General features: G+C 60.6%; 156 protein-coding genes, 1 tRNA gene, 2 rRNA genes and 9 pseudogenes. 135 read left to right on the top strand and 33 right to left on the bottom strand.

Going from position 1 to position 180,000, the window contains the following annotated elements; all coding sequences use genetic code 11:
* Positions 1-336 precede the first annotated feature (336 nt).
* From F3Y30_RS21900 to F3Y30_RS21890, 3 genes are all read left to right on the top strand, one after another.
* Positions 337-3,135, top strand: a 23S ribosomal RNA gene (locus F3Y30_RS21900).
* 192 nt (positions 3,136-3,327) lie between these two features.
* Positions 3,328-3,442, top strand: a 5S ribosomal RNA gene (gene rrf, locus F3Y30_RS21895).
* Positions 3,443-3,633: 191 nt separating this feature from the next.
* Positions 3,634-3,710 (top strand) — tRNA-Met (locus F3Y30_RS21890).
* A gap of 623 nt (positions 3,711-4,333) precedes the next feature.
* Here the strand turns inward: F3Y30_RS21890 and F3Y30_RS21885 are convergent.
* Positions 4,334-4,641, bottom strand: a pseudogene (locus tag F3Y30_RS21885) (adenylate/guanylate cyclase domain-containing protein); the annotation flags it as partial.
* A gap of 158 nt (positions 4,642-4,799) precedes the next feature.
* Here F3Y30_RS21885 and F3Y30_RS21880 point away from each other — a divergent pair.
* From F3Y30_RS21880 to F3Y30_RS21850, 7 genes are read left to right on the top strand one after another with little or no spacing between them, the layout of a single operon-like run.
* Positions 4,800-6,956, top strand: a complete 2,157-nt coding sequence (locus F3Y30_RS21880) for a NosR/NirI family protein (protein ID WP_203427295.1) — start codon at positions 4,800-4,802, stop codon at positions 6,954-6,956.
* A 17-nt stretch (positions 6,957-6,973) separates the two neighbouring features.
* The gene (gene nosZ, locus F3Y30_RS21875) at positions 6,974-8,902 is read left to right on the top strand and encodes a TAT-dependent nitrous-oxide reductase (protein WP_203427294.1); all 1,929 of its coding nucleotides are present in this window, start codon (positions 6,974-6,976) and stop codon (positions 8,900-8,902) included.
* Between the two features lie 3 nt (positions 8,903-8,905).
* Positions 8,906-10,234: a nitrous oxide reductase family maturation protein NosD gene (locus F3Y30_RS21870; RefSeq protein WP_203427293.1), complete on the top strand. Its 1,329-nt coding sequence runs from the start codon at positions 8,906-8,908 to the stop codon at positions 10,232-10,234.
* The gene (locus F3Y30_RS21865) at positions 10,200-11,099 is read left to right on the top strand and encodes an ABC transporter ATP-binding protein (RefSeq protein ID WP_203427292.1); all 900 of its coding nucleotides are present in this window, start codon (positions 10,200-10,202) and stop codon (positions 11,097-11,099) included. The genes F3Y30_RS21870 and F3Y30_RS21865 overlap by 35 nt, the downstream gene beginning before the upstream one ends.
* Positions 11,096-11,917: an ABC transporter permease subunit gene (locus F3Y30_RS21860; RefSeq protein WP_203427291.1), complete on the top strand. Its 822-nt coding sequence runs from the start codon at positions 11,096-11,098 to the stop codon at positions 11,915-11,917. Before F3Y30_RS21865 ends, F3Y30_RS21860 begins: the two co-directional genes overlap by 4 nt.
* Entirely contained in the window at positions 11,914-12,495 is a 582-nt protein-coding gene (locus tag F3Y30_RS21855; RefSeq protein WP_203427290.1) for a nitrous oxide reductase accessory protein NosL, read from the top strand. Before F3Y30_RS21860 ends, F3Y30_RS21855 begins: the two co-directional genes overlap by 4 nt.
* 3 nt (positions 12,496-12,498) lie before the next feature.
* Positions 12,499-13,413 carry an FAD:protein FMN transferase gene (locus F3Y30_RS21850; RefSeq protein ID WP_203427289.1) on the top strand — a complete coding sequence of 305 codons (915 nt, stop codon included), beginning with the start codon at positions 12,499-12,501 and terminating at the stop codon, positions 13,411-13,413.
* Between the two features lie 118 nt (positions 13,414-13,531).
* Here the strand turns inward: F3Y30_RS21850 and ric are convergent, their stop codons facing one another.
* Positions 13,532-14,206: an iron-sulfur cluster repair di-iron protein gene (gene ric, locus F3Y30_RS21845; protein ID WP_203427288.1), complete on the bottom strand. Its 675-nt coding sequence runs from the start codon at positions 14,204-14,206 to the stop codon at positions 13,532-13,534.
* A 334-nt stretch (positions 14,207-14,540) separates the two neighbouring features.
* Between ric and F3Y30_RS21840 the strand changes: the two genes are divergently transcribed.
* The 6 genes from F3Y30_RS21840 (at position 14,541) to F3Y30_RS21815 (ending at position 18,615) form a co-directional block, all read left to right on the top strand.
* On the top strand, positions 14,541-14,813 hold the full coding sequence (locus F3Y30_RS21840; RefSeq protein ID WP_203427287.1) for a hypothetical protein: 273 nt from the start codon (positions 14,541-14,543) through the stop codon (positions 14,811-14,813).
* Between the two features lie 187 nt (positions 14,814-15,000).
* Positions 15,001-15,531 carry a YcnI family protein gene (locus F3Y30_RS21835; RefSeq protein ID WP_203427286.1) on the top strand — a complete coding sequence of 177 codons (531 nt, stop codon included), beginning with the start codon at positions 15,001-15,003 and terminating at the stop codon, positions 15,529-15,531.
* A 57-nt stretch (positions 15,532-15,588) separates the two neighbouring features.
* Positions 15,589-17,187 carry a CopD family protein gene (locus F3Y30_RS21830; RefSeq protein ID WP_246753054.1) on the top strand — a complete coding sequence of 533 codons (1,599 nt, stop codon included), beginning with the start codon at positions 15,589-15,591 and terminating at the stop codon, positions 17,185-17,187.
* Between the two features lie 279 nt (positions 17,188-17,466).
* Complete coding sequence (locus F3Y30_RS21825) at positions 17,467-17,913, top strand: pseudoazurin (RefSeq protein ID WP_203427285.1); 447 nt, start codon at positions 17,467-17,469, stop codon at positions 17,911-17,913.
* Between the two features lie 197 nt (positions 17,914-18,110).
* Complete coding sequence (locus F3Y30_RS21820) at positions 18,111-18,410, top strand: DUF6522 family protein (RefSeq protein WP_203427284.1); 300 nt, start codon at positions 18,111-18,113, stop codon at positions 18,408-18,410.
* Between the two features lie 67 nt (positions 18,411-18,477).
* Positions 18,478-18,615: a hypothetical protein gene (locus F3Y30_RS21815; protein ID WP_203427283.1), complete on the top strand. Its 138-nt coding sequence runs from the start codon at positions 18,478-18,480 to the stop codon at positions 18,613-18,615.
* Positions 18,616-18,856: 241 nt separating this feature from the next.
* Here the strand turns inward: F3Y30_RS21815 and F3Y30_RS21810 are convergent, their stop codons facing one another.
* Positions 18,857-19,435: a UbiX family flavin prenyltransferase gene (locus F3Y30_RS21810; protein ID WP_203427282.1), complete on the bottom strand. Its 579-nt coding sequence runs from the start codon at positions 19,433-19,435 to the stop codon at positions 18,857-18,859.
* Positions 19,432-20,943 (bottom strand): UbiD family decarboxylase, encoded by a 1,512-nt coding sequence (locus F3Y30_RS21805; RefSeq protein ID WP_203427281.1) that lies wholly within the window; start codon positions 20,941-20,943, stop codon positions 19,432-19,434. Before F3Y30_RS21805 ends, F3Y30_RS21810 begins: the two co-directional genes overlap by 4 nt.
* A 108-nt stretch (positions 20,944-21,051) precedes the next feature.
* Between F3Y30_RS21805 and F3Y30_RS21800 the strand changes: the two genes are divergently transcribed.
* The 3 genes from F3Y30_RS21800 to F3Y30_RS21790 are packed head-to-tail and all read left to right on the top strand — an operon-like array spanning position 21,052 to position 23,474.
* Positions 21,052-21,561 (top strand): SCP2 sterol-binding domain-containing protein, encoded by a 510-nt coding sequence (locus F3Y30_RS21800; RefSeq protein ID WP_203427280.1) that lies wholly within the window; start codon positions 21,052-21,054, stop codon positions 21,559-21,561.
* Positions 21,552-22,529 (top strand): peptidase U32 family protein, encoded by a 978-nt coding sequence (locus tag F3Y30_RS21795; RefSeq protein WP_203427279.1) that lies wholly within the window; start codon positions 21,552-21,554, stop codon positions 22,527-22,529. Before F3Y30_RS21800 ends, F3Y30_RS21795 begins: the two co-directional genes overlap by 10 nt.
* Before the next feature lie 9 nt (positions 22,530-22,538).
* A complete protein-coding gene (locus tag F3Y30_RS21790) occupies positions 22,539-23,474 on the top strand; it encodes a U32 family peptidase (RefSeq protein WP_203427278.1) in 936 nt (311 codons plus the stop codon).
* Positions 23,475-23,482: 8 nt separating this feature from the next.
* On the opposite strand, the gene F3Y30_RS21785 is transcribed toward F3Y30_RS21790, so the two are convergent.
* Both F3Y30_RS21785 and F3Y30_RS21780 read right to left on the bottom strand, forming a co-directional pair.
* Positions 23,483-23,944 carry a hemerythrin domain-containing protein gene (locus F3Y30_RS21785; protein ID WP_203427277.1) on the bottom strand — a complete coding sequence of 154 codons (462 nt, stop codon included), beginning with the start codon at positions 23,942-23,944 and terminating at the stop codon, positions 23,483-23,485.
* An 8-nt stretch (positions 23,945-23,952) separates the two neighbouring features.
* Positions 23,953-24,108 (bottom strand): hypothetical protein, encoded by a 156-nt coding sequence (locus F3Y30_RS21780; protein WP_203427276.1) that lies wholly within the window; start codon positions 24,106-24,108, stop codon positions 23,953-23,955.
* Positions 24,109-24,208: 100 nt separating this feature from the next.
* Here F3Y30_RS21780 and F3Y30_RS21775 point away from each other — a divergent pair, with 100 nt between their 5' ends.
* From F3Y30_RS21775 to F3Y30_RS21750, 6 genes are all read left to right on the top strand, one after another.
* Positions 24,209-24,763 carry a cytochrome c oxidase subunit 3 gene (locus tag F3Y30_RS21775; RefSeq protein ID WP_203427275.1) on the top strand — a complete coding sequence of 185 codons (555 nt, stop codon included), beginning with the start codon at positions 24,209-24,211 and terminating at the stop codon, positions 24,761-24,763.
* Between the two features lie 7 nt (positions 24,764-24,770).
* The gene (locus F3Y30_RS21770; RefSeq protein ID WP_203427274.1) at positions 24,771-25,046 is read left to right on the top strand and encodes a cytochrome C oxidase subunit IV family protein; all 276 of its coding nucleotides are present in this window, start codon (positions 24,771-24,773) and stop codon (positions 25,044-25,046) included.
* A gap of 155 nt (positions 25,047-25,201) precedes the next feature.
* Positions 25,202-25,654: a cytochrome c gene (locus F3Y30_RS21765; protein ID WP_203427273.1), complete on the top strand. Its 453-nt coding sequence runs from the start codon at positions 25,202-25,204 to the stop codon at positions 25,652-25,654.
* Positions 25,655-25,680: 26 nt separating this feature from the next.
* Complete coding sequence (locus tag F3Y30_RS21760; protein WP_203427272.1) at positions 25,681-27,027, top strand: nitric-oxide reductase large subunit; 1,347 nt, start codon at positions 25,681-25,683, stop codon at positions 27,025-27,027.
* 65 nt (positions 27,028-27,092) lie between these two features.
* Positions 27,093-27,905, top strand: coding sequence for a CbbQ/NirQ/NorQ/GpvN family protein (locus F3Y30_RS21755; protein ID WP_203427271.1), 813 nt, complete (start codon positions 27,093-27,095; stop codon positions 27,903-27,905).
* A gap of 7 nt (positions 27,906-27,912) precedes the next feature.
* Complete coding sequence (locus F3Y30_RS21750; protein WP_203427270.1) at positions 27,913-29,811, top strand: nitric oxide reductase activation protein NorD; 1,899 nt, start codon at positions 27,913-27,915, stop codon at positions 29,809-29,811.
* Positions 29,812-29,884: 73 nt separating this feature from the next.
* On the opposite strand, the gene hemN is transcribed toward F3Y30_RS21750, so the two are convergent.
* Positions 29,885-31,237, bottom strand: a complete 1,353-nt coding sequence (hemN, locus tag F3Y30_RS21745) for an oxygen-independent coproporphyrinogen III oxidase (RefSeq protein ID WP_203427269.1) — start codon at positions 31,235-31,237, stop codon at positions 29,885-29,887.
* Positions 31,238-31,462: 225 nt separating this feature from the next.
* Here hemN and F3Y30_RS21740 point away from each other — a divergent pair.
* From F3Y30_RS21740 to F3Y30_RS21725, 4 genes and pseudogenes are all read left to right on the top strand, one after another.
* Positions 31,463-31,740: pseudogene (locus F3Y30_RS21740) on the top strand (DUF2249 domain-containing protein).
* Positions 31,741-31,765: 25 nt separating this feature from the next.
* Complete coding sequence (locus tag F3Y30_RS21735; RefSeq protein ID WP_203427267.1) at positions 31,766-33,124, top strand: hypothetical protein; 1,359 nt, start codon at positions 31,766-31,768, stop codon at positions 33,122-33,124.
* Positions 33,124-33,657 carry a DUF2249 domain-containing protein gene (locus tag F3Y30_RS21730; RefSeq protein ID WP_203427266.1) on the top strand — a complete coding sequence of 178 codons (534 nt, stop codon included), beginning with the start codon at positions 33,124-33,126 and terminating at the stop codon, positions 33,655-33,657. The genes F3Y30_RS21735 and F3Y30_RS21730 overlap by 1 nt, the downstream gene beginning before the upstream one ends.
* A 5-nt stretch (positions 33,658-33,662) precedes the next feature.
* The gene (locus tag F3Y30_RS21725; protein ID WP_203427265.1) at positions 33,663-33,959 is read left to right on the top strand and encodes a metal-sulfur cluster assembly factor; all 297 of its coding nucleotides are present in this window, start codon (positions 33,663-33,665) and stop codon (positions 33,957-33,959) included.
* A 41-nt stretch (positions 33,960-34,000) separates the two neighbouring features.
* Here F3Y30_RS21725 and F3Y30_RS21720 read toward each other — a convergent pair whose 3' ends face one another.
* Positions 34,001-35,206 carry an NnrS family protein gene (locus tag F3Y30_RS21720; RefSeq protein WP_203427264.1) on the bottom strand — a complete coding sequence of 402 codons (1,206 nt, stop codon included), beginning with the start codon at positions 35,204-35,206 and terminating at the stop codon, positions 34,001-34,003.
* Between the two features lie 218 nt (positions 35,207-35,424).
* On the opposite strand from F3Y30_RS21720, the gene nirK reads away from it, so the two are divergent.
* From nirK to F3Y30_RS21675, 9 genes are all read left to right on the top strand, one after another.
* Positions 35,425-36,567 carry a copper-containing nitrite reductase gene (gene nirK, locus F3Y30_RS21715; protein WP_203427263.1) on the top strand — a complete coding sequence of 381 codons (1,143 nt, stop codon included), beginning with the start codon at positions 35,425-35,427 and terminating at the stop codon, positions 36,565-36,567.
* Positions 36,568-36,699: 132 nt separating this feature from the next.
* Positions 36,700-37,611, top strand: coding sequence for a formylglycine-generating enzyme family protein (locus F3Y30_RS21710; protein WP_203427262.1), 912 nt, complete (start codon positions 36,700-36,702; stop codon positions 37,609-37,611).
* Between the two features lie 75 nt (positions 37,612-37,686).
* Entirely contained in the window at positions 37,687-38,382 is a 696-nt protein-coding gene (locus tag F3Y30_RS21705; protein WP_203427261.1) for a Crp/Fnr family transcriptional regulator, read from the top strand.
* 558 nt (positions 38,383-38,940) lie between these two features.
* Positions 38,941-39,126: a periplasmic nitrate reductase, NapE protein gene (gene napE / locus F3Y30_RS21700; RefSeq protein WP_203427260.1), complete on the top strand. Its 186-nt coding sequence runs from the start codon at positions 38,941-38,943 to the stop codon at positions 39,124-39,126.
* A gap of 9 nt (positions 39,127-39,135) precedes the next feature.
* On the top strand, positions 39,136-39,636 hold the full coding sequence (gene napF / locus F3Y30_RS21695; RefSeq protein ID WP_203427259.1) for a ferredoxin-type protein NapF: 501 nt from the start codon (positions 39,136-39,138) through the stop codon (positions 39,634-39,636).
* Entirely contained in the window at positions 39,629-39,898 is a 270-nt protein-coding gene (locus F3Y30_RS21690) for a chaperone NapD (RefSeq protein WP_203427258.1), read from the top strand. Before napF ends, F3Y30_RS21690 begins: the two co-directional genes overlap by 8 nt.
* Complete coding sequence (gene napA, locus F3Y30_RS21685; RefSeq protein WP_203427257.1) at positions 39,888-42,392, top strand: periplasmic nitrate reductase subunit alpha; 2,505 nt, start codon at positions 39,888-39,890, stop codon at positions 42,390-42,392. Before F3Y30_RS21690 ends, napA begins: the two co-directional genes overlap by 11 nt.
* A complete protein-coding gene (locus F3Y30_RS21680; protein ID WP_203427256.1) occupies positions 42,362-42,853 on the top strand; it encodes a nitrate reductase cytochrome c-type subunit in 492 nt (163 codons plus the stop codon). Before napA ends, F3Y30_RS21680 begins: the two co-directional genes overlap by 31 nt.
* Positions 42,854-42,855: 2 nt before the next feature.
* A complete protein-coding gene (locus F3Y30_RS21675; protein ID WP_203427597.1) occupies positions 42,856-43,560 on the top strand; it encodes a cytochrome c3 family protein in 705 nt (234 codons plus the stop codon).
* Between the two features lie 858 nt (positions 43,561-44,418).
* Here the strand turns inward: F3Y30_RS21675 and F3Y30_RS21665 are convergent.
* Positions 44,419-45,120, bottom strand: coding sequence for a GntR family transcriptional regulator (locus F3Y30_RS21665; protein WP_203427254.1), 702 nt, complete (start codon positions 45,118-45,120; stop codon positions 44,419-44,421).
* Positions 45,121-45,244: 124 nt separating this feature from the next.
* Here F3Y30_RS21665 and F3Y30_RS21660 point away from each other — a divergent pair, with 124 nt between their 5' ends.
* The 7 genes from F3Y30_RS21660 to F3Y30_RS21630 all read left to right on the top strand — a co-directional run bounded on the left by F3Y30_RS21660 (position 45,245) and on the right by F3Y30_RS21630 (position 51,665).
* Complete coding sequence (locus F3Y30_RS21660) at positions 45,245-46,765, top strand: aldehyde dehydrogenase family protein (protein WP_203427253.1); 1,521 nt, start codon at positions 45,245-45,247, stop codon at positions 46,763-46,765.
* Positions 46,766-46,916: 151 nt separating this feature from the next.
* Entirely contained in the window at positions 46,917-47,867 is a 951-nt protein-coding gene (locus tag F3Y30_RS21655) for a substrate-binding domain-containing protein (RefSeq protein ID WP_203427252.1), read from the top strand.
* A 69-nt stretch (positions 47,868-47,936) separates the two neighbouring features.
* Positions 47,937-48,956 carry an ABC transporter permease gene (locus F3Y30_RS21650; protein ID WP_203427251.1) on the top strand — a complete coding sequence of 340 codons (1,020 nt, stop codon included), beginning with the start codon at positions 47,937-47,939 and terminating at the stop codon, positions 48,954-48,956.
* On the top strand, positions 48,956-49,687 hold the full coding sequence (locus tag F3Y30_RS21645; protein ID WP_203427250.1) for an ATP-binding cassette domain-containing protein: 732 nt from the start codon (positions 48,956-48,958) through the stop codon (positions 49,685-49,687). Before F3Y30_RS21650 ends, F3Y30_RS21645 begins: the two co-directional genes overlap by 1 nt.
* Positions 49,688-49,718: 31 nt before the next feature.
* A complete protein-coding gene (kduI, locus tag F3Y30_RS21640) occupies positions 49,719-50,561 on the top strand; it encodes a 5-dehydro-4-deoxy-D-glucuronate isomerase (RefSeq protein WP_203427249.1) in 843 nt (280 codons plus the stop codon).
* Positions 50,558-51,313, top strand: coding sequence for a 2-dehydro-3-deoxy-D-gluconate 5-dehydrogenase KduD (gene kduD / locus F3Y30_RS21635; protein ID WP_203427248.1), 756 nt, complete (start codon positions 50,558-50,560; stop codon positions 51,311-51,313). The genes kduI and kduD overlap by 4 nt, the downstream gene beginning before the upstream one ends.
* 10 nt (positions 51,314-51,323) lie before the next feature.
* Positions 51,324-51,665 (top strand): cupin domain-containing protein, encoded by a 342-nt coding sequence (locus F3Y30_RS21630; RefSeq protein ID WP_203427247.1) that lies wholly within the window; start codon positions 51,324-51,326, stop codon positions 51,663-51,665.
* Between the two features lie 307 nt (positions 51,666-51,972).
* Here F3Y30_RS21630 and F3Y30_RS26660 read toward each other — a convergent pair whose 3' ends face one another.
* Positions 51,973-52,101 (bottom strand): hypothetical protein, encoded by a 129-nt coding sequence (locus F3Y30_RS26660; protein WP_281435472.1) that lies wholly within the window; start codon positions 52,099-52,101, stop codon positions 51,973-51,975.
* 729 nt (positions 52,102-52,830) lie between these two features.
* On the opposite strand from F3Y30_RS26660, the gene F3Y30_RS21625 reads away from it, so the two are divergent.
* Entirely contained in the window at positions 52,831-53,505 is a 675-nt protein-coding gene (locus F3Y30_RS21625; protein WP_203427246.1) for a L,D-transpeptidase, read from the top strand.
* Positions 53,502-54,056: an OmpA family protein gene (locus tag F3Y30_RS21620; RefSeq protein ID WP_203427245.1), complete on the top strand. Its 555-nt coding sequence runs from the start codon at positions 53,502-53,504 to the stop codon at positions 54,054-54,056. The genes F3Y30_RS21625 and F3Y30_RS21620 overlap by 4 nt, the downstream gene beginning before the upstream one ends.
* A 256-nt stretch (positions 54,057-54,312) precedes the next feature.
* Here the strand turns inward: F3Y30_RS21620 and F3Y30_RS21615 are convergent, their stop codons facing one another.
* Positions 54,313-55,251: a hypothetical protein gene (locus tag F3Y30_RS21615; RefSeq protein ID WP_203427244.1), complete on the bottom strand. Its 939-nt coding sequence runs from the start codon at positions 55,249-55,251 to the stop codon at positions 54,313-54,315.
* Positions 55,252-56,130: 879 nt separating this feature from the next.
* Positions 56,131-56,796, bottom strand: a pseudogene (locus F3Y30_RS26490) (septal ring lytic transglycosylase RlpA family protein); the annotation flags it as partial.
* A 492-nt stretch (positions 56,797-57,288) separates the two neighbouring features.
* Between F3Y30_RS26490 and F3Y30_RS21605 the strand changes: the two are divergent.
* The 6 genes from F3Y30_RS21605 to ugpC (F3Y30_RS21580) all read left to right on the top strand — a co-directional run bounded on the left by F3Y30_RS21605 (position 57,289) and on the right by ugpC (F3Y30_RS21580) (position 64,500).
* Positions 57,289-58,311 carry a LacI family DNA-binding transcriptional regulator gene (locus F3Y30_RS21605; RefSeq protein ID WP_203427242.1) on the top strand — a complete coding sequence of 341 codons (1,023 nt, stop codon included), beginning with the start codon at positions 57,289-57,291 and terminating at the stop codon, positions 58,309-58,311.
* 50 nt (positions 58,312-58,361) lie between these two features.
* Positions 58,362-59,597: a sugar ABC transporter substrate-binding protein gene (locus F3Y30_RS21600; protein ID WP_203427241.1), complete on the top strand. Its 1,236-nt coding sequence runs from the start codon at positions 58,362-58,364 to the stop codon at positions 59,595-59,597.
* Positions 59,598-59,696: 99 nt separating this feature from the next.
* Positions 59,697-60,611: a sugar ABC transporter permease gene (locus tag F3Y30_RS21595; RefSeq protein WP_203427596.1), complete on the top strand. Its 915-nt coding sequence runs from the start codon at positions 59,697-59,699 to the stop codon at positions 60,609-60,611.
* Complete coding sequence (locus F3Y30_RS21590; protein WP_203427240.1) at positions 60,608-61,471, top strand: carbohydrate ABC transporter permease; 864 nt, start codon at positions 60,608-60,610, stop codon at positions 61,469-61,471. The genes F3Y30_RS21595 and F3Y30_RS21590 overlap by 4 nt, the downstream gene beginning before the upstream one ends.
* Positions 61,472-61,484: 13 nt before the next feature.
* Positions 61,485-63,407 (top strand): glycoside hydrolase family 127 protein, encoded by a 1,923-nt coding sequence (locus tag F3Y30_RS21585; RefSeq protein WP_203427239.1) that lies wholly within the window; start codon positions 61,485-61,487, stop codon positions 63,405-63,407.
* A 10-nt stretch (positions 63,408-63,417) separates the two neighbouring features.
* The gene (gene ugpC / locus F3Y30_RS21580; RefSeq protein ID WP_246753053.1) at positions 63,418-64,500 is read left to right on the top strand and encodes a sn-glycerol-3-phosphate ABC transporter ATP-binding protein UgpC; all 1,083 of its coding nucleotides are present in this window, start codon (positions 63,418-63,420) and stop codon (positions 64,498-64,500) included.
* 358 nt (positions 64,501-64,858) lie between these two features.
* Here ugpC (F3Y30_RS21580) and F3Y30_RS21575 read toward each other — a convergent pair whose 3' ends face one another.
* Positions 64,859-65,899 carry a LacI family DNA-binding transcriptional regulator gene (locus F3Y30_RS21575; RefSeq protein WP_203427238.1) on the bottom strand — a complete coding sequence of 347 codons (1,041 nt, stop codon included), beginning with the start codon at positions 65,897-65,899 and terminating at the stop codon, positions 64,859-64,861.
* 242 nt (positions 65,900-66,141) lie between these two features.
* Between F3Y30_RS21575 and ugpC (F3Y30_RS21570) the strand changes: the two genes are divergently transcribed.
* The 15 genes and pseudogenes from ugpC (F3Y30_RS21570) to aztD all read left to right on the top strand — a co-directional run bounded on the left by ugpC (F3Y30_RS21570) (position 66,142) and on the right by aztD (position 85,072).
* Positions 66,142-67,218: a sn-glycerol-3-phosphate ABC transporter ATP-binding protein UgpC gene (ugpC, locus tag F3Y30_RS21570; protein WP_203427237.1), complete on the top strand. Its 1,077-nt coding sequence runs from the start codon at positions 66,142-66,144 to the stop codon at positions 67,216-67,218.
* A gap of 54 nt (positions 67,219-67,272) precedes the next feature.
* Positions 67,273-68,492, top strand: a pseudogene (locus F3Y30_RS21565) (ABC transporter substrate-binding protein).
* A 119-nt stretch (positions 68,493-68,611) separates the two neighbouring features.
* Complete coding sequence (locus F3Y30_RS21560) at positions 68,612-69,547, top strand: sugar ABC transporter permease (RefSeq protein WP_246753052.1); 936 nt, start codon at positions 68,612-68,614, stop codon at positions 69,545-69,547.
* Between the two features lie 3 nt (positions 69,548-69,550).
* Positions 69,551-70,405, top strand: a complete 855-nt coding sequence (locus F3Y30_RS21555; protein ID WP_203427236.1) for a carbohydrate ABC transporter permease — start codon at positions 69,551-69,553, stop codon at positions 70,403-70,405.
* Positions 70,402-72,138 (top strand): L-arabinonate dehydratase, encoded by a 1,737-nt coding sequence (araD, locus tag F3Y30_RS21550; protein ID WP_203427235.1) that lies wholly within the window; start codon positions 70,402-70,404, stop codon positions 72,136-72,138. The genes F3Y30_RS21555 and araD overlap by 4 nt, the downstream gene beginning before the upstream one ends.
* 11 nt (positions 72,139-72,149) lie before the next feature.
* Positions 72,150-72,953, top strand: coding sequence for an aldolase/citrate lyase family protein (locus F3Y30_RS21545; RefSeq protein ID WP_203427234.1), 804 nt, complete (start codon positions 72,150-72,152; stop codon positions 72,951-72,953).
* A gap of 10 nt (positions 72,954-72,963) precedes the next feature.
* Positions 72,964-73,848 (top strand): SMP-30/gluconolactonase/LRE family protein, encoded by an 885-nt coding sequence (locus tag F3Y30_RS21540; protein WP_203427233.1) that lies wholly within the window; start codon positions 72,964-72,966, stop codon positions 73,846-73,848.
* Between the two features lie 8 nt (positions 73,849-73,856).
* Positions 73,857-74,615 (top strand): SDR family oxidoreductase, encoded by a 759-nt coding sequence (locus F3Y30_RS21535; RefSeq protein ID WP_203427232.1) that lies wholly within the window; start codon positions 73,857-73,859, stop codon positions 74,613-74,615.
* A 10-nt stretch (positions 74,616-74,625) separates the two neighbouring features.
* Complete coding sequence (locus F3Y30_RS21530; protein ID WP_203427231.1) at positions 74,626-76,617, top strand: alpha-glucosidase; 1,992 nt, start codon at positions 74,626-74,628, stop codon at positions 76,615-76,617.
* A 2-nt stretch (positions 76,618-76,619) separates the two neighbouring features.
* Positions 76,620-77,390: a sulfite exporter TauE/SafE family protein gene (locus tag F3Y30_RS21525; protein ID WP_203427230.1), complete on the top strand. Its 771-nt coding sequence runs from the start codon at positions 76,620-76,622 to the stop codon at positions 77,388-77,390.
* Entirely contained in the window at positions 77,387-78,856 is a 1,470-nt protein-coding gene (locus tag F3Y30_RS21520; protein ID WP_203427229.1) for an NAD-dependent succinate-semialdehyde dehydrogenase, read from the top strand. Before F3Y30_RS21525 ends, F3Y30_RS21520 begins: the two co-directional genes overlap by 4 nt.
* A gap of 1 nt (position 78,857) precedes the next feature.
* Complete coding sequence (glpD, locus tag F3Y30_RS21515) at positions 78,858-80,369, top strand: glycerol-3-phosphate dehydrogenase (protein ID WP_203427228.1); 1,512 nt, start codon at positions 78,858-78,860, stop codon at positions 80,367-80,369.
* Between the two features lie 12 nt (positions 80,370-80,381).
* Positions 80,382-81,884 (top strand): glycerol kinase GlpK, encoded by a 1,503-nt coding sequence (glpK, locus tag F3Y30_RS21510; protein WP_203427227.1) that lies wholly within the window; start codon positions 80,382-80,384, stop codon positions 81,882-81,884.
* Positions 81,885-82,549: 665 nt separating this feature from the next.
* Positions 82,550-83,755 (top strand): zinc metallochaperone GTPase ZigA, encoded by a 1,206-nt coding sequence (zigA, locus tag F3Y30_RS21500; RefSeq protein ID WP_203427225.1) that lies wholly within the window; start codon positions 82,550-82,552, stop codon positions 83,753-83,755.
* 84 nt (positions 83,756-83,839) lie between these two features.
* Positions 83,840-85,072 carry a zinc metallochaperone AztD gene (aztD, locus tag F3Y30_RS21495; protein WP_203427224.1) on the top strand — a complete coding sequence of 411 codons (1,233 nt, stop codon included), beginning with the start codon at positions 83,840-83,842 and terminating at the stop codon, positions 85,070-85,072.
* A gap of 239 nt (positions 85,073-85,311) precedes the next feature.
* Here aztD and F3Y30_RS21490 read toward each other — a convergent pair whose 3' ends face one another.
* Positions 85,312-86,169 carry a DUF1194 domain-containing protein gene (locus F3Y30_RS21490; protein ID WP_203427223.1) on the bottom strand — a complete coding sequence of 286 codons (858 nt, stop codon included), beginning with the start codon at positions 86,167-86,169 and terminating at the stop codon, positions 85,312-85,314.
* Between the two features lie 423 nt (positions 86,170-86,592).
* On the opposite strand from F3Y30_RS21490, the gene F3Y30_RS21485 reads away from it, so the two are divergent.
* From F3Y30_RS21485 to F3Y30_RS21480, 3 genes and pseudogenes are all read left to right on the top strand, one after another.
* Positions 86,593-87,711: a PAS domain-containing protein gene (locus F3Y30_RS21485; RefSeq protein WP_203427222.1), complete on the top strand. Its 1,119-nt coding sequence runs from the start codon at positions 86,593-86,595 to the stop codon at positions 87,709-87,711.
* 24 nt (positions 87,712-87,735) lie between these two features.
* Positions 87,736-87,855 (top strand): annotated as a pseudogene (locus F3Y30_RS26485) (IS3 family transposase); the annotation flags it as partial.
* Between the two features lie 248 nt (positions 87,856-88,103).
* Positions 88,104-89,510: an adenylate/guanylate cyclase domain-containing protein gene (locus tag F3Y30_RS21480; protein ID WP_203427221.1), complete on the top strand. Its 1,407-nt coding sequence runs from the start codon at positions 88,104-88,106 to the stop codon at positions 89,508-89,510.
* Positions 89,511-89,752: 242 nt separating this feature from the next.
* On the opposite strand, the gene F3Y30_RS21475 is transcribed toward F3Y30_RS21480, so the two are convergent.
* Complete coding sequence (locus tag F3Y30_RS21475; RefSeq protein ID WP_203427220.1) at positions 89,753-90,787, bottom strand: substrate-binding domain-containing protein; 1,035 nt, start codon at positions 90,785-90,787, stop codon at positions 89,753-89,755.
* Between the two features lie 156 nt (positions 90,788-90,943).
* Here F3Y30_RS21475 and F3Y30_RS21470 point away from each other — a divergent pair, with 156 nt between their 5' ends.
* The 13 genes from F3Y30_RS21470 to F3Y30_RS21410 all read left to right on the top strand — a co-directional run bounded on the left by F3Y30_RS21470 (position 90,944) and on the right by F3Y30_RS21410 (position 105,525).
* Complete coding sequence (locus tag F3Y30_RS21470; protein WP_203427219.1) at positions 90,944-91,918, top strand: sugar ABC transporter substrate-binding protein; 975 nt, start codon at positions 90,944-90,946, stop codon at positions 91,916-91,918.
* 102 nt (positions 91,919-92,020) lie between these two features.
* Positions 92,021-93,070, top strand: coding sequence for an ABC transporter permease (locus F3Y30_RS21465; RefSeq protein WP_203427218.1), 1,050 nt, complete (start codon positions 92,021-92,023; stop codon positions 93,068-93,070).
* Positions 93,071-93,080: 10 nt separating this feature from the next.
* Positions 93,081-94,076 (top strand): ABC transporter permease, encoded by a 996-nt coding sequence (locus F3Y30_RS21460; RefSeq protein WP_203427217.1) that lies wholly within the window; start codon positions 93,081-93,083, stop codon positions 94,074-94,076.
* A gap of 10 nt (positions 94,077-94,086) precedes the next feature.
* Positions 94,087-94,911: an ATP-binding cassette domain-containing protein gene (locus tag F3Y30_RS21455; protein ID WP_203427216.1), complete on the top strand. Its 825-nt coding sequence runs from the start codon at positions 94,087-94,089 to the stop codon at positions 94,909-94,911.
* A 95-nt stretch (positions 94,912-95,006) separates the two neighbouring features.
* On the top strand, positions 95,007-95,912 hold the full coding sequence (locus F3Y30_RS21450; protein WP_203427215.1) for a sugar phosphate isomerase/epimerase: 906 nt from the start codon (positions 95,007-95,009) through the stop codon (positions 95,910-95,912).
* On the top strand, positions 95,909-96,934 hold the full coding sequence (locus F3Y30_RS21445; protein ID WP_203427214.1) for a Gfo/Idh/MocA family oxidoreductase: 1,026 nt from the start codon (positions 95,909-95,911) through the stop codon (positions 96,932-96,934). Before F3Y30_RS21450 ends, F3Y30_RS21445 begins: the two co-directional genes overlap by 4 nt.
* Positions 96,935-96,966: 32 nt before the next feature.
* Positions 96,967-98,139, top strand: coding sequence for a Gfo/Idh/MocA family oxidoreductase (locus F3Y30_RS21440; protein WP_203427213.1), 1,173 nt, complete (start codon positions 96,967-96,969; stop codon positions 98,137-98,139).
* A gap of 57 nt (positions 98,140-98,196) precedes the next feature.
* The gene (locus tag F3Y30_RS21435) at positions 98,197-99,138 is read left to right on the top strand and encodes a sugar phosphate isomerase/epimerase (protein ID WP_203427212.1); all 942 of its coding nucleotides are present in this window, start codon (positions 98,197-98,199) and stop codon (positions 99,136-99,138) included.
* Between the two features lie 49 nt (positions 99,139-99,187).
* A complete protein-coding gene (locus tag F3Y30_RS21430) occupies positions 99,188-100,141 on the top strand; it encodes a TIM barrel protein (RefSeq protein WP_203427211.1) in 954 nt (317 codons plus the stop codon).
* On the top strand, positions 100,138-102,060 hold the full coding sequence (gene iolC / locus F3Y30_RS21425; RefSeq protein ID WP_203427210.1) for a 5-dehydro-2-deoxygluconokinase: 1,923 nt from the start codon (positions 100,138-100,140) through the stop codon (positions 102,058-102,060). The genes F3Y30_RS21430 and iolC overlap by 4 nt, the downstream gene beginning before the upstream one ends.
* Positions 102,057-103,895: a 3D-(3,5/4)-trihydroxycyclohexane-1,2-dione acylhydrolase (decyclizing) gene (gene iolD, locus F3Y30_RS21420; RefSeq protein ID WP_203427209.1), complete on the top strand. Its 1,839-nt coding sequence runs from the start codon at positions 102,057-102,059 to the stop codon at positions 103,893-103,895. Before iolC ends, iolD begins: the two co-directional genes overlap by 4 nt.
* An 11-nt stretch (positions 103,896-103,906) precedes the next feature.
* Positions 103,907-104,716 carry a 5-deoxy-glucuronate isomerase gene (gene iolB, locus F3Y30_RS21415; RefSeq protein WP_203427208.1) on the top strand — a complete coding sequence of 270 codons (810 nt, stop codon included), beginning with the start codon at positions 103,907-103,909 and terminating at the stop codon, positions 104,714-104,716.
* On the top strand, positions 104,713-105,525 hold the full coding sequence (locus tag F3Y30_RS21410) for a TIM barrel protein (RefSeq protein WP_203427207.1): 813 nt from the start codon (positions 104,713-104,715) through the stop codon (positions 105,523-105,525). The genes iolB and F3Y30_RS21410 overlap by 4 nt, the downstream gene beginning before the upstream one ends.
* A gap of 487 nt (positions 105,526-106,012) precedes the next feature.
* Here F3Y30_RS21410 and F3Y30_RS21405 read toward each other — a convergent pair whose 3' ends face one another.
* Positions 106,013-107,446 (bottom strand): APC family permease, encoded by a 1,434-nt coding sequence (locus F3Y30_RS21405; protein ID WP_203427206.1) that lies wholly within the window; start codon positions 107,444-107,446, stop codon positions 106,013-106,015.
* Positions 107,447-108,158: 712 nt separating this feature from the next.
* On the opposite strand from F3Y30_RS21405, the gene F3Y30_RS21400 reads away from it, so the two are divergent.
* The 5 genes from F3Y30_RS21400 to F3Y30_RS21380 all read left to right on the top strand — a co-directional run bounded on the left by F3Y30_RS21400 (position 108,159) and on the right by F3Y30_RS21380 (position 115,081).
* A complete protein-coding gene (locus F3Y30_RS21400; protein ID WP_246753051.1) occupies positions 108,159-108,518 on the top strand; it encodes a cupin domain-containing protein in 360 nt (119 codons plus the stop codon).
* 558 nt (positions 108,519-109,076) lie between these two features.
* Positions 109,077-111,116, top strand: a complete 2,040-nt coding sequence (locus tag F3Y30_RS21395; protein WP_203427205.1) for a hydantoinase/oxoprolinase family protein — start codon at positions 109,077-109,079, stop codon at positions 111,114-111,116.
* Positions 111,113-112,777 carry a hydantoinase B/oxoprolinase family protein gene (locus tag F3Y30_RS21390; protein WP_203427204.1) on the top strand — a complete coding sequence of 555 codons (1,665 nt, stop codon included), beginning with the start codon at positions 111,113-111,115 and terminating at the stop codon, positions 112,775-112,777. The genes F3Y30_RS21395 and F3Y30_RS21390 overlap by 4 nt, the downstream gene beginning before the upstream one ends.
* A gap of 7 nt (positions 112,778-112,784) precedes the next feature.
* A complete protein-coding gene (locus tag F3Y30_RS21385) occupies positions 112,785-114,173 on the top strand; it encodes an FAD-dependent oxidoreductase (protein WP_203427203.1) in 1,389 nt (462 codons plus the stop codon).
* Between the two features lie 224 nt (positions 114,174-114,397).
* Entirely contained in the window at positions 114,398-115,081 is a 684-nt protein-coding gene (locus F3Y30_RS21380; protein ID WP_203427202.1) for a TetR/AcrR family transcriptional regulator, read from the top strand.
* A gap of 310 nt (positions 115,082-115,391) precedes the next feature.
* On the opposite strand, the gene F3Y30_RS21375 is transcribed toward F3Y30_RS21380, so the two are convergent.
* A complete protein-coding gene (locus F3Y30_RS21375; protein WP_203427201.1) occupies positions 115,392-115,883 on the bottom strand; it encodes an ion channel in 492 nt (163 codons plus the stop codon).
* Between the two features lie 212 nt (positions 115,884-116,095).
* Here F3Y30_RS21375 and F3Y30_RS21370 point away from each other — a divergent pair, with 212 nt between their 5' ends.
* From F3Y30_RS21370 to F3Y30_RS21335, 8 genes are all read left to right on the top strand, one after another.
* Positions 116,096-117,025, top strand: a complete 930-nt coding sequence (locus tag F3Y30_RS21370) for an MYG1 family protein (RefSeq protein WP_203427200.1) — start codon at positions 116,096-116,098, stop codon at positions 117,023-117,025.
* Between the two features lie 400 nt (positions 117,026-117,425).
* Positions 117,426-117,851 carry an acetyl-CoA carboxylase biotin carboxyl carrier protein subunit gene (locus F3Y30_RS21365; RefSeq protein WP_203427199.1) on the top strand — a complete coding sequence of 142 codons (426 nt, stop codon included), beginning with the start codon at positions 117,426-117,428 and terminating at the stop codon, positions 117,849-117,851.
* A complete protein-coding gene (locus tag F3Y30_RS21360; RefSeq protein ID WP_203427198.1) occupies positions 117,848-119,242 on the top strand; it encodes an acetyl-CoA carboxylase biotin carboxylase subunit in 1,395 nt (464 codons plus the stop codon). The genes F3Y30_RS21365 and F3Y30_RS21360 overlap by 4 nt, the downstream gene beginning before the upstream one ends.
* Positions 119,239-119,649 carry an acetyl-CoA carboxylase gene (locus F3Y30_RS21355; protein WP_203427197.1) on the top strand — a complete coding sequence of 137 codons (411 nt, stop codon included), beginning with the start codon at positions 119,239-119,241 and terminating at the stop codon, positions 119,647-119,649. Before F3Y30_RS21360 ends, F3Y30_RS21355 begins: the two co-directional genes overlap by 4 nt.
* Positions 119,646-120,353 (top strand): 5-oxoprolinase subunit PxpB, encoded by a 708-nt coding sequence (pxpB, locus tag F3Y30_RS21350; protein WP_203427196.1) that lies wholly within the window; start codon positions 119,646-119,648, stop codon positions 120,351-120,353. Before F3Y30_RS21355 ends, pxpB begins: the two co-directional genes overlap by 4 nt.
* A complete protein-coding gene (locus tag F3Y30_RS21345; RefSeq protein WP_203427195.1) occupies positions 120,350-121,339 on the top strand; it encodes a biotin-dependent carboxyltransferase family protein in 990 nt (329 codons plus the stop codon). The genes pxpB and F3Y30_RS21345 overlap by 4 nt, the downstream gene beginning before the upstream one ends.
* Before the next feature lie 31 nt (positions 121,340-121,370).
* Positions 121,371-122,138, top strand: a complete 768-nt coding sequence (locus F3Y30_RS21340) for a 5-oxoprolinase subunit PxpA (protein WP_203427194.1) — start codon at positions 121,371-121,373, stop codon at positions 122,136-122,138.
* Positions 122,139-122,191: 53 nt separating this feature from the next.
* Positions 122,192-123,397: a pyridoxal phosphate-dependent aminotransferase gene (locus F3Y30_RS21335; protein ID WP_203427193.1), complete on the top strand. Its 1,206-nt coding sequence runs from the start codon at positions 122,192-122,194 to the stop codon at positions 123,395-123,397.
* 34 nt (positions 123,398-123,431) lie between these two features.
* Here the strand turns inward: F3Y30_RS21335 and nac are convergent, their stop codons facing one another.
* Positions 123,432-124,337, bottom strand: coding sequence for a nitrogen assimilation transcriptional regulator NAC (gene nac / locus F3Y30_RS21330; RefSeq protein ID WP_203427192.1), 906 nt, complete (start codon positions 124,335-124,337; stop codon positions 123,432-123,434).
* A 232-nt stretch (positions 124,338-124,569) separates the two neighbouring features.
* Between nac and F3Y30_RS21325 the strand changes: the two genes are divergently transcribed.
* Genes F3Y30_RS21325 through F3Y30_RS21305 form a run of 5 tightly spaced genes read left to right on the top strand, consistent with a single transcriptional unit; the run spans position 124,570 to position 128,438 of the window.
* The gene (locus tag F3Y30_RS21325) at positions 124,570-125,349 is read left to right on the top strand and encodes an SDR family oxidoreductase (RefSeq protein WP_203427191.1); all 780 of its coding nucleotides are present in this window, start codon (positions 124,570-124,572) and stop codon (positions 125,347-125,349) included.
* A complete protein-coding gene (locus tag F3Y30_RS21320; RefSeq protein ID WP_203427190.1) occupies positions 125,346-126,053 on the top strand; it encodes an amino acid ABC transporter permease in 708 nt (235 codons plus the stop codon). Before F3Y30_RS21325 ends, F3Y30_RS21320 begins: the two co-directional genes overlap by 4 nt.
* Complete coding sequence (locus tag F3Y30_RS21315) at positions 126,050-126,808, top strand: amino acid ABC transporter permease (RefSeq protein ID WP_203427189.1); 759 nt, start codon at positions 126,050-126,052, stop codon at positions 126,806-126,808. Before F3Y30_RS21320 ends, F3Y30_RS21315 begins: the two co-directional genes overlap by 4 nt.
* The gene (locus tag F3Y30_RS21310) at positions 126,805-127,572 is read left to right on the top strand and encodes an amino acid ABC transporter ATP-binding protein (protein ID WP_203427188.1); all 768 of its coding nucleotides are present in this window, start codon (positions 126,805-126,807) and stop codon (positions 127,570-127,572) included. Before F3Y30_RS21315 ends, F3Y30_RS21310 begins: the two co-directional genes overlap by 4 nt.
* Positions 127,573-127,604: 32 nt before the next feature.
* Positions 127,605-128,438, top strand: coding sequence for an ABC transporter substrate-binding protein (locus tag F3Y30_RS21305; protein ID WP_203427187.1), 834 nt, complete (start codon positions 127,605-127,607; stop codon positions 128,436-128,438).
* A gap of 115 nt (positions 128,439-128,553) precedes the next feature.
* On the opposite strand, the gene F3Y30_RS21300 is transcribed toward F3Y30_RS21305, so the two are convergent.
* Positions 128,554-129,486, bottom strand: a complete 933-nt coding sequence (locus F3Y30_RS21300) for a LysR family transcriptional regulator (RefSeq protein WP_203427186.1) — start codon at positions 129,484-129,486, stop codon at positions 128,554-128,556.
* Between the two features lie 120 nt (positions 129,487-129,606).
* Between F3Y30_RS21300 and F3Y30_RS21295 the strand changes: the two genes are divergently transcribed.
* From F3Y30_RS21295 to F3Y30_RS21240, 12 genes are all read left to right on the top strand, one after another.
* Positions 129,607-130,443 carry a transporter substrate-binding domain-containing protein gene (locus F3Y30_RS21295; protein ID WP_203427185.1) on the top strand — a complete coding sequence of 279 codons (837 nt, stop codon included), beginning with the start codon at positions 129,607-129,609 and terminating at the stop codon, positions 130,441-130,443.
* 19 nt (positions 130,444-130,462) lie between these two features.
* Positions 130,463-131,161 carry an amino acid ABC transporter permease gene (locus F3Y30_RS21290; protein WP_203427184.1) on the top strand — a complete coding sequence of 233 codons (699 nt, stop codon included), beginning with the start codon at positions 130,463-130,465 and terminating at the stop codon, positions 131,159-131,161.
* The gene (locus F3Y30_RS21285) at positions 131,161-131,871 is read left to right on the top strand and encodes an amino acid ABC transporter permease (RefSeq protein ID WP_203427183.1); all 711 of its coding nucleotides are present in this window, start codon (positions 131,161-131,163) and stop codon (positions 131,869-131,871) included. The genes F3Y30_RS21290 and F3Y30_RS21285 overlap by 1 nt, the downstream gene beginning before the upstream one ends.
* A complete protein-coding gene (locus F3Y30_RS21280) occupies positions 131,868-132,599 on the top strand; it encodes an amino acid ABC transporter ATP-binding protein (RefSeq protein ID WP_203427182.1) in 732 nt (243 codons plus the stop codon). Before F3Y30_RS21285 ends, F3Y30_RS21280 begins: the two co-directional genes overlap by 4 nt.
* 24 nt (positions 132,600-132,623) lie before the next feature.
* Positions 132,624-133,367, top strand: coding sequence for an amino acid ABC transporter ATP-binding protein (locus F3Y30_RS21275; RefSeq protein WP_203427181.1), 744 nt, complete (start codon positions 132,624-132,626; stop codon positions 133,365-133,367).
* 212 nt (positions 133,368-133,579) lie between these two features.
* Positions 133,580-134,254 carry a 4-carboxy-4-hydroxy-2-oxoadipate aldolase/oxaloacetate decarboxylase gene (locus F3Y30_RS21270; RefSeq protein ID WP_203427180.1) on the top strand — a complete coding sequence of 225 codons (675 nt, stop codon included), beginning with the start codon at positions 133,580-133,582 and terminating at the stop codon, positions 134,252-134,254.
* 26 nt (positions 134,255-134,280) lie between these two features.
* Positions 134,281-135,048: an SDR family oxidoreductase gene (locus tag F3Y30_RS21265; RefSeq protein ID WP_203427179.1), complete on the top strand. Its 768-nt coding sequence runs from the start codon at positions 134,281-134,283 to the stop codon at positions 135,046-135,048.
* The gene (locus tag F3Y30_RS21260) at positions 135,017-135,574 is read left to right on the top strand and encodes a gluconokinase (protein WP_203427178.1); all 558 of its coding nucleotides are present in this window, start codon (positions 135,017-135,019) and stop codon (positions 135,572-135,574) included. Before F3Y30_RS21265 ends, F3Y30_RS21260 begins: the two co-directional genes overlap by 32 nt.
* A 10-nt stretch (positions 135,575-135,584) precedes the next feature.
* Positions 135,585-136,526, top strand: a complete 942-nt coding sequence (locus F3Y30_RS21255) for a 2-hydroxyacid dehydrogenase (protein WP_203427177.1) — start codon at positions 135,585-135,587, stop codon at positions 136,524-136,526.
* A 10-nt stretch (positions 136,527-136,536) separates the two neighbouring features.
* Positions 136,537-137,568 (top strand): L-idonate 5-dehydrogenase, encoded by a 1,032-nt coding sequence (locus tag F3Y30_RS21250; RefSeq protein WP_203427176.1) that lies wholly within the window; start codon positions 136,537-136,539, stop codon positions 137,566-137,568.
* 32 nt (positions 137,569-137,600) lie between these two features.
* The gene (gene gndA, locus F3Y30_RS21245; RefSeq protein ID WP_203427175.1) at positions 137,601-139,031 is read left to right on the top strand and encodes an NADP-dependent phosphogluconate dehydrogenase; all 1,431 of its coding nucleotides are present in this window, start codon (positions 137,601-137,603) and stop codon (positions 139,029-139,031) included.
* Positions 139,032-139,336: 305 nt separating this feature from the next.
* Positions 139,337-140,923 carry an ABC-F family ATP-binding cassette domain-containing protein gene (locus tag F3Y30_RS21240; RefSeq protein ID WP_203427174.1) on the top strand — a complete coding sequence of 529 codons (1,587 nt, stop codon included), beginning with the start codon at positions 139,337-139,339 and terminating at the stop codon, positions 140,921-140,923.
* Between the two features lie 77 nt (positions 140,924-141,000).
* Here the strand turns inward: F3Y30_RS21240 and F3Y30_RS21235 are convergent, their stop codons facing one another.
* Positions 141,001-141,756 carry an alpha/beta hydrolase gene (locus F3Y30_RS21235; protein WP_203427173.1) on the bottom strand — a complete coding sequence of 252 codons (756 nt, stop codon included), beginning with the start codon at positions 141,754-141,756 and terminating at the stop codon, positions 141,001-141,003.
* A 49-nt stretch (positions 141,757-141,805) separates the two neighbouring features.
* Entirely contained in the window at positions 141,806-143,578 is a 1,773-nt protein-coding gene (locus F3Y30_RS21230; protein ID WP_203427172.1) for a cytochrome c biogenesis protein DipZ, read from the bottom strand.
* A 328-nt stretch (positions 143,579-143,906) separates the two neighbouring features.
* Here F3Y30_RS21230 and F3Y30_RS21225 point away from each other — a divergent pair, with 328 nt between their 5' ends.
* The 5 genes from F3Y30_RS21225 to F3Y30_RS26655 all read left to right on the top strand — a co-directional run bounded on the left by F3Y30_RS21225 (position 143,907) and on the right by F3Y30_RS26655 (position 147,851).
* Positions 143,907-144,953, top strand: a complete 1,047-nt coding sequence (locus F3Y30_RS21225; RefSeq protein ID WP_203427171.1) for an alpha/beta hydrolase — start codon at positions 143,907-143,909, stop codon at positions 144,951-144,953.
* 98 nt (positions 144,954-145,051) lie between these two features.
* On the top strand, positions 145,052-145,792 hold the full coding sequence (locus tag F3Y30_RS21220; RefSeq protein ID WP_203427170.1) for a response regulator: 741 nt from the start codon (positions 145,052-145,054) through the stop codon (positions 145,790-145,792).
* A gap of 11 nt (positions 145,793-145,803) precedes the next feature.
* Positions 145,804-147,147: an ATP-binding protein gene (locus F3Y30_RS21215; protein WP_203427169.1), complete on the top strand. Its 1,344-nt coding sequence runs from the start codon at positions 145,804-145,806 to the stop codon at positions 147,145-147,147.
* 151 nt (positions 147,148-147,298) lie between these two features.
* On the top strand, positions 147,299-147,715 hold the full coding sequence (locus tag F3Y30_RS21210; RefSeq protein WP_203427168.1) for an organic hydroperoxide resistance protein: 417 nt from the start codon (positions 147,299-147,301) through the stop codon (positions 147,713-147,715).
* A gap of 13 nt (positions 147,716-147,728) precedes the next feature.
* Positions 147,729-147,851: a hypothetical protein gene (locus tag F3Y30_RS26655; protein WP_281435471.1), complete on the top strand. Its 123-nt coding sequence runs from the start codon at positions 147,729-147,731 to the stop codon at positions 147,849-147,851.
* Between the two features lie 59 nt (positions 147,852-147,910).
* Here the strand turns inward: F3Y30_RS26655 and F3Y30_RS21205 are convergent, their stop codons facing one another.
* Positions 147,911-149,326: an aldehyde dehydrogenase family protein gene (locus F3Y30_RS21205; protein ID WP_203427167.1), complete on the bottom strand. Its 1,416-nt coding sequence runs from the start codon at positions 149,324-149,326 to the stop codon at positions 147,911-147,913.
* Positions 149,327-149,425: 99 nt separating this feature from the next.
* On the opposite strand from F3Y30_RS21205, the gene F3Y30_RS21200 reads away from it, so the two are divergent.
* Complete coding sequence (locus tag F3Y30_RS21200) at positions 149,426-150,328, top strand: LysR family transcriptional regulator (RefSeq protein WP_203427592.1); 903 nt, start codon at positions 149,426-149,428, stop codon at positions 150,326-150,328.
* A gap of 118 nt (positions 150,329-150,446) precedes the next feature.
* Positions 150,447-151,379, top strand: coding sequence for a LysR family transcriptional regulator (locus F3Y30_RS21195; protein ID WP_203427166.1), 933 nt, complete (start codon positions 150,447-150,449; stop codon positions 151,377-151,379).
* Here the strand turns inward: F3Y30_RS21195 and F3Y30_RS21190 are convergent.
* Both F3Y30_RS21190 and F3Y30_RS21185 read right to left on the bottom strand, forming a co-directional pair.
* Complete coding sequence (locus F3Y30_RS21190) at positions 151,357-152,883, bottom strand: amidase (RefSeq protein WP_203427165.1); 1,527 nt, start codon at positions 152,881-152,883, stop codon at positions 151,357-151,359. The genes F3Y30_RS21195 and F3Y30_RS21190 overlap by 23 nt on opposite strands.
* Positions 152,884-153,358: 475 nt before the next feature.
* The gene (locus tag F3Y30_RS21185; RefSeq protein ID WP_203427164.1) at positions 153,359-153,718 is read right to left on the bottom strand and encodes a helix-turn-helix transcriptional regulator; all 360 of its coding nucleotides are present in this window, start codon (positions 153,716-153,718) and stop codon (positions 153,359-153,361) included.
* 200 nt (positions 153,719-153,918) lie between these two features.
* On the opposite strand from F3Y30_RS21185, the gene F3Y30_RS21180 reads away from it, so the two are divergent.
* Both F3Y30_RS21180 and F3Y30_RS21175 read left to right on the top strand, forming a co-directional pair.
* On the top strand, positions 153,919-155,034 hold the full coding sequence (locus F3Y30_RS21180; RefSeq protein WP_203427163.1) for an NADH:flavin oxidoreductase/NADH oxidase: 1,116 nt from the start codon (positions 153,919-153,921) through the stop codon (positions 155,032-155,034).
* Between the two features lie 286 nt (positions 155,035-155,320).
* Positions 155,321-155,824: a hypothetical protein gene (locus tag F3Y30_RS21175; protein WP_203427162.1), complete on the top strand. Its 504-nt coding sequence runs from the start codon at positions 155,321-155,323 to the stop codon at positions 155,822-155,824.
* A 392-nt stretch (positions 155,825-156,216) separates the two neighbouring features.
* Here F3Y30_RS21175 and phnE read toward each other — a convergent pair whose 3' ends face one another.
* The 3 genes from phnE to F3Y30_RS21160 are packed head-to-tail and all read right to left on the bottom strand — an operon-like array spanning position 156,217 to position 158,702.
* Positions 156,217-157,026 (bottom strand): phosphonate ABC transporter, permease protein PhnE, encoded by an 810-nt coding sequence (gene phnE, locus F3Y30_RS21170; protein ID WP_203427161.1) that lies wholly within the window; start codon positions 157,024-157,026, stop codon positions 156,217-156,219.
* Positions 157,016-157,846, bottom strand: coding sequence for an ATP-binding cassette domain-containing protein (locus tag F3Y30_RS21165; RefSeq protein ID WP_246753050.1), 831 nt, complete (start codon positions 157,844-157,846; stop codon positions 157,016-157,018). Before F3Y30_RS21165 ends, phnE begins: the two co-directional genes overlap by 11 nt.
* Complete coding sequence (locus tag F3Y30_RS21160) at positions 157,839-158,702, bottom strand: PhnD/SsuA/transferrin family substrate-binding protein (RefSeq protein WP_203427160.1); 864 nt, start codon at positions 158,700-158,702, stop codon at positions 157,839-157,841. Before F3Y30_RS21160 ends, F3Y30_RS21165 begins: the two co-directional genes overlap by 8 nt.
* Positions 158,703-158,853: 151 nt before the next feature.
* On the opposite strand from F3Y30_RS21160, the gene F3Y30_RS21155 reads away from it, so the two are divergent.
* Positions 158,854-159,816, top strand: a complete 963-nt coding sequence (locus F3Y30_RS21155) for a LysR family transcriptional regulator (protein WP_203427159.1) — start codon at positions 158,854-158,856, stop codon at positions 159,814-159,816.
* An 18-nt stretch (positions 159,817-159,834) separates the two neighbouring features.
* Here the strand turns inward: F3Y30_RS21155 and phnA are convergent, their stop codons facing one another.
* Together phnA and F3Y30_RS21145 are read right to left on the bottom strand one after the other, a co-directional pair.
* On the bottom strand, positions 159,835-161,088 hold the full coding sequence (gene phnA / locus F3Y30_RS21150) for a phosphonoacetate hydrolase (RefSeq protein WP_203427157.1): 1,254 nt from the start codon (positions 161,086-161,088) through the stop codon (positions 159,835-159,837).
* 476 nt (positions 161,089-161,564) lie between these two features.
* Positions 161,565-162,533: a GntR family transcriptional regulator gene (locus F3Y30_RS21145; protein ID WP_203427156.1), complete on the bottom strand. Its 969-nt coding sequence runs from the start codon at positions 162,531-162,533 to the stop codon at positions 161,565-161,567.
* Positions 162,534-162,743: 210 nt separating this feature from the next.
* Between F3Y30_RS21145 and F3Y30_RS21140 the strand changes: the two genes are divergently transcribed.
* The 10 genes from F3Y30_RS21140 to F3Y30_RS26780 all read left to right on the top strand — a co-directional run bounded on the left by F3Y30_RS21140 (position 162,744) and on the right by F3Y30_RS26780 (position 174,125).
* Positions 162,744-163,727, top strand: coding sequence for a 3-hydroxyacyl-CoA dehydrogenase NAD-binding domain-containing protein (locus tag F3Y30_RS21140; protein ID WP_203427155.1), 984 nt, complete (start codon positions 162,744-162,746; stop codon positions 163,725-163,727).
* A gap of 36 nt (positions 163,728-163,763) precedes the next feature.
* Complete coding sequence (locus F3Y30_RS21135) at positions 163,764-164,657, top strand: 3-keto-5-aminohexanoate cleavage protein (protein WP_203427154.1); 894 nt, start codon at positions 163,764-163,766, stop codon at positions 164,655-164,657.
* A 14-nt stretch (positions 164,658-164,671) separates the two neighbouring features.
* Positions 164,672-165,076 (top strand): thioesterase family protein, encoded by a 405-nt coding sequence (locus F3Y30_RS21130; protein ID WP_203427153.1) that lies wholly within the window; start codon positions 164,672-164,674, stop codon positions 165,074-165,076.
* A 189-nt stretch (positions 165,077-165,265) separates the two neighbouring features.
* Positions 165,266-166,570, top strand: a complete 1,305-nt coding sequence (locus tag F3Y30_RS21125) for an ABC transporter substrate-binding protein (protein WP_203427152.1) — start codon at positions 165,266-165,268, stop codon at positions 166,568-166,570.
* Positions 166,571-166,665: 95 nt separating this feature from the next.
* Positions 166,666-168,555: a hydantoinase B/oxoprolinase family protein gene (locus F3Y30_RS21120; RefSeq protein WP_203427151.1), complete on the top strand. Its 1,890-nt coding sequence runs from the start codon at positions 166,666-166,668 to the stop codon at positions 168,553-168,555.
* A 16-nt stretch (positions 168,556-168,571) separates the two neighbouring features.
* Positions 168,572-170,701 (top strand): hydantoinase/oxoprolinase family protein, encoded by a 2,130-nt coding sequence (locus tag F3Y30_RS21115; RefSeq protein WP_203427150.1) that lies wholly within the window; start codon positions 168,572-168,574, stop codon positions 170,699-170,701.
* A gap of 65 nt (positions 170,702-170,766) precedes the next feature.
* Positions 170,767-172,677 carry an ABC transporter permease gene (locus F3Y30_RS21110; RefSeq protein WP_203427149.1) on the top strand — a complete coding sequence of 637 codons (1,911 nt, stop codon included), beginning with the start codon at positions 170,767-170,769 and terminating at the stop codon, positions 172,675-172,677.
* Positions 172,661-173,419, top strand: coding sequence for an ABC transporter ATP-binding protein (locus F3Y30_RS21105; protein WP_203427148.1), 759 nt, complete (start codon positions 172,661-172,663; stop codon positions 173,417-173,419). Before F3Y30_RS21110 ends, F3Y30_RS21105 begins: the two co-directional genes overlap by 17 nt.
* On the top strand, positions 173,419-173,691 hold the full coding sequence (locus tag F3Y30_RS26785) for an ATP-binding cassette domain-containing protein (protein WP_348649878.1): 273 nt from the start codon (positions 173,419-173,421) through the stop codon (positions 173,689-173,691). The genes F3Y30_RS21105 and F3Y30_RS26785 overlap by 1 nt, the downstream gene beginning before the upstream one ends.
* On the top strand, positions 173,688-174,125 hold the full coding sequence (locus F3Y30_RS26780; RefSeq protein ID WP_348649877.1) for an ATP-binding cassette domain-containing protein: 438 nt from the start codon (positions 173,688-173,690) through the stop codon (positions 174,123-174,125). Before F3Y30_RS26785 ends, F3Y30_RS26780 begins: the two co-directional genes overlap by 4 nt.
* A 297-nt stretch (positions 174,126-174,422) precedes the next feature.
* Here the strand turns inward: F3Y30_RS26780 and F3Y30_RS21090 are convergent, their stop codons facing one another.
* Both F3Y30_RS21090 and F3Y30_RS21085 read right to left on the bottom strand, forming a co-directional pair.
* Positions 174,423-175,484 carry a hybrid-cluster NAD(P)-dependent oxidoreductase gene (locus tag F3Y30_RS21090; RefSeq protein ID WP_203427147.1) on the bottom strand — a complete coding sequence of 354 codons (1,062 nt, stop codon included), beginning with the start codon at positions 175,482-175,484 and terminating at the stop codon, positions 174,423-174,425.
* Positions 175,485-175,489: 5 nt separating this feature from the next.
* Positions 175,490-176,727, bottom strand: a pseudogene (locus tag F3Y30_RS21085) (aromatic ring-hydroxylating dioxygenase subunit alpha).
* Between the two features lie 126 nt (positions 176,728-176,853).
* Here F3Y30_RS21085 and F3Y30_RS21080 point away from each other — a divergent pair.
* A pseudogene (locus tag F3Y30_RS21080) lies at positions 176,854-177,731 on the top strand (LysR family transcriptional regulator).
* A gap of 42 nt (positions 177,732-177,773) precedes the next feature.
* Here F3Y30_RS21080 and F3Y30_RS21075 read toward each other — a convergent pair.
* Positions 177,774-178,789 (bottom strand): annotated as a pseudogene (locus F3Y30_RS21075) (Ldh family oxidoreductase).
* Between the two features lies 1 nt (position 178,790).
* A pseudogene (locus F3Y30_RS21070) lies at positions 178,791-179,999 on the bottom strand (FAD-dependent oxidoreductase); the annotation flags it as partial.
* Position 180,000: the final 1 nt, after the last annotated feature.

The raw sequence follows: 180,000 nt of genomic DNA, 5'->3' as shown, positions 1-180,000 counted from the left end.
TTGTTGGCGAGTTGATCGCCGGAAGCTTCGGACCGCAAGGCTCCGGGGTTTTTGGTGTTTGACGAACCTCTGACGGCATGTTGATGGATGTTGCCTGACCGCGCATCCCCGGACAGATCTCGAGAAGCTGGTCTTAATGATATGACTTCGCGGTGCACCGGCGTGCCCGCAATGAAGGACATATCGAACACGTCGATGGCATCTGATTGGTGTGGTTGTAAAAGGTAACCGCACTGTTGGGCCTGGCCGTATGGCCAGATTTGGAACCCCTTCGAGCGCAAGCGAGGAGGTAAGGAATTCCAAATCCAACTAAGGATGAGCATTGGCAATGAGAACGATCAAGTGTCGTAAGGGCAATTGGTGGATGCCTTGGCATGCACAGGCGATGAAGGACGTGATACGCTGCGATAAGCCGTGGGGAGCTGCGAATGAGCTTTGATCCATGGATCTCCGAATGGGGCAACCCACCTTAAATGCTTGGAAAATCCAGACTGTTCGCAAGGACGGCCTGGGTTTCCAAGCATTGTGATAAGGTATCTTACCTTCGAATACATAGGGGTAAGAAGCGAACGCAGGGAACTGAAACATCTAAGTACCTGCAGGAAAGGACATCAACCGAGACTCCGTAAGTAGTGGCGAGCGAACGCGGACCAGGCCAGTGGCATCAGGCGATGAAGTGGAACGGAATGGAAAGTCCGGCCTTAGCGGGTGATAGCCCCGTACACGTAGAATACCTGATGTCCTTGAGTAGGGCGGGACACGTGAAATCCTGTCTGAACATGGGGAGACCACTCTCCAAGCCTAAGTACTCGTGCATGACCGATAGCGAACAAGTACCGTGAGGGAAAGGTGAAAAGCACCCCGACAAGGGGAGTGAAAGAGAACCTGAAACCGGTTGCCTACAAACAGTCGGAGGGCGCAAGCCTGACGGCGTACCTTTTGTATAATGGGTCAACGACTTAGTGTGACGAGCAAGCTTAAGCCGATAGGTGGAGGCGCAGCGAAAGCGAGTCTGAACAGGGCGTTCAGTTCGTCGCATTAGACCCGAAACCGAGTGATCTAGCCATGAGCAGGTTGAAGGTTGGGTAACACCAACTGGAGGACCGAACCCGCATCTGTTGCAATAGATTGGGATGACTTGTGGCTAGGGGTGAAAGGCCAATCAAACTCGGAAATAGCTGGTTCTCCGCGAAAACTATTTAGGTAGTGCGTCGACCGAATACCCTCGGGGTAGAGCACTGGATGGGCTATGGGGACTCACCGTCTTACTGATCCTAACCAAACTCCGAATACCGAGGAGTACTAGTCGGCAGACACACGGCGGGTGCTAACGTCCGTCGTGAAGAGGGCAACAACCCTGACCTCCAGCTAAGGTCCCCAAGTCATGGCTAAGTGGGAAAGGATGTGAGGATCCCAAAACAACCAGGATGTTGGCTTAGAAGCAGCCATCATTTAAAGAAAGCGTAACAGCTCACTGGTCTAAATAAGGGTCTTTGCGCCGAAAATGTAACGGGGCTAAAGCCATGCACCGAAGCTGAGGATGTGGTAGCAATACCACGTGGTAGCGGAGCGTTCCGTAAGCCTGTGAAGGGATACCCGTGAGGGGTCCTGGAGGTATCGGAAGTGCGAATGTTGACATGAGTAACGATAAAGAGGGTGAGAGACCCTCTCGCCGAAAGACCAAGGGTTCCTGCTTAAAGTTAATCTGAGCAGGGTTAGCCGGCCCCTAAGACGAGGCGGACACGCGTAGTCGATGGGAACCACGTTAATATTCGTGGGCCTGGTGGTAGTGACGGATCGCACAAGTTGTTCAACCTTATTGGATTGGTTGGGCGGCGGAGCGGTTCCAGGAAATAGCTCCACCATTATAGACCGTACCCGAAACCGACACAGGTGGTCAGGTAGAGTATACCAAGGCGCTTGAGAGAACTGCGTTGAAGGAACTCGGCAAATTGCACGCGTAACTTCGGAAGAAGCGTGACCCCAATCTACGCAAGTATGTTGGGGTGGCACAGACCAGGGGGTAGCGACTGTTTATCAAAAACACAGGGCTCTGCGAAGTCGCAAGACGACGTATAGGGTCTGACGCCTGCCCGGTGCTGGAAGGTTAAGAGGAGAGGTGCAAGCTTTGAATCGAAGCCCCAGTAAACGGCGGCCGTAACTATAACGGTCCTAAGGTAGCGAAATTCCTTGTCGGGTAAGTTCCGACCTGCACGAATGGCGTAACGACTTCCCCGCTGTCTCCAACGCAGACTCAGTGAAATTGAATTCCCCGTGAAGATGCGGGGTTCCTGCGGTCAGACGGAAAGACCCCGTGCACCTTTACTATAGCTTTACACTGGCATTCGTGTCGGCATGTGTAGGATAGGTGGTAGGCTTTGAAGCAGGGACGCCAGTTTCTGTGGAGCCATCCTTGAAATACCACCCTTATCGTCATGGATGTCTAACCGCGGCCCGTCATCCGGGTCCGGGACAGTGTATGGTGGGTAGTTTGACTGGGGCGGTCGCCTCCGAAAGAGTAACGGAGGCGCGCGATGGTGGGCTCAGACCGGTCGGAAATCGGTCGTCGAGTGCAATGGCATAAGCCCGCCTGACTGCGAGACTGACAAGTCGAGCAGAGACGAAAGTCGGTCATAGTGATCCGGTGGTCCCGCGTGGAAGGGCCATCGCTCAACGGATAAAAGGTACGCCGGGGATAACAGGCTGATGACCCCCAAGAGTCCATATCGACGGGGTTGTTTGGCACCTCGATGTCGGCTCATCGCATCCTGGGGCTGGAGCAGGTCCCAAGGGTTTGGCTGTTCGCCAATTAAAGCGGTACGTGAGCTGGGTTCAGAACGTCGTGAGACAGTTCGGTCCCTATCTGCCGTGGGTGTAGGAATATTGACAGGATCTGTCCCTAGTACGAGAGGACCGGGATGGACATATCTCTGGTGGACCTGTTGTCCTGCCAAGGGCATAGCAGGGTAGCTATATATGGAAGGGATAACCGCTGAAGGCATCTAAGCGGGAAACCCACCTGAAAACGAGTATTCCCTTGAGAGCCGTGGAAGACGACCACGTTGATAGGCCGGGTGTGGAAGCGCAGCAATGTGTGAAGCTTACCGGTACTAATCGCTCGATTGGCTTGATCGTTCTCATTGAAAATGCTCATCTCAAGGCCAACGCGTCAGCGTTGGTCCTGATAGAGCCAAGGCGAAAGCCTTTGCGACGGGCCCGGCAAATGCAAGGCATTTGTCCGGTTTGTTGCTCCAAAGACGTGTTCACAAAAGACAAAACATGATCGCAAGATCATTACCAGCTTCTCATCAACTTGCCCTTAGCCGACCTGGTGGTTCTGGCGGGGTGGCTGCACCCGTTCCCATTCCGAACACGGCCGTGAAACGCCCCAGCGCCGATGGTACTTCGTCTTAAGACGCGGGAGAGTAGGTCGCTGCCAGGTCTGCTAAAGGCAAGTTGAAAACATAGATCCCCTTCTCATCACACACTCGGCCCAAGCCGATCAAAAAAAGGGCCGCGCAAAGCGGCCTTTATGCGTTATAATCCTCGACAGCTTCGAGGTCTTCGAACTCAACGGTATTTTGCCCAATGGCAAAAACCGGTCGGTATTTTGCCAAGGCAAAAGCCAGGTAACGCGGGGTGGAGCAGCCCGGTAGCTCGTCAGGCTCATAACCTGAAGGCCGCAGGTTCAAATCCTGCCCCCGCAACCAAACATCACAAAGCCCCGCTCGGAGAAATCCGGCGGGGCTTTCTGCGTTAAAGCGCACACCAAAGCACCGACCCAAGCGGGAAAGCGGCAAGGCTGAGAGGGGAGGGGGCGACCGAGAAACGCCAAATCCTGCGCCAACAACCAGATCCCCAAGCAAGTTCGCCTTCCGAATGACAGCGGACCTTCCTGCGGAACTGGTGGACGAGCGTCGAGTGCGGCGGGAACGTGCTCATTTGGAGCTTTGTCGAGGTTGCCGCTGAAGGCACAGCGCGTCGCGCCGGCGAGGGAGATCGCTGCCTTCGCCGCATCGGCGTCGGGCATGGCAGCTCAGTCGGCAATGTCGTCTTCAATCGCAAGCCGGCATACGGACGTCGGAAATCTTTCCGGTGGAGGAAAGCGATTGCTGAGCGACAGGTTCAAGAACTGTTGCCTGCCGCGTTGACTTCCTCCGAAGCTTGTAGCGCTCGACCTAATGCAGTGTATATCGGCTCCGCGGTGTGGTCGCCTTGAACCGCGCCGGGTTTGCCGGAGGCTCCAACTTCAGAGAAAGTGGAGCCGATATGGCCAAGGCAACGAACAAGTTTTCACCTGAAGTACGCGAACGTGCCATCCGTATGGTGCTGCCTGCAGTCGGGCGGCAATGTTGACACCATCGCCGTAGACGTCATCGCCTTCGACGATGATGTCATCGAGATTGACGCCGATCCGAAACCTAATTCGTTGCCTTTCGGAAACGCCCTGATCCCAGCTGACCATTTTTCGCTGGATCACGGCGGCGCACTGGACGGCATCTACGACGCTTGCGAACTCGACCAGCGCACCATCACCCATGAGCTTGATGATGCGGCCGTGGTACTCATGTATGGCGGGATCGACCGTTTCCGTCGGCAGGCGCTCAACCTGGCCAACGTGCCGCGCTCATCTTCTCCCATGAGGCGGCCGCAACCGACCACATCGGGTCTCAACAGGCACGAATTCCCCCCAGACGTGAGAGTTCGGTTGGGCAACTGCTTTTTGTTTGACCCACGTCAACGACCGTCCCGCGTGAACGTTCCAATGCTCCGGCTACTTTTTGCTGGAATGCCTTGGAATGAAACTCTTGCCTCTTGTCCTTCTGCTATGGGCTAGCCTTTGCTTTGCGGTCTCGGCCAGCGCGGCGACGGTGTTGCAGGAGTATCTGCCCGCCGCGAAGGCCTCGGACCTTGTGCCGGGTGCAGAGAGTTTCGGTCCGGTGCGCGACGATCTGGCGGTGGCGCCGGTGCTGATGGGTGGGAAGACCGTGGCGTGGGTCTTCATCACCTCGGATTTCGTGGGCACGACCGGCTATTCCGGCAAGCCGATCCACACACTCGTAGCGGTGGGAACGGATGCGAAGATCATCGGCGTCCAGCTGGTCAAGCATTCCGAGCCCATCGTCCTCATCGGCATTCCCGATGCGAAGGTGAAGGCGCTGGTTGCCGGTTATGCCGGGCTGGATCTCGTCGCCGAAGCGAAATCCGGTGGCACGGCCCATGAGGTGGACATCATCTCCGGCGCAACCGTGACGGTGATGGTGATCGACGACTCGATCGTGCGCTCGGGGCTGAAGGTCGCGCGAACACTTGGCCTTGGCGGCCTCGCGCCCGAAGCAGAGAACGCCGGACCCCGTTCCGCGATTGATCCCGCTGCCGCTTCGCCGGCCGACTGGACGGAGGCCGAGGGCGATGGAACCCTGCGCCGGCTGTCGCTCGACGTAGCGCAGGTCAATGCCGCCTTTGCCGAGCATCCCGACGAGCGCGCCCGCGAGCGCGCAATTGGCGAAGCGCCGCAGACCACCTTCATCGACATGCAGGCGGCGCTGGTTTCAGTGCCCGCCATCGGCAAGGCGCTGCTCGGCCCGGCCGAGGAGGCGAACCTGAAGGATTGGCTCGGCGAGGGTGAGAATGCCATCGCGGTGATGGGGCGTGGGCTCTATTCCTTCAAGGGCTCGGGCTATGTGCGCGGCGGTATCTTCGATCGTATCGTGTTGATCCAGGACGATGTTTCCGTGCGCTTCCGCGATCGCGACCATCGCCGCCTCGGCAGTATCGTGCTGGCTGGCGCGCCTCAGTTCACCGAGATGGATCTGTTTCGCATTCCCGCCAACGCCGGGTTTGACCCGACAAAACCCTTCCGCATCCAGCTTCTCGCGCAGCGCGAGGTGGGGCCTATCGAAAAGGTCTTCCATACCTTCGATCTCGGCTACCAACTGCCGCAGAAATACCTCAGCGCCATCGCGCCCCCGGTGAAGGAGGCCGTCGTCGTTGCCGAGCGCGACGAGGGGAGCGCGCAGGCGGACCTGTGGAAACGCATCTGGAGCGATTCCAAGCTCAAGATCGTCGTCCTCGGTTCCATGCTGGTGGTGCTGACGGGGGTGTTCTTCTTCCAGACCTACGCAGTGAAGAACGCCAAGGGCTTCTACATCTTTCGCATCATCTTCCTGACAGTGACGCTGGTCTTCCTTGGCTGGTACGCCAATGCGCAGCTCTCGGTCGTCAACCTGATGGCGCTGTTCGGCAGCCTGGTGACCGGTTTCAGCTGGCAGGCATTCCTTCTCGATCCGCTGACGTTCATCCTGTGGTTCGCCGTTGCCGCCGCGTTGCTCTTCTGGGGGCGGGGGGCCTATTGCGGCTGGCTCTGCCCCTTCGGCGCCCTCCAGGAACTCACCAACCAGATCGCGCGCAAGTTGCGTGTTCCGCAATGGACGCTGCCCTGGGGGCTGCATGAGAGGCTCTGGCCGCTCAAGTATATGGTCTTCCTCGGTCTCTTCGGCGTGTCGCTGATGAGCGTCGAGCAGGCCGAGCATCTGGCAGAGATCGAGCCGTTCAAGACCGCAATCATCCTGAAATTCATCCGCGCCTGGCCGTTCGTGGCCTATGCCGTCACGCTTCTCGTCGCCGGGCTCTTCGTCGAGCGGTTCTACTGCCGCTATCTCTGCCCGCTCGGCGCGGCGCTCGCCATCCCCGCGCGCATCCGCATGTTCGACTGGCTCAAGCGCTACCACGAATGCGGAAATCCCTGCCAGACCTGCGCCAACCAATGTCCGGTGCAGGCGATCCACCGGACCGGCGAGATCAATCCGAACGAGTGCATCAACTGCCTGCACTGCCAGGTTCTCTACCAGTCCGAAACCGTATGCCCCGTCGTGATCAAGAAAATGAGGTCGCGGGCCAAGCTCGCCGCAAGTCCCGGTGGGGCCCCCATCCAGCAACCCGCAGTGAAAGCTTAACAGAAGAGGAGTCGATCATGGAATCGAATGAAAACAAGGGGCTGAGCCGCCGAGCGCTTTTCAGCGCCACGGCAGGAACGGCCGTTCTTGCCGGCACGATGGGGCCGGCCGCGCTCGGTATCGGTGCCGCAGGTCTCGCGACCCCGGCCCGCGCCGCGCCCGGAGCCGATGGTTCCGTGGCGCCCGGCAAGCTGGACGATTACTACGGCTTCTGGTCCTCGGGGCAGTCGGGTGAGATGCGCATTCTCGGCATCCCCTCGATGCGCGAGCTGATGCGGGTTCCGGTGTTCAACCGCTGCTCGGCCACCGGTTGGGGCCAGACGAATGAATCGATTCGCGTCCACCAGCGCACGATGACGGAGAAGACGAAGAAGCAGCTTGCCGCGAACGGCAAGCACATCCATGACAACGGCGACCTGCACCACGTCCACATGTCCTTCACCGAAGGCAAGTACGACGGTCGCTATCTCTTCATGAACGACAAGGCCAACACCCGCGTGGCGCGCGTGCGCTGCGACGTGATGAAGACCGATGCCATCCTGGAGATCCCGAACGCCAAGGGTATCCACGGCCTGCGCCCGCAGAAATGGCCGCGCTCGAACTACGTCTTCTGCAACGGTGAGGATGAAGCGCCGCTGGTCAACGACGGTTCGGCCATGAAGGACGTCTCGACCTACGTGAACATCTTCACAGCCGTCGATGCCGACAAGTGGGAAGTCGCCTGGCAGGTAAAGGTCTCGGGCAACCTCGACAACTGCGATGCCGACTACGAGGGCAAGTGGGCGTTCTCGACCAGCTACAACTCCGAAATGGGCACGACGCTCGAGGAGATGACGAAGTCCGAAATGGACCATATCGTCGTCTTCAACCTCGCCGAGATCGAGAAGGCGATCGCCGCCGGACAGTACGAGGAGGTCAACGGCGTCAAGGTCGTGGACGGACGCAAGGACGCCAAGTCGCTCTTCACCCGCTATATTCCGATCGCCAACAATCCCCATGGCTGCAACATGGCGCCGGACAGGAAGCACCTTTGCGTGGCCGGCAAGCTATCGCCCACCGTCACCGTGCTTGACGTGACGAAGTTCGACGCGCTGTTCTACGAGAACGCCGAGCCACGGAGCGCCGTCGTGGCTGAGCCGGAACTGGGCCTCGGCCCGCTGCACACGGCCTTCGACGGACGGGGCAATGCCTACACCTCGCTCTTCCTCGATAGCCAGGTGGTGAAGTGGAACATCGACGAGGCCATTCGCGCCTACGCCGGTGAAAAGATCAACCCGATCAAGGATAAGCTCGACGTTCAGTACCAGCCTGGCCACCTGAAGACGGTGATGGGCGAGACGCTGGATGCCTCCAACGACTGGTTGGTGTGCCTGTGCAAATTCTCCAAGGACCGCTTCCTCAACGTCGGGCCGCTGAAGCCGGAGAACGACCAGCTTATCGACATCTCCGGCGACAAGATGGTGCTGGTGCATGACGGCCCGAACTTCGCCGAGCCGCATGACGCCATCGCTGTCGCGCCGTCGATCCTGCCGAATATAAAGTCGGTGTGGGACCGCAAGGACGCGTTCTGGGCCGAAACGCGCAAGCAGGCCGAGGCCGACGGCGTCAATATCGACGAATGGACCGATACCGTGATCCGCGACGGAAACAAGGTGCGCGTCTACATGACCTCGATTGCGCCAAGCTTCAGCCTGGAAAGCTTCACGGTGAAGGAGGGTGACGAGGTCACGGTAATCATCACCAATCTCGATGAGATCGACGACCTGACGCACGGCTTCACCATGGGCAACCACGGCGTGGCCATGGAGATCGGCCCGCAGCAGACGAGCTCCATCACCTTCGTCGCCGCCAATCCGGGTGTCTACTGGTACTACTGCCAGTGGTTCTGCCATGCCCTGCACATGGAAATGCGCGGACGGATGTTCGTGCAACCGAAGGAAGCCTGATCGATGCGCCTGCCCGTTCTCCTGATAGGCCTTCTTCTCGCTTCGCCGCTTGCCGCGGCGGAGCGTGCTGTCGCGCCGGGTACGGGCAGTCTTGCAGCGGCGATCGCCGGGGCCGCACCCGGCGATGTGCTTGTACTCACCGATGGGGCCTATGTGGGCCCCGTCACCATCGACCGGCCGCTCACCATCATCGGCTCGCGCGGCGCAATGGTGGACGGCGAGGAGCAGGGCAGCGTGATGACGATTTCCGCGCCTGACGTGACCCTCTCGGGCTTCACCGTCACTGGTTCGGGGCGCGTGAATCAGAACCTCGACGCCGGTGTGAAAATCCTCCAGGGCGCCGACCGCGCGCGCATCGAAAAGCTGCTCGTCACCGGCAATATGCACGGCATCGACGTGCATGGCGGCCGCAATACCGTCGTCATCGGAAACGAGATCATCGGCACCGACAGCCCGCGCATGAACGAGCGAGGCAACGGCATCTATGTCTGGAACAGCCCCGGCACGCTGCTGGAGAACAACGTCATCCGCTACGGCCGCGACGGCATCTTTTCCAATGCCAGCGCCGACAGCATCTATCGCGGCAACATCATGCGCGACCTGCGCTTTGCCGTGCATTTCATGTATACGCGCAACACCGAGATTTCCGGCAACATCTCGGTCGGCAACCATCTCGGCTTCGCCATCATGTTCTCCCACCGGGCGAAGATCCTGAATAATGTCAGCCTCGGTGATCGCGAGCACGGGCTGATGCTGAACTATGCCAACAATGCCGATGTCTCAGGCAATCTTGTGCGTGGCGGCACGAGGAAGTGCCTCTTCATTTACAACGCCCACAAGAACCTCATCTGGGACAACCGGTTCGAGGGCTGCGGCATTGGCATCCATTTCACCGCCGGCTCCGAGAAGAACGTGCTGACCGGAAACGCCTTCATCGCCAACCGCGAACAGGTCAAATATGTCGGCACCCGCAACATGGAATGGAGCCACGACGGCAGGGGCAATTTCTGGTCAGACCATCCGGCCTTCGACCTCAACGGCGACGGTATCGCCGACAGCTTCTATCGCCCCAATGACCTGATGGACCAGATCCTCTGGTCGCAGCCGGCGGCAAACCTGCTCATCGGCTCACCCGCCGTGCAACTCGTGCGCTGGAGCCAGCGGGACTTTCCCGCCACTCTGCCCGGAGGCGTGCGCGACAGCGCACCACTGATGCGGCCTCTCAACATATCTCTCCCGCCCGAAATCCTCGGTTTTGAAGCCGAAGCCGCCGGTCGCTGGGCCGAAGGAAACTACGATGACACCGACACTGACAATCTCTCAACTCACTAAGCGCTTCGGTGATGTGGAGGCGTTGAAGACGGTTTCGTTGACGCTGGAGGCTGGAAAACGCGCGGCGCTGCTCGGCCACAATGGCGCCGGCAAGTCGACGCTGATGAAGATCGTCCTCGGCCTCATTCCCTTCGACAGTGGAGAAATCACGGTCTGCGGCGCGGTGCCGGGTTCGCCGGCGGCGCGGGCTCAGGTGTCCTATCTGCCGGAAAACGTCGCATTCCACCCGGCCCTGAGCGGGGAGGAACAGCTTCGCCACTATCTGGCGCTGCGCGGAGAAAACCCGCGTCAGGCCATGGAGCTTCTTGCGCGCGTTGGTCTTGCCCACGCCGCACGGCGGCGGATCGGCACCTATTCCAAGGGAATGCGCCAGCGCGTCGGTCTAGCCCAGACGCTGATCGGCCGTCCGCGTCTCCTCGTGCTGGATGAGCCGACCTCGGGTCTAGATCCGGTGTCACGGCGCGATTTCTACGACCTTCTCGATGGACTTGCCGCCGAAGGAGCTGCGATCCTGCTCTCTTCCCATGTGTTGACCGAGGTGGAGGCCCGCACCGACTGCATCCTTATTCTTTCGGGCGGCGAACTGGTGGCGGAAGGCACGCTCGCCGACCTGCGCGCCCGCGCCGCGCTGCCTGTCTCCCTTCTCGTTCGCCCCACATCCAGCCATGCGCCATCCCTGGCGGCCGCCTTTCCCGAAGCCGTTGCCGGCGGAGACGGGCTGCTTCGCCTTTCCTGCGCGCAGGCGGAAAAGCTGCCGCTTCTCGCCCGTATTGCAGCGCTCGGCGGAGAGGTCGCCGATCTCGATGTGATCCCGCCGAGCCTCGAGGATATCTACAGCCATTTCAGCCGGAGGGCCGGGCAATGAACCGCATCTTCGCCACAGCGACCAGCGAATTCCGTATCGCGTTCCGCAATCGTTGGGTTTCCATCGCCACCGGAATGATGGTGCTGTTCGCGCTGGTACTCGCCGCCGCCGGTGCCGCCCCGACGGGAGATGTGGGCGTGGACCGGCTCTCGGTGACCGTCGCCTCGCTCACCTCGCTCGCGGTTTACCTCGTGCCGCTGCTGGCGCTTCTGATGAGCTTTGATGCGGTGGCGGGCGAGGTGGAGCGTGGCACGCTGCCGCTGCTCCTCACCTATCCCGTCTCGCGCTCGCAGATTTTGCTCGGCAAGCTTCTGGCACATCTCGCAATCCTCGCGCTTGCGGTCGCGCTCGGTTATGGAGCCGCGGCGTTGGTGGCCGTGTGGTCCGATCCAGAGTCGATCAAGGGGCTCGGCTCGTTGTGGCGGTTGATCTGGTCCTCGGGTCTGCTCGGTGCGACCTTTCTCGGCGCGGGCTATGCGCTTTCCGCACTGGCGCGCCGTCCCTCCGGGTCAGCAGGGCTTGCCATAGCGCTCTGGCTGGTTGCGGTCGTGCTCTACGACCTGGCGCTCCTCGCGCTGATCGTCTCGGACGGGGGCGGGGCCTTTACGACGCAGGTGCTGCCGATGGCCCTGCTCGCAAATCCCGCTGACGCTTTTCGCGTCTTCAATCTTTCGGCGGCGGCGGCCGTTGCGGCAGCTGGCGGCATTGGCGGAGCGGCGGGCGCGATCCCGCTCTGGCAATCGGCCGCCTCGCTCCTCCTCTGGCCGCTTGCCGCCATCGCGCTTGCCGTTGCGGCTTTCCGGAAGGTGACGCCATGAAAAACCGTGTTCGCCCAATGTTGTTCGTCGCAGCGCTCGTGCTGCTTTCGGCCTGCAAGGAGGAGGTGGTGCAAAGCACTGCGCCGCTGGACATGACGCCCGAGACGCTCGGCCATTACTGCCAGATGAACCTCCTGGAGCATCCCGGCCCCAAGGCGCAGGTTTTCCTTGAGGGCGATCCTGCGCCGTTGTTTTTCAGCCAGGTGCGCGACGCCATCGCCTACATGCGCGGGCCGGAGCAGGTCGCGCCGATTCTCGCCGTCTACGTCAACGACATGGGATCGGCAGGCGCGACATGGGATCGGCCCGGCAATGGCAACTGGATCGTCGCCGACATGGCATTCTACGTCCTCGGCTCCGAACGTGTGGGTGGTATGGGCGCGCCGGAAGCCGTGCCTTTTTCCAGCCGCGAGCGCGCTGAGGCTTTCGTTTCCGCCGAAGGCGGCCGCGTCCTGACGCTTGCGGAAATTACCGATGACATGGTTCTCGCGCCGGTCGAAGCCGGCGCTGACCAAGGCGCCGACGACGCGGACTTCGACGGTCGTCTGCGTGCCCTGCCCAACAAAGCCGGAGGTTGAACCATGCCTGTGACCCGTCGTCGCCTGATCGCGATTACCGCAGCCTTGGCTGTCCTGCCCGCCGTCGCCCGTGCCTCGGAGACTGGCACCACGCGCGAATGGACGGGCCAGGCACTCGGCGCCCGCGCCTCGATCCGGCTCGATCATCCCGACGGAGAGGCCATCACAGCTCGCGTCATGGCCGAGATCGCCCGGCTGGAAAATATCCTCAGCCTCTACCGGCCTGAGAGCGCGCTCTGCCGGCTGAACCGCGATGGGCATCTTGCTGCGCCGCCCTTTGAACTGCTGGAATGCCTGTCGCTGGCCGGTGCCGTGCACAGGGCGAGTGGTGGGCGGTTCGACCCCACTGTACAGCCGCTCTGGGCGCTTTGGGCCGAAGCCGCAGCCGGCGGCACAAGGCCCGATGCGCAGGCCATCAAGGTGGCGCGGAACAAGACCGGCTGGGACAAGGTGGAACTCGATCCAGACGCAATCACCATGCAGCCCGGCATGGCGCTGACCTTGAACGGGATCGGCCAGGGCTACGTCGCGGATCGGATTGCCGCGTTGCTGGAGGCGGAGGGCCTCAGCGACATCCTGATCGACACCGGCGAACTGCGCGCGCTCGGCGGTAGGCCGGAGGGCGGAAACTGGCCGGTGCTACTGGAAACCGGTGAGCGCCTGTCACTGCGCCAGCGCGCGCTCGCCACCTCTGCGCCGCTCGGCACAACCTTTGATCAGGCCGGACGGGACGGTCATATTCTCGATCCCGCAACGGGAATGCCCGCGGTGGGGATTTGGCGCGCCGTGTCGATCTCGGCGCCGTCAGCTGCTATCGCAGATGCACTCGCAACTGCCAGCTGCTTGATGTCCGATCCAGCTTTGATCCTGGCCATGCTTGGTCGTTTCGACGGCGCACGCCTGGAGGCCAGCGCATAGCCGTGTGCCGTTCCTCGGCCTGTCCGCGAAGGGTCGAAGCACTGTATCGAAACCACAGGCGAGCCGATGACAAAGCGGCACCCGGAGCACCCGGATGCCGCCGCGGACTTTGCTACCGTCAGTCCTTGATCGCGACCGGATTTTCGAAACGGGGGAAGAGGACCGCGTTCTCGAGATGCATGTGCAGGACGATATCATCGGTGAGCTTTCTGAGCCCCGTATAGAGCGCAGTCCACGAGCCGCAGGCGCCAGCGGGCAGCGCCATGCCATGGGCGGCGTGCTCGATGTCCTGGAGAAGTCGAGCGGTATCGGCGTGTTCATGGCGCATTTGCGCAATCGGCTGAGAGATGCGCGTGCTTTGACCCCGCCGCATCAGGGGAAACAGGATTTGTTCCTCGCTTGTCATGTGGTCCTCCAATTCGTCTTGCAGCGCGACGAGTGCTCGTGCGAGCCCCGAGGGGGCCACCGGGTGATCGCCGTGGACGCGTTCGACCTTCTGTGCGAGCGGTATCAGAAAAGCCAGTTCACGGCGGTGGGTGTCATGGTAGCGCGAGAGGAGGTGATCGATGAGAGGTTCGGTCTCCTGAGGAGCTTCCCGGTCAGCCGCTCGCTGGAGCGCTTCCAGTTCAGCGAGCATGTCCGCCGGCGACAGGCCGACTCTTTCGGCAGCTTCACGAAGCGGTATGTCGCCGCTACAGCAGAAATTGACGGCCGAGCGGCGAAACAGCTCTGCCGCACCCGGCAGTTCGCTGGCAATGGTCCTCACAGGCGTTTCGAGAGAAAGCGTTTGCATACTTGATCCTTTGCAGAGGTTGATTTTTCGGGCTTCCATCTCCCAATTTGCAGGATCCCCACACGACGTCTTTGCGCCCGGCCGAACAACAGAAAGCTTGCAGAAGGATTTTTCGCGATCCTGCTTGTCGCATCGCAAAGTGTGCGACAATTCGGCAGGGAAGGAGCCTTTTCTTTGCAAGGCATGATTGGTAAGCCTTGGCGCGAGAGGTTCTTATGAAGACGAATGTGCAACAGCGCCGGAATGGAATGGTAGCCTTCGCGGTCGCCGTTCTCATGGCGTTGCAGGTTCTTCTGGCCCCCTCGCACTTGCATCCACGACCGCCACCTCCCCGGTGGATGACTTCGGCAATCCGCTCTGCATCACCCACCTGGACGAGCAGAAGCCGGTGTCCATGCCGGGCAAGGAGCGCTCGCTCGCTCCGGATTGCTGCACGCTTGCCTGCGGCACAGCCGCAGGCCTCGTTCCGCCCTATCGCCCGGTCCTCATTCTGTTCAATCCCCTTGCGCAACCGTCGCAGCGGATTTTCGATGCTTGCGGCGAGCATGTCCCGTCGGCGCACGAGGCCCTGTCCGGGCATCCTCGCGGTCCCCCGGCGGCCATCTGATCGCTGAGCCAGCCCCATTTCGACCAAGCATGACGATCGAACCTGAACCGCGCCGTGCTTTCGCGCGCGTCCCGATCGCTGTCTGACATCCGGCTCGCAGGCTTTCGTGCGCCCTTGTGATCGCACGCCCGTTCCTACTCCACCATACCTCGCCGGCAGGAATGACCGGCCCTATTGGAGACTGACAATGCTGAGAACAACACTTGCAACCGTTGCCGCCCTCGCCCTCGGCACGAGCGCTGCCTTTGCCCATGTTTCGCTGCAACTGAAGGACGCGCCGGTCGGCTCGACATACCGCGCGATCTTCCAGGTGCCGCACGGTTGCGAAGGCAAGCCGACCAACTTGGTGCGGGTGCAGATCCCCGAAGGCGTGATCGCGGTGAAGCCGCAGCCGAAGGCTGGCTGGACGCTTGAGAAGATCAAGGGGACCTATGCGAAATCCTACGACTACTACGGCACGCCGACCGGCGAAGGCGTGAAGGAAGTCGTCTGGAGCGGCGGGAACCTCGGTGATGACGAATACGACGAGTTCGTGCTGAGGGTCTATCTGACGAAAGATTTGAAAGCAGGCGAAACGCTCCATTTCCCGGTGGTGCAGGAGTGCCCGGATGGCGTCGCAGAGCGCTGGATCGAAATCCCTGCCGAAGGCCAGTCGGATGACGATCTCGAACTTCCCGCACCTGGTGTGAAGCTGCTCGAGGCCGCAAGCGGTCACTAAAACACGAGAAGGCCGGCGCTATCGGGCGCCGGCCACATTCGCCGTTCGGAGATTGTCGTGCGGGACCAATTGGGCCGATCCTGTATCCAGGTATTTCTAGCCGGTATCCTGTGGTGCTGCCTCGCTGCGGCGGCGATGGCGCATGCCTCTTTGACGGGAGTTGTACCCGCCGACGGGGCCGTCGTCAGTGTGCCCCCGAAAACCCTGTCGCTGTCCTTCAGCGAGCCTGTTTCTCCGCTCGTGCTGAGGCTCATCTTGCCCGACGGGCAGGCAAGAACGCTGGAGTCATTCGTTCTAGGAGACCGTACGCTTGAAATTTCCGCGCCCGGCGACCTTGCGGCGGGAACCCATGTGCTTGCCTGGCGTGTCGTCTCCGAGGATGGGCACCCCGTTGCGGGCTCCACGATTTTCTCGATCGGCGCGCCCAGTAGCGCGCCTCAGGTCGATCGAGAGGCGATCGACTGGCCGGTCAGGGCAGAGCTGTGGCTTTCACGCATCGCAATCTATATCGGCCTGTTCTTCGGGATCGGCGGCCTTTTTGCAGTGCGTTGGCTGATCCCCGGCGGCGCCGATGGCCTGCCCATAATAAGGGCAGCAACGCTGCTCGGCATGGTGGCGACCACGCTTTCCCTGGGACTTCAGGGGCTTGATGCCCTTGGCGCCCCGCTGTCCAACCTCATGGATCGCACGGCATGGAGAGCAGGACTGGATACGAGTTTCGGCCTGACCGTCATGGTGCTGCTGGCCGCGTTCCTTCTGGCGATCATAACCTCTTCAAGGTCGCTGGTCGTCAGCCGCGCAGCATCTCTGGCAGCTCTTGTTGCCGGAAGCGGCGCGCTGGCGTTGAGTGGTCACGCAAGCTCGGCCGCGCCTCAATGGCTGATGCGACCAGCAGTCTTCGTGCATGGATTGACGATTGCCGTATGGATCGGTGCACTTCCGCCCCTGGCATACGCCTTGCGGCAGGGAGGTGACTTAGGGCGACAGGCACTTGGCTGTTTTTCCCGCCTGATCCCGTTCTGTGTCGCCGCCTTGACATTGGCGGGCCTGCTGCTTGCCCTGGTCCAGGTTGAAGAATTCGGTGCGCTCTTTTCGACGGCCTACGGCAATGTGCTGCTGGCGAAGATGGCACTGCTTGCCGCTCTGTTCCTTGTCGTGGTGATCAATCGCTGGGTTTTCACCAAACCAGTCGAGCGGGGAGAGGGGGACGCTACCAGGCGTCTTGGCCGCGCGGTCGTCGTCGAGACCATGATCGTCCTTGCCGTTTTCGCCGTCGCCGCGACGTGGCGATTTACCCCGCCGCCCCGCGCGATGGCACTTGCGGCAGCGCAGCCGGCCTCTATCCATATCCACTCGGACAAGGCAATGGCCGAAGTTACCTTCACTCCCGGACGTGCCGGTCCGGTCGAGGTATCTGCCATCATTCTGGCACCTGACTTTTCGCCCTTCACTCCGAAGGAGGTCACGTTCGTGCTTTCCAATCCGAAGTCTGGCATCGAGCCGATGCGCAGGAGGGCCGCTTTGCAGGCCGACGGGAGCTGGCGAGCCTCGGATGTTGTCGTTCCACTCGCGGGACAATGGCGTTTGAGGGTCGACATTCTCATCAGTGACTTCGAACTCGTCCGGCTGCAGGACGACGTCGAAATCGCCCCTTAGAAACAGAGCCGACGAAAATGACCGCGGCAAAGTGCTCTGTCACATAGACGAGACGTCCGCGCGCTGGGCATTGAGATGTTTGCACGGCGCGATTGCGATTGCGTTGCGGGCCTTGAAAGGCCAGAGGCGGATCCAGTGGATCAACGTCCCATGCATGGGCAACCATGTGCCAGGAGGGGCATCTGTTCCTGTTGTTTGATTACCGTCAAAGAAGGAAGATTCTCAATAGGCTACCTCTTTCCCATGAACGATTGACGTTCGTGAGCAAGGAGAATTCGAGTGCGTATCATGGCAACGAGTATCGTAACCGCAACTGCAGTCTTCCTGGCGTTTGCGCTTCCTTCGGCAGCGGCAGAATTCGAGGTGCATATGCTGAACAAGGGCACCGAGGGCGCCATGGTGTTCGAGCCTGCCTTCGTGAAGGTCGCACCCGGCGATACCGTAATATTCATTCCGACCGACAAGGGGCACAATGTCGAAACGATCAAGGACATGATCCCCGAGGGCGCGGAAGCTTTCAAAAGCAAGATGAACGAGACCTACAAGGTGACCTTCGACAAGCCCGGCGCCTATGGCGTCAAGTGCACGCCGCACGCCGGCATGGGCATGGTCGGCGTGGTCGTCGTCGGCGATGCACCGGCCAATCTCGATGCGCTGAAGACCGGCAAGCTGCCAAAGAAGGCCCGCGAGCGCCTGGACACGGCCATCGCCGGTTTGGGTCTGTAAGTGGCCTTGCAGGCTCCAGTCGAGACCCGGAGTAGTCAAGCCACTCTCCGGGTCTCTCAAATTCGACAACTCAATATCGGAAACTCTCGCGCGCAAACCGTTGCATGTGCGAGGGCCTGCGACCAAACTCATTCGTAAGAGCTTGCCGGACTTTATGATCAACCAATCTTCCGGTTGAGACCGGCTGGAGGAGTACCATGGCAAGGATTGTTGAAGAGGCCAAATTGCCTCCCGCGGATGGCGCCGACAGGCAGTTCTTTCTAGACTCGGCGTTCGTGGCAAAGGCGTTCGATATGAGCGAGGCCAGAGTGCGTGCGCTTATGCGGCGTAAACTGTTCAGAAGCACCGTGGAGAAAGGCGTGGGCGAGGATGAAGGCTCCTGGCGGTTGACACTGCGATGCGGCAACAGGGCCTGGCAGGGCATTTTGACGACGGATGGTGATATCCAGCGGCAATCAATCGGCCTTGTTTCGGCCCAGCGCGGTTGCAAGGACTGACATGCGCGGGTTTGCGCAAGAATCCGGTAGCCTCCTGGAGGTCTTCCAGCATCAAACGGAGAGCATCTTGTCGACGAGACGACATGAGCACCTCGAAGCCGTTTTTGCCGCCATGAACAGCCCGATGGTCGTGGACAGTGGACCACTTGCTGCGATGGTCGAAGCTTTGGAGCAGGCCAGCGATCTGGCTAGGAGCATCCGTTAGGACAGGCAACCATCTCCAAGACGTCAAGGTCATCGGATGACCAACAGCCTCACACCACTTGAGATGCCTTCACACGTAGAAACGCTGAGCCGCGCCAGCGAGGGTGTAATCCCGCTAAAGATCCCTTCGGCGAACACATTTGGGAAACGCTTGCGAATTCGAATAGGGAAGCCAGCGCGCAATCTCGTGTTCGCAGTGGTTCAAGCGGCGCCGGACTGGACTTCCAGTCGACCCCACAGCATCAAAGGTCCCCTTGCCAGCTCTTCGAAAGCGGCGAGTGAGATAAATCGAGAAGATCGATGGCGCGCGTCGCGAGATGGTCGACGATTTCCGCCACGGACTGCGGGCGTTGATAGAAGGCGGGTACGGGGGGCATGACGATGGCGCCCATCTCGGTTACGGCGCACATGTTGCGCAGGTGGCCGAGATGCAGCGGTGTTTCTCGGGCGAGCAACACCAGCCGGCGGCGTTCCTTCAATTGTACGTCGGCGGCGCGCGTCAGCAGGGTGTCGGTGCGCCCTGTAGCGATGGCTGAAAGTGTCTGCATGGAGCAGGGGGCGACGATCATGCCGTTGACGGCAAAGGAACCGCTAGCAATCGAGGCGCCGATATCATCGACCGGGTGATGGCGATGGACGATGGAGAGGAGGTACGGCAACGCGCCTGGGCCCAATTCGTGATTCAGCGTGCGCCGTGCCGCATCGGAGACGACGAGATGTGTTTCGATCTCGGGCAACGATGCGAGTCGCTCGACGATACGAACGCCGAGTGCCGCCCCGGAAGCGCCTGAGATACCGATGACGACCCCTTTGGTGCTCATGCGCCGACCTCTCCCAGGCCGAGAGACGACCAGAGGCCGTCAATCCTTGCGATGACCTCAGGCGTCATCGAGAGGATGCGGCCCCAGTCGCGCTCGGTTTCAGTTCCGATCTTCGTGGTGGCGTCGAGCCCCAGCTTTCCACCAAGTCCGGATTTGGGGGACGCGAAGTCGAGATAGTCGATCGGCGTATTTTCGACGAGCATCAGGTCTCTGCTGGCGTCGAAGCGCGTGGAAAGCGCCCAGATCACGTCCGGCCAGATTCTGACGTCGATGTCCTCATCCACGGCGATGATCAGCTTCGTGTAGCTGAATTGCGGCAACATGGACCAGAGACCCATCATGACCCTGCGGGCCTGGCCGGGATATCGCTTGTCCATCGAGACGACCATGGCGCGATAGGAGCATGCCTCGGGCGGCAGCCACAGATCGCATATTTCCGGAAACTGTCGTTTCACCAGTGGCAAGAAGAGCTCGTTCATCGCCTCGCCAAGCCTTGACGGCTCGTCCGGCGGCCGGCCGGTGAAGGTAGAAAGGTAAAGGGGGGTCTTGCGCATGGTGATCGCTGTGAGCGTCATCACCGGGAAAGGCTCGACCGAATTGTAGTAGCCGGTATGGTCGCCATACGGTCCCTCATCGGCAACATCGCTGCACGAGACCGTCCCTTCCAAAACGATCTCGGCGCTGGCCGGCACTGGGGTGGGGATCGTCAGACCGCGCGCCGTTTCCTGTCGCCGGCCTTTCAGTACACCAGCAAAACTCAGTTCACTCATCTCGTCGGGAAGCGGTATGACGGCCGAGAGGATCGTTGCGGGATCGGCTCCGATGACAACCGCCACCGGCATGTCCTGTCCCAGCGCTCGCCACAAACGATGATGTCGCGCGCCACCGCGATGTGCCAGCCAGCGCAGGACCAGCCGGTTGTGGCCGAGCTTCTGCATGCGGTAGACGCCGACATTGACATCGGCCGGATCATCCGGAGCATGTGTGATGACGAGTGGCCAACTGACGAGGGGCGCAGGTTCGCCCGGCCAGCAGGTCTGGATGGGCAGGCGGTCAAGATCAAGGTCGTCCCCCGTCCAGACGACCTGCTGGCAGGGTGGGCGCGTGACCGCCCGTGGGTTCATCGAGAGCGCGGCCCTTACATGCGGCAATTTCTGCCAGGCGTCGCGCAGGGAGCGTGGTGGCTGCGGATCGCGAAGATCAGAAAGGAAGGCTGCAAGACGGGGTAACCCTCCGGTTTCGAGACCAAGGCCCCATTCGATCCGCTCGCGCGTTCCGAAGAGATTGGCCAGCAACGGTATCGACTGGACCTTGCCTCCTGCGTTGACCGGCCGTTCGAAGAGCAGTGCCGGACCTTCCTCGGCCAGAACGCGGCGATGGATTTCGGTGACCTCGTGAACCAGGGAGATGGGCTCGGAAATGCGCTTCAGCTGCGCGCGCCGCTCCAGCAGGGCGACGAAATCCTGAAGACTATCGAAACGGTGTGGAATGGGGTCAACGGCTTTCATAGCAATGACTTGCCGGTGAAAACCGCCTCCGTCTTTGTGCTGGCGCAAATTCGTGCGGCGCGTCGATCCATAGGGTCAGGGCATCGTTTCTCGCCGAAGGCCAGCCGCATGCCGTTCCTTCCTCCACTTCTTGCAATGCCCGTTGAAATCGCTCCCCTCTGGCTGGTGGAACGGGTGTCGCGCATGGTCTTGTCAGGTGTCCTGAAGGCCCATCCCGATCTCTTCGAGCGGCTTGGCGCATATAGGGAGGCCCGTTACTGCTTTTCTCCTGCCGATCTACCGCTGCACTTCACCGTGGTCCCCGCGACACAGCTGTTGACCGTCTCGCGGCGAGAGCATCCGCCATCCGCCGACGCCCACATCCACGGACCGCTTGCATTGCTGCTCGGCCTGCTTGAGGGCCGATGCGATGCGGATGCGCTGTTCTTTTCGCGTGACCTCTCGGTCACCGGCGACATGGAAGCGATGCTGGCGCTGCGCAATGCGCTCGACGACAGCGCCATCGACCTGCCGCGCGAGCTTGGCGCGCTCGTCGGGCCGCTTGCACCGTTGGTGGTCGGCACGGCGCGGTACATCCGAAGCAAGGCGCTTGAAGGACGGGACGTGACATGGAACTGATCTGCCCCGCCGGCACGCCCGCCGCCTTTCGCGAGGCGGTGGAGGCCGGTGCCGATGCGGTCTATTGCGGCTTTCGCGACGAGACCAATGCGCGCAACTTCCCGGGCCTGAACTTCAGCCGCGAAGAACTGCGCCAGTCGATCGCGCTTGCCCGCCGCAAAGGCGTGGCGACTTTCGTTGCGCTCAACACCTTCATGCGAGCGGGCGACGAGGCGCTGTGGTATTCCGCCGCCGACGATGCCGTGGCGATGGGCGCTGATGCGCTGATCCTGGCCGATTTCGGCCTGATGGCTTATGTGGCGGAAAGGCACCCGAAGCAGCGCCTGCATGTCTCCGTCCAGGCGTCCGCCTCGAACCCGGACGCGATCCGTTTCCTCATCGAGGCCTTTGGGGCCAAGCGCGTCGTGCTGCCGCGCGTGCTGACCGTGCAGGACATTGCCCGGCTGACGCCGCAGATCGATTGTGAGGTCGAGGTCTTCGCCTTCGGTGGGCTCTGCGTCATGGCGGAGGGGCGCTGTTCTCTCTCCTCCTACGCCACCGGCAAATCGCCCAACATGAACGGTGTCTGCTCGCCGGCAAGCCATGTGCGCTACCGGCAGGACGGAGCGGACCTCGTTTCCGAACTTGGTGACTATACGATCAACCGTTTCGGCCCCGGTGAGGCCTCCGGCTATCCGACGCTCTGCAAGGGCCGCTTCGAGATCGGCGACGTCGAGGGCTATGCCTTCGAGGATCCCGTCTCGCTCGATGTCATGGACCAGATCGATGCGCTGCGCGATTCTGGCGTCTCGGCACTCAAAATTGAAGGGCGCCAGCGCGGCAAGGCCTATGTCGCCGAAGTGGTGTCCTCCCTGAAGAAGGCACTCGGCGCATCGCCCGCCGAGCGTGCCGCGCTTGTCGCCCGGCTGCGCGCAATGAGCGAAGGCCAGCGTACGACGACGGGCGCCTATGACAAGCGTTGGCGGTAGGAGACCAATATGACGACGGCAGGCAAACCGGCGCTGAGCCTCGGGCCGGTCTATTTCCTTTGGGAGGGGCTGAAATGGCGCGATTTCTACTTCCGGATCGCCGATGAGGCAGCAGTCGAGCATGTGACGCTCGGCGAAACGGTCTGTTCCAAGCGCCAGCATTTCAGTGAGCCGTACATCGCGGAAGTCGTCGAGCGGCTGGAGGCGGCCGGCAAGCAGGTAGCGCTTTCCTCCCTCGCCATGGTAACGCTCCCACGGGAAAGCCGCCATGTGCGGGATCTGATCACCGACAGCATCCACCCGATCGAAGCAAACGATCTTTCTGCGCTCGGCCTCCTCAAGGGCAGGCCGCATGCGATCGGGCCGCTGGTCAACGTCTACAACGCAGCGACGGCACGGCTGCTCGCCGCCCGCGGGGCGCAAAATATTTGTCTGCCGCCGGAGCTGCCAGCCGCCTCCATCCAACAGATACTGGCTGCCATGCCGGGGTTCTCCTTCGAGATTTTTGCCTTTGGCCGCATGCCGCTCGCCATCTCGGCGCGTTGCGCCCACGCACGATCGAAGGGATTGACGAAGGACAATTGCCAGTTCATCTGCGGCCAAGAGCCCGACGGCCTGCCGCTGCGCACGCTCGACCGACAGTCCTTCCTCGTATTGAACGGCGTCCAGACCATGTCGAACAGCTGCGCAGTGCTTGTCGATGATTTGGCGCCGCTGGTCAAGGCGGGTCTTTCACGCGTCCGGCTCTCCCCGCAGGATTGCGATATGGCCAAGATCGCGGCGCTGTACCGCGCTGTGCTCGACGGGCAGATTGACGGCGGGGAGGCGGTTGCCGAATTGGCGGAGGTCTATCCGGGCGTCCGCTTCTCGAATGGCTTCCTGCACCAGAAGGAGGGCGCGGCCTGGGTTTCGCGTGGCCGTAACGTCGCAATGGGGCGTGATTGACGGACGGTTCAGGTGAAGATGTCCCGCGCCTCTGCTTTCGCGGAGAGCAGAGCCTCCAGGATCATCATTTCCGAAAAGACATGGCGGCGAAGGCTCTCCTGAAAGCCAACCATCATGCGCGAAACCGTCTCCGGCGACAAAGCACAGCGCTCTTCGGCAACGGCCTTTAGGGTCAGGGACAGCTCTTCGCCGGCAAGCCTGTCACAACGATGTTCAGCCTTCAGGCGCTCGATAGCCATCGCGGCAAAGCAGGAACCGGCGTGTCTGTCAAAATCCGGAAAAAGCAGGTGTTCCTCCAGGTTGTGGACGGCGGCGAGAAGTGGCGGGATCGCATCCGCAAGGTCCCTCAGTTCCGCGGTGACATCCGTATCGGCGGCAGCCTCTTCGAGGCGCAGGCAGAGATCGAGCAGGTTTTGGTGAAGCGCTTCGAGGCGGCCGATATCGGCCGCGGCAAGGGTCGGTCCGCTCATGTGGTCTCCTATTGGCCGAAGAAAAGTACGACGGCGATGACGACGGAGGCGCCGACGGCGGAGAGCGTTCCCGCCCCTTGCAAAACGCCCATCCTGTAGAGCACCAGCGCGAAGCCGGCGATGACCGGTGCGGCGACGATGAGTCCGATCTGCGCGTCCGTCATATTGGGTTCCTTTCCTTTGCCGCGATCATGGCGCTCCCGGCCCGGCTGCTCTTTGTGCCGGAGCAAAGAAGGCTGCTGCTCGCCGCGCTAGACGAGCCCTATGGCGACGACGGACGAAATGGGCATGCCTGCCGAGATGGCGGAGCGGGGTGAGGCAGGCTCCCTGCTGTTGTGGATTCTGGTGTGGAGCGAGCTTGCCGCCTTCGGTGCGCTGCTTGTCGCCTTCATGGTGATGACGGTGATGGATTCCGAGGGCGCGTCTCTTCTTCGGGTGCATCTCCATTCGGGGCTTGCCGCTCTCAATTCCGTACTTCTTGTCTTCAGTGGCTGGCAGGCGGCACTTGCTGTTCGTCGCGGCACGGATGCCGTGCGACGTCCCCTAGTGTTCGCAGCACTTTCCGGCCTCGCGTTCACGGTCATGAAGCTCGTCGAATATTCGGTAGAAATCCGCTCGGGTATCTCCGCGGCGGGTGGACTTTCCGAGCTCTACTTCATCGTCACCGGCTTTCACCTGCTCCACGTCATTTTCGGCGCGGGCATTCTGCTCATCGTCGCCTGGCGCCCATCGCGGGAGAATGTCGTGATGATCGCCACCCTCTGGCATGTGGTCGATCTGATCTGGCTCGTGATGTTCCCAATCGTCTATCTCACCTGAGGCTCTCATGACCAGACAGGCCCGTGAACAGTTCGTCGCCGCCCTCGCCATGCTGCTGACGCTCGCTATAGGCGGTGCGCTTGTGGGGGGCCTCAGCGGCGGTTTGCTCGTGCCGATCGCCGCGGTGCTCGTCATGGCCTACGCGAAAAGCCGGATCGTCGTCCTCGACTTCATGGATCTGCGTGCGAGCCGCAGCGTTCTGCGGCCCGCGCTGCTCGCATGGCCGGCGATTCTCCTGTTGGTCGCACTGGCCCGGACGGTTGCCGTCACGCTGATCGGCTGACGGACCGCGCCGCTCTTTGCCAAAGCACAAAGAAGGCTTTTCCCGCGCAGCTAGAACGAAGACGTCCCGCACTGCCGGCGAGGGCATCGCAGGCAGACCGAGCGGCGGGTTTTGGCGCCGGGCCCATGGGGGCCGGCAAGGGAAAGGACCATGGGATGGCAGAGCGCCTAACCAAAACAGGGGCCCGCAACGTCTTCTACGGCGGGTCCATCTTCTTCTTCGCGATCTTCGTGGGGCTGACGGCCCACAGTCATTTTTACATCCGGACATCCTCCACCGATGAGACGACGCTCAGCGAAAGCGTCGCGCGCGGCAAGCATGTCTGGGAAAAGAACGCCTGTATCAACTGCCACACGCTGCTCGGCGAAGGCGCCTATTTCGCGCCCGAACTCGGCAATGTGTGGAAGCGCTACGGCGGGGTCGACGACCCGGAGGGTGCACGAGAGGCGCTGAAGGCCTGGATGGCCGCGCAGCCGAGCGGGGCGGAAGGCCGGCGGCAGATGCCGCAGTTCAACCTCACCGAACAGGAACTCAACGATCTGGCTGACTTCCTGGAATGGACGAGCCGCATCTTGACCCAGAACTGGCCGCCGAACGACGCCGGCTGAGCGACAAGCGTTTCAGGAGACAAAACATGAAGTATCAAACGCAAAAGGTCGCGATGCTGTATTTCTACGGCGCACTCGGCCTCTTCCTCGCCCAGGTTCTCTTCGGCGTTCTGGCCGGCACGATCTACGTGCTGCCCAACACGCTTTCCGAGCTCCTGCCGTTCAATATCGTGCGCATGATCCACACCAATGCGCTGGTCGTCTGGCTGCTCATGGGCTTCATGGGCGCGACCTACTACATGATCCCCGAGGAGACCGAGACGGAGCTGTTCAGTCCGAGACTCGCCGTTCTCCAGTTCTGGATGTTCTTTGTGGCGGCCGGTCTCACGGTCGTTGGCTACATGTTCCGCATCCATGAGGGGCGCGAATTCCTTGAACAGACCTTCATCGCGAAGGTCGGCATCGTCGTGGTCGTTCTGATGTTCCTCTTCAACATCACGATGACGGCGCTGAAGGGTCGCAAGACAACGGTCATCAATATCCTGCTCTTCGGCCTGTGGGGTCTCGCGCTCTTCTTTCTCTTCGCCTTCTACAACCCGGTGAACCTGGCGCTCGACAAGATGTACTGGTGGTACGTCATCCATCTCTGGGTCGAAGGCGTCTGGGAGCTGATCATGGCCTCCGTGCTCGCCTTCCTGATGATCAAGCTCAACGGTATCGACCGCGAAGTCGTGGAGAAATGGCTCTACGTCATTGTCGGACTGGCCCTCTTCTCGGGCATTCTCGGCACAGGCCACCACTACTACTGGATCGGCGCGCCGGGTTACTGGCAGTGGATCGGTTCGCTGTTCTCGACCTTGGAGGTGGCGCCCTTCTTCACCATGGTCATTTTCACTTTCGTGATGACCTGGAAGGCCGGCCGCAACCATCCCAACAAGGCGGCACTGCTGTGGTCGATCGGATGCTCGGTCATGGCCTTCTTTGGGGCTGGCGTATGGGGCTTCCTGCACACGCTGTCGTCGGTGAATTACTACACCCATGGCACGCAGGTCACAGCCGCACATGGCCATCTCGCCTTCTTCGGAGCCTATGTGATGCTGAACCTCGCGATGATGGCCTATGCCATCCCGGAAATCCGCGGCCGGGCGCCCTTCAACCAATGGCTCTCCATCGCGAGCTTCTGGATCATGTGCACGGGCATGTCGGTGATGACCTTCGCGCTCACCTTTGCCGGCGTCGTGCAGGTTCATCTGCAACGCGTTCTCGGCGAGAACTTCATGGACGTGCAGGACCAGCTTGCCCTGTTCTACTGGGTCCGCCTCGGTTCGGGCGTCGCCGTGCTCCTCTCGGCGCTAATGTTCGTCTGGGCCGTGCTCGTTCCGGGCCGCGAGCGTCGCGACAGCCTCACCAGTCTGGTTCAACCGGCGGAGTGAGTGCTGGCCGGCCCCGTCATCCCGCGGGGCCGGCACACTTTCCATAAGCATTCGTGGAGATTGAAATGAACGTTATCCTCAAGGACGTGCCGCGCGCCGCATCGGATATCCCGGCCTACTGCCCATCCGGCAATGAATGCGCGCTCTTCGAGACGGCCTGGGTACGCCAGCTTCCTTTGCTATTGAAGGGACCGACCGGCTGCGGCAAGACCCGTTTCGTGAGCCACATGGCCGCCAAGATCGGGCTGCCGCTTGCGACCGTATCCTGCCACGACGACCTGTCTGCCGCCGATCTGACGGGACGCTACCTGCTCAAGGGGGGTGACACGGTATGGGTCGATGGGCCACTGACACGCGCGGTGCGAGAGGGCGGCGTGTGCTATCTCGACGAGATTGTCGAAGCGAGGAAGGATGTCGCCGTTGTGCTTCATCCGTTGACCGATGACCGGCGCATCCTGCCGCTGGAGCGCACCGGCGAGGTTCTGGAGGCCCCACCCGGCTTCATGCTCGTCGTTTCCTACAATCCCGGCTACCAGAACCTGCTGAAGGCTCTGAAGCCCTCAACCCGCCAGCGCTTCGTCGCGATCGAGTTCGATTTCCTGCCGAAGGCTGAGGAAATTGCCGTCGTCGCCACGGAAAGCGGGCTGGAAGAGGCCCGTGTCGCCCCGCTTGTCGAATTCGCCCATCGGTTGCGGGCCTTGAAGGGGCGTGATCTCGAAGAAGGGGTTTCCACGCGTCTCCTCGTCTACTGCGCCTGCCTTATCGACAGCGGCATGACGCTGCGCGACGCTGTGCGCGCCGCAATGATCGAACCGCTCACCGACGAGCCGGATGTTCGCGCCGCTCTCCTCGAAATCGCCGACGCGACGATCCGCTGAGGCCGTCATGCTGGATTTTCTGGAGCTTGAGGAAGCGGTTGGTCGGGCCTGGCACCGGCTGGTGGGCAATACCGGCAGCTGGGCGCGCCATCCGTATCACGCCGTGCGGCTGGAGGACATACGCCCGGTGCTGGCCGTCTGCTTCCGGGGGTTCGGAGGTGAGGGGGCAGTGCAGATCACGCCGGCGCGCGGGCGAACATCGACGCACCGCCTCAGGCTTCGCCAGCGCATGGGGCTGGGCGAGGAAAAACTGGTGCAGCCCGGCCGCGACCATGCGACCGTCATGCTGCCGGGCGTGATCGATCTTTTCCCGGACCGCGCCCTCAACCGGGATCTCTATATCTGGCTCGCCGCCGCCATGGCCCTGATGCCGCTCGAACGCATCGAGGAAATCGATCCGCTCCAGCGCGATCTTGCAACTCTCCACCGGGCGGAAGGCACCGCGAAGGCTGTGCTTGCGGCCTTCCCCGGTCTTGCCCGCCGCTACCGCCGGCTCTCGGCCGCGACGCTGGAAGCCCGCCGGTCCCGACCGCTTCCCTCGATCGAACGCCATGTCGAAAATCGCATCCTCAGCCTGTTGCGCAAGGGAGCGGGGCTTGCCGACGACGCACTGCCGGTAATCTTCCCGCATCGCGCGCCGCCAGGCTATCTGCCGATGCTGCCCGTGCCGCTCTGGCCGGATGCACTTGCGCGCGAGGAGGGCGAGGGGCGCGGCGAGGAGGACCAGCCGGCGACGGGCGGCACTCCCGAGGCGTCGGAGACTGGTCGCCATGTAGCGCTGCGCGAGAAGGCGGAAAACGGCAAGACGGAACGCAGTCCTTTCATTCTCAATCGTTTCGAGAAGATTCTGGCGATGGCCGAGATGGTCAATGTCGACCGCCCCGGCGACGACAGCGACGACCACGATTCCTCCGCGGCGGACGAACTGGACGACATGACGCTCGGCGAGCGCAAGGGTCGCCCCGCCGCCCGCTTCCGCTTCGATCTCGACCTGCCGCCGGAAGCGCTTGATCGCACACGGCTGACGGGCGAGTACACCTATCCCGAATGGGACTATCGCACGGCCACCTATCTGCCGGACCATTGCCGCGTGCTGGCCTCGCCCGCACCCGATTCCGCTGACGTACCTGAAGCCGATCCCGACACGAAGAGCCTGATCCGCCGCGTGCGCCGGCAGTTCGAAGTACTCAGGCCGCGCCATGAAATGCTGCGTGCGCAACTCGACGGCGCCGAGCTTGATCTCGACGCTGTGGTCAGGACGCGTGCCGACCTTGCTGCCGGCGGGCAGGGCAGCGACCGCATCCATCTGATGAGCCGGCCGCAGGCACACGATCTCGCGGTCACCATTCTCGTCGACGTGTCGCTATCCACCGACGCCTGGTTCGACAATCGACGGGTGCTCGATGTGGAGAAGGAGGCGCTCCTGGTGCTCTCCCATGGCCTTGCCGCCTGTGGCGACAGCCATTCGATCCTCACCTTTACCTCCCGCCGCCGCTCCTGGGTGCGCGTCGAAACGATCAAGGATTTCGGCGAGCCGATGGGACGTGGCGTCGAGGCGCGCATCGCAGCGCTGAAGCCGGGCTTTTACACCCGCATCGGCCCGGCGATCCGCCATGCGGCGGCGAAGCTTCGCGAGCAGCCGAATCGCCGAAAACTCCTGCTGATCCTCACCGACGGTAAGCCGAACGATGTGGATCACTACGAGGGGCGGTTCGCGCTGGAGGACAGCCGCCGTGCGGTCAACGAGGCGCGGCGCACGGGCCTCAGCGTCTTCGGCGTGACGGTCGACCGCGAGGCGCAGGCCTATGTGCCGGCCATCTTTGGCCGCAACGGCTATGCCATCGTCAGCAATATCGCACGGCTGCCCGCGGCGCTGCCGGCGATCTATCGCGGTCTTGTGGGTTAGAGGACACGGGATTGGCGAGAAAGGCCCGGCGTGCAACACCACGCCGGGCCTTTTGCTTTCTCGATGAGTGGCTTCAGGCCGCCTTGCTGTGGGTACGGGCCGACTGGTCGATATAGGCATCGAAGGCGGCGGCCACAGCGCGGATGATGAAGCGGTGATCCTGCCGCACGGTGACGGTACCGCCATGGATATCGATAGCACCGTCCGCCTCGAGGTCGGCGAGCCGCGTATTGCCTCGCAGCAGCGGGGCGGGATCAAAACCGTGTCGCGCCGCGATGGCGGTGAGGTCGGCGCGGAAATCGCACATCAACCGCTCGATGATTTCGGCCCGTAGCCGGTCTTCCGCCGTCAGGCGGTAGCCCTTGACAGTGGCAAGCCGGCCGGAGGCGATGCGCTGGGCGTAGATGCCGGGCGGAACCTCGTTCTGGATGTAGCCTTCCGGCGTACGGCCGATGGCCGAGGCGCCGAAGCCGAGCAGTGTTTTGCAGGCGTCCGTCGTGTAACCCTGGAAGTTGCGTCTTAGCCGGCCGCGTTTGGCGGCGAGCGCAAGGCTATCGGAGGACAAGGCATAGTGATCGAGACCGATGCGGACATAGCCGGCAGAGACGAGCGTTTCGGCGATCGCCTCGGCCTGCTCCGCGCGCTGTGCTGCATCCGCCAGTGCACGCTCGTCGATCAGCCGCTGGTGCTTCTTGAAAGAGGGGATGTGAGCGTAGCCGAAGACCGAAAAGCGCTCGGGCTGCATGGCGACCGCCGCGTTTGCCGTCTCGATGCAGGAGGCGACCGTCTGGTGCGGCAGGCCGTAGATGAGGTCGAAATTGATGCCGCCGACACCGGCGGCGCGCAGCCGTGTCACGGCCTGCGCAGTCTGTGCCTCGCTCTGAATGCGGTTGATCGCTTTCTGGACGACGGGATCGAAACTCTGCACGCCAAGGCTGGCGCGCGTGACGCCGGCCGCGCCGAGTGCCGCGGCCATTTCCGCGGTCAGCGTACGCGGATCGATCTCAACCGCGATCTCCGCGCCGGCGAGGCGGCCGAAGCGGGCGCGCAGCAGACTGATAAGGTCGAGGAATTCTTCCGGCTGCATGATCGTCGGCGTGCCGCCACCGAAGTGGATGTGCTTGACCTTGAGACGGTCCTCCACCTGCTTTGAAACAAGACCGATCTCCTTTCGCAGCATGTCGATGTAGTCGAGAATCGGTTCGTCGCGGCTGGTTATTGTCGTGTGGCAGCCGCAGTACCAGCACATGGAGCGACAGAAGGGGATGTGGAGGTAGAGCGAGGCGTCCGTGCTAGCTTTGATGTCGGAAAGCCAATCACCATAGGTGCCGGCGCCGACAGTCGGCGAGAAGGCCGGCGCTGTCGGGTAGCTGGTATAGCGCGGCAGGCGCGCCTCGCCGTATTTTTCGATCAGGACCTGTTGCATGCGGCTTTCCTTTCCATGTGTCGATGGTGGAAAGCCTAGGAGCCACCGCGCCACCCTTCTTTGCGGAAAGCCAAGCTTCGTGTCGCGAGGCCCGGAAATCCGGAATTGTTTGCGCGGGGTCAAAGTGCCGGGCGGGCAGCGGAGGTAGCGTCAGGCGGTTCCGGTCGGGTCGGGCCGTGCCTTTCCGGAACGCGATTGGAGCGGCCGGGACGGAAACACGAAACCATGTCAGAGACCCCGGATAAACCCCTGATCGACGTGCGCGTCATTCCCCGCGCGAGCGCCATCCCCGTATCTTCGGCATGCTCGGTGCGCTGCTCCCCGGCAAATCCATGCTGATCACCAGCGACCATGATCCACGGCCGTTGCACTATCAGCTCGAGACCAATTTCCCGGGCCAGTTCGGCTGGGATTATCTCGAACAGGGACCGGAGGTCTGGCGGGTCGAAATCGACCGGCTGGAAGACGGCGGCTGCGACTGCTGCTGCGGCGCAGATCACTGAAACAGGCGCGGCGGAGGATACCGACATGCCAGGCGCTACACTCTCCCGCTGGACCATGTCCTACTTCGCCGCCGCATGCCTCATGCTCGTTTGCGGGGAGGGGCTGATGGTTGCCGGCTACGGCTATCCGTTCGCCGATATCGGCGCGCCGGAAACGATGGCGCTCGTTCATGTCATCGCAATCGGTTGGCTTAGTCTCCTGATGGTGGGTGCACTCCTGCAATTCGTGCCCGTGCTTATCGGTCGCCCAATTGTCGGCGGAGGTTTTGTGGCACCCGCCCTGCTGTTGCTGCTAGCCGGGCTTGGTTGCCTGGTCGGCGGATTCGTCGCGCTGTCCGGTGCGATCGATTTGCCGCTCGCGCTTTTGCCAGTGGGGGGCACGTTGCTCCTTGCCGGCTTCGGCCTGTTCGCCGGTATTCTTTCGGTCACGCTCTATTCCGCGTGGCCTCTGCCGCTCCCCGCCCGCTTCGTCGCCACGGGTCTTGCTGCGCTTGCCGGCGCGGCCCTTATCGGTTCTGTCTTTGCGGACGCCCTGTCCGGTGTTGTGGATTGCCCGTTGTTCGGCCGGCTTCTCGCTGAGGGCGTAGAACTGCACGCGGCACTCGGCCTCGGTGGCTGGCTGAGTGTGACGGCGATCGGGGTCAGCTACCGGCTGTTCCCAATGTTCCTGCTGGCGCCGGACGTGGAGCGCTCGACGAGCCGCGCTGCGTGGTGGGGAGCGAGCCTTGCCGTCGGTCTCGTCCTGACGGCGTCGGGTCTTGTGCTTTCGGGGCTGTTCGGCGGCACGCTGCTTTTTTCTGCCGCTCTGCTTATGACACTGGTGGCGGTCGTGTTCTACGGTGCCGATGTCCTGCACATCTATCGCGCGCGAAAACGCAAGCAGGCGGAGTTGAACATTCGCGCGAGCTTTGCGGCGGTGGCCTTGTTCGCGCTTTCTGTACTGTTCCTCAACATTCCGGCCCTACGTGGCGGCGATACCGTTGCCGCGGTCGTCTACCTCTTCGTATTCGGCTGGCTCACCGGGCTTGGGCTTGCGCAGCTCTACAAGATCGTCGCCTTTCTCACCTGGCTGGAGGCCTACGGTCCTGTGCTTGGCCGCGCGCCAGTGCCACGGGTGCAGGATCTTGTCGACGAGCGCTGCGCGCAGGTCCTTTTCCTGATCTACTACGGTGCGGTGGGGGTGGCGACACTGGCGCTCATTGCAGGCGGGACTGGTTTCTTCCGCCTGGCCGTAGCGGCGCAGCTTCTTGCGACGCTTGGCCTGATCCGTGAATTCGTCCGCGCGCGGCGTCTTTCAATCGTGCCGGTTGCCCTGCGTGTACCTGTTGGCGTGGTGCGGCCTTCCCTTTTCCTGCCTCTATCTGCTTCTCAAGGAGATGAATGATGTCCAACGTTTTACCCGAGATAGCGCCGAAAGTACTCGACGTGCGGCCGATGCTACGAAGCGGCGGTGAGCCTTTTCAGGCGATCATGCAGGCTGTGCAGGAACTGCGGCCGGGACAGGCGCTGAAGCTCTTCGCCACCTTTCGCCCGCAGCCGTTGTTCCGCGTCATGCAAGGCGCCGGTTTCGATCATGAGGCCCATGAAATCGAGGGAGGGGACTGGGAGGTTATCTTTACGCCGCAACCGCAGGCCGCCCCTGTCGAAACATCCGTCGACGCCGACCGCCCCGAGACCTGGCCGGACCCATCCGAACATCTCGATCTCACCGATCTCGATCCGCCGGAGCCGATGGTGCGCATTCTTGCAGCTGCGGAAGCGCTGGGGCCGGGTGAGGTGCTCTTCGCCGTACTCTCCCGCGAGCCGCTCTTCCTTTTTCCGGAACTGACGAAGCGCGGTCACCAATGGGCCGGCAATTTCGACGAGACTGGGTCTGCTTACCGCATCCTCGTCCGGGTCGGTGAAGCGAAGGAGTGACGACGATGAATGACACGGAAAAGGCAGCGCTGGTGCAGGATATCCGCACCGCGCTGCATATGATCATCGACCCGGAGATCGGCAAGAACATCGTTGATCTCGGCCTCGTCTACGACATTGCGGTGGCAGACGGGGGCGTTGTGCACGTCACCATGACCACCACGACCCGCTTCTGCCCGGCGACCGATTTCCTCAAGGAGGCGGTGCGGGCCTGTGTCTGGGCCGTGCCTGGAGTGGAGTATGCGGAGGTGCGGCTGACCTACGAACCGCCTTGGACGCCCGATATGATGGAGGTGGCGTAGACAAAAATCGGCCCGGAGAAAACCTCCGGGCCGATTTCGTTTCAGAGCGGGGCGCGGCGTTTTCGCGCGAGGATCGGCGCATATTCCAAGCAATAGAGACCGAAGGCAGCGATCCAGAGCAACGCGGAAGTGCTGTAGAGGGCCGAGGTCAGGTCCGGCAGCACCTCGGCGAGCGGACGCACGAGGGCGCAGAGGACGAGCGCTGCATAGGAAGCGACCGTGGTCCTTGAGGCGACCAATGCCCGTCCGGTGTGGCCAAGGCTCGCCCGCGTCATCACTGCCAGCATCATGCAGGCTATCGCGCCGACGGAGAGCAGGTGCAGTACCGAGCGTTCTTCGAGGTAGCCGAGTGCGCTGAGACCTATGGCGAGCAGGCCCAGGGGCACGAAGACATAGGCGATGTGGAGAATGACCAGAATCCGCTCGGGCAACACCGTCCAGCCGCGCCAGCGGTGCAGGCGGATGCAGTGGAGTGCGGCGGCGGCAAGGCCGGCTGCTGCACTCGCCGGGTGTTGCGGCAGTATGGCCCATAGGCCGAGCGCGCCGGTGCCGGCGAGGATCGCGACCATGTCGAATCTATTGTAAGGCACCGGAAAGTCCGTCCGTCCAAACTTGTTGAGCCAGTTGCGAGTAAAGCTCGGCACGATGCGCCCGCCAACGATCATGATGAGCACGACATAGGCCGCGACCGCGAGCCGGATCGCCATATGATCGTGCCCGCCTTCGATCGCAGCCACGTGGAAGATGGCATTGGCGAGCGACAGCGCGAGCAGCCCGGCCAGCACCTTGAGGTCCTTCCACTTGCGCCCGGCGACCACCTCGCGCGTGCAGATGGCAAGCAGCGCAGGCAGGAAGAGCGCGTCGATGACGGCCGCTGTCGCAACGCCGATCGCGTCGGAGGCCAGAAGGGCGATGCGTCCGGCGCACCACAGCGCAAAGAGGCCGGCAAGCGGCCAGCCGGAGACGGGCAGGCGTCCCGTCCAGTTCGGCACGGCCGTCAGGAGGAAACCGGCGAGCACGGCGGAGGCGAAGCCGAACAGCATTTCGTGGGCGTGCCAGTTGGGCGCGCCGTAGGTATCGGCGATTGTGATGTGGCCCGTAATCGCCGCGATCCACAGGCCCATGGCGGCGATGGCCCAGAGCGCGCCGCCGAGGAAGAACGGCCGGAAGCCGTAGGAAAAGAGCACCGGGCCTGTGCGGGAAAGGCCACGCGGCACGGGGCGGCTGACGGAGGGGCTTACAGACATGATCGTCACTTTCCTTTGCAATCGTCAGCTCTTTTTAAGCGGCCGGCGGGGCGGCTTCTTTGCGAGATGGCAAAGAGCAAATCAGCATCTGCCAAAATGCCGCAGCCGCCGGAAAGGGCTGTTTGTCCCATCACAAACAGGTCGGCGCGAATGCTCCTAGAACAGAGAGGACCGGTCGATAAACACATCGCTCCGTCCTTTTGAAAAGGAGAATACCAATGACCGAGCAGTTTGAGATGACACGCCGCACGATCCTCGGCGGTGCCGCCTTTGCCGGCGTCCTGACGCCGATCATTACGGCGTCGATGGCACACGCCGAAGGCGGCGCAATCGAAACGAATGCAGCGGCTTCCGCGGCCGATATCGCCAAGCTGGAGCGCGTAAAGGTGGAGCTCGTCAAGCCGCCCTTCGTGCACGCCCACACCCAGAAGGCCGAGGGCGGCCCGAAGGTCTACGAATTCACCATGACGATCGAGGAAAAGAAGATGATCCTCGACGACAAGGGTACGGAAGTGCATGCCATGACCTTCAACGGATCGGTTCCCGGCCCGCTGATGGTGGTGCACCAGAACGACTATGTCGAGCTGACGCTGATCAACCTCGAAACCAACGAGCTGCAGCACAATATCGACTTCCATTCGGCAACAGGCGCATTGGGCGGCGGCGCTCTGACCGTGGTCAATCCCGGTGAGCGAACCGTGCTGCGCTTCAAGGCCACGAAAGCCGGCGTGTTCGTCTACCACTGCGCACCTCCCGGAATGGTGCCGTGGCATGTCACGTCGGGCATGAACGGCGCCATCATGGTGCTGCCGCGGGAGGGCCTCACCGATGGTCATGGCAAGGAGCTGACCTATGATCACGTCTACTATGTCGGCGAGCAGGACTTCTATGTGCCACGAGACGCCGAAGGGAACTACAAGAAGTACGCCAGCGTCGGAGAAGCCTATGCCGACACGCTGGAGGTCATGCGGACCCTCACGCCGAGCCACATCGTCTTCAATGGCGCCGTGGGCGCACTGACCGGCGACAACGCGCTGAAGGCCAAGGTGGGCGACAAGGTGCTCGTCGTGCATTCGCAGGCCAACCGTGACACCCGTCCGCACCTCATCGGCGGGCACGGCGACTATGTCTGGCAGACCGGCAAGTTCCACAACGTGCCTGATGTCGACCAGGAAACCTGGTTCATTCCAGGCGGCACGGCGGGGGCGGCCTTCTACACGTTCCAGCAGCCGGGCATCTACGCCTATGTGAACCACAACCTGATCGAGGCCTTCGAGCTTGGAGCAGCTGGTCATTTCGCGGTCACGGGCGACTGGAACGACGACTTGATGACCTCGGTCACCCCTCCAAGCGGCGCCTGACGCCTTGCAAGACCGGTGCGCCCGTCTAGGCGGCGGGCGCACTCTTCAGATCGCGCTTGTGCGATCCTTCTACCAATCGGCGCCCGTCCCGGACACCGAACGATTGTCCGGGACGGGCGCAAGGAGGCCTTCATGGCTGCGCTTTCTCCGAAACCCGGCATTCCCTTTTTATCGCTTGTTATTCCCGCTTTTCTGCTTGCCGGCCTTGTCGGCACCCTCGCTGTAAAGATCGATCTCGTCGGTGCCGCGCCCGACCCCGTGCTGGACGAGCCGATGACGGTGGAGATCGCACCGCGCACTTTCGCGTATCGCGACAGCGGCGAGTTCTTCCGCAGTGGCTTTGCCGTCGACGGACCGATCGAGACCGTCAGCGCGCGTCGCCCACTCACCATCATGAAATATCAGGTGACATCTGCCGATTACGGCCGCTGCGTTGCCGATGGCGCCTGCGAGCCCGCCGAGCCGGGCTTCACGCCGGCGGATCCAGCCACCACGCCCGCGACGGGCGTCAGCTATGACGATGCGCTGGACTATGCCGGTTGGCTGACTGTGCGCACCGGCGAGGTCTGGATGCTGCCGAGTGACCGGGAGCTCGCCTTTGCCGCCGGCTCGCGATTTCCGGACGATGCATTGGGTGTCGACATCGACAGCGCCAATCCGGCCGAGCGCTGGCTGGCTGACTACCGCCGCGAGGCGGCGCGCAAGGCTTCGCGCGATCCCATTCCCCAACCGCTCGGACGCTTCGGCGAGAACGAATTCGGTCTTGCCGATTTCGCCGGCAACATCTGGGAGTGGACTACGACCTGCAGCCGCCGCGTCAATCTCGACAAGGTGGGCCGCGTTGTGAACGACGTCTCGTCCTGCGGCATCTATGTCGCGAGCGGCAAGCATCGGGCGGTGTTGAGCTCCTTCGTGCGCAATCCGAAAGGTGGCGGCTGCGCGGTCGGTGTGCCGCCAGACAATGTCGGCTTCAGGCTCGTCAAGGATACGCGGTGGTTTGCGGCGTTTCTGGCGGCACTTCGGGAACGGGGATTTCCCGTGTGACGGACCGGCGCGAACTTTCAGCGAGCACGCTGGCGTGCTAGAAGCCGGTAGCTTTCACGCGATGGGGAACTGACTGTGAAAATTGACCGGACCGTTGTCCGCTCGCTCGCCCTCTTCGACAGGATGAGTGACGAAGACCTTGACAGGCTGCTGGCGCATGCCACGGCACGCCGCGTGGCGCAGGGCGACGCTGTCTTCGAGCAGGGCCAGCAGGCTGCGAGCTTCTTCCTGCTGCTGCACGGCCGCCTAAAGGTGACGCAAGTGACGGAGGACGGCCAGCAGATCATCGTGCGCGTGGTGCATCCCGGCGATCTCTTCGGCTTTGCCAAGGCGCTCCAGCGCTCGGACTATCCCGGCACGGCGAAGGCCGCGACGGAAAGTGTCATCCTCGGCTGGCCGACGGACCTCTGGCCGCATTTCGTCGAGCAGAATCCCCGCCTTGCCGTCAGCGCCATGCAGACGATCGGCCAGCGGTTGGAAGAGGCGCATACGCGCATCCGCGAAATGTCTACGCAGGAAGTGGAGCGCCGTGTCGCCCATGTAGTGCTCCGGCTTTCCCAGCAGGCTGGCAAAAAGGAAGGCGAGGGCATCCGCATCGATTTCCCGATCTCGCGGCAGGACATCGCCGAGATGACGGGCACGACCCTGCATACCGTCTCGCGCATCCTGAGCGCCTGGGAGGGGCGGGGGCTGGTCGAGGGCGGGCGGCAAAAGCTCACCGTGCTTAACGCGCCGGGCCTCCGACTGCTTGCCGACGGTGCGAGCGACTGACGCAGACGAGCAGCGCGCTGCTTGACCGTTTTGCAAAAGGCGACGCGCTGGCCGGCCCATTCCTTCCCACTTGGAACCTGATCGAGTTCGGTGAGGAAGAAGAAAGACATGCTTGAGGGACCAAAGGGTCTCGACGCGCCACGGTTCCGCTGACGGCAGTGACTGTCCCGGCCCTTCAAAGGGATTTCATGTGCACGGTGGCGGTTGTCGTCGCAGGCGATGCACCTGCCAACTTGGACCTCATCAGGACTGGCAAGATGCTGAAAAAGGGCCGCGAACGGCGCAGCGCTTTTCGCCGCGGGATCGTAGTCTGTTGGAGCGGGAAGCCTTGTTTTGGTGCAGCGATAAAGTCTTTGCGCCAGAGTCGACTTTTGAGGTTGCTCCGCAAGGTGTCAATTTTAGAAACTAAAGAGATTAGAATTTCTCAAATATATACTTGATAAAAGTCAATTGATTTGGAAGTCAATACATGAGCTTGTAGGTGTGGTTTAAGTTTCACTTTTGTTTTCTCTTTGACCTGTTATTCTGTAGCCACGAACGTTGTCCGGGAGACGCAACGTGGCCGCACCATCCGCCCCCTCATCTGTTGCTGGTCCGGGCCGTCGACGCCGGGAGTTGATCACTTTTTTCGTGCTTGCCTTTGGCATCTGGCCGATCGTTGCCGTCGGCGTGGTTGGTGGATACGGCTTCCTCGTCTGGATGTTTCAGATCCTTTACGGGCCACCCGGCCCACCTGGCCATTGAGGGGCGGCCATGCAGCAAGACGCAATGTCCCGGCGTGAATTTCTGAGAGGCAGTAGGCGGAGTGAAGCCGTCCGCATTCGGCCGCCCGGGGTGTCGGAAGATGGACTTACCGCATGCACCGGTTGCGGCAAGTGCGTAGAGCACTGTCCCACCGCCGTCATCGATCTCGCTGACGGGCTGCCAGTCATCAATTTTTCGAAAGGCGAATGTACCTTCTGCGGTGCCTGCGCCGCGAACTGTCCCGAGCCGGTTTTCACCGAGGACAAGCCCTCGCGCTTCGATCATGTCATTACCATCGCCACGACCTGCTTGCCGTTCCATCACGTCGACTGTCAGTCATGTCGCGACGTCTGTCCCACAGGCGCGATCCGATTTCATCCCGTGCGAGGCGGACCCTTCGTGCCGGACCTCGTCGCCGAGGCGTGCACGGGCTGCGGGGCCTGTATCTCCGTCTGTCCCGTCGGCGCGGTAGCCACGACGCCACCCAGCATGGAGGCCGCCCATGCCTGAAGCGCGGCGCCATCACATCTCAAGTGCGGTGATAGCCACTAAGCCCGATCGTTTCGCCGATGTTCTGGCGGTTCTTGATCGCTTCGACAATGTCGAGGTGCATGCCGCGGACAAGGGCAAGATCGTGGTCGTCATCGAGGGGTCGAGCACTGGCGCGCTCGGGGATACGCTGATGCGCCTCTCCATTCTCGACGGGGTGATCGCCGCAAACATGGTTTTCGAACATGTCGATATGGAAGAGGACGAGGCCGATGGGCAGTGAACTGACGCGGCGTGACATCCTGAAGGCCCAGGCGGCGGGTGTCGCGGCGGCAGCAGCCGGAATTGCGCTTCCCGCCGCCGCCCAACCGGTGCCTGGCGGGGTGAGCGCGCTCGAAATCAAGTGGGACAAGGCGCCCTGTCGCTTCTGCGGTACGGGCTGCGGCGTCATGGTCGGCGTGAAGGAAGGCAAGGTTGTTGCCACGCATGGCGACATGCAGGCAGAGGTCAACCGCGGCCTCAACTGCATCAAGGGCTATTTCCTGTCGAAGATCATGTACGGCGCCGACCGCCTGACGACGCCCCTGCTGCGCAAACGTGATGGCGCTTATGCCAAGGATGGTGAGTTCGAGCCGGTTACCTGGGAAGAGGCCTTCGATGTGATGGCCGACCAGGCCAAGAAGGTGCTGAAGGAGAAGGGGCCGACAGCCGTGGGCATGTTCGGTTCCGGTCAGTGGACGATCTTCGAAGGCTATGCCGCGACCAAGCTTATGCGTGCCGGCTTCCGCTCGAACAATCTCGATCCGAACGCCCGCCACTGCATGGCGTCGGCTGCCGTCGGTTTCATGCGCACCTTCGGCATGGACGAGCCGATGGGCTGCTACGACGACTTCGAGCATGCCGATGCCTTCGTGCTCTGGGGCTCCAACATGGCGGAGATGCACCCGATCCTCTGGACCCGCATTGCCGACCGGCGGCTGGGGCATGATCATGTGCGCGTCGCGGTGCTTTCCACCTTTACGCACCGCAGCATGGACCTGGCGGACATTCCCATGGTCTTCAAGCCGGGCACGGATCTGGTGATCCTCAACTACGTTGCCAACCACATCATCCAGTCCGGCCGCGTGAACGAGGATTTCGTGCGTAACCACACGAAGTTCGTGCGTGGTGTCACGGATATCGGCTATGGCCTCAGACCGGACAATCCGGTCGAGGTGAATGCAGCCAATTCTGCCGATCCTGGCAAGGTCGAGGCGATCGACTACGAGGCGTTCAAGGCGTTCGTGTCGGAGTACACGCTGGAGAAAACGGTTGAGATGACCGGTGTCGAGGCCGGTTTCCTCAAGCAACTCGCCGAGCTTTACGCGGACCCTGACCGCAAGGTCATGTCGCTCTGGACCATGGGCTTCAACCAGCATGTTCGCGGTGTCTGGGCGAACCAGATGGTCTATAACCTGCACCTGCTGACGGGAAAGATTTCCGAACCCGGCAACAGCCCGTTCTCGTTGACGGGTCAGCCGTCTGCCTGCGGCACCGCGCGAGAGGTCGGCACCTTCGCCCATCGCCTGCCGGCCGACATGGTGGTGACAAACCCCGAGCACCGCAAGCATGCGGAAGAGATCTGGCGCATACCGCACGGGATCATTCCGGAGAAGCCGGGCTTTCACGCGGTTCAACAGGACCGCATGCTCAGGGACGGCAAGCTCAATTTCTACTGGGTGCAGGTCAACAACAATGTTCAGGCAGGCCCGAACACGTCGAATGAGACCTACCGGGGTTATCGCAACCCCGACAACTTCATCGTAGTCTCGGATGCCTATCCGACGATCACGGCGATGAGCGCAGACCTCATCTTGCCGGCGGCCATGTGGGTCGAGAAGGAGGGCGCCTACGGAAATGCCGAGCGGCGCACCCATGTGTGGCACCAGCTCGTGCAGGCGCCGGGCGAGGCGCGCTCGGACCTCTGGCAGATGGTGGAGTTTTCCAAGCGCTTCACGACCGACGAGGTCTGGCCGACGGACCTTCTTGCCGCCAATCCCGAATACAAGGGCAAGACGCTCTATCAGGTACTCTTCGCCGAGAGCGACGTTGCCAAGTTTCCGATCGACGAGGTGAAGCCCGACCACGCCAACAACGAGGCGCAGCATTTCGGCTTCTATATCCAGAAGGGCCTGTTCGAAGAATACGCCGCCTTCGGCCGCGGCCATGGCCATGACCTAGCGCCCTACGACACCTATCACGAGGTTCGCGGGCTGCGCTGGCCGGTCGTCGATGGCAAGGAGACACTTTGGCGGTACCGGGAGGGCTACGACCCCTATGTGAAACCCGGGGAAGGCGTGAAGTTCTACGGCAACAAGGATGGCAGGGCGGCGATCATCGCCGTACCCTATGAGCCGCCCGCGGAATCTCCGGATGACGAATACGACACCTGGCTCGTCACCGGCCGCGTGCTGGAGCACTGGCATTCCGGCTCGATGACCATGCGTGTTCCGGAGCTTTACAAGGCCTTCCCGGGCGCGCGCTGCTTCATGAATGCTGACGATGCGCGCAAGCGCGGCCTCAACCAGGGATCAGAGATCCGCATCGTCTCGCGACGCGGCGAAATCCGTTCGCGCATCGAGACACGCGGCCGCAACCGCATGCCGCCCGGCGTTATCTTCGTGCCCTGGTTCGATGCCAGCCAACTCATCAACAAAGTTACGCTCGACGCCACCGATCCCATCTCGAAACAGACGGATTTCAAGAAATGCGCAGTCAAGATCGAACCCGTCGCCTGATCCCGGGTCCAAGATGGATCCTTGCTGCCATCGGCGCAGCCGTCATCGCCACCACAGCAATGGGGCAGATGGTCCCGGAGCTCTCGGGCCCTCAGGGCGATGCGATGCAGACGCTTCCGGCCGATCCACTGCCGAAATGGATCGTCGACGACGTCAGGCGCATGCGCGCCTATCCCGAGCAGCCGCCGGTAATTCCGCATTCGATCGACGGATATCAGCTTTCGGTCAACGCCAACCGCTGTCTGTCCTGCCACAAGCGCGAGTTCTCGCAGGATGCGGGCGCACCGATGATCAGCATCACGCACTACATGACCCGCGAGGGCCAGATGCTCGCCGACGTCTCGCCGCGCCGCTACTTCTGCACCGCTTGCCATGTACCGCAGGTCGACCACAAGCCTCTCGTCGATAACACCTTCAAGGACATGAGTGAGCTTGGCGTCACCAAGGCGGGAAGCGAGTGATGATGGCGCGCGTCAAGGCGATCATTGCCTGGATCTGGACCATCCTGACGACGCCGGCTGCAACGCTCAGTCTCGCGTTCCTGACGCTCGGCGGCTTTATCGGCGGCGTGATGTTTTGGGGCGCGTTCAACACGGCGCTGGAGCTCACGAACACTGAAAAGTTCTGCACCTCGTGTCACGAGATGAAGAACAACGTCTATCAAGAGCTGACCAACACAGTGCATTTCACCAATCGCTCCGGCGTACGCGCGTCCTGTCCGGATTGCCATGTGCCGCATGAATGGACGGACAAGATCGCCCGCAAGATGCAGGCCTCCAAGGAAGTCTGGGGCAAGATCTTCGGCACGATCAATACGCGCGAGAAGTTCCTGGATAAACGGCTGGAACTCGCCAAGCACGAGTGGGCACGCCTGAAGGCAAATGACAGTCTGGAGTGCCGCAATTGCCATTCCGCCGCGGCAATGGACTTCACCAAGCAGACCCAACGCGCAGCAAACATTCATTCGAAATTTCTGCTGCCCGGCAAAGCGACCTGTATCGATTGCCACAAGGGTATCGCGCATGAACTGCCGAACATGGAGGGGGTCGACCCTGGCTGGAAAATGCCGAAAGAGCTCGAAGGCGAGAAACTTCCGGCTGCGTCGAACGATCCCATAGGCGATCTGCGCCGAGCGGTCGCCAGCGCTCATGGCATGTCGACATTCTAGAAACACTCGCAAGACGCCCACAGAACTCCATAGAGTGCCCGACGCCTCTCGTTTGTCCGGGCCAACAGTTCTTACCCGTTCAAGACCACCAATTTGCAAGCCACGGCTTCGACCCCCGTAAACCCGACATCACGGACAGAGCACATGGCATCTGAACTGTCCAAACGGGAAGAACTGGCACTGCAGATCGGATCGAACACAGCTTCGTTGCCTCTCTGCCATCTGTCGCAGTGCCCCTGCTGAGGATTGGCTTACTTCTCTCGGTCACCGACAGAGTGCGTTGATCCTCTGGCGTCTCTACGATCAAGGACTTGGCTTCTCGGGGCTTATGGAGGCATTCCCGGGTATCAGCCCGAAAGTGTTGACCGAGCGGCTTGCCGGATTTGTCGAGCGAGGGCTGGGTTTGCGTTCGTCCACTTCGACATTTCCGCATCGCACTGTTTACGTCCTGGCGGACTCAGGTCGACGGGTATCTGTGATGCTGAAACAGATTTACAAATGGTGCGCTAGAGACCTCTGCTTCAGGTCCGATGACCGTGGTCGAGCAAACGAACGTGAATCCAGGTTGATCATCGCGGAAGGCAAACCTTCGACCTTTGTAACGGAACGTCTGGTCCAGGATGTGTTCGGCTTGCCATCCGTCATCATCTCCGATCCGGTTTCGAACACGCCGCTGATCGTCCCAAAGGGACGACGGGCCGCGTTCCCCCGCGGAGGCCTTCTTTTGTCAGGCTCGTAGCACGATCATGCTTCCCAAACCAAACTAGGGGTGGCAACAACCTGAGATGGACATGAACGGTTCCGTCGGAAACCCGCATTGAGGATGCAAAATGCCGTCCGACCAGCTCAGACGCATTGCTACTCAAATAAATCCGGATTGTTGGCCTCGATCTGCGGCAGGTCGGCCAGGATTCCATTGAGATGACGCCGCATGGCCGCCTCGGAGGCGCCGGCGTCGCGGGCGTCTATGGCTGCTATGATGGCTTCATGTTCGGCAATAAGCTTCGTCATAGAATCCGGATGACGGAGCTGGAGGTTACAGACGCGGTCCATGTGCGCCTTGATGTCAGAGATTGCGTTCCAGGCCAGCGCACAGCCGGCACCTTCGGCGATTGCGATATGGAACTGCTCGTCCTCGCGGCGAAAGGCGTTGTGGTCATGGGCCTCCATGGCTGCCTTTTGACGGGCGATGATCGTGTCGATCCGCCGGCGTGCCCAGCTGTCGAAACCTTCGCTGGCACGACGGGCCACGGCGGTCTCGATTGCCTCGCGCACGAAGCGTGCCTCCATCATCTGGCGGGCCGAGATGCGCACAACGACGGTGCCCCGGTTCGGGCGGATTTCGACCAGCTTCGATTTTCCAAGCGCAATCAGCGCCTCTCTCACCGGCTGCCGCGACACGCCCATCCGGGTTGCGATTTCCTGTTCGGAGAGTCGGGTTCCGGGAGCCAGTTCAAGCCGGATAATTGACTCACGCAGATCACGTTCGACCTGCGCCGCAGCCGTTTCGCCGGTGTCGATCTTCAGGGATTCAAGGTTCACGTCTTTTACCGCCGTCATGCGTTGACATCCAATTTCAGCCACCATACAGTACCATACAATTCAAGTCCAACATAAATCCGGCACACCGAAAGCCGGACCAACAGGGAGGGGTCGGCGCTCTTCGCCCGGCCTTAGGAAGATATTGCTGTCGAATTTCATCGCACCCGATTCCACTGATCCGCGGTTGAACATTAAATCCCGCTACAGGATGCTTGTCGATGGCAAGTCCGTCGATGCGGCATCGGGCCGAACGATTGATCGGGTGAGCCCGGGTCATGCCGGCGCCGTGGTCGGCACCTGGCCGGAAGCCTCCGCCGATGACGTGCGTCTGGCGATCGCGGCGGCTCGCCGCGCCTTCGATACCGGCCCCTGGCCCCGCATGTCGGGTGCCGAACGCTCGCGTCTGATGTTCAAGGTGGCGGACCTTATCCTCGTGCATCAGGAAGAGCTGGCGCTTGCCGAAAGCCTGGAGGTCGGCAAGCCGATCGCCCAGGCCCGTGGCGAGATCGGTTTCTGCGCCGATCTCTGGTCCTATGCCGCAGGGCAGGCCCGCGCGCTGGAAGGTCAGAGCCACAACAATATCGGCGATGACCGCCTTGGTCTGGTGCTGCGCGAACCCGTCGGCGTCGTCGGTATCGTCACGCCCTGGAACTTCCCCTTCATCATCGCTTCCGAGCGTGTGCCGTGGGCAATCGGCGCCGGCTGCACGGTCGTATTGAAGCCCTCTGAATTCACGTCCGGCACGTCGATCCGCATGGCGGAACTGGCGCGTGAGGCAGGCATCCCCGATGGCGTCTTCAACGTCGTCACTGGTTACGGTGATCCGGCGGGCCAGGTGCTGGCGGAAGATCCGGGCGTCGATATGGTTGCCTTCACCGGCTCGGTTCGCGTCGGCACCAAGCTTGGCGAGATCGCCGCGCGCAGTGTCAAACGCGTTGGCCTGGAGCTTGGCGGCAAAGGCCCGCAGATTGTCTTCGCCGACGCCGATCTCGAGGCAGCGGCAGACGGGATTGCCTATGGCGTCTATCACAATGCCGGCCAGTGCTGCATTTCCGGCAGCCGGCTGCTGGTTCAGGAAGGCATCCGCGATGCGCTGATGGAACGTCTGCTCGACATTTCCCGTAAGGTGACATTCGGCGATCCGCTCAATGAGCGCACCAAGATCGGCGCGATGATCTCGGAGGTGCACGCTCAGAAGGTTCACTCCTATGTGGAGGCCGGCCTCGCATCGGGTGCCGAGCTGCTTTTGGGCGGTGAGCGGGTCGGCAAGGACACGGGGTTTTACTATGCGCCAACTGTCTTTGCCGGGGTGAAACCCGAGATGTCGATTGCGCGCGAGGAAATCTTCGGGCCGGTTCTATCGACCTTGACGTTCAAGACAGCGGACGAAGCGGTGGCGATGGCGAATGCCTCGGAATTCGGCCTGTCCGCCTGCGTCTGGTCCACCAATCTCGAAAACGCGCTGCAGAGCATTCGCCGCATTCGTGCTGGCCGCTGCTGGATCAATAGCGTCATTGACGGCACGCCGGAACTGCCGATCGGCGGCTACAAGAAGAGCGGCCTTGGCCGTGAACTCGGCCGCTATGGCTTTGATGAATATTCGCAGTTCAAGGGCGTGCACGTCACGCTCGGGCGCCCGGCGCCGTGGTTCGCGCCACAATAGCGGGACAGAAAAATGGAGCGTTTTCGCCTTTGGAGTAGGGCGGAAAGGCTCAGGAGGAAAATCTCGGCTGGCGTGATCTTTGGTCGGAGCCCGCCAGCCGAGACTTGGGTCTTGTGGACCCGCATTGCACATCCAAAGGGAGGATACGCAAATGAAATTGACCAGGTTGAGAACCGCTGCATTGGCCGCGGGCCTTGCCACCATGATGACATCTACGTCGCTTGCCGCGGACATCAAGGCAACGATGATCATCTACCTTGATCCGAGTGTCCAGTTTTTTAATCCCGTGGTGAAAGGGGCACAAGACGCGGCCGCTCAGTTCGGCGTCGATCTCGACGTCCAATATGCCAACAACGATCCGGTGCGCCAGAACGACCTGATCGAAAGCGCGACGGCAAGCGGCGTCGACGGCATCGCCGTTGCCATCTCCTCGTCGGATGCCTTTGACGAGAGTATCTGCTCGGCGGTCAAGGCGGGCATCATCGTCATCGGTTTCAACAATGACGACCTTGACGGCGCCAAGGGCAATTGCCGCCAGGCCTATGTCGGCATGAACGAATTCGCCTCCGGTTATGAACTCGGCAACCGCATGATCAAGGAATTCGGACTGAAATCCGGCGACGTGGTCTTCAATCCGCGTGAAATTCCCGAAGCAAGCTTTGCCGTTGCGCGTGGCGGTGGCATCGAGAAGGCGATGACGGAAAGCGGCATCAAGGTGGAGACGGTGCGTGCCGGCCTCGATCCGGCCGAAGCGCAGAACATCATCGCGCAGTTCCTGATCGCGAACCCGAATGTGAAGGCACTGTTCGGGACCGGTTCGGTGACCTCGACCGTCGGCGCGGGCGCGATCAAGGATGCGGGCGTCAACATCCCGTTCGGCGGCTTCGACCTCGCGGTCGAGATCGTCAATGCGGTGGAATCCGGCGCGATGTTTGCGACCATGGACCAGCAGCCCTACCTCCAAGGTTACTACCCGATCGCCCAGATCGCGCTTGCCAAGAAGTATGGCCTGACCCCGACGGATGTCGATACGGGGCAGGGCGCCTTCCTCGACAAGTCGCGCATCAGCTCGGTCAAGCCGCTGATCGGCAGCTTCCGCTAGCAGCGTCCAAGGGAACCTGCCGGAAAAGCCGGCAGGTTTCCGCTTCCCCAAACGATCGAGTGCCAGACCGTGACACCTATCCTTTCAGAAAGTGCCGCGCCCCGGTCGCGGACCCAGAGACAATCGCTGCTCAAGCAGATCATGGGCATGCCAGCGGGAGCGATCTTTCTCGTCTTCGTGACGCTGCAGATCGTCTGCATTGCCGGCGCGCTGCTCTACCCGGATGATTTCCGCTATCTCTCGCCGCAGAACCTGACGATCCTCATGAAGGCCGTGCCGGTGCTCGGCTGCCTGGCGCTCGGCGCCGGCGTGCTGATGATTGCCGGAGAGTTCGATCTTTCCATCGGCTCCGTCTACACCTTCACCGCCATCCTGATGGCGACCCTCGTCGAGGCGGGTTGGAGCGCCTTCCTTGCTGCGCCGGTTGGCATTGTTGCCGGGGTGCTGATCGGGCTTCTGAACGGCAAGATCACCCTGCGTTTCGGCCTGCCGTCCTTCATCGTGACACTGGGCGGGTTGCTGTTCTGGCGCGGTGCGGTGCTGCTCTACAACGGAGCCGTACAGGTGAGGTTCGATCCGGAGCCTGTCTTCTCCAGCCTCTTTGCCGGCACGCTGCTCGGCGTGAACGCCGCCTTCATCTGGATCATCCTGTTCGTCGTCGGCTTCCATTTCCTCCTGCATCGCCACCGCTTCGGCAATCACGTCTTCGCGACAGGCGGCAATCGCGGTGCAGCCGAGGCAATCGGTATCAACACCGACCGGGTCAAGATGATTGCATTTGCGATTGCAGGCGGCATGGCGGCGATTGCCGGTATTCTCGCCACGGCGCGTGTTGGCAGCGTGCAGCCCGGTCAGGGTGCGGGGCTCGAACTACAGGCCATCGCAGCCTGCGTAATCGGCGGTCTCTCACTGCGCGGCGGCCGCGGCTCGATCATCGGCATCTTCCTCGGTGTGCTTTTGATCCACACCATCACCGACGTGTTGTTGTTGCTGCGCGCGCCCGGTTTCTACCTCGATATGTTCATCGCGACGCTGATCGTGCTGGCCGCCATCTTCAACCATCTCATCGAGCGGCGGGGCCTTGCGTGATGTCCAATCTTCTCGAACTGCACAATATCTCCAAAAGCTTCGGCGCGCTGACGGCGCTCCGCAATCTCAGCTTCCACATCGGCGAGGGTGAGGTGGTGGGCCTGCTCGGTGACAACGGCGCCGGCAAGTCGACGACGGTGAACCTGATCTCCGGCATTCACAGGCCGACGGAAGGCTATCTCACCGTCGATGGCAGGAAGACGATGTTTACCTGCCGCTCGGACTCGGCCGATGCCGGTATCGAAACAATCTACCAGCACACCGCGCTGGTAGACAGTCTCTCGATCACCCGCAACATCTTCATGGGGCGCGAGCTGACGGATCGCTTCGGCTTCTTGCGGCAGGCAGAGATGCGCGAGATCGCCATGGAGGTGCTGCAGAATGCCGTGCATATCTCCGGGATCGATTCTCCCGATACGCTCGTCGGCAATCTCTCCGGCGGCCAGAAACAGGCCGTCGCCATAGCCCGCGCCGTCTACTTCAAGAAACGGGTGCTCCTGCTCGACGAACCGACATCGGCACTCTCCGTGCGCGAGACGGAGGCGCTTCTGAACCAGGTGCTGAAGCTGAAGGCGGAGAACGTCTCCAGCGTGCTGGTGACGCACAATATCTATCACGCCTACCAGGTGTGCGACCGCTTCGTGATCATGAGCCACGGCACCAAGGTCTTCGATGTCCAGAAGGCCGATACGACGATCAATCAGCTGACAGAATATGTCGTGCTCACCTGACCCCATTCCCTAGAAACAAGAGGCATATGCCGTGACAATTTCCGTATCAGTACGACAGGTCGTTGGGCCGGAGGATACCGCGAGGCGCGACACGCAGGGTCTGCGGGATGGTTTCGTGATAGAAGAACTGTTCCGGCCCGGTGAAGCCAATCTCACCTACAGCCATCTCGATCGCATGATCATCGGTGGCATCGTGCCGGCATCAGCAGCTTTGAACGTCGAGCGGGTTCCAGAGACAGGAACAGATGGGTTTCTGGATCGTCGCGAGGCGGCGATCATCAACATCGGCGGGGCCGGCACTGTCTGTGTGGCCGGGAAGGCCTATGAACTTGGCTTCCAGGAGGCCCTCTATGTCGGCATGGGCGAGGGGGCGCTGAGCTTTGCCAGCATCGATCCCGTCGAGCCGGCGCTTTTCTACCTCCTCAGTGCTCCTGCCCATCGCACCTGCCCGACCGTGCATATCAAGCGTGACATGGCGAAAAAGGTAAAGCTGGGTTCCGCGGACGAATCCAATGCCCGCACGATCAACCAGTATGTGCATCCCGATGTCTGCGAAAGTTGCCAGCTGCTTGTCGGGCTGACTGTGTTCGAGCCGGGCTCTGTATGGAACACCATGCCGGCGCATGTGCATGACCGGCGTATGGAGGTTTATCTCTATTTCGGCATGCAGGAGGCGACGCGCGTCTTTCACTTCATGGGAGAACCGGGCGAGACGCGGCATGTCGTCCTTAAGAACCATGAAGCCGTGCTGTCGCCGGGGTGGTCGATCCATTCCGGTGCCGGCACGGGGCGTTACGCCTTCATCTGGGCCATGGCCGGCGATAACATGAGTTTTACGGATATGGACCGGGTGCCGATGGAATCGCTCCGATGAGCCTCTTTGATCTTACCGGCCGCTGGGCAATCGTCACCGGCGCCAATACCGGTATCGGTCAAGCCATTGCTATTGGTTTGGCCGACGCCGGTGCCGACATCGTCGGCGTCGGGCGATCGGCAATGACGGAAACGGAAGAGAAGGTGGTGTCGGGCGGCCGGCGATTTCTCTCCACTACGGTGGACCTCTCCTTGGCCGGCAAGGCGGGAGACGTGATCGGGGAGGCTTTGGCGTCGGGCGCCACGCCGGATATCCTGGTCAACAATGCCGGCATTATCCGCCGTGCCGACGCCCTGGACTTTACCGAGGAGGATTGGGATGCGGTGCTCGACACCAACCTGAAGGCTACATTCTTTCTCTGCCAGGCTTTTGCAAAGGCGGCGATTTCGGCAGGCAGGCCCGCAAAAATCATCAACATCGCGTCGCTTTTGTCGTTCCAGGGCGGAATTCGCGTGCCGTCTTACACCGCTGCCAAAAGCGGTCTTGCCGGGCTAACGAAGCTGATGGCAAATGAGTGGGCCGCCAAAGGCATCAACGTCAACGCCATCGCGCCCGGTTATGTGGAGACGAACAACACTACGGCGCTCAGGGCGGATGCGGAGCGGAGTGCCGACATATTAAAGCGCATCCCTGCCGGACGCTGGGCGCGGGCTGACGATATGGTCGGAGCCGCGGTCTTCCTCGCGGCATCCGCATCCGACTATGTGCATGGCACCATCTTGCCGGTGGACGGCGGCTGGCTTGCCCGCTGAAAGGACCGAAATGCAATATTACACCCTGCCTGAAAATACCGTCTGGACAGAGGTCGCCCCCGGCAACCGTCGCGCCGTGTTGAGCGAACGGCCGGAGATGATGCTGGTCGCCTTCAGTTTCGAAAAGGATGCTGTCGGCGCCCTCCACTCCCATCCGCATACGCAGGTGAGTTATGTCGCCGAAGGAACCTTTGATGTCACGGTCGACGGCGTCACCACTCGCCTTGGGCCGGGGAGCAGTTTCATCGTTGCGCCGAACCTTGTTCATGGCGTAGTGGCGCTGACACCAGGCCTTCTGATCGACACGTTCACGCCACGCAGGGATGATTTTCTCATCGGTGCGGCCGGTTGATCTCAGACTTCTTGCGACAGAGACCGCTCTCTGCTCGATAAAGTGACAACTCGTGTTGTTTGTCCATATCGGCTCCACTTTTCCAGAAGTTGGAGCCTCCGGTAGACCCGGTGTGCCCACCGAGCGAATGGTGCCAGCACTCTGTACGGGCGCCGGTCGCGCCCAGGAGCAAGGGCACCTTCATATCCCTGTCTCAGCAAGAGTGGGCTGAATTGACACAGGGGTCAAACTGTTGAGTGGTTGCTCCACTCAGTTGAAGCAAATCACCACCCGAGAGAAGGCCGACCTAGGTGCGGTCGAACGCCCCTCAGTACCGAAGAGCCGCGAAGATCATTGCGGTTGGGACGCCCACCGTGAAAAGGGTGGCAGTCACGATCGATGCCAGCTTCCACCTGCGGTCACGCTTTGCCTGCGCCTCATCCCATTGATATCGCATGCCATCCTCCTCGTCCGTCCGCGCTATCCAACCATTCGGACAAGGAAGTGTCGAGTCGCACCAATCGAGAGGCAGCTGCGATCCGACAATGTCTCAGGTATGCGTCCATGGAGGGGAATGCTTTTGTCCTTTCTTGCTTTGCCTACGGAGGACAAACGCTCTCCCCTTTTGCGACCGAGATAACCTCAAGTTTCAAACTGGCCACTGAGATCAGATCTTCGTGGAGTTTGTCTTTCTAATTTGCCGCATCGACCGAGCGAGGCCCCTTTCTGGACTGTCGGACCAGGGCTAGATACATCGCTCGATCCCTGACGCCTGCACGAAAGAGTTGCAAGATGCGTTTTGCGACTTCATCGGCAACTGCCGACCGTCGAGCAATACGCTCCTGAACGCATAACTCGTCGAAAATATCCCGCAACGAGGCGAGCTCAGCGGGTGTAATCGAACTGTGTTCCTTGTCGAAATACGGCATCGTGCTTCCTCCCGTTCAGCGGGGGACTTTGCGCTTCAATCAGGCCAGATGAAAATAAACTCTGACATACCACCCGCCTCGAAGACGCTGCCTTTGATAGGCTTGCGTCACGTCTTACACCAGCAGAAGTCAGAATTCGTCGGCATTCCCGGAGAGAGGCAATCGTCTATCTTGAGTGTTGGGGAGTTTTATATTGTGGCAAATTAGAAATCTGTTTTACTGGCGCTTCGCTACCTGGCTTTAGGGGGATATTGCCGATGGTGTGGACTCGCAGGGACCTCATGCTTGGCGGTTTGGCGCTGTTAGCCGCCGATGCTATCCAGAAGCCGGCATTCGCCGCAGCGGCTTCATATTTCTCCGGCACCTCCGTCGACAATGGCGTGACATTCCGAAGCACCAACTTTGCCAAAATAGACAGGAAGTGGCACCGCCAGGTCGTCAAGTACTTCAGCAGTGAGCCAATTGGTACGGTCGTCGTGGATACCACGCATCATTTTCTCTATCTGATCATGGAGAACAAGACGGCTATCCGCTATGGCGTCGGTGTCGGTCGCGAAGGCTTCAAGTGGTATGGCCGCGCCACGATCGAGCGGAAAGCGCTCTGGCCGCTTTGGACGCCGCCGCCGGAGATGCGTGAGCGCCACCCGGAGTTGCCTGAATCGGTGGAGGGGGGCTCACCGAAGAATCCGCTTGGCCCGCGCGCCATGTACCTGCTGCGCGATGGCGTCGATACCGGCTATCGCTTCCATGGCACTCTTGAGCCGGGCAGTATCGGCAAGGATGCCTCCAGTGGCTGCATCCGCATGTTCAACGAGGATGCCATCGATCTTTATCAGCGCTGCCCCATCGGCACTGCGGTTCAGGTTTTGCCACATATTGCCGACCAGGCCAAAAGTGCCGATCAGGTCAGCCAAGCAACCCCGGTCGAATGAGGAATATCCCCGTGATGCTTACTTTGACCGGATACGCGAGGCCGCTCGCGTGTGCTGCCATGCTTCTAGTTCTCGCCGCCTGCAAAAACACAGATATCGCCGCACTGGAAGAACCCGCTGTTGTGCCGATGACCGGACAAACCAACGATCCAGCGCCGGGCTTCGAGAGCGTTTCGGCAGGCAGCGAGGAGGATTTTATCCTGAATGTCGGCCGTCGGACCTACTTTACTCAGGATTCCGCGACGCTCGATTCCGTCGCCATGGCAACGTTGGACAAGCAGGCGGCCTGGCTCAACAGCAATCCACGTTGGCTGGTGAAGATCCAGGGGTTTGCAGATGATTCAGGAACTGCGTCAAAGATGGTGACGCTATCTCAGAAGCGCGCCGATGCGGTGCTGGCCTACCTCGTGTCGAAGGGCGTTGACCCCAGCCGTATGTGGGCCAAGGGTTACGGCAACGACCGCGAGGTCCGCGATTGCACGGAGCGCTCGTGCAAGGTGCAGAACCGGCGCGTGGTTTCCAATCTGCGCACGGAACGGGACACGCTCTGATAGGCAGGTCGCCAGCCTCCTTGGAGAAGCACGGGCCTCGCACAGTTAAGACGGAACCTTGAGGATATCTCCGCTATCTGCCGGTAGCGGTCGTTGATCGTTGCCGCTTCTCGCCAGGTGCTGAGAGCTGAGAGATCGCAGGTTTCGGCTGCCTTCGCTTGACAAGCATCGCGGGAGCTGTTGCGCGAGGGAGTAGCGCGCTCGAACCTACGGCGCGCCGCTCCTTTCTAGTTTTCTGTACCTTCGCCACCTGTTCTCACGGTGCCGGGGCTACGACTACCTGCTCGGTCACTTCTTCGGTTTCGGCATCGGTGACAGGATCGACTTCATCCTCACTTGCCTGGTCGGGCTGATCATCCGCGGGCGGTTGGGTAACCAATGTCTCTCGCACCTGGTCGATCTTGCCCACGGCGGGGCCGACGCCGAGGACATCTTTTGCCCACGCCATCACTTCTGGATCGGCCACGACGACATTGCCGGGTTGCTGCACGGTGCCGATGTCCTTGTTGGCTGCGGCCAGCAGAGCGGCGCTGAGAGCCTCGTCGCTGAGCGCAGGGTCAGTCGGGATGGCATCGACGCCGTTGTCCAACTCGAATTGAGCATAGGCAACGACATAGTCGCGAATGGCAGCCATGCGCGGATCGTTGGAGTTTAGGTACGCATGGTAGTTGCGCTTCAGCGAGTTTAGTCCGCCGAGCTTCGAAGCAAGATTGGGCGTTTCATTCAGGACGGGTTCTTCCACCTCGACCACGGGAACTTCCGCCACGAGCGTCGGCTTCTCTGGTTTCGGCGTGGGCTTGGCAGCCTTCAGAAGCGCCTTCTCGGACTTCTGTGAAACCTTCGCGGTCTCCGTCACGGACTGTTTCGACGTGGTGCGCTTTTCCTCACTCTTCTGGATGCCGAAGAGCTTCCCAAATGCAGTCGCGATCGGATCGCTGGACTTGCTCGAACTGCTCTTTTCGCGAGATGACGTGCCGGATTTTCCGTGACCAGCCGAGGCATGGCTCTCACTCTTGCCGTTGCCGCCGCCGTGGCCAGCGCCATTACCCCCGCCATTTCCCCCGCCATTGCCGCCGCCGTTCCCTCCGCCATTGCCGCCACCGTTTCCGTTGCCCGCGAGGGCGGTCGACGCCGTGAGCTTGAAGGGGCTATTCAGGTCTACGCCGACGGGCATGGCCGCGATTGTTGCAGACACGCAGGCCGCCAAGGCCAGACTACCGATTTTATGCATTCGCAATTCCTCCGAATCATGCGCTTAACAAGCCCCGCCAGACTGACTGTAGTCACTTTGGCACAGATTTGTGACTGCGTTGGCGAAGTCAGGGAGCCAATTGGTAATCTCACCGATCGTATGCCCCCGGGACCGTTGATTTTGTTGTCGGCAAGCTCGACCAAGCTTTCGCTTAAAGAGTGCCGTCGCAATGCCGAAATTGCCCCCTTGTGGAAATCAAGGCGCGTCAAGCGGCGACTGAGAACCCTGTATGTTCTCAAGCCACTTGGTGGTGCCACAGCTAATTTAGACATGACTTCGTGCACTAAGGGTTGGCAAAAACGTTAAAATTGCTGGAGGTTCACGGCGCTATAGATCGCGCGACACTACCAGTGGGTCATGCCCGCCTTAGACCCAAAGCCGTCACGGAGATGGCTCCATCCTTGGCCCGGTCAAGACGCGTTTCCAGGCGATAGACGGTAGTTGCCCCTCGTTCCTCGGGAAAAATGGTGTCCCTTGCCAGCGATAGCCATTGAGCCGAGCGCGACGCCGCTTCACAAAGATGGCGTCAGTCAAAAACGTATTGCGATCGCCGCCTGACAGAGGGAGAGCCGGGATCTCGCACGTTTGGCCACCATCACTGTCCCCGTTCCGACAGTCGCGAACTTCGCCGGGCTGACGGACGTCGAACGGGCCGGGCCGTGGAGAGCTTGTTTCGTCATCGAGCCAAGCGATCTCGGTGTTTCGTGACGTCCAGGCACTTTCCGCGGCTGGCCGTTTCAAAGCAAAGGGGACGATCTCAGGCAACGTTTCGCGTTTCTCGCCGCTTCGCGTCTTTCTGTGAACGTCCGTTGACGGATCTAAGGCCACGATCACCCCGGTTCCGATCTGAAGCTCGGGATTGAGCCTGAAGATGTCACCCTTCTTGGCGTACGAGGCCATCAGATAGGGCATATCGTGTCCATCCAAGCGCGCGCGGCCGACATACTGCACCCTGACGGAAGCTGTGCCGCGATGCTTCAGGTCCAGCATGTCGGCTGCCTTGCTGGAAACGTCGATGAGACGCCCCTTATGGAAGGGACCGCGATCGTTGACGCGCAGAATGAGAGAGGAACCGTTTTCGAGATTGGTCACGCGTACATAACTGGGCAAGGGGAGGGTTGGATGCGCGGCAGACAGGTGCTCCTTGTCGTAGATCTCGCCGTTTGCGGTCAGGCGTCCGTGGAACGCCGAGCCGTACCAGGAAGCTATCCCCGTTGTGTCATACTTCGGATCTTCCCTCGGATAGTAGCGCTTGCCTTTCACCACATAGGATCTACCGACGACATAGCGGCTGCTGCCCCGCTGAACATGTTTTCGGTGCGAAGCCGGCCGACCCGCCTTCACACCAAAAGTCTTTTCGGACCGGTATCCCTTACTGATGGGCTGAGACGGCTCGTGTGCGGTCGTACACGTGGTACAACAAGCACAGACCATAGCAATCACAAGGCAACGGGTGGCATTGCCTGCCCTACTTGCATACCTATCCATGTTTTCAACGCCAGCGAGGGCCGTCCATGCGTCTGCCTGGTCAAGAGTACAAGGCTCCTGACTAGCAAGCGCACGTTGCTATTGCGCGCTTTGGTCGAGAGGCAGACGGAGAGCAGCTGAAAGAGTGCTGCCGCACTCTGTGAACGTGCCGCTTGGTCGCTCCATCTTTGAACTATTTGCCAAATCAGGCTGGGCGCCAAAAGTTCCGCTTGGACATGCGAATTTTCGACGTGCCTGCCCTCAGGCCTGAAGGGGGCTCGGGGAGGGTGCCTCACTATATCGGCGCAACCACACCATGCCGATTGCGTGCGGAGCTGTCGCACCATCTCACTCGGCCTGTGTCCATCGTAGTTCAATCACTCCAACCTCGATGGCAAACCGCAAAGCCGGGAAGTTCGGATCTGTGTCGACAAAATATTTGAGAAAAGGTTTTACCATATTGACATTCGGTCTGCGCAAAGGTTTTCTCATCGAACCTTGGAGGAGGTTCGGTTGACTGTTCAGCGCAAAAGAAATGCACGTGCAACGATCCATGACGTCGCTCGCGAGGTGGGCGTCAGCGTGTCGACCGTGTCCAAAGCGTTGAACGACAGCGGTCGGATGGCGGTCGAGACGCGCGCAAGGATTAAGCAGGTGGCAGAGGATATCGGGTTTCGCCCGAGCGCCCTCGCGCGCGGATTGCTGTTCAATCGCTCCTTCACCATCGGCCTCCTGACGAACGATACCTACGGCCGTTTCACGCTGCCTGTGATGGCGGGCGTGTCGGAAGCCTTGGTCGACAAGGGTGTTTCGGTCTTCCTGTGTGCGATCGAGGACGATCCGGCGCTTGGCAAGGTCCATGTCGACGCGATGCTCGACAAGCAGGTGGACGGCATAATCGCCACTGGCAAGCGCATCGACCGGTCGCTTCCGGTCGATCTGTCCGGACTTTCGGTCCCGGTCGTCTACGCCTTCACCGAGGGGGCGCCGGATAGCGTCACGCTGACGTCGGACGATGCGCACGGAGCGGGCCTCGCGACTGAGTGGCTGATCGGGCTTGGCCGCAAAAAGCTGGTTCACATTACGGGACCGGAGGACTTTGCTTCGGTGCGCGAGCGTCGAAAGGCCTTCCGCGCGCATGCGGGTGCCGATGCCGAGGTGCTTTGCGGTATCTGGGCAGAAAGCTGGGGGCATGAAGCGATCGCCGAGCTTTGGGCGCGAGACGCTGAGGAAAGGCCGGATGGCATCGTGTGCGGCAATGACCAGATCGCCCGCGGCGTGATCGATGCTCTGCGCGAACGCGGCGTGCGGGTGCCAGACGACGTCTCGGTGGTCGGCTTCGATAACTGGGAGATCATGGCTGCCCAGGCCCGGCCCCCGCTGACGTCTGTGGACATGAACCTGAAGGAATTGGGCAAAGAGGCGGGCCGGACCATGCTGGCGCTCGCCGAAGGTAAATACGTCGAGCCGGGCCTGCGCAAGCTGCCATGCCGACTTGTCGTACGGCGGTCCTGTGGAGGCAGGCAGTCGGAATGAGGAGAGGAGGCGGGGCGTCACTGACGCTTCCCGCAATTTGGAGGAAAGTCATGCTCAAGAAACTTCTGTCCGCGACCTGCCTGTTTTCGGTCGCGATGCTGTCAACCGCTTCGGCGGAAACCGTTTCCATGTGGGTGCGCTCGGGTATCGGCGATTCCTTCAAGGAAGTCGTGAAGGCCTATAATGCGAAGGGTGGCGACACGGTGGAACTGACCGAAGTACCCTTCGCCGAACTGGTTCAGAAGTATGCCACAGCGATTGCCGGCGGCCAGGCACCCGATGCGTTGTCGCTCGACCTGATCTACACGCCGGCCTTCGCCGCCGCAGGCCAACTGGAAGACCTGACCGACTGGGCAAAGGCGCTGCCCTATTTCAATGCCCTTGCACCGGCTCATGTGAAGCTCGGAACCTTTGAGGACAAGATCTACGGTTTGCCGCTGTCGGTAGAGACCTCGATCTTTGCCTGGAACAAGGATTTGTACCGCAAGGCGGGTCTCGACCCGGAGAAAGCGCCGGCGACCTGGGAGGAAATCACCGCCAATGCGGAAAAGATCCGCGCGCTCGGCGATGACACCTATGGCTTCTATTTCTCCGGCGGCGGCTGTGGTGGCTGCATGATCTTCACATTCACGCCACTTGTCTGGGGCGCCGGCGCCGACATCCTTTCGGAAGACGGCAAGAAGGCGACGCTCGACACGCCGCAGATGCGCAAGGCCGTCGACTTCTACCGTGGTCTCGTTGCCAAGGACACCGTTCCGGCCGGTTCGGCCAGCGACAACGGCGTCAATTTCCTGTCGATCACCAATGGCAAGATCGGCCAGCAGAGCCTCGGTGCCTTTGCTATCGGTACGCTCGTGACGCAGCATCCCGAAATCGACTTCGGCGTGACGCTGATCCCCAGCGTCGACGGCAATTCATCCTCCTTCGCGGGCGGTGACAATTTCGTCGTCACCAAGGGCACGCCGCGGCTCGACAAGGTGAAGTCTTTCCTCGAATACACCTATTCGCTCGAGGGTCAGAAGATCATGGCCAAGTTCGGCAGCCTGCCGACGCGCTCTGACATTGCAGACGAAGTGCTTTCCGGTCTTGATCCGCGCCTCGGCGTGGCAATGAAGGCGGTCGCGGTGGCCAAGACGCCCTACACACTGCAGTTCAACGACCTGATCAACTCGTCAAACGGCCCGTGGGCAACCTTCATCAATGCCGCAATCTACGGCGACGATGTGGACGGTGCCTTCGCGAATGCGCAATCGGAAATGCAATCCATCATCGACGCAGCGCAGTGAGCTGTCGACGTGGGACGGGCATCTCTCCCGCCCGAACTGCGGGAGGAGCCGAAAGGCTCCTCCTTCGATCATCCAAGCAAGAGTGACCGAAGAATGACGATGCTCACAAACGCATCAAGGCCGCCTCGTGCGCGGCGTCGCGCAAGGAGGACAGGCTGGACCGGTCTGCTCTACATTGCGCCTGCGATGGCGTTGGTCACGATCTTCTTCGTGATCCCGGTACTGTTCACGCTCTGGATGAGTTTTCACCGCTGGCCACTGCTCGGCGCGCCGAGCTGGATCGGTTTCGGCAATTATCGCCGCATGCTGACGGATGCGCGGTTCTTCACGGCCCTCGGTTTCACCGCCCACTATACTGTCGTGGTCACGATCGCCATTTTCGCCGTCGCTTTCCCGCTGGCTCTTTTCGTCGAGAAGCAGAGGTCGTTCATTTCCGTCTATCGCACCATCATCTTTCTGCCTGTCGTCGTCGGCCTTGCTTCGGCTTCCCTCCTTTGGGTTTGGCTGGCGAATGTCGATAGCGGCCTTTTTGCGCCCCTGTTGCAATGGATGGGGCTGACAGGGGGACGGATCAATCTGCTTGCGACTTTCGACATGGCCTTCCTCACCATCATCGTGATGGTGGTCTGGAAGATCGCCGGCTTCACCATGATCATTCTCCTGACCGGCCTGCAGGCGATACCTGCCGAACTGACGGAGGCAGCGCGCATCGATGGTGCGCGGCGCTGGCAGCGCTTCCGGCACCTGACGTTGCCGCTGATGCGTCGCACCCTGGCCCTGGCGTTGATCCTGTCGATTACGGGATCGATCCTCGCTTTCGACCAGTTCTACATCATGACCTCCGGCGGGCCGCAGAACCGGATGATCTCCGTGGTCTACTATATTTTCAACCAGTCCTTCGTCTCCTTCAATCTTGGCTATGGTTCGGCCCTGTCCATCGCTCTTCTCGCCATTCTCGTTGTCATCAGCATCGCGCAGCTGAAGCTTCTCAAAGTGGGAGACGATCGCCCATGACCAACCGACGGCAGATCCGCGCCCGCAAGGCGTTCTGGAACCGAATGGCCTATCACGGCGTCGGCATCGGCACGGCGTTCTTCTTCCTGGCGCCGTTCCTCGTCAGCTTCCTTGCTTCGTTCCGGCAAAACAGCGAGAGCGGGCAACCGCCGCTGCCGCCCTGGCCAACCTCCGGTATCAGCATTGACGCCTATCGCGCGCTGGACGGGTTCGGCTCCGGCGTATGGCAGCACACGCTCAATTCGCTCGTCGTTTCTCTGGGCACGGTGGTCTTGACGGTCGTGGTCAGCCTGCTCGCTGGCTATGGCTTCTCGCGCTATCGATTTCCGCTGAAGAACGCACTGTTCGTGCTGATTATCGCCACGCTGATGATTCCCTTCCAATCGATCCTGACGCCGCTTTTCATCATCCTGGCAAAGCTCGGTCTCAACAATTCGCTGTTCGGACTGATGCTGATCTACGTAACGCTGCAGCTGCCCTTTTCGGTCTTCATGATGCGCAACGCCTTCGACGCGGTGCCGAAGGAGATCGAGGATGCCGCGCGCATCGATGGTGCTCGCGACCTGAGGCTGCTCGTCCGCGTCCTGATGCCGCTGGTCATGCCGGGCGTCGCGACGGTGTCGATCTTCGCCTTCCTCAATGCATGGAACGAATTCCTGGCCGCTCTCGTGCTGCTTTCCAGCAATGAAAACTACACACTCCCGGTCCTGATGACGGCCGTGCGGGCGGGGCGGCTTGGTGCCATCAACTGGGGTGCTGTGCAGGCCGGCGTGACCGTGATGGTCGTGCCCTGCCTCTTCGTCTTTCTTCTTCTGCAACGCTACTACATGCGCGGGCTCATGGCCGGCGCGGTGAAATAGGGAAAGTGAGTCCATGAACATGAGCCGTAAAGATCGCCAGTTTCGCCCTGTTGCTGTTCCGGATGTCGAGGTCGCGGGGTTCTGGGGCAAATGGCAGGATGCCGTTTGTGATTCCACTGCAGAAACGCTGCTCGATCGTTGCGTGGAGGCCGGCATGCTGCGGGCAATCGACGTCGAGCAACCGAGCCCCGGTGTCGTCATTCCGATTCTTGAGTGGGGCGGTAGCACGCAGATGTTCTGGGATTCCGATCTCGGCAAGTCGATCGAGACGATTGCCTATTCTCTCTACCGCAAGCCGAACGCACGGCTGGAGGCTCGGGCGGACGCCATCATCGACCTCTATGAGCGGCTGCAGGACAGGGATGGCTACCTGAATGCCTGGTTCCAGCGCGTCCAGCCGGACCGGCGATGGACGAACCTGCGCGACCACCACGAACTCTACTGTGCCGGTCATCTGATCGAGGCTGCGGTTGCCTACTACCAGGCGACGGGCAAGCGTAAGCTGCTCGACATCATGTGCCGCTACGCCGACTACATGATCAAGGTCTTCGGTCACGGCCCGGATCAGATACCCGGTTACGACGGCCACGAAGAGATTGAACTGGCGCTGGTCAAGCTCGCCCGCGTAACCGGCGAAAAGAAGTATCTCGATCTTTCCAAGTTCTTCGTCGACGAGAGGGGAGCCGAGCCGCATTTCTTCACGGATGAGGCAAAACGCGACGGTCGCGACCCTCGGAACTACATCCAGAAGACCTACGAGTACGGACAGGCGCATCTGCCGGTACGCGAACAGACGAAGGTCGTCGGCCATGCGGTGCGGGCCATGTATCTCTACTCGGGCATGGCGGACATTGCCACGGAGTACAAGGACGACAGTCTGACTGGTGCGCTCGAAGCGCTCTGGAACGATGTCGTGACGAAACAGATGTACATCACCGGCGGTATCGGCCCGGCTGCATCCAACGAAGGGTTCACGGACTACTACGACCTGCCGAACGATACGGCCTATGCCGAAACCTGCGCCTCGGTCGGCCTTGTCTTCTGGGCGAACCGGATGCTCGGTCGCGGCCCCGACAGGCGCTACGCCGACATCATGGAACAGGCTCTCTACAACGGAGCGCTGCCGGGCCTGTCGATCGACGGCAAGACCTTCTTCTATGACAATCCGCTGGAATCAACCGGCAAACACCATCGCTGGAAATGGCATCATTGCCCCTGCTGCCCGCCGAACATCGCCCGCCTCGTTACATCGATCGGTTCCTACATGTATGCAGCGGCGGAGGATGAGATCGCCGTGCATCTCTACGGAGAGAGCACGCTTCGGGCCGAGCTTGCCGGCGGAACGAAAGTCACCCTGAAGCAGGACACCAACTATCCCTGGGACGGGGCTATAGGGTTGACGGTTACGCTCGCCGCGCCGGCCCGCTTCGCCCTGTCGCTGCGTATCCCCGAGTGGGCGACAGGCGCGACACTGAGCGTAAATGGAGAGATGCTGAGCCTTGCCGAAATCGTCAGTGATGGTTACGCCCGCATCGAGCGCGAATGGACGGACAATGACCGGGTAGCCCTGTTCCTGCCACTTGCGCTGCGGCCGCAATATGCCAACCCGAAGGTGCGGCAGGATGCCGGTCGAGTGGCTCTGATGCGCGGTCCGCTGGTCTACTGCGTGGAGGAGACCGACAACGGTCCCGACCTGAATGCCATCGTCGTGCCGAAATCTCTGCCGCAGGCGCAAACGGAGGTGCTGTCCGAATTGAACGGCGCTGTCGCCATCGACCTTGCTGCCGAGCGGGATGATACCTCAAGCTGGGGCGAGGCACTCTATCGCACGATCCCGGCGGACCGATCGGCAGCCAAGGTGCGCCTCATACCCTTCCATCTGTGGGACAACCGCGCGCCAGGCGGCATGCTCGTCTGGCTGCAGGCCGAGAAATAGGGCGGGACTGATGACTATGGAGCAGAAGCCCGCGAGCCTTACGCTGACGGATGTCAGGAAAAGCTACGGCAGCCTGGAGGTCATCCATGGGATCGACTTGACCATTGGCGAAGGCGAGTTCGTCGTCTTCGTCGGGCCCTCCGGGTGCGGGAAGTCGACACTGCTGCGCATGATTGCCGGATTGGAAGAGATCACCGACGGTGAGGTTGCCATCAAGGGGCGGGACGTTACCGATGTCGATCCCTCCGAGCGCGGCATCGCTATGGTATTTCAGTCCTACGCTCTCTATCCTCATATGACTGTCCGCGACAACCTGGCTTTTGGCCTGAAGATGTCGCGGACGGAGGCGGCGGAAATTGACCGCCGGGTCGCGCAGGCCTCCTCGATCCTGAAGATTGACCATCTGCTTGACCGGCGGCCGGGGCAGCTGTCCGGCGGCCAACGGCAACGTGTGGCGATCGGACGGGCCATCGTGCGCAAGCCGGATGTCTTCCTGTTCGATGAGCCGCTTTCCAATCTCGACGCAGAACTGCGCGTTTCGATGCGTATCGAGATCGCGCGGCTGCATCGCGATCTCGGCAACACGATGATCTATGTGACCCATGACCAGACCGAAGCCATGACACTCGCCGACCGCATCGTGATCCTGCGTGACGGCCGGATCGAGCAGGCAGGCACGCCGCGTCAGGTCTATGAAGATCCCGCCAACACCTTCGTCGCCGGCTTTATCGGTTCTCCGCGCATGAACCTTCTGGATGCGAGCTGGGCGGGAGACACTATCCGGCTTGGCGAGGTGCCGCTCGCGCCATTGGCGCTCCAGGTCCGGCCTCCCGAAGGCACACCGCTGACACTGGGCATCCGGCCGGAGCATATCCAGATCGCATCTGACGGGGAGGATGGCCTGCCCGCGGTCGTGGAGTTCAGCGAGTATCTCGGCGGCACATGCTACCTATATTGCCGTCTGGCGGAAGGGCGAAGTGTCACCATCGAAAGTCGAGGCGATGTTCAACCCGCAAACGGCGAGGAAGTACGGCTAGTGTTCCCCGCGGGCCGCAGTTTCGTGTTCGATCTCGATGGCAAGCGAGTCAGATGAACTGGTTGGGATGTGTGGAAGACAGCCTAACCTCTTTTACAGTTATAGTCGCGCTTGGAATGGCAGGCGAAGTGGAGGCGTACGCTCAGGACCTCAATCGAGTGGCGTTGAAACCTGCTGTAAGCGAGTCACCCTGATCGTGTGCTTTCAATGGTCGCTCGCTCCGATGCATGACCTAGATTTGTTACCACTCAAGTGGCCATGACGCGCTATGCAGGAAATGTGATTTATCCTGCGGAGGTCGGTGTTTAGCTTCAGATGTCAGGGTGGACGGTGCCTATCCTATGGGAGAACCGGTCACACAAGGGAGAAGGATGACGGATCATATCGATCCGGCCTGTCCTTGTCCCTCGTCCTCCTAGCTGCTCCGGCGATGCTGCAGCGTGAAGCGGGTGTCGATCGTACGACGCCCGTCAGCTTTCTCGCCGTGTAGATGCTCTTCGATCAGCCGGGCGGCCTCACGACCGATCAGGTCGCCGGAGGGGCGGATCGTGGTGAGCGGCGGATTGCAGGCGGCACTGAAGGAGAGGTCGCCGAAGCCGACCACCGCGAGCCGGTCCGGTACGGCGACTTTCAAACGCTCGCATGCGAAAAGTACGCCGAGCGCGATATGATCGTTGGAGCAGGCGATACCATCGGTGTCCGGATGGAGCCGCAGGGCTTCGGCCAGGAGCATCGAGCCGATTTCCGCCGAGGCCGTATCGGGATGCTCTACGACGTTTACGGTTATCCCGGCAGTTCGGGCGGCTTGCAGGAAGCCGTCGCAGCGCTGTTTGGCGCGACGGTCCTGATGCATGCGCGCGCCGAGGAAGAGCAGGTTGCGACGCCCCTGCTGGATGAGGTGCTCAGCCACCGCAACCCCGACCTTGTCGTGATGAAAGCCGACGGCGGTATCGATTTGCAGGCCGCCCAGCTCCCAGATCTCGATAACGGGGATGGCGACGTTGGCCAGAAGGCGGCGTGTCGCGGCGCTGTGCGAAAGGCCGGTCAGCACGATAGCCGCCGGTGCCCACGACAGCGCCATGCGCACCAGTTCCTCCTCTTCCTGCTCGTCATATTCGGTGTGGCCGAGAATTAGCTGCAGGCGCTGCTTCTTGAGCGCCGTCTGCATGGAGGAGACCGTTTCGGCGAAGAAGGCATTGCGCACTGAGGGCACAAGGATGCTTACCGCGCGGGAGGAAGCGGCCGCCAGGCCCCCGGCCATGAGGTTCGGCACGTAATTGAGCTTGTCGATCGCCCGGCTGATTGCCTGGCTAGCGGTCGGCGATACCGCCTCTGGCTTGCGCAGGAAGAGCGAGACAGTGGAAGGCGAGACATTGGCGAGCTCGGCGACGTCGGACATGGTGACGGACTGCATTTTGCGGCGATTGCGAGGCGGCTTTCGCATTGTGTTGTCCATAAGTGTCTCCGTAGCGCTATTATCATATTAATAACATAGATCTGATCCTATCGCAATGGAGAGCGAAGGCAAGATAATCTTTAATGCGCTGAAAATAAAAGAATATTTATCGTGATTTGTGTCTCTTGCGCATCGTTTTGCACAGAGAAAAGATTCTTCTCTTCGTATCTTGCGTCGAATAAATCGTAGCGCTATTATTTGAGCAGATGAGCCGGATGTCCGGTGACGCTTGGGAGAGAGGAATGGCTTCTGTCAGCCTGCGAAAGCTGGAAAAAACTTACGGTTCGCTGCGCATCGTGAAGGGTGTCGATCTCGAAATCGCCGATGGCGAGTTCGTGGTGTTCGTCGGCCCGTCGGGCTGCGGCAAATCAACGACGCTGCGCATGGTCGCGGGTCTCGAAAGCATCAGTGGTGGCGAAATCAGGATCGGCGAGATGCTGGTCAACAGCTTGCCGCCGCGCGAGCGCGACATCGCGATGGTCTTCCAGGACTATGCGCTCTATCCGCACAAGACGGTGCGCGAGAATATGGGCTTTAGCCTGAAGGTGCACGGTGTCGCGATACGCGAGGCTAACCAGCGCATCAACGAGGCGGCCGAAATGCTCGGCATCGGTCATCTGCTCGATCGCCGTCCGGGTCAACTATCGGGCGGTCAGCGTCAGCGCGTCGCCATGGGGCGCGCCATCGTCCGCCGCCCGAAGGTGTTTCTCTTCGATGAGCCGCTTTCAAACCTCGATGCCAAGTTGCGCGGCCAGGTGCGCACCGAGATCAAGCGTCTGCATCAGCAAATCGGCACGACGATCATCTATGTCACGCACGACCAGGTCGAGGCCATGACGCTCGCCGACCGCATCGTCATCCTCAAGGGCGGCGACATCGAGCAGGTCGGAACGCCGGACGAAGTCTACAACCGACCGCAGAGCGTCTTCGTGGGCGGCTTCGTCGGTTCGCCGGCGATGAACTTTGCCAAGGCAAAGGTTGAAGCGGGCTGTCTGGTCTTTGCGGACGGCAACAAGCTGTCGATGTCGGCCGTACGGGCCGGAAGCGAGACGCGGCTGGAGGGGCGGGACGTGATCGTCGGCATCCGGCCGGAGCATTTCGGGGCCGTCGCCGATCAGGCGGCCGCGCTCTCCGCGCGCGTGCAGGTTGTCGAGCCGCTTGGCTCCGACACGTTGGTACATTTCTCGGTCGGTGGCGATGTGCTCACCGCACGCATGCCGCCGGAAACGCGACCGGAGCCGGGCGCAGAAGTACGCTTCGGTGTCGATCCCACCAAGATACATCTCTTCGATCCCGCGAGCGAACGCGTCATCAACTGAACATCGAGCGCGCCGCGCCATCGATAAAGGGAGGATAGAATGAATATCAAGGCCATGGCGAGCCTGCTCGCCGCCACCAGCGTGTTTGCCTTCACTGTCCCGGCCTTCGCCGATACCGACCTGAAGATCTTCGTTTCCAGCCAGCACCAGCCGGACGTCTGGCGCAAGGTGCTCGACAAGTACGAAGCGGCAAATCCGGGCGTCAAGGTGACGATCGAGACCGGTGGCAACACCTCGGAAGCGCAGGCACAGTATCTCAATACCGTCATGTCCGCCGCGGACACTAATCTCGATGTGCTGATGCTCGACGTCATTCGCCCGGCGCAGTACGCCGCCGCCGGCTGGACGTCCACCTTCGAGGGCAAGGACATGTCGGTCTACCTGCCGGCCTATGCCGAGGCCAACACGGTGGACGGCAAGGTCGTCGCCCTGCCGGCTTTCGCCGACGCCATGTTCCTCTACTACCGCAAGGACCTGCTCGATAAGTACGGCATCGCACCACCGAAGACCTGGGAAGAACTGGCTGCGGCCACCAAGAAGGTTGCCGAGGGCGAAAACAACCCGGAACTGCAGGGCCTTTCGTTCCAGGGCAAGGCGATCGAGGGCGCGGTCTGCACCTTCCTTCTGCCTTACTGGAGCCAGGGCAAGAACCTCGTCGAAAACGGCAAACTGACCTTCGACCATGACGCTGCAGTCACGGCGCTCGCGCTTTGGAAGGGTTTCGTCGACGATGGAGTCGCCAAAAAGAACATCGCGGAAGTCGCCACTGATGACACGCGCAAGGAGTTCCAGGCCGGCAACGCGCTCTTCGCGGTAAACTGGTCCTATGCCTGGACACACTTCCAGGGGCGGAATCTGCCGTTAACGGCAATGTTGGCGTGACGCGCCTACCTGCGCTCGGTAGCGGCGAGCAGGCGAGCTGCCTTGGTGGTTGGGAATGGGGCGTATCGGCCTATTCCGTCCATCAGGACGAAGCGAAGAAGCTGGTTGAATACCTCTCCAGTCAAGACGTTTCTGTCTTCATGGCGGCCAACGGCTCGCTGCTGCCCACCTATGCCGGCGCCTATACAAATGCCGAGGTGCTGAAGTCGGTGCCGTGGTTTGCCGACGCACTTCAGGTGGTCGAGACAGCCAAGGCCCGTCCGGTGACGCCGCGCTACAACGAAGTGAGCGAAGTCATCCGCACCACCGTCAACGCCGTGCTCGCGGGTGTCACGACGCCGGAAGACGGCGCGAGCCAGATCGAGGCGCGCCTCAAGCGCATTCTGCGCTGATCGCCATCGCCGGAAGGGCTTTCCCTTCCGGCTTCCCAGTTTTCTTGTTTTCACGCAGTTCCGGACGCCAAAGCGCGTCGCCTTTGATGGAATTGCTCTGAACCGTCGGGAGTTGACCGGTGACGACGACCTCCACCCTGAATGCGGCAAGCGCCGCCGACCGCGGCCCGCCAGCCTGGACGCGCTGGCTAGACCTCGGTGACCGGGCACTCGCCGTCGTTCTTCTGGCGCCGGCGGCGATCCTTCTCGCGCTGATCATCGTCTATCCGGTGTTGCGCCTCGGCTATACCAGTTTCTTCAGCCTGTCGCTCACCTCCGGCCTGCCGGCGGAGTTCGTCGGCCTCGAAAATTATAGCCTCATGCTGGAGGATCCGGTCTTTTGGGAAACCACCTGGAACACCGTCCTCATCACGCTGATCACTGTGCCCGGCGCCCTCCTGGTCGGGCTGGCACTGGCCCTGCTCGCGAACCTCCCCTTCGGTGTGCAGTGGCCGGTGCGCCTTTCCCTGCTCATCCCCTGGGCATTGCCGCTCTCCTTCGCGGGCCTGATCTTCGCCTGGTTCTTCCATTCCGAGTACGGCGTCGTCAACGACGTCCTGAACCGCCTGGGTTTCGAGGGCATCATCTGGTTCAACTCGCCGAACTGGGCCTTCGCTGCCATCTGTCTGACGATCATCTGGAAGACCTCGTCCTTCATGGCACTTATCATCCTCGCTGGCCTGCAGACGATCCCGCGTTCGCTCTATGAAGCCGCCGACGTCGACGGCGCTGGCCGCATCCGCCAGTTCTTCGAGATAACGCTGCCCCTTCTGAAGCCCTCCATCATAGTCGCCTTGATCTTTCGCACCATCACGGCGCTTCAGACCTTCGATATTCCCTACATGATGACCGGCGGGGGCCCAGGGACCTCGACCGCGACGCTGGCCATGTACATCCACCAGAACACGGTTTCCTTCCTCGACCTCGGCTACGGCTCGGCGCTCGCCGTGGTGATGTTTGCCCTGTCGATGTGCGTGACCGCTGTCTATCTCCGCGCCATCCGGACCAAGGAGTAAGCCATGACCGCCATCGCCAATCCCGGTTTCCCCTCGTTCCTTTCCGGCCGTCCGCTGCGCTTCATTGCAGGTGGAGTGTTGATCATCAATGGCATGTTTCCGGCACTGTGGATCCTCTTCACCTCGCTGAAGACGGAAGCCGAACTGACGGCAAAGCCGATCACCTGGTTTCCGCATGCCCCGACACTTGCGAACTACATGCAGGCATTCTCCGACCAGCCGCTGCATCTCTTCCTGTTCAACAGCTTCATGGTGGCGCTGATCTCCACCTGCCTGACGCTGCTGGTCTCGGTGTTGGCGGCCTATGCGCTGGCACGGCTCAACCTGCGCTACCGCGGCCTCATCCTGTCGCTGATCATCGCCGTCTCGACCTTCCCGCTGGTCACGCTTCTCGTGCCGCTCTTCGAGATCATGCGCACGCTGAACCTGCTCAACACCTGGATCGCGCTGGTACTGCCCTATACGGTCCTGTCGCTGCCGGTCTGCACGCTGATGCTCGTCTCGTTCTTCGAGGGAATACCGCGTGATCTCGAAAATGCTGCGATGATTGACGGCTGCACGCGGCTTGGCGCGCTCTTCAAGGTGGTCGTGCCGCTCTGCGCGCCCGGTGTCTTCACCGCCGGCATCCTTGCCTTCGTCAATGCCTGGGACGAGTTCCTTCTGGCGCTCTCCTTCAATTCCAATCCGTCGCTGCGCACGCTTCCGGTGGGTATCCAGCTCTATCAGGGCGAGTTCGCCTTCCCCTGGCCGGTCATCTCGGCAGCGCTCGTCGTCGGCATCGTGCCGGTCGCCGTACTCATCGTCATCTTCCAGGAACGCGTGGTCTCGGGCCTCACCGCCGGGGGAATCAAGGGATGACCAGAAAGCTCGATCTCTCCGAACTGCGCAGCCAGCGCTGGTTTGCCTCCGATGACATGCGGGCTTTCGCGCACCGCCAGCGTACCCAGCAGATGGGCATGCGCCGCGAAGAGTTCATGGGCCGGCCCGTGATCGGCATCATCAATACCTGGAGCGAAATGAGCCCCTGCCACGCGCATCTGCGCGACCGGGCCGAGGCGGTGAAGCGCGGCGTATGGCAGATGGGCGGCTATCCCGTCGAACTGCCGGCAATTTCCGTCGGCGAGGTCATGGTCAAGCCGACGACCATGCTCTACCGCAACTTCCTCGCCATGGAATGCGAGGAGCTGCTGCGCTGCCACCCAATCGACGGCGCGGTGCTGCTCGGCGGCTGCGACAAGTCCACCCCGGCGCTGCTGATGGGCGCCTTCTCGATGGACATTCCCGTCATCTTCTGCCCGGCCGGACCCATGTCGAACGGCCAGTGGCGTGGCGTGAAGACCGGCGCCGGCACGCACACCAAGAAATACTGGGACGAACTGCGTGCTGGCAACATCACCCGCGACGATTGGGTAGATCTCGAAAGCCGCATGACGCGCTCGCCCGGCACCTGCAACACCATCGGCACCGCTTCGACCATGACCTCGATCGTCGATGCGATGGGCATGACGCTGTCCGGGGCATCCTCCATCCCGGCCATCGATTCCGGCCATTCACGCATGGCGTCCGCCTGTGGAGCGCGCATCGTGGAGATGGTCTGGGAAGACTTGAAGCCCTCGGAGATCCTGAGCCGCGACAGCTTCCTCAATGGACTCGTCGCCTATATGGCGCTCGGCGGCTCTACCAATGCGGCAGTGCATCTCATCGCTATGGCCAAGCGCGTCGGCGTTTCTCTGACGCTGGACGACATGGCGGAAATGGCTGGCAAGGTACCTGTCGTCGCCAACGTCTTCCCGTCAGGCGAATACCTCATGGAGGATTTCTACTTCGCCGGTGGCATCAATGCGCTTTTGAAGAAGCTCTCGCATCACCTTGTGCTCGACCGGCCGACCGTCAACGGCCGTACGCTAGGCGACAATATTGCATCCGCCGACTGCTGGAACGATGACGTAATCCGCGGTGAGGACAATCCTGTCGTACCACTGTCGCGCGGCAAGACACTGGAGGTGCTGCGCGGCAATCTCGCTCCGAACGGTGCGGTGATGAAGTCCTCGGCTGCCAACCCGAAGTTCCTCAAGCATGTCGGCCCGGCCATCGTGTTCGACGATCCGCGCACCATGAACAGAACGCTGGACGATCCCGAACTCGACATCACCGAGGACACGGTGATCGTGCTGCGCAATGCCGGCCCGGTCGGCGCGCCCGGCATGCCGGAATGGGGCAACCTGCCGATCCCGAAAAAGCTCCTGAAGCAAGGCGTGCGTGACATGGTGCGCATCTGCGACGGGCGCATGAGCGGCACCCATTACGGTACCTGCATCCTGCATGTCTCGCCGGAAGCCGCAATCGGCGGCCCCTTGGCACTGGTGAAGACCGGCGACCTCATCGAGCTCGATGTCGCCGCCGCGACCATCAACATGCGCGTGTCCGAAGAAGAGCTAGCCCGCCGCCGCGATGCGTGGAAGCCATCCGCGCCGATTTACGAACGCTCCTTCGCCGCCCTCTACCAGCGCCACGTCAGCCAGGCACATGAAGGCTGCGACTTCGACTTCCTGACCGGCACGCAGCCCGTGCCAGAACCGCCGATTTATTGAGAGACGCCCCCATGAGCAGCAACAATCCTTTCAAGTCCTGGCTCGCCGACAAGAACCGCGCCACCCCGCTCGGCACCTGGCTGATGGCGGCGGCCCCCGCGACGGCGGAGGCGCTTGGCTACGGCGGCTTCGATTTCCTCGTGGTCGACATGGAGCATGTGCCGGTCGAGTTCACCGATCTCGCCCATATCCTGCGCGCCATCGGCTGCACGCCGGCGGATGCCGTGGTGCGTCTCGCCTGGAACGACCAGGTGTTGGTGAAGCGGGCGCTCGATGCCGGCGCGCGAACAGTCATGCTGCCCTTCGTGCAGAACGCGGAAGAGGCAAAGGCCGCGGCGTCGTATACACGGTATCCACCGCACGGCATTCGCGGTGTTGCGGCCGTGCACCGCGGTTCTCGTTTCGGCACGATCCCGAACTACCTGAAGTCCGCCAACGACGATATCTGCACCATCGTCCAGCTCGAAACGCCCGAAGCCATCGAGCGCCTGCCAGAGATTGCTGCCGTCGAGGGCATCGATGCGCTCTTTGTCGGGCCCGGCGACCTCTCGGCTGCCATGGGCCATATCGGCAATATCGCTCATCCAGAGGTTCAGGCGCTGATCGAGAAAGCGGCGAAGGATGCCCACTCGGCCGGCAAGCCAGTCGGCATCGTTGGTCCGAACCCTGATATGGTGAAGCGCTTCATTGGCTACGGCTACGACTATGCCGCAATCGCCTCCGACATAGCCATGATGACGGGTCGCGCCAGCGATTGGCTCGGTCAGCTCAAGGGGACAGCCGCAGCCCCCGCCCAGCAGACCGCCGCTTACTGAGGATCGATTCGTGGACCAGGGTTTCAGCCTCGTACTCGACGCGAAGACAGCACTCGGAGAGAGCCCGGTCTGGTCGGTGGCCGAGCAGGCGCTCTATTTCGTCGACATCAAGCAGTGCCGCATCCATCGCTTCTTGCCGGAGAGTGGCACGCTGGAGATGATGACGCTTCCCGAGGAGATCGGCTGCATCGGCCTTGCGGAGGGCGGTGGCTTCATCGCCGGCCTTCGCTCCGGCCTCTGGCTGATCGATGCGGACGGTACGCCGCGGCGCAAACTTGCTGATAATCCCGAGGATCAGGCGATCAGCCGCTTCAACGACGGCGGGGTTGATACGGCCGGCCGCTTTGTCGCGGGTACGGTCGACGAAACGCGCGAGAAAGGCATCGCCAGTCTCTATCGCTACGATTCCCGTGGTCTTGCTTGCGTTGCCGAAGGACTGCTCACCTCCAACGGCGTCGCCTTCTCGCCGGACGGGCGACGGCTCTATCATTCCGACACGCTGCGCTACACGCTCTATACCTACGACTACGACCCGGCGACGGGTGCGGCGACGAACCGGCAGGTCTTTGCCCGCTTCGGCTCCGAGACCGATAAGGGCCGCCCGGACGGCGGCGCGGTTGATGTCGAGGGCTGCTACTGGACGGCCCTCTACGAGGGTGGCCGCGTGCAGCGCTATGCGCCGGACGGCACGCTTCTCGCAGAATATCCGGTGCCGGCAAAATGCCCGACCATGATCGCCTTCGGCGGGCCGGATATGAAGACGCTCTACTGCACCAGCGCCAGCATCGGACGTCCGGATGAAGAGCTTGCCGAGTATCCGCTCTCCGGTGCGCTGTTTTCGATGCGCACTGATGTCGCCGGCCTCGCCCGGACCCTGTTCAACCCAGCATGCTGAGACTTGCCATGACCTACGACACCGTCCGCTATCACTCACTCGATGGTCGCAACGTACTCATCACCGGCGGCGCCTCCGGCATCGGCGAGGCCATGGTGGCAGCCTTCTGCGCCCAGGGCGCGTGCGTCTCCTTCCTCGATATCGACGAGGCCGCGGGCAAGGCGACGGCGGCGGCGACGGGCGCGGAGTTTCACCCCTGTGATCTCACCGATATCCCGGCGTTGCGCGCGGCGGTGGCGGCGGTCGAGGCGCAGCACGGGGCCGTCGACGTCCTCGTCAACAATGCCGGCAAGGACGACCGCCATCGCTTGGACGAAGTAGAGCCGGACTACTGGCGGCGTATGCTGGCGCTCAACCTCGACCACCAGTTCTTTGCGACACAGGCCGTGGCCAAGGGCATGCGCGGGAAGGGCAGTGGGTCCATCGTCATGATGGGCTCGGTCTCCTGGATGCGCGGCAACCCTGTCATGGTTGGCTACACGACCGCGAAGGCCGCGATCAACGGCATGACGCGCACGCTCGCCCGCGACCTGGGGCCCCACGGCATTCGCGTCAACTGCATCGTGCCCGGCGCGATTGTCACCGAGCGGCAGAAGGCGCTTTGGGCCGGGCCGGAGGAAAGCCAGAAGTTCATCGACCTGCAATCGCTGAAATTCCGCCTCGATGCCGGCCATGTCGCGCGCCTCGCACTCTTCCTTGGCTCCGATGAGAGCGGCGGCTGCACCGGCGCAAACTTCATCGTCGATGCCGGCCTCACACAGAACTGAAGGTTTCGCCATGCTTCTCGAAAAGACCCCCGCCGGTTTCACACTTTCCCTCGATAGCCGCGAAATCCTCAACCACACTCCGGAAAATCCCGCCTTCTTTGCTGGCCGCGGTGAGGAACGCATGGATATGTATCGCGGCAATTTCGATATCGAGGACTATGTCGTCGAGCGCACCGCTCTTGCCCATGCGGACGTCGAGGGCAACACCGTGCGCCTCTCCAGTGCGCCCGGCCAGCCGGTACGCCTCGAACTGACGGTGGAGGGCGACAGCCTTCTGCTGCACGCGGCGGATACCTCAATCAACCGGCTCTGGCTCCGCGCCGTGGCTGACAAGGACGAGCATGTCTGGGGCGGCGGCGAGCAGATGTCCTATTTCGACATGCGCGGTCGCCGTTTCCCGCTGTGGACCTCCGAGCCCGGAGTCGGCCGCGACAAGACAACCGCGATTACCTTCCAGTCCGATGTGACTGCGAAGGCCGGCGGCGACTACTACAACACCAACTATCCCCAGCCGACCTACGTTTCCTCGCGACGCTATGCCCTGCATGTCGACACGACCGCCTATGCGGTCTTCGATTTCCGCCGCGAAGGGTTCCATGAAGTGGAAATCTGGGCGGTGCCCGAGAAGATCGAGTTCTTCTCCGCTGGCACCTTCCGCGATCTCGTCTCGAAGCTCTCGCTACGCTTCGGCCGCCAGCCGCAATTGCCGGACTGGGTCTATCAGGGTGCGATCATCGGCCTCAAGGATGGCAACACCTCGTTCGAGCGGTTGGAAAAGATGCGCGCCGCCGGCGTGAAGGTTTCGGGCCTCTGGTGTGAGGACTGGGTGGGTCTGCGCCACACCTCGTTCGGTGCACGGCTCTTCTGGGACTGGGTGGGCAATGAGGAACGCTACCCGCACCTCCGCCAGAAGATCGCAGAGCTTGCCGACGAAAACATCCGCTTTCTCGGCTATGTGAACCCCTATCTCTGTGTCGACGGCTCACTCTTTCCGGAGGCCGAGGCCAAGGGCTATTTTGCAACGGACGCAGATGGAAATACCGCCCTGGTTGACTTCGGCGAGTTCGATTGCGGTGTGGTCGACTTCACCAATCCCGAAGCGTCCGCTTGGTTTGCCGAGCGCGTGATCGGTCAGAACATGCTGGATTTCGGCCTTTCCGGCTGGATGGCGGACTTCGGCGAATATCTGCCGATCGACGTCAACCTTGCCAACGGCATCGACGCAAAGCTGATGCACAATGCCTGGCCGACGCTGTGGGCCGAGGTCAACGCCAAGGCGCTCGAAAGCCGCGGCAAGACCGGCGAGGCGCTGTTCTTCATGCGCGCCGGATATACCGGCGTTCAGGCCCATTGCCCGTTGCTGTGGGGCGGCGACCAGTCGGTTGACTTCTCCCGTCACGATGGTCTCGTCACCGTCATGTCGGGCGCGCTTTCCTCCGGTCTTCTCGGCAACGCCTATCACCACTCCGACATCGGTGGTTATACGAGCCTCTTCGGCAATGTTCGTACTGCCGAGCTTCTGATGCGCTGGGCCGAGATGGCGGCGTTCACGCCCGTCATGCGCAGCCACGAGGGCAACCGTCCTCGTGAAAATCTCCAGATCGATCAGGATGCGGCGGTGCTTGCCCATTTCGCGCGTATGACGGCGATCTATGTCCACCTCGCGCCCTATCTCAAAGGCCTGTCGGTCGAAGCGGCGGAAACGGGCCTTCCGGTGCAGCGCCCGCTCTTCCTGCACCATGAGGACGACCGCGCGACCTATGCCATCCAGGACGCCTATCTCTACGGGGCCGAACTGATCGTCGCCCCGGTCTGGAAGGCCGGCGAGACCGAGCGGACAGTCTACCTGCCAAAGGGTACGCGTTGGGTGCATATCTGGAGCGGCAAGGTCCATGACGGTGGCGCAGAGGCCACCGTGGCGGCACCGCTCGGCCAGCCCGCGCTGTTCTACCGCCAGGGTGCGGCCAATGCAGCCCTGTTCGACGGGCTGAAGGCGCTCTGACAATGGATCCGGCTCAACTGGCGGCACTTCTGGCGCTCGCCGCCGTCGCCGCCTACGTGCAGACCCTGACGGGCTTTGCGTTCGGCCTGATGATGATGGGCGGCGTAGGGCTCACCGGCATCATCCCACTTGCCGAAGCGGCGGTGCTGGTCAGCATCCTCGTCGTGGTCAATGCTGCGCAGGTCCTGGCCAGGGGCTGGCGCGACATTGCCGGGCGCGAATTCGCGCTGGTGATGGTCTCCAGCCTCGTCTTTCTGCTCATCGGTTACTGGCTGCTCGGGATCCTGCTCAAGGGTTCGCTCGACTGGCTGAAACTCGTACTTGGCACGGTCATCATCGTCTCGAGCATCCAGCTTCTGTTCAAGCCCGAGCCGCTCGAACGGCGCTCCGGCAACGGCTCCTTCCTGTTCTTCGGCGCGATCGCTGGGCTGATGGGCGGGTTGTTCTCGACTGCCGGGCCGCCGCTCGTCTACCACCTCTATCGCCAGCCGATGCGCGCGGCAGCGGTGCGCGAAACGCTGGTCGCCGTCTTCGCGCTGAACGCGTTCCTGCGCCTCGGCACCGTGGCGCTGGCCGGCCAGATGCCGGACCGGCATTTTCTCTGGTCGCTCGCCACCATTCCCGTGGTGATTGCCTTCACGCAGCTGGCGCGCCGCTATCCGCCCGGCATCTCGCCCCTCAACATGCGGCGCCTGGCCTTCGTCCTCCTGTTCCTGTCCGGCGCCTCGCTTGCGATTCCGGCCCTCCTCAAGCTCATCGGAGATTTCTCATGACGCATCCCCTGACATCTGCGCTCAAGGACCCGTCCCTCCTCGTCGACAAGGCCTTTGTCGGCGGCCGCTGGGTCGCGGCGGCAAGCGGCAATACCTTTGCGGTCAATGATCCCTTCGACGGTTCGCTGATCGCCAACGTCGCGGCACTATCGCGCGAGGAAGTCGCCAAGGCGATCGACGAGGCGGAGTCAGCCCAGAAGCTCTGGTCGAAGAAAACCGCCAAGGAGCGCGCCAAGATCCTGCGCGCCTGGTACGACCTGATTATCGCCAATGCGGACGACCTTGCGCTGATCCTCACCTCTGAACAGGGCAAGCCGCTCGCTGAAGCCAAGGGCGAGGTGATCTCCAACGCTGCCTATCTCGAGTGGTTCGGCGAGGAAGCCAAGCGCATCGACGGCGACATCATTCCGGGCGCCAATGCCGGACAGCGCATCATGGTGCTGAAGCAGCCGGTCGGCGTCTGCGCTGCCATCACCCCGTGGAATTTCCCCAACGGCATGATCCCGCGCAAGGCAGGCCCCGCACTTGCCGCCGGTTGCAGCATGCTCTTGAAGCCCGCTTCGCAGACGCCGCTCTCGGCACTGGCGCTGGCGGTTCTGGCCGAACGCGCCGGCGTGCCGGCGGGTGTCTTCTCCGTCGTCACCGGCGAAGCCAAGCCGATCGGTACGGAATTCTGCCACAACCCGAAGGTGGCCAAGATCACCTTTACCGGTTCGACCGGCGTCGGCCGCTGGCTGATGAAGGAAGCAGCCGACGGCATCAAGCGACTCTCGCTCGAGCTCGGCGGCAATGCACCCTTCATCGTCTTCGATGACGCCGATCTCGATGCGGCGGTCGAGGGTGCGATGATCTCGAAGTTCCGCAATGCCGGACAGACCTGTGTGTGCGCCAACCGCATCTACGTACAGGAAGGCGTGGTCGAGGCCTTCACCGAGAAGCTGCTCGCCAAGGTCGCCGGGCTGACGCTCGGCCGTGGCACCGAGGCCGGCGTCACCCAGGGTCCGCTGATCGATCAGAAGGCCGTGGCCAAGATGGAAGAACACGTCGCCGATGCGCTGGAGAAGGGCGGCAAGCTGCTCGCCGGCGGTAAGCGCAGTACGCTGGGCAGCAGCTTCTACGAGCCAACGGTGATCGCCGGCGTCACCCAGGCGATGAAGGTGGCGAGCGAGGAGACCTTCGCGCCGCTCGCGCCAATCATCCCCTTCCGCGACGAGGAGGACGTGATCTCCATGGCCAACGCCAGTGAATACGGCCTCGCATCCTACTTCTACGCCAAGGACATGGCGCGCGTCTTCCGCGTCGCCGAGGCGCTGGAAGCCGGCATGGTTGGCGTCAACACCGGCATGATCGCCAACGAGATGGCGCCCTTCGGTGGCATCAAGCAATCCGGTCTCGGCCGGGAGGGTTCGAAGTACGGCATCGAGGGCTTCCTCGAGCTGAAGTATGTCTGCGTCGCCGGGCTCTGACATGGCTTTCGATTACGATATCCTCGTCATCGGCGGCGGCATCAATGGCTGCGGTGTCGCGCGCGACGCGGCCGGCCGTGGCTACAAGGTGTTGCTGGCGGAAATGAATGACCTCGCCAGCGGCACGTCGTCGGCCTCCACCAAGCTCATCCACGGGGGGCTGCGCTATCTGGAACATTACGAGTTCCGGCTGGTGCGCGAATCTCTGATGGAGCGGGAAGTGCTTTGGCAGATGGCGCCCCACATCATCTGGCCGCTGCGCTTTGTGCTGCCGCATCACAAAGGATTGCGCCCTGCATGGCTGCTGCGGCTGGGCCTTTTCCTCTACGACCACATCGGAGGTCGCAAGAGGCTGCCACCGACATCCGTGCTGGATCTTTCGAAGCACCCGGCCGGCAGGCCGCTGAAGGATGCTTACGCCAAGGGTTTTGAATATTCCGATGCCTGGGTGCAGGACGCCCGCATGGTGGTACTCAACGCACGCGACGCCGCCGACCGCGGTGCGAAGATTTTGACCCGCAGCGAAGTCGTCCGTGTCGAACGGCGCGATGGCGGATTCGTCGCCGACATCGCGAACCGCGAAACGGGGACGCGTCGGACGGTCAGTGCGCGCCTTGTGGTCAATGCCGCTGGCCCATGGGTGGATCGAGTTATCGGGCTAGCTGCCGGCGGGGTCAGGGCGAAGAATGTCCGTCTCGTCCAGGGCAGTCATGTCGTGGTGCAGAAGCTTTTCGACCACGACAAGGCCTATATCTTCCAGAACACGGACAAGCGCATCATTTTCGCCATTCCCTATGAGGGCGACTTCACGTTGATCGGCACGACGGACCGCGATTTTCGCGACAAACCGGAGAAGGTCGCGATCAGCAAAGAGGAGACGGCGTATCTTTGCGCTGCCGCGAGTGACTACTTCCGCAAGCAGATCACCCCGTCAGATGTGGTCTGGTCCTATTCCGGCATCCGCCCGCTTTACGAGGCCGGAACCGCAAGCGCGCAGGAGGCCACACGCGACTACGTCCTGAAGGATGAGGGCGATGCGGAAACCGGCGCGATCATCAACGTCTTCGGCGGCAAGATAACCACCTATCGCCGGTTGGCAGAATCGGTCCTCGGCCTCGTCGAAAAACATCTTGGCCCACGAAAGCCGAGCTGGACCGCCGGCGCGACCCTGCCTGGCGGCGACTTCCCGCTGGATGGGTTCGAGGGGCTCGTCGCGAAGCTTACGGCTCGTGCGCCCTTCGTTGCAGACGCCACAATTCGGCGGCTTGCCCGGAACTACGGCACCAAGGCTTTTGATTTTCTCGAAGCCGACGGCGGCCTCGGCAGAATTGTCGCTGCGGACCTTGGTGAGAACGAGATCCGCTATCTCGTGGAAATGGAATGGGCGCGATCGGCCGAGGATATCCTGTGGCGGCGCTCCAAGCTGGGCCTACGCTGCACGCCCGACGAGGTTGCCGCCGTGACGGCGTTTCTGGCGGGACAACAATCTGGCGGCAAGGTGGCCGTCAACTGAACTGGGGAAGTCATGAGCGGATATGTCTTGGCGATCGATCAGGGAACGACGTCCACGCGGGCGATCGTCTTCGACAGCGAGTACCGGAACGTCGGAAGCGGACAGCAGGAGTTCCCGCAGCATTTCCCGCAATCAGGATGGGTAGAACATGACGCCGAGGACCTGTGGCGGACCGTGGTCGAGACGTCTCGCACGGCGCTGACTTCCGCCGGTGTTTCCTCCCGCGACGTCGCGGCCATCGGCATCACCAATCAGCGCGAAACGGTTGTCATGTGGGACCGGCGCACCGGCACACCGATATCGAGGGCGATCGTCTGGCAGGACAGGCGGACCGCCGAACACTGCGCGCGGCTTCGCGCCGACGGTGCAGAACAGGACATTAGCCGCAGGACAGGCCTGCTGCTCGATCCCTACTTCTCCGCCACAAAGATCGCCTGGTTGTTGCAACATGTGCCCGGTGCGAGAGAGGCGGCACAGGCGGGGCATCTCGCCTTCGGTACCGTCGACAGTTGGCTCGTCTATAAGCTGACAGGCGGGCGGCGCCATCTGATCGACATCACGAATGCATCTCGCACGATGCTTTGCAACATCGAGACAGCTGCATGGGACGACAGTCTTCTGTCGCTCTTCGGCATCCCGAGGGCCATTCTCCCGGAAATCGTTGCAAATACGGGCGATTTCGGCGAGACGGACGAAGCGCTGTTCGGCGGACGCATCGCCATCAAGGGCATTGCTGGCGACCAGCAGGCCGCGATGATCGGCCAGGCCTGTTTCGAGCCAGGCATGGTCAAGTCGACTTACGGCACGGGCTGCTTCACCCTCCTCAATATCGGCGAGGAGCCTGTAGTCTCGCAGCATCGTTTGCTGACGACGATTGCGTACTGGATCGACGGCCGGATGCACTATGCCCTCGAAGGCTCGATCTTCGTCGCTGGTGCCGCAGTGCAATGGCTGCGGGATGGTCTCGGTGTCATCGACCGCGCCGACCGCTCCGGCACTCTGGCTGGCGCCGCGGATGCCAGGCAAAGCGTGTATCTCGTTCCCGCCTTTACGGGCCTGGGCGCGCCCTGGTGGGATCCCGACGCGCGCGGCGCGCTCTACGGCCTCACCCGCAATACCGGCCCGGCGGAACTCGCGAAAGCGGCCCTAGAATCCGTCTGCTTCCAGACCCGCGACCTGTTGAGGGCGATGCGCCGGGATTGGCCCAAGGCGAGTGAAACCTTCCTGCGCGTTGACGGCGGCATGGCCGCCAGCGACTGGACGATGCAGCGTCTGGCAGACATTCTGGATGTGCCCGTAGATCGCCCGGTCGTGAACGAGACGACAGCCCTGGGCGCTGCGTGGCTGGCCGGCCACGGGGCAGGGGTCTGGCCGGATATGCAGGGCTTTTCGCAAAGCTGGAAAAGAGACCGCACCTTTACGCCTCGCATGAATGAGGTCGACCGCCAGACGCTCGTTCTCGGCTGGCGGGCGGCGGTTAAGAGCACGCTCGATTTCGGCGCCAAGCAACGGTGAGCCGATGATACGCAAGTAACAACGTCCCGACATGACTTCTCAAACGGCGAACATTCGATCAATGCCTGATGGTAGAAATCGATGGGGTGCGCGGCGAGGGACCATCGAGCCTCACTTTGATCGACAAGAATACATTTAAGGCTTTTAAAGACGGCCATGGCCACTCGCTGGGCGATGATTGCCTCCAGGCGACCTCTGATTGGACGATGTCTCGTGTCTGTGGCGTAGCGGTTTGCGAGTAGTGGGGAAAAAATGAGTGAGCCCACCGCCATCTTCAAGAACCATCGCTTTGCGCCCAAGATGATTGCCCGCGCAGTGAGGCAGGTCTCCTGGCCGTGGGTCGTCGCATTCGTCCCCTCCCAGGACCTCCCGGTCTCACATGCGCCGATCAAACGAATGCCGGCCGCTGCATCGCGGGGGAGGTCTCGGCATTGCTTTGCCCGTAATGGACGACGTCCACCGAATGCCTGTCTCGGCTTCCGACTCGCATCGGAAGACGCTCGAGCACAAGGTGTGGTGTCACGGCGGTAGTGCTTCATCGACTATCATTCCCTGTCCTCAGTTTTCCCAATCGCCGAAAATTCCCGAATCCGTCGCCTTGACCGGCCCGAATTTTTCCGCTCTATTGTAACGGTATAACATTACCAAATCAAGCGGACGTTCTCATGATCAACAAACTGCCCGTCACCGTCCTCTCCGGTTTTCTCGGAGCCGGAAAAACAACGCTGCTCAATCACGTCCTCTCGAATCGCCAGGGACTGCGCGTCGCGCTCATCGTCAACGACATGAGCGAGGTGAACATCGACGCCGCGCTGGTGCGCGATGGCGGTGCGAACCTGTCGCGGACCGAAGAGCAGCTGATCGAAATGACCAATGGCTGCATCTGCTGCACGCTGCGTGACGACCTGCTGAAGGAGGTGCGTGAACTCGCCGAGCAGGGCCGGTTCGACTACCTGCTGATCGAATCGACCGGGATCGCCGAGCCGCTGCCGGTGGCGACGACCTTCGATTTCCGTGACGAAAACGGCGTCAGCCTGTCCGACGTGGCGCGGCTCGACACGATGGTAACGGTGGTCGATGCCGCCAATCTACTTGCCGACTACGGCTCCGAAGATTTCCTCGCCGACCGCGGCGACACGGCCGGCGACGGCGACAACAGGACAGTCGTCGATCTTCTGGTCGAACAGATCGAATTCGCCGACGTCGTGGTGCTCAACAAGATCGACACCGCGACGCCGGAACAGCGCGATGCAGCCCGCAAGATCATCGTCTCCCTCAATCCCGACGCAAAACTGATCGAAACCGATTTCGGCCAAGTCGACCTGAAGGAGGTTCTCGGCACCGGTCGCTTCGATCTGGCGAAGGCCGAGCAGCATCCGCTGTGGTTCAAGGAGTTGCACGGCTTCAAGGACCATGTTCCCGAAACCGAGGAATACGGTATTCGCTCCTTCGTCTACCGCGCTCGTCGTCCCTTCGACCCCGCGCGCTTCCAGCGCTTCATCGATCGGTCATGGCCGGGAGTCGTACGGGCAAAGGGCTTCTTCTGGCTGGCGACGCGGCCGCATCATGTCGGTGAAATCAGCCAGGCCGGTGCGCTCGTGCGCACAGGCAGGATGGGCGTCTGGTGGTCGGCCGTGCCGAAGGCGCAATGGCCACGCGATCCCGGTTTTCTGCAGATGATGGAGCCCTATCTCGATCCGACCTGGGGCGACCGGCGACAGGAGATCGTCTTCATCGGCGCGGAGCCGATGGACGAGGCAGCGATCCGCGCCGAATTGGACGACTGTCTGGTCAGCGAAACGGATTTCGATCCCGGCCTCTGGAAAGACCTTCCCGATCCCTTCGCAAGCTGGGAACGCCGGGCCTCGTGACACCAAACGGGGCAACGGAGATTGCCACATCCTCCGGCGCTCCAGGCCTCATCAACACTAGCATTCCGCAGACAGGAGATATCCATGTTCCGTTCCCGCAAACCTGTACTTCTGGCCACCACAGTTTTTGTCACATTGGCCGCGCCATTGGCGCTTCATGCCGAAGAAGAGCAGGGTGACACGTGGCGGCTGTTCGTTGCCGATCACACGCTGCCGATCGTCCGCGCCATCGATCTCGGCACTGACAAGGAAATCGCGCGCTTCGATATCAAGGGCTATGCGGCCCTGTCGCTCAGCGATACCGGACGCACGGTCTTCGCCGTTCAGGGCGACCAGAACACAGTCCATGCGATCGACACCGGCATCGCGCTATCCGATCATGGCGAGCATCGAGATATCGAGATCAAGGAACCGAAGCTCCTCGCGACGACAATTACCGGCGAAAAGCCCGGTCACGTCGTGACCCATGGCGACGCACTCGCCGTTTTCTATGATCGCGGCGGAAAGTTCGATCTCCTTGGGGAACGCGCGCTGCTGGAAGACAAGGTAGAACCCAAACCCTTCGACACGATCGCACCGCATCATGGCGTCGCCGTGCCGATGGGCAACTACCTGCTTGTTTCCGTGCCGAACATGGAGGCCGAGGTGAAGGAGGGCGAACTACCGCCGCGGCTCGGACTGCGGGTACTTGACCAGGAGGGCAAGCAGGTGGGAGACGTCGCGACCTGCACCGGACTGCATGGAGAGGCGAGTTCCGCCCGGCTGGTGGCCTTCGGCTGCGCCGAAGGCGTCCTCGTCGCCCGTCCCGGCGGTGTCGACGGACCAAAGGTCGAGATGCTGGCCTATCCTGCGTCCTTGCCGGAGGGGAAGGTGTCGACCCTGCTCGGCGGCACCGCCATGCAGTTCTTCCTTGGCAACTACGGTGAGGACAAGGTCGTCCTCATCGACCCCGACAGCAGGGACGAACCCTATCGGCTCGTCGACCTTCCGACGCGGCGGGTCGATTTCGCGCTCGATCCCGCCCAACCGCGCAACGCCTATATCCTGACGGAGGACGGCAAGCTCCATCTGCTGGACGTGATAAACGGCGAGATCGCCAAAAGCGAGACTGTAACCGAGCCCTACAGCAAGGACGGCCACTGGCGCGATCCGCGGCCGCGACTGGCGGTCGCCGGCGACCGCATCGCCATCACCGATCCCCGTCACAGCCTGGTTCGAATTGTTGATCCAGTGTCGTTGAAGGAGACGCGCACCATTGCCGTCGAGGGCCAGCCATTCGCAGTCGTTGCAGCCGGCGGATCGGGTGCGACCCACTAGACGAAATCGCAGCGCCGGCTTCACGCCGGCGCTCCTTTCGATGACTACCTCTTCGCTCGTGAACCCCGCGCCAATACGCTCCTGTTCAACCTGGATTGTCCCCGCTTCCTCAAGGTTGATCGTATGCAGCCCCCGAACCGGTTGTCCGTCGTCGCCGAACTCCGCTGCGAGCGCGTAGGTCCCGTTGCCTTCATATCCCGCCGGGCAGTGCCTATGGCGGCAGGAATTCCGACCTCGTGCTACTCAATGCGGAAAGACTGGATGAAATTCTCAGCAAGCTGCGATCTCGTCCACTGCTTGGGGGCGATGGCCGTAACACGTCGCCACTCAATGCGATCCCCGGTTTTCGACGAATACGGATCACTGTTCAGCGCTATCTCTCTTGCCAGTTTCCGGCGCAAAGCCGTGGTGTAGTCACTTGCGGCCCTCGGCTCCATCACGAAGGCTTGAAAGCCGCCTATGACGTTGTCGGCAAAGTATGAAGCCAGTGGACGGCCAGGGTCCTCATCTTCCTTGCTCGGGATGGCTATTGCGTTGATCGTGTATCCCTTTTCGACCGCCATATTCCTGGCTTGCTGAACAGGATAGCCGTCATTGTTTTCTCCATTGGCAGAGATGTCGATGACCTTTCGTTCCGCACTTCCTGGAAACTGGTCGAGAAGCAGACTTCCAACTCCGATGGCTGAGGAAATGGATGTTCCGCCTCTGCCCCGGCGGCTGAAGCCGGTATCGCCCTTCTTGCTGATTACCTGAGCAGCCGATTCGGCATCTGCAGGCCCGCAAATCTTCACCCACGGCAGGACGACCTTTATATGTGCCGGGCTCGCCCATTCAAAGTAAGTCACAGCAATGCAACCCAGATGATTGCCCGAAATGGAGTTGATGATCTCGGGGGAAGTCAGTGCGGCAACATGGCCGTTCCTCTGCAGGTCGGCCGTGTCAGGATCGATCGAGGACGAGAAATCAACAGCGAATACAATGGCGACATCTACGTCAAAGTGAGGCGCACGATCGATGTCAGAGGCGCGTGCCTGAAGCCCGAGGGTTAAAGCGGCTGCAACCGCACCCACCAGTTTCAAGGAGGAGTTTGTACCCATCAATCCCTCTTTCCGGTGACGTTGGAGGGCCGATCCCCCCGCGAGAAAGACTGGAGCATTCGTCAAGAGAGCTTTCGACCCCCTTTTGGGGGTTGATTGGCAGATGATGCAGATTGATGGGACCTGCCGCGTGTCTGAATTGAACGGCGCGGGATACCAGAGAGACGAGGCCTTGCCTGAAGCCCAACGGTTGGCTGCCCCCTAACGTCGTTGCGTGGCAACGCCGTCGTAGAAGGTGTGAGGCCGATGGATATACATGGCCTAGGGCGCATACCTAAGTTCCTGTTTTAAATCAAATGAACAAAATAGTGCGGGATTTGGAAGTTGTTGCTGAGGAAGCACCAAGTTATCCTGTGGTAATTCGAAATATATTTTATTATATTCTGCGCGCTGATTGTATTTACCAATCACGTAGGGGGCGGGATGTCGATCGACATAAAGCGATTGCAACAGGCGTCCATGCACTTGTCAGACATTGTTGCGGATCCGTCGCGTTGGACGGAACTTCTGGAGGACGTGGCGACGGCTGCCGGCGCCATGGGAGCTGCCCTGATTCCGCAGACCGGGTCCGAAGGAGCGCTGGCGACCGCACACCTCAAGGATTGCCTGGAGACGTATGTCCGCGAGGGTTGGCCCGAGCGAGATGCTGACAGTCATCGGCGCGCGAGGGTTCTGAACATGCAGGGCCAGGTTGCCTTGGATCGCGATCTGACCAACGCCGTCGGCCAAGGCGCACCATTTTTTGACGAATTCCTACCCCGTTTTGACGGAAAGTGGTGGGCTGGCATCGGGATGCGCGGCGGCCCAGACTTCTGGTCCCTGACGATGCATCGATCACTACGCCAAGGGAAATTCGAAGAGACAGAAAGGACCATCCTCGAGCAGTTCTCCATGCGATTGCACGAAGTTGGCAGTCTTGCCCATCTTGCAGGCCGCGTCTCGTTGTCGACTGTTGCCAACTCGTTCGATCAAATCGGAAAAGCCGTCGTGGCAATCGACGCGACAGGCAGGTTCATCCATGCCAACGCTGCAGCGCAGCGACTATTGGGCACTTCCATTCATATTGCTGGTGGGCGTCTGATGTTCCGCGATCGCCTTGCCGAGGCGGCATACGGCAAAGTCACCGACCGACTGCGAGGACTTCGCGAGGGCAAGACCTTGTGTGCACCTCCAATTGTTGTGCGGTGGGAGAACGCCGCTCCAATCGTGATCAGGATGCTGCCCGTCGATGGCGTGGCAAAGTCCCCCTTTCTCTGCGCGCGAGCATTGCTGCTTCTCAATGAGATCGTACCGCCCGCCAAGTCCGACTGGCGGGTGTTCAGTCTCGCCTTCAGGCTCACACCAGCGGAAGCGCGTCTCGCGGCGCTTTTGGCAATCGGCGAGCCTCTCGAAAATGCCGCGGAAACGCTTGGTGTCACCAAGGAAACTGTCCGTAGCAGGGTCAAGTCCATTTTCCAGAAGACCGATACTCACCGACAGGCCGCCCTGGTGGCCTTGTTGGCCTCTTTGGGAGAGCACACGGTTCCGTGGAGAAGGAAATAGTTCGACGAAATATGATATCCCCTTTCGTCACTGACCCATTCCCGCTCAGCGCTTTCGAACTGACGCTGCGACTATAACGATCACTGCCTGCAAACTGGCGTCGCCTGGCTAACGCCTGCCAACTTCCCTCGGATCATCAACCCGTCGCTATCACCGCAAATGCAGCAACACAAAACCGCTAGAGCGAACTCAAAACTCGATGAGATCTGGGGGCAAGGTCAGTCTAGCCATGCCGATCCGCGACGTCCTTAGCGCGGCGGCTACGCATTCCCACTACCTGGATCTGGAAGCGAACAAGACCGGGGCGGCGAGATTTCTATCATGGGTGTGCCGTGTTATAGTCCACTGCTGGCGTCGTCGGCAGTGGTGTTCCTCGCATCGAGGCTTGTCTAATGAGTGAAGTGGACGCGCTTTTTACCACTCTGCGACAGGCGGCTGACCCGCAAACGGTGGAGTGCATCGAGAACGTCGTCATGCGCGGTTCCGATCGTGACCTCAACCGCATCAATGCGCTCGCCTTCGCCGAAGCACATCATCTCGATGAAGAGAAAACCATCGCCGCGCTTCTGCATGCGGCCCGCCTGGGCGCGTTCGAAATGACCTGGAACGTCCTTTGCCCGGGATGCGGCGGCGTCCTCGATACCGGTGCAAGCCTTAAGACAGTCGACCAGGAGAGTTATCATTGCGCGCTTTGCTCTGCCGGATACGAGCCAACCCTTGACGAGATGGTCGAGGTAACGTTCACCGTCAGTCCAAGGGTCCGCAGGATTGCCGCTCACGACCCCGATCGTCTGCCTCCGCTTGAGTACTACCGCCAGATTTTCTTCAGTTCCGGTGTCGATCTGCCGGAGGACTTCGAAGCGAAGTTCGGGCGCACCCTGTTGGAGATCATTGAGCTGGATCCGGGCGAGAAGGCTTTCATCTCGGTGCAGCTACCAGCTCAATTCGTCATCATCTTCGATGCGGTAACCCACACGGCGCAGTTCATCGACGTCAGGGGCGAGCCCACCGACGAACGGCAAAACCTCTCAATGGTCATCAGTCGGGCGCATGCGCTGAACGAGACGCTGACCCTGCGCCCCGGCCCGCTGCGGATCAGCCTTGAGAACCACACCCATCGCAGGGTGGTACCGAACGTCTGCGTTGCGGGAGACGACCTGCACGACCTGCTGGCCTGCCGGCGACCTTTCCTGACGGCCAAGCGTCTGCTGTCGAACCAAAGCTTCCGCGACATCTACCGGACCGATACCCTTGACGTCGACCAACGCCTGAAGATCACCAGCCTGACTTTTCTTTTCACGGACCTGAGGGGTTCGACCGCTCTCTACGAGCGTGTCGGAGATCTCGCGGCTTTCGACCTGGTGCGGGCGCATTTCAGGGTCCTTCACGAGATCGTCGCCATGGAGGCCGGAGCGGTCGTCAAGACCATCGGCGACGCCGTGATGGCGACCTTCCCGAGCCCGGACCGCGCAGTGGCGGCCGCGCTGCAGATGCGGCAGGCAATGCTTCGATTGAACGCCGAACACGGCAGCGACGATCTTCTCCTGAAGATCGGCATCCATGAGGGACCATGCCTCGCGGTCAACCTGAATGACCGGCAGGACTACTTTGGCCAGACGGTCAATATCGCCTCCCGCGTTCAAGGGCTTGCTGATCCCAATGTGATCCTGACGACGGAGGCGATCGTCGGGGATGCCCAAGTCTCGGAGAACCTGCGAAACAGCGGCATCACGTCGGTCTCCCGCATGGAGGAACTTCATGGCATCCAGCGGAAGGTCAGGATATTCGCCCTGTCGTAGGCCTCGCCAGCTCTTCGAGCAGCTCTGATTGATGGCGACCCATAGCCAATGTTCTCGGCCGCCGATGGAAGCGCCACCTCGCAGAGGTGCCGGATGTCTCCTCGCGAAGGCATCTTACGGCGCGGTCAGTTTGGATAGGGTGGACGGACCGAATTTATGACCCCATCGCCGGATAATCCGCGATCGGAGTAAGTTCGGTGAAGTCGGGCTCGTTTTGGAGAACAATCTCGCGGTATCGCCATTCAGATGTTTTCCGGCGTGATGATATCGAAGGCGATGGTGCGATGGATGGTGCTGCCTACCACATCCTGATTGATTGTTTCGATCATCGTCTGCACCAACGTGGCAGACGTCTGTTCCAACGGATGGCATAAGGCCGCCGTGATCAGCCCCTCCGACAGCCCTTTTCTTGTCTCCGGACCGATGTCCCGGCAAATCAGTCGGATGTTTCTACGGCGCTCCTCCGGAATTTCTCTCAGGGCGCGCAAGATCCCGGAGATGCCGCCGCCCACGATCAGTATGCCGGAGAGGTCGTCGGTCGTGGCCAGCAACTCCTTGACCATACGATATGCTTCGTTCGGTTCTTCGTGCGTGGGGCGGCTGTCCTCGACTGTCAGATGCGGCGCGTGTTCGCGCACAAAGGAGCGGAAACTTGCGTCAGAGACGTCCTGGCATTGATAGCGGTGATTGCCGATGAACACAGCAATGCGTCCTGGCCCGGTCGTCATGTGCCCGATAAGCCATGCCGCGGTTCGCCCAACTTTCCAGTTGTCCACCCCAACATAAGCAGCCTTTTCGCGGGCGGACTGGTCAGTGATGTACGCAGTGACAGGCTTGCCCTTGTCGTGGAGTTCCCGGATGGCTTGGGCGATGACCGGGTGGTCCGCGGCGACAACCGCGACAGCGTCACAGTTTGTGCCCAAGGCCTTAAGTCGGCCGGCGATATTTTCCGGCGACAATAGATCCACGAAATCAACAACAGGATCAACGACGTCGTCACGGCGCGCGCGGCAGGCTTCGACGATTTTCTTGCCGAAAAGCTGGTAGAGCTCGCGGGTGGATTGCTGCAGCAAAAACCCAAGCCGGTATTTCGGCACGGTTTTGCGTAGGCGATCTTCGATCGCGCCAACGCCGTAAAATCCAATGCGCTCCGCAGCTGCCTGCACCTGTTGCACGGTGGTCGCCTTCACCGATGCGGTTCCGCTCAGGATGCGATTGATCGTCGAGATCGAAACACCAGCTTCCTTGGAAAGATCTGCAATTGTCGGCCGGCGCATGGTGGCCTCCTTGGCATTGTGTTTGTTTCATCGTGAATGACACAAGATGACACGTTTTACACATTAATTGTTATTTGTTATTGGTGGAAATTCAAGTATTAGATATGAATTCCTTCACGGCCGAGGCGACGGGCCCGGCCATGGGAGGACACCGAAATGAGCAAGTTGCGCCACCTCGCGGCAACCGTGTCGATTACTGCCATTGTTACATGCACAGCCACCGCGGTTTTGGCCGCCAATATCTTCGTTGTCGGTGGAAAGCCCGACGATCCCTTCTGGTCGATCGTGAAGCGTGGCGCCGAGGATGCCGGCAAGGTCGTGGAAGCCCAGGGAGGAAAAGTGACCTGGCTTGGCCCGCAGAACTACGACAACCTGGGAGTGGACGCGGCTGAACTGATCCGCCAGGCGATAGATCAGGGTGCCGATGCCATCGTCGGGCCTGACTGGGTGCCCGAAGCGATGGATCCCGCGTTCAAGGCGGTCGTGGATGCCGGCATTCCCCTGGTAATCTACAATGCCGGCGGCATCGAAGCCGCGGACCGGCTCGGTGCAATGAACTATGTCGGCTCAAACGACTACCTGTCGGGCAAGGCCGCCGGAGCCTACTTCGCCAAGCACGACCTGAAGAATGCCGTCTGCCTCAACACTTTGCCCGGAGCGGCCAACATCGAAGCCTTCTGCAAAGGCATGACCGATGGCGTGACGGAAGGCGGCGGGGTCGGTTCGGCGCTGCCATTGCCAGCGACGTCCTTCGGCTCCGCCACCGCTGTGGCGCAGGCGCTCAAGGCGCACCTGCTCCAACATCCGGAGATCAATGCCGTGTTTGCAATCGGCAACGTCGACACGAACTCCGCCGTGAACGGGGTGACCCAAGCCGGAAAGCAAGGGCAGGTAAAGGTCTGCGGCATGAACATGGACGAGACCATTCTGGGCAACATCAAGAATGGCACTCAACTTTGCGCAATCGACCAGCAGGGCTATCTGCAGGGTTTTCTGGCCGTTTCCATCCTGAACGGGAAGGTCAACTACGGCCTCACGGTACCAACCCGGGAAATCCTGACGGGTCCCGGAGTGATCGACTCGTCGAACGTCGATGCCACATTGGCTGGCGTGAAGGCGGGCGCGCGCTAGCCGCTCGCTGAAGCTGCGAAGCTGTCTGCCAGCGAGGCGGGCGGCTTCCATCCTGCAACCGTGCCGACCGTTCCGGTCGTTGACTTCATTTGGTGGTATCAAATGAATACGACAAGTGGTGTGCATACCTCATCGGTCGCTTCGGGCGGCCAAGATGTCAAAGAGATGATAGGGCAGCTCGCACGTCGACCCGAAGCAGGCTCGCTCCTGGGCTTGATCGCGGTGTTCGTCTTCTTCGCCATACTCGGCGGAGGGGTGTTCCTGTCCCCGGCCGGCTATGCAAGTTGGCTCAATGTTGCGGCCGAAATCGGAATTGTCGCTCTACCAATCGGGCTGCTGATGATCGCGGGGGAAATGGATCTCTCGATCGGCGCCGTGATACCGGCGGCATCCCTCACGGTGGCCATCGTTACCGGTCACTACGGCTTTCCCGAATTGGTGGGTATTCTCGCTGGCCTCGGCGTCGGGCTCGTCGTCGGTCTGGTCAACGGATACGTGGTCAATCGTACCGCCGTGCCGTCCCTGATCGTGACCATCGGCTCGATGTTCGCCGTCATGGGTTTGACCCTGGGCTTTACGGTGCTCATCGCCGGCAGCACTGGCGTATCGCTTGTCCCGAGCCCGACCGCCAAGGCAATCCTCGGCCAGTTCATCGGCGGAATGTTCCAAATAGGAATCTTCTGGTGGGCACTGTTCGTCTGCGTGTTCTTTTACCTGCTGCACATTTCGCCTGTGGGCAATTGGATCTTCGCTCTGGGAGGAGACAAGGTGTCGGCACGCAACGCGGGTATCCCGACGGGAAGGCTGACCGTTGCGCTCTACATGCTGTCGGGCTTCTGTGCGGCGTTTGTCGGCGTGACCCAGGTCTTCGTCTACCAAAGCGCGCAGGTTCTCGCAGGGCAGTCGTTCATCTTCAATTCGATCATGTGCGTGGTCATCGGCGGAGTGCTCTTGACCGGCGGCGCGGGATCAGTGGTTGGCATCGTCTTCGGCACGCTCACTTTCGCGATCGTGAACCAAGGCATCTACTTCACCGGCATCGATCCGAACCTGGGTAGCGTCATTATCGGCGCACTCCTGCTGATCGCCGTCATGACGAATGACAGGTTCCGGCTGATGGCCATGTCCTACGCAACGAAGAAGAAGAAGTGAGGGCCAAGAAATGAACGGCTTTTCCATCTTGCCTGTCGTGCGCCGACCGGAGTTCGGTGCCGTGCTGAGCTTCATCGCGGTGATTGCCTTCTATGTCTTCTTCGGCGGCGTCAGCCTTACTTCACTGTTCGGCGCTGCGAGCTGGGTAAATTTTGCCGCGAACCTCGGTATCGTCGCCTTGCCCGTTGGTCTCCTAATGATTGCGGGCGAGATCGATATCTCCATAGGAGCCATGATCCCCGCCGGTTCGATGTCTATCGCAATTCTGTCCGGCTATTACGAGTTGCCGATCGTGGTTGGTATGTTGGGTGCGCTCGGCTTCGGCGTTCTCGTGGGACTGGTGAACGGTGTGCTTGCAGTCCGCACGAGCGTGCCTTCCCTGATCATCACGCTTGGAACATTGGTTGCGGTGCAGGGGCTCGTTCTCGCAGGCTCCGTGCTTCTTACCGGAGCCGCCTCGGTTCCTCTCGATGCACCGGTCTGGGCCAAAACAATCTTTGGGCAGCTTATCGGTGGCAAATTCCAAGTGATCATCCTTTGGTGGCTCGCTCTGACGGTCGTCTTCGGCTTCGTCCTCCACTCAACCCGCTACGGCAACTGGATCTTCGCAATGGGGGGAGACGAGATCAGCGCGCGAAACGCCGGAATTCCCACCGATCGCGTCAAAATAGGCCTGTTCGTGCTGTCGAGCGTCGCTGCGTCCTTTGTTGGAATGTGCGGGGCGATCCTCTTCAACTCCGCGCAGGTTTCCGGCGGAATGAACTACATCTTCAACACGATCGTCTCCATCGTCGTGGGCGGTGTCCTGCTCACCGGGGGCTTTGGCTCCGTCGCAGGGATATTCCTTGGCGCGCTCACCTTCGCGATCGTGAACCAGGGCATCTATTTCACGGACATCGATCGTAACTGGTCCAGTCTGATCATCGGCGTGACGCTTATGGCCGCCGTACTGATGAACAACGCGTTCAGGCGGATAGCACTGAACTATGCGCCGAAGAGAAAGTAGAGGGCCGACCATGTCTAGCAACACCCCTATCATCGAACTCAAGAATGTCGACAAAAGCTTTGGCCCGATCGACGTGCTGCATGACATCTCGCTCAATGTCCGGGGCGGCGAAGTACTCTGCCTTCTGGGTGACAATGGCGCTGGAAAATCCACCCTGATCAAGACTCTCGCCGGAGTACACAAACCAACCCGTGGCACGATCTTGATGGACGGCAAGCCGGTCGAGTTCAGCGGTCCGCGCCAAGCCCAGGAAATGGGCATTTCGACAGTGCACCAGTTCGGAGGCACCTTTCCTCTGATGTCGATTGGACGCTCCTTCTTCGTCGGCGTGGAACCGACGAAGGGCTGGGGTCCATTCAAGATCTATGACCGCAAGAGGGCCAACGAGATTGCCGTGAAAGCGGTGCAGGACTTTGGCATTACCCGGATCGATGATGGAGATCGCCTTGTCGGCGGTCTCTCGGGCGGCGAACGCCAATCCCTTGCAATCGCGCGCGCGGTGCACCTCGGCGCCCGTGTGCTGATCCTTGACGAGCCCACAGCGGCACTCGGCGTGAAGCAGGCAGCGCACGTGTTGCGGATCGTGAACGAGGCGAAGCGACGAGGGTTGGCAGTGATCTTCATCACCCACCAGGTCATGCATGCCATGACCGTCGGTGACCATTTCGCTGTCCTGATCCGCGGCGCGATCGCGGCCGATTTCCGACGGGGAGAGAAGACCCGCGAGGAGATTACGGATCTCATGGCAGGCGGAGAAACGATGGCCGATCTGGAGGCCCAGATCGAGACCTACATGGACACTCACGACGGGCACGCGCCGCCACCCGTTCAATAAACGCTGACGGCATCAGAACCGCAATTGAACAGGGCGCACAGCTTCGACCACCGCCGGAGCTGAATGGAGATCTGCGTCCAAATTTGGAGGTCGCAATGAAGATCGCACTGGACCCGTTTATGCATCGCCATCTTTCGCTGGAGGAATTACCCCGGAAAGTGGCCGAGCTCGGCTACGAGTGGATCGAACTCTCGCCCCGCGGCGATTTTCTCGAATGGTTCAAGGCGCCACGCGTCTTTCCGGAGCGAATGAAGAGCTTCAAGAAAGCGCTGAGGGAAAGCGGCGTCGGCATTGCGTCGCTTCTGCCCATGTACCGCTGGGCGTCCAATGACGAAGCCGAGCGCCAGGCCGCAGTGAAACACTGGAAGCGCGCCATCGAGATCGCGGTCGAGATGGAAGTCGACACGATGAACTCCGAGTTCGGCCGCGGCCCGCATCCGGACAAGGGCTCCTGCTATTGCTGCCATACAGGTTCGATGATCGAGGCCTGCGAGGATGCCTGGTGGCGTTCCATGGAAGAGCTGGTGCCAATCTTCGAACGCGAAGGCATTCAGCTCAATGTCGAGCCGCATCCTGAAGACTGGTGCGAGACGCTGCAGCCGGCCCTCGACATCATCCGCACGATCAATTCGAAGAACGTAACGTTTCTCTACTGCGCGCCGCACACCTTCTACTTCGGCGACGATACCAAGGCGATGCTGCGCGAGGCGAAGGACGTTCTCGCCCACGTCCATGTCGGCGATACCTTCAACCACAAGGCCTCGTCGGGCTTGCGCTACATCCTCAACCCGCCCGGCACACAGGCCCGCGTGCACCAGCACCTGAACATCGGCCAGGGCGAGGTTCCTTGGGATGAATTCTTTGGCACGCTGGGCGAGATCGGTTTCGACGGCATCATGACTGCCTGCGTCTTCGCTTGGGAAGACAAGGCCGACCATTCGGGACGCTTCATGCGCGCCGAGATGCAGCGTTACATCGAGAAATACTGGGGGGCGAAATGACCCTTCAGGTTGGCGTCATCGGAACCGGAATGATCGGGCAGGATCATATCCGTCGCCTTACGAAAACGCTCTCCGGTGCAAGGATCGTGGGAGTTACCGATATCGATCAAGCGCGCGCCGCCGCCGCTGCCCCAGAGGGGGCGGAGGTTTTCACCACCCCGACGGCTCTGATTGCCTCAAAAGAAGTGCAGGCCGTGGTCATCTGCTCTTGGGGGCCGGCGCACGAGGAGCAACTGCTCGCCTGCATCGCCGCCGGCAAGCCCGTATTTTGCGAAAAGCCTCTCGTGACATCTGAAGCGGCCGCACTTCACGTCATGGAGGCGGAGGTGACCCATGGGCGGCGTCTCGTCCAGGTAGGATTCATGCGCCGTTTCGACGCTGACTATCGCCGCCTCAAGGCGGTGGTCGACAATGGAAAACTCGGCGCGCCTCTCATGTTTCACTCCGTGCATCGCAATGCGTCCGTGCCCGAGGGACTCTACACATCGGAAATGCCGCTGAACGACACGCTCGTGCACGACGCGGATATCTCCCGTTGGCTTCTTTCCGACGAGGTTGCCGGCGTGGAAGTGCGCGTGCCACGCCGGTCTTCGCGCGGCGGCGAGCTGCGTGATCCAGTCTTTGTGCTTCTGCACATGGCATCGGGTGCGTTGGTCGACGTCGAGATCTCGGTAAACATTGCCTACGGATACGACATCCGCGGCGAGGTCAGTTGCGAGGCGGGGGTGGTGGCACTTCCAAACCGTCCCGCACCGATGATTTCCGATGCGAATGGGATTCGTCAGGCGATCCCGGAGGACTGGCGTGAGCGCTTCATCGAAGCCTACGACCAGGAATTTCGGGAATGGATTGTGGCCGCCTCGCGGGGCACCGCGACAGGCCCGTCGACGTGGGACGGATACGCGGCCACGCTCGTGGCCGACGCCGCGCTTCGCGCTGTCGCGAGCGGCCTCCTTGAACCAGTCAACATGGTAGCAAAACCCGCCCTCTACGGGCCGCCGACCGCTATCGCGGCGGAATGAACCGTGGGGCCAATTTTTAGGAACGTCAGAAGATGATCAACGGAGAAATGAAGATTTCGCGCCCGCTTCGCTGGGGCATGGTTGGTGGCGGACGCACCGGGCAGGTGGGGTACAAGCACCGCACCGGGGCGCTCAGGGATGGCACTTATCGGCTGCTCGCTGGCGCATTCGATCTCGATGCGGAGCGAGGTCGCGATTTCGGTACCGGCCTCGGAGTTGCCGGGGATCGCTGCTACGCCACCTATCAGGAACTGATTGCAGGCGAGGCGGGGCGGAGCGACGGCGTCGAGGTCGTCTCGATCGCAACGCCGAACTTCACGCACTACGAGATCACCAAGGCTTGCCTGGAGGCCGGGCTGCACGTCATCTGCGAAAAGCCGTTGTTCTTCACTGTCGCCGAATGCGAGGAAGTGGCGGAACTCGCCGAAAGGAAGGGGCTGATCGTCGGCGTGACTTACGGGTTCACTGGCCATCCTCTGGTTCATCAGATGGCCGCGATGGTCAGGAAGGGCATGCTCGGCGATATCCGCATCGTCGACATGCAATATACCCATGGCTTCAACTCCGGCGACGACACCGGTGCCGGCGAGGCCGTCAGATGGCGTACGAATCCGGCTACGGCGGGGCCGACCTTCGTTCTCGGCGACATCGGCACGCACCTCTACTATCTCTCCGAAGTCGTGTTGCCGCATATGCATATCGAGAGGCTGCTTTGCGACCGCAAGGCATTCATCCCGACACGCGCACCTCTTGAGGACCATGCAACGGTCCTGATGCATTACGACAATGGTGCGCGGGGCCGCCTTTGGGTCTCGTCCGTGAATGCGGGCAACATGGGCTCCCAACGTTATCGTTTCGTAGGCTCAAAGGCCTCCGTCGAGTGGTCAGACTCTCATCCAGACCAGTTGATCTACGAAGTGCAGGGAGAGCCCAGTCGTACCCTGCATCACGGGATGCCTTACCTCGAAGAGGAAAGTCTCGCGGTCGACCGCATGGGCGCGCTGCACACGGAAGGCCTCGGTGATAGCTGGTCCAATATCTACCTTTGGATCGGCCAGGCTATCGACGCGAAAAAGCGCGGCGACGAAGCATTCCTGAAGACCCACCACTACCCAGGCATCAGAGCCGGTACGGAAGGTGTTCGGTGGCTCGAAAACTGCGTCCGCTCGGCTGACGCGGGCGCCGAGTGGGTCGATTTCAAATAACCCTCCTCCCCAACTGGGCGCGCGCTAGGCGCGCCCTCTTTTTCAGGACTGAGCATCATGAAGCTTTCCATTTGCACCGATGTGATGGGCAATCTCTCGTTCACCGAGATGCTCGACAAGTGCGTGAAACTAGGCGTCGAGGGCATTGAGATGACCGGCGGCGGATGGTCGCCCGCACCGCACTTTCGGGCCGACGCGCTCCTGGCGGACAGGGGCACTCTGAGACAGAAGCTGAAGGAGATTGAGGCGCGCGGTCTGCAGATCGCGGCGCTGAACTGCTCGGCCAATCCGCTCGACCCAGGCGATATGGGCAAGCGCCACCGCAAGGAGATGGAGGACACCGTTCGTCTCGCGGGCGAGATCGGCGTCAAGACGATTGTCACGATGTCCGGTCTGCCGGAAGCGGCTCCCGGCGACACGGTTCCGAATTGGCTCGTCTATACAAAAAGTTGGCCGGGCGAAATGCCCGAGCGGGACCGGTATCAGTGGGAGGATCGCGCGTTTCCCCTGTGGCACGACCTGGTGAAGCTCGCCAGGGAGGCCGGAGTCGAGCGATACGCGCTCGAGAATTTTTCGGCCATGCTCGTCTGGAACCCGGAAACACTTTTCCGGCTGCGCAACGAGGTCGGACCGACCGTCGGCATGAACCTCGACCCATCGCATCTCATGTGGATGGGGGCCGATCCCATAGCGTCCGCACGCGCTCTGGGCCCTGCCATCCACCATTGCCACGGCAAGGATACGCGCATCGAACGGGGGCTTGCCGACGTCAACGGCCTTCTCGAACTGAAGGAAGTCACCGACGTCGCCAACCGGTCATGGAACTATGTCGCCGTCGGCGCGGGCCATGATCTGCAATGGTGGAAGGAGTTTTTCTCCGTGGTCCGGATGGTCGGGTACAACGGCTGGGTCAGCCTGGAAATGGAAGACTTCACCATGTCGACCGATGCGGGCATTCAAAGCTCCATCGATGCACTCCAAGCCACAATTAGCCGCTGATCGGCCGCGCCTGAGCCGTTGTGAAGGCTTGGGCTTTTCTGGAGGCTATATGACGAACCCCATTACAATCACGACCGCGCCCTGCTGCTGGGGTGTCGACGATGTAAGAAACCCGCATCTCCCAGAATGGGAGAGAGTCTTGGATGAGGCGAAAGACGCGGGTTTCGGCGGACTTGAGCTTGGGCCTTACGGCTACCTGCCATTGGACCACGACCTCGTATCCAGCGCGCTATCTTCGCGCGGCTTGAAAATCGTCGCGGGAACGATCTTCGACGATCTCGTTTCCCCGTCAAACCGCGACAACCTTTTGCATCAGACAGACCAGATTTGCGATCTAATCACGCGCTTGCCCAAACCGGATACGCACAAAGGGCAGCGCTTCGACGCGCCCTATCTGACGGTGATGGATTGGGGGCACGACGAGCGGGACTACGCGGCCGGACATTCCGACCGTGCTCCGCGGCTCGATGACAGTTCGTGGAACGGGATGCTCGATAACATCCGCGCCATCGCAGCGCTTGCCCGGGACCGATATGGGGTGCGGGCCACCATACATCCGCACGCCGGAGGCTACATAGAATTCGCGGATGAGATTGAGCGTGTCGTCAACGACCTCCCGGCTGACCTGGCGGGTCTCTGCCTCGACACCGGACATATGACCTACTCCGGGATGGACCCCGTCGCCACGCTCCGCCGCTACTGGGATCGTGTCGACTACATCCATTTCAAGGACATCGACTCGCGAGTATTTCGCGAGGTCATGGACGAGCGGATTCGCTTTTTTGATGCGTGTGCCAAGGGCGTCATGTGTCCCATAGGGCGCGGTTCGATAGACTATGCCGCCATCCGGGCGCTCCTGACCGAGCTCGGTTACGGCGGTTACATCACAATCGAGCAGGAGCGGGATCCTCGCAACTCGGGCAGCGTCCTCGACGACCTGTCGGCCAGCCGCGCCTTCCTGGCAAAAGCGGGTTTCTCTGGGCACCGGGGAGTTGTGGCATGAAATCACTCGACGTGATCACCATCGGCCGTTCCTCGGTCGACCTCTATGGCCTGCAGGTTGGGGGGCGCCTTGAAGACATGGGCTCGTTCGCAAAGTACATCGGTGGTTCGCCGACAAACATAGCCTGCGGTGCCGCGCGGCTTGGGTTGAAATCTGGGCTCATCACCAAGGTCGGCGACGAGCACATGGGCCGCTTCATTCGTGAGCAGTTGATCCGCGAAGGCGTGGATGTCGGTGGGGTTGCCACCGATCCGGATCGACTGACGGCACTCGTGCTTCTCGGCATTCGGGACGAGGACACGTTCCCCCTGATCTTCTATCGCGAGAACTGCGCGGACATGGCGCTTTGCGAAGACGATATCCAGGAAGATTACATTGCTTCGACACGGTCGGTTGTTGTGACGGGGACGCATCTTTCGAACCCCCGCACCGAAGCGGCAGTCCTCAAGGCACTTGGATTGGCACGCACCCACGGTGCCAAGACGGCTCTGGACATCGACTATCGCCCCAACCTCTGGGGAGCGGCTCGCCACGGCGACGGTGAAAGCCGGTTTGTGGCGAGCGATCAGGTTACAAGGAAACTCCAGTCCACCCTCCATTTCTTCGATTTGATCGTTGGTACGGAGGAGGAATTCCACATCGCCGGAGGGACCACGGACACCATTGCCGCCCTCAGGAAAGTACGTTCCGTTTCCGGGGCGACCCTTGTCTGCAAGCGTGGCGCCAAAGGCGCGGTAGCGTTCGAGAACGCAATTCCGAACACCCTCGACGAGGGTGTTTCGGGTCAGGGCTTTCCGATCGAGGTCTTCAATGTCCTTGGCGCGGGGGACGGCTTTTTCTCTGGTCTCCTGAAAGGCTGGATCGACGGCGAGGATTGGCCGACGTCGCTCAAGTACGCGAACGCCTGTGGCGCGTTTGCCGTTTCCCGCCACGGCTGCACGCCGGCCTATCCTTCCCTGACGGAGTTGGAATTCTTCCTGAAGCGAGGCGTGACGCGTCCCGATCTGCGAAATGACGGACCTGCCGAGCAGATACACTGGTCGACCAACCGGCATCGAAATCATGGAGAAGACTGGCGCGACTATCGAATATTTGCCTTTGACCATCGCATGCAGCTGGAGCAGATGCCTGGCTACACGCTCAAGAAAGGCGGCGCCTTCAAGGAGCTTTGCCTGCAAGCGGCACTTCAGATCCGGGCGGGTCGTCCCGGCTACGGTATCCTGTGCGACAATCGCATTGGCAGAAGGGCGCTCCACGCCGCGTCAGCCAGTGGCCTGTGGATCGGACGGCCTTGCGAATGGCCGGGCTCACGGCCGCTGACCCTGGAGCCGGAACTCGGCAGCGACTGCGGCGGTCTTGGAGAATGGGCGCGAGACAACGTGGTCAAGGTGCTTTGCTTCTGCCACCCGGACGATGATGACCAGACCCGCGCCGAGCAATCCGCGACCGTGAAGCGTCTCTTCGAGGCGTCTCGGCGCAATGGTCTCGAATTCCTCCTCGAGATCATCCCGTCAAAGGTCGGCCCGGTCGATGACGAGACGACTGCGATCCTCATCCAGCACTTCTACGACATCGGGATCTTTCCCGATTGGTGGAAGCTTGAACCGATGAAAACCGAGGCCGCTTGGTCAAACACCATAGCGGCCATCGAAAAGAACGATCCCCATACCCGCGGCATTGTCGTGCTGGGCCTTGATGCGCCGGAGGCGGAGTTGGCCGCAAGCTTCGAAGTCGCCGCCGCGTTTGACCTGGTCCGCGGCTTTGCTGTCGGCCGAACCATCTTCGGAGACGTCGCGCGCGGCTGGATGCAGGGAGAAATCGAGGACACGACCGCCGTCGCGGAGATGGCAAGACGGTACGGACGACTGTGCTCCATCTGGGACGAGGCCAGAGCGGCCGCAAGGGAGAAGGCAGCATGACACGGACAATCAACCTCACGGCGGCACAAGCGCTTGTCAAATGGCTCTCGGTGCAGATGACGGAAGATGGGGAGCGTTTCATCGAAGGCGTTTGGGCGATCTTCGGCCATGGCAACGTCGCCGGTCTTGGCGAGGCGCTGCACGGCATCGGAGAGGCCCTGCCTACATGGCGTGGACAAAACGAACAGACGATGGCGCATGCGGCGATAGCCTATGCGAAGACCAAGAGGCGCAAGCGCGCACATGCCGTCACGTCCTCGATTGGACCAGGTGCCACGAACATGGTGACGGCGGCGGCGCTGGCGCACGTCAATCGCCTGCCGGTGCTGTTCATCCCCGGCGACATCTTCGCCAATCGCCGACCCGACCCCGTCCTGCAGCAGATAGAAGATTTCGACGACGGTACGGTCAGCGCAAACGACGCCTTCCGGCCGGTAGTACGATACTTCGATCGCATCGCGCGGTCGGAACATCTCCTGACCGCGTTGCCGCGCGCACTCACAGTCCTGACTGATCCGGCCAACTGCGGACCTGTATGCCTGGCTTTCTGCCAGGATGTGCAGGCGGACGCCTTCGACTATCCGGAAGCCTTTTTCGAGCCTAAGGTCTGGCGGATACGCCGTCCCGAGCCGGATCCGCGGGAAGTCGAAGACGTAGCTGTCATGATCCGGGCAGCGAAAAAGCCGGTCATCATCTCGGGCGGCGGCGTGCTTTATTCCGAAGCGGAAGACGCGCTCGCCGCATTCGCAAAACGGCACAATCTTCCCTTTGTCGAGACACAGGCGGGAAAGGGCGCAAGCGCCTGGAGCGACGAATTCAATTTCGGATCTCCCGGCGTCACCGGCTCGGAATGCGCCAATCGCCTTTGTGAGAACGCGGACCTCGTCATCGGTGTCGGTACACGATTCCAGGATTTCACCACGGGATCCTGGGCACTGTTCAAGAACGACGGACGAAAGCTCATCTCTATCAATATGCACGGCTACGATGCGGCAAAACACGGAGCGACACCGGTGGTCGGTGATGCTCGTGTGACGCTCGGAAAGCTCTCGGCTCTCCTGGGTGACTACCGCGCTCCGTTGTTCGATACGCAGTCCCGCTCCGCTTGGCATGACAGAGTGAAAGCCGTCACCGCCGCGCCGACCGCCGACCTTTCGAATTACCTGCCAACGGATGCGCAGGTCATCGGAGCTGTCCAACGTGTTGCAAACGACAAGACCGTCGTGATGTGCGCCGCCGGCACGATGCCGGGTGCGCTTCAAGTTCTCTGGCAATCCGCCAGGAGCGGCTACCATATGGAATACGGCTACTCGTGCATGGGATACGAAGTGGCAGGTGCCATGGGTATCAAGCTTGCGGCCCCGGAAAAAGAAGTCGTCTGCTTCGTTGGGGATGGTTCCTACATGATGGCGAACTCGGAGATGGCCACCGCTGTGATGCGCCGGGTTCCTTTCACGGTGGTCCTTACGGACAACCGCGGCTACGGCTGCATCAACCGTCTGCAGATCGAGTGCGGCGGGGCAGAGTTCAACAACATGTACAAGGACACCAATATCGAAGCGATGCCCGAACTTGACTTCGTCGGTCACGCGCGATCGATGGGCGCCCACGCGGAAAAAGCCACTGACATTGCCGACCTCGAAAAGAAGATCGTCGAGGCGCGCTCGCGAAACATCCCAACCGTCATCGTCATCGACACGGATGCCGTTCCAGGGACTGGGGCGGGCGGACATTGGTGGGATGTGGCCGTCCCACAGGTCGGGGGCCCGGAACGGCTCGTGCGCGCGCGCGAGCACTACAACCGAAGCGCCCGCGACCAACGGACTTTCAACTGAAGGCGAAGAGCATGGCTGATCTATTGCGTAAACCGTTCGGAAGCCACGGCAAGATTCATGAAATCACTCCACAGTCGGCTGGCTGGCGTTTCGTCGGCTTTTCCGTCTATCGCTTGCGGGCGGGGGAGACTGCCGAGGAGGCGACAGGTGACCGCGAGGTCATACTTGTCATGGTCGAGGGAAAGGCCGAGATCCAGGCCGCCGGGCAGGATTGGGGGCTCCTCGGCGATCGGATGAACGTCTTTGAAAAGACGCCGCCTCATTGCCTCTATGTTCCGAATGCCAGCGACTGGCGCGCCGTGGCAAAGAGTGATTGCACGATCGCCGTTTGCACAGCGCCCGGCAGGGGCGGCCATTCTGCTCGCCGCATCGGACCTCTCGGCATCACGCTCACGTCCCGTGGAAAGGGCACCAATACGCGGCACATCAACAACATTGCGATGGAGGGCGAGGACTATTGCGACAGCCTGCTGGTGACCGAGGTCTTCACGCCCGCCGGCCATTGGTCGTCTTATCCGAGCCACAGACATGACGAGGACGATTTCCCGCGCATCACCTATCTCGAAGAGACCTACTACCACCGTCTCGACCCTGCCTCGGGGTTCGGTGTCCAGCGTGTCTATACCGACGACGGGAGCCTTGATGAAACCATGGCGGTAAAGGACCACGACGTTGTCCTGGTTCCGCGTGGTCATCACCCTTGTGGCGCTCCCTACGGCTTCGAAATGTACTACCTCAACGTCATGGCGGGACCGTTGCGCAAGTGGCGGTTTGTTCCAGCGCCCGAGGTGGAGTGGATTTTGGAGCGCGACACCAAATGATCAAGCGCGCCCTGAACCAAAAGACAGCTCGCTATCTGTCCTACGAGGCTTTCCTGGATCTGGCACAGGAACTCGATTGCGTGGGTGTCGAGCCGCGTAACGATCTTGGCCGCCCGCTGTTCGATGGGCTCGCTCCTCGTCGAGCAGGCGAGATGGCGCGAGAAAGAGGACTGAAGTTGCTCGGTCTCAGCGAGGTCTATCCTTTCAACGATTGGTCGGCAGAAAGAGCCGATGCGATCAGGGGGCTCATCGAGGCGAGCATCGAAAGCGGAGCCGAGACCTTCAGTCTTATTCCGCGCGTTGATGGAGGAGAGACTGAAGACGGAATTCGGCAGGTAAGGCTCCGCGAGGCGATGCGCGAGATACTTCCGATGCTTGACGGCCACAACGTGGTAGCGCTCATCGAACCGATCGGCTTTGCGTCCTCCTCTTTGAAAAGCAAGGCGGAGCTTGTCGATGCCATAGAGGCTGTGGGTGGGAGAAGAAAGTTCAAGATGGTGCACGACACGTTCCAGCATGCAATTGCCGGGGGAGGCCCCATTTTTCCAGAATACACCGCCATGGTGCACATATCCGGCATATCGGATCCGATACCTCGCCTCGACGAACGACTTGATACCGAACGGATCCTCGTCGATCGCGATGATCGCTGCGCAACGCTCGAACAGATCACCGACTTCCTGGCGGCGGGGTACGAGGGGCCGTTTTCCTTTGAATGCACGAGCCCGGTTGTTCAGCGGAGCGATACGCTCAGGGACGACTTAAAACGATCATTCGAATTCATCGAGATGTCCTTGGCTGCCAACTAGAGCACATGGTCCGATCTGACTTTCGCTATCTGAGAATGGCCGCTTTCGGATGGACAACTCATCTGGACGTGCGTTTCCCGCCGCAAGCGGCCGGCCCAGTCCGGGCCGAATTTCTTCGCTCAACACCGGTTCGTCTCATATGAGACGATGATGCCGCGCTCCCGTGGCATCGCTTCCACCAAGCGAAGTGAGCAGAAACCGGAAACATACCCATACCGCCCAGAAGGTTGCGAAGAAAGGGAACGATGACGCTTGCTGCCGTCGGGGCTGGGTCATTGCTGCCGACGATAGGTCAACAGCTTTATCCCTATTTAACTTGACCTTGCCGTTCAGTCGGGCCGTCGATACCTCCGTTGCATCGGAAGTATCGACGGGACTATCCTGCTGGATCAGGTTGCGCCCGATGCGTTCCAATCGAAGGCGGTGGGGTGCAAACTGATCCGTCGGCATAGAAGACCTGCGGCTGGTCCGCAGGGGGCGTAGCCTGTCATTCCGCCACGGACAACCCCATCGCGCGATACTTCGCCGGGTCGGCGCTTTTCAGGCGGAACGCGCAGAGCGCACCGGCAACACCGGTGAGTAACACCAGGTATGGGAAGGAGCGGACCACCCAGGAGTCCGAACCGCTCATCAGCGCGAGATTGTCGATCACCAGAGCCAGCGAGATGACGAGGCAAAGCGCGCTGGCGGCAGGGGCCAACAGGCGTTGCCAGAGGTTGGTGTCGCGTGGGTTTTTCCAGAAGAACCCAATCACTGCCAGGCATGCGAGTACCTGCACGGCAATCATGCCGATCGTCGACAGGGCGGCCATCCAGGAATAGATGATCAGGTAGGGGTCCTGGCCGAAGGCAGCGAAAGCTCCCATGCAGATCAGCGCGGCGATGGATTGTACCCGCCCGGCGATGTATGGCGACTGGTGGGTGCCGTGTGTGCGTGCCAGGCCGTTCCACAGCAATTGCTCGCGGCCCATGGAAAACAGGTAGCGGGTGATGGAGTTGTGGAAGGCAAGGATCGCAGCGAACATGCTGGTGAGCACGAGGATGTTCATCAGGGTCGATGCGCCAGTGCCCAACAGTTCGCTGCAAATCTTCAGCCAAAGGTTGCTCGGGTCGTTGGTCGCCATTTCTATAGCGCCGCTGACGCCGTACCCTTGGATGATGGCCCAGGCGGAGAAAGCATAAAACAGCATGATGCCGATGACCGCGAGATAGGTGGCGCGCGGAATGGTACGCACGGGGTCGCGGGCCTCCTCTGAGAAGATAGCTGTGGCCTCGAAACCGAGGAATGCGCAGATCGCGAAAATCAGGCCGATACCAAGCCCCGGCACGAAAATCTGCGACGGGCTGAAGGGTACCGCAGTGAAACCATGGCCATTGCCGTTGGTTAGGAGAATGGCGATGTCGATTGCCAGGACGATGGCGGTTTCGCCGATCAGCAGAGCCGCGAGTAGCTTGCCGCTGAATTCAATGTCGCGTTCGCCGCAGAAGTGCACGATGCCGAGCGTCACGACGACTAGGGCAAACCATGGTATCTCGATGCCCCAGTGGCTCTTCAGGGCCTCGCTGAGAAAGTAGCCGAATCCTCCATAAAGGGCGAATTGCACCGCGTTGTACGCCAGCAGCGCCATGAAGGCGGAACCGGCGCCGCAAAGCGGGTTAAGACCACGGGTGACGAAGGTATAGAAGGCGCCCGCGTTGCCGCTGTACCGGCTCATCGCGCAATAGCCTACTGCGAAGAGAAGGTAGATCAGCCCGGCGATCAGGAACAATGCGGGAATGCCGACGCCACCCCCCATGCTGATTGCGAGCGGCACGCTGCCCACCACCACGGTCAGCGGCGCCGCTGCCGCTACCACGAAGAAAACGATTCCTGCTACGCCAATGGCGTTCTTGCGTAAGCCTGCTTGTTGCACACCAGACATCTGCTGCTCCCGATAATTGTTATTTTATTATGATAAGTGGTTCTATATGTGGACCAGCGCCGGCGATCGGTGCTGGCCATCCTGCTGCCTTGCATGTTGAGAAGGCGCACCCGAAAGCTCGGTTCTTTGAGACGCCTGTGAAGGCCGCAGATGTAGGGGCATCCAGATCCTGCGGGCTTAGGCCAGCCTTTTGAACAACCGAAAAGTCCCGTCGAGCATCGCCTCTTCAGGGTGGTCCGGTCGGGACGGAGCTTTCACCACAAAGTCATCCCTGCTGCCTGATCGCCCAGCACGCAATCCGTAACGGCACCTCCTGCGTCAACGCCGATGCGCCTCTCCATTCCTCGTATGCTCCCCTCATACGCTTCGAAATAGGTGGTCAAACGACCAATACAGGTGCTCAACGAAATGTTGAGGACCGTCTTTTATCGAGGTTTTCATAAACTTGATAAGTGGTCAAGTGACCAGTTTTGTAAAATTGATCACTTGACCAAAAATGGGCCTGATGCAAGAAAAATCGCAGCAGGCGAATAATTGCGGAAGCGGAGTCTGGAGCTGGGGAAGGCAAGGCCTGAAGCGCGCCCATATGGTGCGTCAATTCTCAGCGCGAAGACTATCCGTCGGGCTAAACATGAATTGGCTCCGGAGATAAAGCCGCTCAACGCGATGCTCGACGCCTCTAACATTGGTTCAATTCCTGAAAGGGTCAGCCATGATCTCCCTCCCCATGCATGTCATCGCCTTCCGCAAGGGCGCCACCGAGGCGAAGGAAACTATCACCTCGGATCCGGCGGTGGTCGATCAACCCTACCGCGCACGCAGTTGGCGGCACTTCGCGAATGCAGAGAAGGGTGCCATCGCAGGCATTTGGGAAGCAGAGCCTCATCTCGAACGGGTCACCTGTGAGTATGACGAGCTCTGCCACATCCTCGAGGGCAACGTTCGCCTCACGGACACGGCCGGCGTTGCTCAAGTGTTCGGGCCAGGCGAAAGTTTCGTCGTGGCCGCAGGTTTCAAGGGTATCTGGGAGAACCTCACCCCTGTCAGGAAGGTCTTTTTCATTCTCGCTTAGGGCTGGTGGTCTCCCCTCGGCAGTTTATCAGCGCAAGACAACCTAGGCTGATTGTCCGGTAAGGTTGGGTACACTTCAGGCCTGCGGAATTTATTGCGGTCCGCCTCCGCGCAGCTACCAGAAGGCGTTGCGACAAGGCTTTGCGGCTACAGAGGCTGCCGCAACGAGGTTCTTGAGCCGTCCAGCGATTGACAGGCTGGCGGCTTGAGTGCCCTGCATTTGGCGCCCGGTCGCAAGGTCGATGTCCTCGATTGCCGCGCCGCGGATGTCCCGATTTGCTTTCATATTACAGGGTTGGTCGCGATGTAGTTCCCGCCTTCGCGGTCTCACTCACCCATTCGTGTGCTTCGGGCTGCGCGATCGTTACATCCTGCCAGCTCTCTTGCGATTGTTCGCGAGCTGCGCTTTTTTCGATCCGGCAATTCGGTCATCATATAGAAAATTGGTCAGTTGACCATTTTTAGAAACCGTGTAAGTCTCGCGATAACAAAGAAATGTCGGCAATATTAACTGGTCAATTGACCATTTAATATTGCATATGAGAGGAGCATGTGAGGGATGGAGAGGCGCATCGGAATTGACACGGGGGGCACCTTTACAGATTGCGTGCTCGTCGATCAGGTAGCGGGGAAGACTTTTGTAGAGAAAGTTCCATCCCGGCCGGATCACCCCGAAGAGGCCATGCTCGACGGGATTATTCGGCTGCTCGACAAAGCCGGCTTAAGCCCGCAGGATGTGGATGCCGTTGTTCACGGTACGACCATTGCGACGAACATGGTCATCGAGGAGACATTTGCACCCGCTGGCGTGCTTGCGACCTCTGGCTGCCGTGATGTCATAGAGGTTGCCACCCAGCAGCGCACGCAGCCCTACGAGTTACTTCATCCTCCCAAGCAGGTCCTTATCCCCCGCAATCATCGCCACGAAGTTAGCGGCCGCATCGCGGCCGGCGGCGAGGTCGTCAACGGACTTGACGAGGACGCGGCCCGCCAGGCTGTGCGCAGGATGCGTGAGGACGGGGTCCGGTCCTTCGCCGTCACGGGCGTCTTTTCCTTCGTCAATCCGGCGCATGAGCGACGCCTCGTCGAGATCATCGACGAAGAGGCACCCGAGGCCTATGCGGTCGCTTCCTCGTCCATTTCCCGCGAGGCTCGCGAATATCCGCGATTTGCCACAACCGCAATCAACGCGGCGCTGGCACCCCGTCTCGACCCCTACATCCGCGGCCTTCTCGAGCGGCTCAAGGACTCGGATTTCCGGGCGCATCTCCTCATCATGCAGAGCAGCGGCGGCATTGCTACGGCCAGCCGCTGCATGGGCGAGCGGGCGCATCATTTGGTTCTGTCAGGGCCAGCCGCAGCCGTTGTCGGTGCCCAGAATGTCTGCGAGACCGTCGGCATCGACAATCTCGTGACACTCGATGTTGGTGGCACCAGTGCGGATATCGCCATTATAAGCAACGGCGATGTCCGGGTCGGCTTCGAGATGAAGCTGCCGGGGGGCATGCCTCTTCACGTGCCGAACATCCAGATCGAAACGATTGGCGCAGGCGGAGGCTCGATCGCCTGGGTCGATACGGGTGGCGCACTTCAGGTCGGACCGCGAAGCGCAGGCGCTGACCCGGGCCCGGCATGCTTCCGGAAAGGTGGCACCGCTCCAACCGTGACCGACGCGCAACTCGTGTTGAACCGGCTTGGCCCATCGGGGCTGATTGGCGGCGGACTCAAGCTGGATCGCGACGCGGCTATCGCGGCGGTCGGCGAGATTGCCCAGAAGCTGTCAGTCACCGTGGAACAGGCGGCACATGGCATAGTCTCCGTGATGGAGGCGAACATGGCGGGCGCCATCCAGCGGACCGCGACCAGCTACGGCGAGGATTTGCGGGAATATGCTCTCCTTGCCGCGGGCGGCGCCGGCGGCCTCGGTGTCTGTAGCGTCGCGGATTCGCTCGGCATTCCTAAAGTCGTGATCCCGCCGCATCCGGGGCTGCTCAGTGCAGCTGGTCTGCTGCGTTCGGAGCTGCGCCACGACATTTCCGAGCCGATGCTCATCGATGTCGAGGTGGCAAACCCATCAGACATTTCCGCAGTCCACTGCAAGCTCGAAGGCGAGATGCTTTCTGATCTGACCGAAGACGGCCTGAGGCAGGAGCAGTGCCGCTTCGAAAACGCCCTGGATCTCAGGTATTTCGGACAGGAGTATGCCGTAACGCTGAAGGTTCTTCCGGACGAGGACATCAGTGAGATCGTTAAGCGGTTCCACGCGCAGCACGAGCGGCTGTACGGCTACTCCGCGCCTGGTTCTCGGGTGGAAATCACCGCAGTCCGCTGCGTTGGGATAGGCATGGTGGCGAGCGCGTCCGCGCCACGCGCCGAAAGTGCCGCGCGGACAATGCCTCCCAGCGTCCGCAAGGTCTGGTTCGAGAGTGCCCATGACTATGTCGACACGATGATCGTCCATCGCTCGGAGCTAAGTTCCGGCATGACAATCCAGGGGCCGGCGATCATCGAGCAATTCGACACGACCACCGTCATTCCGCCCTGCTGGATCGGGCACTACGACGAAAACGACTACATCATTCTGGAGCGGACGAAATGAGCATTGATCCTGTGACTGTTGCTGTGATCGGAAGCGCGCTGAAAGCTGCGGTCGGTGAAATCGGGGACGCTTTGCGCAGGAGCTCACATTCTCCGATTATTCGGGAAATGCTCGATTATTCCTGCGCGGTCTTCAACCGGAAGGGCGAGGCGATCGCCGAGGATGCGAACATTCCCGCCCTCCTCGGATCGATGACCTATTCAATGCCGTTCCTGCTCGCGGAGAACCCACCCGAGACGATTGACCCGGGTGACATGTTTATCGGCAACGATCCGTATCGCGGCTGCACCCACACACCGGACATCCATATCTTTGCGCCCGTGTTCCATGGCGGTAAGATCGTCGCGTGGATCGGGAACCTTGCGCACCACACCGATATTGGTGGGCCCAATCCCGGCACTGAGGGATTTGCAAACAGATCAGTCTACGAAGAGGGGCTGAGGTTTCCGTGGGTCAAGATCATGGAGGGCGGCCGCGAGTGCGTGCCTGTCCTGCGCTACTTTGAAAACAACACCCGTGACCCGGTCTCGAGCATGGGGGATCTTCGGGCGCAGATCGCCTCGGCCAACCTCGGGATTCGTCGCATCACCGCGATCATCGATCGGTTCGGCGTGGAGGCTTTTCAGGATGCCTTGGCGGAACGCTTGCTCCAGTCGGAGCGCCGCACCCGGCAAGTGCTTGCCGGCGTAGCCGACGGGACCGGTTTTGCAGAGGGGTTCCTGGACGATGACGGAATTGGCGGCGAGCCAGTCCGTATCGCCATCAAGGTTCAAAAGGAGGGCGACACTCTCACCGTCGACTTCACCGGAACCGCGCCTCAGATGAAGGGCGGAATGAATTGTTCGCGCACAGCAGCCCTGTCTGCCGTGATCTTTGCAGTCAAGGCCGCCTTCGATCCGGACGCAGACCAGACCGCCGGCGCGCTTCGCCCACTCAATGTAATCCTTCCACCGAAATCAGCGGTGAATCCCTCGTTCCCCGCGGCTGTAAGCCTGCGCCATCTCGCAGCCCAGCGGATCGCCGATACGTTGATCCGTGCTATCGCGCAGTTCAAACCTGATCTTCAGGTTGCCGGCGCATTCGTGGGCTTTTCGAGCATGGCGGTCGAGTGCGTGCATCCGCGGAATGGGTTGACTGTCGTCATGGCAGACGACCTTGGGGGAGGAATGGGAGGTAATACCATTCATGACGGTCTGTCGGCGGTCGACCCGTACATGGGCAACATTGGTTTGCTACCCATGGAGATCTGTGAACAGCAATATCCAATCCGGATTGCGACGACAGAACTTGTTCCTGACAGCGGCGGCGCCGGCGAAAAACGCGGAGGTCTGGCAATTCGCCGGGTCTACGAGTTTCTCGATGACTGCGATGTCGTCTTCTACACCGAGCAGACCAAGAATGAATTTGCGCCCTGGGGACTCTCAGGCGGCAAGGCGGGCAAACCTGCGCGCCTCACGCTTCATCGCGCAGACGGCGAGACACTGAACATCACCAAGAACCGCCTAAACATTTCTCGAGGCGACAAGCTTGAAACGATCACCGGTGGTGGTGGTGGGTGGGGTAGTCCTGCCGGGCGCGATCGGAGTGCTGTGCTCTCAGACATTAACGAGGGCAAGATCACCATGGAAGCAGCTCGCTCGGAATACGGCTACGTGCAGTGAGGCTCCCTTGCCGAACCATACTCGATTTGACGCAGCCCAGCACGTCCCGGTCTGGCAGGACGCATTGCCGAAGCTGCCAGCGCTTCCGCCATTAGACCGTGACATCTCCGCCGACCTGGCCATCGTCGGCGGAGGATTTGTCGGGCTCTGGTGCGCACTCAAGGCTCGCGAACGCTGGCCGGATGCGCACATCGTCGTCATAGAGGCTGGTCTATGCGGCGACGCCGCAAGTGGCCGCAACGGTGGTTTCTGCGCGCCGAGCATCTCGCATGGCGTGTCAAACGCCGCGACGCGGTGGCGCTCGGAGGCAGAGACACTGGTCCGCCTTGGACGACAGAACCTCGATGATTTCGAGGAGGATCTGGCGACCTATGGCATGGACTGCGAATTTCAGCGATGCGGAAAACTGAACGTGGCCGCAAGGCCCTGGCAGATCGATGCGTTGCAAAAGCTGAAGGCGATATATGACCGCTTGGGCATCGAGGCTGAACTTCTGACAGGCCCCGCGCTTCGCAGACGACTGGATTCGCCAGTCTATTCCGCAGGTCTCTTCGAGACGAACTATGCACTGATTCATCCCGGAAAACTCGTAAGCGGGCTCAGAGCGACCTGCCTCGCAAATGGGATCGAGATCTACGAGAAGACACGCGCTACAGAGTTGTCACACAGCCGGGATGGGGCGGTGATCGATACACCTGAGGCCCGTTTGACGGCCTCAAAGGTCGCCCTGGCCACCAATGCCGAGGTACCGCTTCTGCGGCAACTGCGGCGCACCATTCTGCCCGTGTTTGATTATTCTCTGGCGACGGCGCCGCTGACTGAGGAACAGTTCAAGTCGATCGGCTGGACTGGGGACCACGGTATCGCGGATACAGGGAACCAGTTTCATTATTTCCGCAAGACCGCCGACAATCGCATCCTCTGGGGTGGGTACGATGCGATCTATTATCGGGGGTGGCGCCGCGACGGGGCACTGCTTGATCGCGAGAAAACGTTCTCGACGCTTGCAGCGAATTTTTCCGCAGCTTTCCCGTCCCTTGATGGCGTGAAGTTCGACTATAGCTGGGGCGGGATCATCGACACGTCCGCCCGTATGACACTCTTCGCCGGCACATCCATGCAGGGGCAGCTTGCCTATGCGCTAGGTTTCACAGGCCAGGGCGTGTCTGCCTCGCGGTTTGCCGCGCTGGTCATGCTTGACCTCCTGGAAGGCAGGCGGACCGAGCGGACGGAGTTGCGCATGGTACGCAGTTTCCCTGTCCCGTTCCCGCCCGAGCCACTCACGGATTTCGCCGTGCGCTGGTCGCAACGAGATCTGGCGCGTGAGGACGAGACTGGTCGGCGTTCACTTATGCTTCGCGCGATGGACCGGCTAGGCATTGGCTTTGCGTCCTGACACCAAGCCGGAGAAGGATTGCAGATCCGTGTGGCCGGTGGTGGAGCATGAAGCTCGTCGAAGTATTTGTCCCGATGGTCGGAATATCTGCTCGTGCCTCACGACGCGGAGACTTGCGAATTCCGTGACTGAATCACGCATTTTTGTGCCGATTGACCTGCGGGCCACTCAAACCGCGCTTCAGACACCATCCTTTTGTAGTTAAGCTCGACTCGAATCATGCCATGACGGACATATGGCAAATGCGAGGCTCGTTTAGCGTGAAAGCCCCTGTTGAGCAGAACAACAGCAAACAAGTACGTCAGAAGATACGACCGAAGACCCGTCTCACCAAAGAGAGACTCATCGAGGGCGCTTTGCTGGCTCTGGCTGAAGAGGGCGCGGCAGGCGCTACGACACGCCTGATCGCCGAAAAGGCGCAGGTTCCGCTGGGGACTCTTCACTATCATTTCGAAACGAAGGAGGCACTCCTCTACTCCGTATTGGATCGGTTGGGATCCGGACTGGCTTTTCGGCTTCGATCCGGCACGGCCGGATCCAAGACTCTGGAAGAATGTATCGCCCGGGCGCTTGATACGGACTGGGAAGTGGTGTGCGAAAGTTTCGATAACCAGATCGTCCAGTACGAGTTGACCTTCTACGCGTTGCGGAACAAGGACATGGCGTGGATCGCAAAGAGTCAATACGAGAACTACATCAGGTTCCATTCCGACGTCTTCTCAACCTTTTTTACTGATCCGTCGCCGGATGTACTAAAGAAGATCAATCGCCTGGCAAGCTTTGCAATGGCGGGTATTGACGGAATTATTACCCAGGAGCTCGTGTTCCGAGGGACACAGGACGTAGAGGACCTCAAGGTGGCGACAATTGCACTCGCTCGACACCTGGGCCTCCTCGGCGCCGCCTAATCGGCCGGCGAACTCGTCGAGTTCATCGCGACTCCCGTCCAGGCAGGGAAGCTATCCCTGATCGTCGAGCTGGAAATGATTCTAGCGAACACATTCACATTGGCGCCGGCTCAGAAGCACGACGGTCGACCAGGACGCGTCTCCTAACCGATGCGGTCCACCGATTTTCTGTTCAATCGACGGCTGTCTGGTCAGCGGCCACGATTGTTGTTCACTCTGTGCGAAAACAAGACTGAAGCTGTTGGCGCGGTCCTCTTCCCAACTCGGGAACCGATAAACGGGGCTACTTGTTGGTAGCGACCACCGACCGCTAGTCCGTCTTTGCAGGAACTGCACCGTTTTGGCGCTCGGCCCGTTCTCTGTCGGCCTTTCCATAGGCTGTCATGATGTTCACCAGAACGCCAACCGTCCAGCCAAACGTGAAAAGCCCTGACATTGCTATGATTGGCCCGATCAGCCGCCAATGGTCGGGCAATGTGACGGAGCCATCGCCAAGCGTGGTGTAGCTCTCAAGGACGAAATAGTAGCTGTCACGAAGGGTGGGAATTATATCCAGCAACACGAGCGGTGCGGCCCAGAGTAAAGTCTCTGCGAAGTGCAACGACGCCAATGAGCCGATCGTTAGTGCGAGCAGCAGGTCGAGCCGCCAAAGTGGAGTGGCAGCGGTCAGCCGAATCCAAGCCCTATTGAAGCGCCGATTGATCAGTCGAATGCCTGCGCCGTGAACAAAGATGACGGCGATCATCGTTAGGGTGCCGAGGATGACTTCCAAGATTGGATTGGGGGCTGAAAGCTCGATCATCGTCGGGATCCTTGCGAGGCCAGATTTGCAAAATGATACCGTTTGCATCTGTTCATGTCTTCAGAGTGGGATTTCGCACCACGCCTGTCTGTGGACCGGAGCCCGTGTGGCGGGATGGGGGCGTCCCGCTGTTTGGGAGATGACCTGATTGAGATGTGGCCGGAAACTGGCTATCTGCGTTTCGGCAGAATTTACAAACATAAGGTCCTGGTATGATCCCCGATTTTCTCGTCACGCATTCCGGCGGTTTTCATGCGGACGAAGTGTTGTCCACCGTCGTCCTCACGCGGCTTTTCCCGCAAGCGCGGCTGGTTCGAAGCAGGGCACCGGAATGGATCACGGCGGGCGATGATCGTATCGTCTACGATGTCGGTGGCGCCTATGATGCGGCGGCTCGGATCTTTGATCATCACCAGCGTGGAGCACCTCAGCGCGACGACGGTCGGCCCTACAGTTCATTCGGGTTGATCTGGAAGCATTTTGGCCGCGACTATCTGGCCGCCCTCTCGGTCCCGGACGCCTTTATTGAAACCGTGCACGGCGCTTTCGATGCGAACTTCGTGTTGCCGGTCGACCTCGTCGATAATGGTGCACTTAGCCCGGATAGCGCCGGCCTGCTGACCAGCCTGACGCTGCCTTCATTGCTGGAAACATTGAAACCCGTCTTCGACGAGCCGGATCCGAAGGCGATCAATCGGGCATTCCATTCGGCGACGGCGATAGCCGGGAGCTTCGTCGAGGCGAAAATCGAAGGGATAAATGCCAAGCTGCGGGCCGAAGCGCTGGTGTTGCGGGCGATCGGGGCCGTGGGAAAAGGCCGGGTTCTCGAATTGCCGATGGGCATGCCGTTTCGATCGGCCATCGTCAAAGCAGGTGCGGATCATCTGCTGTTCGTCATCCATCCTCGGGAGACCGATTGGTGCCTGACCGGAATTCGCCGCTCCGAGGAGGGGTTCGATCTGCGCGCCGACCTTCCCGCGGCCTGGGCGGGACTTACCGGGAACGACCTCGAGATGGCAACGGGCGTTGAAGGCGCGAGCTTCTGCCACAATGGCCGCTTTATCGCTGCCGCCAAAACGCGAGAGGCAGCACTTGCACTGGCCGATCTGGCGGTCAAAGACGCAGAGCAAAGAGCCGGTTGAACATCGGGATCAAAACTCCGGTTTGCCCGCCGCATCGTCGGCCGGCAAACCTGTGACGGCAAGGGAAGGATGCTCCGGGGCCGGTGTCGTTTGGCCAAATCGTCCGCCCTGGCCCATGCTACTTGCGAGATCTGGCTCAGGGTTTTCGCCTCCAGCGCTGCCTTGTCCTGTTTAACGATCACGGACGGATTTCCGGAGTGCGCAGGCCGCGGTGCGGCACTTTTCTCGCCTATCAGTCCGACATTACGAGATCAGTGGCAGCTCGAGGCGCAGCTTAGAATCTGCCGGTCATCAAAACTTCGTCTGACCCCATCGCCATCAGCATCATGCTACGAATTCAATGACCGATATCGGCACAGGGCCGTAATCGGTAGTTGCATTCCAATGTGCCGAGATGCTGATGGACCTGGAGAAGATAAAGACTTTGATTGACTTCGTGGGGCGGTCGAACGTCACCGAGCTGTCCGTCACGGAAAAAGATACGACGGTTCGCATCTTCCGCGTACGTGATCATCAAAGTGCCGCGCAAGCCACTGTTTCGCAGGCGGCAACACAGACGTCTCCAGCGCCTGCCACGAGTGGCGCAACCTCCGAGACAGTAGCCGCTCCGGTCTTCGGTATCCTGCATCGCACTCCCGCTCCTGGTGAGCCGCCGTTTGTCAAGGTCGGCGACACTGTGGAGGAGGGGCAGACCCTCTTCATTATCGAAGCCATGAAGGTGTTCAATCGGATCACGGCACCGCGTGCGGGTCGCATCATCCAGCTGACCGATGTCGATGGTGCGGAAGTCGAAACGGGTGACATGCTTGCGGAGATTGCCGGATGAGCGAGCCCTTCGACCTCGACCTCGACCAAGCCAATAGGCGCTTCGATACTGTGCTCATTGCCAATCGGGGCGAGATAGCAGCCAGAATTCAGAAGGCCTGTCATGCGCTTGGCCTTAAGACAGTGATGATCTGCTCCGAGGCGGACAGGTCGGCGAGATACGGTGAAGCGGCCGAACACTTCCTATGTATCGGACCTTCGCCAGCCGCCAAGAGCTACCTGAACCAGGACGCGATCCTGCTGGCCGCGCGTCTGACCGGTGCCGGCGCAATCCATCCCGGTTACGGCTTCCTGTCGGAAAAGTCGTCATTTGCAGAGGCGATTGACCAGGCCGGCCTCGTCTTCATCGGTCCGCCGGCCTCCGCCATCGCTACGATGGGCGATAAGATCGCCGCCAAGCGCGCCATGATTTCGGCCGGCGTCCCTTGTGTTCCGGGTCCGGACACGGCGCTCCCCGATGACCGCGAACTGGTCGATCGCACTGCGCGCGAGATCGGATATCCCGTGATTATCAAAGCTGCGGGCGGCGGCGGCGGGCGTGGTATGCGCGTCGTAGCCGGGCCAGAACAGCTTCATGAAGCGATCGCGCTGACACGTGAGGAAGCTCGTCAGGCGTTCGGCTCCGCCGAACTCTACATGGAAAAGTTCCTGCAGCATCCACGTCACATCGAGATACAGGTCGTCTGCGACAGCCATGGCAATGCCGTGTGGCTTGGCCATCGAGATTGCTCGATGCAGCGCCGACATCAGAAAGTCGTTGAAGAAGCGCCTGCCCCGGGGATTGCAGCCGACACGATCGGCCCTGTCGGACAAGCCTGCGTCGAAGCCTGCCGGCAGATCGGCTATCGCGGGGTCGGGACCTTCGAATTTCTCTACGAAGACGGGCGGTTCTATTTCATCGAGATGAACACCCGGTTGCAGGTCGAGCATCCGGTCACCGAGATGACGAGCGGTCTTGATATCGTCAGGGAGCAGATCGCCATCGCCCAGGGCGCTCCGTTGGCTCTCAGCCAGGCCGAGGTCGAATGCACTGGCCACTCGATCGAGTGCCGTATCAATGCCGAAGATCCTAACAGCTTCCTGCCATCGGCCGGCACGATCGATGAACTGAGCTTCCCCGAAGGCCCCGGCGTTCGTGTCGATACGCATATCCATGCAGGATATCGGGTCTCGCCCTATTACGATTCGCTCATTGCCAAGCTTATCGTTCACGCTGAGAGCCGGCCGGCTGCGATCGCCAGGATGCGCGATGCTTTGGCGGCGACGCGGATCGGCGGAATCTCGACAAACCTGCCTTTCCTGCGTGCTCTTCTTGATGATGAGGAGTTCGGCCGCGGCGAGACCGACATCCACTATCTCGAACACTGGCTCAAGCAGAGGAGACCGGCATGAGTGCGATCGGTCTTACGGATCCGGTGACGATAGCCGCACTTTCCGACGCGCTGACAAGGGCTGGTGTCGAAGGTCTGGAGATCACTACACGGGACGGTCATATCAGGATCGTTGCTTTGACGGGCGGGGGTGCCGAGGTCTCCCACTCGAAGATGGCGCCGGTGAGCTCCGCGGACACTGTCGTCATCAAGGCGCCGATCGCCGGCTATTTCCGACCCGTTGCGGTCGGCACCGACGAAGAAGCGCGCGGGATCGCGCAAGGTGAAATCCTCGGATTCATGGCCGTCGACCCCGTCCTTGTTCCCTTGGTCGCGCCTCACTCCGGTCTGCTTCGGCGGCAGCTTGTTGAGCCCGAGACCCTGACAGGTTTCGGAACGCCCCTGTTTGAGATCCAGAAAAAGTCATGACGATCCAGCCAAGCAATCACTCGTCTCGCTATGATGCCCCATCCATTCTCCGCGAGGGTGCCCGCATTTCGTTTATTGGTGCCAGATCCTTTTTGCTTGAGGCTCCTGGTGACTTCGATTTGCCTGCGCAGCGACTGATCTGGGCGGTGGCACGCTCTGTCGCGGCATGGGATGACGTCGGAGAGGTCATTCCGGGCATGACCAATCTGCTCGCGATCCTGAAAGAGACGCCGGAAGATCCCGAATTCTTCGTTGATCGGTTCCAGGCTGCCTGGCAGGAGGCGCGCAGCGTGGACTTGAAGGGGAAGACCATTGAAATCCCCGTTGTCTACGGTGGCGAGTATGCCACTGACCTTGCTGCTATCTGCGATCACTCGGGCCTGAGCGATCGCGAGGTTGTCAGGCTCCACCATGAAGCAGCGTACCGGGTCTTCGCGCTTGGAAGCGCACCCGGCTTTGGCTACCTCCACGGGCTCAACCCCAGCATTTACATGCCGCGCAAGAAGGTGCCGTCACTGCGCATGGAGAGGGGCTCCGTGACAATCGGGGGAATGCAGACCGGCGTTGCGATGCTGACCGGCCCGAATGGGTGGAATTCCATCGGCCACGCGGACCAGAAGATGTTCGATCCGACGTCATCCCCGCCTGCGCTCATGGCGCCCGGCGACGTCGTACGCTTTCTCCCTGAAAGGATCGAGTTGTGATCGAGATTGTTCAGACCGGCCCGCTCAATACAGTTCAGGATCTGGGCCGCCCAGGCTATCGCGCGATCGGCGTCTCGGCCAGCGGCGCGATGGATCCGCTCGCGGTCAGGGTAGGAAACGTCCTGCTTGGCAACGAGCAGGGCGCTGCTGCGATCGAGGTGCAGACATTTCCATTCAAGATACGCTTCTCGGCGATTACGGATTTTGCTGTCACGGGTGCGGACGGCACGATTTCATTAAACGGTCGCGAGGTGATGGCATGGTGCATTCATCGCGCGGCGGCAAGTGATGTTCTGGAAATCCGCCAACCTCGTCGCATGGCCCGTGTCTATATCACCGTTGCCGGCGGCGTGGACGTGCCGGTTGTCATGGGATCACGAAGCACGACGTTGCGCGGTGGTTTTGGCGGCAATGGCGGGCGCCCTCTTGCCGCAGGCGACAAGCTAGCGACTACACCGACCGACGGTCAACTGCCGTACCGCGCCGTGGCCGTCGTCGAGCCTATTGTCGCCCTGCGGGAAATTTTCCCTGCCGCTATCGATGATGTGCTGCCGGTTCGCGCAATTCCGGCGGGCGAGCACGAGCTCTTTGCATCGGACGCGAAGCGTTTCTGGAGCCAGCCCTGGCGGATCTCGTCGCAGAGCGACCGGACGGGCTTTCGACTATCGGGCGAGCCGATCAAGCCGGAAGCACCGGTGGAAATGCGCTCTCATGGCGTCGTTCCCGGCGTTGTTCAGGTACCTCCCGGCGGCGAGCCGATCATTCAGATGAGCGATGCAAATACCGCCGGCGGATATCCAAAGATCGCCGGTGTGATCGAAGGCGATCTATGGCGTCTCGGCCAGGCGCGCATCGGAACCAAGATCCAGTTCGTGCGCTCGACCCACGCTGAAGCAAGGTCCACGGAACAGTCCGTCGACCGTTATGTCGAGGACGTGCGCCGAACGGCAACAATGGTCAAGCGCGCGCTACGCGTGATCGCATGACGGTGCCACTCGGGCACGAATGGAGGAAACGGTGAAGATCGATCTGAATTCCGACATGGGGGAGGGCTTCGGTCCGTATCGTCTTTGCGACGACGAGGCCATGATGGGCATCGTCTCGTCTGCAAACATCGCCTGCGGATTCCATGGCGGAGACCCGGATACGATGGCGAGAATGGTCCGCCTGGCGAAGGAAAACGGTGTCGGGATTGGCGCCCATCCCGGGCTGCCGGACAGGGCAGGCTTCGGCCGCCGTGAGATAGCGTTCCAGCCTGACGAATTGCGCCAGCAGATGATCTATCAACTGGGTGCTCTTCAAGCGATCGCCAGGGCGGAGGGTATGACCGTCGGTCACTTTTCCTTCCATGCGGCGATGGGCAACATGGTCAACCGCGATCCCAAACTTGCGGACTTGATGATGGATGCGATCGCCAAGGTCGATGCAAGACTGGTGATCTTCGTGACTCCGGACAGCGAGATAGAAAGAGCTGCAAAGCGCTCCAACCTCAGGACGCTGTCACTCTTCCTTGCCGATCGTGCCTATGATGCCGCCGGCAAGCTTGTTGCTCGCGGACTTCCGGGCGCTCTCGTCAAAGACGAAGCTTCTGTACGCGCCCGCGTGCGCCGCTTTTTGCTCAAGGGCACCGTTGAGGCGATCGACGGAACGGTGATCAACATGCCTGCGCGGTCAATCCTCGTCCACAGTGACACCCCAGGCTCTCTCGAGCTCGCAAGGCTTATTCGAAGTGAAATCAGCCATGCCGGTGCCGAGCTTGCGTCGGTCTCCGAGCTTGCGTCCTGACGCAATCCACCAAACCCACGTCACATATCTTCCCGAAAGCGAAAGATCTGACCATGCCTTCCACAGCCGACCGCCTGAAGAATGTTTCCATATCCGCATCCGCTGCAATGACGCAGCGCGCTCGCGAACTTGCTGCCAAAGGCATAAAAGTGGTGAGCCTGTCCTCCGGCGAGCCAGACTTTCCGACGCCAGTTCATGCGATAGAAGCTGCCCATGCCGCAGCTCTTGGCGGCGACACCAAGTATCCTCCGATGGATGGAACACTGGCTCTGAAAACAGCCATATCGCGGAAATTCAAGCGCGATAACAATCTTGATTATGATGCCAGCCAGATCATAGTTTCCGGCGGTGGCAAGCAGGTTATCTTCAACGCGATGCTCGCGACATGCAATGCGGGCGATGAGGTCGTGATTCCGACGCCGTCCTGGGTGAGCTATGCCGATATCGTCAAATTCGCGGGTGGCGCACCAGTGCCCGTACCGTGCTATGAGCAGGCCGGCTTCAAACTCCGCGCTGAGGATCTGGAGGCTGCGATTACGCCGCGAACCAAGTGGCTCATCCTCAATTTTCCCAACAATCCGACTGGCGCGGCTTGTTCGCGAGCGGAGATGGCGGCGATCGCGGGAGTCATGCTGCGCCACCCCCACGTCTGGATACTTACAGACGATATCTACGAGCACCTCGTCTACGACGATTTCGAATTCTGCACCATCGCCGAAGTGGAACCGCGGCTTCACGACAGGGTGCTGACGATGAACGGCGTTTCGAAGGCTTACGCGATGACCGGTTGGAGACTTGGTTTCTGCGCCAGCGGCTCCAAGGAATTGATCGGCGCCATCAGCAACGTCAACGGCCAGAACAGCGGCGGCATTTCCACGGTCGCCCAGGCAGCAGCCATTGCCGCCTTGGACGGTCCCCAGGATCTTCTCAAGGAGCGAGCAGCGATCTATCGGGAACGTCGCGACTTCGTGGTCGACACACTCTCGAAGATCGATGGTATTCGTTGTCACAAGCCCGAAGGCGCCTTCTATGTTTATCCCAACATGGCATGCATGATCGGTAAGACGACCAAGGGCGGGCGCAAGATCGAGAGCGATGTCGATTTCGTCATGGGACTGGTCGATGAGCACCATGTCGCGACAGTCCAGGGCGCGGCCTATGGGATGAGCCCATATTTCCGTATTTCCTACGCGACGAGCATGGAAATGCTTCGCGAGGGATGCGCCAGGATCGCGCAGTTCTGCGGTGAAATGCGTTAAGGCAACATAGCGCGGAGCCCGCGTTAGCGGGCTCCTAGACCTTGAGCCGTTCTGTCAGTTCGACCAGGATGTCGCGAACCGCAAGTGCGGGTTCTGACAGCGCACTCTGGTCGGAAGTGCACAGGGAAAGTGTTTCTTCAATCCTCGGGGAAACAAGGCGGCAGACCAGAGGCTCGCTCGATTCGGTGACGATGCGGTCGGCAATGGCCTTCGGCATGATCGTTGCCCCCAAGCCGCTAGATACGGCGCGTGCCAGTGTCCTGACGACCTCGACCTCTGCGACCACTCTCAGATTGATCCTGCTGCGCGTGAATGCGGTCTCGATGGCACGATGCACGAAGTTGTAGGAGGGCGGAAGCAGGAGCGGGATGCCGTCCAGAGCGCTGACCGGAACCGGTTTTGCATCCGCTTCAATCGAAAAATCCTTCGGCGCGACGAGGTAAAACTCCTCGCTGAGAATGGGCTCGAAACGAACGCCCTTGATCGGGCCGACGCCGTGAATGAGCGCCATTTCCAGCCGGCCGTTCATGATCATCTGGCTGTAGGTCTGCCCGACACTTTCGGTCAGGTGCAACAGAATGCCCGGGTGGCGTTTGCGCGTCTCTGCCAGGAGTTCGACCGAAAGCGTCGCCGCGCTGCTGAACGGTACCAGTCCGACTGAAACGCGGCCCGCCAGCGAATTTCCAGCGGCAGAAGCGTCCGCCTGGGCTTGTTCCATTTGCCTCAGAATGATCTGCGCGTGGCGGTAAACAGCGTGGCCGGCATCGGTCATGCTGACCCCCTGCTGGCTGCGAATGAGCAGCTTCTGTCCAAAATGCTCTTCGAGTGCGGCCAGCTGCTGGCTGAGCGCCGGCTGGGCAAGATGCAGAATGTCGGCGGCCCGAGTGATGCTGCCACTGTCGACGATGACGATGAAGGATTTGAGGCGCTTGATATCCATCTGGGCCGGGCGCTCCAATGCTTTTGGGCGTTCATATTTACTGGCGCCGGCGGGTTTTGCAACGCATGCGACCTGCCATCCCTATCGAGCGCCGGCCGGCAGTAGCCTGAATCTGACGGCGTGGATAGAGGCGTTCCTGTCCATAAGACTTGCTTATTAGGTCAGAAATAATCGGTCTTAGGCAAGGGTCCAAAGCTCCGCTAAGGTCCGAGCCAACAAAAAGGGAACCGAGATGCCTTTCGCAGATTACAAGACAGCTTTGGTGACAGGAGCCTCATCCGGTATCGGTGCAGCGGTGGTGGAACGGCTTTGCCGGGAGAACATCGAGGTCCATGCCGTCGCTCGCAGCGAGAAAGCCCTGAACGAACTTGCTGCCCGCACGGGATGCATCGCACATGCCATCGATGTGACCAACCGGCAGGCTATTGCCGACCTTGCCGGGCGCATGGAATTCGACATTCTCGTGAACAATGCAGGTGTCGATCGCCCAAAGAAATTCCTGGAGGCAGACGAGGCCGATATCGACCTGCTTGTCGACGTCAACCTTCGCGCCGTCCTCCATATCTGCCGTTTGATCGTTCCGGGCATGGTCGCACGCGACCGCGGCCACGTCATCAACATCTCCTCGATTGCCGGGAACTATAATTTTGGCGGCAACTCGACCTATCATGCCGTCAAGGCGGGCGTCGCCATGTTGTCGAACCAGTTGCGCATCGATGCCTTCGGCAAGCGCGTCCGCGTGACCGAAATCTGCCCGGGTCGGGTTGCGACAGATATCTTCAATCATGTGCATGGCAACGATCCGAGCATCCGTGAGCGGTTCATCGACGGCTTCGAGCTGCCGCAGGCCAGCGACATCGCCGACGCCATCGCGTTTGCAATCGCAGCGCCTGTTGCGGTGAACATCGGGCACATGGAGATTACGCCGACTCTTCAGGTCATGGGTGGCTTGCAGACCGCAAAGCCTCAGTCGCCTGTGAGCGACAAGGCCGATGAGAGGGCAAAGCCGTGAGCGGGTTCGATCTCTCGGCGATCCTTTCCAACCCCGACTATCTCTCCATGCTCGTGCATGGTGTCCAGATGACATTCGTCATCTATATCGGCTCCTGGGTCTTGGCGATGACGCTGGCGATCCTGCTGCTCGGACTACGAATTTCTGCGATCCGTTTCGCAGAACCGGTGGTCAAGGCCTATGTATCCTATCACCGTAACGTCCCGACGCTTGTGCAGTTGATGCTCTGGTATTTTGGCATCTACACTCTCATGCCGGATGGCGTAACCGGATGGCTGGCCAACCATAACGCCGAAGCGATTTTCGCGGTCATCGGACTTGGCCTCTGTCAGGCGGCCTACTTCAGCGAGGACCTTCGCTCGGGCCTTCGTGCCGTGAGTCCCGGCCAGATGGAAGCAGCCAAGGCGCTTGGACATGGTTACGTCTCGGCCATGCGCTTCGTCATCATGCCACAGGGCGTGGGCAATGCGCTTCCACCGCTCATCAATCATTCCGTCTCCCTGTTCAAGAACAGCAGCCTGGCGATCGTCGTCGGCGCTTCGGAGCTGACCCACGCCATCAAGGAGATCGACAACGTCAGCTTCCGGACGTTCGAAATCTACCTGATTGGCACGGTGATCTACCTGTTCTTCTCGCTCATCATCATGGGCGCCAGCGCTGCCATCTCCATGCGCGCAGATCCCGCTCTGAGGGCCCGCCGATGATCCAGGATATCGTCAACATCATAAAGGACTACTGGCTGCTCCTGTTGATCGGCCAATATCCGAACGGTCCGCTTGGCGGCTTGGCGAACACGCTTGTTCTGTCCGCCCTTGCCATCGCCCTTGCATTTCCGCTCAGCATTCTGCTGGCTCTTGCTCGCCTCTCGAAGTTCAGACTCCTGAGTTGGCCGGTTACAGGTCTCGTCTACGTTACCCGTGGCGTGCCGCTGCTGATGCTCATCCTGTGGTGCTACTTCGTCGTGCCCCTGTGGACAGGGGTCGACGTACCGAGCTTCTGGATCATGCTCGTGACGCTGGTGATCTATGAGGGCGCCTTCCTGAGCGAAGTGGTGCGGGCCGGAATCGTCTCGCTCGGGCAGGGACAGATGGATGCCGCTCGCGCTCTCGGTCACAGCTACATGGGAGCGATGCGCTACGTCATTCTTCCGCAGGCTCTCTACAACATGATCCCAAGCATGATCTCGACCTTCGTCTCGACGATCAAGGATACGACGCTCGGCTATGTCATCAACGTCCCGGATCTGACCTTCGCTGCAAGCCAGGTCAACAATCAGCTGCTGACGCAGCCGTTCCAGGTCTTCCTGGTGCTTGCCCTCGTCTATTACGTGCTGTGCTGGACACTCGCTTTCGTTGCCAACAGCGTCGAAAAGCGCATCGCGCGCCGCCGCGCCGGGCCGGTCAATGTTCGCCTGCCAGCCGAAAGCCTGCCCCTCAAGACACTTACGGAGCAACTATGACCGCGCCTCAGTCAAAGCCGCAGGATGGGCAGGCTATTCGCCTTGCAGCCGTCAGCAAGAGCTACGGTGACTATCAGGTCCTCAAGAGCATCGACGCCGAGGTCAAGCGCGGCGAGGTGGTGGTTATTTGCGGGCCGTCAGGCTCGGGAAAATCGACCTTGATCCGCACGGTCAACCGCCTCGAGGAGATCAACAGCGGTGCGATTGAATTCGAGGGGCAGAACATCCACGCGAAGATGCGTGCCTCCGAGCTCAACAGATTGCGCAGTCGGATTGGTTTCGTCTTCCAGAACTTCAATCTTTTTCCCCATCTCTCGGTTCTCGAAAACGTGTCGATGTCGCCGATCAAGATAAAGGGGGTTCCCGCAAGTGTTGCTCGGGAGAAGGCAATCAAGCTTCTCGACCGGGTAGGCCTTGCCGACAAGGCAAATTCCTTCCCTGCACAACTATCCGGCGGACAGCAGCAGCGCGTGGCGATCGCGCGCGCGCTCGCAATGGAGCCTCCGGTGATGCTCTTCGACGAACCGACAAGTGCGCTCGACCCCGAAATGGTCGGAGAGGTCTTGATGGTCATGAAGAACCTGGCGGCCGAGGGAATGACAATGCTCTGCGTCACGCACGAGATGAATTTCGCACGCGATGTCGCAGACCGCATCTGGTTCATCGATGCCGGCCAAATCCTTGAGAGTGCCACACCCGATGAATTCTTCAAGAATCCTCGTCATCCGCGCGCCCAGCGCTTCCTATCGGACCTGCGGCACTGACGAGCAAGACTTCATAACGACGGAGAACAGCAATGAACTGGAAATGCATTACAGTAAGTTTGGCACTCGCGGGTGCCTTGGCGCTCCCCGCGAAAGCTGATCAGCTCGATGAGATTCTTGCCAACAAGACGCTGCGTTGTGCCACCTATGCCGACGTTCCTCCCTTTTCTTCTCCGGATCTGAAGACCCGCGAAATGGTCGGTTTCGATGTCGATCTGTGCAAGGCAGTCGCCCGCGAACTCGGTGTCGCCGCCGAGATCAAGCCGATCTCGGTCGAGGCCCGCGTGTCGGAGGTCAAGCTTGGCCGCGTCGACATCACCGTCGCAAATCTCGCCTATACGCTGAGCCGCGCCGAACAAATTCAATATAGCGATCCCTATTATGTCGCCAAGGAAATGCTGATGGTTCCGGCCGACGATGAGGGCAAGAGCAAGGCGGACTATCAGGGTCAGCGTCTGGCCTCTAGCAAGGGATCGACTTCAGAGCTGTCGATCAAACTCAACAAGTCGGAACCGCTGACCTTCCAGGACACAGGCTCGGCCTACCTCGCACTTCAGCAGGGCAAGGCGCGCGGCATGGTCGCCAACACGATGACCATCACCAAGCTTGTCAACGAATCCCAGGTCCGCGGCAAGAAAATGCGCATGGTCGAGGAACCGATGCTTTATCAGCCGATCGGTATCGGCATGCAGAAGGACCAGCCGGCGCTGACCGAGAAGGTCAACGAGATCCTGCACAAACTGGACGATTCAGGTGAGATCAACAAGATCTGGGATACCTGGCTCGGCCCGAACACCGAATACAAGATGACCCGCACCGACAAGGTCGTGCCGCTGTCCGAATTGAAGTTCGACCCGATTCCCTGAACAGCGTTGGCGCAACGCCTTCCAGATGCTTTTGACTTCAAGTCATGAGGTGGCGGGTCACTCCTGCCACCCCATCATTTTCTATGTGTGGTCGCCCGTGCCGTCGGAGAGGGCGCTATGCCCGCTCCCGCCCGACGCACGACCAGTTGCCCTGTTCGCCAAGGTTGTGCACGACTTCAAGAAGGATGTTTCTGACCTCGAGGACGGCCTTGGTCTGGGGGTGATCGACCGGGCTGTCGAGGACCAGGCGTCGCGTAAATCCCTTGCCCGCCAGCGGAAGCACTGACAAGGCGCCTTTCTGGAAGTCTTCGAAGATCGCTCCGCGGCCAAGAACAGTGAAGCCGAAGCCGGCACCGATGGCGGCCTTGGTGCTCGCAAGCCCCTCGATCTCGCGCACGATGTTGATCGCCTTTCCGAGGATGAGTGCCTCACGCTCGAGGAGAATGCGGATACCATGCCGGCGCGTCGGCAGAATAAGGGGGAGTTCGAGCGCCTGGCTGATCGAAATGGACGAGCCGTCCTGGGTAAAATGTCCGGAGGGGCCGACGGCGTAGAGCATCTCGTCGAATAGAGGAGATGCCGTAGGGCGGGCGACTTCGCCGAGGTTGACGGCGAGATCATGCGCCTTCGTTTCGATCGCACCCCGCAAGGTCTGGCTGTCGCCTTCGCTAATCGTCAGTCGGATCTTCGGAAACCGTTCCTCGCAGATCTTCAGGATGGGTACGGCAATCAAAGGCGCGATGGATGCGAGTACGCCGAGGGAAACATCGCCTGTCGGGTTTTTTGCTTGCTCCTTCGTCGCCGCCTCGGCTTGGTCTAAAGCCTTGAGGATGGCCTGGGTATGCGTCAGCAGCGTGGTACCTGCTTCGGTCACGACCACGCCTCTCGGTGTACGGGTCAACAGCTGAACTGCAAGCTGTTCTTCGAGAGAGCGCATGTGCAGGCTGAGTGCAGGTTGGGCGACGCCCAGCTCGTGCGCGGCGCGTGTGAACGAGCCGAACTCGGCGATCTTGGAAAAGTAGCGCAGTTTCAGGAGATCGAGTGCCACGCTCTTTGTGATGCCCCCATAACAAATTTCTATAATAGCCATCTTCAATATATATTTGTGAGAATAGCGCAAGCAACTTAAATGATTAGCGAGCGAGAGGACGCTTTGTAGGAGGACATCATGAGCTTTACGAAATTGCTTGCCGCTTCGGTCATCGGATTTGCCGCATTGACTTATACCGTTTCCGCAAACCAACTTGATGACGTCAAGAAAGCCGGAAAGATCACTTGCGGTGTTCTGACGAACTCACCGCCGCTTGGTTTTCAGGATCCCAAGACGCGCGAGCCCGCGGGCTATGAGATCGACATTTGCCGGCAGTTTGCCGAGTCGATCGGAGTGACGGCCGAACTGGTCCCGGTTTCGCCTCAGACCCGCATGGCCGAGTTGGTACAGGGCCGTGTCGATGTGCTCGCATCTCTGTTGAGCTACAGCAAGGAGCGCGCCGAGCAGGTTGATTTCAGCGGCGCATACATTGCCGAAGATTTCAACTTCGTGGTTCTCGATCAATCCGACATCAAGAAGGTCGATGACCTCTCGGGTCAACGAATGGGTCTCGTGAAGGGCTCGGTTCTCATCCCGCTCACCGAAAAGCGGCTGCCGGACGCCCGCGTGCTGTCATTCGAGACGAGTGCTGCCTCGTTCCTGGCTCTCCAGCAGGGAAAGGTAAAGGCCACGGTCTATCGCTATTCCGAAGGCAAGGCGGTTGAACGCAATGCCGGCGACGGTATCAAGGCGCTGCGTTTCCTGGATGAGCCACTGCTGTCGATGCCTTCGGGTTTCGCGTTCCGCAAGGGATCACCCGAGCTGGTAAAGGCCGCCGATGATTTTCTCGCGCAACTGGAGGCTTCAGGCGAGGGCCAGAAGCTTTACGACAAGTGGCTTGGCAAGGATTCGGAGCTGAAATCCACGCGCAAGTTTGAATTCGGTAAGCCCCAGGAAACCTGGTTTACCAACTGATTGTCCAGGACCTAATCGTATGGGTTACCAACTCGACTTCGGCAAGGTCCTGCAGGGCCAGTATCTCGACATGATCCTGCAGGGCCTGGAGGCGACGATGATCCTCTTCGTTGTCTCCTGGGCACTCGGATTGGTTCTGGCGGTCGTCCTGACCGTTATCCGGGCGACCGAATTCAAGCCAACCAACTTCATGGTCGCTGCCTTTGTCGAGTACCATCGCAATGTGCCGATCCTGATCCAGCTTTTTGTCTGGTATTTCGGTTTCGCTGTTATCCTCCCTGACTCCGTCAACGATTTCTTGAACGATATCGGTGCCGAGATGGGCTACGCGATCGTCGCCCTGGCCCTCAACAAGGCCGCCTACATGTCCGAGGATTTCCGAAGCGGGCTGCGATCGATCCATCCGGCGCAGATGGAGGCGGCAAGGTCGATCGGCCTGACTTATCTCGGCGCCATGCGGTGGGTGATCCTGCCGCAGGCCTGGAGGCTCGCCTTGCCTGCGCTTCTCGGCCAGACGCTGATCCTGTTCAAGGCGACCAGTCTTGGCGCTGCCATTGGCGTCGCGGAACTCTCCTATCAGGCGCGATATGTGGAAGAGCAGTCGTTCAGGATCTTCGAAGCCTATGGGATCACCACGGTAATCTACATGGTTATTTCCTTCGCGATCATGTGGGCATCTTCCTTGCTCGAAAAGCGCTTCCAGTTGCGGGTCAAGTAATGTTGGAAATTCTCCACGAATACGGATTGATGCTGCTTGTCGGCGAGTATCCGCACGGCAAGCTCGGTGGACTTGCGCTTACCCTCATCATCTCGTTTGTCAGCCTCTTCGCGACATTCCCGTGCAGTGTTCTTGTCGCGCTGGCGCGAACAGGCAACGTGGTTTGGCTTCAAAAGCTCGCTGCAGGGTTCGTTCATTCCGTGCGGGCGATACCGCTGTTGATGCTGATCTTTTGGGCTTACTTCGCGCTGCCGATGTTGATCGGCTTTCCGATCGACGCGACGGTAACGCTCGTGGCGGCCATCGTGATCTATCAGACCGCTTATCTCGGCGAGATCGTGGCCGCCGGGATTAAGGGCCTGCCGAAAGGGCAGGTTGAAGCTGCAAAGGCATTGGGCCTTGGATACATTCCAACGACTTTCAGGGTCGTTTTGCCCCAAGCGCTCTTCAACGTGATCCCTGGCATCATCAATCAGTTGACGACGATCATCAAGGAAAGCTCTCTCGGCTCGATCATCGCGGTCTCGGAACTGTCCTATGTGATGCTGCAGGTCAACTCGAACGAAGTAACGAAGCCGCTGCAGATCTTTGGCATCCTCGCCGCAACCTACTTCATCCTGTGCTTCTGCCTTTCGCAGTCGACGAACTGGCTCGAACGCCGGATCGCCAGGAGACGGACGGGACGCGTCGTCGTGGAGGCCCTGGCATGATCGAGTTCAGCAACGTCTCGAAGTGGTTCGGCGCTATCCAGGTCTTGAGGTCGATATCGGCGAGCGTGCCGAAGGGTAGCACCGTAGTGCTCTGCGGGCCGTCCGGATCGGGCAAGTCGACGCTTGCGCGGACCGTCAATCGATTGGAGCCGATCCAGGAGGGCAAGATCACCATCGACGGCGCCGACATCCATGCCGCCGGCGTCGATGTCAACAAATTGCGGACAGGCATTGGTTTCGTCTTCCAGCAATTCAACCTTTTCCCGCATCTGACGGTCCTTGAAAACGTCATGCTGCCGCTGCAGCGTATTCGTGGGCAGTCCCGAAAGGATGCGGCCGAAGCCGCGATGGAAATGCTCGCACGTGTCGGACTTGCCGATCGGGCACAGTCGCTTCCAGCGGATATATCCGGCGGTCAGTCGCAGCGCGTCGCGATCGCGCGGTCGCTCGTGTTGACTCCCGGGGTTCTCGTTCTCGACGAGCCGACAAGCGCGCTTGATCCGGAGATGGTCGGTGAAGTTCTGAAGCTCCTCAGAAAACTGTCCGAGGAGGGGATGACGATGATGTGCGTCACCCATGAAATGGGGTTCGCTCGCGAGGTGTCGGATAAAATCTGGTTTTTGAAGAAAGGCGAACTCAAGTTCAACGGCGAGCCCGCCGCCTTCTTCTCCGAAGATGCGCCCTCCGAGGTTCGCTCGTTCCTGTCCGCCGTCAACCGTAGCCACTAGCCAGGCCTTCTCGGACAACGCCCTATGTCAGACACGTTCCCCGCAGTCGATATTGTAAACGTTCAGAAGTGGTACGGCGATTTCCACGTGCTGCGCGACGTCAACCTGAAAGTGATGCGCGGCGAACGGATCGTCATCGCCGGTCCCTCGGGATCCGGCAAGTCGACGATGATCCGCTGCATCAACCGGCTCGAGGAACACCAGAAGGGCCAGATCATCGTCGACGGCATCGAGCTCACCAACGATCTGAAAAAGATCGACGAGGTTCGCCGCGAGGTCGGCATGGTGTTTCAGCATTTCAACCTGTTCCCTCATCTGACCATCTTGGAGAACTGCACGCTCGCACCGATCTGGGTGCGCAAGATGCCGAAGAAGGAAGCGGAAGAAGTGGCGATGCACTATCTGAAGCGCGTCAAGATCCCGGAGCAGGCACACAAGTACCCGGGCCAGCTCTCGGGCGGCCAGCAGCAGCGCGTGGCGATTGCCCGCTCGCTTTGCATGAAGCCGAAGATCATGCTCTTCGACGAACCCACCTCGGCGCTCGACCCGGAAATGGTCAAGGAAGTGCTCGACACCATGGTCGGCCTTGCCGAAGAAGGCATGACCATGCTCTGCGTCACCCATGAAATGGGCTTTGCGCGTCAGGTCGCAAACCGCGTCATCTTCATGGACCAGGGGCAGATCGTCGAACAGAACGATCCCGCGAGCTTCTTCGACAATCCGCAGCACGAGCGCACGCGCCTGTTCCTCAGCCAGATCCTTCACTAGGGTCTGGTCATCCTTCTCGTTTCAGGCCGCCCCTCGCTGTTGCATGTCGGCGGACGCACTGCCGTGCGAACGGGCTATCGCGCGCATGCTCTTGCATACAGATAAGTTATAGCTGACATCCAGAACATATATTTGTGCGATGGATCTACGCCTTGATAAAACGCTGCCAGCATCGGGCAGACGAAGATCATTTGCCCGCCAAGGAGGAAAAGATGATCAAGCTGAACCAGAAGATTGAGCGTCCGTCCAAGGACGAGATCGCCGCCGTCGCCAAATTCTCGCCTGCAACGATCCACGAAGCCCAGGGCCGCAAGGGCGCACTTTCGTCGCGCATCAAGCCGGTCGATCATCGCATGAAGCTCTGCGGCCCCGCGTTTACTGTCAAGTGCGCGCCGCGTGACAACATCATGCTCCAGGTCGCGATCAACTACGCCCAGCCTGGCGACATCATCGTGGTCTCCGCCGGGGAATATGAGGAAGCTGGTTCCTTCGGCGACGTTCTGGCAAACGCCTGCCTTGCCAAGGGGATCGGTGGCCTCGTCACCGACACGGGTGTTCGTGACACGGTTCAGCTGCGTGAGCTCGGTTTCCCGGTGTTCTCTCTGAGTGTCTGCATCAAGGGTACGGTGAAAGAAACGCTCGGAGCAACCAACGAGCCGATCACGATCGGGGACGAAATCATCAATCCAGGTGACATCATCGTCGGCGATGCTGACGGCCTCGTTGTCGTCAGGAAGAACGAGGCGCTGGATGTCGCCAAGCTGTCGCAGGCCCGCGAGGACGCCGAAGCTGGCTATATCGCCGCCTACAAGGCTGGAAAGTCAGTCGTTGAAGTGTCCAATCTCGAGGCTGTGCTGAAGGCCAAGGGACTGGTCGTAGAAGCTTGAGCCGGCTTGGAGCTTTGGAGTAGACAATGACCTATCCGCTCTTCGATCTTTCCGGAAAGAGGGTCCTTGTAACGGGGTCCTCTCAGGGCATCGGGCTGGCATTGGCGAAGGGGCTCGCGGAGCACGGTGCGAGCCTTGTCTTGAATGGCCGAGATCCGGAAAAGCTGGCTGCGGCCGCGAGAGATCTCGGTAATTCGGGGCATCAGGCTGTCACTGCCGATTTTGATGTCACCGACGCCAAGGCGGTCGAACAAGGTGTAGACAAGATCGAGAACGAGGTCGGCCCGATCGACGTTCTGATCAACAATGCGGGCATGCAGTTTCGTACGCCTCTCGAGGACTTTCCGGCAGACCGCTGGCAGGCGCTTCTCTCAACGAACGTCTCGAGTGTGTTTTATGTAGGTCAGGCCGTTGCCCGCCACATGATCAAGCGCGGCGCCGGCAAGATCATCAACATTGCTTCCGTCCAGAGCGAACTTGCTCGTCCCGGAATTGCTCCCTACACGGCCACAAAGGGTGCCGTGAAGAACCTGACGCGCGGCATGTGTGCCGACTGGGCCAAGTATGGACTCCAGGTCAATGCCATTGCGCCGGGATACTTCAAGACACCGCTCAATCAAGCGCTCGTCGACAACGCCGAGTTTTCCGCCTGGCTTGAAAAGCGCACGCCGGCCGCCCGTTGGGGCAATGTCGACGAACTCGTCGGTGCTGCTGTCTTCCTTTCCAGCAAGGCCTCCTCCTTTGTGAACGGACACACGCTTTATGTCGACGGCGGCATCACAACCTGTCTCTAGTTCGAACCTCGGCCCGCTCGTCGTCATGGGTGTGTCGGGATGCGGAAAGAGCTCGGTCGGCAAACTGCTTGCCTCCCAGCTCGGCTACCGGTTCATCGAAGGCGACAGCCGGCATCCGGAAGCAAGCGTAGAGAAAATGAGAGCGGGCATCGCCCTTGACGATGGTGACCGCTGGCCGTGGCTCGAGAACCTCGGGGACGAACTCAAAGCTGGCACGGAGACGGTCGTCTCGTGTTCGGCCCTCAAGCGCTCTTACCGCGATCTCTTGAGGTCACGGGCCGCCGGACCCGTGACCTTCGTCTTTCTTCAGGGATCGCGCGCAACGCTGGCGACACGATTGGCCGCCCGCGAGGGACACTACATGCCGCTTTCGCTTCTCGACAGCCAGCTGCAGACTTTGGAGCTGCCGGCCGACGAACGCGACGTCATGACCATCGAAATTGACCAGTCGGTCGAGCGGATTGTCTCGATCGCCATCGCACACGCTGCAACGATCGCCTATCGGCGCGCTGAAACAGCAATCTGACGGAGGAACCATGTCCAAGCCCGAAATCCTGCTCGCTGGCCCCTATCCGCAATGGGATATGGTCGATCTTGAGGACCGGTATGTGGTCCACAAGCTGTACGAGGCCGCCGATCGCGACGCATTCGTCAGAGAGGTCGGCGGGAACATCCGCGCCATTGCCACGCGCGGTGAACTCGGCGCCTCCGCGGAGCTGATGCAGAGCCTTCCGAAGCTCGAAGTGGTTTCGGTGTATGGCGTCGGTACGGATGCGGTCAATCTGACGCATGCGCGGGAGCATGGGATTCGCGTTACCAATACGCCCGATGTCTTGACGGACGACGTCGCGGACATTGCGCTCGGACTGCTCGTGGCAACCGCGCGTCTCATGCCGCAAGCGGATGTCTTTGTGCGATCCGGGCAGTGGGGAAAGACTGCGATGCCGCTCGTCACCCGCGTCACCGGAAAGCGTCTCGGAATTGTTGGAATGGGGCGCATCGGCAAGGCGATCGCCAGTCGGGCTGCCGCGTTCAACTGCGACATTCGCTACTTCTCCCGCACCCCGCAGCCGCAGGTGCCCCACGCGCACGAACCTGATCTGACCGCTTTGGCCAGTTGGGCGGAGTTCCTCATCGTCATCGTTCCGGGCGGGGATGCGACGAAGAACATCATCAATGGGACAGTTCTTGAAGCACTGGGTCCCGAGGGCATCCTTGTCAACGTGTCACGCGGATCGACCGTCGACGAGGAAGCGCTGATCACAGCCCTCCAGCATCGTACCATCAAGGCCGCCGGTCTGGATGTATTCTACAACGAGCCGAAGATCGATCCACGGTTCCTGGAACTCGACAATGTCGTGCTCCAGCCGCATCACGGGTCGGGCACCGTCGAGACACGCAAGGCCATGGGCCAACTCGTGCGCGACAATCTGGCAGCGCATTTTTCCGGCAAACCCCTGCCGACGCCGGTCGTTTGAGGACGAGAAGATGAAAGCGATCGTCATTCACGCAGCGAAGGATCTCCGCGTCGAAGAGCGCGAGGTCGAAGCACTTCTGCCCGGACAGGTAGAGGTCGCCATCGAGGTTGGCGGCATCTGCGGCTCCGACCTGCACTACTATAATCACGGCGGCTTCGGGACGGTACGTGTCCGCGAACCGATGATCCTCGGGCACGAGGTGGCAGGTACGATCAAGGCCTTGGGCGAGGGCGTTTCGACCTTTGCCGTTGGCGATCGGGTGGCGGTGTCGCCAAGCCGTCCATGCAATGCCTGTGAATACTGCTTGCGCGGGGCGCAGAACCACTGCCTGAACATGCGGTTCTACGGTTCCGCCATGCCCATGCCGCACATCCAGGGCGCCTTCCGCCAGCGGCTGGTCGCCGAAGCCTGGCAGTGCCACAAGGTTGGCGAAGGCATCTCGATCAATGAGGCAGCCATGGCCGAGCCCTTCGCCGTGACGCTTCACGCCGTCAATCGCGCGGGCCCCCTGCTCGGCAAGCGCGTTCTCGTCTCAGGCTGTGGCCCGATTGGAGCACTGGCGATCATCGCGGCGCGTGCGCACGGCGCGCGTGAAGTCGTCGCGACTGACGTGATGGACGCGGTCTTGCATAAAGCTCTGGAAATCGGCGCCGATCGCGTCATCAACGTTGCCAACAATCCGGAAGAACTTTCGGCCTACTCCGCGAACAAGGGATACTTCGACGTCCAGTTCGAGGCGTCGGGCAATGAGCGAGCAGTTCGTTCTGGCCTCGAGGTCCTTCGTCCGCGCTCTACGCTTGTCCAGCTCGGCCTGGGCGGTGATGTCTCGATTCCGCAAAACATGGTGGTTGCCAAGGAAATCGAGATGAAGGGAACGTTCCGGTTCCATGAAGAGTTCGGGCTTGCGGTCGATCTGATCAATCAGCGGCGAGTCGATCTGAAGCCATTGCTGACCGGCACCTATCCACTAGAGGACGCCGTGAGCGCCTTCGAAGCAGCCGGTGACCGCACGAAGTCGATGAAAGTCCAGCTCGCGTTCTGATCAGTTCGAACGCCCAAAAGCACTGAGGCAACATGGAAAAGGCAGAAATCGGGCTGATCGGCCTTGCGGTCATGGGTTCCAACCTGGCGCTCAACATCGCGGAGAAGGGCAACAGGATTGCCGTGTTCAACCGTACCCCTGAAAAGACGGATGAATTCTACGAGAGCGCCGGCGACCTCAGGAAGCAGATTATTCCCTGCAGGACGATCGAGGAATTCGTCGAGGCGATCCGGCCGCCGCGCCCGATCATCATCATGATCAAGGCCGGCGAGGCCGTCGATCAGCAGATGGAGGCGCTGCGTCCCTATCTGCAGAAGAACGACATCATGATCGACGCCGGCAATGCCAACTTCCGCGACACGACCGCACGCTTCGACCGGCTCAAGGATACCGGGTTGACCTTCATCGGTATGGGTGTTTCCGGCGGCGAGGAAGGTGCGCGTCACGGACCGTCAATCATGGTCGGTGGCACCGAGGATTCGTGGAAGCGCGTCGAAAAAGTGCTGACGTCGATTGCCGCCAAGTACAAGGGTGACCCGTGCGTTGCCTGGCTCGGCAACGATGGCGCCGGTCACTTCGTCAAGACGATCCACAACGGCATCGAATATGCCGACATGCAGATGATCGCCGAAATCTACGGCATCCTGCGTGACGGTCTTGGCAAGAGCGCCAAGGAGATCAGCGGCATCTTTGGCGAATGGAACAAGGCTCGCCTGAACTCCTACCTGATCGAGATCTCCGAAAAGGTCCTGGCGGCAACGGATCCGATTTCCGGCGGCGCGATGGTCGACATGATCCTCGACAAGGCCGGCCAGAAGGGCACCGGCAAGTGGTCGGCGATCGAAGCGCAGAACATGGGCATCCCGGCAACGGCGATCGAAGCGGCCGTCGCAGCCCGCAGCCTGTCGTCGATGAAGACCGAGCGCGAAGCCGCCGAGAAGATCTTCGGCAAGCCGGAATACAAATTCCCGATTACCTATGGTCCCGAACTCATCAAGGATCTGGAACTGGCTCTTTTCGCTGCCAAGATCGGCGCTTACGCTCAGGGTTTCGCGGTGATGGCGGAAGCCTCACGCGAGTTCAAGTGGTCGCTGCCGATGCCTGTCATCGCCAAGATCTGGCGCGACGGCTGCATCATCCGCTCGCAGTTCCTCGACGAGATCACCTCAGCCTTCACCAACGCGCCTGACGCTGCAAACCTCATCGTGACGCCTGCCTTCTCCGACATGGTCAAGGACTCGCTGCCGGCTCTGCGTCGCGTCGCCGGCGCGGCTCTCCAGGCAGGCTTGCCGGTTCCGGCGCTGACGTCGGCGCTCACCTATTTCGACGCCTACCGCCAGGGTCGCGGCACCGCCAACCTCATCCAGGCACAACGTGACTTCTTCGGCGCACACGGCTTCGACCGCGTCGACGGCAAAGACTTCCACCATGGCCCCTGGGGCAGCGGTGCAGCTACATTCTAGCGTGGCGGCACCGGCCGATCCCACAACTCGCACTACGCCTCAAAAGAAGGTTGCTCAGGCTCTTAGCCCATCGGAACGAACGGTCTACAGTTCATATCCGTTCAAGAGCCTTGGTGCGACCGTGCCCAGGGACTGATCTGAATTACTCGCGATCTCAGGTAACCCGGCAGGCAAAAATTCCGCCTTGAACAGGCCGCTTTTCCAGCCTATCGCATAAGTGTCAGCAGCACCTACAGGATGGTGAACCATGGATTTCAACCCGATCACAAAGCCACAAAGCCTTGTTATCCGGGAAAATGATATTCATGCTGCATTCCATTACTCTTTCGGACCTCTCGTGGTCGACGCCTGACGGTCATACACTTTTTTCCAACATCAACCTTCGCTTCGGTCTTGAACGCGGTGGACTGGTCGGTCGCAACGGTGTCGGCAAGACGACGCTTCTGAAGCTGATCGCCGGCGAATTGCTGCCTTCCTCGGGCGCTGTTACCGTGTCCGGCAGCATCCATGTTCTACGCCAGAGCGTGCAGGTGATGCCTGACAAGACTGTTGCCGATCTCTTTGGTGTGCGCGCTGGGCTCGACGTGCTTGCGCGTGCGCAGGAAGGAACGGCGACGCTGGAAGAACTGGGCGACGTCGACTGGTTGCTGGAGGAGAACGTTGCAGGGGCGCTGGCAAGGGTCGGCCTAGATACGCCGCTCTCCACCCCGCTTGCGCAACTTTCCGGTGGCCAGCGCACAAGGGTGGCGCTCGCCGCTCAAATTCATGCCGCTCCTGACTTTCTGATTCTCGACGAACCGACGAACAATCTCGACCGTGACGGGCGTGCGGCGGTTGCCGATTTTCTGGCGACTTGGCGCAGCGGTGCAATCGTCGTCAGTCATGATCGGGAACTTCTCGAAACCATGGATGCGATCGTCGAGATGACCTCGCTGGGTGCGACCCGCTATGGTGGCAGCTGGAGCCACTACCGCGAGCGAAAAGCGGTGGAACTGGCCTCTGCTCAACACGATCTGGTCGATGCTGAAAAGCGGTTGTCGGAGGTCAAGCGCAAGGCGCAGGAGGCGGTGGAGCGCAAGGCGCGTCGCGATGGCGCTGGTGCAAAGAAGGCCGCGCGTGGCGACATGCCGCGCATCGTTGCCGGCGGGTTGAAGATGCGCGCCGAACAGACGAGCGGAGCCAGTTCCAATCTCGCCAGCCGATTGAAAAGCGAGGCGATGGATGACCTGAGGATGGCGCGCGAGCATATCGAAATCCTGCAGCCGCTTGCCGTTTCGCTGCCGGCCACCGGATTGCCTGCAACGAAGACCGTGCTGAAGCTGCAGAACCTGACTGCGGGGTATTCCGCCGAGCAACCTGTGCTTCGTGATCTTTCTCTGGAGATCACAGGTCCACAACGCCTTGCTGTTACAGGCCCGAACGGATCGGGGAAAACGACGCTGCTGTCAGTGATCACAGGCGCTCTCTTGCCCTTTGCTGGGGCGGTTCATATCGGGGTCCGGTTGGCATTCCTCGATCAGCAGGTCAGCCTGCTCGACGCAAACCTGTCGATCCGGGACAACTTCCTTCGTCTCAACCCGCAGGCAGGGGAAAATGCCTGCAGGGCGGCGCTCGCCCGGTTCATGTTCCGCGCCGATGCTGCTTTGCAGCCGGTAGCAACGCTCTCGGGCGGACAGATGCTGAGGGCCGGTCTCGCCTGCACTCTGGGAGGTCCGCAACCGCCGCAATTGCTGATCCTCGATGAACCGACCAATCACCTCGATGTCGATTCCATCATGGCGGTGGAGGAAGGGCTCCGAGCGTATGATGGTGCTTTGATGGTCGTCAGCCATGACGAGGCGTTTCTCACCAGCATCGGTATCGATCGGCGGCTCGAGCTTGGCGGTTTCTGAAACGCGTCCCGGCCGCGCTTTATTTTGGGCGCGGCCGGAAATGATAGCTGCTGCCCTGGGAGCGACAGACCTGCCCCCTAGTTTGCCGACTGCCGTGCGGCAGCTTCGATGACATCGGCAACCTTTTCGGGCTGGGAAATGAAGACGGCATGGCTTGCGGCAATCTCGGTTATCTGACTGCCGGCGCGCCTGGCCATGTCGCGCTCGAGGTCGGGATTGATCGAGCGGTCTTCAGTAGCGACGATCGACCAGCTCTTCTTTTCCTTCCATGCGGGATCGCCGACCTTGGCCGAGAATGATTGCTTGGAGGCAAAGACTTGTGCCTTCGCCATGAAAGCAGTCTCGTCCTGCGGCAGGTCTGCGGCAAAGTCCTTCGCGAAGGCCGCCGGGTCCAGGTAGAGATATTCACCGTCCGGCGTCTCCCGAATGTTCATTCCGGAGGATGGCTTCGAGCTTGCCAGTGTCAGCAGGCTCTCGCCCCTGTCCGGCTGGAAGGCCGCGACATAGACGAGGCCCGCGACCTTGTCGTTGTGACCCGCTTCAGTGATCACGACGCCGCCATAGCTATGGCCGACGAGCAGTGTCGCGCCGTCCTGCATGGCAAGTACCCTGTTGGTCGCGGCGATGTCGTCGGCGAGCGATGTTATCGGTTGCTGCACGATCGTGACGTTGAACCCGCGCTTTTCGAGGATTTCGGTCGCCTTCTTCCAACCGGAACTATCCGCAAGCGCGCCATGGACGATAACGATGTTCTTGACCTCGGCGGCGTGTGTTGCAACGGCGGCGAGGCTTGCTGCAAATGCGATGGCAAAAGTGGAAATAGGACGCTGCATGTTAAGTCTCCTTCTTTGATTTTGTGGGGGCCACGGAAGAATGGCGGGCTCAGCCGAATGTGAAGGCGTAGGCTTCAACGCCCGGATCGAGGAAGCGGATCTCGAAGTTGCGTGCCTCCACGTCGCCGGATTGGCGAATGAGCTGGTAAAGTCTCGTCGAGGTCACGATGCCATTGCCGTCGGGATCGATGTCTGCGCCGTGATCTGCTCCGGGCGCCTTGCCATCGATCGTCACACGGAAACGGACGGGCTTGCCTGCCTTGCCGGGACCAAGGACGAGATGCAGATCACGGGCGCTGAACCGGGATGCGATCCTGCCTTCGGCGCGGTCGAGCATCACCTGTTCGGCACCGATGGTCCAGGTTCCGGCGAGACCCCATTCGTTAAGGCCTAGCTCTCTCACTGAATATTCGCTGGCAATGCCTGTCCGCAGAGTTTCCGGAGATGCAAAACCCGCTGCCCGCTGGTAACCGAGATAGGTTTCACCGGAACCGATGTTCTCCAGATCCGGGCTCGCTTCGGCACCCTTGGCATGTGGGTTCACTGGAGCACTTGCCGGCATGTCGCTGCCTGCTTCACGCAGGAGGTCCTGGATCGCCTGCTCGGTCTGGCGATAATTGCCCTCGCCAAAATGGTGGTAGCGGATCTGCCCCTTGGCATCGATCAGGTAATGCGCCGGCCAGTAGCTGTTTTCGAAGGCACGCCAGATCCTGTAGTCGTTGTCGATTGCAACCGGATAAGCGATCTGGAAGTCACGGACGGCCTGCCTGACATTGTCGATCTTCTTCTCGAAGGCGAATTCCGGGGCGTGCACGCCGATCACCACGAGGCCCTGATCCTTGAACTTCTCCGCCCAGGCGCGGACGTAGGGTACGGTGCGTATGCAGTTGATGCAGGAATAGGTCCAGAAGTCTACAAGCACGACCTTGCCGCGGAGCTGCTCGGATGTGAGCGGCGGCGAGTTCAGCCATTCGACCGCACCATCCAGCGAAGGCGCACGGCCTTCGACTGGCAGATCGGCACGGAATGGCCGGCGCGTTTGGGTGGCGGCGGTGTTGCCGTTACTGGCGACTTCAATAGGCAGGGAGGCATTCGGCCTGACATGCAGTCGATCAAGGATGGCCTGCTCGAACGTGGCGGTACTGGCATAGGAAAGCCGCGCAAGCAGGCCGGTATCGAGACCAAGAGTGATCACACCCACACCGGCAAGGACCGCGGCGCCCAGAGCCTGACGGATCCGTGCGCTGACGCCGAGCGACCGCTTCATTGCAGCAAAGATCCGCCTTCCGACGAGGAGGGCGAGGGCGAGCGAGGTGGCCGCGCCAGCGGCGTAGGCAAGCAGCAGGAAAGTGGTTTCGAGGCTTGCCCCCTGCAGTGCTGCACCCGTCAACACGAGCCCGAGGATCGGGCCGGCACAGGGCGCCCAGAGCAGGCCGGTCGCGACGCCCAGGATCAGCGAGCTTGCGGCAGTGGGAATGGAGCCGGGCTTGCTGGAAGCATTCAGCAGCCGGTTGCCGAAGTCGACGATCGGCTTCGTGATCGTGTTCGCGACACGTGGCGACAGCAGGCTGATGCCAAAGACGGCTAGCAGCGCGATCGCGACGAGACGGCCGTATTCGTTGGCGTGGATCGCCCAGCTGCCGCCGACTGCCGCAAGCGTTGCCACCAGGGCAAAGGTTGTCGCCATGCCGACGAGCATCGGCAGTGTACTGCGGACGAAAGGTTGCCCGGCTCGGGCGAACACAAAGGGAAGGATTGGCAGGATGCAAGGACTGAGAATGGTCAGCGCCCCGCCCAGATAGGCTATGACAAGCAGCGTCATCGTCGTCTCCTCAAATGTGGAGCTGATGCGACCTGACGATCGTCGACCAGCGATGACGCCAATCTGGTCGACGGCACGTATCCGGCATGTGTCCGGCTACCACGCGAAATGTATCGAAATGTAGAGCGCGCGGGGGCTGCGACAGAGCGAGACAATTTGCAACCGCGCGCGCGCGGCGCATCAGGGAGGCAGCCGACGAATTGTATTGCAATGTATCTGCGGGTCGGAAAGCTACATCAGCATGCAATTGCTGATAGCCTGCGACATACCCTGGATACATCAGGCCGGCCTTCTTCCAGTCGTGATTGTGCAGAACGGAGAGAAGACCATGACCAACGAAATCAACTTTGAGCGCCGCCGATTCTTCGGCGTGGCGGCCTTGACCGTCGCCGCCGTCGAACTCGGCGTCACCTCCTTGGCGCATGCGCAGTCCGCTGCAGCATCGTCAGCGGCTGTCGGCAATTCCGGCGGTCGCACGTCGTTCGGTGAAATAAAGCAGATCGATGCCGGCGTACTTAATGTCGGCTATGTCGAGGCCGGCCCGACAGATGGCCCGGCGGTCCTGCTTCTGCATGGCTGGCCATACGACATTCACAGCTACGTCGATGTGGCGCCGATCCTTGCCGGTGCAGGCTACCGCGTCATCATTCCCTATCTCCGCGGTTACGGCACGACGCGTTTTCTCTCCGATGATACGCCGCGCAACGGCCAGCAATCAGCCCTTGCCGCCGACATGATCGCACTCATGGACGCGCTCAAGATTGAGAAGGCGATCGTCGCCGGTTACGACTGGGGCGCGCGCACGGCCGGCATCATGGCCGCTCTCTGGCCCGAGCGCTGCCGGGGGCTGGTTTCGGTCAGCGGCTACCTGATCGGTAGCCAGGAAATCAACAAGAAGCCGCTCACCCCCAAGGCGGAATTGTCCTGGTGGTACCAGTTCTATTTTGCCACCGAGCGTGGCCGCGCGGGCTACGCCGCAAACACGCGCGATTTCGTGCGGCTCATCTGGCAAACCGCATCACCGGCGTGGGCGTTCGACGACGAGACGTTCGATCGCTCCAGCCCGGCCTTCGACAATCCGGACCATGTGGAGATCACCATCCATAACTATCGCTGGCGGCTGGGACTGACCGAAGGCGAAGCCAGGTATGACGCCTATGAACGCCAGCTTGCGGAACAGCCGGTCATCACCGTTCCGACGATCACCATGGAAGGCGATGCCAACGGTGCCCCGCATCCGGATCCTTCGGCCTATGCCGCGAAGTTCTCCGGCAAATACGAGCATCGCACTGTCGGCGGTGGCATCGGGCACAACCTGCCGCAGGAAGCGCCACAGGCTTTTGCCCAGGCCGTTCTGGACGTCGCAAAGTTTTAGGCTTGCCCATGCCGCTGAACCGATATCTTTACTGATGTCGAGGCCATTGCGGTTACGGCATTGGGCTGTTTGCAAGCGTCAAGGTGTTGAAGGCATTCATGGAACATATCGATCATATCCTTGTCGTCGATGACGACCGTGAAATCCGCGAGCTGGTTTCGAGCTATCTGAAGAAGAATGGTCTCAGGGCGTCGGTGGCCGCCGATGGTCGGCAAATGCGGACGTTCCTCGAGAGCAACACGGTGGATCTGATCGTGCTCGACGTGATGATGCCGGGCGATGACGGGCTGGTTCTGTGCCGCGAGCTGCGGGCCGGCAAGCACAAGGCGACGCCGGTCCTGATGCTCACCGCCCGTGATGACGAGATGGACCGCATCATCGGGCTTGAAATGGGGGCCGACGACTATCTTGCGAAACCGTTCGCGGCGCGCGAGCTTCTTGCCCGTATCAAGGCTGTGCTGCGCCGGACCCGCATGTTGCCGCCCAACCTGCAGATCAGCGAAGCCGGGCAGTTGCTCACCTTCGGCGACTGGCGTCTCGATACCGTCGGTCGCCATCTCCTCGACAGGGAAGGAACGGAAATCGCGCTCAGCGGTGCGGAATATCGGTTGCTGCGTGTCTTCATCGACCACCCGCAGCGCGTTCTTAACCGCGATCAGCTGCTGAACCTCACACAGGGGCGAGATGCGGAGTTGTTCGACCGCTCGATCGACCTTCTTGTCAGCCGGCTGCGCCAGCGGCTCGGCGACGACGCGCGGGAGCCGACCTATATCAAGACGGTGCGGGCGGAAGGCTACGTCTTTTCGACACCAGTCGAGATTTCGGAGCCGAGGAGATGAGCAGGGGTGGCATGAACAGCAGCGCGACGAATGGCAGGTCTGCCGGCAGCGTGCGCCGCGGCTTCTGGTGGCCGAGCACGCTGCGTTCGCGGCTTTTCATCATCCTGTTTGCGGGGTTGGCCATTGCATATGGGCTCTCCTTCAGCATCCTTTTCATGGAACGCTACATGTCGGCCAAGGCCGTCATGCTCGGCACGCTCGAAAGCGATCTGGCAACGTCCATCGCCGTCATAGACCGGCTGCCTGCTGATGAGCGGCCGCAATGGCTCGATCGACTCAGTCGGGGCAATTATCGCCTTGTGCTTGGTCCCGGTCTTCCCGGCGTGCCGGATATGTCAGGCCGGGGCGCGGAGATCGCGGAGCGGATCGAGGAAGCGGCAGGGCATAAATTTCCCTTAAGAGTCGAGGCCATTCCCGATGATGACAAGCGACTGCAGGGCCATGTGACCCTGTCTGACGGTTCCGAGCTGACGATCGATGTGATGTCACGTGGCGTCATGCCGATTGCTGGCTGGCTTCCCTATGTTTTTGCCGTCCAGATGGCGTTGTTGATATTCTGCACCTGGTTTGCGGTGCGTCAGGCCATCCGCCCTCTTGGTGATCTCGCGGCAGCTGCCGACGCCGTCGATCCGAGCACGAAGGGCCAGCCGATGAGCGAGGTCGGGCCGACCGAGGTCGTGCGGGCAGGGCGTGCCTTCAATGCGATGCGTGAGCGCATTGCCCAGCATCTGGAAGAGCGTGTACAGATCCTGGCGGCGATCTCGCATGACCTGCAAACGCCGATAACCCGCATGCGACTGCGTGCCGATATGGCGGACGACACGCCCGAAAAGGAAAAGCTTGTCAGCGATCTAGGCGAGATCGAGCGGCTGGTGCAGGATGGGATCGCCTATGCCCGCAGCGCGCATGGGAACGCGGAAAAGACCTCTCGGATCGACCTCTCTTCCTTCATCGACAGCATCGCATACGATTATCAGGACACCGGCAAGGCGGTGAGCCTGATCGGGGCGGTTCAAGCTACGATCTCGACCAAACCGCATGCACTGCGGCGGATCCTCACGAATTTCATCGACAACGCGATCAAGTTTTCCGGTGCAGCAGAGATCGACGTGGAGCGCGGGCGAGAGGGAGCGATCGTCATCAGCGTGCTGGATCGCGGACCAGGTATTTCCGAAGACATGCTCGAAGCGGTGATGCAGCCATTCTTTAGGCTGGAACAGTCGCGAAACCGCGAAACCGGTGGGGCAGGCCTCGGGCTCGCCATCGCCCAGCAGCTTGCGGGCGCGATCGGTGGTTCCGTGCGATTATACAATCGCGAAGGCGGCGGGCTGGCCGCCGAGCTGACGCTTCGCTGAACATTCTCATCCCGGGCTCGTCCCGGAATTGGTATGAGAAGGTTTTACCACGCGTCACTGCTACGCTCTGATACACTTCGCTGATTTTCCGAAACAAGCCGGATACGTCCAACCGTCAAAACACCCTTCGTCAGCAACAAAGGAGTGTTCCATGACCCAGATCGAAAAGGTTCTCTACACAGGCAGGACCCGCACCACCGGCGGACGTGACGGCTTTGCCCTCAGCGACGATGCGCAGCTCGACGTCAGGCTTTCGCCTCCCGGTTCGCCCCAACCTGGCACCAATCCAGAACAACTGTTCGCGGCCGGCTGGTCGGCTTGCTTTATCGGTGCCATGGGCTTTGCTGCGGGCAAGCGCAAGCTGCGTCTGCCCGAAGGCACAGCGGTTGATGCTGAAGTCGATCTCGGGACGACGGGCGGCGCCTATTTGCTGCAAGCACGCCTGAGCATCAGCCTGCCCGGTCTTGAGCCGGAGCTTGCACGGGCGCTCGTCGATGAGGCCCATCAGAATTGCCCCTATTCCAAGGCGACGCGCGGCAACGTAGACGTGGTGCTCAATCTTGCCTGAGGGGGAGGGTTCCATGCGGACGCTGGTCATTCTGGCCGTGATTGCATCGGTCTTCGCAGCCCCGTGCATGTACGATGTCGCTTCCACGGAGCCTTCTCCGCTTGCCAGCCTATTCAGTCTGGCGTCGATCTATTGATATCCGGTACTGAACGGCTCTTGCCTTTAGGCAGGAGCCGTTCCTTCTTTAGCGCCCTCTCAAGACAGGATGGCTTTCGGCTCAAGAAAACCTTCCAGCCCGAACACGCCATATTCCCGGCCAATGCCCGATTGCTTGAAGCCGCCGAAAGGTGCCAGCGGCTCATGCGGTGCGCCGTTGATGACCACTCGCCCGCAGTCCAGACGCTCGGCCAGTGCGTGCATATGGGCCATGTCGCTGCCGTGGAGATAGGCTTGCAGGCCATACTGGGTGTCATTGGCGATTGCTATCGCCTCTTCCTCATCGCGATAGGCAATAACCGACAGGACAGGGCCGAAAATCTCCTCGCGCGCAATCCGCGTGTCGTTACGGACGTCGAAGAAGATTGTCGGCTGCGTGAACCAGCCGCGGTCCAGGCCCTCCGGTCGGCCGGGGCCACCAGTCAGCAATTTGGCGCCTTCCTGCAGTCCCAGTTCGATATAGGATTGCACGCGGTCATACTGTTTCCGGCTCACCATCGGTCCGATCATCACCTGTGGATCGGCAGGATCTCCTGCCCTGAACAGGGCGGCGCCCAGCTTCAGTTGCACCAGAATTTCGTCCATGCGATGAGCAGGTGCAAGAATTCGTGTACCGGCGATGCAGGCCTGCCCGCTGTTCATGAAGCCCATCCGCAGGGCGGCTGGAATGGCCGTATTCAGGTCGGCATCATCCAGAATGATGTTTGGGCCCTTGCCACCGAGTTCCAGCGTAACACGTTTCAGGCTGTCGGCACCGGTACGCAGGATGTTCTTGCCGACCGCGGTGGAGCCGGTGAACGTCACCTTGGCAATGTCCGGATGGCGGGCGAATTCCGCGCCCACCACGTCGCCGCGGCCGTTGACGATGTTGAAGACGCCCTTCGGCAGCCCTGCTTCGTGAAGGCATTCGACCAGGGCATGTGTCTGGATCGCGCTCATCTCGCTCGGCTTGATGACGATGGTGGTGCCGGCGGCGATCGCGGTTGCGAGCTTGGACGAGATGAAGCCGATGTTGCTGTTCCAGGGAGTGATGGCCGCTGCAACGCCGATCGGCTGCATCCGCACCGTGGCACTGCCCATCCGTCTCTCGAAATCGTAATCCTCCAGCACCTTGGCCATGTCGAGGAAGATTGATGCAGCATGCGGAATGGCAAAGCGGGTGAAGGCTTGCGGAGCGCCGTATTCTGTCGCCATGGCCTGCGTTAAGTCCGGAATGCGTGCCGAAACAACGGAACTCAGGTGTTGCAGCATCTCGATCCGCTCTGCCTTGCTCTTCCGTGAAAATGCTGGGAACGCGCGCTTCGCGGCAGCTATTGCCGCCTGCGCATCCTGCTCGTCACCAAGGCGTACGGTGCCGATCTGCTCTTCGGTAGAGGGGTTGAAAAGGCTGGCCATTTCCGTGCCGTGCGGGGTGGTGAACTCGCCGTCAATGTAGACTTTGTCGATTTGGCGCACGTCTATCTCCTTTGATGTGATGCGCTTTATCTGGCATTTCGTTATTGTCCTGATAAGTTGGTCAAAGGCGTGCGATCTGATAAGGAAATACGGACAATGATGCGTGGTTCACTTGCAGAACTTGAGGCAGTGGTCACGGTTGCCGCACAGGGCGGCTTCCGTTCCGCCGCCCGCGAACTCGGTATTTCCTCCTCCGCACTCAGCCAGCAAATCGCCGCGCTCGAGGCACGCATAGGGGTGCGGCTGTTCAACCGATCGACCCGCAGCGTCGTCCTCTCAGCCGCCGGCGAACAGTTCGTGGCGGAAATCACACCGGCACTGGCCGCGATCCGGAATGCCGTCGAACATGTCGACGAGCATCGGGCGGAACCGACAGGCACGTTGCGTATCAACAGTTCGATCGGCGCAACCCGCATGATCCTGGCGCCACTGGTCCTCGAATACATGCGCCGCAACCCGCAAATGGCGGTGGAGATCGTGACGGAAGGCGCGCTGGTCGACATCAATGCCCAAGGCTTCGATGCCGGGATCCGTATTCGCGAAGCCGTTCCGCCGGACATGGTGGTCGTCCCGATCAGTGACAGCCTCCGTCCCGCAATCGTCGGTTCTTCAAGGTATTTCCAGAGCCATGGAAAACCGAAAATTCCGGCCGACCTGCAGAAACACCAGTGCATTCGTGCCCGCATGGCCAGCGGCGCGCTCTACCGCTGGGAATTTGAGCGCCGCGGGGAGAGTTTCAGCATGGACGTGCGCGGCCAGCTGACGCTCGACGAAAGCGGTCTGATGCTTCGTGCCGCAAGGGAAGGGGCAGGGCTTGCCTATCTCAACGAGTGGCAGGTCGCCGAAGACGTTGCGAACGGACGTCTTGAGCAGGTGCTCGCCGACTGGACGCCACCCTATCCGGGCCTCTGCCTCTACTATCCCGGCCGCCGTCACATTCCCGCAAAATTGCGCAGTTTCGTCGATCTCATCAAGGAGGTGAGGGTTGGGCGCGCTTCATGAGATTTTGCGAAAGTCGCTGCGGCATCTCGCCCGTGCAAAACTGCAAAGACTGCTCGCTCTCGACCGCGATATCTCAATTATGATAATTACGCTGTATTGATATGTCGTGAGTATGAGCATGATCGAGACCCGTCTTCTCCGGCAGTTCGTCGTCGTTGCGGAGGAGCTGCATTTCAGTCGTGCCGCGAACCGCTTGAACATGGCTCAGCCTCCTCTCAGTCAGGCGATTAAGCGGCTGGAAGAGGAAGTCGGTGCGCGTCTGTTCGAACGGGACAACCGGAATGTAACCTTGACGGGTGCCGGCCATGACTTCCTTGTGACAGCGCGTAAACTGTTGGGCGAACTCGAGGAGGGGGTGGAGAACGCCCGCCGGATCGCGAGCGGCGTTGCAGGCCGGCTGTCCGTCTCCTTCATCGACACCGCGCATCTGGAGTTCCTGCCGCCAATCCTGCGCTCGTTCCGGCAAGCCTTTCCCGATGTGGAACTGGATCTGCGGGAAGGCACGACTGCCCAACAGATCGAGCTTTTGCAGTCCGGTGAAATGGATGTTGGCTTCATGCGTTGGCCTGGCACGCCGGTGACCGGTTTGGTGTTCCAGAGGGTGCAAAGCGAACCCGTATTGGTGGCGCTTCCAACGGGACACACACACGCCGCGGCACCTCAGGTTCCGTTGGCAGCACTTGCGGACGAAAACTTCATTGCCTCACCCCGCTCGGAAGGGCTCGGATTTCACGATCAAATGGTGGGGCTCTGCCGAAGTGCAGGGTACTCTCCGCGGATCGTGCAATTCGCCAATCAGATGCAAACCATCGCAAGTCTCGTTGCGGCCGGCATTGGAGTAGCCCTCGTTCCGGGATCTCTCGCCGCTATCCGGCGTGATAACGTCGTATTCCGGAGTATCGAGGTCGACGCGCCGGAACACGAATTGCATATTGATCTCGTCCTCTGCCGGAGGGCGGAAAAGCGAGGAGCCGTTCTAGACCGGTTCCTCGACGTGGTGGGATCGGCGTTGGCTCCCAGCCGGGATGTCAGTTCCGGATCGGATCGGTAAGCGTCGATTGCGGGAACGCTGTCTGAATGACTTCCGCGACCGCCAGGGCGTCTTCGTCGGCGAAACGGCGGGCTATGACCTGTACGCCGGTCGGAAGACCATTCGGAGCGTCCGCCGCGTCGACGAAGGCGGTGGGAACTGCGACGGAAGGTAGCCCAAGAAGGTTTACCGTCACCATCAGAGCCTGGGATGCAATCTGGTGACGCGTGTCGTCTACCGAAGCGATGTCAAAGCCGCTTCTGAACGGCAGGTCGCCCGAGTTAGGCCCGATGAGGATCGGCCATCTGTTCATGAAATCCGACCAGCGACGGCGTATCGCCATGACAGCCGCTGTCCCGGCCACGTAGTCATCAATGGAAAGGGTTGGAGCAAGCTCGAGGAAAAGCGCATTTGCCTTTCGAGCATCCGCATCCACGATCTGGCTGAATCCAGACCATGCGGCGCGCAACTCGCTGAAGACCATCTTCGCCCAGAGTTCCACCGCCTCTTCGATCACGGGAGGCGCGACCTCTTCCACCAGGAAACCTCGATCGGCGAGCCGTCGAGCCGTCTCCGTCAGGGCGGCTTTCACAGGCTCTGAAACGTAAAGCCCTGGGGACTCCATGATGATACCGACCCGTTGCGACCCCGGAAGACCGCTCTGTGACGGGACACCGTTCCATGCGGGGTCTCTGGCATCGCCTTCGCTGATCACGGGGAGGCTGAGCATGAGATCCGCCACGTTTCGGGCAAGCATGCCTTCCACGTTGAACATCTGGTTGCAGAAGGAACGGTCGGCCCGATAGGTGCCGTTGAACATGGGGGTTCGTCCCATGGACGGGCGAAGGCCGGTCACTCCGCAACAATAGGCAGGGTACCGGATCGAGCCCCCGATATCGTTTCCATGAGCCAAGGCGCCCATACCAGTGGCCAGTGCCGCCGCAGCGCCGCCGGATGACCCTCCGGGCGTGCGTTCTCGCGACCACGGGTTCACGGTCCGTCCGTAGACGGCGTTGTCTGTTTCCCATCTGGAGGAAAGGCAGGGCGTGTTCGTCTTGCCAATGATGATTGCACCCGCCGAGCGAAGGCTTCGGATAACCGGACTATCGTCTGCGGCAGCTTCAGCGCTCGCGGTAGCCAGACCATTGACAGTCCGGTGTCCTTTCAGATCCGTGTTGTCCTTCACTGTCATCGGGACACCGAAAAGTCTTCCCGGCTCGAACCCCCGGGCAAGCATTTCATCAGCCAGGGTTGCGCTCGCAATGGCTTCCTCATGTGCGAGATCCACAATTGCGTTGACCACCGGGTTGACCGTCCCGTAGCGCGCCAAGTGGGCCTCTACGACTTCCCGGCACGAGATTTCCCGCGCGACAACGGCACTGCGCGTTTGCGTAGCACTCCATTTCCAAGGGTCGGCTGGGAGGTCTTGTCGAAGCGGGTTGGTGCTCGCACGCAACCGCGGAACACTGAATGCGGACGCACTCGTAAAAGCCAACGCACCCGCAAGAAATCGACGTCTATCCATAATATACTCCGTTCTGTAAAGGATAGAGATACTTTCTTGGGTGGGGGAAAACTGTCCAATACTCAATTTCAACGGTCTGATATCCAGAAAGTCTTGCACAGCGAAAATGCAAGCGGCTGCCTAAACAGGAGGCTCTGCGAACGTAATTTATGCGGGCGTTTGCGGCTGTCCGATAGAGGTCGTTCACGAACGCCCCTGCGAACGGTACTGCCGAGTTGGCGACCAACCGCGATCTTGCTATCCGCATAGCGCCAAAAAATCGGTCGCCGTGACGAGTTAGCCGAAGTCATGCTGGAGAGGTTGGGGCGTATGTACGACACCCTCAAGGCGAACAAGGGCTTCGTGGTTCAAATTCCATCACGAACTGGCCGCTTCGTTTGAGGCTGGCCACGTTTTGGTGCCTTTGCGTCTTAAACTAGGCTCGGTGCTCGTTTGAAGTCCGCTGCCTTCGGGACACGCAGGGCAAGCAATAGGCTCAGCGCCTTCCGGCAGAGACGACAGCCTTCTCGACGCCACCACCCTGCTTGAGTTCTTCGACCAGCAGGGCAAGAAGACCAGGAAACCGAGCCTCGATGTCTTCCCGACGAAGCGAGGAGGCGCGGCGGTTTCCGTAATCGATCTGGCTGATCAGTCCAGCCTCGCGAAGGATCTTGAAGTGATGGGTGAGTGAAGCCTTGGCCACCGGAAAGCCAAAGGACACGCAGTTGCGCTCCGTGCTGTCCGGAAGCGTCGCCAGAATAGCAATTGCGGTGCGACGGAGCGGGTCGGACAATGTGGAGAATACGACACTGAGGTCTATCTCGTCACGCGCGGGCTGGGGAAGAAGTTCTGGCATGGAGCAAATCTAAGGAGATTGACTTGTCGATGCAAGCGATAGGTATGCCTTGACGCATACCTTGTGACACCCTACCTATCGCTTGTACCATGCCTTTGTTTTCCATTGACCTCGATCGAATTCATGCGTCGTCGCTGGTCCTTAGTCGTCGGAACTCGACGGAAACGACGCCAACCCAGCCCATGCCAAGAGTGAGCCACATGCCCCAACCGCAGCTTTTTACACCGTTCAAAATCCGCAATCTCGAACTCGAAAACCGTATCGTTATCGCTCCGATGTGCACCTATTCAGCCGTGGATGGTTGCATGACCGACTGGCATCTGATCCATCTCGGGCAACTGGCTCTTTCCGGCGCTGGCCTGCTCACGATCGAGGCGACCGCGGTCGTTCCGGAAGGACGCATCAGCTATGCGGATGTCGGACTGTACGATGACGCGACGGAGGCGGCCATGAAGCGGACGCTGGATGGCATCCGGAAGTGGTCCAGGATGCCCATAGCCGTTCAACTTGCCCATGCCGGACGAAAGGCATCGACTGACCTGCCGTGGCACGGAGGCGGGCAGATTGCGCCCGACCATAAAAATGGATGGCAGACGGAAGCACCGTCTCCGAACCCGTTCAAATCAACAGATGTCGTACCGACTGAGCTAAGCCGCGAACGCATGAACGCTATTCGCGACGCCTTTGCGGAGGCTGCGGTTCGCGCGGCGCGTATCGGCATCGATGCGGTTCAGATCCATGCAGCGCACGGATATCTTCTTCATTCCTTCCTGTCGCCGCTCGCCAATCAGCGGACTGACGAATATGGCGGGAGCCTCGAGAATCGGATGCGTTTCCCGCTGGAGGTCTTCGACGCGGTGCGAGCGGCCTTTCCTGCTGATAGGGCCGTTTCGGTTCGCGTTTCTGCGACCGACTGGCACGATGGTGGCTGGCATTTGGAGGAGACGATCGCGTTTGCGAAGGCCCTTGAACTTCGAGGTTGCGATGCCATCAACGTGTCGACTGGCGGCTTGCACATCGATCAGAAGATCCCGGTTTCGCCGAGCTACCAGGTGCCGTTCGCACGCGCGATGAAGGCGGCATTGAAAATGCCGGTCGTCGCTGTCGGATTGATCACCGAGCCCTCCCAGGCGGAGGCAATCGTCGCGACGGGGGATGCTGATCTCGTCGCTCTGGCGCGCACGATCCTCTATGATCCACGCTGGCCGTGGCATGCCGCTGCAGCTCTCGGTGGAGAGGTTTCCGCAGCCCCTCAATACCATCGCAGCCAGCCATCTACGTTGAAGTCGCTCTTCAAGGCGTTACCCGCACGGTAAGGCGACGGTCCGCCAGGTATATGGTGGAGCGGCAACAAGCCTTCGCGTCCGAATGAACCTGTATATCCATGTGCCCTTCGGCGGATCCGGAGGGCACAACTACGGCTCCGGTTTGGAAGCCATTTTCCGATTAGGGGTCGACAGTTCGAGTGAAACTAGGACCTGGGCAATGGAACGGGTTCTGGCCGTGCAGGGAAACAACGCTGCCTCCTGACGCAAATCGAGATAGTGAACCTGATGGTGCAACGTGTTAGGGACCGGCCTTCGAACTTCGAGGTGAGGATCCATGATAGTGTTCTACGCTGACTATATCGCGAATTTGAGGGCGCTGTTTTCCGAGCTGGATCGCCATCCCGAACAGTTTCAGACCTTCAATGTTCGCCTGGAATTGGTCGCAGGTGGTGGCCTATTCGTCTACGAGACGAAAAGGCGCAAAGGTCAGACCGACAGCCTTTATTACGCACGTTCCGCGACTGGTGCGAACCAGCAGATCTCACAGGCATCGGCTTTTTCGGCGATTGACAGGTTTTTTGCTCTCGGGGAGTTCGCTGCCCTGACCGCCGAGGCAGCCGGAGGCCAAGGGGCGGATGTAATCGACACGCTGTTCCCTCATTGCGCAGTCAACTTCTCCTATCGGAAGAAGGGACAGCCGGTCGCCCGATCGATGCTGATGGTTTTTGTCGGATTCAACGACACAGCAGATGCTGAGCGGTATGTAGAGACATCAGGGTCGTCGGCCTTTGTCTCTGAACGGCCACACTACACGGAAAGATCATACGAGTGGAAATGAGGCCGATGGAGCAGCGGGTTCTCCAGTCCCGTGGAAGGGCTTGTTGCTTTGGTAGCAGTAGAGCGAATGCGGGATAAACGTGGTGATTGCAGCCAATGAATGTTGACAGCCTTAGGATAACAATTACCGACCACTGTATCCAACGAGACGCACGTTCGCGCGCACATGTGTTGTTCCGATTTCTTCTAACGGATCGCCCCGATCCGCTTGCAGCGACGATTGCGAAGAGTTGGCCGTCGACCCGGGTGGTGCGGTTCACATCGGTCTCTCGCAAAGTCGGCAGCGAAACACCCACTTTGCGAAAGACATCTGCGACCGCGATTTAACGGAACTGGCAGGTTGGCTGCATCCCTCGCGAAGCTGAGAAATTTCGCAACAGGGGACTAAGGTCATTACGCTATTTTCTTGCGCAGCGCATTTGTCAGCATTTCCATCGACAGCACGACCACGAAGATCACGACGATGATCGTGGATGCCTTCTGATACTGGAAGAGATCGAAGGCGACTTGAAGTTCCTGGCCGATGCCGCCTGCACCGACGAGGCCAAGGACAACAGAGGCACGCACGGCCTTTTCCAGGGCGAACAGGCCAGCATTGATCAGTGATGGCAGCGTGTCCGGAATGATCGCGGAGAGCAGGATGGCGAGGCGGTTGGCGCCGGTGGCTGCAAGCGCCTCCTGCGGCTTCTTGTCGGCATCCTCCATGCTCTCGCAGAAGAAGCGTCCGCAAAACCCGATCGTATCGGCAATGATTGTCATCGTGCCGGCCACCGCGCCGAGGCCGACGGTGGCGACGAAAACCAGCGCCCAGACGAGATCGGGCACCGTGCGGAAGAACGAGACGAGACCCTTGAACAGGAACGAGAAGGCCGGGACTGGAGTGACGCCGCGTGCGGACAGCCAGGCGATCGGTAGGCTGAGCGTGATGCCAATGAAGGTGCCGGCGATGGCGATCTGGAATGTTTCCAACAACTGCCCGGCAATGCGGATCAGGAAGACGCTGTCGGTTGCTGGCGGCATCATCCGGGCGAGGAGGTTCGTCATGCGCGGAGCGCCGGTCACCAGCCGCTCAGCCGAGGGGGCGACCTGATAAATCGAGGAAAGTACGACCGCCGCTAGTGTCAGGAGGAGAGCGAACTGCAGGGCGCTCGCGCCAGCAAAACGGGCCGGCGGGGCGACTAGGGTTGGATTGTCATGCCTCATGGAAGAAACGTTCCAGATCTTGAATGCGCAGGTTTTCCGCCGGTTCGTCGAGCGCTACGCGACCGCTTCTCAACGCGACGATGCGATTGGCAAACTTCAGGGCATGCGCCATGTCGTGTGTGGTGTAGACGAGCGTGGTGCCGTTTCGGGCTGCAATCGACGCGAAAGTCTCCATCACGTCCATCCCGGTCTTGGGATCGAGGCTTGCGGCAGGTTCGTCTGCTATCATCAGCTTGGGCTTGCGCACCAATGCCCGGGCGATCGCCACGCGCTGCGCCTGGCCGCCCGACAACTGGTCGGCACGTGCCGAGGCCCGCTGGCCGAGGCCGACGGCGTCCAGCGCTTCAAGCGCTTCCTGTCGCCATTGCTCCGGTGCGATGGACTGATGCCATGCCCGCCAGGATCCGTGAAAGCCGAGGCGGCCATGGATGACGTTTGAGAGCGCGCTCAGGCGCTGCACCAGCCCATGGTTCTGAAAGACGAATCCGATCTGTCGCCGCACGTCGCGTTCGAGCCTGCCGTCCTGCAGTTCCCGTCCGAGAACGCGAACCTTGCCCTTATCGACGGGGTGCAGGCCGACGAGGCTCTTCAAAAGCGTCGACTTGCCCGAACCGTTGGCTCCGATGAGGGCGACGCTGTCGCCCTCATCGATTTCGAGCGAGACGCCGTGGAGCACCAAGCCGCCTTTCGCCGAGTAGGACTTGAAGACATCGTAGCAGGCGAGGCTAAGCGTTTCGCCCATGCTGCCGTTGCCGTCATCCCGCCTGGCGCCGACCATTCGTCGATTCAGCCTGTCGCGCTCCATCACAGCATCATTCATCGATGAACTTCCCAAAGGTTTCGATACCGATCGTGTTGTACATCGCGCGCACATAGTCGTAGTCGCTGTCCTGGATGGAACTGCGGAAGACGCCCTGCGCGTATTTCTGGTTGTCGTCGGTGCCGTCGAGGACTGAGCCTAGTAGGTCCTGCCCGTGATCGGTGAAGGCCTTGCGGATCTTCTCGATCGTGGCTTGATCGGCCAGCGGGCTTGCCATCAGCGCGTCGTCCGGCAGGTCTCGGCCGCGAGCGACGACGAGGAACGGTACATTCGGGAATGCCTTTCGGGCGCTGTTGAGGTGGTCGAAACTCATGCCGACGGCATCGAGGTCGCCGTTGATCAAAGCCTGGATCGCAACGTTGCGGTCGATGTGCAGCGACTGGTAGTCCTTGCCGTAGCTGAGGCCCTGGTCGGTCAGCACCTGCGCCGGGCCGAGATGGGTTGACGTGGAGCCGGCGGAACCGAAGGCAATCTTCTTGCCGGTGAGGTCCTTCGGCGAATTGATGCCGCGGCCGGCGATGGTGACGACCTGTGCGAAATAGTCCGGACGCTGCCATCCGACGATCACGTCAGCCTTCGTCATCTCATGCATCACGACATATTCGGACGGGCCGGTGAGCGCCAGTTCGAGTAGCCCCGAATTCATCGCCTCTACGGCCGAGGTGCGGGAACTGACGGGCTGGAATTCGATCTCCAGGCCAGTCAACTGCTGGAGCTTGTCGCGGAAGGGGCCGAACTCGGTCTGGAGTTGTTCAAGGCCCTCGATTTCCGTGACGGCGAAGCGAACCTTGTCGGCGGCGAATGCGGTGGAGGCTGTGACGGTCACTGCGAGCAGAGCAGGTATCAAGCGACGCATAAGAGTTTCCTCATCGGTTGTAATAATAGCGTCACGGAATTGCTCTATAAGAGTTCGGTTCTGTCGGAAACTCAATATCTAGACGCAATTGCATTTAACTATACCATATATTGTTAGTACAGTGACATTATCGCTAAGGCAATGTGAGAAAATGGAACAACGAAAACGTCGCCTCCCGCCGCTCAAATCTCTGTTGTTTCTTGAGACCGTGGTGCGGACCGGAAGCGTTACTGCCGCGGCGGACGAATTGTCGATCACCCATAGCGCTGTAAGTAAGCAGCTTTCGCAGTTGGAAGCGTGGATGGGCGTTCCGCTCTTTATAGAGAAGCGTAAAGGGATGATCCCGACGGCCGACATCGACCGTCTGGCGGCGGTGCTCGGCAATGCCTTCGACGAGATCCACGATGCACTGGAGCAACTGCGTCCGTCACGGATCGAGCGCTCTAAGCTGCAGGTGATCGCGCCCGCGACATTCGCGATGCGATGGCTGATCCCGAAATTGCAGGAATTCCACACGCCGGAGCGTCCGGTGGATACGATGGTGCGTCCGACGCATACGCCGGACAATTGGCTGGATATGCCATTCGACGTGGCGATCCGCCGGGGCGGCATCATCCCATCGCAGTTTTCGCCCCGGCATCTCTTTACCGAGACGCTGTCGCTGGTGTTGCCCGCACGGATCGCCGGCCACGGCAAGGTCATCACCAAGGAAAGCCTGAAGGAGATCGGGTTGCTCGAAGCGGTCACCCGACCGGGTGAACTGAAGACCTGGCTGAAGACCGCCGGGTTGGCAGGCAGCATGGCCGGTCAGGCGCTGAAGCTTCCGCATTTCTATATCGCGCTGGACGCGATGTTCGCCGGTCGTGGAGCGCTGGTCGTGCCCACCTTCCTGATTGAGGGACACCTGCTTCGCGGCGAGGTCGTCGAACCGTTCCCGGAATTGCGGGTCGAGGGGCCGTCCTATCAGGTCTTCGCCAATCCGGCGTCCCGGGAAAGAGAGGCGGCGGCGGGCTTCGTCGATTGGATCGTCTCCTGCGTACCGGAACGACGCCAGTCGGGCGGACAGAAGGAAGCCCGCCTGCATAGTGAAGCGCAGGCGGGTCCGTTGGCCTGAAACGGGCGATAAAGCCTGTTAAATGACGCCGTTCACCGCATAGTCGAAGACATCGAAATTCCGAAGGCCGGTCGTCGGCCGGTTGGCGTAGTCCTCGTTGAGCGGGTGCGAGATGATGAACGGCACCTGCTGTTCGGCGAGGCTTCCATGCGAGCGCAGCCGTTCACCGGCAAGCTGCGACAGGTCGTGGTCAACCGTCCGGGCGCCGACCGCCACACCCTTCGAGCCGACGACGACGATGTCGGCTTCGCGATCCAGCGGGAACTGGAAGCGTTCCGCCGCATCCTCGCCCGTCAACGCAAGCTCGATACCCGGCTGGGCGACAATGGTCTTCAGCACGGCGGCACGATCCATGCCTTCCGCGATCAGGTGGACGCGCACGAAGCCGCCGAGCGCACCGTGATGCTTCACGAAGGGATCGGTGATCGGGCAGATCACGCGGGTGGTATCGAAGCCATAGGCCTTGTCCAGTACGTCGCCGAGATAGACGACATTGGGTGTTCCGTCCTCATGGGAAAGGTCATTCATACCGTGGTCGGCCACGATGCCGATCGTGGCGCCGAGTTCGATCAGGCGAGCTAGGCGATCGTCGACGGCCTTCATGAAGTCGTGGGCTTCCGGCGCATCCGGTGCATGCTTGTGCTGCACGAGGTCTGAGAGTGAAAGATAGAGAAGATCAAGCGGGCGGGTTTCGAGCAGGCGGATGCCGGCATCGAGAACGAAAAGCGAGAGATCCGGCGAGTACTGGTCCGGCGTCCCGCGGCCGACGAGGCCGGTGAGGTCGTCGATTCCGTTCTCGTCCATCGTGCACTTGTCGGCATACTGGGCGGACACTGCGATGCCATGCATCTCGTGGGCGAGCGCCTTGCGCAGCTTGTCTTTGGCGGTGACGACAGCGATCCTGGCGCCGGCCTTGGAGAATTGCGACAGAATGGTCGGCGCCCGCATCAGCCGCGCGTCGAGCATCATCACTTCCTGCTTCGTCTCGCGGTCGAGATAGTAGTTGCCGGCAACACCATGCACCGCCGGCGGCGCGCCGCAGACGATCGACACGTTGTTCGGATTCGTGAAGGTCGGCATTGCAGCATCGGCGATCGCATAGAACCCCTCCTTGAGGAAGCGGCTGATCGTCGGGATGTGGCCAGCGGATCCGGATGCCGCGATGTAGGCTGGATCGCAGCCATCGAAGCAGACCAACACCGTTGGCCGGAGTGGCCAGCGATAGGTTCTCCCATTGGCTTCGATCGATGTGGTGTGGGCTGTTGCCGGCATTCGTTATCCTTTCCGTCCTGTGTCCGATGTGGTCGAGTAAGTCGGCCTCATCCGCTGCAATAGGCGGAGCGCAGGAAAGGATAAATTTGCATTATTTCCACATGGCTGTGAGGTTTTGGAACATTGACGATCCGGTCGCCGAAGAAGGCGCTACCAGGCGGCGTGGGATCTCGTATCTCGCACCGTGTGACAGTTGGGGCTCACTGAAACAGAGCCCAACTGCGTTGTGGTCGGTTCGATTTCCATCAAGAGCATATTTGCGCAAGCATGTCGGGTAAGCCGATGGCGTGTTCGATCAGGGCGCACTCGCAGGAGGTACGATTTGATGGTGACGCTCCTGGAGATCGCCAAAGTCCGCAGGTACCTTCCGAAACTTGGTTCAGGATTCGTGCGGGCAGCGCAGCTTGTCGTGTCAAGACATCGACCGCAATGCTGTGAACCATGTCTGCGGTATCTTCGACGGCATCGCCGACGGTCTATCGCGCTCGGACAGCCTTCCGGCCCTCGGCAACAGTCTCCTGTTCCCGGAGCTTGCTTTCGATTACTTCGCGGATTGGAACTGCCGCGTCCTGTATGTCGGCGCGCATCGCGGTGGCAGCCGCTTCCGGGTCTTGATCCTGGAACCCCTTGATGATTTCGAGATGCCGTTTGTGGCCCGACTTTGAAAGGACGCCACTCCTGACGATGTTGAGCATCGGCCCGTATCGCATCCAGAGCAATTCTATCATGTCGACCAACTCCGGATTGCCGCAGGTCTGATAGACATGGAAATGGAATTTCTGGTTGAGCCTGAGATACGCCTTGATGTCTTCAGACGGAACCTTGGAGTCCATCTCCTCGGTGATCGCCGCGAGCTCCTGCGCCAACTCCGCTCCCTTTGCGATGACTGCGAGCCGAGTCGCTTCCCCTTCCAGAAGCAATCGAAGGGGCAAAAGCGAATCCATCCTTTCAGTGGTGGCTTCGGGAATACAGAGCGATCTGCGGGGCGGCGCTTCAATAGCCCGCGCCGCTATCAATCTGTTGGTTGCTTCCCGGATCGGCATTTGGCTCGTTCCGAACGCGTCAGCCAACATTGGCAACGTGATCTTCTGTCCCGGCAGGAATTCCCCGATCATCAGCAATTGCTTGAGTTCGTTGTATATAAATTCGTTGTCCAGTATCGGGCGACGTCCCGCGAAGCTAGGCATCTGTCCTGTTTTAGTCGTCATATGATTTGTTCCTGTCGATTGCTTTTTCAGGGCAGTGCAATTGGACGGGGTGAATTCTGCCGCGGGTTTAGCCGCTTCATGCATATAGAGCGCGGACTCAGAGTGTCGATCGTCTTCTTCTAACGGTTGGACGAGGCATATGCGAGCACCGAAATGCGAGTGAGCTTTCAGTCGAGCCAGCCAATAGGTGCGAATTCGGCTGCCTCCCGCTTTTCTCCTTGAAATCAAGACTTGCACGGCCAATCGCGCAATTTAGAACAGATTACTCCATCCAGTCGATCGCTCCGGCGCATCCTCGCTGACGCGAATGCACACAACTTTCAGGCGACGTCTGCACGGCCCTCATCTCCCTCATAAACTATTTTCTTCGATGAATAAGTCAAGGCTTGATCAGATATCAGATTCGTGATCTGATCAGATATCAGCGAATTTCAGGAGGAATATTCCTTGCGCGGCAACGAAGAGAAGTCGGGAGAAGCTGTAGGGGCCGTCGCCATCTTGGGCGCAGGCTTGATCGGTTGCAGTTGGGCTGCACTGTTTGCAGCAACGGGTCGTCCCATTCATCTCTATGACAGCCACGTGGATGCGGGTGCGAAATTTGCCGAATTCTGGAACGCCGTTCGGGACACCCTGGCTGAGATGGGCCTTCCTCATACTCCGGTCATGCCCGAGTACAGGGTGTTTGGCTCGCCCGCCGATGCGGTTACCGACGTCGATTTCGTGCAGGAGTGCATCCCCGAACGTCTCGAGCTGAAGAGGGTACTCTACAAGGAGATCGAACCGGCTCTCCGTCCGACCGCTGTGGTGGCAACGAGTTCCTCCGGCCTCAAGCTGTCCGATTTGCAAGACGGCTGGCAGAACCCGCGAAACCTCATCATCGCCCATCCCTTCAATCCTCCTCACATCATTCCTCTTGTGGAACTTTACGGCAATGAAGCCACGATGCCGGAGGCGCTAGGCGTGGCGCGCGGCCTCTACGAAAGCTGCGGGAAGAAGACGATCACCTTGAAAAGGGAGGTGATGGGCCATGTCGCCAACCGCCTCCAGGCGGCACTCTGGCGCGAAGCAATCCACTTGGTGGCTGAGGACGTTGCCAGCGTGCGCGACGTGGATATCGCGATTTCCGCCGGGCCGGGCATGCGGTGGGCGGTGATGGGACCGCACATGTTGCTGAACCTTGGCGGAGGCCAAGAAGGGATCAGGGCCTACTGCGAGCAGTTCCGAGACAGCTATGCGCTTTGGTGGGACGACCTTGGAAAGCCGAACCTGGATCACGACACCGTCAGCAAGCTCATCGATGGCCTCGAGGAGGAAATCGGCGGGCGCGACTACAACGCGCTCAGAAGAGAGCGCGACACCAAGCTGATCGCGCTGCTCGGCGCGATCAAGCAAGTGGAAACCGAAAACAATGAGCCAGCCGTCGTCGGTTGAAATGATACTGGCCGAATGTGGCCCAAGGGAGGGCATATGAAACGTAAAGTCGTATTGACCTGTGCCGTCACGGGTGACGGGCCGATCCATCCAAAATACCCGAACTATCCGGTAACCGCAGAGCAGATCGCGGCCGCGTGCATCGAGGCTGCGGCGGCGGGTGCCTCGGTGGTCCATATCCACGGACGCGACCCGGAAACAGGAATTGGCGATCGTTCGCCAGCCGTTTTTCGCGCCATCGTGGAGGAGGTCCGCAAACATAACCCGGACGTTCTCATCAATCTTACGACAGGAATGGGAGCGACGCTCGTCCCCGATCCCGCCGATGAGGGGCGTGCGCATCCGACAACCGATGTCGGCACCGCCGCCGAACGCGTCGGCCACGTGATGGAACTCAGACCGCAGATTTGCACGCTCGACGCCACGACGATGAACCTGGAAGGCGGTATCGCGGGCGCGCCGGATTGCGTTTTCATGAACACGCCCGGCAAGCTTCGGGATATGGCGGAGATGATCCGGGAAGCGGGCGTGAAGCCGGAAATAGAGGTGTTCAACCCTGGCGATATCCTGCTTGCGCGGCGTCTTGTCGAGCAGGGGCATATCGATGAGCCTCCCCTTTTCCAGATTTGCCTCGGCGTGAAGTGGTCCGCACCCGCGGACTTGAAAACACTGCTCTACATGAAAGATCTTCTGCCACCCAACGCGGTCTGGAGTGCTTTCGGCATCTCTCGGTGGCAAATGGAAATCGTCGCCGCTTCGACGATCCTCGGCGGACACTGCCGTGTCGGCCTGGAGGACAACATCTATCTCGAGCGGGGTGTCTTCGCGACCAACGCGCAGCTCGTGGAACGTGCGCGACGCATCATCAGCGACCTGGGATGCGAAGTGGCGACACCAAAGGAAGCTCGAGAAATTCTCGGCGTGAGCTGACGAGGACCGGTCAGATGGAAAAGAAGAGCTCGGAATTGACATCGTTCGTGGTGCACCAGTGGCAATGCGACCACTTCGGTCATCTGAACGTCCGGCACTATGCCTCCATGTTCGATGACGCCATCTTCGTTTTCTGGAATAGAGCGGGACTCAAGCGAAATAGCGTGGTCGTACCGGTTACCGCCAGCATGAAGCTGACATTCCGTTCGGAAGTGTCAGCCGGAACGGTGGTCAGGATAGAAAGCCTGGTGGAACGGGTCGGCGGGAAGTCCGTCACCATCGTGTTTCGCATGCTCGACTCGACTGATGCGAGCCTCCTCGCCGAGAGCGAGGTCGTCGAGGTTTTCTTCGATTTGGGCAGCAGGGAAAGCCGCCCGGTTCCGGACAAGATCCGGAGCAGCCTGGAATTGCACTCCTAACGACTGGGAGTTGGGTGCCTTCTGAGGCGGGTGAAACCTGCGATCGCGTTATCCGTGATCAGATATCATGTTTGTTGACAGAGGAGCCTGAGCGGTCCAACATATTCGCCAACGACAAGCAAGCCGTGGCGCAAAACCAAGAAAAAGAATCGGTAAGGCAGCAAATCTTAACCGTCATGGGGAACCACAATGGAAAACTGGAATGCGACCAACATTACGAGAAGGCGGGTTCTGAAGAGCAGTGTTGCCGCGGCCGTCGGTTTGGCGGCTCCGAGCCTGATCTCTTCCCGAGGCTTCGCCGCCGAGGCGGATGTCATCAAAATGGGCATCGCGATGCCCCTGGAAGGCGAATGCGCGCAGTGGGGCATTCCGATCCAGCGCGCTGGTCAGATGTGGGTGGACGAACATAACGCCAACGGCGGCATCCTTTGCGGTGATGGCCAGAGGCACAAGATCGAATTCTCGGCCTACACCAACGTCTGCTTCCTACCCAACGAGGAACTGACGGCGTTCCGCAGCGCGATCCTGCAGGACGGCTGCAAGTACATGTTCCAAACATACACGCCGGCGTCGCGCAAAGCGATCGCCCGCATCGCTACCGAGAACCAGGTGCTCACCAATTCATATGGCGGCGGCTTCCTCGGTGCGGACTTTCCATACCTGATGGGAGGGATCACCGGGTCGCCAACGGCATTCCTGGGACTTGTGTCCCATGTCCTGGAGCAGAATCCAGACGTCAAACGCGTGGCGCTGATGTTCACGGACAACTCCTTCGGTCTAGCAGGTCAGGGATATTGCGCCGCGGGTTGCGCGCCTTTTGAAGCCCAAGGGAAGATCGAGGTCGTCTACAATGACGTGTTCGATCCCAACACGACCGACTACTTCCCCTTGATGGGAGCCGTATTGAAGACAAAGCCCGACGCGATCTTCTTCTCCGATCTGCCTCCGGGCAAGCAGGCGATCCTCCTGGAGGCCGCGCAGTCCCTGAACTACAAGGGCATTTGGATGTGCCACTCGTGGGATTTGCCGCAGATCGCCCAACGCGTGAATCTCGCCGATCTCGAAGGCCGGGTCTATTGCGGGTTTGGCGTTGATGCTTCCGAGCCGACATTCTCGCCCAAGGCGCACAATATGTACAAAACCTACGTCGAAAAATTCGGCGAGGGCGAATGGATCGGGTTTGCGGGTTTGACATATTCGGCGATGGCCACATTGGACCAGGCCTTTGCTCAAAGCCCCTCCATCGAGCCTAAGGATGTGATGGAAGCTCTTTATGGCATCAAGAACATGGAGCACCCGATCTACGGGAAATCGGCCTGGTCGGGCATGGACATCTTCGGCGTGGATCATCACCTTCTGACCCCGACTCCGAAATACGTGATCAAGGACGGGAAGTTTGCACTTTCCGGCGTGACCGACGACTTCGCGTGGTGGAACGAGCACAAGAACGACGCTCTTCCCGCCTTGCAGAAGTACAAGATGACCGAGACCTGATCGGTCGGTCCTCTGCTCAGTTTTCATTCTCACGCTTGAAGCGGGCGCGTCAGCGCGCCCGCCAGAGACCACTTGTCAAAACTTGGGAGAATTTCATGGCAAGAGACGACATTCTCATTCCTCCGTACAAGACGGAGTTGTTCGCTGAGCCCATCCGTTCCGAAGAGATTGCGGGATTGCCCGGAGCCTTGGACAAGGGACTCGAACAAGTCGATCCCGTGACTTTCTCGGTCGTGCATGCGCGTGTCGAGGGGATCATGACAGAGATGACCCAGACGATCCTCGCGACGGCGCGTAATCCAATCCTGCACGGGGCAAAGGATTTCACGTGCTGCCTGCTCGACACGCATGGCGCATCGATCCTGTCGATGGTTGACTGCATTCCCGTGCACGTTGGGACGATGAGTCCTCCGCTCCGCTTCATCATCAGGGCGTTCGGAAACGACATCAAGGAAGGCGACGTCTTCCTCAACAACGCTCCCTACGCTGGGAACTCCCACGTCGGGGACTTCACGATGTTCGCCCCGATCTTCTTCGAAGGGAAGCTGGTGGCGTGGGCGGCATCGAAGTGCCACCTGCTCGACATCGGTGCGCATCTTCCGACCAGCATGGACCCGTTCGCCAAGGATATCTACGAAGAGGGCTTCCACTTTCCAGGCGTGCGGCTTTGCCGCGACCACAAGCCGATCACCGACCTCGTCCGGTTCATCGCCTACAACTTCCGCTACTCGCAACAGTGGCATGGTGACTTCCTGGCGCAACTCAGCTCGCTGTGGGTCGCCGAGTCCCGCATCATCGAACTCTGCAAGCGGTTCGGCTACGACACCTTCAAGGGCTGCCTGACCGAGGCACTGCGCTACGGCGAACGAGCCATGCGCGAGGAAATCAAGAAACTGCCCAAGATCACTGTGACGGAGACACTGCGGAGCGAGTGCTTCAAGGGCTATATCGACGAGCCGCTCGAGTTCAAGATGACGCTGACGATCGATCCTGATGAGGGATACATCGACTTCGACTACAGCGAGATGCCGGATCAGATCGATTTCAGCTACAACCTGAGCTACGCAACCTGCCGATGCTCGGCGATCCAGGGAACCTTGCCTGTCCTTTCGCCGGATCTCCCCTACAACAGCGGCGCGCTGGACCGCATCCGGGTCAAACAGCGCGAAGGGGCAATCGCGGGCATCCCGCGCTGGCCTGTGGGCACCGAGGTTGCGACTGTAGGCTTGAACGACGAAGTCACAAACCTGGTGTTCAAGACCTGGGCAAAGGTCCTGCCGCATCGTGCGCTTGCCGGCATGGGCGAGCATCCGGCGGCCAACCACACTGGCGCGGGCGTGGATCCTCGCAAGAACAACCAACCCTACGGCCACCTTCACTACCTCGCGGCAAGCGCCGCCGGCGCGACCGAGGGCTTCGACGGACTGCCGCACATGTTCGGCCACTGCATCATGGGCAACATGGGCTACGAGTCGATCGAAATCCATGAGCAGTCCCTGCCTCGTATCGTCTGGGAAGTGAAGGCGGAGGCTGACTCCGGCGGCGCCGGCAAATGGCGAGGTGGCATCGCGATGTCGCACCGCCTGCAGCCGATCGACCACGACATGCAGCTGATTTACTGCGGCACCGGACACACCTGGCCCGCGTTCGGTCTCTTCGGCGGCGAAGGCGGCACGGTCGCGGATCACTGGCTTCTGGACTCGGAGACCCTTACCGAGGAAGCGCATCTCCGGAACATGGGCGAGACGATTTGCCGGCGTGACCAGCATTGGTACGCCAAGACCGGCGGCGGCGGTGGCTTCGGCAACCCGTTGGAGCGCGATCCCGAGAAAGTGAAGGACGACGCTCGGGACGGGTTCATCACGCTCCACTCCGCACGCGAAGTCTACGGTGTCGTTCTCGACACGAAGCCCGAACTTTACGCAGTCGACGTCAGCGCTACTGCCGCTCTCCGGGCGAGCATGATCGCGAACATCCAGAACTAAGGGAGAGGTCAGACAGATGAAATATCGTATCAGTGTAGACGTGGGTGGCACTTTCACGGACCTCGCGATCGCCGACGCCGAAACCTTCACGCAGTTGGGAAGCCACAAGTCCCCGACCACCCCGCAGGATCGTTCGGTCGGCATTCTCAACGCCATGTCACTTGCAGCTGAAGAGCTCGGCATGTCGCTTGAAGAAATGCTCGGCAGCACCGCCGTGTTCTGCCACGGCTCTACCACGGCGACCAACACCATCCTCGAGATGAGCGGAGCCAAGACAGGACTCATCTGCACTCGCGGCACCAAGTACACGCTATGGCGGGGCGAAGGCCGTCGCCAGACGATGTTCAACTACAAGATGGAGCCGAACCGGCCGCTGATCCGGCCATATCTGTGCCGCGAAGTCTCGGAGCGGATCAACGCGCAGGGCGACGTCGTCGTGCCGCTGGACGAAGATGAAGTCCGCAAGGAGGTCCGGCAGCTTCGCGAATGGGGCGTCGAAGCGATCGCAGTCTGCACAATGTGGTCGATCGTCAATGATGCGCACGAAAAGCGGATCGGCGAAATCATCAAGGAGGAGTGGCCGGAGGTAGATTACTGCCTCAGCTCCGAAATCCAGCCGATCATTCGCGAGTACTACCGGACGAGCTGTGTCGTGCTCAATGCGATGCTGCAGCCCAAGGTGACACGCTACCTGAACAACCTTCAGGGTGAGCTCGAGAAGCGGGGCTTCAAGGGTGAAACGCTGATTGTCGTATCCAACGGCGGCGTAGTACCCATCTCGGAAGTCGCTAAGAAGCCGGTCTTCATGCTGTTTTCCGGACCTTCGATGGCTCCGGAGGCTGGATATTACTTCAGTGAGATCGAGAAGTCCCAGAACTGCATCACGGTCGACATGGGCGGGACGAGCTTCGACGTTTCGACCGTGCTGGATGGCCAGATCACAACTACGAAGGACGGCCGCATCCTGAACTACCCGACCGGCGTGGCGTCCATCGAAATCGCGACCTTGGGCGCTGGCGGCGGGTCGATCGCCGCGATCGACAGGGCCGGGCTGATCACCGTCGGGCCGCGTAGCGCCGAAGCCGTTCCGGGTCCGGCCTGCTACATGCGGGGTGGTGTCGAACCGACCGTCACCGACGCCTATGTGGTGCTTGGATATATTCGGCCGGAGTACTTCCTGAACGGTCGCATGAAGATCGATCGACAGCTCGCACACGATGCGATCAAGAAGAATATCGCTGATCCCTTGGGCATCAGCGTCGAGGAGGCGGCGCTTGGTATCACCCAGGTCGTCAACGAGAACATGCTTGGCGGCATTCTCGACATGACGATCCGCCGCGGCGTCGACCCTCGCGAGTTTGCAATGGTGACGGGCGGCGGAGCAACCTCGGTGCCGGTCGCGTTTCTTGCGCGGGAGATGGGTATCAAGAAGGTCATCATCCCGCGGGAAACCTCCGTGTTGTGCGCTTTCGGGGCCAACAACGCTGCTATCGCGATGAGCGAGGTTGTCTCGAAGTATAGCGACACGGGCAATTTCGACTTTGTCGGCGTGAACGAGGCCTTGTCCGGCATTACTGGAAAGGGCGTCGCTTTCCTCAGCCGTATGGGCGTCGATCCCAAGGACCAGAATTTTGAACTGTTCGTCTCTGCACGCTATCCCATGCAGACAACGGAACTCGAAATCCCGATCCAGTTGGACAACGGCAAGATCACTACCGCGGTCCTGGAACGGATCACCGAGATGTTCCACGAAGCATATCTCGCCCGCTACAAGACCAACGACCCTGCGTCCGACGTCGAGTTCCTGATGTGGAGATGCATGGCGACGTTCGAGCGTCCCAAGATCGTGCTCGCTCCTCAGGAAAAGACCGCACAGGCGGTGGACAGCACGCTCATGAGCAGCGGCAAGTCCTATTTTGGTGGCGGGAAGTGGGTAGAAACGCCCGCCTATGACGGGTCGAAGCTCAAGTTCGGAATGAGCGTGCCCGGGCCGGCGCTCGTGATCCTTCCTGACACCACGATCGTTGTCCCGCCATTCGCCGCTCTCGAGACCCGTGAATACGGATACTTCGTCATGAATGTCGACACGGTGATCAAGAAGAGCGTTTCAAAGACGAAGGTGCTGGAACTGATGCCAGCTGAGTAAACAACCAGGTGCCGCCGCGGCTTGCAGTGGCGGCACCCTCCACTGAGATTTGGTTCGAGGCGGTCATGGTCGACTTCAACGTCACGCAGGTGTTCCTGAATTTCATCGCGCTCAGCTCGTTCTACGGCCTGTTCGCAGTCGGACTCGCGCTGGTGTTCGGCGTGATGAAGGTGGTCAACTTTGCCCACGGCGAGCTTTTCATGCTCGGCGGCTACACGGTCTGGCTGATGCTCTCGGGCCTTCTCGGACTTCCGCCATGGGCGGTGTTTGTCGCGGCGCTCATTGTCGGCCCCATCCTCGTGGGGCTGGCAGGCGCGTTGTTCGAGAAGACCATCTTCGAGCGGACCGCGAGCGACGCCTTCGGAGGCTTCATCGCCTCCCTGGGCCTTTCTTACGTCCTGCAGGCATTGGCCGCGATTGTGTTTGGGGTCGTTTCCAAAAGCCTGCCCGTAATGATACCCGGCCAGCTGAATGTCGCCGGAGGCATCCTCACATATCAGCGCCTGGCCGTGATCGTCTGCGCGGTGGTGATGATGGCGTGCCTCTGGTACTTCCTGAATCGAACGAGGGGTGGCCGGGCTCTCAGAGCGGCATCGCAGAACCGCCAATCGGCGCTGCTTCAGGGCATAAACCTCAAACGGGTCCGGCTTGTCACGATGATTATCGGCGCGTCCATGGCTGGAGCGTCCGGCGTCCTGATGGCCAGCATCATCAATGTCGGTCCCTACATGGGTCTCGAGGCGATCTGGAAAGCATTCATTGTCGTCATCGTCGGTGGTCTGGGCAGCATCACGGGCGCGATCGTTGCTGCGATGCTCTTCGGCTTTATCGACAGCTTCGCCAGCGTGATCGGCCTTGGCCAGTACATCGTCATCATAGATACGGTCATCATGCTCGTGGTCCTGGCGTTCTTTCCCCGGGGCCTGCTTGGGCGAGAAGCGCCATTGCTCGAACAGGCTCCCGTCAAACTCGTCGAATGGAAGACGGCAGCTTTGCCAGCCGGTACGCTGACGGGCCTGACGCTAGTGCTTCTGGTCGCAATGGTCGGCTTTCCGTTTCTGGTCCCCCCGTACTACGTCGGCGTCGGCATCCTCTTCCTGGTCAATGTGATGCTGGTGACCAGCTACCGCACGATCACAAGGATGGGAGGGTGGTCATTCGCTCACATCACGATGCTGGCGATTGGCGCATACACCTTCGCTCTGCTCCAAACAGAGTTCGGATTGTCATTCTGGGTCATATTGCCTTTGTCCGGCCTTGTCGCAGCGTTGGTCGCACTTCTGATCGCATACCCGGTCATGCGCACGCGGCAATTCTACTTCTTCCTCAGCACGTTCGCGGCTGGTGAAGCGATCCGGCAATGTTTCATCCAGTTCAAATTTCCGTTCGGAGGGATCGAAGGCATCCCGTTCCTTTCGCCTCCGGAAAAGCTGTTCGGCATCAGCTTCTTCGACACCAGGAACTATTACTTGCTGGTGCTGCTCGGGACGATCGTCATCGTGCTCCTGCTCTATGTCATCAACAGCAGCCGAACCGGCCGCGCTATCCACGCGGTGGCGGAAAATGAGAACCTGTCGATGGCCGTCGGTCTGAATACATGGGGCCTGAAGACATTGGCTTTCTGCATCGGATCGTTCGCTGCAGGGATCGCGGGTGCTTTCTACGCCGGCTACAATGGCTTTGTCGCTCCCACCGACTACACGCCACAGTTCATGTTCAAGATCATCGCGGCGGTGATCATTGGCGGCAACCGGACCTATTGGGGACCGATCGTTGGCCTGGTGGCCCTGACGGTGATGGAGCAACTGCTTCGCGACACGGCCCAACTGATCCCGCTGATATGGGGCACCACGATCATCCTAACGGTCTTGTTCATGCCCCGCGGTCTCGAAGGCGTGATTGGTCAACTTTTGTCACACCGTCCCAAAAGCGGACTGAAGAATGAACAAGGAGCCGTAAATGCTTCGCGTGCATGAACTCACCAAACGTTTCGGCCAGGCCGTCGCCTTGAACTCGGTATCGTTCGGTATCGAGCCCGGGACCATCCACGGTCTCATCGGCCCCAACGGCTCGGGAAAGACTACTTTCTTCAACGTGACGACCGGATTTCTTGCGCCCACGGCGGGCCGCGTCATGTTCAAAGACATGGACATCACGGGGATGCCTTCCCACAAGATCGCGCGTCTCGGAATTGCCCGAACATTCCAGAACACGAGCAACTACGCGAATCTGAGCGTTCGAGAGAATCTCGTGACGGCGGCGCGCAACAGGATCGAGACGAGTTGGTTGGCCAACATCCTTGGACTTCGCTCTGCGCGCACCGAGGAGGAGATGCACCGGAAGTCCGCGGATGCCATTCTCGAAAGGTTCGGCATGCGCGAGTTCGCGTCCTCTTTGGCCTGCGACCTCCCGGGCGGCACGCAGAAGATACTCGGAGTGGCGATCGCCTTTTCGACTGCTCCCCGCCTTCTCATGCTCGATGAACCGTTGGCGGGTCTCAATTCAGGCGAAAAGGTTCGGCTGATGGAAATCATCCGCGGCTTGAGAGACGACGGAATGACCCTCCTCCTGATCGAGCACGACATGAAGGCCATCATGCAGGCGTGCGACAGGATAACGGTCCTCTGTTACGGCGACCTGCTTGCCGAGGGAACCCCGGCGGAAGTCAGCCGGAATCCCGCGACGATCCAGGCCTATCTCGGCGAGGAGGCAGCCTGATGCTGACGATCAACAATCTGACAGTCGAGTATTCGGGGATCACGGCCGTGGACGGGGTGTCGTTGTCCGCAAAGGAAGGGACGATAACATCGCTCGTCGGTGCCAATGGCGCGGGCAAGTCCACAGTTCTCAAATCTGTCTCGGGGGTGGTGCCGCTCAAGACCGGGCAGATATCCTTCGACGGAGAATCGTTGGTCGGACTTTCCCCGAGGAGATTGTCCGCAGGGGAATATGCCAGGTTCCAGAGGGTAGGGGGCTGTTCCCATATATGAGTGTGCTCGACAACTTGCTTGTAGGTGCACACCTCAGGAAGGATCAGGCGGGAATTCGCGACGACCTAGACAAGGTCTTCGGCTATTTTCCGGTGTTGAAGGATCACCGGCATCGCGTCGTCCGCAACTTCAGCGGCGGCCAGCAGCAGATGATCGCGATCGGTAGAGGCATCATGGCACGGCCCCGCTTCTATCTCTTTGACGAGCCATCCATCGGATTGGCTCCCCTCATCGTGCGCGACGTGCTCAACACGATTGCCACGATCGCGCGGGAGGAGAAATGCGGCGTCCTGTTGGTCGAACAGAACGCCAACCTTGCATTGGACATCTCCTCGCAAGCCTATGTCATGGAGCTCGGTCACATAACGCTGGCGGGCGCAGCCAGGGACCTGAAGTCCAATGAGGACGTCAGGCGAGCCTATCTCGGCCTTTGATCCCTTTCGGAGCGACCAGTGTTTCAGCCTCCGAAACGGCTTCAGTGCAATGATCGGATGGAACGACCGTGCAGAGGTCAAACGAGGTTTTTGACGGCGCTCAAAGGAAGCCCAGGCGGTCTCCCATTGCATGGTGTCAATGCCGCTCGCATAGTTTTGACCGCTGCGAGAGGGCCGGCGCAGTCGTGAGGGCCTTGGAACGGACATGCTCCGGCATCTGTTCGGCGTGCTGACATAAGCGGCAAATCGGATGTTCTATCTGCACGAGGACAGCGTGATATAGCTGCCTCGTGGCGGTCAGGCCTCCACGCTCACGCGGCCGATTGGTTTGGAGCAGCACGCGAGGATGTAATTGTCATCGATGTCCTCTTCGGTGATGCCTCCATTGTGCACCATATGGACCTGGCCTTCGGTCTTGCGAATCTTGCAGGTGCCGCAGATACCCATCGAGCATCCTGATGGGATCACCAATCCTGCGGCCTTCGCAGCAGCCAGAATCGTATCCGTCTCGTTGCAGTTCGCCGTGATGCCGGAGAACGCGAACTGGATCTCAGCCTGGTTCTGCACATCGGGAAGCACGTCCTCGGGAACGTCTTCGGCATGGTCAGGTTCCGCGCTGAAGCTTTCCTGATGGTAGCGGTTCATGTCGAAGCCCAGACCCGCTAGTGCCTCGCGGACCGCGCGCATGAACGGTTCAGGGCCGCAACAGAATACCTCTCGCTCGAGATAGTCCTGCGCCATCAGGCCGAGCATGATCTGATTGAACATCCCACGATACCCGGTCCAGGGCCGGAAGGGATCGGCCTCTTCGACGACCCACTTGAGGTCGATACCGACGATGCGCGAGGCCATGAGTTCCATCCGTTCGCGCAGGATGATCTCCGAGGGACGACGCGCGCAGTTGATGAAGACGATGTCCGGTTCGCGGCCGGAATCGTAAAGCCACGTCGTCATCGCTACCATCGGCGTGATACCGGAGCCGGCCGAGATGAAGAGGTACTTCTCGACCGGGTGATGGGCGATCGAGAACGTCCCGGCGGGGCCTGTCGCTCGGATCCGCATACCCTTGTGAAGGTTGTCGAGCATCCAGCGCGTGCCGACAGACGAGCGTTGCGCCTTTACGGTGATCGTGAGCGCCGTCGGCCGCGAAGGCGAGGAGGATATCGTATAGGTCCGGTATAGCGGTCCGCCGGGGAGGGGGAGCTCCAGCGTGACGAATTGACCGGGGTCGTGATTGAACAGCGCTCCGGAAGGGCTCTGGAAGCTAAAGGTCACGACATCGGGTGCTTCCGGTGTGCGCGTCACGCATTCGAGCATTTCAGCGTCGGTCCAGAAGGAAAGGTTCTTGAAGACGCTCATCCCGCTTACTCCGCGGCCTGTCGCAGCGGGGTCAGCGAGCGTTCGAGCCAGGTGGCATACCAATCCACGAACTGGATGACGCCGCTTTCCTGGTTCGGCGAATAGGGCCCGGGAACGTAGCCGGGTGAGAGAATGCCCTGCTGATTGGTCTCGACGATCTCGCGGTCCTCGTCATTGGTGGCGATCCACACCTCGGTCAAGCGCTTGAGATCGTAGTCCACGCCCTCGACGGCATCCTTGTGCACGAGCCAGGTGGTGGTGACCTCCGTCTCCATCGGGCCGATGGGAGTTACGCGGAAGGTCAGCGAATGATCGGGCAGGAAGTGGTTCCAGGTCGACGGATAGTGGAACTTCAGGAGGGTGCCCGCGTCTGGCAAACGCACGCGGCCGAGGTTCCTTGTTACGGCTGCTTTGCCATCCATCGTATAGCTCAGCGCTTTTTCCTGCAGGGGCATGCGCGCCAGGCGGTATTGGCCGTCTTCGGAAATCCGGAACTGCGCGGGCGCACCCGAGACTTCGCAGCGATCGAAATGCGCCTGGAGGACATCTGAGACCGATCCGTCCGGCGAAACTCCGGCGACGTTGGGATCGAGGGGAAGGACCGGCAAAGAGCGGGATGGTTGCTGCTACAGTGATAGCATTCCCGATTGTTCTCCCACACGAGTTTCCAGTTCGCCTTCTCCACAATGGTCGAGGTGTAGGCGACCTTGGCGTCGTTGAGGTTATGGATGGCGAGATACGGGCGGGCCATGTCGGCGAAGGCGTCGAAATCCGGCGCCTCGTGCGACAGACAGATGTAGATCAGGCCCTCGAGATTGCGCAGGTGGACCGGTTTAAGGCCATGTTTGGAGGCGTCGAAATCCGGACCCATATCGTTCGCCCAGATCAGCTTTCCGTCGAGCTCGTAGGTCCATTGGTGATAGGGACAGACGAGTTTCGCCACCTGTCCCTGCCGCGCCTTGCAGATCAGCGAGCCCCGGTGCCGGCAGGAATTGTGGAAGGCGCGGATTTCGCCGTCGCGGCCGCGCACGATGATCACCTCGTAGGCGCCCACGCGCATCGTGACGTAGCTTCCCGTCTTTGCAAGCTGGCACGCAGGAACCGCGTACAGCCACTCTTTGTAGAAGAGGTGCGCCAGATCGAGATCATAGACCGCCGGCGAGGTGTAGAAAGACTGTTCAAGCGCGTGACCAGGGACGCGGCGGGCCAGGAGGTCGTGAATGGAAGACGAGAAGGCTGTCATGAGTGAATCCCACGTTCGGCGTGTTTAACCGAAGACGATTGTCATCGCGACAAACCCAGTTGACAACGGCACTTTATTTGATGTGAGATTAGATAAACTAATGTCATGTTTTGGCAGGGAACCCTCATGCGAAGACCCTATGATCTTCCCTCCCTGACAGCTCTTGCCTGCTTCGAGGCCGCCGCCCGGAAGGCGAGCTTCAAGGAAGCTGCGAGGGAAATGAACGTGACGCCGGCCGCCGTCAGCCACCAGATCAAGGCGCTTGAGACAGACCTCGGCTGCAGCCTCTTCGTCCGCCGCAGTCGTGGCGTCGAGCTGACGGAGAAGGGGGCTTTCCTGTTCCTGGCGATACGACGCGGCTTCGAGTCGATATCGGATACCGTCACGCAGATCCGCGATCGCCGCGAAACCGTCGATGTGACCATCCGCACGACCACAGCTGTGAGCTCCCTGTGGCTCACGCCAAAAATCTCTGCTTTCTGGAAGATCTATCCGGCTATTACCGTTTCCCAGATTACCAGCGATATACCCGGCGTGAGCGGCCCGTGCGATCTCAGCATCCACTATGGAGACCCGGACGAAAATGGCGTCGAGAACAGCATACTGTTTCGGGACCATATTGTGGCGCTGGGAACCCCGACATTCGCCGCCCAACATCGCATCTCGGGGGTCGAGGACCTGCTCAAGGTCCCGCTGATCCACATGAGCAACGAGGAAAACGGCTGGACGACCTGGACCGACTGGCTCCAGTCGCTGGGGTGTGCGCCACCGAGGGCCGCGGTTTCTACGTGAACAACTACATGATCGCGCTCCAGGCAGCCCAGGACGATGTGGGTGCGGTGCTGGGCTGGGATGGGCTGGTGAAAAGCATGATGGAGGCCGGGCGGCTTGTCCCCCTGGTGCCTCAGTCAGTCCCTTCGCCCGTCCCGTTCCATATGACAATTCACGCGAAGGCGACCGCCCAGTCCCGCCTGTTCGCGGATTGGCTGGTCAGGGCCACCTAGCGCAGTCGATCTCGCCCTCGGCAGCGGAACGCGGCCGCCTTCCTATGCACGATCGGAACCTGCTGCGGCAAGCCTGCGAACGGCCTCGTAGACGTCGGCGGGCACCTTCAGCTTCTTTGTGAGGGATGGTGGAAATTCGATGCCGCTTACGCCGGGAATGAAGACGTCGAGTGCCGCCAGTCGACGTACCTGCTCGCCCGCGCGCGCGATACGTCCCTCTTCAGGGGCGCCGGGCACAATGGCCAGCACAGTCAGGCCGACGGCTGGACGAGCGCTGCCGGACTGGAAATGCGGCGTATCGAGCGACCATGGGCCACCCGAAAGGCCCGCGGACAGCATTTCGACAAGCAGCGCGACGTTTCCGCCTTTTCGCCCGCCGAAGGGAAGCAGGGCGCCGCCGATAGCTTTTGCCGGATCCTCCGTGTCCTCGCCGTTCTCGTCCACTGCCCAGCCTTTGGGGATGGATTGGCCCCTTGCCGCGGCGGCGACGATGTTGACGAAGGCCGTGGCGCTGGAGGCCTGATCGATGACCATTGGCAGGGAGCCCTCGCCAAGAGGAAAGCCGAAGGCCATCGGGTTCGTACTGTAGACGGCGGGGCCGCCGGGTTTCGAGACGAGCATGGCATTGGCATTGGTGGCGGCCAGCCCGACAAGACCCTCCGCGGCGAGGCGGCGGACATAGTATCCCAGTTCGCCGGCCGTATAGCTGTTCGTCTGCGTGAACATCGCAATCCCGAAATTCCGGGCGGCCCCGACGACATCGTCGAAGGCAAGGTCGAAGCCAAGTTGAGCGACGCCACCGTCGGCATCTGAGACGAGCATCGCCGGAAACGGCCGTGCCAGGGTCGGCGAGGGTTCACAGTTAATTCGTCCCTCGCGAAAACTGTTCAGGTAGTCCACGAAATGCGGAAAGCCGAGTGTGGCGGGCCGAAGCGCGCCGCTGAAAGCGTCGCCTCGACGAGGGCGCGCGTGGTCTGTTCATCTGCACCGGCACCTCGGCAGGCTCTGAGCGCCAGCTCTTCTGCTTCCGCCTGGCCAAGTTCGACCTCCTGCGTCATCTCAGATCTCCAATCCTGCCTTCCGGCCTTCGTAAAACGCGTAAGGTGCCTGCCGCGGTGCTGCGCAATCGCCGATCAGGCGCGTCGCGAGGCCGAGTTCCGCCAGGCCCGGCGCCAGCCAGTCGGCCGGGGAATTCGTGGTGGCGGTGACAAGCGTGTCTGCTTCGACAAAGCGGTGCTCGCCCGTGTTGTGGTCGACGATCGTCGCGCCGTTGCCGTGCCATTCGGTAATGCTCACCTCGACGATCCAATCGACGTCGAGTTTGCGAAGCGCTTGCCGCATGGGCACGTCCGCTGCGGTTCGTTGCAGTTCCTTGCCGACGAACGGATCGGGTGTGAGAATCGTCACGCGGTGGCCTTCTTCGGCAAGTTTCCAGGCGGTGCCGCAGCCGCGCCAGCCTCCGCCCTCGTCGAGAAGCAGGATGTGACTGCCCGGCCTTGCCTGTCGCGCCATGATGGCTTCGACGGTGAAGACGTTACCCTTGTCGACGCCGGGCATCGTTTCGACAGTCGGAAGTGCTTTCTGGAAACCGGTTTCAGGCGAATAGGATCCGGTTGCCGCAATCACGACATCGAATTCGGAGGGATCGATTTCCTCGGCTTCGAGATAGGTGTTGAGGCGAACGGCCACGCCGAGCTTCTCCAGCTGCAGCTCGTACCACGCAATGAGATCGAGGATCTGCGCGCGCCGGGGCTGCATGCCAGCGAGGAGAAAGTTTCCACCGAGGCGGCTCGACGCTTCGGCGAGGGTCACCCGGTGCCCGCGCTCAGCCGATACGCGGGCGGCCTCAAGTCCAGCCGGGCCGCCGCCGATCACCAGCACGCGTTTGGGATCGTCGGACCGGCGGAAGCGGTCGCCGTTCCATTCGGCCTCGCGGCCGACGGAGGGGTTGATAAGACAGCTGATCCAGTAATCCCTTGATCGTCGGCCCCAGCACATCTGGTTGCAGGAGATGCAGCCGCGAATATCCTCGGGTCGGTCCTCGCCCGCCTTTGTGGCCAGATGGGGATCGGCGATCTGGCCACGCACGATCGACACGAGATCGGCTGCGCCCTCGCCAAGCACGGTCTCGCCATTTTCCGGCGTACGGATGTGGCTCTCGGCGATCACGACCGCATTCTTGACAACACCCTTGAGGACAGCGGCGAGGTCGGCGCCGAGCTTCTCCGGATAGAGAAAGGTCGGCATCAGCTTGTAGAAATCGAGATAG

This window comes from Sinorhizobium sp. BG8 (assembly GCF_016864555.1).
In the GTDB taxonomy this organism is placed as follows: Bacteria; Pseudomonadota; Alphaproteobacteria; order Rhizobiales; family Rhizobiaceae; genus BG8.
The sequence above is the reverse complement of the archived record's forward strand: the minus strand, read 5'-3'. Positions and strand labels throughout refer to the sequence as shown.

What these genes read in the sequence shown, in the direction of transcription:
- zigA (WP_203427225.1), top strand. Translation starts at nt 82,550, where the DNA reads ATGATCAACAAACTGCCCGTCACCGTCCTCTCCGGTTTTCTCGGAGCC.
- nirK (WP_203427263.1), top strand. Translation starts at nt 35,425, where the DNA reads ATGACCGAGCAGTTTGAGATGACACGCCGCACGATCCTCGGCGGTGCC.
- iolD (WP_203427209.1), top strand. Translation starts at nt 102,057, where the DNA reads ATGACACGGACAATCAACCTCACGGCGGCACAAGCGCTTGTCAAATGG.
- F3Y30_RS21465 (WP_203427218.1), top strand. Translation starts at nt 92,021, where the DNA reads ATGAATACGACAAGTGGTGTGCATACCTCATCGGTCGCTTCGGGCGGC.
- nosZ (WP_203427294.1), top strand. Translation starts at nt 6,974, where the DNA reads ATGGAATCGAATGAAAACAAGGGGCTGAGCCGCCGAGCGCTTTTCAGC.
- F3Y30_RS21255 (WP_203427177.1), top strand. Translation starts at nt 135,585, where the DNA reads ATGTCCAAGCCCGAAATCCTGCTCGCTGGCCCCTATCCGCAATGGGAT.
- iolC (WP_203427210.1), top strand. Translation starts at nt 100,138, where the DNA reads ATGAAATCACTCGACGTGATCACCATCGGCCGTTCCTCGGTCGACCTC.
- ugpC (WP_203427237.1), top strand. Translation starts at nt 66,142, where the DNA reads ATGGCTTCTGTCAGCCTGCGAAAGCTGGAAAAAACTTACGGTTCGCTG.
- F3Y30_RS21090 (WP_203427147.1), bottom strand. Translation starts at nt 175,484, where the DNA reads ATGAGCGTCTTCAAGAACCTTTCCTTCTGGACCGACGCTGAAATGCTC.
- nac (WP_203427192.1), bottom strand. Translation starts at nt 124,337, where the DNA reads ATGGATATCAAGCGCCTCAAATCCTTCATCGTCATCGTCGACAGTGGC.
- F3Y30_RS26660 (WP_281435472.1), bottom strand. Translation starts at nt 52,101, where the DNA reads ATGCGATATCAATGGGATGAGGCGCAGGCAAAGCGTGACCGCAGGTGG.
- F3Y30_RS21765 (WP_203427273.1), top strand. Translation starts at nt 25,202, where the DNA reads ATGGCAGAGCGCCTAACCAAAACAGGGGCCCGCAACGTCTTCTACGGC.
- F3Y30_RS21430 (WP_203427211.1), top strand. Translation starts at nt 99,188, where the DNA reads ATGACGAACCCCATTACAATCACGACCGCGCCCTGCTGCTGGGGTGTC.
- F3Y30_RS21755 (WP_203427271.1), top strand. Translation starts at nt 27,093, where the DNA reads ATGAACGTTATCCTCAAGGACGTGCCGCGCGCCGCATCGGATATCCCG.
- F3Y30_RS21470 (WP_203427219.1), top strand. Translation starts at nt 90,944, where the DNA reads ATGAGCAAGTTGCGCCACCTCGCGGCAACCGTGTCGATTACTGCCATT.
- F3Y30_RS21555 (WP_203427236.1), top strand. Translation starts at nt 69,551, where the DNA reads ATGACCGCCATCGCCAATCCCGGTTTCCCCTCGTTCCTTTCCGGCCGT.
- napF (WP_203427259.1), top strand. Translation starts at nt 39,136, where the DNA reads ATGCAGCAAGACGCAATGTCCCGGCGTGAATTTCTGAGAGGCAGTAGG.
- hemN (WP_203427269.1), bottom strand. Translation starts at nt 31,237, where the DNA reads ATGCAACAGGTCCTGATCGAAAAATACGGCGAGGCGCGCCTGCCGCGC.
- F3Y30_RS21525 (WP_203427230.1), top strand. Translation starts at nt 76,620, where the DNA reads ATGGATCCGGCTCAACTGGCGGCACTTCTGGCGCTCGCCGCCGTCGCC.
- F3Y30_RS21400 (WP_246753051.1), top strand. Translation starts at nt 108,159, where the DNA reads ATGATCTCCCTCCCCATGCATGTCATCGCCTTCCGCAAGGGCGCCACC.
- F3Y30_RS21165 (WP_246753050.1), bottom strand. Translation starts at nt 157,846, where the DNA reads ATGAATGATGCTGTGATGGAGCGCGACAGGCTGAATCGACGAATGGTC.
- F3Y30_RS21720 (WP_203427264.1), bottom strand. Translation starts at nt 35,206, where the DNA reads ATGTCTGTAAGCCCCTCCGTCAGCCGCCCCGTGCCGCGTGGCCTTTCC.
- F3Y30_RS21305 (WP_203427187.1), top strand. Translation starts at nt 127,605, where the DNA reads ATGAACTGGAAATGCATTACAGTAAGTTTGGCACTCGCGGGTGCCTTG.
- F3Y30_RS21375 (WP_203427201.1), bottom strand. Translation starts at nt 115,883, where the DNA reads ATGATCGAGCTTTCAGCCCCCAATCCAATCTTGGAAGTCATCCTCGGC.
- F3Y30_RS21370 (WP_203427200.1), top strand. Translation starts at nt 116,096, where the DNA reads ATGATCCCCGATTTTCTCGTCACGCATTCCGGCGGTTTTCATGCGGAC.
- F3Y30_RS21480 (WP_203427221.1), top strand. Translation starts at nt 88,104, where the DNA reads ATGAGTGAAGTGGACGCGCTTTTTACCACTCTGCGACAGGCGGCTGAC.
- F3Y30_RS21675 (WP_203427597.1), top strand. Translation starts at nt 42,856, where the DNA reads ATGGCGCGCGTCAAGGCGATCATTGCCTGGATCTGGACCATCCTGACG.
- F3Y30_RS21210 (WP_203427168.1), top strand. Translation starts at nt 147,299, where the DNA reads ATGACCCAGATCGAAAAGGTTCTCTACACAGGCAGGACCCGCACCACC.
- F3Y30_RS21235 (WP_203427173.1), bottom strand. Translation starts at nt 141,756, where the DNA reads ATGCAGCGTCCTATTTCCACTTTTGCCATCGCATTTGCAGCAAGCCTC.
- F3Y30_RS21770 (WP_203427274.1), top strand. Translation starts at nt 24,771, where the DNA reads ATGACCAGACAGGCCCGTGAACAGTTCGTCGCCGCCCTCGCCATGCTG.
- F3Y30_RS21750 (WP_203427270.1), top strand. Translation starts at nt 27,913, where the DNA reads ATGCTGGATTTTCTGGAGCTTGAGGAAGCGGTTGGTCGGGCCTGGCAC.
- glpK (WP_203427227.1), top strand. Translation starts at nt 80,382, where the DNA reads ATGAGCGGATATGTCTTGGCGATCGATCAGGGAACGACGTCCACGCGG.
- F3Y30_RS21290 (WP_203427184.1), top strand. Translation starts at nt 130,463, where the DNA reads ATGGGTTACCAACTCGACTTCGGCAAGGTCCTGCAGGGCCAGTATCTC.
- F3Y30_RS21690 (WP_203427258.1), top strand. Translation starts at nt 39,629, where the DNA reads ATGCCTGAAGCGCGGCGCCATCACATCTCAAGTGCGGTGATAGCCACT.
- F3Y30_RS21810 (WP_203427282.1), bottom strand. Translation starts at nt 19,435, where the DNA reads ATGAGCACCAAAGGGGTCGTCATCGGTATCTCAGGCGCTTCCGGGGCG.
- F3Y30_RS21545 (WP_203427234.1), top strand. Translation starts at nt 72,150, where the DNA reads ATGAGCAGCAACAATCCTTTCAAGTCCTGGCTCGCCGACAAGAACCGC.
- F3Y30_RS21855 (WP_203427290.1), top strand. Translation starts at nt 11,914, where the DNA reads ATGAAAAACCGTGTTCGCCCAATGTTGTTCGTCGCAGCGCTCGTGCTG.
- F3Y30_RS26785 (WP_348649878.1), top strand. Translation starts at nt 173,419, where the DNA reads ATGCTGACGATCAACAATCTGACAGTCGAGTATTCGGGGATCACGGCC.
- F3Y30_RS21735 (WP_203427267.1), top strand. Translation starts at nt 31,766, where the DNA reads ATGCCAGGCGCTACACTCTCCCGCTGGACCATGTCCTACTTCGCCGCC.
- F3Y30_RS26655 (WP_281435471.1), top strand. Translation starts at nt 147,729, where the DNA reads ATGCGGACGCTGGTCATTCTGGCCGTGATTGCATCGGTCTTCGCAGCC.
- ric (WP_203427288.1), bottom strand. Translation starts at nt 14,206, where the DNA reads ATGCAAACGCTTTCTCTCGAAACGCCTGTGAGGACCATTGCCAGCGAA.
- F3Y30_RS21760 (WP_203427272.1), top strand. Translation starts at nt 25,681, where the DNA reads ATGAAGTATCAAACGCAAAAGGTCGCGATGCTGTATTTCTACGGCGCA.
- F3Y30_RS21485 (WP_203427222.1), top strand. Translation starts at nt 86,593, where the DNA reads ATGTCGATCGACATAAAGCGATTGCAACAGGCGTCCATGCACTTGTCA.
- iolB (WP_203427208.1), top strand. Translation starts at nt 103,907, where the DNA reads ATGGCTGATCTATTGCGTAAACCGTTCGGAAGCCACGGCAAGATTCAT.
- F3Y30_RS21175 (WP_203427162.1), top strand. Translation starts at nt 155,321, where the DNA reads ATGATAGTGTTCTACGCTGACTATATCGCGAATTTGAGGGCGCTGTTT.
- F3Y30_RS21160 (WP_203427160.1), bottom strand. Translation starts at nt 158,702, where the DNA reads ATGCGTCGCTTGATACCTGCTCTGCTCGCAGTGACCGTCACAGCCTCC.
- F3Y30_RS21595 (WP_203427596.1), top strand. Translation starts at nt 59,697, where the DNA reads ATGCTCACAAACGCATCAAGGCCGCCTCGTGCGCGGCGTCGCGCAAGG.
- phnE (WP_203427161.1), bottom strand. Translation starts at nt 157,026, where the DNA reads ATGAGGCATGACAATCCAACCCTAGTCGCCCCGCCGGCCCGTTTTGCT.
- F3Y30_RS21490 (WP_203427223.1), bottom strand. Translation starts at nt 86,169, where the DNA reads ATGGGTACAAACTCCTCCTTGAAACTGGTGGGTGCGGTTGCAGCCGCT.
- F3Y30_RS21620 (WP_203427245.1), top strand. Translation starts at nt 53,502, where the DNA reads ATGAGGAATATCCCCGTGATGCTTACTTTGACCGGATACGCGAGGCCG.
- F3Y30_RS21870 (WP_203427293.1), top strand. Translation starts at nt 8,906, where the DNA reads ATGCGCCTGCCCGTTCTCCTGATAGGCCTTCTTCTCGCTTCGCCGCTT.
- F3Y30_RS21310 (WP_203427188.1), top strand. Translation starts at nt 126,805, where the DNA reads ATGACCGCGCCTCAGTCAAAGCCGCAGGATGGGCAGGCTATTCGCCTT.
- F3Y30_RS21285 (WP_203427183.1), top strand. Translation starts at nt 131,161, where the DNA reads ATGTTGGAAATTCTCCACGAATACGGATTGATGCTGCTTGTCGGCGAG.
- F3Y30_RS21230 (WP_203427172.1), bottom strand. Translation starts at nt 143,578, where the DNA reads ATGACGCTGCTTGTCATAGCCTATCTGGGCGGGGCGCTGACCATTCTC.
- kduD (WP_203427248.1), top strand. Translation starts at nt 50,558, where the DNA reads ATGAGCCTCTTTGATCTTACCGGCCGCTGGGCAATCGTCACCGGCGCC.
- F3Y30_RS21105 (WP_203427148.1), top strand. Translation starts at nt 172,661, where the DNA reads ATGCTTCGCGTGCATGAACTCACCAAACGTTTCGGCCAGGCCGTCGCC.
- F3Y30_RS21725 (WP_203427265.1), top strand. Translation starts at nt 33,663, where the DNA reads ATGAATGACACGGAAAAGGCAGCGCTGGTGCAGGATATCCGCACCGCG.
- ugpC (WP_246753053.1), top strand. Translation starts at nt 63,418, where the DNA reads ATGACTATGGAGCAGAAGCCCGCGAGCCTTACGCTGACGGATGTCAGG.
- F3Y30_RS21240 (WP_203427174.1), top strand. Translation starts at nt 139,337, where the DNA reads ATGCTGCATTCCATTACTCTTTCGGACCTCTCGTGGTCGACGCCTGAC.
- F3Y30_RS21135 (WP_203427154.1), top strand. Translation starts at nt 163,764, where the DNA reads ATGAAACGTAAAGTCGTATTGACCTGTGCCGTCACGGGTGACGGGCCG.
- F3Y30_RS21335 (WP_203427193.1), top strand. Translation starts at nt 122,192, where the DNA reads ATGCCTTCCACAGCCGACCGCCTGAAGAATGTTTCCATATCCGCATCC.
- F3Y30_RS21360 (WP_203427198.1), top strand. Translation starts at nt 117,848, where the DNA reads ATGAGCGAGCCCTTCGACCTCGACCTCGACCAAGCCAATAGGCGCTTC.
- F3Y30_RS21520 (WP_203427229.1), top strand. Translation starts at nt 77,387, where the DNA reads ATGACGCATCCCCTGACATCTGCGCTCAAGGACCCGTCCCTCCTCGTC.
- F3Y30_RS21390 (WP_203427204.1), top strand. Translation starts at nt 111,113, where the DNA reads ATGAGCATTGATCCTGTGACTGTTGCTGTGATCGGAAGCGCGCTGAAA.
- F3Y30_RS21200 (WP_203427592.1), top strand. Translation starts at nt 149,426, where the DNA reads ATGCGTGGTTCACTTGCAGAACTTGAGGCAGTGGTCACGGTTGCCGCA.
- F3Y30_RS21250 (WP_203427176.1), top strand. Translation starts at nt 136,537, where the DNA reads ATGAAAGCGATCGTCATTCACGCAGCGAAGGATCTCCGCGTCGAAGAG.
- araD (WP_203427235.1), top strand. Translation starts at nt 70,402, where the DNA reads ATGACCAGAAAGCTCGATCTCTCCGAACTGCGCAGCCAGCGCTGGTTT.
- F3Y30_RS21790 (WP_203427278.1), top strand. Translation starts at nt 22,539, where the DNA reads ATGACGACGGCAGGCAAACCGGCGCTGAGCCTCGGGCCGGTCTATTTC.
- glpD (WP_203427228.1), top strand. Translation starts at nt 78,858, where the DNA reads ATGGCTTTCGATTACGATATCCTCGTCATCGGCGGCGGCATCAATGGC.
- F3Y30_RS21410 (WP_203427207.1), top strand. Translation starts at nt 104,713, where the DNA reads ATGATCAAGCGCGCCCTGAACCAAAAGACAGCTCGCTATCTGTCCTAC.
- F3Y30_RS21585 (WP_203427239.1), top strand. Translation starts at nt 61,485, where the DNA reads ATGAACATGAGCCGTAAAGATCGCCAGTTTCGCCCTGTTGCTGTTCCG.
- F3Y30_RS21355 (WP_203427197.1), top strand. Translation starts at nt 119,239, where the DNA reads ATGAGTGCGATCGGTCTTACGGATCCGGTGACGATAGCCGCACTTTCC.
- gndA (WP_203427175.1), top strand. Translation starts at nt 137,601, where the DNA reads ATGGAAAAGGCAGAAATCGGGCTGATCGGCCTTGCGGTCATGGGTTCC.
- F3Y30_RS21405 (WP_203427206.1), bottom strand. Translation starts at nt 107,446, where the DNA reads ATGTCTGGTGTGCAACAAGCAGGCTTACGCAAGAACGCCATTGGCGTA.
- F3Y30_RS21780 (WP_203427276.1), bottom strand. Translation starts at nt 24,108, where the DNA reads ATGACGGACGCGCAGATCGGACTCATCGTCGCCGCACCGGTCATCGCC.
- F3Y30_RS21530 (WP_203427231.1), top strand. Translation starts at nt 74,626, where the DNA reads ATGCTTCTCGAAAAGACCCCCGCCGGTTTCACACTTTCCCTCGATAGC.
- F3Y30_RS21185 (WP_203427164.1), bottom strand. Translation starts at nt 153,718, where the DNA reads ATGCCAGAACTTCTTCCCCAGCCCGCGCGTGACGAGATAGACCTCAGT.
- F3Y30_RS21195 (WP_203427166.1), top strand. Translation starts at nt 150,447, where the DNA reads ATGATCGAGACCCGTCTTCTCCGGCAGTTCGTCGTCGTTGCGGAGGAG.
- F3Y30_RS21125 (WP_203427152.1), top strand. Translation starts at nt 165,266, where the DNA reads ATGGAAAACTGGAATGCGACCAACATTACGAGAAGGCGGGTTCTGAAG.
- F3Y30_RS21475 (WP_203427220.1), bottom strand. Translation starts at nt 90,787, where the DNA reads ATGCGCCGGCCGACAATTGCAGATCTTTCCAAGGAAGCTGGTGTTTCG.
- F3Y30_RS21215 (WP_203427169.1), top strand. Translation starts at nt 145,804, where the DNA reads ATGAACAGCAGCGCGACGAATGGCAGGTCTGCCGGCAGCGTGCGCCGC.
- phnA (WP_203427157.1), bottom strand. Translation starts at nt 161,088, where the DNA reads ATGCCGGCAACAGCCCACACCACATCGATCGAAGCCAATGGGAGAACC.
- F3Y30_RS21630 (WP_203427247.1), top strand. Translation starts at nt 51,324, where the DNA reads ATGCAATATTACACCCTGCCTGAAAATACCGTCTGGACAGAGGTCGCC.
- F3Y30_RS21265 (WP_203427179.1), top strand. Translation starts at nt 134,281, where the DNA reads ATGACCTATCCGCTCTTCGATCTTTCCGGAAAGAGGGTCCTTGTAACG.
- F3Y30_RS21280 (WP_203427182.1), top strand. Translation starts at nt 131,868, where the DNA reads ATGATCGAGTTCAGCAACGTCTCGAAGTGGTTCGGCGCTATCCAGGTC.
- F3Y30_RS21325 (WP_203427191.1), top strand. Translation starts at nt 124,570, where the DNA reads ATGCCTTTCGCAGATTACAAGACAGCTTTGGTGACAGGAGCCTCATCC.
- F3Y30_RS21130 (WP_203427153.1), top strand. Translation starts at nt 164,672, where the DNA reads ATGGAAAAGAAGAGCTCGGAATTGACATCGTTCGTGGTGCACCAGTGG.
- F3Y30_RS21190 (WP_203427165.1), bottom strand. Translation starts at nt 152,883, where the DNA reads ATGGATAGACGTCGATTTCTTGCGGGTGCGTTGGCTTTTACGAGTGCG.
- F3Y30_RS21435 (WP_203427212.1), top strand. Translation starts at nt 98,197, where the DNA reads ATGAAGCTTTCCATTTGCACCGATGTGATGGGCAATCTCTCGTTCACC.
- F3Y30_RS21850 (WP_203427289.1), top strand. Translation starts at nt 12,499, where the DNA reads ATGCCTGTGACCCGTCGTCGCCTGATCGCGATTACCGCAGCCTTGGCT.
- F3Y30_RS21645 (WP_203427250.1), top strand. Translation starts at nt 48,956, where the DNA reads ATGTCCAATCTTCTCGAACTGCACAATATCTCCAAAAGCTTCGGCGCG.
- F3Y30_RS21730 (WP_203427266.1), top strand. Translation starts at nt 33,124, where the DNA reads ATGTCCAACGTTTTACCCGAGATAGCGCCGAAAGTACTCGACGTGCGG.
- F3Y30_RS21395 (WP_203427205.1), top strand. Translation starts at nt 109,077, where the DNA reads ATGGAGAGGCGCATCGGAATTGACACGGGGGGCACCTTTACAGATTGC.
- pxpB (WP_203427196.1), top strand. Translation starts at nt 119,646, where the DNA reads ATGACGATCCAGCCAAGCAATCACTCGTCTCGCTATGATGCCCCATCC.
- F3Y30_RS21785 (WP_203427277.1), bottom strand. Translation starts at nt 23,944, where the DNA reads ATGAGCGGACCGACCCTTGCCGCGGCCGATATCGGCCGCCTCGAAGCG.
- F3Y30_RS21120 (WP_203427151.1), top strand. Translation starts at nt 166,666, where the DNA reads ATGGCAAGAGACGACATTCTCATTCCTCCGTACAAGACGGAGTTGTTC.
- F3Y30_RS21380 (WP_203427202.1), top strand. Translation starts at nt 114,398, where the DNA reads ATGACGGACATATGGCAAATGCGAGGCTCGTTTAGCGTGAAAGCCCCT.
- napA (WP_203427257.1), top strand. Translation starts at nt 39,888, where the DNA reads ATGGGCAGTGAACTGACGCGGCGTGACATCCTGAAGGCCCAGGCGGCG.
- F3Y30_RS21295 (WP_203427185.1), top strand. Translation starts at nt 129,607, where the DNA reads ATGAGCTTTACGAAATTGCTTGCCGCTTCGGTCATCGGATTTGCCGCA.
- F3Y30_RS21600 (WP_203427241.1), top strand. Translation starts at nt 58,362, where the DNA reads ATGCTCAAGAAACTTCTGTCCGCGACCTGCCTGTTTTCGGTCGCGATG.
- F3Y30_RS21260 (WP_203427178.1), top strand. Translation starts at nt 135,017, where the DNA reads ATGTCGACGGCGGCATCACAACCTGTCTCTAGTTCGAACCTCGGCCCG.
- F3Y30_RS21365 (WP_203427199.1), top strand. Translation starts at nt 117,426, where the DNA reads ATGGACCTGGAGAAGATAAAGACTTTGATTGACTTCGTGGGGCGGTCG.
- F3Y30_RS21820 (WP_203427284.1), top strand. Translation starts at nt 18,111, where the DNA reads ATGGCAAGGATTGTTGAAGAGGCCAAATTGCCTCCCGCGGATGGCGCC.
- F3Y30_RS21865 (WP_203427292.1), top strand. Translation starts at nt 10,200, where the DNA reads ATGACACCGACACTGACAATCTCTCAACTCACTAAGCGCTTCGGTGAT.
- F3Y30_RS21860 (WP_203427291.1), top strand. Translation starts at nt 11,096, where the DNA reads ATGAACCGCATCTTCGCCACAGCGACCAGCGAATTCCGTATCGCGTTC.
- aztD (WP_203427224.1), top strand. Translation starts at nt 83,840, where the DNA reads ATGTTCCGTTCCCGCAAACCTGTACTTCTGGCCACCACAGTTTTTGTC.
- F3Y30_RS21180 (WP_203427163.1), top strand. Translation starts at nt 153,919, where the DNA reads ATGCCCCAACCGCAGCTTTTTACACCGTTCAAAATCCGCAATCTCGAA.
- F3Y30_RS21440 (WP_203427213.1), top strand. Translation starts at nt 96,967, where the DNA reads ATGATCAACGGAGAAATGAAGATTTCGCGCCCGCTTCGCTGGGGCATG.
- F3Y30_RS21775 (WP_203427275.1), top strand. Translation starts at nt 24,209, where the DNA reads ATGGCGACGACGGACGAAATGGGCATGCCTGCCGAGATGGCGGAGCGG.
- F3Y30_RS21590 (WP_203427240.1), top strand. Translation starts at nt 60,608, where the DNA reads ATGACCAACCGACGGCAGATCCGCGCCCGCAAGGCGTTCTGGAACCGA.
- F3Y30_RS21680 (WP_203427256.1), top strand. Translation starts at nt 42,362, where the DNA reads ATGCGCAGTCAAGATCGAACCCGTCGCCTGATCCCGGGTCCAAGATGG.
- F3Y30_RS21110 (WP_203427149.1), top strand. Translation starts at nt 170,767, where the DNA reads ATGGTCGACTTCAACGTCACGCAGGTGTTCCTGAATTTCATCGCGCTC.
- F3Y30_RS21710 (WP_203427262.1), top strand. Translation starts at nt 36,700, where the DNA reads ATGGCTGCGCTTTCTCCGAAACCCGGCATTCCCTTTTTATCGCTTGTT.
- F3Y30_RS21575 (WP_203427238.1), bottom strand. Translation starts at nt 65,899, where the DNA reads ATGGACAACACAATGCGAAAGCCGCCTCGCAATCGCCGCAAAATGCAG.
- F3Y30_RS21460 (WP_203427217.1), top strand. Translation starts at nt 93,081, where the DNA reads ATGAACGGCTTTTCCATCTTGCCTGTCGTGCGCCGACCGGAGTTCGGT.
- F3Y30_RS21220 (WP_203427170.1), top strand. Translation starts at nt 145,052, where the DNA reads ATGGAACATATCGATCATATCCTTGTCGTCGATGACGACCGTGAAATC.
- F3Y30_RS21535 (WP_203427232.1), top strand. Translation starts at nt 73,857, where the DNA reads ATGACCTACGACACCGTCCGCTATCACTCACTCGATGGTCGCAACGTA.
- F3Y30_RS21800 (WP_203427280.1), top strand. Translation starts at nt 21,052, where the DNA reads ATGCCGTTCCTTCCTCCACTTCTTGCAATGCCCGTTGAAATCGCTCCC.
- F3Y30_RS21115 (WP_203427150.1), top strand. Translation starts at nt 168,572, where the DNA reads ATGAAATATCGTATCAGTGTAGACGTGGGTGGCACTTTCACGGACCTC.
- F3Y30_RS21805 (WP_203427281.1), bottom strand. Translation starts at nt 20,943, where the DNA reads ATGAAAGCCGTTGACCCCATTCCACACCGTTTCGATAGTCTTCAGGAT.
- F3Y30_RS21665 (WP_203427254.1), bottom strand. Translation starts at nt 45,120, where the DNA reads ATGACGGCGGTAAAAGACGTGAACCTTGAATCCCTGAAGATCGACACC.
- F3Y30_RS21835 (WP_203427286.1), top strand. Translation starts at nt 15,001, where the DNA reads ATGCTGAGAACAACACTTGCAACCGTTGCCGCCCTCGCCCTCGGCACG.
- F3Y30_RS21880 (WP_203427295.1), top strand. Translation starts at nt 4,800, where the DNA reads ATGAAACTCTTGCCTCTTGTCCTTCTGCTATGGGCTAGCCTTTGCTTT.
- F3Y30_RS21655 (WP_203427252.1), top strand. Translation starts at nt 46,917, where the DNA reads ATGAAATTGACCAGGTTGAGAACCGCTGCATTGGCCGCGGGCCTTGCC.
- F3Y30_RS21225 (WP_203427171.1), top strand. Translation starts at nt 143,907, where the DNA reads ATGACCAACGAAATCAACTTTGAGCGCCGCCGATTCTTCGGCGTGGCG.
- F3Y30_RS21270 (WP_203427180.1), top strand. Translation starts at nt 133,580, where the DNA reads ATGATCAAGCTGAACCAGAAGATTGAGCGTCCGTCCAAGGACGAGATC.
- F3Y30_RS21275 (WP_203427181.1), top strand. Translation starts at nt 132,624, where the DNA reads ATGTCAGACACGTTCCCCGCAGTCGATATTGTAAACGTTCAGAAGTGG.
- F3Y30_RS21625 (WP_203427246.1), top strand. Translation starts at nt 52,831, where the DNA reads ATGGTGTGGACTCGCAGGGACCTCATGCTTGGCGGTTTGGCGCTGTTA.
- F3Y30_RS21450 (WP_203427215.1), top strand. Translation starts at nt 95,007, where the DNA reads ATGAAGATCGCACTGGACCCGTTTATGCATCGCCATCTTTCGCTGGAG.
- F3Y30_RS26780 (WP_348649877.1), top strand. Translation starts at nt 173,688, where the DNA reads ATGAGTGTGCTCGACAACTTGCTTGTAGGTGCACACCTCAGGAAGGAT.
- F3Y30_RS21315 (WP_203427189.1), top strand. Translation starts at nt 126,050, where the DNA reads ATGATCCAGGATATCGTCAACATCATAAAGGACTACTGGCTGCTCCTG.
- F3Y30_RS21155 (WP_203427159.1), top strand. Translation starts at nt 158,854, where the DNA reads ATGGAACAACGAAAACGTCGCCTCCCGCCGCTCAAATCTCTGTTGTTT.
- F3Y30_RS21455 (WP_203427216.1), top strand. Translation starts at nt 94,087, where the DNA reads ATGTCTAGCAACACCCCTATCATCGAACTCAAGAATGTCGACAAAAGC.
- F3Y30_RS21795 (WP_203427279.1), top strand. Translation starts at nt 21,552, where the DNA reads ATGGAACTGATCTGCCCCGCCGGCACGCCCGCCGCCTTTCGCGAGGCG.
- F3Y30_RS21445 (WP_203427214.1), top strand. Translation starts at nt 95,909, where the DNA reads ATGACCCTTCAGGTTGGCGTCATCGGAACCGGAATGATCGGGCAGGAT.